General features: G+C 72.1%; 177 protein-coding genes and 1 pseudogene (1 of these 178 running past the window's edge). 64 read left to right on the plus strand and 114 right to left on the minus strand.

Features of this window, described 5'->3' with window-relative positions:
- On the minus strand, nt 1–435 hold the 5' portion of the coding sequence (locus BUE48_RS16145) for a PhoH family protein (RefSeq protein ID WP_012853570.1). The gene continues 612 nt to the left of window position 1, outside the view; only the first 435 of its 1047 coding nucleotides appear in the window; it begins with the start codon at nt 433–435; the stop codon falls past the left edge of the window.
- A gap of 165 nt (nt 436–600) precedes the next feature.
- A complete protein-coding gene (locus BUE48_RS16150; RefSeq protein ID WP_012853571.1) occupies nt 601–951 on the minus strand; it encodes a histidine triad nucleotide-binding protein in 351 nt (116 codons plus the stop codon).
- A gap of 477 nt (nt 952–1428) precedes the next feature.
- Here BUE48_RS16150 and BUE48_RS16155 point away from each other — a divergent pair, with 477 nt between their 5' ends.
- Entirely contained in the window at nt 1429–1932 is a 504-nt protein-coding gene (locus BUE48_RS16155) for a SigE family RNA polymerase sigma factor (RefSeq protein WP_041442040.1), read from the plus strand.
- Nucleotides 1929–2600: a hypothetical protein gene (locus BUE48_RS16160; RefSeq protein WP_286990397.1), complete on the plus strand. Its 672-nt coding sequence runs from the start codon at nt 1929–1931 to the stop codon at nt 2598–2600. The genes BUE48_RS16155 and BUE48_RS16160 overlap by 4 nt, the downstream gene beginning before the upstream one ends.
- A gap of 43 nt (nt 2601–2643) precedes the next feature.
- Here the strand turns inward: BUE48_RS16160 and BUE48_RS16165 are convergent, their stop codons facing one another.
- The 3 genes from BUE48_RS16165 to hrcA all read right to left on the minus strand — a co-directional run bounded on the left by BUE48_RS16165 (nt 2644) and on the right by hrcA (nt 5643).
- Nucleotides 2644–3378, minus strand: coding sequence for a 16S rRNA (uracil(1498)-N(3))-methyltransferase (locus tag BUE48_RS16165; protein ID WP_012853574.1), 735 nt, complete (start codon nt 3376–3378; stop codon nt 2644–2646).
- A gap of 120 nt (nt 3379–3498) precedes the next feature.
- A complete protein-coding gene (gene dnaJ / locus BUE48_RS16170; RefSeq protein WP_012853575.1) occupies nt 3499–4629 on the minus strand; it encodes a molecular chaperone DnaJ in 1131 nt (376 codons plus the stop codon).
- Nucleotides 4630–5643: a heat-inducible transcriptional repressor HrcA gene (gene hrcA / locus BUE48_RS16175; RefSeq protein WP_012853576.1), complete on the minus strand. Its 1014-nt coding sequence runs from the start codon at nt 5641–5643 to the stop codon at nt 4630–4632.
- Between the two features lie 176 nt (nt 5644–5819).
- On the opposite strand from hrcA, the gene BUE48_RS16180 reads away from it, so the two are divergent.
- Entirely contained in the window at nt 5820–6644 is an 825-nt protein-coding gene (locus tag BUE48_RS16180; RefSeq protein ID WP_286990401.1) for a DUF3097 domain-containing protein, read from the plus strand.
- A gap of 63 nt (nt 6645–6707) precedes the next feature.
- Here BUE48_RS16180 and hemW read toward each other — a convergent pair whose 3' ends face one another.
- Together hemW and BUE48_RS16190 are read right to left on the minus strand one after the other, a co-directional pair.
- Nucleotides 6708–7919 (minus strand): radical SAM family heme chaperone HemW, encoded by a 1212-nt coding sequence (gene hemW / locus BUE48_RS16185; protein WP_012853578.1) that lies wholly within the window; start codon nt 7917–7919, stop codon nt 6708–6710.
- A gap of 39 nt (nt 7920–7958) precedes the next feature.
- Nucleotides 7959–8402 carry an antitoxin YezG family protein gene (locus tag BUE48_RS16190; protein WP_012853579.1) on the minus strand — a complete coding sequence of 148 codons (444 nt, stop codon included), beginning with the start codon at nt 8400–8402 and terminating at the stop codon, nt 7959–7961.
- Between the two features lie 194 nt (nt 8403–8596).
- Here BUE48_RS16190 and BUE48_RS16195 point away from each other — a divergent pair, with 194 nt between their 5' ends.
- A complete protein-coding gene (locus BUE48_RS16195) occupies nt 8597–9478 on the plus strand; it encodes a hypothetical protein (RefSeq protein WP_012853580.1) in 882 nt (293 codons plus the stop codon).
- A gap of 258 nt (nt 9479–9736) precedes the next feature.
- Nucleotides 9737–10237: a DUF4870 domain-containing protein gene (locus BUE48_RS16200; protein WP_012853581.1), complete on the plus strand. Its 501-nt coding sequence runs from the start codon at nt 9737–9739 to the stop codon at nt 10235–10237.
- A 13-nt stretch (nt 10238–10250) separates the two neighbouring features.
- On the opposite strand, the gene BUE48_RS16205 is transcribed toward BUE48_RS16200, so the two are convergent.
- The 3 genes from BUE48_RS16205 to lepA form a co-directional block, all read right to left on the minus strand.
- Nucleotides 10251–10979 (minus strand): Uma2 family endonuclease, encoded by a 729-nt coding sequence (locus BUE48_RS16205; protein ID WP_012853582.1) that lies wholly within the window; start codon nt 10977–10979, stop codon nt 10251–10253.
- A 64-nt stretch (nt 10980–11043) separates the two neighbouring features.
- A complete protein-coding gene (locus tag BUE48_RS16210) occupies nt 11044–12756 on the minus strand; it encodes a hypothetical protein (protein ID WP_012853583.1) in 1713 nt (570 codons plus the stop codon).
- A gap of 203 nt (nt 12757–12959) precedes the next feature.
- A complete protein-coding gene (lepA, locus tag BUE48_RS16215) occupies nt 12960–14798 on the minus strand; it encodes a translation elongation factor 4 (protein WP_012853584.1) in 1839 nt (612 codons plus the stop codon).
- Nucleotides 14799–15288: 490 nt separating this feature from the next.
- Here lepA and rpsT point away from each other — a divergent pair, with 490 nt between their 5' ends.
- Nucleotides 15289–15561 (plus strand): 30S ribosomal protein S20, encoded by a 273-nt coding sequence (gene rpsT / locus BUE48_RS16220; RefSeq protein WP_012853585.1) that lies wholly within the window; start codon nt 15289–15291, stop codon nt 15559–15561.
- Nucleotides 15562–15967: 406 nt separating this feature from the next.
- On the opposite strand, the gene BUE48_RS16225 is transcribed toward rpsT, so the two are convergent.
- The gene (locus BUE48_RS16225) at nt 15968–16438 is read right to left on the minus strand and encodes a hypothetical protein (protein WP_286990407.1); all 471 of its coding nucleotides are present in this window, start codon (nt 16436–16438) and stop codon (nt 15968–15970) included.
- Nucleotides 16439–17184: 746 nt separating this feature from the next.
- On the opposite strand from BUE48_RS16225, the gene BUE48_RS16230 reads away from it, so the two are divergent.
- Complete coding sequence (locus BUE48_RS16230; protein ID WP_012853587.1) at nt 17185–17607, plus strand: SRPBCC family protein; 423 nt, start codon at nt 17185–17187, stop codon at nt 17605–17607.
- Between the two features lie 172 nt (nt 17608–17779).
- On the opposite strand, the gene holA is transcribed toward BUE48_RS16230, so the two are convergent.
- The 5 genes from holA to hflX all read right to left on the minus strand — a co-directional run bounded on the left by holA (nt 17780) and on the right by hflX (nt 27183).
- The gene (gene holA / locus BUE48_RS16235) at nt 17780–18739 is read right to left on the minus strand and encodes a DNA polymerase III subunit delta (protein ID WP_286990408.1); all 960 of its coding nucleotides are present in this window, start codon (nt 18737–18739) and stop codon (nt 17780–17782) included.
- A gap of 665 nt (nt 18740–19404) precedes the next feature.
- Nucleotides 19405–21777, minus strand: coding sequence for a ComEC/Rec2 family competence protein (locus BUE48_RS16240; protein ID WP_286990622.1), 2373 nt, complete (start codon nt 21775–21777; stop codon nt 19405–19407).
- 660 nt (nt 21778–22437) lie between these two features.
- Nucleotides 22438–23253, minus strand: coding sequence for a ComEA family DNA-binding protein (locus BUE48_RS16245; protein WP_286990409.1), 816 nt, complete (start codon nt 23251–23253; stop codon nt 22438–22440).
- A gap of 285 nt (nt 23254–23538) precedes the next feature.
- A complete protein-coding gene (hutI, locus tag BUE48_RS16250) occupies nt 23539–24753 on the minus strand; it encodes an imidazolonepropionase (protein WP_012853591.1) in 1215 nt (404 codons plus the stop codon).
- A 972-nt stretch (nt 24754–25725) separates the two neighbouring features.
- Complete coding sequence (hflX, locus tag BUE48_RS16255) at nt 25726–27183, minus strand: GTPase HflX (protein WP_286990411.1); 1458 nt, start codon at nt 27181–27183, stop codon at nt 25726–25728.
- Between the two features lie 358 nt (nt 27184–27541).
- On the opposite strand from hflX, the gene aceB reads away from it, so the two are divergent.
- From aceB to BUE48_RS16280, 5 genes are all read left to right on the plus strand, one after another.
- Nucleotides 27542–29149: a malate synthase A gene (aceB, locus tag BUE48_RS16260; protein WP_012853593.1), complete on the plus strand. Its 1608-nt coding sequence runs from the start codon at nt 27542–27544 to the stop codon at nt 29147–29149.
- A 99-nt stretch (nt 29150–29248) separates the two neighbouring features.
- Nucleotides 29249–30697 (plus strand): FAD-linked oxidase C-terminal domain-containing protein, encoded by a 1449-nt coding sequence (locus BUE48_RS16265; protein WP_286990412.1) that lies wholly within the window; start codon nt 29249–29251, stop codon nt 30695–30697.
- Entirely contained in the window at nt 30697–31932 is a 1236-nt protein-coding gene (locus tag BUE48_RS16270; RefSeq protein WP_286990414.1) for an FAD-binding oxidoreductase, read from the plus strand. Before BUE48_RS16265 ends, BUE48_RS16270 begins: the two co-directional genes overlap by 1 nt.
- Nucleotides 31932–33224: a heterodisulfide reductase-related iron-sulfur binding cluster gene (locus BUE48_RS16275; protein WP_012853596.1), complete on the plus strand. Its 1293-nt coding sequence runs from the start codon at nt 31932–31934 to the stop codon at nt 33222–33224. Before BUE48_RS16270 ends, BUE48_RS16275 begins: the two co-directional genes overlap by 1 nt.
- A gap of 272 nt (nt 33225–33496) precedes the next feature.
- Nucleotides 33497–34228, plus strand: a complete 732-nt coding sequence (locus BUE48_RS16280; protein ID WP_012853597.1) for a hypothetical protein — start codon at nt 33497–33499, stop codon at nt 34226–34228.
- Here BUE48_RS16280 and BUE48_RS16285 read toward each other — a convergent pair.
- From BUE48_RS16285 to BUE48_RS16305, 5 genes are all read right to left on the minus strand, one after another.
- Entirely contained in the window at nt 34225–35937 is a 1713-nt protein-coding gene (locus tag BUE48_RS16285; protein WP_012853598.1) for an ABC transporter family substrate-binding protein, read from the minus strand. The genes BUE48_RS16280 and BUE48_RS16285 overlap by 4 nt on opposite strands.
- Nucleotides 35922–37991 (minus strand): dipeptide ABC transporter ATP-binding protein, encoded by a 2070-nt coding sequence (locus BUE48_RS16290; protein ID WP_286990416.1) that lies wholly within the window; start codon nt 37989–37991, stop codon nt 35922–35924. Before BUE48_RS16290 ends, BUE48_RS16285 begins: the two co-directional genes overlap by 16 nt.
- Nucleotides 37988–38860 (minus strand): ABC transporter permease, encoded by an 873-nt coding sequence (locus BUE48_RS16295; protein ID WP_012853600.1) that lies wholly within the window; start codon nt 38858–38860, stop codon nt 37988–37990. Before BUE48_RS16295 ends, BUE48_RS16290 begins: the two co-directional genes overlap by 4 nt.
- Nucleotides 38857–39834, minus strand: a complete 978-nt coding sequence (locus tag BUE48_RS16300; protein ID WP_012853601.1) for an ABC transporter permease — start codon at nt 39832–39834, stop codon at nt 38857–38859. Before BUE48_RS16300 ends, BUE48_RS16295 begins: the two co-directional genes overlap by 4 nt.
- Nucleotides 39835–40177: 343 nt before the next feature.
- Complete coding sequence (locus BUE48_RS16305; RefSeq protein ID WP_286990419.1) at nt 40178–41785, minus strand: S1 family peptidase; 1608 nt, start codon at nt 41783–41785, stop codon at nt 40178–40180.
- 243 nt (nt 41786–42028) lie between these two features.
- Here BUE48_RS16305 and BUE48_RS16310 point away from each other — a divergent pair, with 243 nt between their 5' ends.
- The gene (locus tag BUE48_RS16310; protein WP_012853603.1) at nt 42029–44023 is read left to right on the plus strand and encodes a sensor histidine kinase; all 1995 of its coding nucleotides are present in this window, start codon (nt 42029–42031) and stop codon (nt 44021–44023) included.
- 422 nt (nt 44024–44445) lie between these two features.
- Here BUE48_RS16310 and dapF read toward each other — a convergent pair whose 3' ends face one another.
- Complete coding sequence (gene dapF, locus BUE48_RS16315; RefSeq protein ID WP_012853604.1) at nt 44446–45267, minus strand: diaminopimelate epimerase; 822 nt, start codon at nt 45265–45267, stop codon at nt 44446–44448.
- Between the two features lie 10 nt (nt 45268–45277).
- On the minus strand, nt 45278–46189 hold the full coding sequence (gene miaA, locus BUE48_RS16320; RefSeq protein ID WP_012853605.1) for a tRNA (adenosine(37)-N6)-dimethylallyltransferase MiaA: 912 nt from the start codon (nt 46187–46189) through the stop codon (nt 45278–45280).
- Nucleotides 46190–46271: 82 nt separating this feature from the next.
- Between miaA and BUE48_RS16325 the strand changes: the two genes are divergently transcribed.
- Nucleotides 46272–46475, plus strand: coding sequence for an antitoxin (locus BUE48_RS16325; RefSeq protein ID WP_012853606.1), 204 nt, complete (start codon nt 46272–46274; stop codon nt 46473–46475).
- A 24-nt stretch (nt 46476–46499) separates the two neighbouring features.
- Here BUE48_RS16325 and BUE48_RS16330 read toward each other — a convergent pair whose 3' ends face one another.
- A complete protein-coding gene (locus tag BUE48_RS16330) occupies nt 46500–47216 on the minus strand; it encodes a class III extradiol ring-cleavage dioxygenase family protein (protein WP_012853607.1) in 717 nt (238 codons plus the stop codon).
- Between the two features lie 12 nt (nt 47217–47228).
- Entirely contained in the window at nt 47229–48722 is a 1494-nt protein-coding gene (miaB, locus tag BUE48_RS16335) for a tRNA (N6-isopentenyl adenosine(37)-C2)-methylthiotransferase MiaB (protein WP_012853608.1), read from the minus strand.
- Nucleotides 48723–48939: 217 nt separating this feature from the next.
- Here miaB and BUE48_RS16340 point away from each other — a divergent pair, with 217 nt between their 5' ends.
- The 5 genes from BUE48_RS16340 (at nt 48940) to BUE48_RS16360 (ending at nt 54713) form a co-directional block, all read left to right on the plus strand.
- Entirely contained in the window at nt 48940–49782 is an 843-nt protein-coding gene (locus BUE48_RS16340; protein WP_012853609.1) for an amino acid ABC transporter ATP-binding protein, read from the plus strand.
- A gap of 64 nt (nt 49783–49846) precedes the next feature.
- Complete coding sequence (locus BUE48_RS16345; RefSeq protein WP_012853610.1) at nt 49847–50719, plus strand: glutamate ABC transporter substrate-binding protein; 873 nt, start codon at nt 49847–49849, stop codon at nt 50717–50719.
- A 101-nt stretch (nt 50720–50820) separates the two neighbouring features.
- Nucleotides 50821–51507: an amino acid ABC transporter permease gene (locus BUE48_RS16350; RefSeq protein WP_012853611.1), complete on the plus strand. Its 687-nt coding sequence runs from the start codon at nt 50821–50823 to the stop codon at nt 51505–51507.
- Complete coding sequence (locus tag BUE48_RS16355) at nt 51504–52535, plus strand: amino acid ABC transporter permease (RefSeq protein WP_012853612.1); 1032 nt, start codon at nt 51504–51506, stop codon at nt 52533–52535. Before BUE48_RS16350 ends, BUE48_RS16355 begins: the two co-directional genes overlap by 4 nt.
- Nucleotides 52536–52706: 171 nt before the next feature.
- Nucleotides 52707–54713 carry a S9 family peptidase gene (locus tag BUE48_RS16360; RefSeq protein ID WP_012853613.1) on the plus strand — a complete coding sequence of 669 codons (2007 nt, stop codon included), beginning with the start codon at nt 52707–52709 and terminating at the stop codon, nt 54711–54713.
- A 133-nt stretch (nt 54714–54846) separates the two neighbouring features.
- Here the strand turns inward: BUE48_RS16360 and rny are convergent, their stop codons facing one another.
- From rny to recA, 3 genes are all read right to left on the minus strand, one after another.
- A complete protein-coding gene (gene rny, locus BUE48_RS16365) occupies nt 54847–56418 on the minus strand; it encodes a ribonuclease Y (RefSeq protein WP_012853614.1) in 1572 nt (523 codons plus the stop codon).
- A gap of 729 nt (nt 56419–57147) precedes the next feature.
- On the minus strand, nt 57148–57639 hold the full coding sequence (locus BUE48_RS16370; RefSeq protein WP_012853615.1) for a regulatory protein RecX: 492 nt from the start codon (nt 57637–57639) through the stop codon (nt 57148–57150).
- A 1054-nt stretch (nt 57640–58693) separates the two neighbouring features.
- The gene (recA, locus tag BUE48_RS16375) at nt 58694–60883 is read right to left on the minus strand and encodes an intein-containing recombinase RecA (protein WP_286990425.1); all 2190 of its coding nucleotides are present in this window, start codon (nt 60881–60883) and stop codon (nt 58694–58696) included.
- Nucleotides 60884–61129: 246 nt separating this feature from the next.
- Between recA and BUE48_RS16380 the strand changes: the two genes are divergently transcribed.
- Nucleotides 61130–61987 (plus strand): ATP-grasp domain-containing protein, encoded by an 858-nt coding sequence (locus BUE48_RS16380; protein WP_012853619.1) that lies wholly within the window; start codon nt 61130–61132, stop codon nt 61985–61987.
- A 149-nt stretch (nt 61988–62136) separates the two neighbouring features.
- Here the strand turns inward: BUE48_RS16380 and BUE48_RS16385 are convergent, their stop codons facing one another.
- Nucleotides 62137–62331 carry a DUF3046 domain-containing protein gene (locus tag BUE48_RS16385; RefSeq protein WP_012853620.1) on the minus strand — a complete coding sequence of 65 codons (195 nt, stop codon included), beginning with the start codon at nt 62329–62331 and terminating at the stop codon, nt 62137–62139.
- A gap of 63 nt (nt 62332–62394) precedes the next feature.
- On the opposite strand from BUE48_RS16385, the gene BUE48_RS16390 reads away from it, so the two are divergent.
- The 3 genes from BUE48_RS16390 to BUE48_RS16400 all read left to right on the plus strand — a co-directional run bounded on the left by BUE48_RS16390 (nt 62395) and on the right by BUE48_RS16400 (nt 69216).
- Nucleotides 62395–67041 carry an ATP-dependent helicase gene (locus BUE48_RS16390; protein ID WP_286990430.1) on the plus strand — a complete coding sequence of 1549 codons (4647 nt, stop codon included), beginning with the start codon at nt 62395–62397 and terminating at the stop codon, nt 67039–67041.
- A 919-nt stretch (nt 67042–67960) separates the two neighbouring features.
- Entirely contained in the window at nt 67961–68425 is a 465-nt protein-coding gene (locus BUE48_RS16395; protein WP_012853622.1) for an RrF2 family transcriptional regulator, read from the plus strand.
- A gap of 11 nt (nt 68426–68436) precedes the next feature.
- A complete protein-coding gene (locus BUE48_RS16400; protein ID WP_012853623.1) occupies nt 68437–69216 on the plus strand; it encodes a DNA-formamidopyrimidine glycosylase family protein in 780 nt (259 codons plus the stop codon).
- 312 nt (nt 69217–69528) lie between these two features.
- Here the strand turns inward: BUE48_RS16400 and BUE48_RS16405 are convergent, their stop codons facing one another.
- The 10 genes from BUE48_RS16405 to BUE48_RS16450 form a co-directional block, all read right to left on the minus strand.
- Nucleotides 69529–70002, minus strand: a complete 474-nt coding sequence (locus BUE48_RS16405) for a Dps family protein (RefSeq protein ID WP_012853624.1) — start codon at nt 70000–70002, stop codon at nt 69529–69531.
- A 115-nt stretch (nt 70003–70117) separates the two neighbouring features.
- Nucleotides 70118–70501 (minus strand): helix-turn-helix domain-containing protein, encoded by a 384-nt coding sequence (locus BUE48_RS16410; RefSeq protein ID WP_012853625.1) that lies wholly within the window; start codon nt 70499–70501, stop codon nt 70118–70120.
- Nucleotides 70502–70611: 110 nt separating this feature from the next.
- Nucleotides 70612–71910: a competence/damage-inducible protein A gene (locus BUE48_RS16415; RefSeq protein ID WP_012853626.1), complete on the minus strand. Its 1299-nt coding sequence runs from the start codon at nt 71908–71910 to the stop codon at nt 70612–70614.
- A 75-nt stretch (nt 71911–71985) separates the two neighbouring features.
- Nucleotides 71986–72609: a CDP-diacylglycerol--glycerol-3-phosphate 3-phosphatidyltransferase gene (pgsA, locus tag BUE48_RS16420; protein ID WP_012853627.1), complete on the minus strand. Its 624-nt coding sequence runs from the start codon at nt 72607–72609 to the stop codon at nt 71986–71988.
- Nucleotides 72606–74060, minus strand: a complete 1455-nt coding sequence (gene rimO, locus BUE48_RS16425; protein WP_012853628.1) for a 30S ribosomal protein S12 methylthiotransferase RimO — start codon at nt 74058–74060, stop codon at nt 72606–72608. Before rimO ends, pgsA begins: the two co-directional genes overlap by 4 nt.
- Before the next feature lie 94 nt (nt 74061–74154).
- Nucleotides 74155–74901: a helix-turn-helix domain-containing protein gene (locus tag BUE48_RS16430; RefSeq protein WP_012853629.1), complete on the minus strand. Its 747-nt coding sequence runs from the start codon at nt 74899–74901 to the stop codon at nt 74155–74157.
- Between the two features lie 235 nt (nt 74902–75136).
- Nucleotides 75137–77782, minus strand: coding sequence for an FtsK/SpoIIIE family DNA translocase (locus BUE48_RS16435; protein ID WP_286990433.1), 2646 nt, complete (start codon nt 77780–77782; stop codon nt 75137–75139).
- A gap of 111 nt (nt 77783–77893) precedes the next feature.
- The gene (locus tag BUE48_RS16440; RefSeq protein ID WP_012853631.1) at nt 77894–79579 is read right to left on the minus strand and encodes a ribonuclease J; all 1686 of its coding nucleotides are present in this window, start codon (nt 79577–79579) and stop codon (nt 77894–77896) included.
- A gap of 61 nt (nt 79580–79640) precedes the next feature.
- Nucleotides 79641–80561 (minus strand): 4-hydroxy-tetrahydrodipicolinate synthase, encoded by a 921-nt coding sequence (gene dapA, locus BUE48_RS16445; RefSeq protein ID WP_286990435.1) that lies wholly within the window; start codon nt 80559–80561, stop codon nt 79641–79643.
- Between the two features lie 481 nt (nt 80562–81042).
- Nucleotides 81043–81246 carry a hypothetical protein gene (locus BUE48_RS16450; RefSeq protein WP_148233040.1) on the minus strand — a complete coding sequence of 68 codons (204 nt, stop codon included), beginning with the start codon at nt 81244–81246 and terminating at the stop codon, nt 81043–81045.
- A 621-nt stretch (nt 81247–81867) separates the two neighbouring features.
- On the opposite strand from BUE48_RS16450, the gene BUE48_RS16455 reads away from it, so the two are divergent.
- Both BUE48_RS16455 and BUE48_RS16460 read left to right on the plus strand, forming a co-directional pair.
- Nucleotides 81868–82422, plus strand: a complete 555-nt coding sequence (locus BUE48_RS16455) for a GNAT family N-acetyltransferase (RefSeq protein WP_286990437.1) — start codon at nt 81868–81870, stop codon at nt 82420–82422.
- A gap of 197 nt (nt 82423–82619) precedes the next feature.
- Nucleotides 82620–83189 carry a hypothetical protein gene (locus BUE48_RS16460; RefSeq protein WP_012853636.1) on the plus strand — a complete coding sequence of 190 codons (570 nt, stop codon included), beginning with the start codon at nt 82620–82622 and terminating at the stop codon, nt 83187–83189.
- 85 nt (nt 83190–83274) lie between these two features.
- On the opposite strand, the gene BUE48_RS16465 is transcribed toward BUE48_RS16460, so the two are convergent.
- Nucleotides 83275–84282, minus strand: coding sequence for a hypothetical protein (locus tag BUE48_RS16465; RefSeq protein WP_148233041.1), 1008 nt, complete (start codon nt 84280–84282; stop codon nt 83275–83277).
- Nucleotides 84283–84527: 245 nt separating this feature from the next.
- On the opposite strand from BUE48_RS16465, the gene BUE48_RS16470 reads away from it, so the two are divergent.
- Nucleotides 84528–86180 carry an MFS transporter gene (locus BUE48_RS16470; RefSeq protein ID WP_012853638.1) on the plus strand — a complete coding sequence of 551 codons (1653 nt, stop codon included), beginning with the start codon at nt 84528–84530 and terminating at the stop codon, nt 86178–86180.
- A 3-nt stretch (nt 86181–86183) separates the two neighbouring features.
- On the plus strand, nt 86184–87050 hold the full coding sequence (locus BUE48_RS16475) for a 1,4-dihydroxy-2-naphthoate polyprenyltransferase (protein ID WP_012853639.1): 867 nt from the start codon (nt 86184–86186) through the stop codon (nt 87048–87050).
- A 73-nt stretch (nt 87051–87123) separates the two neighbouring features.
- Here BUE48_RS16475 and BUE48_RS16480 read toward each other — a convergent pair whose 3' ends face one another.
- Nucleotides 87124–87810 carry a uracil-DNA glycosylase gene (locus tag BUE48_RS16480; protein WP_012853640.1) on the minus strand — a complete coding sequence of 229 codons (687 nt, stop codon included), beginning with the start codon at nt 87808–87810 and terminating at the stop codon, nt 87124–87126.
- A 138-nt stretch (nt 87811–87948) separates the two neighbouring features.
- Between BUE48_RS16480 and modA the strand changes: the two genes are divergently transcribed.
- Nucleotides 87949–88707, plus strand: coding sequence for a molybdate ABC transporter substrate-binding protein (modA, locus tag BUE48_RS16485; RefSeq protein ID WP_012853641.1), 759 nt, complete (start codon nt 87949–87951; stop codon nt 88705–88707).
- Between the two features lie 16 nt (nt 88708–88723).
- Here modA and BUE48_RS16490 read toward each other — a convergent pair whose 3' ends face one another.
- From BUE48_RS16490 to rimP, 15 genes are all read right to left on the minus strand, one after another.
- On the minus strand, nt 88724–89323 hold the full coding sequence (locus BUE48_RS16490; protein WP_012853642.1) for a transglutaminase-like domain-containing protein: 600 nt from the start codon (nt 89321–89323) through the stop codon (nt 88724–88726).
- Nucleotides 89320–90060 carry a 4-hydroxy-tetrahydrodipicolinate reductase gene (gene dapB / locus BUE48_RS16495; RefSeq protein ID WP_012853643.1) on the minus strand — a complete coding sequence of 247 codons (741 nt, stop codon included), beginning with the start codon at nt 90058–90060 and terminating at the stop codon, nt 89320–89322. The genes BUE48_RS16490 and dapB overlap by 4 nt, the downstream gene beginning before the upstream one ends.
- A 112-nt stretch (nt 90061–90172) precedes the next feature.
- Nucleotides 90173–90544 (minus strand): phage holin family protein, encoded by a 372-nt coding sequence (locus BUE48_RS16500; protein ID WP_012853644.1) that lies wholly within the window; start codon nt 90542–90544, stop codon nt 90173–90175.
- A 56-nt stretch (nt 90545–90600) separates the two neighbouring features.
- Nucleotides 90601–91926, minus strand: a complete 1326-nt coding sequence (locus tag BUE48_RS16505; RefSeq protein WP_012853645.1) for a M16 family metallopeptidase — start codon at nt 91924–91926, stop codon at nt 90601–90603.
- 136 nt (nt 91927–92062) lie between these two features.
- Nucleotides 92063–94375 (minus strand): polyribonucleotide nucleotidyltransferase, encoded by a 2313-nt coding sequence (locus tag BUE48_RS16510; protein ID WP_041442065.1) that lies wholly within the window; start codon nt 94373–94375, stop codon nt 92063–92065.
- Nucleotides 94376–94652: 277 nt separating this feature from the next.
- Nucleotides 94653–94922: a 30S ribosomal protein S15 gene (gene rpsO / locus BUE48_RS16515; protein WP_012853647.1), complete on the minus strand. Its 270-nt coding sequence runs from the start codon at nt 94920–94922 to the stop codon at nt 94653–94655.
- 203 nt (nt 94923–95125) lie between these two features.
- Entirely contained in the window at nt 95126–96067 is a 942-nt protein-coding gene (locus BUE48_RS16520; protein ID WP_012853648.1) for a bifunctional riboflavin kinase/FAD synthetase, read from the minus strand.
- Between the two features lie 163 nt (nt 96068–96230).
- On the minus strand, nt 96231–97100 hold the full coding sequence (gene truB, locus BUE48_RS16525) for a tRNA pseudouridine(55) synthase TruB (RefSeq protein ID WP_286990441.1): 870 nt from the start codon (nt 97098–97100) through the stop codon (nt 96231–96233).
- Nucleotides 97097–98149, minus strand: coding sequence for a DHH family phosphoesterase (locus BUE48_RS16530; protein WP_012853650.1), 1053 nt, complete (start codon nt 98147–98149; stop codon nt 97097–97099). The genes truB and BUE48_RS16530 overlap by 4 nt, the downstream gene beginning before the upstream one ends.
- Before the next feature lie 161 nt (nt 98150–98310).
- Nucleotides 98311–98781 carry a 30S ribosome-binding factor RbfA gene (gene rbfA / locus BUE48_RS16535; protein ID WP_012853651.1) on the minus strand — a complete coding sequence of 157 codons (471 nt, stop codon included), beginning with the start codon at nt 98779–98781 and terminating at the stop codon, nt 98311–98313.
- Between the two features lie 54 nt (nt 98782–98835).
- Nucleotides 98836–99141, minus strand: coding sequence for a DUF503 domain-containing protein (locus BUE48_RS16540; RefSeq protein ID WP_012853652.1), 306 nt, complete (start codon nt 99139–99141; stop codon nt 98836–98838).
- Nucleotides 99142–99397: 256 nt separating this feature from the next.
- On the minus strand, nt 99398–102253 hold the full coding sequence (infB, locus tag BUE48_RS16545) for a translation initiation factor IF-2 (protein ID WP_286990443.1): 2856 nt from the start codon (nt 102251–102253) through the stop codon (nt 99398–99400).
- Between the two features lie 110 nt (nt 102254–102363).
- Nucleotides 102364–102717 (minus strand): YlxR family protein, encoded by a 354-nt coding sequence (locus tag BUE48_RS16550; RefSeq protein WP_342610137.1) that lies wholly within the window; start codon nt 102715–102717, stop codon nt 102364–102366.
- Entirely contained in the window at nt 102683–103738 is a 1056-nt protein-coding gene (gene nusA, locus BUE48_RS16555; RefSeq protein ID WP_012853654.1) for a transcription termination factor NusA, read from the minus strand. Before nusA ends, BUE48_RS16550 begins: the two co-directional genes overlap by 35 nt.
- A gap of 24 nt (nt 103739–103762) precedes the next feature.
- Complete coding sequence (gene rimP / locus BUE48_RS16560; RefSeq protein ID WP_012853655.1) at nt 103763–104380, minus strand: ribosome maturation factor RimP; 618 nt, start codon at nt 104378–104380, stop codon at nt 103763–103765.
- A 157-nt stretch (nt 104381–104537) separates the two neighbouring features.
- On the opposite strand from rimP, the gene BUE48_RS16565 reads away from it, so the two are divergent.
- Both BUE48_RS16565 and BUE48_RS16570 read left to right on the plus strand, forming a co-directional pair.
- On the plus strand, nt 104538–105062 hold the full coding sequence (locus tag BUE48_RS16565) for a hypothetical protein (RefSeq protein WP_286990445.1): 525 nt from the start codon (nt 104538–104540) through the stop codon (nt 105060–105062).
- Nucleotides 105059–105568: a ferritin-like domain-containing protein gene (locus tag BUE48_RS16570; RefSeq protein WP_286990446.1), complete on the plus strand. Its 510-nt coding sequence runs from the start codon at nt 105059–105061 to the stop codon at nt 105566–105568. The genes BUE48_RS16565 and BUE48_RS16570 overlap by 4 nt, the downstream gene beginning before the upstream one ends.
- A gap of 295 nt (nt 105569–105863) precedes the next feature.
- Here the strand turns inward: BUE48_RS16570 and BUE48_RS16575 are convergent, their stop codons facing one another.
- Nucleotides 105864–106568 (minus strand): HAD family hydrolase, encoded by a 705-nt coding sequence (locus tag BUE48_RS16575; RefSeq protein ID WP_041442074.1) that lies wholly within the window; start codon nt 106566–106568, stop codon nt 105864–105866.
- A gap of 590 nt (nt 106569–107158) precedes the next feature.
- Here BUE48_RS16575 and BUE48_RS16580 point away from each other — a divergent pair.
- From BUE48_RS16580 to BUE48_RS16600, 5 genes are all read left to right on the plus strand, one after another.
- Entirely contained in the window at nt 107159–109582 is a 2424-nt protein-coding gene (locus BUE48_RS16580) for a sensor histidine kinase (RefSeq protein WP_286990448.1), read from the plus strand.
- On the plus strand, nt 109579–109980 hold the full coding sequence (locus BUE48_RS16585) for a roadblock/LC7 domain-containing protein (protein ID WP_012853660.1): 402 nt from the start codon (nt 109579–109581) through the stop codon (nt 109978–109980). Before BUE48_RS16580 ends, BUE48_RS16585 begins: the two co-directional genes overlap by 4 nt.
- Before the next feature lie 6 nt (nt 109981–109986).
- Nucleotides 109987–110370, plus strand: coding sequence for a DUF742 domain-containing protein (locus BUE48_RS16590; RefSeq protein ID WP_012853661.1), 384 nt, complete (start codon nt 109987–109989; stop codon nt 110368–110370).
- Complete coding sequence (locus tag BUE48_RS16595; RefSeq protein WP_012853662.1) at nt 110351–110932, plus strand: GTP-binding protein; 582 nt, start codon at nt 110351–110353, stop codon at nt 110930–110932. The genes BUE48_RS16590 and BUE48_RS16595 overlap by 20 nt, the downstream gene beginning before the upstream one ends.
- A 327-nt stretch (nt 110933–111259) precedes the next feature.
- Entirely contained in the window at nt 111260–112441 is a 1182-nt protein-coding gene (locus BUE48_RS16600; RefSeq protein WP_012853664.1) for an acyl-CoA dehydrogenase family protein, read from the plus strand.
- Between the two features lie 30 nt (nt 112442–112471).
- Here the strand turns inward: BUE48_RS16600 and BUE48_RS16605 are convergent, their stop codons facing one another.
- Complete coding sequence (locus BUE48_RS16605) at nt 112472–112768, minus strand: hypothetical protein (RefSeq protein ID WP_012853665.1); 297 nt, start codon at nt 112766–112768, stop codon at nt 112472–112474.
- A 260-nt stretch (nt 112769–113028) separates the two neighbouring features.
- On the opposite strand from BUE48_RS16605, the gene BUE48_RS16610 reads away from it, so the two are divergent.
- From BUE48_RS16610 to pcaDC, 4 genes are all read left to right on the plus strand, one after another.
- The gene (locus tag BUE48_RS16610) at nt 113029–114612 is read left to right on the plus strand and encodes a hypothetical protein (protein WP_286990450.1); all 1584 of its coding nucleotides are present in this window, start codon (nt 113029–113031) and stop codon (nt 114610–114612) included.
- A 413-nt stretch (nt 114613–115025) separates the two neighbouring features.
- Nucleotides 115026–115793, plus strand: a complete 768-nt coding sequence (pcaH, locus tag BUE48_RS16615) for a protocatechuate 3,4-dioxygenase subunit beta (RefSeq protein ID WP_012853667.1) — start codon at nt 115026–115028, stop codon at nt 115791–115793.
- Complete coding sequence (gene pcaG / locus BUE48_RS16620) at nt 115793–116353, plus strand: protocatechuate 3,4-dioxygenase subunit alpha (RefSeq protein WP_012853668.1); 561 nt, start codon at nt 115793–115795, stop codon at nt 116351–116353. The genes pcaH and pcaG overlap by 1 nt, the downstream gene beginning before the upstream one ends.
- Nucleotides 116340–117515: a bifunctional 3-oxoadipate enol-lactonase/4-carboxymuconolactone decarboxylase PcaDC gene (gene pcaDC, locus BUE48_RS16625; RefSeq protein WP_286990452.1), complete on the plus strand. Its 1176-nt coding sequence runs from the start codon at nt 116340–116342 to the stop codon at nt 117513–117515. The genes pcaG and pcaDC overlap by 14 nt, the downstream gene beginning before the upstream one ends.
- 10 nt (nt 117516–117525) lie before the next feature.
- Here pcaDC and BUE48_RS16630 read toward each other — a convergent pair whose 3' ends face one another.
- Complete coding sequence (locus tag BUE48_RS16630) at nt 117526–118248, minus strand: aminoacyl-tRNA hydrolase (protein WP_245536881.1); 723 nt, start codon at nt 118246–118248, stop codon at nt 117526–117528.
- A gap of 185 nt (nt 118249–118433) precedes the next feature.
- Here BUE48_RS16630 and BUE48_RS16635 point away from each other — a divergent pair, with 185 nt between their 5' ends.
- The gene (locus BUE48_RS16635) at nt 118434–119504 is read left to right on the plus strand and encodes an Rv1352/Rv1906c domain-containing protein (RefSeq protein WP_286990454.1); all 1071 of its coding nucleotides are present in this window, start codon (nt 118434–118436) and stop codon (nt 119502–119504) included.
- Between the two features lie 122 nt (nt 119505–119626).
- On the opposite strand, the gene BUE48_RS16640 is transcribed toward BUE48_RS16635, so the two are convergent.
- Together BUE48_RS16640 and glyA are read right to left on the minus strand one after the other, a co-directional pair.
- Nucleotides 119627–120244 (minus strand): HAD family hydrolase, encoded by a 618-nt coding sequence (locus BUE48_RS16640; RefSeq protein ID WP_012853672.1) that lies wholly within the window; start codon nt 120242–120244, stop codon nt 119627–119629.
- Nucleotides 120245–120254: 10 nt separating this feature from the next.
- Nucleotides 120255–121592: a serine hydroxymethyltransferase gene (glyA, locus tag BUE48_RS16645; protein WP_012853673.1), complete on the minus strand. Its 1338-nt coding sequence runs from the start codon at nt 121590–121592 to the stop codon at nt 120255–120257.
- Nucleotides 121593–121817: 225 nt separating this feature from the next.
- On the opposite strand from glyA, the gene BUE48_RS16650 reads away from it, so the two are divergent.
- Entirely contained in the window at nt 121818–122477 is a 660-nt protein-coding gene (locus tag BUE48_RS16650) for a TetR/AcrR family transcriptional regulator (protein WP_286990457.1), read from the plus strand.
- 36 nt (nt 122478–122513) lie between these two features.
- Here BUE48_RS16650 and BUE48_RS16655 read toward each other — a convergent pair whose 3' ends face one another.
- Both BUE48_RS16655 and BUE48_RS16660 read right to left on the minus strand, forming a co-directional pair.
- Nucleotides 122514–122813 carry a Dabb family protein gene (locus BUE48_RS16655; RefSeq protein WP_041442083.1) on the minus strand — a complete coding sequence of 100 codons (300 nt, stop codon included), beginning with the start codon at nt 122811–122813 and terminating at the stop codon, nt 122514–122516.
- Between the two features lie 78 nt (nt 122814–122891).
- Entirely contained in the window at nt 122892–123347 is a 456-nt protein-coding gene (locus BUE48_RS16660) for a flavodoxin family protein (RefSeq protein WP_012853676.1), read from the minus strand.
- Nucleotides 123348–123476: 129 nt separating this feature from the next.
- Between BUE48_RS16660 and BUE48_RS16665 the strand changes: the two genes are divergently transcribed.
- The 3 genes from BUE48_RS16665 (at nt 123477) to BUE48_RS16675 (ending at nt 126277) form a co-directional block, all read left to right on the plus strand.
- Nucleotides 123477–124664 carry a serine hydrolase domain-containing protein gene (locus tag BUE48_RS16665; RefSeq protein WP_012853677.1) on the plus strand — a complete coding sequence of 396 codons (1188 nt, stop codon included), beginning with the start codon at nt 123477–123479 and terminating at the stop codon, nt 124662–124664.
- A 25-nt stretch (nt 124665–124689) separates the two neighbouring features.
- Nucleotides 124690–125376, plus strand: coding sequence for a deoxyribonuclease V (gene nfi / locus BUE48_RS16670; RefSeq protein WP_012853678.1), 687 nt, complete (start codon nt 124690–124692; stop codon nt 125374–125376).
- 139 nt (nt 125377–125515) lie between these two features.
- Nucleotides 125516–126277 carry a glucose 1-dehydrogenase gene (locus BUE48_RS16675; protein WP_012853679.1) on the plus strand — a complete coding sequence of 254 codons (762 nt, stop codon included), beginning with the start codon at nt 125516–125518 and terminating at the stop codon, nt 126275–126277.
- On the opposite strand, the gene BUE48_RS16680 is transcribed toward BUE48_RS16675, so the two are convergent.
- A complete protein-coding gene (locus BUE48_RS16680; protein WP_286990461.1) occupies nt 126271–127689 on the minus strand; it encodes an amidase in 1419 nt (472 codons plus the stop codon). The genes BUE48_RS16675 and BUE48_RS16680 overlap by 7 nt on opposite strands.
- A 91-nt stretch (nt 127690–127780) precedes the next feature.
- Here BUE48_RS16680 and BUE48_RS16685 point away from each other — a divergent pair, with 91 nt between their 5' ends.
- Nucleotides 127781–128359: a TetR/AcrR family transcriptional regulator gene (locus BUE48_RS16685; RefSeq protein ID WP_012853681.1), complete on the plus strand. Its 579-nt coding sequence runs from the start codon at nt 127781–127783 to the stop codon at nt 128357–128359.
- A gap of 391 nt (nt 128360–128750) precedes the next feature.
- On the opposite strand, the gene BUE48_RS16690 is transcribed toward BUE48_RS16685, so the two are convergent.
- The gene (locus BUE48_RS16690; RefSeq protein WP_012853682.1) at nt 128751–129431 is read right to left on the minus strand and encodes a type 1 glutamine amidotransferase domain-containing protein; all 681 of its coding nucleotides are present in this window, start codon (nt 129429–129431) and stop codon (nt 128751–128753) included.
- Between the two features lie 123 nt (nt 129432–129554).
- On the opposite strand from BUE48_RS16690, the gene BUE48_RS16695 reads away from it, so the two are divergent.
- Nucleotides 129555–130451 (plus strand): LysR family transcriptional regulator, encoded by an 897-nt coding sequence (locus BUE48_RS16695; RefSeq protein WP_286990464.1) that lies wholly within the window; start codon nt 129555–129557, stop codon nt 130449–130451.
- 29 nt (nt 130452–130480) lie between these two features.
- Here BUE48_RS16695 and BUE48_RS16700 read toward each other — a convergent pair whose 3' ends face one another.
- The 4 genes from BUE48_RS16700 to BUE48_RS16715 form a co-directional block, all read right to left on the minus strand.
- A complete protein-coding gene (locus tag BUE48_RS16700; RefSeq protein WP_012853684.1) occupies nt 130481–131818 on the minus strand; it encodes a HAMP domain-containing sensor histidine kinase in 1338 nt (445 codons plus the stop codon).
- Nucleotides 131815–132516, minus strand: a complete 702-nt coding sequence (locus tag BUE48_RS16705) for a response regulator transcription factor (protein ID WP_012853685.1) — start codon at nt 132514–132516, stop codon at nt 131815–131817. The genes BUE48_RS16700 and BUE48_RS16705 overlap by 4 nt, the downstream gene beginning before the upstream one ends.
- A gap of 85 nt (nt 132517–132601) precedes the next feature.
- The gene (locus tag BUE48_RS16710) at nt 132602–133282 is read right to left on the minus strand and encodes a PaaI family thioesterase (RefSeq protein ID WP_012853686.1); all 681 of its coding nucleotides are present in this window, start codon (nt 133280–133282) and stop codon (nt 132602–132604) included.
- Nucleotides 133283–133478: 196 nt separating this feature from the next.
- Entirely contained in the window at nt 133479–134129 is a 651-nt protein-coding gene (locus BUE48_RS16715) for a cyclase family protein (RefSeq protein WP_286990467.1), read from the minus strand.
- Nucleotides 134130–134149: 20 nt separating this feature from the next.
- Here BUE48_RS16715 and BUE48_RS16720 point away from each other — a divergent pair, with 20 nt between their 5' ends.
- Both BUE48_RS16720 and BUE48_RS16725 read left to right on the plus strand, forming a co-directional pair.
- Entirely contained in the window at nt 134150–134983 is an 834-nt protein-coding gene (locus tag BUE48_RS16720) for a HipA family kinase (RefSeq protein ID WP_012853688.1), read from the plus strand.
- Nucleotides 134980–135381: a DUF3037 domain-containing protein gene (locus BUE48_RS16725; RefSeq protein WP_012853689.1), complete on the plus strand. Its 402-nt coding sequence runs from the start codon at nt 134980–134982 to the stop codon at nt 135379–135381. The genes BUE48_RS16720 and BUE48_RS16725 overlap by 4 nt, the downstream gene beginning before the upstream one ends.
- Nucleotides 135382–135398: 17 nt before the next feature.
- On the opposite strand, the gene BUE48_RS16730 is transcribed toward BUE48_RS16725, so the two are convergent.
- From BUE48_RS16730 to dxr, 5 genes are all read right to left on the minus strand, one after another.
- Entirely contained in the window at nt 135399–136241 is an 843-nt protein-coding gene (locus tag BUE48_RS16730) for a GNAT family N-acetyltransferase (protein WP_041442087.1), read from the minus strand.
- A gap of 48 nt (nt 136242–136289) precedes the next feature.
- Nucleotides 136290–137933, minus strand: coding sequence for an alpha/beta hydrolase (locus BUE48_RS16735; protein WP_012853691.1), 1644 nt, complete (start codon nt 137931–137933; stop codon nt 136290–136292).
- Between the two features lie 49 nt (nt 137934–137982).
- Complete coding sequence (gene ispG / locus BUE48_RS16740; protein ID WP_012853692.1) at nt 137983–139152, minus strand: flavodoxin-dependent (E)-4-hydroxy-3-methylbut-2-enyl-diphosphate synthase; 1170 nt, start codon at nt 139150–139152, stop codon at nt 137983–137985.
- A gap of 137 nt (nt 139153–139289) precedes the next feature.
- Nucleotides 139290–140483, minus strand: a complete 1194-nt coding sequence (locus tag BUE48_RS16745; protein WP_286990475.1) for a M50 family metallopeptidase — start codon at nt 140481–140483, stop codon at nt 139290–139292.
- Between the two features lie 180 nt (nt 140484–140663).
- Nucleotides 140664–141911 (minus strand): 1-deoxy-D-xylulose-5-phosphate reductoisomerase, encoded by a 1248-nt coding sequence (gene dxr, locus BUE48_RS16750; RefSeq protein ID WP_012853694.1) that lies wholly within the window; start codon nt 141909–141911, stop codon nt 140664–140666.
- Between the two features lie 201 nt (nt 141912–142112).
- Here dxr and BUE48_RS16755 point away from each other — a divergent pair, with 201 nt between their 5' ends.
- Together BUE48_RS16755 and BUE48_RS16760 are read left to right on the plus strand one after the other, a co-directional pair.
- Nucleotides 142113–143051, plus strand: a complete 939-nt coding sequence (locus BUE48_RS16755) for a trypsin-like serine peptidase (RefSeq protein ID WP_286990477.1) — start codon at nt 142113–142115, stop codon at nt 143049–143051.
- Nucleotides 143052–143197: 146 nt separating this feature from the next.
- Nucleotides 143198–143662 (plus strand): GNAT family N-acetyltransferase, encoded by a 465-nt coding sequence (locus BUE48_RS16760; protein ID WP_245536882.1) that lies wholly within the window; start codon nt 143198–143200, stop codon nt 143660–143662.
- Between the two features lie 234 nt (nt 143663–143896).
- On the opposite strand, the gene BUE48_RS16765 is transcribed toward BUE48_RS16760, so the two are convergent.
- The 6 genes from BUE48_RS16765 to BUE48_RS16795 all read right to left on the minus strand — a co-directional run bounded on the left by BUE48_RS16765 (nt 143897) and on the right by BUE48_RS16795 (nt 151194).
- Nucleotides 143897–144475, minus strand: a complete 579-nt coding sequence (locus tag BUE48_RS16765) for an HdeD family acid-resistance protein (RefSeq protein WP_012853697.1) — start codon at nt 144473–144475, stop codon at nt 143897–143899.
- A 951-nt stretch (nt 144476–145426) separates the two neighbouring features.
- A complete protein-coding gene (locus BUE48_RS16775) occupies nt 145427–146653 on the minus strand; it encodes an ABC transporter substrate-binding protein (RefSeq protein WP_245536883.1) in 1227 nt (408 codons plus the stop codon).
- A 583-nt stretch (nt 146654–147236) separates the two neighbouring features.
- Nucleotides 147237–147623: a hypothetical protein gene (locus tag BUE48_RS16780; RefSeq protein ID WP_012853700.1), complete on the minus strand. Its 387-nt coding sequence runs from the start codon at nt 147621–147623 to the stop codon at nt 147237–147239.
- A 409-nt stretch (nt 147624–148032) separates the two neighbouring features.
- Entirely contained in the window at nt 148033–149535 is a 1503-nt protein-coding gene (locus tag BUE48_RS16785; RefSeq protein WP_286990483.1) for a CoA-acylating methylmalonate-semialdehyde dehydrogenase, read from the minus strand.
- Nucleotides 149532–150827: an aspartate aminotransferase family protein gene (locus BUE48_RS16790; RefSeq protein WP_286990485.1), complete on the minus strand. Its 1296-nt coding sequence runs from the start codon at nt 150825–150827 to the stop codon at nt 149532–149534. The genes BUE48_RS16785 and BUE48_RS16790 overlap by 4 nt, the downstream gene beginning before the upstream one ends.
- Before the next feature lie 91 nt (nt 150828–150918).
- Nucleotides 150919–151194: a 4a-hydroxytetrahydrobiopterin dehydratase gene (locus BUE48_RS16795; RefSeq protein ID WP_012853703.1), complete on the minus strand. Its 276-nt coding sequence runs from the start codon at nt 151192–151194 to the stop codon at nt 150919–150921.
- A gap of 93 nt (nt 151195–151287) precedes the next feature.
- Between BUE48_RS16795 and BUE48_RS16800 the strand changes: the two genes are divergently transcribed.
- The 4 genes from BUE48_RS16800 to BUE48_RS16815 all read left to right on the plus strand — a co-directional run bounded on the left by BUE48_RS16800 (nt 151288) and on the right by BUE48_RS16815 (nt 155740).
- A complete protein-coding gene (locus tag BUE48_RS16800) occupies nt 151288–152931 on the plus strand; it encodes a PucR family transcriptional regulator (RefSeq protein ID WP_012853704.1) in 1644 nt (547 codons plus the stop codon).
- 178 nt (nt 152932–153109) lie between these two features.
- A complete protein-coding gene (locus tag BUE48_RS16805; RefSeq protein WP_286990486.1) occupies nt 153110–153658 on the plus strand; it encodes a Uma2 family endonuclease in 549 nt (182 codons plus the stop codon).
- 149 nt (nt 153659–153807) lie between these two features.
- Complete coding sequence (locus tag BUE48_RS16810; protein ID WP_012853706.1) at nt 153808–154923, plus strand: carboxylate-amine ligase; 1116 nt, start codon at nt 153808–153810, stop codon at nt 154921–154923.
- A 70-nt stretch (nt 154924–154993) separates the two neighbouring features.
- Nucleotides 154994–155740, plus strand: a complete 747-nt coding sequence (locus BUE48_RS16815) for an SDR family oxidoreductase (RefSeq protein WP_012853707.1) — start codon at nt 154994–154996, stop codon at nt 155738–155740.
- Between the two features lie 853 nt (nt 155741–156593).
- Here the strand turns inward: BUE48_RS16815 and BUE48_RS16820 are convergent.
- Entirely contained in the window at nt 156594–157088 is a 495-nt protein-coding gene (locus tag BUE48_RS16820) for a helix-turn-helix transcriptional regulator (RefSeq protein ID WP_286990488.1), read from the minus strand.
- A gap of 185 nt (nt 157089–157273) precedes the next feature.
- Here BUE48_RS16820 and BUE48_RS16825 point away from each other — a divergent pair, with 185 nt between their 5' ends.
- Nucleotides 157274–158440 (plus strand): coiled-coil domain-containing protein, encoded by a 1167-nt coding sequence (locus tag BUE48_RS16825; protein ID WP_012853709.1) that lies wholly within the window; start codon nt 157274–157276, stop codon nt 158438–158440.
- Here BUE48_RS16825 and BUE48_RS16830 read toward each other — a convergent pair.
- Entirely contained in the window at nt 158392–159078 is a 687-nt protein-coding gene (locus tag BUE48_RS16830; RefSeq protein WP_286990490.1) for a hypothetical protein, read from the minus strand. The genes BUE48_RS16825 and BUE48_RS16830 overlap by 49 nt on opposite strands.
- Before the next feature lie 148 nt (nt 159079–159226).
- On the opposite strand from BUE48_RS16830, the gene BUE48_RS16835 reads away from it, so the two are divergent.
- Nucleotides 159227–159745 carry a PH domain-containing protein gene (locus BUE48_RS16835; protein ID WP_012853711.1) on the plus strand — a complete coding sequence of 173 codons (519 nt, stop codon included), beginning with the start codon at nt 159227–159229 and terminating at the stop codon, nt 159743–159745.
- A gap of 28 nt (nt 159746–159773) precedes the next feature.
- On the opposite strand, the gene BUE48_RS16840 is transcribed toward BUE48_RS16835, so the two are convergent.
- The 8 genes from BUE48_RS16840 to BUE48_RS16875 form a co-directional block, all read right to left on the minus strand.
- Nucleotides 159774–160946 carry a cytochrome P450 gene (locus BUE48_RS16840; RefSeq protein ID WP_012853712.1) on the minus strand — a complete coding sequence of 391 codons (1173 nt, stop codon included), beginning with the start codon at nt 160944–160946 and terminating at the stop codon, nt 159774–159776.
- The gene (locus BUE48_RS16845) at nt 160943–161803 is read right to left on the minus strand and encodes an SAM-dependent methyltransferase (RefSeq protein ID WP_012853713.1); all 861 of its coding nucleotides are present in this window, start codon (nt 161801–161803) and stop codon (nt 160943–160945) included. Before BUE48_RS16845 ends, BUE48_RS16840 begins: the two co-directional genes overlap by 4 nt.
- A gap of 155 nt (nt 161804–161958) precedes the next feature.
- Nucleotides 161959–163353 (minus strand): NAD(P)/FAD-dependent oxidoreductase, encoded by a 1395-nt coding sequence (locus BUE48_RS16850; protein ID WP_012853714.1) that lies wholly within the window; start codon nt 163351–163353, stop codon nt 161959–161961.
- A gap of 19 nt (nt 163354–163372) precedes the next feature.
- The gene (locus BUE48_RS16855) at nt 163373–164221 is read right to left on the minus strand and encodes an ABC transporter permease (RefSeq protein WP_012853715.1); all 849 of its coding nucleotides are present in this window, start codon (nt 164219–164221) and stop codon (nt 163373–163375) included.
- Complete coding sequence (locus tag BUE48_RS16860) at nt 164218–165081, minus strand: ABC transporter permease (protein WP_012853716.1); 864 nt, start codon at nt 165079–165081, stop codon at nt 164218–164220. Before BUE48_RS16860 ends, BUE48_RS16855 begins: the two co-directional genes overlap by 4 nt.
- The gene (locus BUE48_RS16865) at nt 165082–166332 is read right to left on the minus strand and encodes a polyamine ABC transporter substrate-binding protein (protein WP_012853717.1); all 1251 of its coding nucleotides are present in this window, start codon (nt 166330–166332) and stop codon (nt 165082–165084) included. It lies immediately after the preceding gene.
- Nucleotides 166329–167477 carry an ABC transporter ATP-binding protein gene (locus BUE48_RS16870; RefSeq protein WP_286990493.1) on the minus strand — a complete coding sequence of 383 codons (1149 nt, stop codon included), beginning with the start codon at nt 167475–167477 and terminating at the stop codon, nt 166329–166331. The genes BUE48_RS16865 and BUE48_RS16870 overlap by 4 nt, the downstream gene beginning before the upstream one ends.
- Nucleotides 167478–167614: 137 nt before the next feature.
- Nucleotides 167615–169066, minus strand: coding sequence for a gamma-aminobutyraldehyde dehydrogenase (locus tag BUE48_RS16875; RefSeq protein ID WP_012853719.1), 1452 nt, complete (start codon nt 169064–169066; stop codon nt 167615–167617).
- Nucleotides 169067–169346: 280 nt separating this feature from the next.
- Here BUE48_RS16875 and BUE48_RS16880 point away from each other — a divergent pair, with 280 nt between their 5' ends.
- Nucleotides 169347–169844, plus strand: coding sequence for an Lrp/AsnC family transcriptional regulator (locus BUE48_RS16880; RefSeq protein ID WP_012853720.1), 498 nt, complete (start codon nt 169347–169349; stop codon nt 169842–169844).
- Between the two features lie 23 nt (nt 169845–169867).
- Here BUE48_RS16880 and BUE48_RS16885 read toward each other — a convergent pair whose 3' ends face one another.
- The gene (locus tag BUE48_RS16885; RefSeq protein ID WP_286990495.1) at nt 169868–170317 is read right to left on the minus strand and encodes an HIT family protein; all 450 of its coding nucleotides are present in this window, start codon (nt 170315–170317) and stop codon (nt 169868–169870) included.
- A gap of 58 nt (nt 170318–170375) precedes the next feature.
- Between BUE48_RS16885 and BUE48_RS16890 the strand changes: the two genes are divergently transcribed.
- Both BUE48_RS16890 and BUE48_RS16895 read left to right on the plus strand, forming a co-directional pair.
- A complete protein-coding gene (locus BUE48_RS16890) occupies nt 170376–171134 on the plus strand; it encodes an ATP-binding cassette domain-containing protein (RefSeq protein ID WP_012853722.1) in 759 nt (252 codons plus the stop codon).
- Nucleotides 171131–171865, plus strand: coding sequence for a hypothetical protein (locus BUE48_RS16895; RefSeq protein WP_286990496.1), 735 nt, complete (start codon nt 171131–171133; stop codon nt 171863–171865). Before BUE48_RS16890 ends, BUE48_RS16895 begins: the two co-directional genes overlap by 4 nt.
- Nucleotides 171866–172010: 145 nt before the next feature.
- Here the strand turns inward: BUE48_RS16895 and BUE48_RS16900 are convergent, their stop codons facing one another.
- The 3 genes from BUE48_RS16900 to rlmN all read right to left on the minus strand — a co-directional run bounded on the left by BUE48_RS16900 (nt 172011) and on the right by rlmN (nt 174992).
- On the minus strand, nt 172011–172820 hold the full coding sequence (locus BUE48_RS16900; protein WP_012853724.1) for a DUF1963 domain-containing protein: 810 nt from the start codon (nt 172818–172820) through the stop codon (nt 172011–172013).
- A gap of 173 nt (nt 172821–172993) precedes the next feature.
- Nucleotides 172994–173815, minus strand: a complete 822-nt coding sequence (locus BUE48_RS16905; RefSeq protein ID WP_286990498.1) for a DivIVA domain-containing protein — start codon at nt 173813–173815, stop codon at nt 172994–172996.
- Nucleotides 173816–173825: 10 nt separating this feature from the next.
- Nucleotides 173826–174992, minus strand: a complete 1167-nt coding sequence (rlmN, locus tag BUE48_RS16910; RefSeq protein WP_286990499.1) for a dual-specificity RNA methyltransferase RlmN — start codon at nt 174990–174992, stop codon at nt 173826–173828.
- Between the two features lie 180 nt (nt 174993–175172).
- On the opposite strand from rlmN, the gene BUE48_RS16915 reads away from it, so the two are divergent.
- A complete protein-coding gene (locus tag BUE48_RS16915; protein WP_286990500.1) occupies nt 175173–176300 on the plus strand; it encodes a suppressor of fused domain protein in 1128 nt (375 codons plus the stop codon).
- A gap of 120 nt (nt 176301–176420) precedes the next feature.
- Here BUE48_RS16915 and BUE48_RS16920 read toward each other — a convergent pair whose 3' ends face one another.
- From BUE48_RS16920 to rpsB, 5 genes are all read right to left on the minus strand, one after another.
- Nucleotides 176421–177293: a phosphatidate cytidylyltransferase gene (locus tag BUE48_RS16920; protein WP_012853728.1), complete on the minus strand. Its 873-nt coding sequence runs from the start codon at nt 177291–177293 to the stop codon at nt 176421–176423.
- Nucleotides 177293–177850, minus strand: a complete 558-nt coding sequence (gene frr, locus BUE48_RS16925; RefSeq protein ID WP_012853729.1) for a ribosome recycling factor — start codon at nt 177848–177850, stop codon at nt 177293–177295. The genes BUE48_RS16920 and frr overlap by 1 nt, the downstream gene beginning before the upstream one ends.
- Nucleotides 177851–177903: 53 nt before the next feature.
- A complete protein-coding gene (gene pyrH, locus BUE48_RS16930) occupies nt 177904–178659 on the minus strand; it encodes a UMP kinase (protein WP_052305691.1) in 756 nt (251 codons plus the stop codon).
- Between the two features lie 160 nt (nt 178660–178819).
- Nucleotides 178820–179656, minus strand: a complete 837-nt coding sequence (tsf, locus tag BUE48_RS16935; RefSeq protein WP_012853731.1) for a translation elongation factor Ts — start codon at nt 179654–179656, stop codon at nt 178820–178822.
- An 84-nt stretch (nt 179657–179740) separates the two neighbouring features.
- A complete protein-coding gene (rpsB, locus tag BUE48_RS16940; RefSeq protein WP_012853732.1) occupies nt 179741–180592 on the minus strand; it encodes a 30S ribosomal protein S2 in 852 nt (283 codons plus the stop codon).
- Between the two features lie 323 nt (nt 180593–180915).
- Between rpsB and BUE48_RS16945 the strand changes: the two genes are divergently transcribed.
- Nucleotides 180916–181464: a murein hydrolase activator EnvC family protein gene (locus BUE48_RS16945; protein WP_245537093.1), complete on the plus strand. Its 549-nt coding sequence runs from the start codon at nt 180916–180918 to the stop codon at nt 181462–181464.
- Between the two features lie 813 nt (nt 181465–182277).
- Here the strand turns inward: BUE48_RS16945 and BUE48_RS16950 are convergent.
- Nucleotides 182278–182562, minus strand: a pseudogene (locus tag BUE48_RS16950) (NUDIX hydrolase); the annotation flags it as partial.
- A gap of 721 nt (nt 182563–183283) precedes the next feature.
- On the opposite strand from BUE48_RS16950, the gene BUE48_RS16955 reads away from it, so the two are divergent.
- From BUE48_RS16955 to dprA, 3 genes are all read left to right on the plus strand, one after another.
- A complete protein-coding gene (locus tag BUE48_RS16955; RefSeq protein ID WP_012853735.1) occupies nt 183284–183658 on the plus strand; it encodes a YraN family protein in 375 nt (124 codons plus the stop codon).
- Between the two features lies 1 nt (nt 183659).
- Nucleotides 183660–185219: a YifB family Mg chelatase-like AAA ATPase gene (locus BUE48_RS16960; RefSeq protein WP_012853736.1), complete on the plus strand. Its 1560-nt coding sequence runs from the start codon at nt 183660–183662 to the stop codon at nt 185217–185219.
- A 732-nt stretch (nt 185220–185951) separates the two neighbouring features.
- Nucleotides 185952–187115 carry a DNA-processing protein DprA gene (gene dprA, locus BUE48_RS16965; protein ID WP_012853737.1) on the plus strand — a complete coding sequence of 388 codons (1164 nt, stop codon included), beginning with the start codon at nt 185952–185954 and terminating at the stop codon, nt 187113–187115.
- Nucleotides 187116–188161: 1046 nt separating this feature from the next.
- Here the strand turns inward: dprA and BUE48_RS16970 are convergent.
- The 14 genes from BUE48_RS16970 to BUE48_RS17035 form a co-directional block, all read right to left on the minus strand.
- Nucleotides 188162–188476 (minus strand): DUF2469 domain-containing protein, encoded by a 315-nt coding sequence (locus BUE48_RS16970; RefSeq protein ID WP_012853738.1) that lies wholly within the window; start codon nt 188474–188476, stop codon nt 188162–188164.
- Complete coding sequence (locus tag BUE48_RS16975; RefSeq protein ID WP_148233043.1) at nt 188473–189174, minus strand: ribonuclease HII; 702 nt, start codon at nt 189172–189174, stop codon at nt 188473–188475. The genes BUE48_RS16970 and BUE48_RS16975 overlap by 4 nt, the downstream gene beginning before the upstream one ends.
- A 352-nt stretch (nt 189175–189526) precedes the next feature.
- On the minus strand, nt 189527–190546 hold the full coding sequence (lepB, locus tag BUE48_RS16980) for a signal peptidase I (protein ID WP_148233044.1): 1020 nt from the start codon (nt 190544–190546) through the stop codon (nt 189527–189529).
- A 161-nt stretch (nt 190547–190707) separates the two neighbouring features.
- Nucleotides 190708–191058: a 50S ribosomal protein L19 gene (gene rplS, locus BUE48_RS16985; RefSeq protein WP_012853741.1), complete on the minus strand. Its 351-nt coding sequence runs from the start codon at nt 191056–191058 to the stop codon at nt 190708–190710.
- A 129-nt stretch (nt 191059–191187) separates the two neighbouring features.
- Complete coding sequence (gene trmD / locus BUE48_RS16990; protein WP_012853742.1) at nt 191188–191982, minus strand: tRNA (guanosine(37)-N1)-methyltransferase TrmD; 795 nt, start codon at nt 191980–191982, stop codon at nt 191188–191190.
- A gap of 20 nt (nt 191983–192002) precedes the next feature.
- Nucleotides 192003–192521, minus strand: a complete 519-nt coding sequence (rimM, locus tag BUE48_RS16995; RefSeq protein WP_012853743.1) for a ribosome maturation factor RimM — start codon at nt 192519–192521, stop codon at nt 192003–192005.
- A gap of 47 nt (nt 192522–192568) precedes the next feature.
- Complete coding sequence (locus BUE48_RS17000; RefSeq protein ID WP_012853744.1) at nt 192569–192811, minus strand: RNA-binding protein; 243 nt, start codon at nt 192809–192811, stop codon at nt 192569–192571.
- A 3-nt stretch (nt 192812–192814) separates the two neighbouring features.
- Complete coding sequence (gene rpsP / locus BUE48_RS17005) at nt 192815–193264, minus strand: 30S ribosomal protein S16 (RefSeq protein ID WP_012853745.1); 450 nt, start codon at nt 193262–193264, stop codon at nt 192815–192817.
- A 289-nt stretch (nt 193265–193553) separates the two neighbouring features.
- Entirely contained in the window at nt 193554–195128 is a 1575-nt protein-coding gene (gene ffh, locus BUE48_RS17010) for a signal recognition particle protein (RefSeq protein WP_012853746.1), read from the minus strand.
- A gap of 98 nt (nt 195129–195226) precedes the next feature.
- Complete coding sequence (locus BUE48_RS17015) at nt 195227–197569, minus strand: [protein-PII] uridylyltransferase (RefSeq protein ID WP_286990505.1); 2343 nt, start codon at nt 197567–197569, stop codon at nt 195227–195229.
- A gap of 708 nt (nt 197570–198277) precedes the next feature.
- On the minus strand, nt 198278–198616 hold the full coding sequence (locus BUE48_RS17020; protein ID WP_012853748.1) for a P-II family nitrogen regulator: 339 nt from the start codon (nt 198614–198616) through the stop codon (nt 198278–198280).
- 3 nt (nt 198617–198619) lie between these two features.
- The gene (locus BUE48_RS17025; protein ID WP_286990507.1) at nt 198620–199921 is read right to left on the minus strand and encodes an ammonium transporter; all 1302 of its coding nucleotides are present in this window, start codon (nt 199919–199921) and stop codon (nt 198620–198622) included.
- Between the two features lie 297 nt (nt 199922–200218).
- Nucleotides 200219–201388, minus strand: a complete 1170-nt coding sequence (ftsY, locus tag BUE48_RS17030; protein ID WP_012853750.1) for a signal recognition particle-docking protein FtsY — start codon at nt 201386–201388, stop codon at nt 200219–200221.
- A 323-nt stretch (nt 201389–201711) separates the two neighbouring features.
- Nucleotides 201712–202755 (minus strand): AAA family ATPase (locus BUE48_RS17035; protein ID WP_286990509.1); only part of this gene is annotated, 1044 nt, incomplete at its 5' end.

The raw sequence follows: 202755 nt of genomic DNA on the forward strand, positions 1-202755 counted from the left end.
GAAGACGATCGTGTGCTTGTCGATGGCGTCGACGTAGCGCTTCTGGTTGAGGGTCTTGGGCCGGATCGTACGGCCGCGTCCGGACAGGATGTCCAGGGTGAGGACTTCGGCGGGGCTTTCGCCGGTCTCCGCCCGCAGCATCGCCAAACTGTGCTCCACCGCGTCGGGGGTGAGTTGGGCGCCGCTGGTGAGCAGCGCGATCAGTTCGGAGAACAACCGGGAGACCAGCTCGCCCTCGTCCGCCGGACCGGTCACGGTGATCTCGTTGCCCCGGACGTGGATGTCGCTGTGGAAGGCACGCTCGATGACGTGCAGCAGCTCGTCCCGGGAACCGAGCAGGCTCACCATGGAGTGGTCTTCCGGCACCACGATCTTGACTTGGGAGTGCGAGCCGCGGGCGCGGTCGCGGCTGCCCGCATGAGTGATTTCCACCATCAGCCGGCCTTACGGCCTTTTCGACCTGCTCTCTTCAGTGTTTGTGGTCCGGTGCTCTGCCTGCCTCCATCTTACTGGGGGGTGCCGACGGAGCGCTCGGCCATTTCTCACCGGTTCCCACCGGTCCTCATCGGCAGGTCGCCGCAAGGACGGCCGGGCGGCGGATCAGCCGGGCGGCCAGTTCAGGCCACGCCCGCCCAGAACGTGCAGGTGCACATGGAAGACGGTCTGGCCGGCCTGCGGCCCGGTGTTGAACACCAGGCGGTATCCGCTCTCGGCGATGCCCTCCGCCACGGCCACCTGGTGGGCCTCCCGCACCACCTCCGCCGTCAGGTCGGCGTCGGCCGAGGCCAGCTCGGCGGCGTTGGCGTAGTGCTCGCGCGGGATGACCAGGACGTGGGTGGGGGCCTGCGGGTTGATGTCCCGGAAGGCGATGGTGCGCTCACCCTCCCGGACGATCTTGGCCGGGACCTCCCCGGAGACGATCTTGCAGAACAGGCAGTCCGAGGTGGACAATGAAAGGCTCCCTACTGGCTTGCCGGATGCCACGACCCTGTGGGCCGTTCGGCCGCTGCGCATATTACCGATCTCATCCGGCCTGTTCAGCCCTGACACAGAGGGTATTTCCAAGTAATTAACTAGGAAATATCCGGCCCGCCGGGCGGCCGCCCTCCCTCCGCCCGTCTCGCGCAAGCAATGATCATCAGCCTGCCCGATCCGCAAGCGCGAACACGCCGGGCTGGTTAAGGTTGCAAGGCGACGAACCCCCCGGATCGTAGGCGTCCCCCGCACCGCGTCCGTGACGGACCGGGTTCGCAAATCCCCCTGCCGCACCGGGTGGCGACCGCTCATCTGGACGGCCAGGGGATGGCAGAGGCGGCGGATTAGGTGACCGAGGCAAGACAGAAGATGCCCTTTCGTAAACCGGACAACGAGGGCACGCGTCCCACTGACGTGACCGAGACCCTCGTGGCCAGGGGCGCGGCGGGGGCGATGGCCGTCGCCTGGGATGCCGACCAAGCCGTGACCGCGCTGTATGCGACCAACTACCGTCCGCTGGTACGGCTGGCCGCCATGCTGGTGCGCGATGTGGCCACCGCCGAGGAGGTCGTCCAGGAGGCGTTCATCGCCATGCACGCCGGCTGGCGGCGGCTGCGCGACCCGGACAAGGCCCTGTCGTACCTGCGTCAGGCGGTGGTGAACCGCTCGCGGTCGGTGCTGCGGCACCGCGCCGTGGTGGAGAAGTACGCGCCCAAGGGCCTGCCCGACGCTCCGAGCGCGGAACTGGGCGCCATCAACGAGCTGGAGCGCAGCGCGGTGATCGACGCCCTGGCCCGGCTGCCGGCCCGGCAGCGCGAGGCTCTCGTGTTGCGCTACTACGCCGATTTGTCCGAAGCGGAGATCGCCCGCGCGATGGGGATCAGCCGCGGCGCCGTCAAAAGCCACACGGCGCGCGGCATGGCCGCCCTTCGCAACGTTCTGGAGCAACTGTCATGACCACCGACCCCGACGACAAGTACGGCGAGATCCTGCGCCGTGCGCTGCACGCGGAGGCGGCCAGGGTCGAGCCCGCTCCGGATGGACTGGAGCGCATCCGCGCCGGCATCGAGCAGCGCTCCCGCAGGCGGCTGTCGAGGCTGCAGGGGTGGGCGCCCCCGTTCTGGCTGCCGGGCGGCTGGAGCCGCCCCCTGCTGGCGGTGGCCGTCACCGTGCTGGTCGTGGCCGTGGGCGTGTCGGCCCCGCAGACCATCGAGCGCATCTCCTCGGCCGGACGGCACGGCCCGGCCGAAGACAGCGGCACGCCCTCGGCGGCGGCGGCCGGCCAGGGCGCGGCGCACCTGCCCGGCCAGGCCCCGCACCCGCCCGGACAAGGGCACTCGCTGCCCCCCGCCTCCGCCGACTCCCCGGTGTCCCAGACGCCCGGGGTCTCCCCGTCGCCCACGTGCCCGCCCGCCGGGCGGCCGACCGATGAGGCGTCCCTGCGGCCCGCTCCCGGCGACCCGCAGCACACGCCTCCGCAGTGCCCCCAGGAGAGCCCGTCACCGACCGCTCCCGAACCGGAGGAGACGACGCCCACGCCTCCCGAGGAGCCGCCGTCGACCCCGCCCGAGGAGCCGCCCACGCCCACGCCCACCGACGAGCCGGAGACGACCGAGGAGCCCTGACCGTCCGGGGCCGCAGGCGGCCCGCTGAGGCCCCCGGCGGGCCTCACCAGCGGCCGGTGGCGCTGAGCAGGATCGCGGCGGCGGCCACGCCGGCGGTGGAGGTGCGCAGCACGGTCGGCCCCAGCCGCACCGCGACGGCACCGGCCTCGGCGAAGCACGCCAGTTCCTCGTCGGTGATGCCGCCCTCGGGGCCGACCACGGCGATGATCTCGCCCTCGGAGGGCAGGTCCACAGCGCGCAGCGGCACGGTGGCCGCCTCGTGCAGCACGATCGCGCGGGCGGCCCCGGCCAGGCGGGCGGCCACCTGCTCGGTGGTGGCCAGCGGCGGGATCTGCGGCAGCCGGCTGCGGCGGGACTGCTTGGCGGCCTCCCGGGCGGTGGTGCGCCACCGGCCGAGCGCCTTGTCCATCCGGTCGGGCCGCCACCGGGTGACGCACCGGGCCGCCTGCCACGGCACGATCTCGTCCACCCCGGCCTCGGTCATGGTCTCCACCGCCAGCTCGCCCCGCTCCCCCTTGGGCAGGGCCTGGACGACCACCAATCGGGGGCTGGGCGGCTGGTGGCGGTGCCGCGCCAGCACCTCCAGCACCAGCCGGTCCTTGCCGGCCACCGCGGCGACCACGCACTCGGCCAGCAGGCCGTCCCCGTCGGTCAGATCCACGCGCTCCCCGGGCCGCAGCCGGCGCACGGTGACGGCGTGCCGTCCCTCCGGGCCCTCCAGGACCACCCGGTCCTCGCGCAGCGCGGTGGAGTCGATGAGGAAGACGGGCGGGCTCACACCCGCCTCCGCGTCAGCGGGGAGGCGGCCGGGAGCGCGGTCGCGTCACCTGCCTGCGTCATGCCCGGCGCACGCCGGGCATGACGGCCCTCCACGGTCACTCGCCGGTCCACGCGGCCGCTAGTGGCCGTTGAAGACGGCCCGCACCCGGGAGAAGAACCCCTGCTGGCCGGGGGCGAACTTGCCGGGAGGCCGCTCCTCGCCGCGCAGCTTGGCCAGCCGCCGCAGCAGTTCTTCCTGCTCTTCGTCCAAATTGGTGGGCGTCTCCACGTTGACGTGGATCAGCAGATCGCCGCGGCCGGACTCGTTGAGGTGGCGGACGCCCCGCCCGTGCAGCCGGATCACCTGCCCGGACTGGGTGCCGGGGCGGATGTCGACCTCCTCGGTGCCGTCCAGGGTCTCGATGGCGACCTGGGTGCCCAGCGCCGCCGCCGTCATCGGGATCTGCACGGTGCAGTGCAGATCGTCGCCCTCCCGCTCGAAGATCGGGTGCGGGCGTTCGACGATCTCCAAGAACAGGTCGCCGGCCGGGCCGCCGCCCGGGCCGACCTCGCCCTCCCCGGCGAGCTGAATGTGGGTGCCGCTCTCCACCCCGGCCGGGATCCGCACCTTGATGGTGCGCCGGGTGCGCACCCGGCCGTCGCCGGAGCACTCGGGGCAGGGCTGGCGGATGACGCTGCCGTAGCCGCCGCAGTGCGGGCACGGCCGCGACGTCATCACCTGGCCCAGGAAGGAGCGGGTGACCTGCTGCACCTCGCCCCGTCCCAGGCAGGTCTCGCAGGTCTCCGGGTGGGTGCCGGGGGCGGTGCCGGCCCCCGAGCACACGTTGCACACCACGGCGGTGTCGATGGCCAGCTCGCGGGTGGTGCCGAAGGCGGTCTCGGCCAGGTCCAGCTCCACCCGCAGCGTGGCGTTGCGGCCCCGCCGGGCCCGGCTGCGCGGGCCCCGCGAGGTCGCCGTGCCGAAGAAGGCGTCCATGATGTCGCTGAACGGGAAACCGGCCGCGCCGAACCCGGCACCGGCGCCGCCGCCGGGCGCGAACGGGTCCGCGCCCAGGTCGTACATCTCCCGCTTCTTCGGGTCGGAGAGCACCTCGTAGGCCTGGGTGATCTCCTTGAAGCGTTCCTGGGTCTCCGGGTCCGGATTGACATCCGGGTGGAGTTCCCGCGCGAGCCGCCGGTAGGCCTTCTTGATCTCGTCCTGGCTCGCGTCGCGGCGCACCCCAAGGATCGCGTAATAGTCGCGTGCCACTTACGACCCCGCGAGGACTTGTCCGACGTAACGTGCCACTGCCCGCACCGCTCCCATCGTGCTGGGGTAGTCCATCCGCGTCGGCCCGAGCACGCCCAGCCGCGCCAGGGGCCGGTCGCCGACGCCGTAGCCGGCGGCGACCACGGAGGTCGACCGAAGACTCTCGTGCGGATTCTCCTTGCCGATCCGCACCGTCAGACTAGACGAATCCCCGACCTCGCCGAGCAACCGCATCAGCACCACTTGCTCTTCCAGGGCCTCCAGCACCTCGCGCAGGCTCTGGGCGAAGTCGACGTTGGCCAAATTGGCGGTGCCGGCGAAGACGACCTTCTCCTCGTGCTTTTCGACCAGGGTCTCCAGCAGCACCGACAGCACGGTGGCGGCCACCTGCCGGTCGTCGGGGGCGACCTGCTCGGGCAGGTCGGCCACCGCGGTCGGCGCGTCCGCCAGCAGGCAGCCGTCCAGGCAGCTGTTGAGCAGGGTGCGCAGCCGCGACACCGACTCCTCGCAGACCGCGCCGGGGGTCTCCACCACCCGCTGCTCGACCCGCCCGGTGTTGGTGATCAGCACCAGCAGCAGCCGCCGCTCGGCGACCGGCACCAGCTCCACATGGCGCACCGACGAGCGCGACAGGGAGGGGTACTGCACCACCGCGACCTGCCGGGTGAGCTGGGCCAGCAGCCGGACGGTGCGGCTGACCACGTCGTCGAGGTCGTAGGCGCCGTTGAGGAAGGTCTCGATGGCGCGGCGTTCGGCCGCCGACAGCGGCTTGATCGTCGACAGCCGGTCCACGAACAGCCGGTAGCCCTTGTCGGTGGGCACCCGGCCGGCGCTGGTGTGCGGCTGGGTGATGTACCCCTGCTCCTCCAGCACCGCCATGTCGTTACGGATCGTCGCCGGAGAGACGCCCAGCGCATGCCGTTCGGCCAGCGCCTTGGAGCCCACCGGCTCGTTGGTGGACACGTAGTCCTCGACGATGGCGCGGAGCACCGCAAGTTTGCGGTCGTCGAGCACGTGGTCACCTCCTTGCGGCCCGCATACTGGCACTCCTTCCCCCCGAGTGCCAAGTCTACGGCGATTCGGGCGAGGTCGGAGGTCCCGGCAGGGTATCCTTTGCCGCCACGCCCACCGGCCGGGGGGAACGCGCCGTCCGGAGTCTCTGCACCGGCCGCGTCGTTAGAGTCCGGTCCGTGCGCAGCAAGGATTATGGCGATGATGTGCTGGCCGACCACCGGCGGTGGTCCCGTAAAAAGCCGATCCCCCGGGTGGCGGCCGAGCGGGACCTGGTGGTGGAGGACGCCGACAGCGGATTCTGCGGCGCCGTGGTGGCCTGCGACAAGCACGGGGTGACGCTGGAGGACCGGTTCGGCAACCGCCGCGTCTTTCCGCTCACCGAGGCCGGCTTCCTGCTGGAGGGCAGGCCGGTGACGCTGGTGCGGCCGCGCCGGCCCGCCGCGGGCCCGCTCCGCTCGGCCTCCGGGTCGATCGCGGTGCCCGGTCTGCGCGCCCGCGTGGCCCGCGAGAGCCGCATCTACGTCGAGGGCGTGCACGATGCGGAGCTGGTGGAAAAGATCTGGGGCCACGACCTGCGCGTGGAGGGGGTCGTGGTGGAGTACCTGGAGGGCGTCGACGACCTTCCGGCGGTGGTGGCCGAGTTCGGCCCCGGTCCGGGCCGGCGGCTGGGCGTGCTGGTGGACCACCTGGTCGAAGGGTCCAAGGAGAGCCGGATCGCCGCTCAGGTGTCCTCGCCGTACGTGCTGGTCACCGGGCATCCCTTCGTGGACATCTGGCAGGCCGTCAAGCCCGCCGTACTGCGTATCGGGGCCTGGCCGCAGGTTCCGCCCGGCGTGCCCTGGAAGGAGGGCGTGCTGGCGGCGCTGGGCTGGCCTCCCGACGTGGGGGCGGCCTGGCGGCGGATCCTCGGCGCGGTGAACTCTTATGCCGATCTGGAGCCGCAGCTGCTGGGACGCGTGGAGGAGCTCATCGACTTCGTCACCGCTCCCGACCCCTCCTGAGCCGCCTGTGGGAGGGCCGCCGCCGGAACCGCAACGGCGCCGAAGAACCCGGCGGGGCCCTCGTCAGGTGAGGTCTCGGACGACGGCGTCGGCGAGCAGCCGGCCGCGCAGGGTCAGCACCGCGCGGCCCCGGCCGAAGTAGGGCTCCTCCTCCACCAGGCCGTCGGCGATGGCCCGCCGCACCGCCGCGTCCTCCAGCAGCTCGGCGGGGCACCCCTCGGCCAGCCGCAGTTCCAGCATGATGCGTTCGAGGCGGCGTTCGGCGGCGGTGAGGACCTCGCGGGCGTGCGCCGGGCTGCGCCCGCCGGCCAGCCGCGCGGCGTAGGCGGCCGGATGCTTGACGTTCCACCAGCGGGTGCCGCCGACGTGGCTGTGTGCGCCGGGGCCGATCCCCCACCAGTCGGCGCCCGTCCAGTACAGCAGGTTGTGCCGGCAGGCGGCGTGCGGGCCGCGCGCCCAGTTGGAGATCTCATACCAGTGCAGGCCGTGGGCGCTCAGCAGCTCCTCGGCCATCAGGTACCGGTCGGCCATCGCGTCGTCGTCGGGGGCGGCCAGTTCGCCGCGCCGCACCCGCGCGGCCAGCCGGGTGCCCTCTTCGACGATGAGGGCGTAGGCAGAGATGTGGTCGGGCTCGGTCTCCAGCGCGGCCAGCAGGGAGGCCCGCCAGTCCGCCGCGCTCTCCCCCGGCGTCCCGTAGATCAGGTCGAGGTTGACCTGCTCGAAACCCGCCTTCCGCGCCCACCGGACGACCTGGGGGATGCGGCCGGGGGTGTGGACGCGGTCCAGCGCCGCCAGCACGTGCGGGCGGGCGCTTTGCATGCCGTAGGAGATGCGGGTGAACCCGGCGGCGCGCAGCTGCTCCAGGTAGCCCTCGTCCACCGATTCGGGGTTGGCCTCGGTGGTGACCTCGGCGCCGGGGGCCAGGCCGAACTCCGCGTCGATGGCGGCCAGGATCCGGCCCAGCTCGCCGGGCGGCAGCAGGGTCGGCGTGCCGCCCCCGAAGAACACCGTGCGCACCGGCAGGTCGGTCTGGCCCAGCACCCGCCGGGCCAGGCGCAGCTCGGCGATCGCGGCATCGGCGTACGAGTCGCGGCTCGCCCCGGGGCCCAGCTCGGCCGCGGTGTAGGTGTTGAAGTCGCAGTAACCGCAGCGGGTCACGCAGAACGGCACGTGCACGTAGCAGGCGAACGGGCGGGCGCCCAGTCCGTCCAGGGCGCTTTCGGGCAGCGCGCCGTCTGCGGGAACGGGGTCGCCATCGGGCAGGGTCGCGGGCACCCTCCAAGTCTGCCCGCAGCCGCCGACCGCCTTGGCCGCTCAGCCGGCCTCGCGGAGCTTGTTCTTCAGCCAGTCGGGGGTGTGCTCTTCCGAGCGGGGGAAACGGGCCAGGTCCAGCAGGTAGGCGGAGGCGGTGAGCGGAGGGTTGAAGTCCGGCTCGTTCTCGTAGTCGAACTCCACGTTGAAGCGCCCGGACCTTTCGACCTCCAGCCGCGCGGTGAACCACGCGCCCCGGTCCTCCCGATAGGTGGCGGCGCGCAGCTCGTCCATGTGCCGCACGGCCCGGCCGGGCGGGACCAGGCGGCGGACGGTGCCGTCCATGCAGACCATCTCCAGCGAGGCGCTGTCGATGCCGACCGTCGCCCGGAAGACCAGGGTCAGCCGCCGCCACCCCGGCGGGGCGGCGGCCCACAGCGCCCGTATCGCGTTCTCGACGGCCTTCCGCTCCTTGTGCGAGCGCAGGAGCTGATCGGTAGGGGTCACGGGAGCCTCCAAGCCGCGCGGGATGCAGGGTGTGACGCTATCGTTCCGGGCCGGTGCCGTGCGGGAGCAGGTCCGCCGCGGCCGCCCGGCGGTCGGAACGCGGCCGGCCGCCCTAATCTGGCGGGAACCGGATACGTTCGGCTGAGGGGGCGGGCCGGCCGGCCCGCATCGTGGTACTCGTAGGGGGCGAGGACATGTGGGGAGCCGGCTCGCAGGCCTACGGGCAGGTGCCCGTCCGGGTGGTGCTGCGCGGCGAGCCGGACGGCTGGCATTACGTGCTTTTCGACCGGGCCGGCAGCGAGCAGCGGGTGCCGCTGGGCGGCGGCGGGGCGCACTGGCAGACCAGTGGACGTCACGGCGAAGAGCCTCCCTGGTGGCGGCGGCATCTGGCCGAGGTCGCCGAGTCGTTGCGGGAACGCGTGGAGACGGCGGTCGCCGACCGGTGCTTTGAGCTGTTCGGCGTCGAGGCGCACATCACCTGGCTGGGGGTGGACGAGCCGATCCTGTGGGAAGGGCTGGTGACGTTGCGCGAGCCCGACCCGGCCCGTTTCCCCGGCGGCGCCCGCCCGTTCGTGGTCACGCTGCAGCCGGGACGCGGAGCGCTGCTGCCCTCGGCGGACCTGCTGTTCGACACCTGCGCCCAGGACGCCTGGGCGGCGCTGGAGGAGGTCGCCAGGGCGTGCCGCACCCCGCCGCCGCGGGCGCGTTTCCTGTGCGGCTGGACCGACCACCGCAGCGTGCGGGTGGGCCGCGGCCTGCTGGCGGTCTCCACCGAGCGGCGGATGGACGGGGTGGACCGGGTGGGCGAGATCTACGCCGAACGCCCGCCGGGCTGGAGCGGCAATCCGCGGCTGCGGCTGCGGCTGGACGGCATCGACCTGCTGGACGAGCCCGCCGAGGACGTGCTGCGGCTGCTGCTCGACCTGGGCCATGCGGTGGTGCGGCGCGGCCGGTGCCTGCGCCTTCCGGAGCTGGGGCTGACCCTTTATGAACGTCATGAGCACTCCCGGCACGACGGCCGTTTCGCCGGGGTGTCGCTGACCTCGCCGAACCCCCGGGTGCCGCACTTGGTGTAAAGAGGGTGACGCCATGACCGCCTGTGGGAAGAATCCGCGAACCTCTTGGCCTTCGGAAGACTCATAGACTTCGTCAGGGAACCTTTTTCAACACGCGGCCCAAGACGCCGGGGACGGGAGCCCAGGTGGTGCCCGCCGGCGCGGCGTTCCAGGTCACGGCATCGTCCCTGACTGCGACGCTCCAGCCTCGACCTGCGCAGACGGCGTGTTGGAAAAGGTTCACTGGTTCGCCGGTGAACCGTCGGAAAGGAATCCGCCATGGCTTACGGTCCTCCCCCGCCGATGCCGGGTCCGCAGCCCGGTCAGGGGCGGCAGGGGCCGTGGCAGCAACAGCCGCCCGGCCGGTACCTTCCCCCGCCGCCGGCGCCGCCGCCCGGCCAGTACGGGCTGCCCGCCCCCGCCTACGGCGGGCCGGCCCCTGTGATGGGCCCGGCCTCCCCGCAGGAGGAGAAGTGGGCGCTGATGGCCTATCTGGGTCAGCTTCAGGTGTCGGCGATCGCTCCCCTGGCGGCCCTGATCTCCAAGGGGGGCTCGCCGTTCGTCCGCCGGCACGCGGCGCAAGCCCTGAACATGGGGCTGGGAATGATCGTCGTCTGGGTGGTGGGCCTGCTTTTGGCCCAGTTCATGGACGCCCTGGCGCTCTTCCCGCTGGCCTATTCGGCCTTGTTCTTCTACTTCCTGCTGCGCGCCGCCATCGCGGTCAACCGGGGAGAGTTCCTGCAGGTGCCGTCCTTCATCGCCTGGCCGCTGCTGAAGTAGGGCCGACACGCTCTCAGGGAGCGGGTTCCGGGCCGGGCAGGATGGTGATCGTGCCGGGCTCGCCCGGGGGCTGGTCCAGCCGGACGACCCGGCCCGGGTAGGTGCGCTCGGCGATCGCCACATCGCGCTCGTCCCACTCGCCGTAGAAGATCGGGCAGCCGTCCTCCAGCTCCACTTTCTCGGCGCCGGTCGGCCAGCGGTGGCCGAAGGCGTCGACGAGGATCGGTTCCTCGCACGACGGCAGGTCCGGCCCGGTTCGCTCCATGGTGTTCCCCCTCCAGCGACCCGCCCAGCGGGATATCCGGTCGAAGATCGATCCCGGCGCCAGATCCAGCCGGAAGGGCTCGTCGATCAGATGGTGGTCTCCGGGGGTGACCGCGGCCCGTTCCGCGTAGACGCCGTCGATCAGCTCGTGCACGTGTACCACCAGTTCGTCCCCGGTGGGGTCCACCACCCAGTAGTGCGGGACCCCGAACCGCTGGTACGCGTTCTTCTTGCCGCCCAGGTCACGACTTCGCGAGGCCGGGGAGACCACCTCCGCCACCAGCAGGGGTGTCCCCTCGACGCGTCCTCGCCCGCCGACCTGCTCCTCCCGGCAGACCAGCAGGTCCGCCCGCAGCCAGGTGTCGTCGTCCAGCCGGACGCCGGGGCCGGTCAGCGACCGGTGCCCGGCGTCGGTGGCGAGGGCGACGGGGACGGCCAGATCAGAGACGAGGACCTGATGCAGAAGTGAATGACCCACAACGCTCAGTATTGCATCTGCGACTCTAGGTAGCCATAAGTTTGCCGATCCTTGGCACGCAGGTTCACCGGCCGCCGGCAGAGCGGCGTCGCAGCTCGTCGGCGAACTCGCCGAGGCAATCGGCCAGCTGCCGGTCGGTCAGTTCCCGAAGGGGCCTTCCGCACTCACCGCCCGCCCGCTCGCCGGCCTCCTCCTCGGCCTCGGGCTCCCGTTGCGCGGAGCTGACGGTCTTCGGCCGGTCCCGGCCGCTGACCGACAGGTCGATATAGAAGGCGGTCCGGCCGTCCTGCACCCCGTACACGCGCCAGGCGCCCCCGCCCATCGGCACGAACTCCTGCAGCTCGCCGCCGGAGTTGAGGAAGTTGGGGTACGGGCTGGAGGGGCCGGAGATGTGGGCCACGGCGCGGGCCCGGAGCGTTCCCAGGCTCGCCACCAGCGGGTCGTCGTCCGCCAGGACGTACACGTCGTAGCGGTTGAGCCGCCCGCTGTCGCTTTGGTCCGCCGGGGCGACGCCATAGGCGATCAGCGCCTGGGACTTGCTGCCGCGCGGGGTCAGCGGCGTGACGTAATACAGCCGCTTGTCCGAGCCGCGCAGCAGATACTCCCCGGGGTTGGCGCTTTGGGTCTCAAAGCTGCTGGGCTCGAAGCCGAAGGAGGACTCCCGCCGGTGCTCGCGGCCCGCCGCCCACTGCGTGGCGTCCCGCTGGGCCCGCACCAGCGAGATGGAGTACGCCGGGCCGGGCAGCTCGCCGGGCCGCACCCGCGGGCGGTGCTCCACGATCGGGCGCCCGCTCGCCGAGCCGCGCAGCACCAGCACTCCCCCGGCGGTCTTGACCGTGCGCTGGGCGTACCTGATCTGCCGCTGGGCGGGGATGACGATGACGGGGCGCTCGCCCTCGCAGTAGCCCCAGATGTCGGTGTCGTCGTAGATCAGCCCGGGATGGCGTTCGGCCAGCAGGTCGCGCAGGCTGTTGCGGCCCACGCCGCCGAAGGCGCGGTCGATGCGGTACCCGCCGGTGAAGCGGCACACCCGGGCGGCGTTGACGGTGCCGTCCCATTCGGCCACCCCGTAGAGGGGGCGGTTGTCGCCCGACCCGTCCAAGAGCGCCGACCATCGCCCGGTGTTCTCGGCCTCCCCCCACAGGTAGGTGAGGGTGGAGTCCATGACGTCGACGCGCTGGACGGGGGAGGCCGCCTCGTTCATCGCCGTCCGCGCGGCGGCCAGGGAGGAGGTGCGCGCCTCCCAGCGCAACGCGGAGACGGCGGTGTCCTGTTTGATGCAGGCCCGCACGTCATGGCCGCCCAGCCGGTCGCACTCGCGGCCGTCGCCCGGACGCAGGGAGCGCATCAGGTCGGTCATCGACCCGGGGGGCCTGTCCAGGTCGGGGACGTGGAAGACGGTGGCGGAGTTGTAGTGGCGCCCGGCGTCCTTGTCGTTGTCCCACAGCGCCACCGGAAACGGCCAGACCAGCACCAGGAGCGCCAGCAGGGCCGCCATCGCCGGCACGGCCCCGCCCCGCCCGGCTCCCTCGGAAGCGATCCCCGCGAAGACGACCGCCGTGATGATCAGGCTCGCCGCGATCCACAACCAGGTCTGGGGTGTCAGCGCGGTGAGGCTCCACTCGGGGAGGAACCAGCGTTGAAGAGCCAGGGCACAGGTCTGGCCGGCCTTGGGCAGCAGGAGCTTGGCCAGCCCCCACACCAGCCCCGCCAGTGCGGGAAGCCAGCCCCAGATCACCACCAGTGCGAAGATCCGCGCCCGGAGACCGCCGTTCATCTCGCCGCTCCGCCCGTTCCCAGGCACTCACATGCCCTGAGGACGTTTGCCCTGAGGACGTTTCGCCGGGCCGGGTGGATCCCGGGATAAGAACTTTGTAACCGATCGGTCACAGGAGCGGAATCTCGCCGCACCGGCCGGGCGCGCGGACAGCGCCCGGCGGCCGGGGGCGCTTCAGGTCCGGTGGGCCGAAGGCGGGACGGTCACTTCTTGCTCTTGTCGGTGCCCGTGGTGGACAGGGCGGCGACGAACGCCTCCTGGGGGACGTCCACCCGGCCGATGGTCTTCATCCGCTTCTTGCCTTCCTTCTGCTTCTCCAGCAGCTTGCGCTTGCGGGAGATGTCGCCGCCGTAGCACTTGGCGAGCACGTCCTTGCGGAGGGCGCGGATGTTCTCGCGGGCGATGATCCGCGAGCCGATCGCCGCCTGGATGGGCACCTCGAACTGCTGCCGCGGGATCAGCTCCTTGAGCTTGGAGGTCATCATCAGGCCGTACTCGCGGGCGTGGTCGCGGTGCACGATCTGGCTGAAGGCGTCCACCGACTCGCCCTGCAGCAGGATGTCCACCTTGACCAGGTCGGCCTGCTGCTCGCCGCTGGGCTCATAGTCCAGCGAGGCATAGCCGCGGGTGCGGGACTTGAGCTGGTCGAAGAAGTCGAAAATGATCTCGCCCAGCGGCAGGGTGTAGCGGATCTCGACCCGGTCCTCCGACAGGTAGTCCATGCCCTGCAGGGTGCCGCGACGGCCCTGGCACAGCTCCATGATCGCGCCGATGTGCTCGCTGGGGCTCAGGATGGTGGCCTTGACCACCGGCTCGTAGATCGCACCGACCTTGCCCTCGGGGAACTCGCTGGGGTTGGTGACGATGTGCTCGGTGCCGTCCTCCATCACCACCCGGTAGACCACGTTGGGGGCGGTGGAGATCAGCGACAGGTCGAACTCGCGCTCCAGCCGTTCCCGGACGATCTCCATGTGCAGCAGGCCCAGAAAGCCGCAGCGGAACCCGAAGCCCAGCGCCGCCGAGGTCTCCGGCTCATACACCAGCGCGGCGTCGTTGAGGCGCAGCTTGTCGAGGGCGTCGCGCAGCTCGGGGTACTGGTCGCCGTCCACCGGGTACAGCCCGGAGAACACCATCGGCTTGGGGTCCTGGTAGCCGCCCAGCGGCTCGGCCGCCGGGTTGGAGGCGCTGGTGACGGTGTCGCCGACCCGGGCCTGCCGGACGTCCTTGACCCCGGTGATCAGGTAGCCGACCTCGCCGGCGCCCAGCCCGTCCACCGGCCTGGGCTCGGGGGAGATCACCCCGACCTCCAGCGTCTCGTGGGCGGCGCCGGTGGACATCATCAGGCTCTTTTCCCGGCTGGACAGGTGACCGTCCACCACCCGCACGTAGGTGACCACGCCGCGGTAGATGTCGTAGACCGAGTCGAAGATCAGCGCGCGGGCCGGGGCGTCGGGGTCGCCGCTGGGCGGCGGGACCGCCTCCACGATCCGGTTCAGCAGCTCGGGCACGCCCTGCCCGGTCTTGCCGGACACCCGCAGCACCTCCGACGGCTCGCAGCCGACGAGCCCGGCCAGTTCCTCGGCGTACTTGTCGGGCTGGGCGGCGGGCAGGTCGATCTTGTTCAGCACCGGGATGAGGTGCAGGTCGGCCTCCAGCGCCAGGTACAGGTTGGCCAGCGTCTGGGCCTCGATGCCCTGGGCGGCGTCCACCAGCAGCACCGCGCCCTCGCAGGCGGCCAGCGACCGCGACACCTCGTAGGAGAAGTCCACGTGCCCGGGGGTGTCGATCAGGTTGAGGACGTACTCGCGCCCGTCGGGGCCCGTCCACGGCAGTCTGACCGCCTGGCTTTTGATGGTGATGCCCCGCTCGCGCTCGATGTCCATCCGGTCGAGGTACTGCGCCCGCATCTGGCGCTCCTCGACCACTCCGGTCAGCTGCAGCATCCGGTCGGCCAGCGTCGACTTGCCGTGGTCGATGTGGGCGATGATGCAGAAGTTCCGGATGATCGCGGGATCGGTCTTGTTGGGCTCAGGCCTGGGCACCGGGGTCCGTTCGAAAGCTCACAGGTGGATAGGTCTTGCCGTATCCCATAGTCCCATGCCCGCCGGCGTGCTCCGGCCCCATACCCGCCCTGTCGCCGCTTCCCGTCTCACCCGGACACCGATGGGACGGGCGGCCGGAGGCGGGAAGCGTCTTCGGCCGGTTTTTCCCGTCCAAGTCGGGACGTTCGTCCCATGCACTCGGGATCGCCGGTCTCCTACCGTGAAGATCACGCTCCGCCGACCGGAACGCCGCCCGGGAGGCGGGGCGAGAAGGGGCGGTGGCGCCGGCGGGGCGCCGCCGCCCCAGCGCGCATCCAGGACGCCTGCGCCGCGGTCGCCGGTTTTGGCGCAGGGCCGCCGGTTGGTAAGCTGTGCGACTGCGTGTGGCGTAGCGCTGTGCCGCGAGCACCGCCGCCACGTTTTTTCGTTGGGGCCTGTTCCTTCCTCTTTGGGCAGGCGTGGAAATGCGACCAAGCTGAGGCACTGCGACGTGGCGAACATCAAGTCCCAGATCAAGCGGAACAAGCAGAACGAGAAGCGTCGGCTGCGCAACAAGGCCGTCAAGTCCGAGCTGAAGACGGCCATCCGCCGGTTCCGTGAGGCCCTGGAGGCCGGTGACGTCGAGGCCGCCATCGCTGCCCAGCGCCACGCGGCCCGCAAGCTGGACAAGGCCGCCAGCAAGGGCGTCATCCACAAGAACCAGGCCGCCAACCGCAAGTCGGCGATCGCCAAGCGCGCCGCCGCTCTCCTGCAGGAGAAGTAAGCGCTCCGGCCGCCGGCTTCCGGCCATGCCATGGACGCCGCACCCCGCGGGGGCAGCGGCGTCTTTGTGCTGGAGCGGCGGCCGTCCGCGCCGCGGCCCCACGGGCCTCTTCGCAAGCGAGGAGCCCTTGGCGGGCGGCTCCGGGCACGGGCCGGCGGGTTCGGCATCGCGCGGCCCGGGGCCGGAGGGCCCATCGATCTGCGGCGGCGGGAACGCCCCGGCAGAGCCTTTCTCGGCCTGGTTTGCGGGCCCTGTGAGCCGCTGCGGTGAGTCTTCCCGACGATCGGTGACGTGGGTCTGGGCGATCGGACGCTGAGTCGGATACCGTCGAGGGCTCCCGCCTCCGATGCCCAAGACCACGTGTTGGAAAAGGTTCAGCGGGCCGGAAGGGCCGGTGCCCGAGCTTTCAACGTCGCATGGCGGCCAGGTCCGCCGTCACCTTGGCCTCCACGTCGGCCCACGTGGGAGTGGGTACCACCCAGTCGGGCACCGGGCCGGTCTGGGGACCGAACAGATAACGGTGCGCAACGACGTCGCGGATCGCCTGGTGCACCCCCAGCCGGTCGTCGATCATGTGGGTGATCCCCAGCTCGGCGCAGTGGCGGGCCTTTTCGGCCCGCTGCCGGCAGAAACGCAGGTGGCCCGCGGGGATCCCGGTGCGCGTCCAAAACCGGTGGTGCTCCAGCCACAGCCGCGTCTTGCGCTCGGTGACCGGGCCGCACTTGGAGATGATCCACACCCGTCCGCCGAACAGGTCCGCCAGCCGGGGGAGCACTTCGAACGCCCCTTCCGTCGGAGGGCTCTCCAGCGCCTCCTGCAACGTGCCACCCACGAACATCGTGTCCGCGCCGTCGGGCAGCGCACCGCCTTGGATCACCCGGCCGAAATCCACTCCAAGGCGCCATTGCTCATGTTTCACATGGCCCATGCTCACCAGCGTGAAGCACAGAACGCTCCGGATCGAAGCGTTTTTTCGGCCTCCCTTCCGTTGGGCCTACAGGGGAAATGCTGAGCTCGCCGCTTCGCGGGCCGTAACCGGCAAGGGCGCGCACGGGGTCGCGGCGGGCGCCCCATGAGAAGATCATCACAGGCAAGGAATCGTCGGGGTTCTCCCAGCGATCGGCGTCGCTGAGGAGACGGCAGTCCGGGAGCTGTGGTGGAGACGCTGGTGATGCCGCAAAGGTGCCGGCATTCAGCGGTGGGCGCCCACCGGTCCGGCCCCTCGGCTCCGCGCCGAACCGGTGGAACGTCCTGCGGATCGTCCATGGCGGCACCCCGCAGACGGCAGACGCCGTCTCGGTCCCGGCCCGCCCGCCGGCTGGGACGGCGGCCTGGACAAGCCCAGGACGCGAAGCCGGCGCCGTCACCACCGGGTAGAGGGAGGCGTCCCCGGGCCGGCCACCCCGAGGAGAGGCGGCGCGATACGGACAGGCACCCCCTTCGATCAAGGAAGGCCAGTCACTCCTTCTCAGCTCCTGTTGCCCCTCTTCACCAGCGTGGCGGCGATCCCTTCCGCGGCTCGGGGCCCGGCGTCGTGCGGATCGTGCGGGAGGCGGCCGCCCTTTTGCGCGGATCCGCAGATCACGCGGTGGAAAGGCGCACCGGCGCATCACCGGAGGTTCCATGCGATACGAGGTCACGGTTGAGATCGACGCACCGGCCGAACGCGTCTGGGAGCATCTGATCGACGTCGAGCGCTGGCCCGAGTGGACCGCCTCGATGAGCCGGGTCGAGCTCCTTGGAAACAAACCGTTCGGTCCGGGCAGCGCCGTACGGATCAAGCAGCCCAAGCTTCCGCCGGCCGTGTGGACGGTGACCGGCTTCGTCCCCGGCTCGGCGTTCACCTGGGTCGCCAAAAGCCCGGGGGTCACCACCACCGCCCTGCACGAACTCGTCTCCGCCCCCGACGGCCCGCTGACCGTACGGCTGGTCCTTGAGCAGACGGGTCCCCTCGCTCCTTTGTTCGCCGTCCTGGTGGGACGGCTCTCCCGCCGTTACCTGAACATGGAGGCGCAAGGTCTCAAGCGCCGCGCCGAATCCCCCTGAAGCACCCGGTATCACCGGATGAGCGCGCATCCCGGAGTCCCGCTCGTCACCGGAGCACCGAGCGGCCGGCGCATCGACCATGCCTTCGCGTTCCATGCGGGACGACGGCCGCCGGTGCCATCCTCCCGGACGTGGCCGGTGCCAAGGGGAGGCCGGCAGGTTCCCGGGTGCGTCAGCGTCCTCCGCGGGCGGCGGTGATCTCCGCGATGGCCTTCTCCAGCGCGTACGCCGGATCGGTGGCGCCGCCCTTGACCTGGGCGTCGGCATCGGCGACCACCCGCAGGGCGCGGGCGATGCCGTCCGCCGACCAGCCGCGCAGCTGCCGCTGCGTCTTGTCGATCTTCCAGGGGGGCATGCCCAGCTCCTTGGCCAGCGCCGCGCCCCGGGCGCCGCGCGGAGCGCCGCTGACCTTCGCCAGGGCGCGGACGCCCTGCGCCAGGGCGCTGGTGATCTGGACCGGTGCCACGCCCGTGGCCAGCGCCCAGCGCAGTTTCTCGAGCGCCTGGACGAGATCTCCCTCCACCGCGCTGTCGGCGACGTTGAAGCCGCTCACCTCCGCCTGGCCCCGGTAGTAGCGGGCCACCGCCTCCTCGCTGATCTTGCCGCCGGTGTCGGCGACGAGCTGGCTGCAGGCGGCGGCCAGCTCCCGCAGGTCGTGGCCGACCGCGTCGACGAGGGCGCGGGCGGCCTCCGCGCCGATCGTCCCGCCGCAGCGGCGGACCTCCGCCCGCACGAACGCCACCCGCTCCCCCGGTTTGGTGATCTTCGAGCAGGTCACCTTGCGGGCGCCGGCCTTGGACAACCCGTCCACCAGGGCCTTGCCCTTGGCGCCGCCCGCGTGGACGGCGACCAGCGCGACGTCGTCGGCGGGGCGTTCGGCGTAGGCCAGCACCTCGGCGATCAGCTCCTTGCCCAGGTCCTGGGCCGAGCGCAGCACCAGCACCTTGCCGCCGCCGAACAGCGACGGCGAGGTCAGCTCCGCCAGCCGTCCCGCTTCCAGGTTCTCCGGCGTCAGATCGATGACCTCGGTCTCGGGATCGTCCGCCCGGGCCGCGGCGATCACCTCGCCCACCGCGCGCTCGGCGAGCAGCTCCTCATCACCGACGATCAGGGTCAACGGATCGGCAGGCATTCCAGCAGAATGCCACGCCGCCACCGGCCTCGCGCACCGGAACGCCCCGCCGTCCCACGCTGCGAGACGTCCATGCGCAAAGGCACCGCCCGGAACCTCCGCCACACACCGTTCCCGCAGGTGGAGCCGGGGACATCGGCGCCGGGAAGGCCGCAGCCTTCCGCAATACGTGATCTTGGGAGCCCGCACGGCATCCGATGCCGTGTCCTTGCAGGCCACGGCATCGCCCCCGCCTGCGCCATCACCGCCGCAGGAACGGCGTGCGGAAAGGCTTATCGAGGTTCTCTCAGCGATTCGGTGCCCCCGAGGACGGAGAGAAGGCCGAGGCCGGAGCAAAGTCCCTGGTGAGGATGCGGCAGGACGCCACCGAGCGGGCCGCAGGGGCGTACCGCCCACGGCCGGATATGGGGAGAGGACAGCCGGGACCGGCCGGTCGTGCCATGGCCCCGGCCGGGGCGTCACGATGCGAGCCGGGCTCCATATTCGCTGCGGAAACCTCGCTGTCACCTGCAACGGCAACAGGGCAGGACAGCGCAGGCATTTCACTCCTCGGTCTCCGAGGTCTTGCCCGAGGGTCTGCTGCGCATCCGTCCCATGGGCCTCTGTCCTCGGCCTCTAAGGTCACGTGCCGACAAGGCCGGCGGTTCGCGCCGTGAACTCACCGGTCAGCCGCCTTTTCTCGGTACGGCGGCCGGCCCGGCGGGAGTGGGGACGATGGCGATGTCGCCGTGCCGGTCGGTGCGGTAGACACGGGTGCCAAGGCGTTGCAGCAGGGCGAGGGTGCTGGGCGCCGGGTGGCCGTAGTCGTTGTTCTCTCCGGCGGAGATGATGGAGATCGCGGCGCGCGTGGCCGCCAGGAAGGCCGGATCCTGGTCACGGGCGCCGTGATGGGGGACCTTGAGCACCTGCACGGGCGGGACGTCGGGGATCAAAGCCCGCTGGGCCTCGGTCTCGATGTCGCCGGTCAGCAGGGCGCTGAAGCCGGGTTTGCGGGCGACCAGGACGATGCTGGCGTTGTTGACGGCCTCGTCGTCGGCTTCGGGACGCGCATCGGGCCGGGCCGTCTCCCAGGGGGCGAGGACGGTCAACGACAAGTCCCCGACATGCCACTGCCGGCCGGAGACGGCGGCGTGCAGGGGCAGCCCGAAGGCGTGCCGGGACTCCCTGCCGTCGCTGCGGGCGCTGATGACCACCGTCCCGACGGTGCGGCCGCGTCGTATCCCGGGGGTTCCCCCGATGTGGTCGGCATGGGGATGAGTGAGGACGAGCAGCGGCACGGTCTGCACTTTCAGGCGGTCCAGGCAGGCGTCGGCGAGGCCGGGGTCCGGCCCGGCGTCCACGACGACGGCGCTTCCCTTTCCCACCGCGAGCACGCTCGCGTCGCCCTGGCCCACGTCACAGGCGACCATCGCCCAGCCGGGCGGCGGCCAGGCCGGCGCCGTCACCCGTGCGGCGGCGCCGGCCAGGAGCGCTCCGGTGCCTGCCGCCGCCACGGCGATGAGCAGCAGGCGTTTGCGGAGCACCAGACAGCCGGCGACGAGCACGAACGTGAGGGTGACCGCGCCCAGGAAGCCGTCCTGCCAGGGGACGGTGGCGTGCGGCACCGCGGCCGCGGTCCGGGCCACGCCGATGATCCAGCCGACCGCCAGTCCCGCCGGCCACACCACGAGCCGGGCGAGGGTGAGCCACAGCGGGGCGATCACCGCGGCCAGCGCCCCCAGCAGCATGGCCACCGGGACCGCCGGAGCGGCCAGCAGGTTGGCCGCCACCGCCACCAGGCCGACCTGCCCGGTCAGCATCACCAGCACCGGGGCGCAGGCCAGCTGGGCCGCCGCCGCGACCGCCAGCGCCTCCGCCACCGGCCGGGGCAGCCACCGGGACAGCCGGTCCGTCCACGGCGGGGCCAGCAGCAACAGGCCGCCGGTGGCCAGCACCGACAGGGCGAACCCGTACGAGCGGGCCAGCCCCGGATCGATCAGGACCAGGACGAGCACGGCGCCGCCCAGCGCCGGCAGCCCCTGGCGCCGGCTGCCGGTGGCGAAGGCCAGCAGGCCGATCAGGGTCATCACCGTGGCCCGCAGCACGCTGGGTTCGGGGCGGGCGACCACGACGAACGCCGGCAGCGCCGCGACCGCCACGGCCGGAGCCCGCCGCCGTCCCAGACCGGCCAGGCGGCACAGCGTCAGGACCGCGCCGGCGACGATGGCGAGGTTGGCGCCGGAGACCACCATCAGATGGGTGAGCCCGGCGGCCGTGAAGTCCGCGGCGAGCTCGGGGTCGAGCCGCGAGGTGTCCCCGACGACCATCCCGGGCAGCACCCCGCGCTGGTCCGGCGCGAGCACATCGCAGGCCGCGCGCAGGCTCGCCCGCACCTTCTCGGCCGCGCGCCGCACGGCCGACGGCTCCGCCACGACGACCGGCGGCCCCCGGACGATCGCGACGGCCGCCAAGAGCTCGGCATGCCGCGGCGGGGACAGCCGTGCGGTGGCCTGGATTCGCTGACCGGGTACCAGAGCACGCCAGGCGTCCTCCGTCCCGATGAGCAGGACGGGCACCCGCACCCGAACGGTGCGTCCTTGGAGGCGTATCGCCTCCGCCCGGGCCCGCAACAGCACGATCCGCCGCCGCTCGGACGGCTTCACCACCGGATCACCGGTCACCACCGCCTCGATCGGCGCCCGCGTCCCGGCCCGGGCCGCCTCCCGCACCGGCCCGGACTCGACCGCCGACAGCCGCAGCCCCGTCCCGGCCGCCGCGGCGGCCGCACACGCCAGGACCGCCCCGGCCAGCCCGCAGAACGCAGGCCGCAACGCCCCACCAGCCGCTCCCCCGCTCTCCGGAGCGTCCCTCCTCCGCCTCGAGCGGGATAAGGATCCGGCGAGAAACGGCAGTGCTCCCAGCCCGCACCCCACGGCCACCCCATAGGCGACCGCCGCCGTGGCGCCCAGCAGGGCCCACGCCGTTCCCCAGACCCCCAGCGCGGGGATCACCAGCCGCAGGTCATGCCCCTGCCGTTCCCCGGCGTCCCGTCCGGTCATCAACACCGGCCACTCCTCCTTTCCATCGCGTTCTCCCTCCGCGCCCGGAGCCGCGGCGCAGGCACCCGGCCGAAACCGGCTGAACGCCCATGCGCTCCTGCGGGAAACCCGACCCGCCACGACACAGCCGAACGCGGAGCGCCCCACCGAGCGGCGCCGACGCATCAGGACACCCCGAACGAGCCGCCTAGGCCCACGGCCCCTTCCGAACTGGGCCACACCCACCGGCCGACAAGACCGCCGACGCGCCCCGAGCAGGCGGTGCCGCTCTCCGATCCGGCCCACACGACCTCACCGCGTCAGCCAGACCTCCTCACCAAGCACCAGGCCAAGTCAGACCCACACCCAGGACCAGCCGCCCACACCGGCACACCTCCAGACAGAGCCACACTCACCGGCCGGCAAGAGCACCAGCACATCCCAAACAGGCAGTGCCGATCTCCGATCCAGCCCACACGACCCCACCGCATCGGCCAGACCTCCTCACCAGGCGGTAACCCACCCCCAGGACCAGCCCCCACACCGGCACCCCCTCCAGACAGAGCCACATTCGCCGGCTGGCAAGAGCGCCGGCGCGCCTCAGGCAGGCGGTGCAGATGGCCGGTCTGGCCGCGCGGTCCGGCCGTCTCGATCGCGTCCTCAACCGGGCGGCAAGTCGGGTCAGACGCGCACCCGGGTTCTGAGTTCGGCGTATCGGCGAGCGCCTATGCCCGTCACTTCCTGGAGTTGCTCGACGGAGCGGAAACCGCCGTTTCGGGTGCGGTACTCGATGATCCGCTGGGCCAGGACCGGGCCCACTCCGGGGAGGGTTTCGAGTTGTTCGGCGGTGGCGGTGTTCAGGTCGATGAGTCCGCCGGGGGCGCCGGCGTCCTGGGGGCCGGCGGGCATGGCGTCCGGTGGGGGCATGGCGGTGGTGGGGGCGGGCAGGCCGATCATGAGCTGCTCACCGTCCACCAAGCGGCGGGCCAGGTTGAGGGAGCCGGTGTCGGCGCCCGGGCGCAGCCCTCCGGCGGCCTGGATGGCGTCTGCGACCCGCGCGCCGGGCGGCAGGGTCACCACGCCGGGTTTGCGGACCTTCCCGGCCACGTGGACGACGAGGTTCGCGGCGCTGGGAGCGGGATGGAGGACGGGCGAGGCGACGACCGAGGGCGCGGGGACGGCGTCGGCGGACGGCTGCGGGCGAGGGCGGGACAGCCACAGGTAACCGCAGGCGAGAAGGACGGCGAGCGCTCCCAGGACGGCCAGGGCTCGGGCTCCGGGGTGTCCGGGGGTAAGACGCGCCGCCCACGCACCGGCCCGCCCGGCGAAGGACGGGACTTCGGCGTCCTCCCCTGTTTGGCCGTTCTTTCCCAGCCGGGCGAAGGGGTCGGACGCCGGGTGTCCTGTACCGCCGAGAGGTTCGGCGGGGCCCAGCGGCGGCGTCTCTGCGGGGAACGGGCCGGGCGCAGAGCGGTCCACCGGGTCGGGGTCGGGCATGGCGACCCACTCCGGAGGCTCGGGAGAGGAGCGTAAATATGCAGCGGGAGGGTCCTGCCGAGGGCCGTGCATCAGGTCCTCGAAACGCGCAGAAGCGGCTGGTGGGCGGCGTCCGGGTTCAGCTCTCATGTCATCGACGCTAAAAGCCCGGCCCCGCATGCGGCAGAATCCCGGCGAGTTGTGGAAAACCGTCGCCAGGCGGCGGTCACCGGCCACGGACGCCGTCTGCCGGGGGACCGCGGGACCGCTTGGCACGGTCCCAGCGAATGCCAGACTCAGCCCGGGTCAGTGCACGACGGGGACGCCGCCGCGCCACACCCGCAGGGCGCGCAGCCCGAAGGCCCAGGCGAAGGCACCCTCATGGTCGGCGTCCCACAGCACGATGTCGGCCATCATGCCCGGCGCCAGCGTGCCCCGGTCGCCCACCCGCAGCGCCGCGGCCCCGCCGAGGGTGGCCGCGCGCAGCGCCTCGGTGACGCTGAGGCCGAACATCGCCACGGCCAGCCCGATGACCAGCGGCATGGAGGTGATGCCGCACTGCCCGGGGTTGTGGTCGGTGCCCAGGGCGAGGGTGACGCCGTGATCGAGCATCTTGCGCACCGGGGCGAGCGGCCGGTCGGTGTTGAGGGAGCTGCCGGGGCAGACGGTGGCGGTGACCCCGGCGTGCGCGATCGCCTTGATGTCCTCGTCGGTGGCGTGCGTGAGGATGTCCGCGGAAGCGCAGCCCATCTCGGCGGCGACCTGCGCGGCGCCGGTGCGCTCGTTGGCGCAGGCGTGCATGCGCGCCTTCAGGCCGACCCGCTTGGCCGTGTACAGCAGGACGCGGGCCTCTTCGGGGGTGAAGTGGCCCTCGTCGCAGTAGACGTCCATGCTGTCGGCGCCGGCCGCGGCGGCGTCCCCGGTCCACTGGCGGACCGCCTCGACGTAGTCGCGGCGGCGGCCGAAGTACTCCGGCGGCAGGATGTGGGCCGCCAGGAAGGTGGCGTGGACGCGCGGCATGGACGGCTCGCTCTCCAGCGAGCGCAGCATCCGGATGTCGGCCAGTTCCCCGTCGCGGGTCAGGTGGTAGCCGGTCTTGGCCTCCACCGTGGTGGTGCCGTCCTCGATCCAGCGCCGCAGCCGCTCCCGGACGCTGTTGCACAGCGTCCAGGGGTCGGTGCCGCGGGTCACGGTGATGGTGGAGTTGACGCCGCCGCCGGCCGCGGCGATCTCCGAGTAGGTCGAGCCGCTGGTGCGCATGGCCAGCTCGGCCCAGCGGTTGCCGGCGTACACCGGGTGGGAGTGCGCGTCGATCAGGCCGGGAGTGACCAGTCCCCCGCCGAGGTTCTCCACGTGGTCGACATCGACGATGTCGTCGATCACACCGGGCACGCTTTGCGGCAGGTCGGCCGCGGGGCCCGCCCATACGATCCGGTCGTTGTGGATGAGGATGGCGGCATTGCTGCACACATCGGTGCCCGTCCAGAGCCTGCCGATGTTCGTCAACAGCCGTACCGTCATGGGGTCACCGACCCGTATACGGCAATGCGCCGCCAGGCGCTGAACCGGACGCCATGCAGTGGGTCACCTGCTCTCGATCGGATCCGCCGACTGGATGCCGGCGAATCACCGCCTGGGAGTCGGGTGGTCGCCTGACCACCTTGAGCGACGAGACCGGAGATATCGGTTTCGACAAGGTAGACCACACACCGCCCAGTGGACAACCTCTTGTGAGCAACCACAACCGAAGGAAAAGAAGTCGTCGGCATGCGGTCTGCCCGCAGGAGAGCCCTCCGGGGCGGACGAGGGCGAGCACGCTGGGCATGCCCGGCGCGCCGGACAGGCCCGCCATCTGTGCGGCACGACAGCATGCTCATCACTTTCCCGGCTTATCCGCCGACACCCACCAAAACCGACAAAACACCCACCTCATTACAAGAGCCACATAAAATATGTGATCTTGTCTCCGGTCCCGCGGCCACCCACCCCTTGGTCATTCAGACCGTACGGATTCCCACGGTTTCGTCAAGGCGAATGCCAAAGATGTAACCACTGAACCTTTTCCAGCCCCGCGGCCCTGGGCGCCGCGGACGGGAGCCCGGATGGTGTCCGGTACCGCGCCCTTCCAGGTCACGGCATCGTCCCTGACTGTGATGTCCTCGTCTCGGCCTGTGAAAACGGCGCGTTGAAAAGGCTCACCGAGCCCAGCCGGTTGCGACCGATCACACTGGGCGGTTCAAAGCCCGCCGCCGGGCCACGCTCAGCGCCGTCCCGCCCGCCGGCGGGAAGCCCGGTCGCGGCGCTGCGGGCGACGACAGCGGCGTCGCCCCCCGCCGCGGCCGGCTCCTCCGCAACGTCCAAGGGCTCCCGCCGCCTCTCGCAAGAGGCGGCGGGAGCCCTCTTCAGCTCATGAGGCAGAAGGTCGTCCTCGCCCTGGCCGCAGGTCCGGCAAGGTGCCGGGCCCACCGGCTGAACGACGGCCGTTCTCGCAGGTCAGAGCGCCTCTGCCGCGACGTACCGGTCCAGCTCGGCCGCCAGGGCCGCCGGGACCCGGGCGTGCAGCCGGGTGCCCTCGGCGGTGTGCTCCTGGGAGAACACCTCGCCCAGCTCATGGATCCGCGCCACCAGGTCGCCCCGCTCATACGGCAGCACGACCCGCACCTCGCGCCCCACTTCCGGCAGCTCGGCCTCGATGGCCGCCATCAGCTCCTCGATGCCGGCGCCGGTGCGGGCGGAGACCACGACGCTGCCGGGCTCGCGGCGGCGCAGCCGGGCCAGCGTGAGCGGGTCGGCGGCGTCGGCCTTGTTGATCACGACCAGCTCCGGCACCCGGTCGGCGCCGATCTCGCGCAGCACCTGCCGGACGGCGTCGATCTGGGCCTCGGGCTCGGCGTCGGAACCGTCCACCACGTGCAGGATCAGGTCGGCCTGGGTGACCTCCTCCAGGGTGGAGCGGAACGCCTCGACCAGCTGGTGCGGCAGGTGCCGGACGAACCCGACCGTGTCGGCCAGTGTGAACGGCCGGCCGCTGGGCGTCTGGGCCCGGCGCACGGTGGGGTCCAAGGTGGCGAACAACGCGTCCTCCACCAGCACGCCCGCCCCGGTCAGCCGGTTGAGCAGCGAGGATTTGCCGGCGTTGGTGTAACCGGCGATGGCCACCGACGGGATGCGGTTGCGGCGCCGGTTGCTCCGCATGGTCTCGCGGGTCTTGGCCATCTCGGCGATCTGGCGGCGCAGCTTGGCCATCCGGGCGCGGATGCGGCGCCGGTCCAGCTCGATCTTGGTCTCACCGGGGCCGCGGCCGCCGATGCCCACGCCGCCGGCGGCCCGGCCGCCGACCTGGCGGGACAGGTTGCCGCCCCAGCCGCGCAGCCGGGGCAGCAGGTACTCCAGCTGGGCCAGCTCGACCTGGGCCTTGCCCTCGCGGCTGCGGGCGTGCTGGGCGAAGATGTCCAAGATCAGCGCGGTCCGGTCGATGACCTTGACCTTGACGATCTCCTCCAGGTGCCGCAGCTGGCTGGGCGACAGCTCACCGTCGCAGATCACCGTGTCGGCGCCGGTGGCGCGCACGATCTCGGCCAGCTCGGCGGTCTTGCCCGAGCCGATGTAGGTGGCCACATCGGGCTTGCTGCGCCGCTGGATCAGGCCCTCCAGCACCTGGGAGCCGGCGGTCTCGGCGAGCGCGGCCAGCTCGCGCAGGGAGCTTTCGGCCTGCTGCGCGGTGCCCTCGGTCCACACGCCCACGAGCACGACCCGTTCGAGCCGCAGCGTGCGGTACTCGACCTCGGTGATGTCGGCGAGTTCGGTGGACAGCCCGGCGACCCGGCGCAGCGCCTGGCGGTCGGCCAGGTCGAGCTCACCGGTCAGCGGCTCGTCGCGGAAGTCCTCCGGCGTGCCGTCGTCCCGGCCGTCGCGATGGATCTGCGGGTCTTCGAAAAAAGCAGAAGTCATATGTCCTCTACAACGCCGTTGGACGGCCGGATCCTTCCCGACGATCGTGCCACGCCGCCCGGCCGGATGGCCACGTGATTTATCGGCCGTTTCACACCTGTCGTCCCGGTGCCGGCGCCGCCCGGGCGGGCGCCCCGGCCTGTGCTTCCCGGCCGTGCGCGCCACAGGCCGGGCGGACTCGCGCCGGGGCCGCTCACGCTGCAGCGGAGTCCGGGGAGCTTCCCGAGGGCATGACTGGGGACGGCCCTCGCGGCCCGGCCGGGCGCACTGGGCGGGGGCCGCTTTGACCCGGGCGAATACCGGGCAGTAGCGTTCCACTAAACAGAAGTCTGTTTTCACGATACGAAAGGGCAGGCAGATGACCGCACCCGACGGTGTGGAGGTCACCGGTCCCCTCCACGAGCGCTACGACGAGATCCTCACGCCCGAGGCGCTGTCCTTCCTGGCCACGCTGCAGCGCGAGTTCGGCGCGCGGCGCAAGGAGCTGCTGGCCGCCCGCGCCGAGCGGGAAAAGCAGCTGGCCGCCGGGGGCACGCTGGACTTCCTGCCGGAGACGGCGCACATCCGCGCCGACGACAGCTGGCGGGTGGCCGAGCCGGCGCCCGGCCTGGTGGACCGGCGGGTGGAGATCACCGGCCCCACCGACCGGAAGATGACGATCAACGCGCTGAACTCCGGCGCCAAGGTGTGGCTGGCCGACTTCGAGGACGCCAACACCCCGCTGTGGGAGAACATGATCCAGGGCCAGATCAACCTGCGGGACGCCCTGGACCGCACCATCGACTTCACCGACCCCAAGACCGGCAAGAGCTACGCGCTGCGGCCGGACGAGGAGCTGGCCACCATCGTGGTCCGCCCCCGCGGCTGGCACATGGAGGAAAAGCACGTCCTGGTGGACGGGGAGCCGATGAGCGGCTCGCTGTTCGACTTCGGGCTGTACTTCTTCCACTGCGCCCGCCGCCAGCTCGCCAAGGGCAAGGGCCCCTACTTCTACCTGCCCAAGATGGAGAGCCACCTGGAGGCGCGGCTGTGGAACGACGCCTTCAACCTGGCCCAGGACGAGCTGGAGATCCCGCGCGGCACCATCCGCGCCACCGTGCTGATCGAGACCATCACGGCGGCGTTCGAGATGGAGGAGATCCTGTATGAGCTGCGCGACCACTCCGCCGGGCTGAACGCCGGCCGCTGGGACTACCTGTTCTCGGTGATCAAGAAGTTCCGCTCCCGGGGCGCGGAGTTCGTGCTGCCGGAGCGCAACGCCATCACCATGACCGCCCCGTTCATGCGGGCCTACACCGAGCTGCTGGTGCGCACCTGCCACAAGCGCGGCGCCCACGCCATCGGCGGCATGGCCGCCTTCATCCCCTCCCGCAAGGACCCCGAGGTCAACAAGGTCGCCTTCGAGAAGGTGCGGGCCGACAAGACCCGGGAGGCCAACGACGGGTTCGACGGCTCGTGGGTGGCCCACCCCGACCTGGTGCCGGTGTGCCGGGAGGTCTTCGACGGCGTGCTGGGCGACAAGCCCAACCAGCGCGACCGGCTGCGCGAGGACGTCAAGGTCTCCGCCGCCGACCTGCTGGCCTTCGACAAGACCCCCGGTGAGATCACCGAGGCGGGCCTGCGCAACAACATCGACGTGGCGCTGCGGTACCTGGCCACCTGGCTGGGCGGCAACGGCGCGGTGGCCATCCACAACCTGATGGAGGACGCCGCCACCGCCGAGATCTCCCGCTCCCAGGTCTGGCAGTGGATCAACAACGGGGTGACCCTCAAGGAGGGCCAGAAGGTCACCAAGGAGCTCGTCGAGAAGATCATGGACGAGGAGCTGGCCGGCATCCGCGCCGAGCTGGGCCAGGCCTACGACGAGCCGCGCTACAACCAGGCCGTCGCCCTGTTCAAGGAGGTCACGCTGGCCGACGAGTACGCCGAGTTCCTCACCCTGCCGGCCTACGAGCGCATGCCCTAGTCTCCGCAGCAGCTCTCTGCACGGAAAATCCGGTGCCGGGGCGCGCCCACGGGCGTGTCCCGGCACGGCCGTGACCACCAGCGCCCGGGAGGCCGAGGGATGAGTTTGCAGGATCTGGCCGGCAGGTTCACCGAGCTGCTGGGGCCGGAGCAGGTGATCACCGACCCGGTGCGGCTGCGCACCTACGAGTGCGACGGGCTCACCTACCACCGGGCCACGCCGGGGCTGGTGGTGCTGCCCGACACCGCCGAGCAGATCGCCGCGATCGTCCGCCGGTGCGCGGCGGCGGGCGTGCCGTACGTGGCGCGCGGCTCGGGGACGGGCCTGTCGGGGGGCGCGCTGCCGCGCAGCGACGGGGTGCTGATCGTCACCTCGCGGATGCGCCGCATCCTGCACATCGACCCCGACAACCAGCGGGCGGTGGTGGAGCCCGGCGTGATCAATTTGGAACTGTCCCGGGCGGCCCGGCCGCATGGCTACTACTTCGCCCCCGACCCCTCCAGCCAGCAGATCTGCACCATCGGCGGGAACGTGGCGGAGAACTCCGGCGGGGCGCACTGCCTGAAGTACGGCTTCACCGCCCACCACGTGCTGGCCTGCGAGATCGTCACCCCGGACGGGGAGATCACCACGATCTCCCGCGACGGCGGCGGCTATGACCTGCTGGGCGCGTTCGTGGGCTCCGAGGGCACGCTGGGCATCACCACCAAGATCACCGTGCGGCTGACCCGGCTGCCGGAGACGGTGCAGACGCTGCTGGCGGCCTTCCCCTCCATCGAGGCGGCCGGCAGCGCGGTGTCGCAGATCATCGCGGCCGGGGTGGTGCCGGCGGCGATCGAGATGATGGACGCGCTGGCCATCGAGGCGGCCGAGGCGGCGGTGGCCTGCGGCTATCCCGAAGGCGCCGCGGCGGTGCTGGTGGTGGAGCTGGACGGCCCGGCCGCCGAGGTCGAGCACCAGTTCGCCGAAGTGCGGCGGCTGTGCCGCCAAGAGGGCGCCTTTGAGATCCGCGTCGCCTCCGACGAGACCGAACGCGCCCTGATCTGGAAGGGCCGCAAGTCGGCGTTCGCCGCGGTGGGCCGCATCAGCCCCGCCTACCTGGTGCAGGACGGGGTGATCCCGCGCACCGCGCTGCCGCAGGTGCTGGCCGACATCGAGGAGCTGTCGCGGCGGGCGGGAGTGCGGGTGGCCAACGTCTTCCACGCCGGGGACGGCAACCTGCACCCGCTGGTGCTGTTCGACGACTCCGAGCCGCAGGCCGCCGAGCGGGCCGAGCAGGTGGCCGGGCAGATCCTGGACCTGTGCGTGCGGCACGGCGGGTCGATCACCGGCGAGCACGGGGTGGGCGTGGACAAGGCCCGTCACATGCCGCGCATGTTCACCGAGACCGACCTGGACACCATGCAGATGGTGCGCTGCGCCTTCGACCCGGCCGGACTGTGCAACCCCGGCAAGATCTTCCCCACGCCCCGGCTGTGCGGGGAGGTCCCCAGGGTGCGCAAGGAGCCGCATCCGCTGGTCCAGCAGGGAAAGGCGGAATTGTTCTGATGGACGCCCTCCACAAGCGGGCGCTGTCGGCGCTCAGCCGGGTCTGCGGGGAGGTGCGGGAGGGCCTGCCCGCCGAAGGGGTGCTCGGCGTGGTCCCGGCGGTGGTGGCCGCGCCGCGCACCGTCGCCGAGGCCGCCGAGGTGATGCGGGTGGCCGCCGAGCTGGAGCTGGCGGTGGTGCCGCGCGGCGGCGAGACCCGCCTGGAGTGGGGGCTGCCGCCCGAGCGCTGCGATCTGCTGATCGACACCACCGGCCTGGCCAGGGTGGTCGAGCACGCCGCCGGCGACCTGGTGGTCACGGTGGAGGCCGGGGTGACGCTGGGCCGGCTGGCGGAGGTGCTGGCCGGTGCCGGGCAGCGCCTGGCGCTGGATGTGCCGACCCCGCACTCCACGGTGGGCGGCACGGTGGCCGCCGGGGCCGGCGGGCCGTCCCGGCTGCTGCACGGGTCGGTCCGCGACCTGCTGATCGGGGTGACGATGATCCGGGCGGACGGGCGCATCGCCCGCTCCGGCGGCAAGGTCGTCAAGAACGTGGCCGGCTACGACCTGGGCAGGCTGCTGGCCGGGTCGTTCGGCACGCTCGGGCTGATCGTGGAGGCGGCCTTCCGGCTGCACCCGCTGCCGGGCGCCCGGGCGTATGTCAGCGGCGAGTTCGGCGACGTCGCGCAGGCCCATCGGGCGGCGCAGCGGGTGCTGCACTCCCCGCACGTGCCCAGCGCGATCGAGGTGGACACCGAGATCGGCGGGGCGGTGCGGTTGTGCGTGCTGCTGGAGGGCGTGCCGGAGGGGGTGGCGGCCCGCGCCGAGGCGGTGGCGGACCTGCTGGGCGCCGGCGCCCGCATCGCCGACGTCCCGCCGCCGTGGTGGGGCCTTTACCCGGACGGCACCACGCTGATCGAGCTGACCGGCCCGCCGACGGCGCTGCCGCGCATCGCCGGCACGCTGCAGGAGCACCGGGCCGCGGAGACGGTGCTGCGCGGGTCGGCGGGGGCGGGCATCTGGCACGTGGGGCTGGGGTCCGCCGAGCCGCAGGCCGTGGCGAAGCTGCTGGCCGATCTGCGCGGCATGCTGGCCCCGCTGCCGGGCGGCGCGGTGGTGCGCTATGCCCCCCAGGCCGTCCGCGAGGAGATCGACCTGTGGGGCCCGATCCCGGCCCTGGCGCTGATGCGGCGGGTGAAAGAGCAGTTCGACCCCGGCCGCAGGCTGTCGCCCGGCCGTTTCGCGGGAGGGATCTGATGACGTCTGCAAGCCGGGAGCCGGCTTCGCTGATCGGCGACTGCGTGCACTGCGGGTTCTGCCTGCCGACCTGCCCCACGTACGTGCTGTGGGGCCAGGAGATGGACTCCCCCCGCGGCCGCATCCACCTGATGAAGCAGCACCTGGAGGGCGAGCCGCTGGGGCCGGCCATGGTCGAGCACTTCGACCGGTGCCTGGGCTGCATGGCGTGCGTGACGTCGTGCCCGTCCGGGGTGCGCTATGACCGGCTGATCGAGACGACCCGGCAGCAGGTGGAGCTGGAGCATGTGCGTCCGGCCGCCGAGCGGGCCGTCCGGGAGCTGATCTTCCGGTTGTTCCCCCACCCCCGGCGGCTGCGCATGCTGCGCGGCCCGCTGCGCGTCTACCAAAGCAGCGGGCTGGACCGGCTGGCCGAGCGCACCGGGGCGCTGCGGCTGCTTCAGCGGTGGGCGCCGGCGCTGGCGGCGATGGAACGGCTGGCGCCGCCGCTGGGACGCCCGTCCCGCCTGCCGCGGCGGGTGGCCGCGCGCGGCCGGCACCGGGCCACGGTGGGCATGCTCACCGGCTGCGTGCAAAGCGAGTTCTTCCCCGAGGTCAACGCCGCCACCGCCCGGGTGCTGGCGCTGGAGGGCTGCGATGTGGTGATCCCGCCCGCCCAGGGCTGCTGCGGCGCGCTGTCGGTGCACGCCGGCCGCCGCGAGGAAGGGCGGGAGCTGGCGCGCCGGACGATCGCCGCACTGGAAGGCGTGGACGTGGTGGTGGTCAACGCGGCCGGCTGCGGCTCGACCATGAAGGAGTACGGCGAGCTGCTCGCCGACGACCCGGTGTGGGCGGCGCGGGCGAGGGAGCTGAGCCGCCGCACCCGCGACCTGGCCGAGTTCCTGGTGGAGCTGGGGCCGCGCGCCGAGCGGCATCCGCTGGAGATGACGGTGGCCTACCACGACGCCTGCCACCTCTCCCACGCCCAGGGGATCCGCCAGCAGCCCAGGCGGCTGCTGGCGGAGATCCCCGGGCTGACCGTGCGGGAGATCCCCGACCCCGACATCTGCTGCGGCTCGGCCGGGATCTACAACCTGCTGCAGCCGCAGGCCGCGGCCGAGCTGGGCGACCGCAAGGCGGCCGGGGTCGCCGGCACCGGCGCCGAGCTGCTGGTGGCCGCCAACCCCGGATGCTCGATGCAGATCGCCGCGGCGCTGCGCCGCCGGGGGAAGCAGATCGCGGTGGCGCACACCGCGCAAGTCCTGGACGCCTCGCTGCGGGGACTGGGCCGAAACGCGCTATTGCCCCGCTGACTTGGACAGACAGCGGCCGGGAAGACGCCGGGGAGCCGCGGTGCTACTGACATGCAATCCAATTTCTCCGGGGGCCCAAAGCATCGCACCAGTCCCTGCTGTATCGTCTGCCGCTAAGCCATACCGGCGGAAAGCGCAACGGTTCCACCCGAACCGTTGATCTACTGTGAAACGGCCGTGATCCGGTCGCGATCACCGTCCACCGGACCGAACACCGCATCCACCGCAGGCGTCACGAGGGGCCGGACGCTCTCACCGACCGGGAACGAACGATGTCCAACAGCTATCGCTCGCAGCGCCGTCGCAAGCAGCGCAACGCCGGAAAGGTCGGGCTGGCCGGCGCGCTCACCGGAGCCCTCGGCATCGGCGCCGTCGTCGCCGGCTACGTCGCGCTCAAACCCGACGCCGAGCCGTCGTCCCCGCCGGCGATCGGCGCCCAGGAGAGCACCCAGGGCGGCGGCGCGGTCACCGACGCCCCCCGCACCGGGCCGACCCTGAACGTCACCACCCCCGAGGGCTACGGCTACGGGCTGGGCGCCGCCCGGGCGGGCACCGACGACTCTCCCCTGCCCGGCAGCACCCCGCTCCCCAAGGGCACCACCTACGCCTACGCCGAGTACGTGCTGACCAACACCCAGCAGCGGCCCATCCTGCTGGACTTCCCCGCCGACCTGTTCCTGCCGCTGAAGTACGTGCCCTCCTCGGCGCGCAAGCGCTGCATGCCGCAGCCGGGCGTCCCGGAGGACATGTGCACGCTGCCCAACCGCAGCCGGATCACCGCCCGGCTGAACGGCTCGCCGGGCCTGATCGCCGACGGCGCCGACAAGCTGATGCCGCCCGGCTCCTCCTACCTGGTGCGCATCGCCACCGAGCTGCCGGTCAGCGCCCGCATCGATCCGGCCGACATCCGGCTGTATGTGTGGAACGCCCGCTTCACCAGCGACCGCAAGGGCATCGAGGTCCAGATGCCCGAGCGGGACTCAGAAAGCCGGGCGGGGCGCTAGCCGGCCGGGCGGGCGAGGAAACCGATGTCCTCATAGGCCAGGTCGCAAAACCCCCGGGCGCCGAAGTTGGCCAGCTCCCCGCGCACCGCCACCAGCTGCGGACGTTGATACAGCGGCAGCACGGCGGCCTGCCGCCACACCAGCCGGTCGGCCTCGTTGACCAGACGGCGGGCCTTGACCGGGTCGAGCTCGGCGACGGCCCGGTCCATGGCGGCGTCCAGCCGCGCCGAGCCGACCCGCGCGTAGTTCTGCTGGATGCCGCCGCGGCGCGGCATGGCGAACACCGCCCGGTTGGCGGAGACGGGGAACGGGGTGCCCAGCCAGGAGAACGGCACGATGTCGAAGTCGCCGGGCAGCACATGGCGGTCGAACAGGTCATCGGTGGGCACCGGGTGGATGTCGATCCGCACCCCGATCCGCGCCAGCATGGCCTGCACCAGCTCGCCCTCCCGCCGGCTGATCTGCTGGGTGGCGGGCACCACGAAGCGCAGCGCCAGCACCCGGCCGTCCTTGACCCGGTAGCGTCCGGTGCGGCGCCAGCCCGCCTCCTCCAGCATCCGCGCCGCCCGCTGCGGGTCATGGCCGCCCAGCACACCGGAGTTGTCGACATAGCCGGCCTGGGTGTGCATGAAGAAGTGGTTGCCGAGCACCTGGACCGGCCAGTCCAGGTCCTTTAAGTCGGCCTCGGCCAGCGCCCGCCGGTCGATCCCGATCATGATCGCCCGGCGCACCCGCACGTCCGCCAGGATCGGGCCGGCGGCGTTGAAGGTCAGGTGCCGCCAGTCCGGCCCGGCCGCCCGGCGGATCACCGCGCCCGGCACCCCCAGCGCCCGGCGGTAGGCGGCCGCGTCGCCGCCGGCCTCCAGCACGTCCACCTCGCCGTTGGCGAAGGCGCCGGGCATGGCGGCGGGGTCCATCACCCGGAAGACGATCCGGTCCAGCAGCGCGGGCCGCCCCCACCAGCGCGGATCGCGGACGATGGTGATCGTTTTGGCGGTGCGGTCGATGGACTCGACGCGAAACGGGCCGGCGGTCACCGGCACCCGGTGCAGCCAGCCCCGGTTGAAGACCTGCGGGTCCCGGCTGGTCGCCGCCGGGTACAGCGGGCTGAACAACGCCCGCCAGTCGGCGAACGGGCGGGCGAAGGTGACCACCGCCTGCCGCTCGTTCCGGCCCCGGCGGACGCCGGCGATCCGGTCATAGCCGGTGACGGCGGCGACCTGGAAGCGGGCGTCGCGCCCGGACAGGGCGCGGGCCTGGGCGGCGAAGTCCCGGTAGGTGATGGGGGTGCCGTCCGACCAGCGCGCCTTGGGGTTGATGGTGTAGGTGACGGTCTGGACGGGCCTGGTGCGGATCTTCACATCCGCCAGGTACTCGGGGACGGGGTGGGAGACGCCCGCGGCGTCCGAGCGCATCAGGTAGGGCATCACCCCGCGCAGAACCTCGTTGACCACGCCCTTGGATCCGTTGAGGTGGTGGAAGTTCCACTGAGCGGGGAACTCGGGCATCGGCCGCCGCAGCGTGCCCCCGCTGCGCAGCCGCTCGCGGGGCATCGGGTTGATGTCGTGGGAGGGAATCTGGGACACGTGCTCGGGCGTCCTGCCGGCCGACGGCCCGAAGTCGCAGCCGGCCAGCGCCGGCAGGGCGGCCAGCACGATCACGCACGCCAGGGCGGGCGCCGAGGCCCGCACTTTCACGGGGTCGTCCATGGGGGCATCGCCTCCGGGTAGTGGCACGCCGCGAACTGGTCCGGGCCGACCCGCAGCGGCCCGGGATCGTCCTGCTCGCAGCGCCGTGACCGGGCGGGGTCCAAGGCGGCATAGCGGGGGCAGCGGATGCGGAACCGGCATCCGGCGGGCGGTGGCCTCCCCTCGTGCTCGGGGGGCGCCGCCGGCGGCGGGAAGCGGCGCCGCCCGCCCCGGGGGTCGGGGGGCAGCACGGCCGCCAGCAGTTCCCGCGTGTAGGGGTGGGCGGGCCTGCGGTAGACCTGGCCGACCTCGCCCGCCTCCAGGATCCGGCCCCGGTACATCACCGCGACCCGGTCGGCGACGTGCCCGACCATCGCCAGGTCGTGCGCCACCAGCAGGCAGGCCGGCCCGAGGCGGGCCTTGAGGTCCTGCAGCAACTTGAGCACCCCGGCCTGGACCGATGCGTCCAGTGCCGAGACCGGCTCATCCAGCAGCAGCAGCCGGGGGTCGGTGGCCAGGGCGCGGGCGATGGCCACCCGCTGCCGCTGCCCGCCCGACAGGCTCGCCGGGTACCGTCCGGCCAGCTCCGCCTCCAATCCCACCAGCGCCAGCAGTTCCTCGATCCGGGCGGCGGCGTGGCGGCGGGGCAGGCCGCAGGCGCTCAGCGGCTCGGCCAGCACGTCGGCGACGCGCATCCGCGGGTCCAGGCAGGAGGAGGGGTCCTGGAAGACCAGCTGGATGCGGCGGCGCAGCGCCTTGCGCCGGGCGGCGGTGAGGGCGGCGACGTCGTGGCCGAGCACGGTGATCCGCCCGCCCTGCGGGGCGCGCAGCCGCGCGATCTCCAGCAGGGTGGTCGTCTTGCCGGCGCCGGACTCGCCGACCAGCGCCAGCGTCTCCCCGGCCCGCACCGTGAAGGAGACGCCGTCGAGGACGGGCACCGTCTCGGCCCGGCGCAGCGGCCCGGATGAGCGCAGCCGGTGGCGGCTGACCAGGTCGCGCACTTCCAGCACCACCGGCCGCTCGGTGCGGCCGGACGGCGCGCGGGCGGCGGGCGGCCCACTGAACGGCGCCGCGGGCCTGGGGTAAAGGTCCCCGGGGTCGCCGATGTCCTGCAGGCAGGCGACACGGTGGCCGTCCTCCCCCACCGTTCGCGGCTCGGGTTCGGTGCGGCGGCAGCGCGGCTGAGCGACCGGGCAGCGCGGGGCGAACGGGCAGCCCGGCGGCAGGTGCCCCGGAACCGGCGGGGCGCCCTCCAGTGCCACCAGGCGTGACCCTGCCGGTCCCGCGGTGGAGGGGGTCTCCTCCAAACGCGGCACCGACCGCAGCAGCCCGATGGTGTAGGGCATCCGGGGACGGGTGCAGACGGCCTCCACCGGGCCGGTCTCCACGGCCCGCCCGGCGTACATCACCAGCACCCGGTCGGCCAGGTGCGCCGCCACCCCCAGATCGTGGGTGATCACGATGACCGCGGCCCCGGTGGTCTCCCGGGCCCACTGCAGCACGCCCAGCGTCCGGGCCCGGGCGAGACCGTCCAAAGCGGTGGTGGGCTCGTCGGCGACGATCACCGACGGGCGGTTGGCCACGGCCATCGCGATCATGACCCGCTGCCGCATGCCGCCGGACAGCTCGTGCGGGTGGGCGCGGGCGCGCCGGGCGGGGTCGGGGACGCCCACCAGGTCCAGCAGTTCCACCGCGCGGGCGCGGGCGGCCGCGCGGCGCAGCCCCTGGTGGACCCGGATGGTCTCGGCGATCTGGTCGCCCACCGGGCGGACCGGGCTCAGCGCCGCGGCCGGATCCTGGAAGATCATGGCGATGTCCCGGCCGCGGACGGCGGCCAGCTCGGCGTCGGTTCGCCCGATCAGTTCCCGTCCGTGCAGCCGGACCGAGCCGCCGATCTTGGTGCCGGGCGGCAGCAGTCCCATGAGGGCCAGGGCGGTGGCGGACTTGCCGCAGCCGGACTCGCCGACGATGCCGAGCACCTCCCCGCGCTTAAGAGAGAAGTCCACGCCCCGCACCGCCGGCACCCGTCCGCCGTGAAACCCCACCCGCAGGTCCCGGACCTCCAGCACGGTCACCGGGCACCGCCCCCCGCGGCCGGGTCCAGGGCATCGCGCAGTCCTTCGCCCACCAGGTTCACCGCCAGCACGGTCAGCACCAGCAACGCGGCGGCGAACCCGAACAGCCAGGGGAAGGCGGTCACCGCGCCGCTGCCGTCGGCGATCAGCGTGCCCAGCGAAACGTCCGGCGGCCGTACCCCGAACCCGAAGTACGCCAGGGCGCTTTCGGCGACGATGGCGACGCCGACGTTGAGCGTGCCGTCGATGATCAGCAGTGAGGCCAGGTGGGGCAGGATGTGCCGTAGCACGGTGCGCACGGGGCCGACTCCCATGTAGCGGGCGGCCAGCACGAACTCGCGCCGTTTCAGCGAGATCGTCATGTGCCGGACCATCCGCGCGGTGATCGTCCACATGACCGCCGCCAGCACCGCCACCAGCAGCGGCCAGGTCGCCCCCAGCGCCGGGGACAGCATCGCCACGACCAGGAATGCCGGCACCACCAGCAGCAGGTCCGTCCCCCACATCAGCGTCCGGTCGATCCAGCCGCCGGCGTACCCGGCCGTGATCCCCACCAGCGCGGCCAGGGCGGTCGTCAGCGCCGCCGCGCAGAACCCGATGAGCAGGGAGCGCCGCATGCCGCGCAAGGTGAGGGCGTAGACGTCCCGGCCGCTGTCGGTGGTGCCGAACCAGTGCTCGGCGGACGGGGGCTCGCGGATCGCGGTGAAGTCGGTGTCGGTCCACTCCCACCGCGACAGCGCCGGGCCGGCGAAGGCCAGCAGCACCAGTGCCCCCAGCAGGGTCAGCCCCAGCACGGCCCGGCGGTCGGCCAGCACCCGCCGCGCCCATAGCGCGGTGCGGGAGGGCAGCGGCCGCGGCACGGCGGTCACCGGACCGCTCCGGCCCTGGGGTCCAGCAGCCGGTGCGCGACGTCGGCGACCAGCCCGGCCAGCAGCACCAGCAGCGCGGCCAGCAGGCCGACGGCGGCGACCACGTTGACGTCCCCGCGGTGCAGTGAGTCGATCAGCCATTCACCGACGCCGTGCCAGCCGAAGATCTTCTCGGTGAAGAAGGCGCCCAGCAGCACCGCCCCGAACGTGTAGGCCAGGTAGGTGGTCACCGGGGCCAGCACGGTGCGCAGCCCGTGCCGCAGCAGCGCCCGGCGGCGCGTCAGCCCCCGCGCCATGGCCGCGCGCACGAAGTCGGCGCCCAGCACGTCCAGCATCAGATGGCGCTGGTAGCGGCTGATGACGGCGGCCTGCACCAGCACCACCGTCACGGTGGGCAGCAGCAGGTGCCGCAGCCGCTCGCCCAGCCGCGCGCCGCCGTGGCCCGGCGTGTACTCCCCCACCCACTCAAAGAGCTGCACGCCGGTGAGGCGGTTGATCCGCTCGGCGCCCAGCTGGAGCAGCACGGCCAGCACGAAGACCGGGGTGGACAGCAGCACGAACGAGCAGACGGTGATCAGCCGGTCGCCCGCCCCGTTCCGGCGGATCGCCGTGCCCGCGCCGGCCAGCACGCCCAGCGCCCCGCCGAGCAGGACGCCGGCCGCCAGCAGCCGGAGGCTGACCAGGGCGCGGCGCCGCAGCTCGGGGGCGACCGGCTCGCCTTCCAGGGTCCGGCCGAGGTCGCCGCGCACCGCCGCGCGCGCCCAGGTGGCGTAGCGCCGGAACAGGGGCGTGCGGTCGTTGAGGTTGAGGGCGGTCAGCTCGGCGTCCACGACGGCGTCCGGCGGGCGGGGGTTGCGCTGCTCGAAATGGGCGCGCGGCCGGAGGGCGGAGGCCGCCAGCAGGTAGGTCAGGCTGGCCGCCAGCACCACGAGCACCACCCCGTGCAACAGCCTGCGAACCAGGAAACCCGCCACCTACTCCCCCTTGAGACCAGGGCAGTACGGCATGTTACTGAGTCGTCACGGGACGCGCAGGGAAATCGGGACCTGGTGCGTTCGTTCCGTTTCGGAACGTGATCCCAGAGGGGGCCGTGATGCGCGGCCGGGGAGGAGGCCGGGTCTCGACGCGACGGCCTGGTCCCGGTGTTCCCGCAGTTCGGCCCACGGGCCCGGAGTCGGCGCGGCCTCGTCGACGCCCGCCCGGCGAGGCGTTGCGAACGCCCAGTGGCTCTCGACACGCCGAAGGCGGCCGCCCGCGGAACGTTCCGCAGGCGGCCGCCTTCGCGGTTCGCCTCAGGCCGATCGGCCGGAAGTCCGGTCAGGCGCCGGGCCAGGGCTGCTGGTACCCGGTGCCGCCGGGCTGGGCGGGCGGGGGCAGCGGCGAGCCGTGGGTGCCGGGCAGCGGGGCCGCGGGGCCGCCCCCGTAGCCGGGCTGCCCCGGCGGCGGGCCGACCGGCGGGACGGGCTGCTGCGCGCCGAAGGGGGACGGGCCGGCGGGGAAGACCGGGCCCTGGCCGTCACCCGGGCCGCGCCGCGAGCGGCGGCGGCGGAGCACCGTGACCACTCCCAGGGCGGCACCGGCCACGGCCCCCACCGCCAGGCCGCCCACCACCCAGGTGACCAGCGGGGCCGGGGTCTCGTCCTTGCCGGCGTTGATGGCCGCCTGCGAGTCGCTGATGTACTTGGCGACGTACGGGTGACCGGGGTTGAGGGCCTGCACCTCGCGGAACTTCGGCAGCGCCCTCTTGTAGTGCCGCTTGAAGTAGGAGTCCAGGGCCTCGTTGTAGGCGACGGTGGTGTTCGAGGTGACGGGCTTGACGTTCTTTTCGTTCAGCTTCTCCTTCACCACGCTGACCGGCAGCACCAGCTGCTGGTTCTGCGCCGACTGGCCGTTGGCGTCGTTCAGGCCCGCGATGAGGATGCCCACGACCTTGCCGGAGTCGCTGAACACCGGGCCGCCGGAGTTGCCGCCGTAGGCCGGCGCCTGGGTCTGGAAGTAGGGCACGCCGGTCTGCGTGCTGCGCTGGGCGTTGTAGGGGCCCTGGGTGAAGGTCGGCTGCAGCTTGCTCTCCAGGCTGAGGGTGCCGTTGTTGGTCACCGTGCCGGGGAAGCCGTCGATGTAGAGGGTGTCGCCGACCTGCACGTCGTCATCGGCGCCCAGCTCCAGGGTGGGCAGGTTCTGCTGCCCGTTGACCTTCAGGACGGCCACGTCCTTGCCCGGGTAGCTCTCCCCGGCCGTCACGATCTCCACCGGCAGGGCCTTGGCGGACTTGTCCACCCCGCCGCCCTGGACGCTCTGCAGCACCGAGGTGGACTGGCTGACCTCGCCCATCTTCAGGTGCTTGGCGTTGAACTGCACCACCAGCTCGGTGGCCTTTTCGATGTTGTCGTCGTTGGCCTGCCCCTCCTGGGCGATGGCCTGGATCAGCTCCTGGACGTCCTGCTTGTTGATCTGCTCGAGCGCCTGCTCGGCGAAGGTCTGGCTGAGCTGCTCGGTGTCGGGCTTGATGCAGTGCGCGGCGGTCACCATGTACCCGTCCGGGCTCACCCACCACCCGGTGCAGGTGCCGGAGACCTTGGCCTCGACCACCCGCTGGGGGGCCACCGGGCGCAGGAAGCGGTCCACGTCCGCGGCCCACCGCTCCAGGATGTACTTGTAGAGGCTCTGCTCGTCCCGGGGGATCTCCCCGTTGACCACCTTGCGGATGGTCTCCTGGACCAGCTTTTCCACCTCGGCGTCGTTGGTGGCCATGGTCGGCACCGACAGCTGCGCCGAGTACTCCGTGACCAGCAGCTGGACGGCCGGGTGCGATCTGGCCGCCAGCTTGGTGGCCAGCGGTGTCTCCTTGTCCTCGGCCCATGCCGGCCCGGCCACGGCCGGCACCGCCAGCCACACCGCGACCAGCGCACCGATCAGCCTGCGCATTTTTTCGCCGCTCCCTCACAACTTCTTTCGGCCGGCCCGGTTCTTCGGGCATCGGCTCGGCCAGTGTGGGGAACGCGCTGTCCCGCCGTCATGAGACGACCGCCCCGTCGCATCCAGGACAGCGGCCGGGACGTTCTACGATGCCTCCAGCCTTATTTCCGGCAAGAAAGTACCGCGGTGCACCTTTCTCGGCCTCGTCCGGGTTCCCCGCGCCAGGACGGGGCCCCGCTCGAAGAGGGCTCGATGCCCGGCGACCGGAACCGCCGGGCGAGCCGCGCGGCGCTGTGGCTCATGTCGGCCGCCGTGGCGCTGGTCCTGGTCTCGCTGCTGCTGGGCCTGCACGTGCCGGCGCACCGGCGGATGGTGTGGTGGCACCCTGAGGCCGTCGTGGCGCTGACCTGGACTCCGGTGGCGGCCCTGCTGCTGCGGCACCGCCCCGGGCTGCGGGTCGGCTGGCTGATGCTGGGGGCCGGCCTCAGCGCCGCGGTGTACGTGCTGTCGCTGAACCTGGGCCCCTGGATGGAGACGCGCGCCTGGCCGGGGGCCTGGTTCTTCGTGTGGCTGGGCCATTGGCTGTGGGCGGTCGACACGTTCACGCTGACGTTGGTGATGCCGCTGATCTTCCCGGACGGGCGGCTGGTGTCCCGCTGGTTCCGGCCGGTCCTGGCGGTGGCGCTGGCGGTGCCGCTGATCGTGTGCGTGCACCTGACCGTCGATCCGGGCGCGCGGCGCTTCCACAACGGGGTCTCGGTCTACCCGTTCCAGGACATCCCCCTGCCGATCAGCGTCACCATCCTGGGGACGCTGGCGGCGAGCCTGGTGTCGGTGGCCCTGCGTTTCTGGCGCGCCCCTTCCGATGTGCGCCGTCAGATCGCGTGGGTCATCTACCCGGGGGTGTTCGCCCAGACCGTCGTCTTCGTGGGCGAGACCACCCCGATCGGCGACCCGCTGCGCAACATCACCATCGCCGCCGTGCCGGTCTGCGTGGCCATCGCCATCACCCGCTACCGGCTCTACGACATCGACCTGGTGGTCAGCCGCACCCTGGTGTACGCCGGGCTGGCGGTGGTGATCACCGGGGTGTACTTCGCGCTGGTGGGCGCGGCCAGTTTGGTGTTCGCCGAGCGCGGGCCGATGGCCGGGCTGGTGGGCGCCATCGCCGCCGGGGCGGTGTTCGAGCCGGTGCGGCGGCGGCTGCAGCGCACCGTGGACCGGGTGCTGCACGGCGAACGCGACCCCTATCGCATCGCCGACCGGCTCAACCGGCGGCTGCAGACCGCCTCCGACCCGGCCGCCGCGCTGGCGGTGGCGGCCTCGGCGGTGCGCGAGGCGCTGCGCGCCACCGGCGTGGTGGTGGAGGTCACCGGCCGGGAGGGCCGGGCGGCGCTGGCCCAGGACGGCGACCTGGGCCCGGACCCGGAGTCGATCCCGCTGGTGTGGCACGGCCGCCCGGTGGGACGGCTGCTGCTGTCCCGCACCGAGCCCCCGGACCGGCGGATCGCCGCGGTGATGGCCCGCAACCTGGCCGAGCTGGCCAACGCGGTGCGGCTGACCGCCGATGTGCAGCGCTCCCGCGAGCGCATCCTGGCCACCCGGGAGGAGGAGCGGCGGCGGCTGCGGCGCGACCTGCACGACGGGCTGGGCCCCACGCTGGCCAGCCTGGCCATGACGGTGGACGCGGCCCGGCTGACGCTGCGCCGCGACCCGGCCGCCGTGGACCCGCTGCTGGAGCGGCTGCGCACCACCATGAACCAGACCATCGCCGACATCCGCGAGCTGGTCTACGGGCTGCGTCCGCCCGCCCTGGACGACCTGGGCCTGGCCGGGGCCGTGCAGGCGCTGGCCGACGGCGCCGCGGAGTCGCCGGGCGGAGGCGACCCGCTGCGGGTGCGCGTGGAGCTGTCCGGGGACCTGGAGGACCTGCCGGCCGCCGTCGAGGTCGCCGCCTACCGGATCGTCCAGGAGGCGCTGACCAACGTGCGGCGCCACGCCCGGGCCACGACGGCGGTGGTGCGGCTGGAACGCTCCGGCGAGCTGCGGGTGAGCGTCGCCGACGACGGGGTGGGCCCCCCGGCCGCCGCACGGGCCGGGGTGGGGATGTCCTCGATGCGGGAACGGGCCGCCGAGCTGGGCGGCTCCTGTTCCATCGGGCCGGGGCCCGCCGGGGGGACCTTGGTCCAGGCGCGGCTGCCGATCCACGGCGTCCCCGCCGCGGCGAGCCGGAGGCCTCCCGGGTAGGGGCGGCGTCTTCCGCCCGCTTCTCCGGCGACGGCCGCGCCCTGACAGCCGGTTCCGGCCGCCGGGTTCCCCCGTCCTTACGGTGCGTCCGCCGGATCCGGTGAAGGCTCGCAGGGATCTGAGGCGTAGGGCCGGTGGCCGCCCCCCGCCTTCAAGGTCGCCACCGGCCCACGCCACCGCACGGACATCGGGGCTCCCATCCCTGCCCGTGCGGTCCCCACAGGGTGTGCATGATCGAAGTTAGGCGCCCGGCGGTCCCGGTGAGCAGTGACCTCCGTCCCGTTCCCGCTGGGACGGGCGCACAGCACGGACATCGGGACGGCTCGCCCGGTGCGGTTTCCTCCGCCCGTCGAGGGCCTTCACGTCCCGGCCGGTTCCGCTGCGGTGGGCGGCCGCGCGGGGCGAGGACGGCGCAGGAGGGGTCAGCGCAGCCAGTCGGCGCGGATCTCGCCCTCGGCGACCAGGACGGCCGGGCCGCGCAGGTGGCTGGTGCGGCCGTCGAGGGTCACGGTGACACGGCCGCCGGGGACGTCGATGATCCACTCCCCGGGGGACGGGTCCTCCCCGGCCGCCGCGACCGCGGTGGCGACCGCGCCGGTGCCGCAGGAGCGGGTCTCCCCCGAGCCCCGCTCGTGCACCCGCATCTCCACCTGGCGGTCCCCGACGATGCGGAACAGCTCGACGTTGACGCCGTCGGGGAAGTCCCGCTCGTCCACCTGCGGCGGGCGGGTCAGGTCCAGTTCGGCCACCGGGCGGTCGACCGGGCAGGCCAGGTGGGGGTTGCCCATCGACACCCGCAGGCCGGTGAAGTCCTCACCGGCCAGGCGGGCCCGGCCCCGCCCCTGCACCAGCGGCGCGCCCATGTCCACGCTGACGTCGCCGGAGGGGCCCAGCGTCACCCGGCGCAGGCCCGCGCGGGTGGCCACGTCCCACTCCCCCGGCGCCGCCAGCCCGGCGTCCACCAGGTAGCGGGCGAAGACCCGCACCCCGTTGCCGCACATCTCGGCCAGGCTGCCGTCGGCGTTGCGGTAGTCCATGAACCACTCGGCCTCGCCGGCCAGCTCCTCGGCGATCGGGTCGCCGGCGGCCTTGGTGCGGACGACCCGCAGCACGCCGTCGGCGCCGATGCCGGCGCGGCGGTCGCACAAAGCCGCCACGGTGGCCGGGCGCAGGTCCAGTGCCCCGTCGGGGTCCGGCAGGATGACGAAGTCGTTCTCGGTGCCGTGCCCCTTGATGAAACGCATGGCCCGAATCCTATGCGCCGGCCGCGGCCAAGGCCCGTTCGACCAGGTCGGGGGCGTCGTAGGGGATCCAGTGCACCCGCGGGTCGCGCCGGAACCACGACTCCTGGCGGCGGGCGAAGCGGCGGGTGGCCCTGATCGTCTCCTGTTTGGCCCGCTCCTCGGTCCACTCCCCGGCCAGGAAGCGCAGCACCTGGGCGTAGCCGAGGGCCCGCCCGGCGGTCAGGCCGTCGCGCAGGCCGGCCCGTTCCAGCGCCCGCACCTCCTCCACCAGGCCGGCCCGCCACATGTGCTCGACCCGCCGGGCGATCCGCTCATCCAGCTCCGGGCGCGGCACGGTCAGCCCGATCTGGACGGCGTCGTAGCGGTAGCGGTACTCCGGCAGCGTGGCGGTGAAGGGGCGGCCGGAGATCTCGATGACCTCCAGGGCCCGTACGATGCGCCGCCCGTTGCTGGGCAGGATGGCCGCCGCGGCCTGCGGGTCGCGCTCGCGCAGCCGCTGGTGCAGCACGCCGGGACCGACCGCCGCCAGTTCTTCTTCCAGGCGGGCGCGCACGGCCGGGTCGGTGCCGGGGAAGTTCATCTCATCGAGGGCCGCCCGCACATACAGGCCGGAGCCGCCGACCAGGATCGGCAGCCGGCCCCGCCCCTGGACCTCTGCGATCACCTGTGCGCTGAGCCGCTGGTACTCGGCCACGCTGGCGGTCTTCGTCACCTCCCACACGTCCAGCAGGTGGTGCGGGACGCCGCGCATCTGCTCGGCGGTCAGCTTGGCGGTGCCGATGTCCATGCCGCGGTACAGCTGCATCGAGTCGGCGTTGATCACCTCGCCGTTCAGCCGCAGCGCCAGTTCCACCGCCAGATCGGACTTGCCGGAGGCGGTGGGGCCGACGACGGCGAGCACATTGGGAGAGGTCACGGGCATAACCTTGCCATCTGGGCGGGTATGGGGCAGTTGTCCGGGCGCCGGTGCATCCGGTGCCGACGATCACGAATCGGGGGATCACATGTCGATCGTCAGCAAGGTCAAGCAGATGCTCGGCCAGCATTCCGACAAGGCCAAAAAGGGCGTGGAGAAGGCCGGGGACATGGTCGACCAGCGTACCGGCGGCCGTTACTCCCAGCACGTCGACAAGGGGCAGCGGGCCGCTTCCGACTACGTCGACCGCAACCGGGGCGGGGGCCGGCCGCCGAGCACTCCGGGAAGCTGACCGCGCAAGGAGCCCGCAGGGAACCTAAGTCCCGTGCGGGACCTGGGCGGTCATCCAGCTCGCGACCAGATATCCCACGCCGTAGGGGGCCTGGTCGGCCAGTAGCTCGGCGGTGAAGGCCGCGTTGCCGGCCGCTCCGGCGAGCACCTGCCATGCCGCCCGCCCGGCCGCCCGAAGTTCCTGCGACAGCGCAGGGTCCAAGGCGGCCAGCGCGGCGGTGTCGGCGCTCGCGAGGGCGCGTGCCGCCGCGGCGTCGTAGGGGGCGGCCCGCTCGTCGAGGTAGCCGGGGGCCTGCTCGGTGCGGCAGGCCGAGCCGTCCCCCATCACCAGCAGCCCCAGCCGCGGGTGGGCGGCCGCCATCTGCTCGCCGAGCCGAAGGCATGCGGATGCGGGTTCGGTGAACCCGACGGCCTGGTAGCGGACGTCGCCCAGGTCGCAGGAGGCGCGCTGCAGCAGCCAGGCGCCGATCGTCAGCGACAGCGGCAGCCGCGGGCCGCCCGGCCGGCCACCGAAACGCATGTCCACGCCATAAGGCCGCAGATCGCCCTGGGCGGTGGCGTCATAGCCGCGGGTGTGGGGGGCGCCGCCGACCACGACGAGCCGCCCGGGCTCGGCCTCCAGCAGCCGCCGCACCGCCTCGTCACAGGCGCCGCGCAGCTCATCCAGTTCCGCCGCCGCCCCGGAGGCCACCTGCGGCACCAGGATCGGCGGGTGCGGGCACACCGCCGCCGCGACCAGCATCGCCCCCCGCTTTCACGAGTGCGCCGCACAGGCGCCCGACGGCTGGGGCGCCGGGCGGCCGATGGACGGCATGCCCAGCGACACCTTCTCGCGGGGCCGCTCCCGGCGGGCCTGCCAGGCGTCCCCGGCGCGGGTGCGGCGCACCGCCTTGACCGGCCCGTCGGCGACCAGGTGGTGCGGGGCGGCGTAGGTGACCTCGACGGTCACCATGTCGCCGGGACGCACCGGCTCCTTTGGGGGACGGAAGTGGACCAGCCGGTTGTCGGGGGCGCGGCCCGACATGCGCCGGGTGGCGTCGTCCTTGCGGCCCTCGCCCTCGGCGACCAGCACCTCCAGGGTGCGGCCGAGCTGCTTTTTGTTCTCCTCCCAGGAGATCTGCTCCTGCAGCGCCACCAGCCGCTCGTACCGTTCCTGCACGACCTCCTTGGGCACCTGGCCGTCCATCTCGGCCGCCGGGGTGCCCGGGCGCTTGGAGTACTGGAAGGTGAACGCCCCGGCGAAGCGGGCCTGGCGCACCACGTGCAGGGTCTGCTCGAAGTCCTCGTCGGTCTCGCCGGGGAAGCCGACGATGATGTCGGTGGTGATGGCGGCCTCCGGCATCGCCGCGCGCACCCGCTCGATGATGCCCAGGAAGCGTTCCTGCCGGTAGGAGCGGCGCATGGCGCGCAGGATGCGGTCCGAGCCGGACTGCAGCGGCATGTGCAGCGAGGGCATCACGTTCGGGGTCTCGGCCATCGCCGCGATCACATCGTCGGTGAAGTCGCGCGGGTGCGGGGAGGTGAAGCGCACCCGCTCCAGCCCCTCGATCTGGCCGCAGGCCCGCAGCAGCTTGGCGAAGGCCTGCCGGTCGCCGAACTCGCTGCCGTAGGCGTTGACGTTCTGCCCCAGCAGCGTCACCTCCAGCACGCCCTCGGCCACCAGCGCCTCGATCTCGGCGAGGATCTCCCCGGGGCGGCGGTCCTTCTCCCTGCCGCGCAGGGACGGGACGATGCAGAAGGTGCAGGTGTTGTTGCAGCCCACCGAGATCGCCACCCAGGCCGCATAGGGGGATTCGCGGCGGGTGGGCAGCGTGGAGGGGAAGGTCTCCAGCGCCTCTTTGATCTCCACCTGCGCCTCGCGCTGGATGCGGGCGCGTTCCAGCAGCGCCGGCAGCGAGCCGATGTTGTGGGTGCCGAACACCACGTCCACCCACGGGGCGCGCCGCACGATGGCCTCGCGGTCCTTTTGCGCCAGGCACCCGCCGACGGCGATCTGCATGCCGGGGCGGGCGTCCTTGACCGGCCGCAGATGCCCCAGGTTGCCATACAGCCGGTTGTCGGCGTTCTCGCGGACGGCACAGGTGTTGAACACCACGACGTCCGGCTCTTCGGACTCGCCGGCGGCCACATAGCCGGCCTCCTCCAGCAGCCCGGCCAGGCGCTCGGAGTCGTGGACGTTCATCTGACAGCCGTACGTGCGGATCTGGTACGTACGGGGTGCCGTGCTGGATGTGGTGGGCGCGTTCATGACGTCAACAAGGGTACGCGCCGCAGACCCCTGGCCGGGCTGCGCAGACGGCGCCCGGTGGCACGGCCGTGTACCCACATTGACGCAAGTCCTTTCATGTTTGGCCGGAAACGGCCACAAAATTACGACCTTCCAAGCCCTCGTCCACGAATCTGTGATCCGATCGGTACCACGCGGTAAGTGACCCGCCGTCATCGATGCCCTAAAGTCCGGGCCCATGACGGACAGCGGCATCGAGGCCGGCGGGACGAATCTGAGCGAGGGCGGCCCGCCCGCGAACGCGCACCAGGCCGCCGAGGCGCCAGGCGCGCCCGCGGGCGACGAACCTCCGCTCGTCCGGCTGAGCAAGGTCAACAAGTACTTCGGCGCGCTGCACGTGCTGCGGGACATCGACCTGGAGGTGCGGCGGGGCGAGGTCGTGGTGGTGATCGGACCGTCCGGGGGCGGCAAGTCGACCCTGTGCCGTTCGATCAACCGGCTGGAGCCCATCGACAGCGGCATCATCGAAATCGACGGCAAGCGGCTGCCGGAAGAGGGCAGGGAGCTGGCCCGGCTGCGCGCCGACGTGGGCATGGTGTTCCAGTCGTTCAACCTGTTCGCCCACAAGACGATCCTGCAGAACGTGACGCTGGGACCGATCAAGGTCCGCAAGATGAACAAGGCCGAGGCCGAGCAGCAGGCCATGGCGCTGCTGGAGCGGGTGGGCATCGCCCACCAGGCCGCCAAGTACCCCGCCCAGCTGTCCGGCGGCCAGCAGCAGCGCGCCGCGATCGCCCGGGCCCTGGCCATGAAGCCCAAGGTGATGCTGTTCGACGAGCCCACCTCGGCGCTGGACCCGGAGATGGTCAACGAGGTGCTGGACGTGATGACCGAGCTGGCCGCCGAGGGCATGACGATGATCGTGGTCACCCACGAGATGGGGTTCGCCCGCCGCGCCGCCGACAAGGTGGTCTTCATGGCCGACGGTCAGATCGTCGAAGAGAACACCCCCGAGGAATTCTTCACCAACGCGCGCACCGACCGCGCCAGGGACTTCCTCTCCAAGATCCTCACGCACTGAGCACAACCGCCCACCCAACCCGCCGGTCCCGGCAGGAGCCCGGCAGGAAGGCAGAGGAACGCACATGCGAGTACGTCAGATCGCCGCCTTGGCAGCGGCGGCGGCGCTGGCGCTGAGCGCCACCGCCTGCGGCAGCGACAGCGAGAAACAGGAGGCCGAGAGCAAGTCGGTCGCCCAGCGGGCCAAAGAGACCGGCAAGCTCACCATCGGCATCAAGTTCGACCAGCCGGCCCTGGGCCTGCAAAAGCCCGACGGCACCTATGAGGGCTTCGACGTCGATGTGGCCAAGTACATCGCCAAGGAGCTCGGGGTCGAAGAGAGCGGGATCACCTGGAAGGAGGCCCGCTCTGAAAACCGCGAGTCCTTCCTGGCCAGCAACCAGGTCGACCTGGTGGTGGCCACCTACTCCATCACCGAGGGCCGCAAGCCCAAGGTGACCTTCGCCGGCCCCTACTACGTGGCCCACCAGGACACGATGGTGCGGGCCGACAACGACGACATCAAGAAGGCCGCCGACCTGAAGGGCAAGAAGCTCTGCAAGGCGGCCGGGTCCAACTCCTGGCGGCGCATCACCGACCCGCCGCCGGACGGCCAGCTGAACATCAAGGACGTGGAGCTGGTGGACGCCACCGGCTACTCCGACTGCGTCACCAAGCTGGACAACGGCGCGCTGGACGCGGTCACCACCGACGACCTGATCCTGGCCGGCTTCGCCAGCCAGCAAAAGGGCAAGTTCAAGGTCATCAACGACCCGTTCACCGACGAGAAGTACGGCGTCGGCATCAAGAAGGGCGACACCGAGACCTGCGAGGCCGTCAACAAGGCCATCACCAAGATGTACGCCGACGGGACCGCCAAGACCCTGCTGGAGAAGCACTTCTCCGGCACCGGGCTGAAGCTCAACTTCGAGGTTCCGCAGTTCGAGGGCTGCGAGTGACCCGCTGACCTTCGGCGACCCACTCACGACCCTCTTCGCCGCAGGCCGTGCCGGCGTCCCGGCCGGGACGCCGGCACGGCCCTGACCTGGTGGATCCCCCCATGGACCAACTGCTGGACTTCGGCCCGGTCTTTGACAACCTCGACCTGATCCTCGGCGGTTTTTGGGCCACGATCCGCATCGCCGTGGTGACGGCCGTGCTGTCGCTGATCTTCGGCACCTTCCTGGCCGCGCTGCGGGTCTCGCCGGTGCCGGTGCTGCGGCACACCGGCGGCGTGGTGGTGAACACGCTGCGCAACACGCCGCTGACGCTGGTGCTGGCGATCTGCATCATGGCCGTCAACGACACCCTGCAGGTGCGGCTGGCGGCCGCAGAGGGCGTCAACCGCTACTGGTGGGGCGTGCTGGGGCTGTCGATCTACACCTCGGCGTTCGTGTGCGAGGCGCTGCGGTCGGGCATCAACACCGTGCCGATCGGGCAGGCCGAGGCCGCCCGGTCCATCGGGCTGACCTTCACCCAGTCGCTGCGCCTGGTCATCCTGCCGCAGGCGTTCCGGGCGGTCATCGCCCCGCTGGGCAGCGTGATGATCGCCATGATCAAGAACACCACCGTGGTGGGCGCGGTCGCCTACGGCCGGGACGCCGCCGCGGTGATGAAGGACATGTTCGATGACCTGGGCGCCTCCATCCCGATCTTCGTGGGCATCGCGATCGGATACATGATCTTGACTTTGCCGACCGGTTTCTTCTTCGGCTGGCTGGCCAAACGGATGGCGGTGGCGCGATGAGCCGGCAGCAGGCGACCGTCCTGTTCGACGCACCGGGTCCGCGGGCCCGCCGGCGCCATGCCGTCTTGACCGTCGCGGCGGTGCTGGTGCTGCTGGGCATCGCCTATGCGGTCTACGCCCGCCTGCAGCAGCGCGGGCAGTTCGCCGCCGAGCTGTGGCGGCCGTTCATCGAAGGCCAGGTGTGGACGAACCTGATCCTGCCCGGGCTGCGCAACACCCTGGGCGCGGCCGCGGTGGCCTCGGTGCTGGCGCTGGCGTTCGGGATCGTCTTCGGGCTGGCCCGGCTGTCGGACCACTGGTGGATCCGCTGGCCGGCCGGGGCGGTGGTGGAGTTCTTCCGCGCCATCCCGCTGCTGATCCTGATCTTCCTGGCGTTCTTCGTGCCGCCGGCGATCAGCCCGATCATCGCCGACAGCCCGCTGGGCAACCTGCAGCGGATCGTGGTGCAAAACGTCCTGTTCGTCTTCGGGGTGGAGATCAACGCCGGCAACGTCACCGTCCCGGCCTTCGCCGCGCTGGTCTTCGGCCTGGTGATGTACAACGGGTCGGTGCTGGCCGAGGTGGTGCGGGCCGGGGTGCTGGCGGTGCCGCGCGGCCAGTCCGAGGCCGCCTACGCGCTGGGGCTGCGCAAGAACGCGGTGATGCGGCTGGTGCTGCTGCCCCAGGCGATCACCGCGATGATGCCGGCGGTGGTCAGCCAGATGGTGGTGCTGCTCAAGGACACCGCGCTCGGCTTCGTCATCGCCTTCGCCGACCTGCTGAGCGCCGGGTTCCGGATCGTCCCGGCCAACTACCACAACCTGATCCCGGCCGCGATCGTCATCTCGATCATCTACATCGGGATCAACATGGCGCTCAGCTACCTGGCGACCTGGCTGGAGGCCCGCAGCCGCCGCAGCCGCAAGACCTCGGCCGCCACCCTCGGCACCGGCACCGGGACACCGGCGGCCGCCGGCATCGGCCCGGCCCCCGCCGCCGGGCCGGCGGGTGAGGCCGCCCAAAGCGACACGGCCGCCGAGGTGAACTGAATCTTCTCCGCTGCGGGGCGTCACCGGAAATTCCGGTGACGCCCCTGCTGTAACAGCCGCTCGACGGCTGTTACATAACGTTCATCTGGGAAGCTCTGCGGTCACATATCTTTAAGAACTCAACTCTCCGGTCGAGCCACAATTCTTCCTCATTTGCGGGACGATTCGGGTATGACCGCTCGCGTTCCCCTCCCCTACGGCTCCTGGCCCTCTCCCATCTCCGCGGCCGACGTCGCCCGCGGCCGGCTGCACCTTGGATTCCCCACCGTCCTCGGCGATGAGGTGTGGTGGCAGGAATCCCGCCCCCAGGAGGGCGGGCGCACCACGGTCGTCCACTATCGCGGCGGTCGCATGACCGAGCTGCTGCCGGCCCCCTGGGACGCGCGCACCCGGGTCCACGAATACGGCGGCCGCTCCTACCTGCCGGTGCCCGCGCCCGGCGGCCACGCCCTGATCTTCACCAACTTCGCCGACCAGCGCATGTACCTGCTCGCCCCCGGCGACCGGCCGCGGCCGCTGACCCCCGAACCGGCGAAACCCGGCGGGCTGCGCTACGCCGACTTCGTCCTGTCACCGGACGGCAAGGAAGTGTGGTGCGTCTGCGAAGGCCACACCCCCGGCGGGGTGCGGCGGGCCATCGTGGCGGTCCCGCTGGACGGCCGGGCGGCCGAGAACGCCGGAGCCATCCGGGAACTGGTCGGCGGCGCCGACTTCTACGCCTTCCCCACCCCCTCCCCCGAGGGCGGTTACCTGGCCTGGGTGCAATGGAACCACCCGCGCATGCCCTGGGACGGCGCCGAAGTGCGCGTGGCGGCGCTGCAGGACGGCCGGACGGCCTCCCCCCGCACGGTCAAAGGCGGGATGACCGAATCGGCGCTGGCACCGCTGTGGTGCGGCGAACGCTCCCTGTATGTGATCTCCGACTGGCCCGGCTGGTGGAACATCTACCAGGTCGGGGTGTACGGGGAATCGCCGCAGGCGCTCTACCCGGCCGAGGAGGAATTCGCCGCCCCGCCATGGCGGCTGGGCGGTGCGCCGTACGCCATGCTGGCCGACGGACGGCTGGCGGTGCTGCACGGCGAAGGCGACCAGCGGCTGGGCGTCTACGACCCGGAAACCCTGGAACTGACCGACCTGGACCTGCCCTACACCGACTGGCGGCCCGCCCTGTCGGCCGACGGCACCACCATCGTGGGCATCGCGGGCTCCCCCACCCGGCCCGGCACCGTCGTCCGGGTGGACGCCGCCACCGGCCGCTGCGAGGCGCTGCGCCACGAGCTGACGCACCCGCCCGACGCCGCCCTCCTGCCCCGGCCCCGCGCCGGAAAACTGGAAGGCCCGTTCGGACGCCCCGTGCACGCCCTCATCCACCCGCCCGCCAACCCGCAGGCCCAAGCCCCAGACGGGGAGCTGCCCCCCTATGTGGTGTTCGTGCACGGCGGCCCCACCTCCCGCGCCTCCAGCACCCTCGACCTGGAACGGGCCTACTTCACCAGCCGCGGCATCGGCGTCATCGACGTCGACTACGGCGGCTCCTGCGGCCACGGCCGCGCCTACCGGGAACGGCTGCGCCGCCAGTGGGGCGTGGTGGACGTCGAAGACGTCATCGCCGCCGCCCGGGCGCTGGTCGAGCAGGGCCTCGCCGACCCGCGCCGGCTGGCCGTCCGCGGCGACGGCGCCGGCGGCTGGACCGCGCTGGCCGCTATCACCCAAACCGACCTGTTCCGGGCCGCCGTCTCGTACGCCGGCATCAGCGACCTGCAGACCCTGGCGGCCGAGACGCACGACTTCGAGTCCACCTACCTGTTCGGGCTGATCGGCCCGCTGCCGGGGTTCGAACGCGCCTACGCCGAGCGCTCCCCGCTGAACCGCGCCGGCCGCACCGCCTGCCCGGTGCTGCTGCTGCAGGGCGCCGACGACCCCATCGTGCCGCCCGCCCAATCGGAGCGCTTCGCCGCCGCCCTGGCCGACAACGGCATCCCCTACGCCTACCTGGCCTTCCCCGGCGAGGCCCACGGCTTCCGCCGGGCCGACACCATGATCACCTGCCTGGAGGCGGAGCTGGCCTTCTACGGGCAGACCCTGGGTTTCGAGCCGGTCGGGGTCCGCCCGCTGAAACTGTCGGTGGGAACCCCGCCCGCCCCCGCCGCGCCGCAGCCGTCCCCGTCCGCCCGCTGAACCGCCCCTTCCGGCCGTGACCGCGAAAGCCCCCAACGCACGGCCCGGGGACGCGCGCCCGCCGCGCAGCCCCGGGCACGCCGCCGTCCGCGACGAGCCCGTACGGCCCTCGCGGGCGCGGCACGCCGGAGGGTCAGCGGGCGAACTCGGTGGCGCGGGACTCGCGGATCACGGTGACCCGGATCTGCCCCGGATAGGTCAGCTCGTCCTCGACCTGCTTGGCGATGTCGCGGGCGATCACCTGGGCCTGGATGTCGTCCACGGCCTCCGGCTTGACCATGACGCGGATCTCCCGGCCGGCCTGCATGGCGTAGACCTTCTCCACGCCCTCGTGCTTTTCCCGGGCGATCTGCTCCAGCCGCTCCAGCCGCTTGACGTAGGCCTCCAGCGACTCGCGGCGGGCCCCGGGACGGCTGCCGCTGATGGCGTCGGCGGCCTGGGTCAGCACCGCCTCCACGGTGCGGACCTCCACCTCGTTGTGGTGGGCCTCGATGGCGTGCACCACGTCCTCGTGCTCGCCGTACCGGCGGGCGATCTCCGCGCCGATCAGCGCATGGCTGCCCTCCACCTCGTGGGTGAGCGCCTTGCCGATGTCGTGCAGCAGCGTGCAGCGCTTGACCAGCTCCACCGGCAGCCGCAGCTCCGCGGCCATGATCCCGGCGATGTGCGCCGACTCCACCAGGTGCCCCAGCACGTTCTGGCCATAGGAGGTGCGGTAGCGCAACTGGCCGAGCAGGGCGATCAGCTCCGGGTGCATGTCGGTGATGCCCAGCTCCAGCAGGGCGTCCTCCCCGGCCCGCACGCACAGCCGCTCCACATCGGCCTTGCTGCGCTCGTAGACCTCCTCGATCCGCTGCGGGTGGATCCGGCCGTCCTGCACCAGCTTCTCCAGCGTCAGCCGCGCCACCTCGCGCCGCACCGGGTCGAAGCAGCTCAGCAGCACCGCCTCAGGGGTGTCGTCGATGATCAGATTCACCCCGGTGGTGGTCTCAAAGGCCCGGATGTTGCGGCCCTCCCGGCCGATGATCCGGCCCTTCATCTCCTCGCTGGGCAGGTGCAGCACCGACACCACCGACTCGGCGGTCTGCTCGCTGGCCACCCGCTGGATCGCCAACGTCACGATCTTGCGGGCACGTTTCTCCCCCTCGGCCCGGGCGGCGCTCTCGATCTCCCGGGTGATCAGGGCGGCCTCCCGCTTGGCCTGGTTCTCGATCGAGGCGATCAGCTCATTTTTGGCCTGCTCGGCGGTGAGCCCGGCGGCCTGCTCCAGCACCCGGCGCCGATCCTCATCCAGCCGGTCCAGCTCGGCCTTGCGGGCCTCCAGTTCCCGCCTGGTCTCCGCCAGGCGCCGCCCGTGCTCCTCCAGCCGCCGCACCTCGGCGTCCAGCCGCTGCTCCCGCTCGGCCAGCCGGCTCTCCCGGCGCTCCAGGTCCTCCCGCAGGCTGCGCAGGTCCTCCTTGAGCGAACGGGCCTCGCTCTCCAGCTCCGCCCGCGCCGCCTCGGCCGACTTCTTCGCCTGCTCCTCGGCCTTGCGCACGATCTCCTGCGCATCGGCCTGTGCCCGGGCCCTGATCTCCTCGGCCTCCTGGCGCACCGCGCTCAGCCGCTCCTGGAGCTGCCACGGCGGCACGCCCTGACGACGCAGCACCAGTATCAGAACGCCCAGGGTCACCAGCAGCGCGGTACCCAGCAGGACGCTCACCATGGCGCAGACCCTTCATCGGGGATACCGGGGGTCTCCCCCCGGGCCGGCTCCTCTTGTCGGCGCGGGCTCCGCCAGGCGGCGGAGAACCTGCGTGCGAGGACCTACCCGCGCCGGCGGAACACCGGACGCCCACGCGTCAAGCGCCGAACACGGACCGTCCCCAGGCCTTGCAGCCGAGCCCATGGCCCGTCCCCAAACCCCAGGTCCGCTGTGTGCTCCTCGACACCTCTCAGATGCTCGAACGTGCTGGGTCGTATGGCAATCCGCAGTGCGCGGAGTAACTCCTCACTGCCGTAACGGTAAGCGGCCAACAAGTAATGAGCAAGCAAACCCAGGGCATTCCGGACTAACCGTACGTTGCCGTGAGGAGTTGCTTACCACACCTCCACCCGCAAATCCCGAGATCAGCGGCCCGCCGGTGGCTCCGCACGCCGGATTTGCCGGTCAAAACACCCGGTCAACCCGCCTTCTCCCGGCGTGTCGGCCATGCCCTTGTGCCCCGGCCCCAATTCCATCCCACAACGGCCGCCTTCACACCACTCGGTGACCACACCGATCCTCACCGCACCGACCGGTCACCCGAACACCGCCGGGCCAGGCGCCTCTCTATCGGCGTCCAAGGGCCGCCCCCCCACAACACCCGGCGCTCGAAGCGGGACCCCCTTGCGCAGGACCGGCCCATCCGCCGGACCGACGACCCGCTCCTAACGGCCGCCGGTAACGCGGGACTCACTCCTGCAGATCCGGCGGCTCGACCGCCTCCAGATCGGCGCCCTCCTCTTCCAGCGCCTCCCGGACGACCCGGTAGGCCAGCCCCGGCGAATACCCCTTGCGGGCCAGCATCCCGACCAGCCGGCGCATGCGCTTGGCCGGGTCCAGGCCCCGCGTCGCCGGCAACCTGCGCGCGACCAGCTCCCGGGCGGTGCGCTCCTCCTGCTGGGGCTCCAGGATCTCCACCGCCTCGTTGACCGTCTCATCGGCCACCCCGCGCCGCCGCAGCTCACTGGCCAGCGCCCGCCGGGCCAGCCCCCGTCCGAGGTGTCGGGACTGCACCCAGGCACGGGCGAACGCCGCGTCATCGATCAGCCCCACCTCGGTCAAACGCCCCAGCACCCGCTCGGCCGCATCCTCCGGCACGCCCTTGCGCCGCAACGCATCGGCGAGCTGGGCCCGGGTGCGCGGCGCCGCGCTCAGCAGCCGCAGGCAGATCTCACGGGCCACCGCCTCGGCCCCCGCGGAAGCCCGCTCCGGGGCCCCGTCCGTCGCCGCCCCACCGGCGACAGACGACGCCCGCGCACCACGACGACGCCTTCTCCCTCCAGGCGCCGGCGGACCACCCGCCGCAGACTCCTCGGAACGACCTCCAAGCCCTCCCTCTGAGCCCTCCGACCTCTTCCCGGAACCTCCCGATGGGTCGGCAGCGGCCGGCGCCTCCCCCGAAGACGCCTTTCGCTTCGCGGACGCTCCGACACCACGCCCGCGCCGCCTTCTTCCGGACACCGAAGGCTCACCCACCGAGGAAGCCCCGGAACGGCCTCTGCCCTCTCGCCCGGAATCATCCGACGCGACATCCCAGCCATGAGGAATCCCCCGCAGCGCCTCGGGAGCGCCCGCAGGAGACGGCGCACCGGAAAGATCACCGCCATCCCCACCGGTCACGACCGGCGGATCGTCCGAGGCGCCGTCCCGGCCGTGAGGAATCCCCCGCAGCGCCTCGGGAACGCCCGCGGGAGACAGCGCACCGGAAAGATCACCACTGTCCTCATCTACGGCGACCGGCGAATCGTCCGACGCGACATCCCAACTGTGCGGCACCGACTCCCCGAACACCCGGGAAGCGCGCACAGGAGGCGGGCTGGCGCGGCCGTCTTCTTCCGGAACCGTCGACGGCTCACCCGCGGCCCCGGGCACCGGTGGTGTTCCCTCGCCGTCGGCGGGTGGGACCGTCCACGAGGGCGTTCCCCGCCTCTCAGGCGCCCTTGCATCGTGGCCGCGCCGTTCTCTCCCGGTCTTCGGCGCCCCGTCCGCCGAAGAGGCGCCGGGGCCGCTGCCGCCGTCCTCCTCGGGAACGTCCGGCGGAACGTCCCAGCTGTGCGGAACGGCGTCAGGGCGAAGGAAAGGATGGCGGCTCGTCATGACGAAGACCTGTGAGCGGCGGCGCCATCGGGGAAGGACCGCCGGCCGGCGGGCCGGGACGGTCTATGGCGCCGCCGCCCCACAGAGGAGATCATTGCGCACCCATGGTCAGCAGTCACCCCATATCGGGGATTCCCCGTCAAGAATCACCGGCCTTGGCGGCCCTGCCCGTCTTCCGGGTCGCCGCGGCGGGAGCGTCCGAGGCCGCGGCGGGCGCCGCCTGCTCGGCCTGGGCGTCCAGCCGCGGGCCGATCCCCAGCTTCTCCTTGATCTTCTTTTCGATCTCGTCGGCGATGTCGGGGTTGCTGCGCAGGAAGTTCCGGGCGTTCTCCTTGCCCTGCCCGAGCTGGTCGCCCTCGTAGGTGTACCAGGCCCCGGCCTTGCGCACGATCCCGTGCTCGACCCCCAGGTCGATCAGGCCGCCCTCCCGGCTGATGCCCTGCCCGTACAGCAGGTCGAAGTCGGCCACCTTGAACGGCGGGGACACCTTGTTCTTGACCACCTTGACCCGCACCCGGTTCCCCACCGGCTCGGTCCCGTCCTTGAGCGTCTCGATCCGCCGCACGTCCAGCCGCACCGAGGCATAGAACTTCAGCGCCCGCCCACCGGTGGTGGTCTCGGGGCTGTTGTGGACCATGACCCCGTCGACGAAGTAGTTGTGCGACCCTTCGACCTCGATGTCGAACCGCCTCATGGACCGGGTCTTCGGCTTGACGCGGACGTCGAGGATCTGCGCCGGGACCAAGCGCGGTTCGGGATCGACGAACTGCGGCTCAACGGTGCAGCGCCCCCGCAGCCGCGGCAGCAACTTGTAGTCCATCGACTCGTGGACATAGGGGGCGATGAGTTCCTGGAACTTCGCGGAGGCGGCCGTGGTGAACTGAAGCACGCCGGCCTTGCGGGCTCCCCGCTCGATGAGCCTGACGTCCAGGCCGTGGGTGTCCCGCAGATATTCGACCAGGCGCTCGCGGGAACCCGGGCTGAACGCCTCCACGCAGATCTCGACACGCCCGGAGCCGCCCGCCGTCCTGTCCTGAAGCCCTTTGGAGGGCACGGCGAGATGACCGTCGTCCATGTACCAGATCGCCAGGGCGAGCGGTGTGAGCGCCTTGAGGTAGTCCCAGGTCAGGTGCTTCTTCCCGTCCCCGAAATAGACCACCCTGCGCAATTCGTCGAGTTCGGGCAACGGCGTGAAGTCGGCGAACACCGCGCCCTTGGCGTTGACGCTGCGTGTGCAGGGGATGTTGCCGAGCAGGGAGACCTTCCAGTCGAGGTAGGCGGCCTGCCCGGCGCCGTGGCCCATCCGGAACCGCACCCCGGTGCGTCCCCGGCGGTTGGGCGACAGGCTCCCATCGCCCATCACCGAGCCGAGGACGACCTGCCACTGCTGATCACTGAGCCGGTGGGTCTCCATGACCATGACCCGGTCGCCGGCGATCAGTTCCCCGGCCTCGCGGTAACCGCCCGGGGTGCGCACCAGGTGGTTCTCCGTCGCGGCGAACTGCGCCCTGCCGTTACCCCCGGACTTGGCGACGGTGAACTGCAGAAAACGCTCGGCGTTTCCGTTGTCGAACCAGTTCACGACGCGCTTGGGGACGATCTTGTCGAGCTGCGGGTCGTAGGAGAGGACCTCCACGTCCATCTTCTGGTCGACGATCTTGCCGATCTTCTCCTGCGTCCCGTCGGCGAGGGTGACCCGGGTGCCATAGGACATGCACCCGAACATGACTCCGATCTTTTCGCGGAGCTGGTTGATGAAGATGGCGGTGGTCTTGGCCTGGCTGATGGCGCCGGTCATCTTGCGCAGGGCCTGGGACATCAGGCGGGCCTGGAGGCCGACGTGGCTGTCGCCCATCTCGCCTTCGATCTCGGCGCGGGGGACCAGGGCGGCCACGGAGTCGACGACGATGATGTCGATGGCGCCCGAGCGCACCAGCATGTCGGCGATCTCGAGGGCCTGCTCGCCGGTGTCGGGCTGGGAGACCAGCAGGGCGTCGGTGTCGACGCCGAGCTTGGCGGCGTACTCGGGGTCGAGGGCGTGTTCGGCGTCGATGAAGGCGGCGATGCCGCCGTTCTTTTGCACGTTGGCGATGGCGTGCAGGGCGATGGAGGTCTTGCCGCTGCCTTCGGGGCCGTAGATCTCGATGATCCGGCCGCGCGGCAGGCCGCCGATGCCGAGGGCGATGTCCAGGGAGATGGATCCGGTGGGGATCACCTCCACGGGTGCGCGGGCCTCGTCGCCGAGCCGCATCACCGAACCCTTGCCGAACTGCCGCTCGATCTGGGCGAGCGCGGCCTCAAGAGCCTTGTCGCGGTCGTTTGCTGCCATGAGATGTCCCTGTCTGGTCCGAGGCCGTTCGGCCGGCCCTGGAGACTTCGCTTGCGGTCGGAGGCGACGTTACGGCGGCGGGCCGACAGTTTTCGAGCCGGTGCCGCGGCTGTGGACGAACGTCGTGTACGCCCCCACCTTACCGAACATTCGTTCGATCATGGGGCGCCTCGCCGGTCCGCCGCGCAATCTCCGTGCGCCGGGCGGGACGGTGTGCGTACTCTGGCCCGGTCGGAGGGGGTCACCATGACGCTGACCGTCGTCTTCTGCGCCGATCCACTCAACCCCCGGCGCGTGGACCCGCACTTTGCGCGCGAGGCCGCCGCGGTGCGGGACCACTACGGCAACGTGGCCTTGATCGATCACGACGTGCTGCGGCGGGGCGATGCGGCGGCCGCGGTGCGGCGGGTGCCGGTGCGGCTGGGTCCGGCCTGGTATCGCGGGTGGATGCTGACCGGTGAGGAGTATGAGGCGCTGGCCGAGGCGCTCAAGGAGCGCGGCACCCCGCTGATGATCCGCCCGGACGACTACCGCCGGGCGCACGAGCTGCCCGGCTGGCACGACACTTTCGCGGGCCTGACCCCGCAGAGCGTGTGGTGTCCGTTGCCGCCGCGGACCGTCCCCGACGATCTGGCGGAGCTGGTGCGTCCGCTGCCCGCGGGGCCCGGGGTGATCAAGGACTATGTGAAGTCGCGCAAGCACGAGTGGGCGGAGGCCTGCTATGTGCCGGACGTCAAGAACGTGGCGCAGCTGCGCGGCGTGGTGGAGAAGATGGTGGCCCTGCAGGACGAGTTCCTGTCCGGGGGCCTGGTGGTGCGCGAGTTCGAGTCCTATGAGACCGGCGAGGCCCGGGTGTGGTGGGTGGACGGGGAGCCGGTGCTGATCGGCCCGCACCCGGATGAGCCGGATTCGTGCCCGGAACCGGAGCTGGATCTGGTGGCGGCGGCGGTGCGGGCTTTGGGATGCCGGTTCATCACCACCGACATGGCGCTCCGGGCGGACGGGCAGTGGCGGGTGGTGGAGGTCGGCGACGGCCAGGTCAGCGAGCTGCCGGTGTCGGTGGATCCGATGGACCTGTACGCCCATCTGCCCGTCCCGGACTGAAGGTTCGGTGAACCTCTTTCAGCGCGCACCCCAAGGCGCCGGAGAAGGGAGCCCCGATGGTCTCCGCCGCCGCGGCGTTGCGGGTCACGGCAGCGTCCCAGACCGCGATGCCCCGTCCCGGCCTGCGGAGACGGCGTGGTGCAAAAGGTTCAGTGCAGGTGCGGGGGGACGTCGAAGGTCGCGCAGACCGCCTCCCAGACCCGTTTGGCGGATTCGCCGTCGGCCAGGGCCTGTTCGATGGTGCGTCCGCCGAGTTCGGCGATGACGTAGTCCTTGGCCACGCTCGCCGCGTAGGTCTCGCCGAACTGCCGGTTCATCCTGTCCCAGAACTCTGAGAGCCGCACGGCGGCCACGTTACCGCCGGCGGCGCCCTGGTTCTGTCCGAGGGGCGGGGCAGGATGGGGGGCATGGGCGAAGACGTGCTCAGGCGGTTCTCCCCGGCGACGCGGGCCTGGTTCTCGGGGGCGTTCGCCGGGCCCACGCCGGCGCAGGCGGGGGCGTGGGAGTCGATCGCGGCCGGTGAGCACACGCTGGTGGTGGCGCCCACGGGGTCGGGCAAGACGCTGGCGGCGTTCTTGTGGTCGCTGGACCGGCTGGCGACGTCCGGGCCGGTGGCCGAGCGGGAGCGGCGCTGCCGGGTGCTGTACGTTTCGCCGCTCAAGGCGCTGGCGGTGGACGTGGAGCGGAACCTGCGGGCGCCGCTCAGCGGGATCGGGCAGGCGGCGCGGCGGCTGGGGCTGCCGGTGCCGCAGGTGCGGGTGGGGGTGCGGTCGGGGGACACGCCGGCCGATGAGCGCCGCCGGCTGGCCGCCCGGCCGCCGGACATTTTGATCACCACGCCCGAGTCGCTGTTCCTGCTGCTCACCTCGCAGGCGCGGGAGACGCTGCGCGGGGTGGAGACGGTGATCGTGGACGAGGTGCACGCGGTGGCGGGCACCAAGCGCGGCGCTCATCTGGCGCTGTCGCTGGAACGGCTGGATGTGCTGCTGGAGCGGCCGGCGCAGCGCATCGGGCTGTCGGCGACGGTGCGCCCGGTGGAGGAAGTCGCGGCCTTGCTGGGGGGATCGCGGCCGGTCCGGGCGGTGCAGGCCACTGGGGACGGCCCGCGGCTGGATTTGCGGGTCGTCGTCCCGGTGGAGGACATGGACGAGCCGGGCCCGGTGCGGGAGAGCGACCCGCAGGCGCTTGCCGGGGAGGCATCGCGCAGGTCGGTGTGGCCGCATGTGGAGGAGCGGGTGCTGGATTTGGTGGAGGCGCACCGCTCCACGATCGTGTTCGCCAATTCGCGGCGGCAGGCCGAGCGATTGTGCGGCCGGCTGAACGAGCTGGCCTTCGAGCGTCGCGGCGGGGCGTTGCCGGACGGTGCGGTGCCGGCGGAGGTGATGGCGCAGGCCGGTGCCGTCAAGGGCGCGCCGCCGGAGGTGGCGCGTGCCCATCACGGGTCGGTGTCCAAGCAGGAGCGGGCCGGTATCGAGGAGGCCCTCAAGGAGGGGCGGCTGCCGGCGGTGGTGGCCACGTCCAGCCTTGAGCTGGGCATCGACATGGGGGCGGTGGATCTGGTCGTCCAGGTGGGTGCGCCGCCGTCGGTGGCCGGTGGCCTGCAGCGGGTGGGCCGGGCCGGGCATCGGGTCGGGGCGGTCTCCCGGGGGGTGTTCTTTCCCAAGTACCGCGGTGAGCTGCTGCAGACGGCGGTGGTGGCCGAGCGCATGGCCGCCGGGGAGATCGAGGCGCTGCGCTATCCCCGCAACCCGCTGGATGTGCTGGCCCAGCAGGTCGTGGCGATGGTGGCGATGGACGAGTGGACGGTGGAGGAGCTGGAGGCGGTGATCCGCCGGGCCGCCCCGTTCGCCGCGCTGCCGCGCTCGGCGCTGGAGGCGACGCTGGACATGCTGGCGGGCCGGTATCCGAGCGAGGAGTTCGGCGAGCTGCGCCCGCGGCTGGTGTGGGACCGGGTGACGGGGCGGCTGCGCGGCCGTCCCGGGGCGCAGCGGCTGGCGGTGACCAGCGGCGGCACCATCCCCGACCGGGGCCTGTTCGGGGTTTTCCTGGCCGGTGGCGGCAGGGCGTCCCGGGTGGGCGAGCTGGACGAGGAGATGGTGTACGAATCGCGGGTCGGCGATGTGTTCGTGCTGGGGGCCAGCTCGTGGCGGATCGAGGACATCACCCCCGACCGGGTGCTGGTGTCCCCGGCTCCGGGGCAGCCGGGCAAGCTGCCGTTCTGGCACGGCGATGATCTGGGGCGCCCGGCCGAGCTGGGGCGGGCGGTGGGGGCTTTCGCCCGGGAACTGTCGCGCCTGCCGCGGGAGCGGGCCCTCGCCCGGGTCCGGGCGGCGGGGCTGGATGAGCGGGCGGCCGGGAATCTGGTGGATTACCTGGCCGAGCAGCGGGAGGCCACCGGTCATGTGCCCGATGACCGGACGGTGGTGGTCGAGCGGTTCCGGGACGAGCTGGGCGATTGGCGGCTGGTGGTGCACTCGCCGCTGGGTGCGCGGGTGCATGCGCCGTGGGCGCTGGCGATCGCGGCGCGGCTGCGGGAGCGGTACGGGGTGGACGCGCAGGCGTTGCACGCCGACGACGGCATCGTGGTGCGCATCCCCGACGCCGATGAGCAGCCCGGGTCGGATCTGGTGGTGTTCGATCCGGAGGACATCGAGTCGATCGTCGTCGCCGAGCTGGGGGGTTCGGCGCTGTTCGCCTCCCGGTTCCGCGAGTGCGCGGCGCGTTCGCTGCTGTTGCCGCGCCGCCGCCCCGATCGGCGGACGCCGCTTTGGCAGCAGCGGCAGCGGGCGGCGCAGCTGCTGTCGGTGGCCGGCAGGTACCCGTCGTTCCCGATCGTCTTGGAGACGATGCGGGAGTGCCTGCAGGACGTGTTCGACGTCCCGGAGCTGGTGCGGCTGATGCGGGAGCTGGCCGGGCGCGAGGTGCGCGTGGTGGAGGTGGAGACGCCCGCGCCGTCCCCGTTCGCCAAGTCGCTGTTGTTCCACTACGTGGGCGCGTTCATGTACGAGGGGGACGCGCCGCTGGCCGAGCGCCGGGCGCAGGCCTTGGCGCTGGATTCGGCGCTGCTGGCCGAGCTGCTGGGGCAGGCCGACCTGCGGGAGCTGCTGGATCCGCAGGTCGTCGCCGAGACCGAGCGGCAGTTGCAGCGTCTGACCGCCGACCGCCGCGCCAAGGACGCCGAGGGAGTGGCGGATCTGCTGCGGGCTTTGGGGCCGCTGTCGGTGGAGGAGGTGGCGGCCCGTATCGCCGTGCCGGGGGATGCCGGGGAGCACCCGGGCGGCGCGGCCTCCTCGCCGCGGGCGCGGGCGGTGGCCGGGCGGTGGCTGGCGGAGCTGGAGGGGCAGCGGCGGGTCATCCGGGTGCGGATCGCCGGGGCCGAGCAGTGGGCCGCGGTGGAGGACGCCGGGCGGCTGCGCGATGCGCTGGGGGTGCCGCCGCCTGTGGGGGTGCCCGAGGCGTTCCTGGAAGTGGCCGACGACCCGCTGGGTGATCTGGTGTGGCGGCACGCCCGCACCCACGGCCCGTTCCGGGTCGGGGACGTGGCGGCGCGGTTCGGGTTGGGCCCGGCGGTGGTGCTGGAGGCGCTGCGGCGGCTGGGCGCGGCCGGGCGGGTCGTCGAGGGCGAGTTCCTGCCGGTGGAGACGGTGCGGGGACCGGCCGGGGGCGAGTGGTGCGAGACGGGCGTGCTGCGGATGCTGCGCCGCCGTTGCCTGGCGCGGCTGCGGGCGGAGGTGGAGCCGGTGCCGCCGCGGGCGCTGGGGCGTTTCCTGCCCGCCTGGCACGGCATCGGCGGCCGGTTGTCCGGCATGGACGCGCTGGTGCAGGCGATCGAGCAGCTGCAGGGGGCGGCGGTGCCGGCCTCGGCGCTGGAGACGCTGGTGCTGCCGGCGCGGGTGCCGGGGTATTCGCCGGCGCTGCTGGATGAGCTGACCTCCTCCGGTGAGGTGGTGTGGGCCGGGCAGGGGGCGTTGCCGGGCGGCGACGGGTGGGTGGCGCTGTATCTGGCCGACACCGCGCCGCTGCTGCTGCCGGAGCCCGCCGAGATCACGATGACGCCGCTGCACCGGGCGGCGCTGGAGGCGCTGGCGGGCGGGGGTGCGCTGTTCTTCCGCATGCTGTCGGACCGGGTGAACGCCGCCGGGGTCCAGGCCGGCGATGCGGAGCTGGCCGGGGCGGTGTGGGATCTGGTGTGGGCGGGGCTGGTGACCAATGACACGCTGGCGCCGCTACGGGCAGTGCTGGGTTCGGGGCGTCCCGCGCATCGTCCCAGGAGGTCGCGGCGGGGCCGGCCGGTGCTGCCGTCGCGCAGCGGCCCGCCGACCGTGGCCGGGCGCTGGTGGCCGCTGCCGGAGCGGGAGAAGGACCGCACGCGCCGGGCGCACGCGCTGGCCGAGGTGCTGCTGGAGCGGCACGGCGTGGTGATCCGGGGGGCGGTGGCCGCCGAGCGCGCCGGGGGCGGGTTCGCGGCCGTCTACCCGGTCTTGCGCGCGCTGGAGGAGGCCGGTCACTGCCGCCGCGGCTATTTCGTGGAGGGCCTGGGCGCCGCCCAGTTCGCCCTTCCCGGCGCGGTGGATCGCCTGCGCGCCCTGCGCGAGCCGTTTTCTCCCGCCGGTTCGCCCTCCGGTGAGGGGTGGGGTGACGGGGCGGCGCGCCCCTCCGGTGCGCGGGAGGCCGACCGGCCGCAGGCCCTGGTGCTGGCCGCCGCCGATCCGGCCAACCCGTACGGGGCCGCCCTGCCCTGGCCCGAACGGGAGGGGCAGAGCGTCGCCGGGCACAAGCCGGGGCGCAAGGCGGGGGCTTTGGTCGTCCTGGTCGACGGGGAGCCGGCGCTGTATGTGGAGCGGGGCGGGCGCACGCTGTTGTCGTGGACCGAGGAGCCGCAGGTGCTGCGGCCGGCGGTGCAGGCCTTGGCCTCGGCCGTCCGGGAGGGGGCGCTGGGCAGGCTCACGGTCGAACGCGCCGACGGCGAGCGCATCGGTTCCTCCCCGCTGGGTGAGGCGTTGGAGGAGGCGGGTTTCCATCCCACGCCGCGTGGGCTGCGTCTGCGCGCCTGAAAGCCCGGGCCTGCGGGCCATGGGCATCCCAGGGGGTGGTGAGCTTCTGCTCTCCTCCCCGGAGAGAACGTAAATCCTCCCTGGGGTGGATCCGCGGCAAAAGGCTTTCTGGGACCATGTGACGCAACGGGGCAGCGGCGGCCGGGGGAAGCCGCCGCAGAACGGGGAGCAGTCATGACACCGACGACACGGTGGGTCATCGCGCAGCGGCGCAAGCGTCAGGTGATCACGCGGACGGTTCGCGATCGTGCTCTGTACGATCCGCGGCGGCACAAGCCCGCCGTCCCGCCGCGCCGCACCGCACCGAGCAAGTGATCGTGCCGGCTCCGCCGGGGTGCTCGCGGCGGCCCGGCCGGGGCCGGTCGCGAGTGAGTGGCCGATCGGTAACAAGGCGTTCATGGTTATTTGACGGCCGATCAACACGGCTGCTCGACCATGGAGGCATCCGAGCACGGACGCCGTCGAGGTCCCGGCGGTCGGCGCCGGTGATCGGGTAGAGCGTGGAAACCTCAAGGGCGCGGCCACGCACCGCATCGGCGCACGGGGGTGACCGGGAGGACCGGGCAGTGTCCGGCTCGCGCCTGCGGCACGCCAGGGCCCGGCGGCGCCGGGCCCTGGCGCCTTGGCGAGCCGGCGGCCAAAGCGCCGGAGCCGTCCCAGACGGCGCGGGACGCACCGCCGGGGTCGATCGGGGGCGGCGAAGACGGGTCCGGCGGCCCGTGTGCGGAGCGTATCCGGCGGCCCTGGGGGCGAGCCGTGCCGACGCCCGCGCCGCGGCCGGGCCGTTCGGCCTCACCACCCCCCGAAACAGCCGGTCAGCTCTGATTTCCCGCAGGCCACACCGTTGTTACCTGGATCACAGCGGCGGTGGAAGGAGGCGGCAACTCAACCACTCTGGTCGGCAAGGGATACTAGAGGCATGCGATTGTCCGCCCGGGTCGATTACGCTCTGCGTGCCGCCGCGGAGCTGGCGGTGGCCGGGAGCACCCCGGTGACCGCGGTTCAGCTCGCCGAGTCACAGCAGATCCCCCCCAAGTTCCTGGAGAACATCCTGGGCCAGCTCCGCAGGTCCGGACTGGTGCGCAGCCAGCGCGGCCCCGACGGCGGTTACTGGCTGGCCAAGCCCGCCGATGAGATCTCCCTGGCCGACATCATCCGCGCCATCGACGGCCCGCTGCTGGGCGTGCGCGGCGAGCGTCCCGAGCACGTCGGCTACCAGGGCGCGGCCCGCCCGTTGCAAGAGGTGTGGATCGCGCTGCGGGCCAGCGAACGCAGCATCCTGGAGTCGGTCACCCTCGCCCACATCGCCGCCGGCAAGCTGCCCGACCCCGTCGCCGAGCTCACCAAGGACCCGGCCGCCTGGCAGAGCCCTTCGCTGATCTGAAGGCGTCCGCCGTGCCGGAGGGGGACACCGTCTGGCTGGCCGCCCGCCGGCTGCACCGGGCGCTGGCCGGATGGGCGCTGACGGTCTGCGACGTGCGCGTCCCCCGCTACGCCACGACCGACCTGCGCGGCCAGAGGGTGCGCGAGGCGGTCTCCCGCGGCAAGCACCTGCTGATCAGAGTGGACGGCGGGCTGAGCGTGCACGTCCATTTGAAGATGGACGGCCGCTGGCTGATCCGCCCCGCCGGCCCGGTGCCCCGCGACCATCGCATCCGCCTGGCGCTGGGCAACGAGCGCCATCTGGCGCTGGGCTACCGGCTCGGCGTCGTAGAGGTGCTGCCCACCGCCGCGGAGGAGTGCGCAGTCGGTCACCTGGGGCCCGATCTGCTGGGGCCGGACTGGGACCCGCAGGAGGCGGTGCGCCGCCTGCGCGCCCGTCCCGAACGCGCCATCGGCGAGGCCGTGATGGACCAGAGCGTGCTGGCCGGCATCGGCAACATCTACAAAAGCGAACTGTGCTTCCTGCGCGGCGTGCACCCTTGGCGCCCGGTCGCCGAGGCCGGGGACCTGCACGCCTTGGTGGATCTGGCCCACCGGCTGCTGGAGGCCAACAAGAACCGGCACGGGCACGTCACCACCGGTGACCTGCGGCCCGGACGCACGCACTGGGTGTACGGGCGGGCGGGCCGTCCCTGCCGCCGGTGCGGCGCCCGGATCGAGCAGGCCGAGCAAGGGCCGCCGGGGTGGGAGCGGCTCACTTTCTGGTGCCCTGGCTGCCAGGCCGCGCCTTGAGAAGAAGCGGCCGGCGGCATGCCGGGCCACTCGTCCCTTGAAAACCCGCCGGCCGTGTCCAGATGCGCTCTCCCCGACCGTGGCGGGGAGCGGCATCACCGGCCGACAAAGCGCTGGACCCGGCCCGTTCCAGGGCCGGGGTCCAGCGCATCTCACCGCAGGCGCGGTCGGCGAAACCTTTTCGACGCACCCTTCCCGCAGGTCGCCCGCGGGGACGTCGCAGTCGGGGCCGATGCCCTGACCTGCCGCGTCATGCCTCGAAGGCCGTCAGGACCCTCGTCCCGGACCTCCGAGACCGGGTGCTGAAAAGGTTCACTGGGTCTGCACCTCGAACATCCAGTGCTGCTTTTCCAGGTCGGCGGTGATGCCGATGAGCATGTCCTGGGTCACCAGGTCGGTCCGCCCGGTGGCCTCGATGCGTTCCCGGAAGCGAGCGATGATCTGCGCCAGGATGTCGGTCATGGAGGCGACCACCTTGTCGTCGGACTCGTAGCCGCCGTCGGGCTGGCGGATCTTGGTGGTGTCGGCGACCGTGCGCACCCGGCCGTCGGGGTTGACCCCCACCGCCACCGCGCGCTCGGCGACCCGGTCGGCGGCCTTGCGGGCCAGCGACACCACGTCATCCAGCTGCAGGTGCACCGACCGGAAGCGAGGGCCGGTCAGGTTCCAGTGATACTGCTTGGCCACCAACGACAGGTCGAGAAGATCGACCAGGGCGCCCTGCAGCGCCTCTCCCGTGGTCCGCCGGGCGGTCTCGTCACGCAGGGGGCTCATCACCGTCGCCATCATCGGCTCCTTCCGTGTCGAACGGGTGTCCCTTACCTTCAGGACCCTCCCCGCAAAAGCCGCGGGCAATCGCGGCGTACGTCACGGCAGCGGCCGAGGCGACGAACGCGGCCGGTCAGGCGGCCACCATGTCGGCGCGGAACTCGCCGGTGATCTCCTCTGGCGTGGACGGGATGGAGTCCGCCGAGATCGTCTCCCGCTCCAGCCCCTCGCCGAGCCGCTCGTGCGCGGGCGGGGCACCGGCCATCACCGGCTCCTGCTGCAGCTCGGCCAGCGCCAGCTGATCGGCGACTTCCCGCAGCACGTGGGACAGCGGCACTCCCAGGGCCTTGCAGATGGACGCGAGCAGTTCCGAGGACGCTTCCTTCTGCCCCCGCTCGACCTCCGACAGGTACCCCAGTGACACTCTTGCCGCAGCCGACACCTCGCGAAGGGTGCGACCCTGGCGCAGCCGCAGCTGCCGCAGTACGTCACCGAGCAGCTGGCGAAGCAGTACCATCGCTCGCTCCCTTCCCGGGTCTCGGACCTTCGACTTCTCCACGGTACCTGTCTACCAGGCGAGCACGGCAGACCAAGGATTTCGTGTTCGCTGGGAACGTAACGCTGTAATCAGCCAGCTTCTTCCCGATCCTCCCCCCACCGGTGGGCATCCGGACCGGTCCCGACCCCAAGGAGGATACGTCTTAGCAGGTCAAGGGCGTGCACCACGGTCATTTCGCGGATCGGCCCGCGGGCCTGGGCGCCCGATTCGGGCACCGGAAGGTTCGGAGCCCTCACCACCGGGTTAGCCTTGCCAGGTTCGGCCACGGCGATGAAGACCGTTCCCACCGGGCGGCCGTCCTGGGGGTCCGGGCCCGCCACCCCGGTCACCGCCAGCCCATAAGAGGCGCCCAGCCGGTCCCGCACCCCGGCGGCCATCGCGGCGGCCACCTCGGGATGCACCGCTCCCTCGGCCGCCAGCAGGTCCGCCGGCACGCCCAGCAGTTGATGCTTCAACCGCGTGGCATACGACACCACGCCGCCGGCATAGGTGACCGACGAACCGGGCATGTCGGTCAACCTCGCCCCCAGCAGCCCCCCGGTCAGCGACTCGGCCGTGGCCACCGTCGCCGACCGCTCCGCCAGCAACCGGTGCACGACCCGCTCCAGGGTCTCCTCCTCCGCGCCATAGACCACCGGGCCCAGCAGCCGGCGCGCCATCGCCTCGGCGCGTTCCAGCAGCTTCGGGGCGTCGCCTCCGGTCGCGGTGATCCGGATCCGCACCTCGCCCGGGGAGGGCAGGTAGGCCAGGCGCACCCCCTCCATCGCCTCGACGGGGGCCAGCCGGGCGGCCAGCTCCGACTCCCAGACCCCGGCGGTGCGCAACGTCCGTCGTGCGGTGCGCGTCCGTCCCAGGCGGGCGCTCAGCTCCGGCAACACCGTCTCGGTCATGATCGCGCGCATCTCATGCGGGACCCCCGGCAGCGCGTACACCACGCCTCCGGGCAGCTCCACGCGCAGCCCGGGGGCGCTGCCGGCGGGGTTGGGCAGGATGCCGGCGCCTTCGGGCAGCTCCGCCATCCGCAGCGCCATCGGCACCAGTGTCCGCCCGGCCCTGGCCGCCCGGACGCGCAGCCGCTCCTCCAGATGCGGGTCGCGGACCAGGTCCACGCCCGCCAGGGCGGCCAGTGCCTCCCGGGTCAGATCGTCGTAGGTGGGGCCGAGCCCACCGGTGACGATGACCACATCGGCCCGCCGCAGCGCCCCGGTGACGGCCCGGGTGATCGCCTCCAGTTCGTCGCCGACCACCACGCTGCCGGTGACCTCGGCGCCGAGGTCGGCCAAACTCCGGCCCAGCCACGCGGCGTTGCCGTTCACGACGTCGCCGAGCAGCAGCTCGTCCCCCACCGTCACCACTTCGACCCGCATGCCGCTCCCTTTCACCGGCGGTCGGGACGCCCCCGCCCCATGAAGCGTGGTCATGCTCTCACGGCCGGAGCCGCATCAAGCCGGTGCGGCACGCCTCAGCCGCCAGGCCTGCACCACGTAGTCGACGCCGGTGACCACGGTGACGGCCACGGCGGCGGCCATCGCCGCCCAGCGCAGCGGACCCAGCGGGCCGGGCAGGATGAACAGCCCGATCGCGATGATCTGCAGCATGGTCTTGAGCTTGCCGCCCTTGCTGGCCGGGATCACCCCGTGGCGGAGCACCACCAGCCGCAGCACGGTGATGCCCAGCTCCCGGACCATGATCACTGCGGTGACCCACCACCACAGCTCGCCCAGCAGCGACAGCCCGACCAGCGCCGTGCCGGTCAGCGCCTTGTCGGCGATCGGGTCGGCGATCTTGCCGAAGTCGGTGACCAGGCCGTATCTGCGGGCCAGATCCCCATCGATCTTGTCGGTGATCGAGGCGGCGGCGAACACCGCCAGCGCTGCGATCCGTCCCGCGGTGCCCTCGGTGAACAGCAGCCAGGCGAACAACGGCACCAGCAGGATGCGCACCAGCGTCAGCAGGTTGGCGACGTTGTAGACGCTGACCGAAGCAGGCGGCAGGGGGGCGCCGGAGCGGCCGGCCGCCTGCTCCGGTCCGGGCGCGGCGGCCGAATCCGGCCCGACGGCGCTCATGGCGCGTCCGCCGTGGCGACCCCGGCCACCGGAGCATCGGCGGGTGCGGGCTCCGCCACCAGATCGACGCCCTCGCAGTCCACCACGGTGGCGGTGACGAACTCGCCCACGGCCAGACCCCGGCCCCGTACCAGCACCGTGCCGTCCACCTCGGGAGCCTGGTGCTCGGCCCGCCCTTCGAAGACCCCTGGTTCCACCTGCTCCTCCAGCAGCACCCGCACGGTGGTGCCGATCCGTTCCTCGGCGCGCTGCGCGGTCAGTTCCTCGGCCAGGTGCGACACTTCCGCGACCCGGTGGGCGATCTCCTCTTCGTCCAGCTTGCCGTCCAGCGCCGCCGCCTCGGTGCCCTCTTCGTCGGAGTAGCCGAAGACGCCGATCGCATCCAGCCGGGCCTCGCTCAAGAAGGCCATCAGCTCCTCCAGGTCGTCTTCGGTCTCGCCGGGGAAGCCCACGATGAAGTTGGAGCGCACGCCCGCATCGGGGGCCTTGTCGCGGATGCGGGCCAGCAGCTCCCCGAAGGTCTCCCGGTCGCCGAAGCGGCGCATGCGGCGCAGCACCGGCCCGCTGGCGTGCTGGAAGGACAGGTCGAAGTAGGGGGCCACGCCGGGCGTGGTGCACAGCACCTCGATCAGGCCGGGTCTCAGCTCGGCCGGCTGCAGGTAACTCAGCCGCACCCGCTCGATGCCGTCGATCGCCGCCAGTTGCGGCAGCAGCTTCTCCAGGGCCCGCAGGTCGCCCAGGTCCTTGCCGTAGGAGGTGGAGTTCTCACTGACCAGGACCACCTCCCGCACGCCGCGTTCGGCCAGCCAGGCGGCCTCGGCCAGCACCTCCTGCGGGTCGCGGGAGACATAGGCGCCGCGGAAGGCCGGGATGGCGCAGAACGTGCAGCGCCGGTCGCAGCCGGAGGCCAGTTTGAGCGGGGCGACCGGGCCGCCCTCCAGCCGCCGCCGCAGCACCCGCGGGCCGGAGGCCGGCGCCAGGCCCTCGGGCAGCTCGCCGTGGCCGGGGATGGCCACATCGCGGGCCTTCTCCCGGCGCGCGACCGGGGTGATCGGCAGCAGGGTGCGCCGGTCCCGGGGGGTGTGCGCGGGACGGCGGATCCCGGCCAGGACCTCCTCGAGCCGCTCGCCGATGTGGGCGTAGTCGTCGAAGCTCAGCACGGCGTCGGCCTCGGGCAGCGATTCGGCCAGTTCGGCCCCGTACCGTTCGGCCAGGCAGCCGGCCGCCACCACCTTGGCGCCGCTGTCGTGGACGGCCAGCAGGGTGTCGATGGAGTCCTTCTTGGCGGCGTCGATGAAACCGCAGGTGTTGACCACCACCACACCGGCCTGGCCGGCCTCGTCGACCAGCGTCCAGCCGGCGTCCTCCAGCCGGGCGGCGAGTTCCTCGGAGTCGACCTCGTTGCGCGCGCAGCCGAGGGTGACCATGCAGACAGTGCGGCGAGCGGACATGCCTCTAACCGTAGTGGGCGCCGCGCGCCCGGCGGACCGGGTGGTCACCTTCGCGTCCGCGCCGGCGGGGCGGCCCCGGCCCCGCGAGGGGCGCTCAGGTGCCCTCCGGGTCGCCGGGGCCGAAATCAAGGCGCAGCACCTGGCCGTCGGTGCCGGGGGAGCCCAGTTTCTTGCCGTTGACGGTGAGCTCGACCCCGCCGCCGTTGCCGATCAGGATGTAGATGCGCTTTTTGGCGGTCCACTCCATGCTCTTGCCGGACGCCAGCAGCCCGCTGAACAGCTGCCTGCCTTTTTCGTCCCGGACGTTGAGCCAGCTGGAGCGCTTGGCCTTCACCCGCAGCTGGACGTTCTTGCGGGGCACCGCCGCCACCGCATCGGGGGCGGGGGTGGCCGTGGCGGACTGCGCGGGCAGGGCGGCCCGGCTGGGCTGCGCCACCGGCTGGGCGGTCTGCGGATCGGTGGCGCCGCCGTCCAGCACCCGGACGATCCCGTACAGCACCACCAGCACCAACGCCACCGCCATGGCCGCGGTCCAGTTGGGCGAACGAGGCTCGGCGATCTTCACCGGCCGTTCCGATTCGAAGGCCGCGGCGGCCGACGTCGGTTCCAGCGCGCCGTATTTGCGGTCGAACTCGCGGATCAACGGCTCGGGGTCGATCCCGACGACCTTGGCGATGCTGCGGATGTGGCCGCGGGCATAGAAGTTGCCGCCGCAGGAGGCGAAGTCGTCGGCCTCGATGCCGCGGATCACGCTGGCCCGGATCCGGGTCCGCTCGCTCACCTGACTGATGGTGAGACCTGCTGTCTGACGGGCGGTTGCCAAGGTCTCACCGATGCTCACGCCGCGCCCTCCCGGAATTGCAGATCGGCCGTGCCGGGCCGATCACGGTGAACAACACAGCTTCGTCGCTACCGTTCCCGTGTGGTCCAGTCTAAGAAGCGGCATGCCCGTTAAGCGATACGCAACGCGTTCGAAACAGGGCAAGATTTCGCATCATTCGGAGAACGTCCCGGAAGCCGCGTCCAGACCCATCGCAGGAGGGGTTCGGCCGCCGCATGCGGCCCGTCCCCCGGCCTCATCCCCCGCCGCGCACCCGGGCCAGCGTCTCGGCCAGGTCGTCGGGCTTGACCAGCACGTCACGCGCCTTGGAGCCTTCGCTGGGACCGACGATGCCGCGGCTTTCCATCAGGTCCATCAGCCGGCCCGCCTTGGCGAATCCCACCCGCAGCTTGCGCTGCAGCATGGAGGTGGAGCCGAATTGCGTGGTGACGACCAGTTCAATGGCCTGCAGCAGCAGTTCCAGGTCATCGCCGATGTCGGAGTCGATCTCCCGCTTGGGGGCGGCGGACTCGATGACCTCGGGCCGGTAGGCGGGCTCCTTCTGCTTCTTGCAGTGCTCCACCACGCCCATGATCTCTTTTTCCGAGACATAGGCGTTCTGGATCCGCATCGGCTTGCTGGCGCCCATCGGCAGGAACAGCGCATCGCCCTGGCCGACCAGCTTCTCGGCGCCCGGCTGGTCCAAGATGACCCGGCTGTCGGCCAGCGAGCTGGTGGCGAACGCCAGCCGGGAGGGCACGTTGGCCTTGATCAGCCCGGTGACCACGTCCACGCTGGGCCGCTGGGTGGCCAGCACCAGGTGGATGCCGGCGGCGCGGGCCAGCTGGGTGATGCGGACGATGGCGTCCTCCACGTCCCGGGGCGCCACCATCATCAGGTCGGCCAGCTCGTCCACGATCACCAGCAGGTAGGGGTAGGGCTCATAGACCCGTTCGCTGCCGGGCGGCGGCTTCAGGTGCCCGGCCCGCACCGCCTTGTTGAAGTCGTCGATGTGGCGGAAGCCCGAGGCCGCCAGGTCGTCGTAACGGCGGTCCATCTCCCCCACCACCCACTGCAGGGCCTCGGCGGCCTTCTTGGGGTCGGTGATGATGGGGGTGATCAGGTGCGGGATGCCCTGGTAGAGGGTCAGCTCGACCCGTTTGGGGTCCACCAGCACCATCCGCACCTCATCGGGGGTGGCCCGCATCAGCACCGAGGTGATCAGCCCGTTGATGCAGGTGGACTTGCCGGCGCCGGTGGCCCCGGCGATGAGGATGTGCGGCATCTTGGCCAGGTTGGCCACCACGGTGCGGCCCTCGACGTCCTTGCCCAGCCCCACCACCATCGGGTGCCGCTCGTTGAGGGCGGCCGGGGAGCGCAGCACGTCGCCCAGGCTGACGATGTCCTTGTCGACGTTGGGGATCTCCACCCCGATCGCCGATTTGCCGGGGATCGGGGAGATGATCCGCACATCGGCGCTCTTGACGGCGTAGGCGATGTTCTTGGTCAGCGCGGTGACCTTCTCCACCTTCACCGCCGGGCCCAGCTCGATCTCATAGCGGGTGATCGTCGGACCCCGGGTGAACCCGGTCACCTGCGCGTCGATGTCGAACTGCTCCAGCACCTCGGTGAGCGCCGCCACCACCATGTCGTTGGCCTTGGTGCGGGGCTTGGCCACGGTGCCGGGACGCAGCAGCGACAGATCGGGCAGCTCATAGTCGCCGGACGGCGACGGCAACGGCAGCTGCTCGGCATGGCGCGGCGCCGGGGTCGGGTCGGGAACCTCCGGAAGCGCCGGGGTCCTCCGCTCCGGCTGCTCCAGGAACGGTTCGGGCTCGGGCTCGAACAGGTCGTCGGCCAGGTCCCGCCGGGGCGCGGGATCCTGCGGGCGCTCCTCCAGGACGGGGGTGTCGTACGGCTTGGAGTGCTCGCCGATGTCCAGGCCGTCCTCGTCGGAGGGCCGCCGGGCCGCGGCCGTCTTCTTGCGCCGCTGCTTGGGCTTGGGCTCTTCCTCGGGCCGCTCGCCCGCCTCCGGGTCCTCGCCGGCGCGTTCGCGCAGCATCACCAGGTCTTTGAGGGCGGCGAGCCGTTCGGGGATGCGGTACACCGGGGTCGCGGTGACCACCAGGAGGCCGAAGACGGTTCCCAGCAGCAGCAGCGGCACCGTCACCCACGTGCTGAACAGCGCCTTGAGCGGGGCCGCCACCAGCCAGCCCAGCACCCCGCCGGCGTCGCGGACCCGGCCCATCTCCTCGGCGGGGGACGGCAGGCCCGCCGCCAGGTGGACCAGGCCCGCCACGCAGATCGCCAGCGCGCTGGCGCCGATCACCACCCGGCCCAGGTCGCGGTTGCGTTCGGGGTGGCGCAGCGTCCGGTATCCCAGGACGGCCACCACGACCGGCAGCACCACGGCGAGCCTGCCGAAGGCGCCCCACACCACCGTCTCCAGCGCGATGAGGACCACGCCCTCCTGGAGCCGGAACCAGGTGACCGCGGCCAGCACGATCGCGGCGCCCAGCAGCGCCACTCCCAGCCCGTCGCGCCGGTGCTCGGCGTCCAGTTCGCGCGCCCCCTGCCCGTAGGCCCTGACCCCCCGGCCCACGCTGCCCGCCAGCGCCCGGTACAGCCCGGCCAGCAGCCGCAGGCAGCCGATGATCAGCCGGGCGAGCGGCCCCGGGCGGCGGGAGGACCGCCCGCTCTTGGCCGGCCGGCGCGCCGCGGCGCCCTTGCGGGCCGCGGCGCGCCCGGTGGAGGTCTTGCGGACGGGCGCGGTCTTGGTGGTGCCGGCGGCACGCCCGGCGGGGGCCGTCCTGCTCGCGGCCTTACGCGCGGTGCCGGATGTGCGCGGGCTTCCAGGGGTGCGCGAGGAACCCTGGGCTCCTCCGGACGCACGTGTGGCCATGGTGACGAGCGTAGCGAGCACCCCAACGGATGCCCTGCAATCGGTTGATCCCGCGTGTCGCGGCGGCCGGGAAGGATCCGCCGGGCGCGTCCGCCGGCGGCGGACGCGCCGTCAGACCTCGACCACCACCGGGACGATCATGGGACGGCGGCGGTAGTTCTCATTGACCCAGCGGCCGACGGTGCGGCGGATCAGCTGGCTGAGCTGGTGCAGCTCGTTGACGCCCTCGGCGGCGGCCTCCTGCAGCACCTCCTCGATCCGCTCGATGACCTCCTCGAAGTCCTCATCGGCGATGCCGGCGCCGCGGGCGTGGATCTCCGGGCCGGCCACCACCTTGCCGGTGGAGGCGTCGACGCCGACGACGATGGAGACGAACCCCTCCTCGCCGAGGATCCGCCGGTCCTTCAGGGAGGTCTCGGTGATCTCGCCGACCGACAGGCCGTCGACGTAGACGTAGCCGGCGGGGACCGCGCCGGTGATGGAGGCCCGCCCGTCGACCAGGTCCACCACCACGCCGTCCTCGGCGAGGACGATGTTCTCCTCGGGCACGCCGGTCAGCGCGGCCAGGCGGGCGTTGGCCTTCAGGTGCCGCCACTCGCCGTGGATGGGCATGAAGTTGCTGGGCTTGGTGAGGTTGAGCACATACAGCAGCTCGCCCGCCGAGGCGTGCCCGGACACGTGCACCAGCGCGTTGCCCTTGTGGATGACGCGGGCGCCCCACCGGGTGAGGCCGTTGATGACCCGGTTGACGGCGGTCTCGTTGCCGGGGATCAGCGAGGAGGCCAGCATCACCGTGTCGCGCTCGGTGATGCGGATCTGGTGGTCGCGGTTGGCCATCCGCGACAGCGCCGACATCGGCTCGCCCTGGGAGCCGGTGCACACCAGCACCAGCCGGTCGGGCGGGACGTCGTCGATCTGCCGCTGCTCGATGAGGATGCCCTCGGGCACCTTCAGGTAGCCCAGCTCGCCGGCCACTCCCATGTTGCGCACCATGGAGCGGCCGACGAAGCAGACCTTGCGGCCGTTGGCGGCGGCGGCGTCCAGCACCTGCTGCACCCGGTGGATGTGGGAGGCGAAGCAGGCCACGATGATCCGCTCGTCGGCGGTGCGGAACACCTCATCGATCACCGGGCCGATCTCGCGCTCGCTGGTGACGAAGCCGGGCACCTCGGCGTTGGTGGAGTCGCACATCAAAAGGTCGATGCCCTCGGCGCCGAGGCGGGCGAAACCGCCCAGGTCGGTCAGCCGCCCGTCCAGCGGCAGCTGGTCCATCTTGAAGTCGCCGGTGTGCAGCACCAGCCCGGCGGGGGTGCGCACGGCCACCGCCAGCGCGTCGGGGATGGAGTGGTTGACCGCCAGAAATTCCAGGTCGAACGGGCCGAAGGAGCGCCGCTCGCCCTCGGTGACGCCGATGGTGACCGGCCGCAGGCGGTGCTCGGTGAGCTTGGCCTCGATCAGCGCCAGGGTGAGGCGGGACCCCACCAGCGGGATGTCGGCCCGCTCGCGCAGCAGGAACGGCACCCCGCCGATGTGGTCCTCATGGCCGTGGGTCAGCACCACGGCCTCCACCTGGTCCAGCCGGTCCCGGATGTAGTCGAAGTCCGGCAGGATCAGATCGACGCCCGGCTGCTCCTCCTCGGGGAACAGCACGCCGCAGTCGATGATGAGCAGCCGCCCGCCGAACTCGAACACCGTCATGTTGCGGCCGATCTCCCCGAGGCCGCCCAGCGGGACGATGCGCAGTCCGTTCTCCGGCAGGGCGGGCGGGCTGGAGAGCTCAGGGTGCGGATGGCTCACGGGGACCCCACCCGGCGGCCCGGCCGCCCTTGGGGCATGGGCCGTGACTTCGTGCGTGCGCTCATGCCTCAACCTCCTGCACCTTGACTCCCCCCTGTGCGAGGTCTTCGCGCAGCCGCGCCACGAACTCCGGCGTCGCCGGCGCCAGCGGCGGCCGCAACGTACCGCCCGGCAGGCCCAGCAGGCCCAGGGCCGCCTTGGTGGCGATGGCGCCCTGCGTGCGGGTCATGATGGCGGTGACGACGGGCAGCAGCCGGCGGTGGATCGCCAGCGCCCGGCCGGTGTCGCCGCTTCGGTACGCCTCGATCATCTCATGCAGGTCTGCCCCGACGACATGTCCGATAACGCTGACGAACCCGGCGGCTCCCACTGACAGCCAGGGCAGATTCAGGTTGTCGTCGCCGGAGTAGAAGACCAGGTCGGTGGCGGCCATGACCCGGGAGGCGGCGAACAGGTCGCCCTTGGCGTCCTTGACGGCGACGATGCGGGGGTGCTCGGCCAGGCGCAGCAGCGTGTCGGTGTGGATCGGCACACCGGTGCGGCCGGGGATGTCGTAGAGCATGTTGGGCAGCCCCGTGGCGTCGGCGACCGCGGTGAAGTGGGCCAGCAGGCCCTCCTGAGGGGGCTTGTTGTAGTAGGGCGTGACGACCAGCAGCCCGTGCGCCCCGGCCCGTTCGGCCCGCCGGGCCAGCTCCAGGGTGTGAGCGGTGTCGTTGGTGCCCACACCGGCCACCACCGTGGCGCGGTCGCCCACCGCCTCCAGCACCGCCCGCAGCAGGCGGTCCTTCTCCTCGTCGCTGGTGGTGGGGGCCTCGCCGGTCGTGCCACTGACGACCAGGCCGTCGTTGCGCTGCTCGTCGACCAGGTAGGCCGCCAGGCGGGCGGCGCCGTCGTAGTCCACCTCGCCGCCGGGGGTCATCGGGGTGACCATCGCGGTCAGCATCCGGCCGAACGGCGCGTCACTTGCAGTAGTGGGTGCCATGCCTCGAACGGTACCGTCACGGCCGGTGCCGCCGCGCCCACAGGTGCGCCTGCCGTTGGGCGGGGCGCGGCGCAAGGGCATGGGGCAGAGCACGAAGAGACGCCGCGGCTGTGCGCTCGGGGGTACGTACAGCCGCGGCGTCTACACCGACATCGTGACATGAAAAAGCCGCGCCACGGCGGGAAAACCGGTGATTTTTCGACTCAATTGAGTAACGCCGGGACTCAATCGGATAACGGCGGCGCCCCGCGGCCCGCCGCGCCCTTCGGGCCGTGCTTTTCAGCGCCCGATCCCGCACCTTGGAGGCGGGAGCCCCGGTGCCGTCACAGGTCACGGCATCGCCCCGAGGACTGCGCACCCGCAGGCGGTCTGCGGAAAAGGATTCGCCGCTCAGATGGCGGGCGCGCCTCATGGCCGGGCCCGGGCACGTGATCACCCGGGCCTGACCGGTGTGCACCCCCTTCAGCCCCGCCGGGCCCGTTCAGCCGGTGCTCGCGGGGCTGGGATCGGCGTCGGACAGTTCACGGAGCCGGGCGCGCAGTTCCTCGACGCTGAGCGTGCGCACCAGTTCGTTGCCCCGGACGGCCCACCAGTGCCCAGAGCCGCCCCGGCCGAACCTCCACCCGGAGAATTCGGCCGACAGCTCGCCGAGCCGGTGGGTCACCTGTGCTGTGGTGTCCTCCATCTCTTCGACCTCGCTCCCCACAGTCGAGACTGCGCCTGTGTCCGACCGGCCGCCGACCCCCATCGGCCGCTGATCCGCCGTGGGATCTACCCTGCCGCGAGCATTGCCATGCACAGCCTTCACCTGCGAAAACGTCTATTTGGGAACGTTACAAGCCAGCTGACCGACTGGCTAGAGTTTTCTGGCGCGATCGGTAGCCGGTCTTTGCGGTATCGCTCTTGCCGCCGCCCCTCGACCGTCCACTCGCGGCACAACGACGCGCTGCGGAAAGCCATGTGGGGGTTGTGCGAGGGAGTCGAGACCGCGCCGCACGGCTCCCCGGCCCGGCCCGTCAGCGGCCGGCAGGCCGGCACCCCTCTGCTCTGAACACCGTGACGCGGTCTTGCGATGAGGTGCGCCACCGGCTCGGCGCACCCGGCGAAGTGCCGTCCCACCAGGGACTTTGTCGGCCGTGACCCATCGTAGGGCATATGACGGCTTGGTCCGGTCACCCAAGAGGAGACGATGACGGGCACAGCGCATCCCGTCCGCCGGGACCGTTCCAGAACCGGAATCGGACCGTCCCGCCGCGGTCCGCTATAGCCTGGCCCCGTCACCCACGATCATCAGGAGATGACGCCCATGGCCGATGTCGGCGTACGGCCCGCCCGCCGGGCGGACGCGGCGGCGGTCGCCGACGTGCAGGTGCGGGCCTGGCGAGAGGGGTACCGGGAGCTGCTGCCGGCGAAGGTGCTGGCCGAGGTGACCGCGCCGCAGGCGGCGGCGGTGTGGCGGGAGCGCTGGCTGCAGGCGATCACCGATCCGCCCAGCCCGCGGCACCGGCTGCTGGTGGCCGTCTCCGCCGAGCTGGTGGTGGGGTTCGCCGCGCACGCCCCCGCCGAGGACCCGGACCTGGATGCGGCCACCACCGCCGAGCTGGTGACGCTGCTGGTCGACCCGGTGCACGGCCGGGCCGGGCACGGCAGCCGGCTGCTGGCCGCCACCGCCGACCTGCTGGGCGAGGACGGCTTCGCCACCGTGGTCTGCTGGGTCTTCGAGCAGGACGCGGTGATGCGCCGCTTCCTGGGCTCGGCGGGCTGGGCCCCCGACGGCGCCCGGCGCGTGCTGGACATGGGCGAACCGGTGCCGATGATCCGGATGCACACCGATATCTCCGGCGGCACCCGGCGTCTGTGAACGTTCTCGAATGAGCCCGTACGGTGCCGTACGGGCACCGTCGTTGCATGCCGGACACTCCCGGGAATCGTCGCGGCCGAACCTTTTTCACCGGCGCCGGACGCATCGGCCGCCGCGGCAAAACCACCCGAAAAAGGTTCGATATTCCACCGGTCTCCGCCAGGAGATCAAAGAAATCCGACATTCGGGGAGGAATCTTGGCTGCGCAATCCGTCCGCCGGGGGCTGCTGGTCGGGCTCACCGCAGGCGCAGTGGTCTGCGGTCTGGTGACACCGGCAACGGCCGACACCCGCAACCCGTACGACATCGACGCCGCCGCGATCGCGGAGACGACCGAACCCGCCGGCGCCCTGGAGGCGACCGAGCTCACCGAGGCCCTGGAGACGGCCGGCCTGGCCGACGTGCAGCTGCTGCAGACGGCGACGCTGACCGCCCGGCGCGGCTCACGGGTCATCCGCTGCCGGATCAACGTCTCCGACCCCTCCTTCCGCTCCAGGCGGACCGTCCGGGTGGTGGTGACCGTCCGGTGCAACGACAGGGTCGGCAGCATCCGCATCGGGGCGCAGCTGCGGAGCAGCCGCGGCGTGGTGGACCGGGAGAGCGAGTCCGCCCGTAACACCCGCGGCGTCTCCGCCACCCTGTCCGGCAGGTGCGAGCGCGGCAGGTCCTACCAGGGGCTGGCGAGCGTCCGGGTGACCTTCCCGCGCGGGTACCGCCCGTCGCAGGACTCCGTCACCGTGCGCGGTGACGCCGGCAGGTGCCGGTAAGGGCGTGAACGCGCCATGCACGGCGGTGGGCCCCGCCTTCCGGCAGAAGGCGGGGCCCACCGCCCCGTCCGCAGGCTCAAAGCCGTCATCGGGCGTCCGCACGCCCGGGTGGCGCGGTGGGGCTCTCCACGTCGGTCAGGTAGAAGTCAAGCGCCCCTCCATCGGGCCGGGTCGCCCTGACCGCAAGCCGCCCGGCCGCCGAGCGCATCCGCAGCCTGCTGGGCAGCCAGTGGTGCCGCCGGTGCTCGGGCACGACCTCAAGGTGCAGCAGCTGGCCGGGATCGGTCCGCGTGCACGCGCGCACCCGCAGATCGCCCCAGGCCGTCCCGGCGGGCGGGGCGGCGGCCACGGCCAGGCAGCCGAGGTCGCCGCCGCTCAGGCCGGACCTGATCCGGTAGGCGCCGTCGCCGGCGTACTCGAAGTAGAACCGCTGCCCGGCCCGGCGTCCGCACTCCCGCCCGTGCACGGTCCGGCCGCCCGGCGGGCCGGTCACCTCCAGGCAGTGGTCGTCGGGGACGGTGTGGATCCGGTACCAGCCGTCGGCCAGCGGCCCCGCCGGGCGGCGGGCCTCGGGCATGTGCCGCCCCGCCGGAGGCCGGCTGAGCTGGGGCGCGCTGCCGACGGCGCAGACCAATGTCACCGCGCCGACCGCAAGGAATCTGATCAGACCCCGCCGGCGGCCCGGTGCCCGTGCCCTCCCGCCCGGAGGGCCTGCCGCCGTCTCCCGCCCGTCCTCCTCCGGAAGGTGCATCCGGGGCCGCTGCGGCCCGAAGGGCTCCTCCACGGGCCGCCCGGCCGGGGCGGGGGCGGCGCCGTCATCGGGCGGCACGGGCCTGTTCTCGGCCTCCATCGCGATGCGCCTGCGGACGGCCGTCCACTCCTCGACCGTGGCGGCGTCGCAGCCGCAGGCCCGCACGAAAGCCGCGACCAGCCGCTCGCCCGGCAGCGAGGCGCGGCGCAGCGCGGTCGCCAGCGTGCTGGAGGGCAGGTGGTCTCCATTGGCCGCGGCACGTCTGCTCAGTTCCCGATAGGAATATCCAGACCATGCTTTGAGGCATCGCGCCTTGCCGACATATTCTTCGGCCGTTCGCACATCCCGCGGAGTCGGTGGTAACTGAGTCATTACTGGCTCCCGAGCCTTTCCGGTGCCCTCAGTATCACCGGTACCCATTGAAGGCTCACCGCCGAATATCGCCCAACCTGTCAAAACGGCTTTTCCGCGGGCCGGAGCGACCGGCCGGCCGGTCGCAGGGGCGGGGTCGCGGCGCACCCCGCCTGCCCTGCGGCTATGTTTGAGGCGCACCGACCAGCCGTACGTCCCAGAGCCAGGATGATCGATTGAGCGTCCCCGCGACCGCCCTCGCCCCCGCACTGCCCGCAGAGCGATCCGGACGGCGCCACCGCCTGGCGCTGGTGATCATGAGCCTGGGCGTCTCGCTGGTGGTCGTCGACGGCACCATCGCCGGCGTGCTGACCCCCCGGCTCGTCGCCGAGCTGGGCCTGACCACCAGCGGCGCCGAGTGGGTCTCCTCGATCTACCCGATGGTGTTCGCCGCGCTGCTGATCCCCCTGGGCAGGGTCGGTGACCTGGTCGGACGGCGCCGGGCCTTCGCGGTGGGCGTGGCGGTGTTCACCGCGGCCGGGCTGCTGGCGGCGCTGGCGCGCGACGGCGCCACGCTGATCGCCGCCCGGGCGCTGCAAGGCGTCGGCGCCTCGATGATCATGCCGGCCACCCTGGCCACCATGAACGCCGTCTTCACCGGGCGGCGGCGGGCCATGGCCTTCGGCATCTGGGGCGCCCTGGTCGGCGGGATGGCCGCGCTGGGCCCGCTGCTGGGCGGCGCCATCGCGACCGCGCTGAGCTGGCGCTGGGCGTTCGGCGTCAACGTGCCGCTGGGGCTGGCGCTGCTGGCCGGGGCGCTGGCGGTGATGCCCGAGACCCGGCAGCGCGGCGCGGCCGGCATCGACCCGCCGGGCACGGCGCTGGCCGTGCCGGCCCTGGGCGCGCTGGTCTTCGGGCTGATCGAAGGCCCCAACTACGGCTGGTGGGAACCCGTGCGGCCGTTCACCGCAGGCCCCTACGCCTGGCCGGGCGGCCTGTCGCCGGTGCCGGTGGCGCTGAGCCTGGGGCTGGTGCTGCTGGCCGCCCTGGTGGTGGTCGAACGGGTGCGCGCCGCGGCGGGACGGGCGGTGCTGCTGGACCCGGCGCTGCTGCAGATCGCCTCTTTCCGGCGCGGCGGCCTGACCGCCGCGCTGATCAGCGTGGGGGAACTGGGCCTGGTGTTCGTGCTGCCGCTGTTTTTGACCGGCGCGCACGGCACCTCGCCCCTGCACATCAGCCTGGCCATCGTGCCGCTGGCCCTGGGGGCGTTCCTGGCCGGGCCGCCGGCGGGCCGCCTGGCGGGCCGGTGGGGTCCCCACCGGGTGGTGCGGTGGGGCCTGGCCCTGGAGGTCGCCGCGGTGGCCATGATCGGGCTGACGCTGACGGCGCGCACCGGCGGGTGGGGGCTGGCCCCGTGGATGCTGCTGTACGGGGTCGGGCTGGGCCTGGCCTCCGCGCAGCTCACCAGCGTGTGCCTGGCCGAGGTGCCGGCCGGGCGCGCCGGGCAGGCCTCCGGCATGCAGTCGGCCCTCCGGCAGGTCGGCGCGGCGCTGGGCATCGCGCTCATCGGCGCGGTGTTCGCCACCGGGCTGGGCCGCGAAAGCGCCCAGCGGCTGGAGCGCACCGCGCTGCCGGCCGAGCGGCGGGCCGCCGTCGTCCACCAGCTGCGGGAGAGCGCCGGCACCCACGCCCACGACCTGAGCCGCACACCGGGGGCGGAGGCCGAGGCCGGCGCGGCCCGTGCCGCGCTGGCCGCCGCCACCCGCCAGGCGATGTGGGCCACCGCCGGCATCCTGGCGCTGGGTCTGCTGATGAGCCTGCGGCTGCGGCCGGTCCCCGCCTCCTCCCCCAAGGAGTCCGATCCCATGACCGCACAGACAGGAGAGTGACCGGTGGCCACGCTCGCGCAGTGGATCGCCGGATCCCGCCCTCGCACCCTGCCCGCCTCCCTGGTCCCGGTCGCCGTCGGAACCGGGATCGCCGCGGGCGAGGGCCGGGTCATCTGGTGGCGCGCCGCCCTGGCGGCGATCGTCGCCCTGGCGCTGCAGATCGGCGTCAACTATTCCAACGACTACAGCGACGGCGTCCGCGGCACCGACGATGAGCGGGTCGGCCCGCTGCGGTTGGTCGGCTCCGGCGCCGCCGGGCCCCGGCAAGTGCTGGCCGCCGCGCTGGGCTGTTTTCTGGTCGCCGCCGTCGCCGGGCTGGTGCTGGCCGCGGTGACGACCTGGTGGCTGCTGCTGGTGGGCCTGGCCGCGATCGTGGCCGCCTGGTTCTACACCGGCGGCAAGAACCCTTACGGGTACCGGGCGCTGGGCGAGGTGTCGGTGTTCGTCTTCTTCGGCCTGGTGGCCGTGGTCGGCACCGTCTATGTGCAGGCCGAGCGCCTGCCGTGGGAGGCGTGGGCCGCGGCGGTCCCGGTCGGGCTGCTGGCGTGCGCCCTGCTGGTGGCCAACAACCTGCGCGACATCCCCTCCGACACCCGGGCCGGCAAGCGGACCTTGGCGGTGGTGCTCGGGGGGCCGCGCACCAGGATCCTGTACGCCGCGTGCGTCTCCCTGCCCTACCCCATCGCGCTGGCGATGTCCGCCCCGCACCCGTGGGTGCTGCTGGCGATGCTGTCCACCCCGTTGTCGCTGCCGCCCCTGCAGAAGGTGATGCAGGGCGCCAAGGGCGCCGAGTTGATCCCCGTGCTGGGCGAGACCGGACGTCTGCAGGTCGCCTACGGGACGCTGCTGGCCATCGGGCTGGCCCTGTAGCCGCCTTGCGGAACGCCCACCGCCCCGGAACCGGTTCGCCGAACCCTTTGCGGGCCGGTGGGCGTTCCGGCCGCTACTCGGCGGCCAGATTCCAGTCGATCTCGGGCAGGCCCGCGTCGGCCAGCGCCTTGTTGACCGCGCTGAAGGGGCGGGTGCCGAAGAACTTCTTGGCGCTCAGCGGGCTGGGGTGCGCCGACTCCAGCACCACGTGGGCCGGGTTGGTCACCAGGCGGGCCTTCTTGCGGGCATAGGCGCCCCACAGCACGAACACCACCCGCTCCTGCTTGGCGTTCAGCGCGGTGATGGCGGCGTCGGTGAACTCCTCCCAGCCCTTGCCGGCGTGCGAGCCCGGCTCGCCCTCCCGGACCGTCAGCACCGCGTTGAGCAGCAGCACGCCCTGCTCCGCCCACGGTGTCAGATCGCCGCTGTCGGGGATCGGCACGTTCAGGTCGGCCGCCAGCTCCTTGTAGATGTTGCGCAGCGAGGGCGGCAGTTTGACGCCCTTGCGGACGCTGAAGCTCAGCCCGTGGGCCTGGCCGGCGCCGTGGTAGGGGTCCTGACCGAGGATCAGCACCCGGGCGGCGTCATAGGAGCAGCGCCTGAACGCGTTGAACAGGTCCTCCCGCGGAGGGTAGACGGTGTGCCGCTCGTACTCGTCGGCCACGAACGCGCCGAGCGCGGCCATGGCCAGTGGATCGAGCAGCGGCTCGAGCCGCTCGCGCCAGTCGGCGGGCAGCAACTCCATCAGGTCCAGGGACATCGTCAAGGTCCTCCACGGAAAGCGTTCGGTCACCCAGGACCCTATGACGGGCCACCGACAGCGCACCGGCGAAACAGCGCACGAAGGCGGAACATTGCGCACCGGCGGAACCCGGTCACGGCCCTATGATCACCACATATGCCGTCTCGTCCCCTCTTGCGCGCCGTCGCCGCCTGCACCGGTGCCCTCCTGGCCTGTCTGACCGCCGCCGGGTGCGGCAAACCGTCCGGGCCGGTGACGCTCACCGTGTTCGCCTCCGAATCCCTGACCGAGGCGTTCACCGAGCTGGGCGCGCTGTATGAACGCTCCCGCGGGGTGCGGGTGCAGCCGGTCTTCGGCGGCGACCTGGAGCTGGTCGAGCGGCTGCGGGACCGGCAGCAGGCCGATGTGCTGGTGACCGCCGACGAGACCGCCATGCAAGAGGCGGCCGAGCACGTGGAGTCCCGGCGGACGGTCATCGCCCGCAACTCCATGACGATCGCGGTCGCCCCCGGCAACCCGCGGAAGGTGCGCGGCATCGCCGACCTGGCCCGGCCCGGCCTGCGGGTGGTGCTGGGGGCCTCCATGGCTCCGGCCGGCCGCTACGCCCGGCGCATCCTGGCCAGGGAGGGACTGACCGTGCGGGCCGTCTCAGAGGAGATCAGCTCGCGTGCGGTGCTCACCCGGGTCCGGACCGGGGAGGCCGACGCCGGGGTCGTCTACATCACCGATATGCGCTCGGCGGGCGCCGCCGCCAGCAGCGTCCCCATCCCCGCCGACCAGAACGTCACCGCCGCCTATCCCGCCGCCGCCGTCCGCGACGGCGAGCACCCGGAGGCCGCGCGGGCGCTGATCGACTGGCTGACCTCCGAGCAGGCCCGCACCGTCCTGCACCGCCACGGCTTCGCCCTGCCCTAGGCGCGCAAGGACGCGTTCACTCCTCCAGCGCGGAGGGAAGGCCGCCCTCTTCGCACAAGGCCAGGCAGTCGTCATGGGACTGCAGGGCCTTCAGCACGGCCGGGACCGGCGAGGCGTACACGGTCAGGTAGTCGACCTCGCCCAGCTCCGGCCGCACCGTGTAGACCAGGCGGTCCTCGGTGGCGGAGAACTCCACCCCTTTGCCGGCCTCGCCGCCGCGCGGGTCGACCCGGACCCAGTGGTCCTCCAGCAGCACCGCGGCCAGACCGTGCAGGACGAACGCAGAGCCGTCCTCGGTCAGCCGCTGGTAGCACAGCCCCGCCTCCACTCCCCCGGCCCGCAGCAGCGCCACATACAGGTGCGCCTTGGCGTAGCACAGCCCGGTGCGCTCGCGCAGCACATCGGAGGCGCGCCAGGTGAGCCGGCGGTCACCGGCGTCCGGGGAATGGGAGATCTCGTCGCGGACGAACTCGAAGACGGCCTTGGCGTAGGCGGCGTCGTCACCGGTGCGCATGGACGCCGCGGTCGAGACGATCAGGTCGTGCTCCACGTCGATCGCCTCGTCGGCGCCCAGATAGGCCCAGGGTTCCGCGGCCAGCTTCAGTGGCGCCCTCATAGCCCCAGCAGCGACTCGATTCCGACGGTCAGACGGTCGGGCAGGTCGGCGACGCGGCGGACGGCCAGCAGCACCCCCGGCATGAACGACTCGCGGTTCATCGAGTCGTGCCGGATGGTGAAGACCTCCCCGTGTCCGCCCAGCAGCACCTCCTGGTGGGCGACCAGCCCGGACAGCCGCACCGCGTGCACCCGCACGCCCTGCACATCGGCCCCGCGCGCCCCGTCGATCTGGGAGGTGGTGGCGTCCGGGGACGGGCCGACGCCGGCCTTGGCGCGGGCCTCGGCGACCAGCTCGGCGGTGCGGTAGGCGGTGCCGCTGGGGGCGTCGGCCTTGTTGGGGTGGTGCAGCTCGACGATCTCGACGGATTCGAAGAACGGCGCGGCGCGGCGGGCGAAGTCCATCATCAGCACCGCGCCGATGCCGAAGTTGGGGCCGATGAGCACGTTGCCGCGCGGGTTGTCGCGCAGCCAGGCGCGCACCTGCTCCAGCCGCTCGGCGTCGAAGCCGCTGGTGCCGACCACGGCGTGCAGGCCCTGCTCGATGCACCAGCGCAGGTTGTCCATGACCACGGCGGGATGGGTGAAGTCCACCACCACCTCGGCGGAGGTCAGCGCCTCCCGCGCGTCGCCCTGATCGACGGCGGCGACCAGCTCCAGGTCGTCGGCACCCTCCACGGCCCGGCACACCTCGGCCCCCATCCGGCCGCGCGCACCCAGCACCCCCACCTTGATCACGTTCGTTCCTCCGCTTCCACGGCCCTGCCCATCAGGGTCATCTGAGCCTATCGCGGCAGGTGATGAACGACGGTCAGGCGCTGTCGATCATGCCGATCGACAGCGCCGCCGGTCAGTCGTTGTCCAAGGCCAGGTTCAGCAGCCAGCCGACCAGGGCGATGATGATGGCGCCCCAGAAGGCCGGCCAGAACCACTCCACATGGAACGGCAGATCCAGCTCGCCGGCCACCCAGCTGGTCAGCACCAGCAGCGCGGCGTTGACGACCAGGCCGAACAACCCCAGTGTCAGCACGTAGAACGCGCAGCCCACGGTTTTGATGATCGGCTTGATCAGCACGTTGACCAGGCCGAAGATCACCGCCACGGCCAGCAGCGTCCCGGCCTTCTCGGCCGTGGTGCCGGCCTCCACGTCCACCCCGTCCACCACTGCGGTCGCCACCCACAGCGCCACGGCGGTGGTGAGCACCCGGATCAGCACGTCCATGGGCCGACCCTATCGGGCGGCGAAGGCTCTTCCAATGGTCAAGCCTTTGCCAAAGCTCACAAAGTGAACTCCCGGTCCCCGAAGGGGCCCACGACGGCCAGTGTGTCGAGCCGTCCCAGCACCTGGCGGGCCACTTCGCGGACGTCGTCCACGGTGACCGCCTCGATGCAGGCCAGCGACTCCTCCACCGGCTGCAGCCGCTCGTACACCAGTTCGCTTTTGCCGAGGCGGCTCATCCGCGAGCCGGTGTCCTCCAGCCCCAGCACCATCGCCCCGCGCAGCTGGCCCTTGCCGCGTTCCAGCTCCTCGGTGTCCAGGCCGCCGTCGGCCAGTTTGGCCACCTCGTCCCGGCAGATCGCCAGCACCTCATCGACCTTGCCGGGCTGGCAGCCGGCGTACACGCAGAACATGCCGGTGTCGGCGTACTGGGAGGTGTAGCTGTAGACCGAGTAGGCCAGTCCGCGTTTTTCGCGGACCTCCTGGAACAGCCGGGAGGACATGCCGCCGCCGAGCACGGCGTTCAGCACGCCCAGCGCGTAGCGGCGCTCGTCGGTGCGGCAGACGCCGATCCCGCCGAGCACCACGTTGGCCTGCTCGGTGTCCTTGTCGATCACCCGTACCCCCGGCCGTCCCGCCACGGGGGGCCCGCCGATGCGGGGCGGGGCCGGCTGCTCGTCGCCGCCCAGCCGGCCGGCGAACGCCTCGGCGACCTGCCGGACCAGCTGGTCGTGGTCGAGGTTGCCGGCCGCCGCGACCACGAGGTTGGGCACCAGGTAGTGCTCGCGGTAGTAGCGGTCGATGACGTCGCGGGACAGCGCGTTGATCGTCTCGACCGTGCCCAGGATCGGCCGGCCCAGCGGCAGGTCGCCGTACAGCGCGGTGGCGAACTCATCGTGCACCAGGTCGCCGGGGTCGTCGTCGCGCATGGCGATCTCTTCCAAGATCACCCCGCGCTCGGCCTCCACGTCCTCGGGGCGGTTGAGCGAGTCGATCACCATGTCGGAGACCACGTCCACCGCCAGCGGCAGGTCGCTGTCGAGCACCCGGGCGTAGTAGCAGGTGTACTCCTTGGCGGTGAAGGCGTTCAGGTCGCCGCCGACCGCGTCCAGCGCCGCGGAGATCTCCAGCGCCGAGCGGCGCCGGGTGCCCTTGAACAGGGTGTGCTCCAGGTAGTGGGAGGCGCCCGCGTCGCGGGCCTCCTCGTCGCGGGAGCCGACGCCGGCCCAGATGCCGAACGCCGCCGACCGCACCGTGGGCATGGTCTCGGTGATGATGCGCAGCCCGCCGGGCAGCACGGTGCGCCGGACGACGCCGGCGCCGTCCGTGCCGGGATGGAGCGTAACGGTGGTGCCGGGTTCCTGCGCCCTCGCCGACAGCGTCACGCCCTGCTCACCTTCATCGGGTTCATCGCTTCCTCGTTACCGCACCACACGACGGCCGACCGGTGTGACCTGCAGGTCAGCCGGCCGGCCATCGCGGATCGTGTCGATGTGGCGGGGTTCGCCCGCCGGGGGGTTGTTACGAGTTGCGCTGACCGCTGTCGCCGCGGCTGCGGGTGCGCCGCCGCCGCGGACGCTCGGTGCGCTGCTCGCCGGAGGACTGCCGGGACTCGGCCGCGGCCTTGGCCGGCTCGCCTCCGTTGGCGGCCCGCTCGGCCGCCTCGCGCTCGATCACCTCGACCGGCACCAGCGACAGCTTGCCGCGCGGGTCGATCTCGGTGACCTCCACCTGGACCTTCTCGCCGACCTTGAGGTAGTCCTCGACGTTGTCGATCCGCGCCCCGCCGTGCAGCTTGCGGATCTGCGACACGTGCAGCAGGCCGTCCTTGCCGGGCAGCAGCGACACGAACGCGCCGAACGTGGTGACCTTGACGACGGTGCCCAGGTAGCGCTCGCCGACCTCGGGCATGTGCGGGTTGGCGATGGCGTTGATGGCCTGCCGCGCCGCCTCCGCCGAGGGGCCGTCGAGCGCGCCCACGTAGATGGTGCCGTCGTCTTCGATGGTGATGTCGGCGCCGGTGTCGTCCTGGATCGAGTTGATCATCTTGCCCTTGGGGCCGATGACCTCGCCGATCTTGTCGACCGGGACCTTGATGGTGATGATCCGCGGCGCGTACGGGCTCAGCTCGGCCGGCTCGGAGATGGCCTCGGCCATCACGTCCAGGATCGCCAGCCGGGCCGCCTTGGCCTGCTTGAGCGCGGCGGCCAGCACCTCGGCGGGGATGCCGTCCAGCTTGGTGTCCAGCTGCAGCGCGGTGATCAGGTCACGGGTGCCGGCGACCTTGAAGTCCATGTCGCCGAAGGCGTCCTCGGCGCCGAGGATGTCGGTCAGCGTGACGTACTCGCCGTTCTCGTAGATCAACCCCATGGCGATGCCGGCCACCATGTCCTTCAGCGGCACGCCCGCGTCCAGCAGCGACATGGTGGAGGCGCACACCGAGCCCATCGAGGTCGAGCCGTTGGAGCCGATGGCCTCCGAGACCTGGCGGATGGCGTAGGGGAACTCCTCGCGGGAGGGCAGCACCGGGATCAGCGCCCGCTCGGCCAGCGCACCGTGCCCGATCTCACGCCGCTTGGGCGAGCCGACCCGGCCGGTCTCACCGGTGGAGTACGGCGGGAAGTTGTAGTGGTGCATGTAGCGCTTGGTGCGCTCGGGGCTGAGGGTGTCGATGGTCTGCTCCATGCGGAGCATGTTCAGCGTGGTCACCCCCAGGATCTGGGTCTCGCCCCGCTCGAACAGGGCCGACCCGTGCACCCGCGGCACCACGTGCACCTCGGCCGACAGCTGCCGCAGGTCCTTGACGCCGCGGCCGTCGATGCGCACGCCGTCGCGGACGATCCGCTCACGGATCAGCTTCTTGGTGACCGCGCGGAAGGCGGCGGCCAGCTCCTTGTCGCGGCCCTCGAAGTCCGGCAGCAGCTTTTCGATCGTGGCGGCGCGCAGCTCCTCGAGCTTGGCCTCGCGCTCCTGCTTGCCGACGATGGTCAGCGCCTGGGCCAGGTCCTCGGAGACCGTGGCCGAGACCGCCTCCAGCACATCGTCGGTGTAGTCCAAGAACAGCGGGAACTCGATGGTCTCCTTGGCGGCCACCGCGGCCAGCTCGCGCTGGGCGTCGCACAGGATCTTGATGAACGGCTTGGAGGCCTCCAGGCCCTCGGCGACCCGCTCCTCGGTGGGGGCGGGCGCGCCCTCGGCCACCAGCTTGAGGGTGTCGCGGGTGGACTCGGCCTCCACCATCATGATCGCCACGTCGCCGTTGTCCAGCGTGCGGCCGGCCACCACCATGTCGAAGGTGGCGCGCTCCAGCTCGCTGTGGGTGGGGAAGGCCACCCACTGGCCGTCGATCAGCGCCACCCGGACCCCGCCGATGGGGCCGGAGAAGGGCACCCCCGACAGCAGGGTGGACATCGAGGCGGCGTTGATGGCCACCACGTCGTACAGGTGCTCGGGGTGCAGCGCCAGGACCGTCTCGACGATCTGGATCTCGTTGCGCAGGCCCTTGGCGAACGACGGGCGCAGCGGACGGTCGATGAGCCGGCAGGTGAGGATGGCGTCCTCGCTGGGGCGGCCCTCGCGGCGGAAGAACGAGCCGGGGATGCGCCCGGCGGCGTACATCCGCTCTTCCACATCCACCGTCAGCGGGAAGAAGTCCAGCGTCTCCTTGGGTTTCTTGGAGACGGTCGTGGCCGACAGCACCATCGTCTCCTCGTCGAGGTAGACGACGGCCGAGCCGGCCGCCTGCCGGGCCAGCCGCCCGGTCTCAAAACGCAGGGTGCGGGTGCCGAACGAGCCGTTGTCGATCACGGCCTCGGCAGTGTGTACTCCTTCGATACGCACGGGTTCCACAGGGTGCTCCTTCGCTTGCGTGCGTCCCCGCGAACAGGCCCTGTGGTTTCGCTGATAGCCGGTCTTCGATCGAAGCCCGCGGATCGCGTGGATCCGCAAGGCCACTACCGAGGACCGGCTGCGCCACATTCCGGCTGTCCGGTCGCGGGTCTTTATGTTGTTCAGTTGTAGACGGTATGTACCCGCCGTACGCCGGATACCGGCCTCTCGCGGGGATATACGCTGAGGGAGTGACCCTTGAGCGGGCCACTCCCTCACCGTCCTAGCGGCGCAGGCCGAGGCGCTCGATCAGTCGGCGGTACCGTTCGATGTCCTTGTCGGCCAGGTACTTCAGCAGCCGCCGACGGCGACCGACCAGCAGCAGCAGGCCGCGCCGGCTGTGGTGGTCATGCTTGTGCACCTTCAGGTGCTCGGTCAGATCGTTGATCCGACGGGTCAGCAACGCGACCTGGACCTCCGGGGATCCAGTGTCACCCTCATGGGTCGCGTACTCAGCGATGATCTTCTGTTTGGTGGCGGTGTCGAGCGACACAGGGCTCCTTCTGAAAGGGTCGTCATCCGCAGATCCCGGCGGCGCTCTCAGCCGCGTGCGGGTCCGCCTGATGCGTTCGGAACGCGTCCCGCCGCATGAGGGTGCAGCGGAACAAGGCCGGGCTCACCCCGGCGACTCTTCACCGTACCACGCCGGAACCCCGGCTTGTCATCGCCGGGAACGCTCCGTGGCGGGGCGGCCCGTCAGGCGGTCAGCTCCCGGGCCCGGGCCACGTCGCGGTGCATCTCCTCCACCAGCGCCTCGACCGACTCGAACTTCAGGGTGTCGCGGATGCGCGCGGTGAAGTCCACCGCCATGTGCTCGCCGTACAGGTCCAGATCGTCGCGGTCCAGCGCGTAGGCCTCCACGGTGCGCTCCCCCGCCCCCTCGAAGGTGGGGTTGGTGCCGATGGAGATCGCCGCCGGCCAGCGGAAGTTCGGGTAACGCTCAGAGTCGCAGATCAGGAAACCGGCGTACACCCCGTCGGCGGGGATGGCCATGTGCGTCATGGTCTCCAGGTTCGCGGTGGGAAAGCCCAGCGCCCGGCCCCGCTGGTGCCCGCGCACCACCACGCCCTCGACCCGGTGCGGCCGGCCCAGCGCCTTGGCCGCGCCGGCCACGTCCCCGGCCGCCAGCTGCCGCCGGATGAGGGTGGAGGAGATGGTCTCCCCGTCGGCCACCAGCGGCATGCCCTCGGCGGTGAAGTCGTACTTGTCGCCCAGCTCGCGCAGCAGCGCCACGTCGCCGCGGGCCTTGTGGCCGAACCGGAAGTCCTCCCCGACGATCACGTGCGCGGCGTGCAGCCGGTCGACCAGCACCGACTGGACGAACTCATCGGGGCCCATCCGCGACAGCTCCAGGGTGAACGGCAGCAGGATCACCACGTCGGTGCCCAGCTCCTCCAGCAGCTCGGCGCGGCGGCGGGTGGACGACAGCAGCGGCGGGTGGGTGCCCGGGCGGACCACCTCATCGGGGTGGGGGTCGAAGGTGATGGCCACCGAGCGCAGCCCGCGCCGGCGGGCCAGTTCGGCGGCGGCGCCGACGATCCGCTGGTGCCCCCGGTGCACCCCGTCGAAGACACCGATGGTGACCACCGACCTGCCCCAGTCGGCGGGAACCTCATCGAGGCCGTGCCAGCGCACCATGCTCTCCCTGCGTCGGATTCGTCGGCCGCTCCGGGGCATGCCCTTCCCCGGCTCGCTGTCACAAGGGTGCCACGTCGTCGAAGGTGCCTCCGACCGTGGGGGGCGTGTTTGTGGCCTCACTTGGCCCGGGCGGGCCGCGGGCCGGGTAAGGCCACGGCGCGTCTCAGCCGGTGAAGACCACCAGCGGGCGGGCGCTCTTGCCCTGTTCCTCGACCAGTGCGAGCAGGGTCCCGTCGGGGGCGAAGACACCGACCGGGCCGGGACCGGCCCCCACCGCCGGCAGCCGCCCGCCGTGCACGACGACCCTGGCCTGCTCGGCGGTCACCTCACGGCGCGGGAAGGCCGCGGCCACCGCCTCCGCCAGCGGCAGCACCCGGCAGTCCTCGGCGAGCTGCTCCAGGGTGCGGGCCTGCTCCAGCCCGTAGGGGCCGACCCGGGTGCGGCGCAGCGCGGTCAGGTGCCCGCCGGTGCCCAGCGCCTCGCCCAGGTCGCGGGCCAGCGCCCGGATGTAGGTGCCGGACGAGCAGGTGATCACCGCGTCCACATCGATCAGGTCGTCGTGGCGGCGCACGGCGGTGACGGTGAAGTCGGCGACGGTCACCGGCCGGGGCTTCAGCTCCACCTCCTGGCCCTTGCGGGCCATCTTGTAGGCCCGGCGGCCGTCCACCTTGATCGCGCTGACCCGGGGCGGCACCTGCATGATCTGCCCGGTCAGGCCCTTGACGGCCGCCTGCAGCGCCGCGTCGGTGACCCCGCCGGCCGGCGCGGTGGCGGTGATCTCGCCCTCGGCGTCGTCGGTGTCGGTGGACTGGCCGAGCCGGATCGTCGCCTCGTAGACCTTGTCGGTGAGCGCCAGATGCCCCAGCAGCCGGGTCGCCTTGCCGACCCCGACCACCAGCACGCCGGTGGCCATGGGGTCCAGCGTGCCGGCGTGCCCCACCCGGCGGGTGCCCGTCAGGCGGCGCAGCCGGGCGACCACGTCATGGGAGGTCCAGCCGGCCGGCTTGTCCACGATGACCAGGCCTGATGTCACTTGGCGTCCTTTCTGACCCGAAGGCGCTCACGCAGGTGCGCGATGGCCGTGGCCGGCGCGCAGTCACAGGTGTAGGCGGCGGCCAGCCGGTGCCCGCCGCCGCCGAGCTCCAGGCACGCCCGGCCCACGTCCACCCGCCCCTTGGAGCGGGTGGACACATACCAGCGGCCGTCGTCGGTCTCCTTGCAGACCACCGCGACCTCGGCCTCGTCGGCGCGGCGCAGCTGGTCGATCACCCCTTCGAGCTGGTCGTAGCGGACGTCGCGGGCGGCCCGGTCGGCCCGGCTGATGGTGGTCCACACCATGCCCAGCCCATCGACGGCGTCGGGCTCGATCCGGGCCCGTCCCAGCGCCCCGCCGAGCACCTGCAGGTAGCCGAAGGAGGCGCGGTCCCACAGTTCCCGGCCCACCGCATCGGGGCGGACGCCGGCGGCCAGCAGACGGGCGGCCAGCTGGTGCACCTCCGGCGTGGTGGAGCCGTATTTGAACGAGCCGGTGTCGCTGGCCAGCCCGGCGTACAGGCCGCAGGCGATGTCCTCGGTCAGCCCGATCCCCAGGCGGGCGATCAGTTTCTCGGTCAGCACCGCGGTGGCCGCCGCGGACGGGTCGATCAGCTGCACGGTGCCGAAACCGGGGTTGGAGGCGTGGTGGTCGATGACGATCAGCTCCCGGGCCCGCCGGGCGGCCGGGGCCAGCGAGCCGAGCCGTTCCAGGGAGGCGGCGTCGAAGCTGACCATCAATTCCGGCGCGGCGGGGACCTGGCCGGGTTCGACCAGCAGTTCCAGGCCGGGCAGAAAACGCAGGCCGGCGGGGACCGTGAACGGCTCGCCGAAAGAGGCGGCGCAGTCCCGGCCCTGCCGGCGCAGCGCCTGCGCGAAGGACAGCATCGACCCCAGCGCATCACCGTCCGGCCATTCGTGGCAGACCAGCCAGATCTTCTGGTGGGCGGACCGGATGAGCTGAGTGGCCCGCTCCCATTGGGCGGGACCGGGCACCTGGTCGCGGGCGCGTTCGGTGACGGTGGGACCGGGCGTCCCGGACGTCGTCATCTCAACTCACGCTCCCCCGGCTCGTCCGCCGGGTCCATCGTTGTGCCTCGCCTCCATGCTCCGATCGGCGGCGACCCGTGGCTGGGCCTTCGCGGCCGCAGGGCCGCGAAGGCCTCCGGCGTTCTGCTCGCCGTCTGCGGAAACGGCGCTTCACAGGGAATTCACTGCCTTTGGCTCTCTTCGTCGCCAGTATCGGAATCGTCTTCGGCCGAGTCCGGAGTGATCCGGTAGGGGTTGGCGTCGCCGGCGGGCCGGGCGCCCTCGGCGGCCTTGGCCACCTGCTCGTCGTGGGCGCGGGCCCGCGCCAGCAGCTCGTCGATCTGCCGGGCGTTGTCGATCACCGCGTCGAACTCGAAGGTCAGCGTGGGCGTGTGGCGGATCCCGATCCGCCGCCCGACCTCCGAGCGGATGAGTCCTTTGGCGCTCTCCAGCGCCGCCGCCGTGTCGGCTCGCTCGCCCTCCGAGCCGTACACCGTGTAGTAGACGGTGGCGTCCCGCAGATCGCCGGTGACCTTGGCGTCGGTCACCGTGACGAACCCGAGCCGGGGATCTTTGATCCGGCGTTCCAGCATCTCGGCCACGATCTGCTGGATCCGGTCGGCGAGCTTGCGAGCCCGAGCCGCGTCCACCATGTCTGTCGTCCTCGTCTTCATCGTCGCGGGGTGCGTCCCCGCCCCGGGGACGGGTCAGTCATCATCGCCGTAAAGTCGGCGGCGGGCCGAGAGCATCTCGATCTCCGGACGCCCGGCCACCAGCCGCTCGCAGGCATCGAGCACCTCGGTGCAGTTGCCGGCGGTGGCCGAGACCACCGCCACGCCGATCTCGGCCCGCCGGTACAGGTCCACCGCTCCGGTCTCGGCGACCGCCACGGCGGGAAAGCGCCGGCGCACCTCGGCCACGATCGGCCGGACGATCGACCGTTTCTCCTTCAGCGACCGGACGTCGCCCAGCAGCAGATCGAGCGTCAACGCACCTACGAACACCTGACCCATCACCTCGGGTGATCTGTTGTGTGGATTCGGCGACGCCCGGTCGTGGGCGTACCCGGCGCCGTCATCGGGCCGGGCCGTTTTGCGGACCCGCGCCCGTCACGGTCCGGTGATCTGTAACGGCGCTGGGGCCGTGCCAGACCACCTGCGATCCTCCGAGATCACCCGGCGCCGTGTCACTCGATTTATTTATTCGCTTTTCATCCGCGCGGCCGTTCGCCGCGGGCCCGTGGCGGGCCCGCGGCGAACGCAGGAGCGATCAGTCGCGCGGCTTCTCCCGCATCTCGAAGCACTCGATGACATCACCGATCTTGATGTCCTGGTACCCGAGCCCGATGCCGCACTCGAAGCCCTCGCGGACCTCGTTGACATCGTCCTTCTCGCGGCGCAGCGAGGCGATGGAGAGGTTGTCGGCGACCACGGTCCCCTGGCGGACCAGGCGGGCCTTGGCGCCCCGGTTGATGGTGCCGGTGAGCACCATGCACCCGGCCACGTTGCCGATCCGCGGCACCTTGAAGATCGCGCGGATCTCCGCGGTGCCGAGCTGGACCTCCTCGTACTCGGGCTTGAGCATGCCCTTGAGGGCCGCCTCGACTTCCTCGATCGCCTGGTAGATGACCGAGTAGTAGCGGATGTCCACGCCCTCGCGGTCGGCCGCCTCCTGGGCGTTGCGCTCGGCCCGGACGTTGAAGCCGATGATGACCGCGCCGTCGGAGGCCACCGCCAGGTTGACGTCGTCTTGGGTGATGGCGCCGACGCCGCGGCGGATGACCCGCAGACCGACCTCGTCGCCGACGTCGATCTTCATCAGCGAGTCTTCCAGCGCCTCCACCGAACCGGACACATCGCCCTTGATGATGAGCAGCAGTTCCTGCCGCTCGCCCTTCTTGAGGTCGGAGAACAGCTCCTCCAGCGTCCGGGAACGGCGGGTGCGCAGCAGCTCGGCGTTGCGCTTGCGGGCGATGCGCTTGTCGGCGATCTGCCGGGCCACCCGGTCGTCCTCGACCACCAGGAAGCTGTCGCCGGCGCTGGGCACCGCGGTCAGGCCGAGTACCTGCACCGGACGCGACGGCCCCGCCTCTTCGACGTTGTTGCCGTTTTCGTCCAGCATCGCCCGGACGCGGCCGTGCGCCACGCCGCAGACGATCGAGTCGCCGACCCGCAAGGTGCCGCGCTGCACCAGCACGGTCGCCACCGCGCCCCGGCCCCGGTCCAGGTGTGCCTCGATGGCCACGCCCTGGGCGGGCATGTCGGGGTTGGCCTTCAGGTCCAGCTCGGCGTCGGCGGTCAGGATGATCGCCTCGAGCAGCTCGTCGAGGTTGGTGCCCTCCTTGGCCGACACGTCCACGAACAGGGTCTGCCCGCCGTACTCCTCGGCGACCAGGCCGTACTCGGTGAGCTGGGCGCGCACCCGGTGCGGGTCCGCCTCCGGCTTGTCGATCTTGTTGACCGCCACCACGATCGGCACCCCGGCCGCGGTGGCGTGGTCGATCGCCTCGGTGGTCTGCGGCTTGACCCCGTCGTCGGCGGCGACCACCAGCACCACCAGGTCGGTGGTGTCGGCACCGCGGGCACGCATGGCGGTGAAGGCCTCGTGACCGGGGGTGTCGATGAAGGTGATCTTGCGCTCTTCGCCGTCGACCTCGGTCTGCACCTGGTAGGCGCCGATGTGCTGGGTGATCCCGCCGGCCTCGCCGGAGGCCACGTTGGCGTTGCGGATGGCGTCCAGCAGCTTGGTCTTACCGTGGTCGACGTGACCCATCACGGTCACCACCGGCGGGCGGACCACCAGCTGGTCCTCGTCACCGATGTCCTCGCCGAACTCGATGTCGAAGGACTCCAGCAGCTCGCGGTCCTCGTCCTCGGGCGAGACCACCTGGACGTCGAAGTCCAGCTCGGCGCCGAGCAGCTTGAGGGTGTCCTCGTTGACCGACTGGGTCGCGGTGACCATCTCGCCCAGGTGCAGCATGATCTGCACCAGCGACGCCGGGTTGGCGCCGATCTTCTCGGCGAAGTCGGTCAGCGAGGCGCCCTGCGGCAGCCGGATGGTCTTGCCGCCGCCGCGCGGAGCCTGCACGCCGCCGATGGCCGGCGCCTGCATGTTGTCGAACTCTTGGCGCCGCTGCTTCTTGGACTTGCGGCCCCGCGTGGGACGGCCGCCGGGACGCCCGAAGGCACCGGCCGCGCCGCCACGGCCACGGCCGCCGCCACCGGGACGCGCACCGCCGAAACCACCGCCGGGACGACCGCCGCCACCGGGACGCGGACCGCCGAAGCCGCCGCCGGGACGACCGCCGCCGGCGGGACGGCCCACGCCGGGACGCCCGGCGCCACCGGGACGGCCGGGGCCGCGCACGGCGCCCGGTCCCAGCGCGCTGGGCCGCGACGGCATGTTCATCGGGCTCGGCCGCGGACCGCCCGGACGGGGACCGCCGGCGGCGCCGCCGGGACGCGGACCCGGACGCGGCGGCCCGGGCACCGGGCGCGGCGGGGCCGGACGCGGACCGCCGGGAGCGGCGGCACCGCGCTGACCCGCGGCGCCCTGCCGGTCACCGGGCGGCGGAGCCGGACGCGGACCCGGCTTGGGCGTGGTGCCCATGCCGGTGTTGGTGGAGCTGAACGGGTTGTTGCCCGGACGCGGCGCGGCCGGACGCGGGCCGGGGCGCGGCCCCGGCTTGGGCACGCGCGGACCCGGCTTGGGCACCGCGGGGCCGCCCTGCCCGGCGGCCGGACCGCCCGGGGCCGGCGGCGCCTTGGGGCCGGCCTGGGCCGCGGGCGCCTGCGGCTTGGGACGGGCACCGCCGCCCGGCGCCTGCTGCGCCGGGGCCTGCGGCACCGGACCCGGACGCGGCGCGGCGCGGCCGGCGGGGCCGGGCTTGGGCACCGGGCCCGGCTTGGGCACGGGACCCGGCTTGGGCGGTGCGGGGCGAGCGCCGCCTTCGGCGCTCGCGGGCGGCTGCGGCTTGGGCGCAGCCTGCTGTGCCTGCTGTTCGGGCCGGCGCGGCGAGGCCTGGGGCTTGCGACCGCCCCCGCCGCTCTCCTGGAGCTTGGCCATGACGACCTTGCTCTCTACTCCGAACTCCTTGGCGAGCTCGTAAACCCGGACCTTCGCCACTGCACTCCCTACTCGGCCCGGGAGGTAGCGGCCTCCGGGCCGTCTCTAACTTGCCGTACTCATCGCGGCGTGCTCATCGAGCGCTCATCGCAATCTCGACCTGCTTCCGACTAGACGTCGCTTACAGTTCGACCATCCTGATACCAACTGCCCTGTGCCTCAAGATGTTCCCGCAGGAGGCTGGTGTCGAGCGGTCCCGGCAGGCGGAAGGCCCGGGGGAACGCCCGACGCCGCTCCGCGAGCTCAAGACACCCCAGGTCGGGGTGTATGGAAGCACCCCTCCCCGGCAGCCGCCCACGGGGGTCGGGGACGATCACGCCCTCGACCACCACCAGGCGCAGCAGGTCGGATTTGGCCGTGCGAACCCGGCAGCCCACGCAGGTACGACGAGGGAAGCCCCCTTGGGCGGCCGGGCCACGTGTCATGAGTCTACCGTGCTGACGCGTCGGCGGGACCTGTCGCATGCTCCGCACTTGATCCTGAGGTGTCCGATCCGCTCCGCCGCACCGCGCCGACCTGCCCGGACTGCTCGACCTCGGTGTCGGGCCGGATGTCGATCCGCCAGCCGGTCAGCCGGGCGGCCAGCCGGGCGTTCTGGCCCTCCTTGCCGATGGCCAGCGACAGCTGGTAGTCGGGCACGATCACCCGGGCCGTGCGGGCGGCCTCGTCGATCACCTGCACGCTGCTGACCCGGGCGGGCGAGAGCGCGTTGCCGACGAACTCGGCCGGGTCCTCCGACCAGTCGACGATGTCGATCTTCTCCCCGCGCAGCTCGTGCATCACGTTGCGGACCCGGCTGCCCATCGGGCCGATGCAGGCGCCCTTGGCGTTCACCCCGGGCTTGCGGGAGCGCACCGCGATCTTGGTGCGGTGCCCGGCCTCCCGGGCGATGGCCGCGATCTCCACGGTGCCGTCGGCGATCTCGGGCACCTCCAGCGCGAACAGCTTGCGGACCAGGTTGGGGTGGGTCCGCGACAGCTGCACCGAAGGGCCCCGGTGACCCTTGCGCACCTGCACCACATAGGCCCGGATCCGGTCGCCGTGCTCATAGGACTCGCCCGGCACCTGCTCCGACGGCGGCAGGATCGCCTCGATGCGGCCCAGGTCCACCAGCACGTTGCGCGGGTCCTTGCCCTGCTGGATCACCCCGGAGACGATGTCGCCCTCGCGGCCGGCGTACTCGCCGAAGGTCACCTCGTCCTCGGCGTCGCGCAGCTTCTGCAAGATGACCTGCTTGGCCGTGGTCGCCGCGATACGGGAGAAGTCCTCCGGGGTGTCGTCGTATTCCCGCAGGACGTTGCCTTCGTCGTCGGTCTCGGCCGCCCACACCGTCACGTGCCCGGTCTTGCGGTCCAGCTCCACGCGCGCCCTGGGCGCCGCCCCCTCGGTGCGGTGGTAGGCGATCAGCAGGGCGTCCTCGATCGCCTGGGCGACCAGCTCGAGCGAGATGTCCTTCTCGCTCTCCAGGCTGCGCAGCGCAGCCATGTCGATGTCCACGTAAGCTCCCCCTCAGTTCCCGGCCTCGTCGGCTCCCAGGTCGGCGAGCTCATCGTCGTCATCGTCGTGGCCGGCCTGCTGCGGCGGGCGGCGGAACTCCACCTGCACCCTGCCCCGGCCCAGCTCGCCGTGGCCGAAGCGGCGCCGCCGCCCGGCGACCTCCAGCACCACCGCCTCCTCGTCGGCGGCGACCACCCGCCCCTCGACCTGGCCGCCGTCGGCCAGTGCCGCGCGCACCAGCCGCCCGGTGGCACGGCGCCAGTGCCGCGGCTCGGTCAGCGGCCGGTCCACTCCCGGCGAGGTGACCTCCAGCACGTAGGGGGCCTCGCCCATGACGTCGGTGTCGTCGAGCGCGGCCGACACCGCCTGGCTCAAGGTCGCGGTGTCCTCCAAGGTCACCCCGCCGTCGGCGTCCACCACGATGCGCACCAGCCGGCGCCGCCCGGCGGGCTTGACGTCGAGTTCCTCCAGGTCCAGCCCTTGCGCGGCGGCCAGCGGCCCGACCAGCCGGGTCAGCTCGGCCTGCACCTGCGCCCGCGACGGACCGCCGGCGGGGGCGTGCCGCCCGGTGCGCCGCTGGTCGGGACGAGGCGCCCGCCGAGCGCGGCCGCGGCCGGATTCGACGCTCATCTGGGACCTCCTCCTGATCAGCGGGCGCCGTAGCCTTCGTATTCAAGCCTATCGACAGGCCGGCTCGGCGACGTTCTTTCGGCCCGGCGCCCGGCGCAGGCGCTGTGGAATACTCCCTGACCGCCCCCCATACCACCGGAAACGAGGAGAAAACAGCGTGCGAGCGGCTCAGGCGGCGCCGGGCCCGGCCGTGCCCCGGCGGGCGGTGCTGGGCGGCCTGGTCGCATCCGCCGCGCTGGGCGGCTGCACCCGGGCCGATCCGCCGCCGGCCGTCTCGCCCGGGCCGGACGTGGCCGTCCTGACCGTCGCGATCGCCGCCGAGCAACGGCTGATCATGCTGCACGAGGCGGTGCTGCGGGCCCACGCAGGGCTCGCCGGACGGCTGGAGCCGATGCTGGCGCACCACCGCGAGCACCTGCGGGTGCTGCAGCGTCATTATGTGCCGGGGACCGGGGAGGGCGCTTCCGCCGCGCCCGTCCCCTCGCCGACGCCCTTCCAGGCGCCCGCCGGCAGGTCCGGGGCGCTGGCGGCGCTGCGCCGCGCCGAGAGCGAGGCGGCCGCGGCCCGCGCCGCGGATGTGGTGAAGATCGCTCCTGGGATGGCCCAGTTGCTGGCGAGCATCGGCGCCTGTGAGGCGGGGCACGCGGCGCTGCTGGAGGCGGCGCTGGAGGAAGAGGAGTGAGCGGCCGGCGGGCCGACGGCGTCGTCGAGGCGCTGCAGGCGGCGCTGGCCGCCGAGCACGCCGCCGTCTACGGCTACGGGGTGGTGGGCGCCGGGCTGCGCGGGCCGGCGCAGCAGACCGCCCGCACCGTCTTGGACGCCCATCGCGCGCGCCGCGACCGGCTCGCCGAGCTGGTGGTGCGGCGGGGGGCGCAGCCGGTGGCCGCCGAGGCCGCCTACCGGCCGGCGGTCGAGGTGACCTCGGCCGCCAGTGCCGCCGCGCTGGCCGCCGCGCTGGAGGAGCGGGTGCTGGAGGCCTATGCGGCGCTGGCCGGCTGTCAGGAGGCCGATCTGCGCCGCCACGCGGCGCTGGCCATGCAGGAGGCGATGGGCCGGTGGATCGGCTGGCGCAAGAGCGCGGGCGAGCGGGCCGTCCCGCCGGCGCTGCCGGGCCTGCCGCCGGAGGAGACCGCGCAGGGGGAACGGGAGAAGACGTCAAAGGGGGCAACGCCTCGGCCGGGCTCCTAGCCTTCGCCCCCACCGCCGCGGCGTCCCGGTTCCGCGCTTCCTTCAGCACGCCGTTTCCGCGGGTCGGGAACGGCATGGCGCCAGGCACCGCCGATGTGGGCGGTTTCCTTCGGTCGCCTGTCTTCAGGCCCTGGGAACGGTGCGCCGCCCGGGGCTTCGGTGAGGCTTCTTCAACGCCCCGTCTCCGCAGGCGGAGACGGGGACGTCGCGGTCAGGGGCGATGCCATGACCTGGACGGCCGCGGTACCGGACGGCACCCGGGCCCCGGCGTTTCAGGCCGTCTGGTGCAAAAGGTTCAGTCCGCCCACTTGTCCACGTGCGGCCACAGGTCGCTCAGGCGGTGGATGACGGCGTCCGGCGGGGCCAGGTGGGGACCGCCGCCGGGCAGCGAGTCGGCGGAGCTGTGCCAGATCTGCACCGCGCGCATCCCGGCCGACTTGGCGCCGTGCACGTCCTCGAACGGCCGGTCGCCGACGAACACGCAGCGGGCCGGATCCTCGGCGCCGACCGCCTCCATGGCGAGGCGGAAGGCCTGCGCATGGGGCTTGGTCCAGGGGATCTCGCTGCTGTAGACGGCCCCGTCGATCAGGTCCAGGACGCCGTCGCGGGCGAAGATCCGCTCGTGCCACTCCCGCGACCACAGGGTGTTGGACAGCACGCCGACCTTGATGCCGCGCTCGCGCAGCCCGCTCAGCAGGTCGGCGGCGTCGGGGTCGGTGAAGGTGTGCGGCTCCCAGGCCCGGAACTTGGTGTCCAGCAGCTCCTCGGTGGGCTGCACCCCGGCCAGTTCGAACAGCTCGTCCAAGGTGGCGCTGCGGTGCTCCTCGCGGGAGCGGCGCCACAGCTCGTCCTCGGCCTCCAGCAGGGCCCGGGCGATCCGTTCGACCTCGTCGGGGGCCAGGTGAGAGGCGCAGATCGTCCGCCACATCTCCCCGAGCTCGACATCGTGCCAGGGGGTCAGGGTGCCGCCCCAGTCGAAGATCACCGCGTCCACCGCCATGCTGGGATGGTAACCGTCGCCGGAGACCTGGGGATATGCCTTTTTCTCCACCTTCGTCCCACCCGGCGCGCCATTCCGGCGGCGGGCCGGGCGCCCCGGTCGCCGGCTGCACGAACCGGGCTTCCCCCGGCCGGGGGAAGCCGGGCCGCCAATTGCACGGGCGAGGCCATCGCCCGGCGAATCTCGGGCCGACTCCCGGGATGACCTGGGCATTCACCGCCAGAAGGGCGAGCCCTCCCGTCCTCGCCCGCGGTTTTGCGCGGAACCTGCGATCGGCGCAGCGGGCCGGGCGCTCGATCCGAGCCGGGCGCACCGTCCCGGCCGGGTCTTATGGACGAGCCGGAAACCCGCATGACCACATGTGGCCCCGGCGGTCTGCACCCGTGTTGTGCAGTACCACTCCTGTTCAGCAAATGGACCAGCGGTGGGTCTTGCGCTTTCGGGGGCTGCGGTGAAGCATATGTCGCCCGGGGGCTGAGCAAACAGCAAAAAACCGGGCGTTGGCGAACACACAGAACGTTTACGGCAAATTGCCGCCACACGTATCCATATCTCGCCGGCGCCCGTCTCGATCGAGGAGGACGGCCAGGATGCTTGTCCCCGAGGGCGGGCGCCCATCGGTGCTGCGACGGCCGGGGCGCCGGCGCTCGATCCGGATGCGCATCGCCGCGCTGCTGGTCATTCCGCTCATCTCGCTGATCGCGCTGTGGGCGTTCGCCGCCAGCGTCACCTTGGGCGCGGCCCTCAACAGGTACGCCATCTCCGACTCCTACGACCGCATCAGCGTGCCGGGCATCGCCGTGGCCCTGCACCTGCAGGGCGAGCGCTCGCTGTCCACGGTGTACCGGAGCACCAAGGGCCTGCGCGGCGGGGCCGAGCTGCAGGCCCAGCGGGCCAGGAGCGACGCCGCCATCGCCATGCTGCGCCGGGCCGCGCAAGAGGACATCAACGAGGCCGCGGGCCCGCGGCTCCGGGAGATGCTGACCGAGCTGCTGCGCCGGCTGGAAGGGCTGGAGGCGCTGCGCGCCAAGGTGGACGGCCACCAGATCAAGCCGGTGGACATCATCGCGGGCTACGGCGAGTTCATCGAGGCCGCGCTGCGGATGTACAGCAGCCAGCGGGTCGATGACGCGGAGATCTACCAGCTGGGTCAGGGACTGCAGGAGATCTCCTGGGCCCGCGAGTACATGACCCGGGAGGACTCACTGGTCACCGCGCTGCAGGCGACCGGCGGGCGGCTGACCGCCGAGGAGCGCGGCGTCCTGATGGAATGGGCCGCCCAGCGGCAACTGATGTTCGACCAGGGGCTCGCACACCTGGACGGCTCGCTGCTCACCACCATCGAGGAGTACGCCAAGCAGCCGGACTACCAGCGCTTCCTGGCCATGGAGCAGGCGCTGCTGGAGTCCCCCGCCGGCCGGCTGCCGCCCGCCCTCGACGCCTGGTCGCAGACCGTCCCGGCGGTGCTGGCCACGCTGAACGAAGCGGTCACCAAGGCCGGGGCGGACCTGGAGCGGCGCTCCGAGGAGGTCGGCGACCAGATCATGCTGCGTCTGGTGGCCGCCGGCGGCGTCGGTCTGCTCGCGGTGATCGCCTCGGTCGTGCTGTCGGTGCTGGTCGGCCGGGGCCTGGTCCGCGAGCTGCGCGGGCTGCGGCGGGCCGCCGACGACCTGGCCGACAACCGCCTGCCGGAGGTGGTGGAACGGCTGCGCCGCGGCGAGGAGGTCGACATCGAGGAGGCGGCGCCGCCGCTGCGGGCCGGCCGCACCGCCGAGGTCGCCCAGGTCGCCTCCGCCTTCACCAAGGTGCAGCGCACCGCCGTGGAGACCGCCGTCAGCGAGGCGCACCTGCGCAAGGGCATCAGCCGGGTCTTCCTCAACCTGGCCTGGCGCAGCCAGTCGCTGCTGCACCGGCAGCTGCGGATGCTGGAGACCCTGCAGCGCAAGGTCACCGACCCCGACCTGCTGGAGGAGCTGTTCCGCATCGACCACCTGACCACCCGGATGCGGCGGCACGCCGAAGGCCTGATCATCTTGTCCGGCGCCGCGCCGGGCCGCGGCTGGAGCCGCCCGGTGCCGCTGGAGGACGTGCTGCGCTCGGCCGCCGCCGAGGTGGAGGACTACACCCGGGTGGAGGTGGTCGCCTCCACCCCGGCCTCCCTCAGCGGCGCGGTGGTCGCCGACGTGGTCCACCTGCTGGCCGAGCTGATCGAGAACGCCACGGTGTTCTCCCCGCCGCCCACCGAGGTGCTGGTGCGCGGCGAGATGGTGGCCAACGGCTATGCGGTCGAGGTGATCGACCGCGGCATCGGCATCGACCCGCGCGAGCGGGCGGATCTGAACCAGCGGCTGGCCGAGCCGCCGGAGTTCGACCTGGCCGACAGCGACCGGCTGGGCCTGTTCGTGGTCTCCCGCCTGGCCGCCCGCCACGGCATCAAGGTGGCGCTGCAGGAGTCGGTGTACGGCGGGACCTGCGCGGTGGTGCTGCTGCCGCCCGACTTGATCGCCGACACCGCGCTGCCGCCCGGCGACACGGTGCCCGCCGCGCTCGACGGGCCGTCCTCCCTCCGGGCCTCCGAGCCGCAGCGGCGCGACCTGGAGGGGCCGGGCCGGCCGCAGGAGGCCGCACCGGCGGAGCCGGAGCGGATCGAGCCCCCCGCCTGGTCGTGGTTCGAGCCCCACCGGGGCGGCGCGTCCTCGGCGAACGGTTCGGCGGAGCATCCGCACCGGCCCCGCCAAGGGGACGGCTCGCCCGTCGCAGACGGACCGCGGCAGCAGAACGGCCAGGAGCGGCCGGCGCCGCTGCCCCGCCGGATCCGCCAGGCCAACCTGGTGCCGGAGCTGCGCTCGGTCGGCCCGGTGGACGCCGAGCCGCCGGGCGCGGACCCGCCGCGGGACCGCTCCGCCGAGCAGAGCCGGGACCTGCTGGCCTCCCTGCAGGGCGGGTGGCTGCGCGGCCGCGCCGAAGACGAGGACGGATCCGACGACAGGGCGGCCGAGGGAGGTGAGTCATGAGCGGAGCCGGAGTGGCCGGCGATCTGAACTGGCTCCTGGACGACCTGGTGCAGCGGGTCGGCCAGGTGCGCAAGGTGGTGGTGCTCTCCCGCGACGGCCTGGTGATGGGGGCCTCCAGCCAGGTCAGCCGCGAGGACGCCGAGTACCTGGCGGCGCTGGCGGCCGGTTTCCACAGCCTGGCGGTGGGGGCCAAGCCGCACCTGGGCTGCGGGGAGGTCCAGCAGACCATCGTGGAGATGGAAGAGGGCCTGTTCTTCGTGGTCCCCGCCGGCAGCGGCAGCTGCCTGGCGCTGCTCAGCGAGGCGGGCGCCAACGCCGGGCTGGTGGCCTATGAGATGACCATGCTGGTCAAGCGGGTGCGCAAGCAACTGGCCGCAAGTCCCCGCACAGCGGAGTGAGCCGCCATGTCCCGGGGAGATCCGACGGGCGAGCGCTGGCTGGATGAGGAGGCCGGGCCGCTGGTGCGTCCCTATGCGGTGGCCCGGGGGCGCGCCCGGCCGCGCGGCGAGCCGCTGGACATCGTGACGATCCTCATCGCCTCGGGCCGGCCGGTGCCGCCGCAGGTGCGGCTGAACCGCGAGCAGCAGTGGCTGCTGGTGCGGTGCCGGCGGCCGGTCACCGTCGCCGATCTGGCCTCGGAGGCGAACCTGCCGCTGGGCGTGGTCATGGTGCTGCTGGAGGAGCTGTTGGAGCACGGTCTGATCGAGGTGACCCGGCCGCTCACCTCATCTGCGCAGCCGGACCCGCTGCTGCTGAGGAGAGTGATCGATGAACTCCGCGCCCTGTGAGGACGGCCCCAGGCTCGCCCTGAAGATCCTGATCGCCGGGGGGTTCGGGGTGGGCAAGACCACCCTGGTCGGCAGCGTCAGCGAGATCCGCCCGCTGCGCACCGAGGAGTACCTGACCGACGCCAGCATCGGGGTGGACGACACCCGCGGGGTGGAGGCCAAGACCACCACGACGGTGGCGATGGACTTCGGCCGGATCACCCTGCGCGACGGGGTCGTGCTCTACCTGTTCGGCACGCCCGGCCAAGACCGGTTCTGGTTCATGTGGAACGAGCTGGCCCGCGGCGCGCTGGGCGCGGTGGTGCTGGCCGACACCCGCCGGCTGACCTCCAGTTTCGCCGCCATCGACTACTTCGAGCAGCGCCGCATCCCCTTCATCGTCGCCGTCAACTGCTTCGAGGGCGCCTACGTCTACAGCCTGCAGGAGATCCGCGACGCCCTGGACGTGGACCCGCACGTGCCGGTCATCACCTGCGACGCCCGCCGGCGCGAGTCCGCCAAAGAGGTCCTGATCGCCCTGCTGGAGCACGCCCTGCGGCACTCCGTCCCCGCCGGAAGCTGACCGGGCCTCGGCTCATGGCGGCGCCCTGCCGCCATGAGCCGTTCCCGTCCTCGGCGTGTGGCCCGTCCTGCAGATCGCGGGCCGATCCCACCCGCTGAGTGGGACTGCAGTGAACGGCCGGGGCGCCTTAGGACCTATGAATGGGACGGACGGGACGAACGCTCCCCTGGCCTCTTCTCCTGGCGCGAGGCGGGGCCGGCCCGTCTCGCCGGCCGGACGGCGGCCCGGCCGGGGACCATGCGAGCGTCGCGGCCCGGGTGCACCACCTGGACAGGCAGCAGGAGGGAGAGCCGCTGGTGTTCTACCGGGGCACCTACGGGAGGTTCGATGGCTGAACAGGACCTGGAGGCGTTCCGCGCCGAGGTGCGCGCCTGGCTGGAGGAGAACCTGTCGGGCGAGTTCGCCGCCGCGCGCGGGCTGGGCGGGCCCGGCCGCGAGCACGAGGGCCATGAGATCCGGCACGCCTGGGAGCGGCACCTGGCCAAGGCCGGCTGGACGTGCCTGGGCTGGCCGGTGGAGTACGGCGGGCGCAACGCCACGATGGAGCAGCAGGTCGTCTTCTTCGAGGAGTACGCGCGGGCGGGCGCGCCGCACCGGGTGGGGCACATCGGCGAGGGGCTGATCGGCCCGACCATCATCGACTTCGGCACCGAGGAGCAGAAACGGCGGTTCCTGCCGCCGATCCGCGACGGCGAGGAGCTGTGGTGCCAGGGCTACTCCGAGCCGAACGCCGGCTCCGACCTGGCCAACGTGCAGACCCGGGCCGAGCTGGTCGGCGACGAGTGGGTGATCCACGGGCAGAAGGTGTGGACGTCGCTGGCGCACGTGGCCGACTGGTGTTTCGTGCTGTGCCGCACCGAGCCGGGCAGCACCCGCCACAGGGGGCTGTCCTATCTGCTGGTGCCGATGCGGCAGCCGGGCGTGGAGGTGCGCCCGATCGTCCAGGCGACCGGCACCAGCGAGTTCAACGAGGTGTTCTTCGACGGCGCCCGCACCGCCAAGGAGAACATCCTGGGCGCCCCCGGCGACGGCTGGCGGGTGGCGATGGCGACGCTGGGCTATGAGCGGGGCGCCTCGACGCTGGGCCAGCAGCTGCTGTTCCGCCGGGAGCTGGAGGCGATCATCGCGGTCGCCAAGGAGACCGGCGCCAATCGCGACCCGGTGCTGCGCGACCGGCTGGCGCGGGCCTGGATCGAGCTGGAGATCATGCGTTTCAACGCGCTGCGCACCATGCGCTCCCTGGCCGCCGGCGAGCCGGGCCCGGAGGTGTCGATCGCCAAGCTGTACTGGTCGGAGTGGCACCGGCGGCTCGGGGAGCTGGCGGTGGACGTGCAGGGCGCCGCCGGGCTGCTGACCGAGCCGGCGCCGGTGGGCTCCTATGAGCTGACCGACGCCCAGCGATTGTTCCTGTTCAGCCGGGCCGACACCATCTACGCCGGATCCAGCGAGATCCAGCGCAACATCATCGCCGAGCGCACGCTGGGCCTGCCCCGCGAGCCGCGCCCGTGAGGGCCGGCCCGCGGGGGCGGGCGCCGGCGGTCAGCGGACGGCCAGGACCCGGGCGATCCGGTCGGCCGCGGCGGCGACATCGTCGGCGGCGGCGATGCGCTCGGCCCACGACCAGTGGAACCACCAGCCGTCGGCGTCGGCTTCGGCGAGGATGTCCTCGGTGAGCACGGTCGCCCGCGGATTCATCACATGCAAACTGGCGGGTTTTTCCAAAGGCGTGTTCAAACGCACCCGAAAACCCCGGTGGACCAGCTCGTCGCCGAGCTTTTCCAGATATTCCACCCGCAGGTCGGCCGGTGCGGCGGTACCGCTTCCATCAGGTGTCACTTCGGACCTCCCCCTGTTCGCACGCGGCCCGATATAAGGAGAGCATTGCCACTCGGCAAGCCGATCCGCAAGCAATATCGCTGAATTTACCCAACGAACGAGAGAAATATAGATTGGGCTCCCGCGGCCCGTAATGGCCATTATTCGGTGCAAGGTCCGCCGAGCGTCCCGGTTGCGGACGAGCCGCATCGGCCCCCCGGACCCGCCCGAACCGGATATCTTTCGCCTAGTGACCGGGGGCTTCAGGGAGGACGGCGGTAGTGACGGACCGAGCACCGGACGAGGACCGGACCCAGGAGATGGCGCTGCCGGAGGACGGCCGAGGCGGCTCGCCCGAACAGACCCGCCTGGACGCGGCGGCCGAGGAGACGCCGTCCCCGGCTAAGCGGCCGGAACCGTCCGCACCCGGCTCCGCGAAGGCGACGGCTCCGCAGGCCGTTCCGCAGGAACCGGACGCCCCTCGCTCGGCGCCCCAGGAGCGGCCGGCATACGCCATGTGGTACGCCGACTACCAGGAGCCGGCGCAGGAGCCCGCCGGGCCGTCTGCACAGGAGGACGCGCCGCAGCCGGAGCCGGACGAGCAGCCCGAGCCACCGGAGCCGCCCGCCTCCCGGCAGCAGGACTCCGAAGAGCCGGCCGACTCCGAGCAGGTGGAAGAAGACGGGCAGACCGCGCCGCAACCCCTGCCCGCTTCTCAGCAGCAGAAGGACTTCGCGCAGGCGGCCGAGCAGCAGGACGCTGCGCAAGCGTCCACTGCCGCGGAGCAACAGCCGCACCCCCTGCCTGAGGCCGAGCGACCGGAGGCCGACAAGCAGACCGCACCACAGACGCTGCCCGCATCCCAGAAGCAACCGGACCGCGCGCAGACGGACACCGGACAGCCAGGACCATCCGCGCCACAATCTTCTCCGGAGCCCCAGCCCACCACCGGGCAGTCGGAAGCGGACAAGCAGACCACGCCGCAGCCTCTGCCCGCACCTCAGCGGCAGACGGATTCCGCCCAGCCGGGAGCCGATGGGCTGACCGTCCCTCAGGGGCTGCCCCTCCCGCGGCGACCGGCCGCCGCAAGGGAGCCGGGAGCCGATCAGCGAACCGCCCCTCAGGCGCCCCCCGTCCCGCCACAGCGGCCGGATCCCGGGCAAACGGTCGTCGACCAGCCGGCCGCCCTGCCGGCGTCGTCCATTCCCCAGCAGCAGTGGGCCCCGCCGCAGCAGCCGCTTCCGGAGCTGCCCGACGAACAGGCGCGGCGCGGGGCCTTCCACCGCTTCCACTACCCGATCGGGATCTTCCTGACGGCCTTCGGGGGCAGCGCTCTGCTGATGTCCCTGCTGGGCTGGCCCGCCCACCTCAAGGAGATGACGTTCTATCTGGGCGAGAGCCTCGCCTCCCCGGCGCTGATCGCGGTCAAGGCGGTGCAGGTCCTGCTGGTCCTGCTGACCGTGGTCGGGCTGGCGCGCCGCCGGGACGTGTGGCTCCTGATGGCGTTGTCGGGCTGGGCCGCGGGGTTCGCCGCGTTCTGCGTGCTGGACGTGGTCAAGGGCAGACTCGCCGACCTCGCCGAGCACGGCCTTTATGCGGTGGTGTTCGCCGCCTTGCTGTTCCTGTCGTACGCGCTGGGCGTCAAGGCCCGGGTGGCGGCCCGCAGCGAGGGGCCGCCGGAGCCGGGACAGGGCCAAGGCTCCGGCTTGAGCCGCACTCAGGAGATCGCGCTGGCCGCCTTGAATCGCTGGCAGCGGCAGCAGCCCGCCCCCCGGCCGCCCGCTTTGCAGCAGCCGCCGGAGGCCGGGCAGCGGCCCGCCCCGGCCTCGCAGCCGCAGGGGACGGCGCCGCCCGGACGGCCGTAGGCCCCGCGTCGGCCCGCGCCGTAGCTCTCGCGCAGCACAAGGCCGCAGGATCTCGCCCGCGGCGTTGCGGGGCCGGCAGCCGGCGTGGGAGCCGCGGGAGCGCTATGAGGAGCCGACGCGGCGATCGGGTTCATCCCGGCCGGCCCGTCCCCGCGAGCCGTCCCGCCCCGTCTCCGGCATCGGACGGCGCGCTCCTCCCCCGCCCCGCCCGCCTGAGGCGGGGGTTTCCGCTCAGCAGAAGACCGCGTTGACGGCCCGCGGCGCCGCATACCAGACTCGGGCCACCCGACGACCCACGGTCCGCCCTGGCGGACCCGCGGCCGCGACCCGCCGCCCGCATCCGATGCCCCCCGCCGGATGCGGGCGTTCGTCGGCGGGGCCGCACGCCCGGCCGCCGGAAGGGAGCCCGCTCCGTGTCACCTCCCACCCAGGAGACGATCAACGCCGAGATCTGCGAGCTCCGCGACGCCTACGCCAAGGCCGTGGCCGGCGGCGCGCCACGCCGCGACCACCCCGACCGTGACTACCCGCCCTACCGCAGCTCCGTGCTGCGGCACCCCAAGCGGCCGCTGGTGGCGGTGCGCGATCCGGAGGCGATGGAGCTGACCGGGCCGGTGTTCGGGACCACCGACGTGACCGAGCTGGACAGCGACCTGACCCGCCAGCACGTCGGCGAGCCGCTGGGCGAGCGGATCACCGTCACCGGGCGGGTGCTGGACCGCGACGGCCGCCCGGTGCGCGGCCAGCTGGTGGAGATCTGGCAGGCCAACGCCGCCGGCCGGTACGCCCACCGGCGCGAACAGCACCCGGCCCCGCTGGACCCCAACTTCACCGGGGTCGGCCGCTGCCTGACCGACGACGAGGGCCGCTACCACTTCACCACCATCAAGCCCGGCCCTTATCCGTGGGGCAACCACACCAACGCCTGGCGGCCGGCGCACATCCATTTTTCGCTGTTCGGCACCGCCTTCACCCAGCGGCTGGTCACCCAGATGTACTTCCCGGGCGACCCGCTGTTCCCCTACGACCCGATCCTGCAGTCGGTGACCGACGAGGCGGCCCGGCGGCGGCTGGTGGCCGAGTACGTCCACGACCTGTCGGTGCCGGAGTACTCCCTGGGCTACCGGTGGGACATCGTGCTGGACGGCCCGTGCGCCACCTGGATGGAGAAGGGACGCTGATGCTCCCGCCCACGCCGTCGCAGACCATCGGCCCGTTCTACGGTTTCGCGCTCCCCTTCCCCGGGGGCGCGGAGCTCGCCCCGCCGGGCGACCCGGCGTCCCTCATCGTGCACGGGTACGTCCACGACGGGGCCGGGGACCCGGTTCCCGACGCCCTGCTGGAGTTCTGGCAGGCCGCCCCGGACGGCTCGCGGACGGGGGCGCCCGGCTCGCTGCGCCGCGACCAGGCCACCGGGGCGGTGCTCGGCCGCGACGGCGTCGCCTTCACCGGGTTCGGCCGGGTGGCCGTCGACGCCGACGGGCACTATGCGCTGCGGACGCTGCCGCCCGGCGGCCTCCCCTACATCAGCGTGTGCGTGTTCGCCCGCGGGCTGCTCCACCACCTGTACACGCGGGTGTACCTGTCGGATCCCGGGGACGATCCGCTGCTGGCGTCACTGGAGCCGAAGCGCCGCGCCACGCTGCTGGCCGTGCCGGAACGGGAGGGGGTCTACCGCTTCGACATCCGGCTGCAGGGCGACGGGACGCACGAGGAGACGGTCTTCCTTGACTTCCGCTAGCGTGCCCGGCGTGCTGCACCACCGCATCGAGGGGCCGGCGTGGGGAGAGCCGCTCCTGCTGGGCCCTTCTTTGGGCACGTCGCTGGCGGTGTGGGAGCCGCAAGTCGGTGCGCTCGCCCGCACCCACCGGGTGGTCCGCTGGGATCTGCCCGGGCACGGCGGCTCGCCCGCCGCGCTGCTGCCGGCCGGATCGTCCATCGCCGAGCTGGGGCGTCTGGTGCTCGACCTGGCGGACTCCCTCGGCATCGGCCGTTTCGCCTATGCGGGGATCTCCCTGGGCGGGGCCGTGGGCGCCTGGCTGGCGGTGCACCACCCCGACCGGGTCGGCTCGCTGGCCCTGGTGTGCTCTTCGGCCAGGTTCGGCGATCCGGACGCCTGGCGCCGGCGGGCCGCCGCGGTCCGGGCCGAGGGCACCGGTCCGCTGGCCGACGCCGCGGCCGCCCGCTGGTTCACTCCCGGGTTCGCCGCCGACCCGGCGGCCGCGGCGCTGGCGGAGGAGCTGACAGGCGACCTGCGCGCCGCCGATCCGGAGGGCTATGCCGCCTGCTGTGAGGTGCTGGCCGGCTACGACCTGCGCGACCGGCTGGGACGCATCACCGCCCCCACCTTGGTGATCGCCGGGCGCGACGACCCGGCCACCCCGCCCGCGCACGCCCGGGAGCTGGCCGACGGCATCCCCGGCGCGACCTTGGTCGAGGTGGCCGGGGCCGCGCACCTGGCCGGGGTGCAGCGCCCGGAGGCGGTCACCACGGCCCTGCTGGGCCATCTGGGGGCCGGCTCGGCGGACGGTCCCCGCCATGCGGCGGGGACGGCCGTGCGCCGCGCCGTGCTCGGGGACGCGCACGTCGACGCCGCCATCGCCGGCGCCGACGAGTTCACCGCCCCGTTCCAGGACCTCATCACCCGCTACGCCTGGGGGGAGATCTGGACCCGTCCCGGGCTGGACCGCAGGACCCGCAGCTGCATCACGCTGACCGCGCTGGCCGCCCGCGGCCACCACGAGGAGCTGGCCATGCACGTGCGGGCCGCGCTGCGCAACGGGCTCACCCCGCAGGAGATCGGGGAGGTGCTGCTGCAGACGGCGATCTACTGCGGCGTCCCGGCGGCCAACTCCGCGTTCGCCGTCGCCGACCGGGTGCTGCGGGAAGAGGGCCGGATCTGACGCCGGCGTCTCACCGCCAGGGCCACAGGCGCCGCCACAGCGGCCGGTGCGGCTCCGGCGGCCGCCCGGTCTCCAGCCAGGCGACCGCGGTGGTGGTGCCCGGGGGGACCTCGGTGAAGCCGGCGTCGCGCACGGACACCACGGCCCGGCGCACGCACTCCCGCCACGGCAGGCCGGCGGTGAGGTGAACCGGCGCCCCGGCCGCCACCCAGGCCGCCACGTCCTGCGCGCGGCCCCGGCGCAGCAGCAGCTGGGCCGCGTGCCCGCACTGGGCGGCCGACTTGCCGGTGCTCATGGTCACCTCGGGGTTGAGCGCCAGCGCCGCATACGGCGGCTCCGGCGGCGGCTTGGGCTCTTCGCGCTCCAGTTCCAGCCCGGCGACCTGCATCTTGGCCAGCGGCGGCGGCACCCGGTCCACCGGGCCGGGCACGAAGGCCCGCACCCGGGCCCCGTCGTGGTCGACGGTGACGCCGGGCAGCTCCTGGGCCTCCCGCCAGCGGATGCCCCGGCCCCGCCGCGCCACCTTGCGGATCCGCCCCGACTCCCAGCGCCGCACCCGCTCGTGCCAGGGTCCCTCCGGCTCGGTGCTGCGGGGGTCGGTGAGCAATCTCACCACCGCCATGGCGGCCGCCTCGCAGACGGCCCGGTGCGTCGGCGGCGCGGACTTCTCCACCTGGACCGCCAGTTGCATCGCCCAGGGCGGCTCGTCGGCTGGATCGGTGTAAGCGGCCACCCGACCGAGTATTCCACCGCGCCGCCGGGGATTCGCCGGGCTTTTCCGGCCGGGATGTGGGTAGAGCAACTATGAACCGTCTCCGGATGCCGGTCCTGGAGCGGGCACAGAGAGGGACACGCGGCCGCCGGCGGCCCTGGGACGCCTGCAGGCGACGCCGCGGGAGCTCTGGTCGGAGGTCGCCGGTGACCACTGGTGCCGGGAGCAACACCATCCCGGGTACCGGCACGTTCTTCGTCGGCATCGACATCGTGCCGGGCCGTTACCGCTGCGACGACGGCAAGGGCGGCTGGTGGGTGCGTTTCACCGGCCCCGACGGCGACGCCCCGGTGGGCTCCTGGCCGCTGCCGGAGGGCCCCACCGAGGTCGAGATCGAACCCACCGATTTCGCGTTCGAGACCCGGGTGCGCAGCCACTGGCGGCTGGTGGCGCCGGCCGCCGCACCCGGCCGCCGCCCGCCCGAGCCCCGCCCGGTGGCGGACCCGACGCTGCGCGCCGAGCTGGACGGCATCGTGGCCGGCCGCCGCTCGCCCAGCTGGGCGCCGCCGGCGCTGGCCGCCGCGCTGTTCCTGGCGGGCGGGGTGACGCTCGGTTCGCTGTGGCCGCTGCTGTTGACGCCGCTGGCCGTCCTCACCGCCGTCACCGGCACGCGGATCTGCGACGACCTGCGGCGCGCCCGGGCGCTGAGGGACCGCCGGGACCGCTACCTGCTGCCGGAGGACTTCGACGAGGAGGCCAAGGCGCTGCTGGCCCGGGCCCAGCAGGCGCTGCGGACCGTCCAGGAGTCGCAGGTCAACCGGGAGGGCCTGCTGGATGCGGCGGACAACGCGGTGACGCTGCCGCGCCAGGAGTGGGAGATCGCCCAGGCGCTGGCCCGGCAGTCGCGGCTGCGCCGCCGGGAAGGCGAGCTGGAGGCCGCCGCGGTCCCCGAGCTGGCCGCCGCGCTGCGCCCGCTGCACCGCAAGCTGGAGCTTTCGGTGCAGGCGGTGACGCGGCGCGTGGAGGCGCTGGAGCGCTATGCCGAGCGCGTCCGCGCCGCCGACGAGGCGCTGCGGGCGCACCGGCAGCTGGAGCGGCTGGCCGCCCGGTCCCACGAGTACGACGAGGCGCTGGCCGACGCCGTCCGCGACGAGCTGGCGCTGCCGGACATCGAGCGGCTCTCGGCCCAGGGCGAGGCGCTGCTGCGAGTTCTACGCGACCGCCTGGCCGAGGCCGCCGCGGCCGGCGAGGAACCGCCGCGCCGCCTTGAGCACTGAACTTTTTCAAGGCGCCGTTTCGCAGGCCGATGGGCGGGAGCGGGAGCCGGGCACCGCCGAGGCGTCCCTTTCCGAGGCCTGAAGACCGCGCGCTGGGAAACGCGCTCCCGTCCGTCCCGGTCTCAGCGTCCGCAGGCGGCCAGGACCCGGCGGACCTGGCCGGGTGAGGTGAACACCTCGGCGCTCATGCCGACCGCGCGGGCGGCCTGTACGTTGACCTCGTTGTCGTCGAAGAACAGCACATCAGAGGGGGCCACGCCCAGGCGCCGGGCGCAGATCTCATAGGCGCGGGGGTCGGGCTTGGCCACGCCGATCCGGCAGGAGTAGGTCAGCGCCGCGAACCGGCGCAGCCAGTGGCCGTGCCGCTCCTCCATCACCGGCACCAGGTCGGCGACGATGTTCGACAGCAAGCCGAGCCGGTGCCCGCGCTCGGCCAGCTCGGTGACCAGCGCGACCATCTCCTCGTCCACCGCCGTCCAGCTCTCCAGGTCGGCGCGGGCCAGCGCCGCGGGATCCGCGAAGGACACCCCCAGCCGGCCGGCGACGGCGCGCCAGTACTCGGCGGCGGGCTGCCCGGCGTCGTAGGCCGGGCGCAGGGCCCAGTAGGCGTCCCAGAACCGGGCGGCCCCCGCGGCGTCGCCGGGCTCGATCCCCGCCAGCCGTTCGATGGCGCGTTTGGCCTCCTGCGGCTGATGGGTCGCGATCACGCCGTACAGGTCGAACACGATCGCCTCGGGCATGCCGTCCACCCTATGCGGACCCGGTCTCCTTCCTGATGCGGACGACGGCCTTGCGGACCGTCGCCGGGTCGGCCCCGCGCAGCAGCAGGTCGGCCATCAGCGCGGCGACCTGCCGCAGCTCCTCCTCGCCCAGGCCGCGCCGGACCACCTCCTGGGTGCCGATCCGCAACCCCCGGTCCGCCTCGCCGGGACGCTGCCAGGGCAGGCCGATCGCGCTCAGGTAGATGCCGGCCTCGGCCAGGCGCGCCATCACCGCCCGGCCGCCGCCGAGCTCGGCGACGTCCACCGCCACGTGGTGGGAGTCGGTGAAGCCCCGGTCGGCCCCGGCGACGGTGAAGCCCTCTTCGCTCAGCGCGGCGGCCAGGGCCCGGGCGGCGGCGATGCAGCGGTCGGCGTAGGCGCCGCCGTCCTCGCCGATCTCGGCGGCGGTGACGGCGAGGGGGGCCAGCCGCCCGGCGTCGTAGTTGGCGGTCAGGGCGGGGAAGACCGCGGTGGAGACCTTCTCGGCCAGTTCCTCGTCGTCGGTGGCGATCACCCCGCCGGGCGGGCCGCCGAAGGACTTGTAGGTGGAGAAGGTCAGCAGGTCGGCGCCCTCGGCGAGGGGACGCTGGAAGCGCCCGGCGGCCACCAGCCCGGCCACGTGGGAGGCGTCGTACATCAGCACCGCGCCGGCCTGGGCGACGGCCTCCTTGATCTGCGCGATGCGGTGCGGGAACAGCAGCAGGCTCGCCCCGATCACCACCAGGCGGGGCCGCTCGCGCTCCAGAAAGCCCGGCAGTGCCGCCAGGTCCACGTCGTAGGCGTCGGTGTCGTAGGGCAGGTCCACCACGCGCAGCCCGCGCACGCCCGGGACCCCGACGGTGTGGTGGCTGGTGTGGCCGCCGGCCCGCTCGGGCAGCACCGCGATGGTGTCGCCCGGCTCGGTGAGCGCGGTGTAGACGGCCAGGTTGGCCATGGTGGCGCTGTGGCTGCGCACCTCGGCGAAGCGGGCGCCCACCAGGCGGGAGATCAGCGCGGGGACCAGTACCTCCAGCGGGTCCAGCCAGTCCAATCCGGCCTGGTACTTCTCCCCCGGCCAGCCCATGCTGGGCCGTCCGCCCAGCGTGGTCTCGGCCACCTGGCGGGCGGCCGGGCTCATCACGTTCGTGCCCGCGTACAGCACGATGCCTTCTTCGTCGAACTGCCGGGTGTGCTCGCGCAGCAGGTGCCGCACGGTGGCGAGCACCTCGGCGGCGGACGGGCGGTCCCACAGCCCGCCGAGCCCGGCCGCCACTTCCGCCATCCTGGCCCGCGCCACCGGTGAGGCCCAGGGCGCGATCTCGGGGAACGTCCCCTCATGCTGATCCATAGCGACAAACCGTATGTAATGGCAGGTAGTTCGCGCTATGGGGAACCAGCGGAAAGATCACACTTCTCCTCGTCCGGTGGCCCGCCCGCCGCGGCCGAAGTCCCCGGCCAAGCGCTCGCTCGTGCCATAGCCTGGCCTTGTGACGCCCGGCGAGCGTCTCCGACGGTCTTCGCCGGGGCGTCTTCGGCCGCCTGCCGGACGGCCGGGAGCGGCATACTGAAGAAGGTGAAGACGACGAGCACCGATTCCGCACCGCCCAAGCCGGGGACGAGCGGCGGCGGACGCCGCGGCCGGGGCGGCGCGTCGGCGGCCTCGCGGCGGCGCGAGCACCTGGTGAAGCTGGCCGCCGAGCTGTTCGCCGAGAAGGGGTTCCAGGCCACCACGGTCCGCAACATCGCCGACGAGGCCGGCATCCTGTCCGGCAGCCTCTACCACCACTTCGACTCCAAGGAGTCGATCGTCGACGAGATCCTCTCGGGCTTCTTCACCGAGATCACGGCCGCCTGCCGGGCCGCCGCCGAGCGGGGGCAGGGGCCGCGCGAGACCGTCGCCGAGCTGGTGCGCATCGCCTTCGCCACCTTCGAGCCGCACCGCGCGGCGATCACGGTGCTGCAGAACGACTGGAACTACCTCAAGGGCATGCCCCGCTTCGCCTACCTGATCAAGGCGGAGGAGGAGATCGAGCGCATCTGGGTCGACGCGCTGCGCAAGGGCCAGCAGGAGGGCTGCTTCCGCGCCGACATCGACGCCAGGCTGACCTACCGGATGATCCGCGACACCATCTGGGTGGCGGTGCGCTGGTACCGGCCGGGCGGCGCGCTGGACACCGCGGCGCTGGCCGACCACTACCTGAAGGTCATGTTCGACGGCATCGTCGTCCGCTGACCCGGGCCTCCCGGACACAGGCTCCGTTCCCGGGGCTCATAGCTCGTACTGGATGGCGGCGCGCTCGCCCAGCAGCGGCTGGATCACCTCGTTCACCACCGCGCGGTGGTCGGGGTGGTCCCGGTAGATCAGGTAGTCCTCCCGGCTGGCGAAGTCGGCCACTATCACAAAGTCGTAGCCGCCGGGGTTGACCTTGGCGTTCACGCCCATGCTGTAGGACTTGATCTGCGGGATGCGGGCGGGCAGCTCCGACAGGCGGGCGGCGACCTCCTCCTGCTGGCGGGTGGTCGTCCCCCCGGCCCAGCGGAACATCACCACATGGCGGAATCCACTCATGGGGTCACCGTAGTGCCCCACCGCCCCGCCACGCTGGAAACCGCCGCGATCCGCCGCCAGGGCGGCATTCCGAAACGCTCACAGCCCGGCCAGCTCGGCGGCGGCGAGCGCGCCCAGCTCCCAGCACGCCTCCAGGTCGGCCTTGGCGGGCTCGCCGGTCACCACCAGCGGCGGCCGCACCGCCCGCCAGCCCAGCCCGGTCGTGATCGTCTCCAGCGCCCGCAGCGCCCCGGCCGCGTCACCGGCGCCGTGCAGGTAGGCCGCGTACGGACGGCGCACGGTCGCCTCCAGGCACGGGTAGTAGATCTGGTCGAAGAAGTGCTTGAGCGCGCCGGAGATGTAGCCGATGTTCACCGGAGTGCCCAGCACCAGCCCGTCGGCCTCCAGCACGTCCACGGCACCGGCCGTCAGCGCCGGCCGGGCGACGACCTCCACTCCTTCGATCTCGTCGGTGGACGCCCCCGAGCGCACCGCCTCGAACATCGCCTGCAGGTTCGGCGAGGTGGTGTGATGGACGATCAGCAGTCTCTTCATCACCGGCGAGCCTAGCGACCGGCTGCATCGGCACAAGACCGGCGGGCGGGAGGTTATGCGGGGGCATATCGACCTCGAGGGGGCGAGTCGAGCATCATTCGGTGTGGCCCCCTCGTGAAAGGACCCCCCGTGACGAGCCTGCAGACCACGGTCCACGGACACTGCGATCCGGCGTTCAAGGCGGTGCGCGAAGCCCTGGAGGAATCCTTCGCCCGAGGTCATGAGCTGGGCGCGGCGGTGGCCGTGTACGCCGGGGACCGGCTGGTGGTCGATCTGTGGGGCGGTGTGGCCGACCGGCGCACCGGGCGGCCCTGGCTGCCGGACACCCCGTGCGTGGCGTTCTCGTGCACCAAGGCGGTGACCGCCACGGCCGCGCTGGCGCTGGCCGAGCGCGGGGCCTATGACCTGACCGGGCCGGTGGCCGAGTGGTGGCCGGAGTTCGGGGCGTGCGGCAAGGAGCAGGTGACGGCCGAGCAGTTGCTGTCGCACCAGGCGGGGCTGCCGGCGCTGGAGCGGGAGGTGAGCGCGGCGGAGGCCGCCGATCCGGCCGCCATGGCCGCCCTGCTGGCCGGTCAGGCCCCGGTGTGGACGCCCGGGCAGGCGCACGGCTACCACGCGCTGACCTTCGGGTGGCTGGCGGGTGAGATCGTCCGGCGGCTGTCGGGGCGCACGGTCGGGGAGTTCGTCCGCGCCGAGTTCGCCGGGGAGCTCGATCTGTGGATCGGGGCGCCGCCGGAGGTGATCGAGCGGGCCGCCCGGCTGTCGGCGCACCGGCCCGAAGGCGCCTCCGAATCCGCCGGCGGGCCCGCCGGCGAGGCGCGAAGCGGCGCGCTGGAGCGGCTCGCTCGGCTCACCCCCGAGCAGGCCGCCCTCATGGACCGGGCGCTCAACAACCCCCACCCCGGCAAGGGCGGCTACAACAACCCGGTCGTGCTGGCAGGCGGCTGGCCGGCGGCCGGGATGGTGACGACGGCGACCGCGCTGGCCGCCTTCTACCGGGACCTGGTCGCCGGGCGCATCCTGGCGCCCGGGACGCTGCGCGAGGCGATCCGGCGGCGGGTGAACGGGCCCGACCGGATCTTGGGCGTGGACACCTCGTTCGGGCTGGGGTACATGCGGCCCGCGATGGCCTTCGCCGCCCCGCCCGCGGCGGCGGAGACGGCGTTCGGGCACAGCGGCGCCAGCGGCTCCATCGGGCTGGGCGACATGGAGGCGGGGGTGTCCTTGGCCTATATCCCCAACCTGATGGGCAGTGCCCTGACGGCCGACACGCGCGCCTACCGTCTCGTCAAGGCCCTTTATTCCAGCCTGGGGTGAAACGCGCCCGGTAGCGTACCGGGCCGTGAAGGTGGAAACGCTGCATCCGTGGCCGGCGACGCCCGGGGAGGCCGAGGAGATCCAGCAGAAGCTGCGTCCGCTGCTGGACCTGGACTCGCCCGGGCCGGCCGCACCGCGCACGGTGGCCGGGCTGGATGTGGCCTACGAAAAGGGCACCGACCGGCTGGCGGCCGCCGTGGTGGTGCTGGATGCGGCGACGCTGCAGCCGCTGGAGGAGTCGGTCGTCATCGGCGCGGCGGCCTTCCCCTACGTGCCGGGGCTGTTCGCCTTCCGGGAGCTGCCGGCGCTGGTCGAGGCGCTGAAGAAGCTGACGGTGACGCCCGACCTGCTGGTGTGCGACGGCCACGGCCTGGCCCACCCGCGGCGTTTCGGGCTGGCCTGCCATCTGGGCGTGCTCACCGGGCTGCCGTCGCTGGGCGTGGCCAAGACCCACCTGCTGGGCTCGCACGAGCCGGTCGGCGAGCGCCGGGGTTCGAGCGCCGATCTGCGGCATGAGGGGCAGGTGGTGGGACGGGTGCTGCGCACGCAGGACGGCGTCCGTCCCGTCTATGTGTCGGTGGGGCACCGCATCGGCCTGGAGAACGCCTGCCGGCAGGTGCTGGCGCTCAGCCCTCGCTACCGGCTGCCGGAGACCACCCGGCGCGCCGACCGGCTCAGCCGCCGTGCCCTTGAGCAGCGGGGTTCCCGGTGATCGGGAGGAGCCTTGCCGGGCGACCAAGCGGTAGTTAGGTTTGCCGCGATGAACCGTCCGGCGCCGCCGCGGGCCCGTATCCGGCGGGCAATGCGGCCGCGGTCCCGGTGACCGGCACGCACAGCGGGAGGAACGCCTGATGGGGCTGCTCGACGGGAAGGTCGCGATCATCACCGGCGGCGCGCGGGGGATGGGCAAGGCGCACGTGCGGCGGTTCGTCGCCGAGGGCGCCCGCGTGGTGTTCGGTGACATCCTGGAGAAGGAGGGCGCCGAGCTGGCCGCCGAGCTGGGCGAGGCGGTGCGCTTCGTGCGCATGGACGTCACCTCCCCCGACGACTGGAAGAACGCCGTGGAGACCGCCGTGGGCACCTACGGGACGCTCAACGTGCTGGTCAACAACGCCGGGATCATCAAGCACAAGCGCATCGAGGACATGAGCCTGGAGGAGTGCCGGCGGATCCTGGAGGTCAACCTCATCGGCCAGTGGCTGGGCGTCAAGGCGGTCATCGAGCCGATGAAGGCGGCCGGGGGCGGCTCGATCGTCAACATCTCCTCCACCGAGGGCTTCATCGGCGCCGCCGGGCTGGCCGCCTACAGCGCCAGCAAGTTCGGCGTGCGGGGGCTGACCAAGGCCGCCGCCCGGGAGCTGGGCCAGTACGGCATCCGGGTCAACTCCGTCCACCCCGGCGGCATCCTCACCCCCATGGTCATGGACCCGGACGTGGTCGCCGCGACCGCCGACAGCGCCGAGTCCTTCATGAAGGCGCTGCCGCTGAACCGGATGGGCCGCTCCCGCGAGGTGTCGGGGGTGGTGGCGTTCCTGGCCTCCGACGACTCCTCCTACTGCACCGGCAGCGAGGTGCTGGTGGACGGCGGGATGCTCACCGGCGCGGGCTACTGAGCTCCCTCAGGGCTGCTGAGCTCCTTCAAGGGCGCGCGGCGCTCGTGCCAGCCCTCGACCGCCTCCAGCTGGGCGGCCAGGGAGATCAGCAGCGCCTCTTCGGAGTCGTGCGCCAGCAGCTGGGCGCCGATCGGCAGCCCCTCGGCGGTCATCCCGGCCGGCACGCTCATCGCCGGCCAGCCCAGCACGTTCCACGGCCAGGCGTACGGGCAGGCCGCCGCGGCGGCCGACTGGGTGCGGCGCCAGGTCGCCCCGTCGTAGGCGCCCACCCGCGGCGGCGGCAGCGCGGTCGTGGGGGTGAGCACCACGTCGGCCACCTGGAAGATCCTTCCCACCCGGCGGCGCAGCGCCGGGTCCATCCGGCGGGCCAGCGGCAGCAGCCGCCGTCCCAGCAGCCGGCCGATCCTGGCCTCGACCTCGGTGCGGGGCTCGGGGGAGGCGCCGGGCATCGACTCCAGCCAGTCGGCCACCCCGGCGGTGCCGCGCGGGATCAGCCCCAGCCCGACCAGCCCGTAGTCGGGGTCGGCGGGGAAGACCTTGTGCCCCAGGTCGGCGAGGCGGCGGGCGATGCGCTCCACCGCCGCCCGGATCTGCGGGTCGACCCGGCCGGGCACCCCGAAGGCGGTGCGGAAGGACACCGCGATCCGCAGCCGTCCCGGGTCACGGCGGGCCGCCTCGGCGAACGGGACGACCGGGGGGTCCAGCCGGTGGGCGTCCTCGGGGTGGCTGCCGGTCAGCACATCCAGCAGCAGCGCCGCGTCCGCCACGCTGCGCGCCAGCGGCCCCCACACCGTCAGCCCGTGGAAGGGGTCGCGGTGCGGGAAGCCGGAGACCCGGCCGCGCTGCGGCTTGATGCCGACCAGGCCGGTCCAGGCCGCCGGGATGCGGATCGACCCGGCGCCGTCGGAGCCCACCGCGGCGGCCACCATGCCCGCGGCGACGGCCGCCGCCGAGCCCCCGCTGGAGCCGCCGGGGCTGTAGGCGGGGTTCCAGGGGTTGCGCGCGGCGCCGAAGCCGGGCGACTCGCTGAACGGCCACAGCCCGATCTCACAGGTGGTGGTCTTGCCCACGATGATCGCCCCGGCCGCCCGCAGCCGGCGGACGTGTTCGGCGTCGGCGGCCTTGGGACGGTGATCGCCGGGCACCGCAAAGGGGGTGGTCTCGCCGGCCAGGTCGGTGTCGTCCTTGATCGCCACCGGCACCCCCAGCAGCGGCAGCCGCTCCCCGGCGCGCAGCCGCCGGTCGGCCTCGGCGGCCTCGGCCAGCGCGGCCTCGGCCCGCACCACCCGGAAGGCGCCCAGCGACTGCAGGCGGTCGATCCGCTCCAGTGAGTGCGCCACCAGTTCCCCGGCCGACAGCTCACCCAGCGCCAGCAGTTCGGCCTGCGCGGCCAGCCCGAGCCCGTCCAACACACCGCCTCCTCTATCGTTCGTTCGAACGAACGATAACCGGCCGGCAATGGGCGGGCAAAGACCCTTTTTCCTGCGGGACACTGGGACCACGATGAACACCACTCCAGTAGCGGCGCGTGACCGGATCCTGCGCGCCACCCTGCGTCTCATCGGCGAGCAGGGCATCGGCGCGGTCACCAACCGTGCGGTCGCCAAGGCCGCCGGGGTCTCGCTGGGCTCGCTCACCTACCACTTCCCCAGCCAGGCCGACCTGCTGCGGGAGAGCCTGCGCGCCTTCGTCGAAGACGACATCGCCCGCATCGCCGGTCACGTCGAGCGGCTGCGCGCCACCGGCATCAGCCTCGACCAGGTCGCCGAAGAGGTCGAAAAGGCCATCGTCGAGTTCGCCTACGGCCCCGAGCAGATCGCCAACCTGGAACTGCACCTGCACGCGGCCCGCGACCCGGAGGTGGCCGACGCCTCGGCCCGCTCGATCGCCGCCTACGACCGGCTGGCCGCCGCGGTGCTGACCGCGCTGGGCATTCCCGACGCCGAACGGCACGCTCCCGCCGTGGTCGCCATGCTCTTCGGGCTGGCCGTCCGCCGCCTGGCCACCGGGGACGACAGCGCCTCGGGCACCGCCGACGCCTTCCGGCTGCTGCTGCACGGCGCGCTCCCCCGCGAACGGTGATCTGCCGCCTGCAACGCCTTTCCTCATAACGGCTTTCCGTGAAATGACGATCGGCCCGTGCGGCCCAAGAGCGGGGTTTGGGCCGTACGAGCCGATCGCCTAGCCTCAGTCAGGAACCTGAGTCGGGAACCTCAGTCGACGTTCGCTTTCTCCAGCCGGTGTACCTCCGTGGTCTCGCCTTTCCGACACCCCCAACGCTAGGAAGCACGTCCCCGCCGAAGAAGGTTCTTAACGCTCGCTTAAGTCATCCCTGAGGCACGCTTACGGCAGTTTGCCCATCGGGTTTTTTGGACGAGCCGTTTAAAAACGTCCACACCTGCGGAAACGCCGGAGTGGGAGGAACACCGCCCGGCCGTCCCGGCGAAAGGGCGCACCGGCCCGAAAGAGCCGTTCAGCCGGACAGGGCGGCGACGACCGCCTCGGCGACGCCGGTGGAGGAGGCCGGGTTCTGCCCGGTGATCAGACGGCCGTCCACCACCACGTTGGCCTGGTAGGCGGGCTTGCCGTGGTGGCGTGCGCCGAGCTTCTCCAAGGCGTCGCTCAGCAGGAAGGGGACCACGTCGGTCAGCCCCTGGTCGGCCTCCTCCTCGTTGGTGAAGGACGTCAGGTCCCTGCCCTCCACCAGGGGACGGCCGTCCGAGAGGGTGATGGGCAGCAGCCCCGCCGGGCCGTGGCAGACCGCCGCCACCACGCCGCCCGCCTCGTAGATGCGGCGGGCGGCCGCCGCCAGCGCGGCGTCCTGCGGGAAGTCCCACATGGTGCCGTGGCCGCCGACGTAGAAGATCGCGGCATAGCCGGAGGGGTCGACCTGGTCGGAGCGCGGCGTGGCGGCCAGCGCCCGGGCGATCTGCGGGTCCTCCAGGAACTCCCGCTGGACCGGGTCGCCGGGGTCCTGGCCGTACATCGGCGGCCTGCCGCCGCGCGGGGAGACCAGGTCGACCCGGTAGCCGGCGTCGCGGAAGACCTTCCAGGGCTCGGCGGCCTCCGGCAGGAAGAAGCCGGTGGCGCGGCCGGTGTCGCCGAGCCGGCCGTGACTGGTCAGGGCGAACAGGATCGCGCTGTCGCGGGACATGAGGCCACTCCTGGATCTGTCGCTTACGACGTCGTGCCTGCGGCCTTGACGTTAAGCGTTCAAGCCATTGGTGAACCAATAGCCTTTTCACTGACTGCCATAAGTTTTTCGATGGAGCGGCGAATGGACCTGTCCCTGTTGCGCACCTTCCTGGAGGTGTACCGGGCCGGATCGCTGACCGGTGCGGCACCGCACCTGGGGCTGTCGCAGCCCGCCGTCACCGCCCAGATCCGGACGCTGGAGGAACGGCTGGGCCGGCAGCTGTTCCAGCGGACGGCGCGCGGCGTCGTGCCGACGGCGGTCGCCGACGAGCTGGCCCGCCAGGTGGCGCCCCACGTGGACGCGCTGGTCGCGATCACCGAACGCCGGATCGGCCCCGGCGACCCCTTCGCCAGGCCGGTGCACCTGGGCGGGCCCGCCGAGTTCACCGCCGCGCGGGTGCTGCCGGCGCTGGCCGAGCCGGTGCGGCGCGGCCTGCGGCTGCGCGTCGGCGTGGGGCTGGCCGAGGAGCTGCTGTCGGGGCTGGCGGCGGGCCGGTTCGACCTGGTCGTCTCCGCGATCCGGCCGCGCGGCCGGGCGATCACCGCCGTCCCGCTGACCGACGAGGAGTTCGTCCTGGTGGCCGCCGCCTGCTGGGCCGAGCGGATCGACCGCGAGCACCTGGCCCGCGAGCCGGCCGCCGCGCTGCGCGGCGTCCCGCTGATCTCCTACGCCGAGGACCTGCCGATCATCCGCCGCTACTGGCGCACGGTGTTCGGCGGGCGGCCCTCCGGCCAGGCCGCCGTGGTCGTCCCGGACCTGCGCGGGGTCCTGGCCGCCGCGGCGGCCGGCGCCGGCGTCACCGTGCTCCCCCGCTACCTGTGCGAACAGCAGCTGGCCTCGGGCGAGCTGGTCGCCCTGCTCCAGCCGGAGGTCCCGCCGATCAACACGCTCTTCCTGGCGGCCCGCACCGGCACCGCCGACCTGCCGCACATCGCGGCGGTGCGCGACCACCTGCTGGCCCAGGCCCGCTCCTGGTGATCCCCCCGGGCCTTTTTCCGGACGTGTGTTCAGGCGCGGGCGCGGGAGCGGGTGCGGCGGCGGGAGCGGCGCGAGCGGCGGGCCGGGGGGCGCTCGCCGGTGCGCAGCCACAGCTGGACCTGGGCGCCGCCCAGCACGGAACGGTGGATGCGCAGGTGGCCGCCGGTGGACTCGGCGGCGCGGCGGGCGATGTCCAGCCCGAGCCCGGTGGAGCCGCGGCCGCTGCGTCCGCGTTCCAGGGCGGCCTGCGGGTCGGCGATGCCCGGCCCGGCGTCGGCGACCAGGATGCCGGTGACGCCCTCGCCGACGTGCAAGGTGACGGCGAAGTCGGTGCCTTCTGGGGTGTGCCGGAAGATGTTGCCCAGCAGGGCGTCCACGGCGGCCTCCAGCTCGGCGGCCGGCAGCGGCACCGGGGCCGGGCGGTCGGCGCCGATCAGCTCGCAGTTGCGTCCCTCGTCCTCGGCCAGGGCCGACCAGAAGGCGATGCGGTCGCGCAGCACCTGGGCGGCGTCGCAGCTGCCCCGCCCGGCCGGGTTGCGCACCGCGCGGATGATCATGTCGATCTCGCGTTCCAGCCGGTCGACGGCCTCCCGGGTCTGGTCGCCCAGCGCCCCCGGCGGCAGGGACTCTGCGTTCAGGCGCAGCGCGGCCAGCGGGGTGCGCAGCCGGTGGGACAGGTCGGCGGCCATCTCGCGCTCGGCGGCCAGCAGCTTGGCCACCCGGTCGGCCATGGCGTTGAAGGCGCGCCCGGCGTTGACCAGCTCGGGAGGCCCGTCGGAGTCCTCGATGCGCACGCTCAGGTCCCCCTCGCCGAGCGCGGCGGCGGCGTCCGACAGGCGCTGGGTGGCGCGCACCACCCGGGTGCCCATCCGGTCGGCGGCCACCACCGACCCGGCGACCAGCACCACGCCCACCCCGGCCATCGCCAGCCACGCCTTCCACACGCCCCGGGTGAGCTCGCCGCCGGGCAGGAAGACCTCGACCACGGCCATCTGCCCCTCGGCGAGCGCGACCGGCTGCAGCACCGCGTGCCCGCCGGGGACCTCCACGGTGGACACCGTCTCCCGCCGGGACGCCTCCAGGACCTGGGCCGGTTCGGTCCGGTGAGTGCCGAACACGGCGCCGTCGGGCAGGTGCACCGCCATCCGGCCGGCGGGGCCGGCCACGGTGGCCGACATGGCGCGCTCGATGTCGGGGGGCCTGGTCGACAGCGCCAGCGCCGGTCCCATGGAGGCGGCGTCCCGTTCGGCGGCGCCGAGCGCCCGGTCCCGGGTCATCTCCCGGACGGCGAACGCCAGCGGGATCAAGAAGGCCAGGGCCACCATGGAGGTGACGGCCAGCGCGACGAGCCCGAGCGCGCGTCTCATGGCGAGTCCGTCGCGGTCTCCGGCTCGGGGGCGGCCAGGCGGACCCCGACCCCGCGCACGGTGTGCAGGTAGCGGGGGGAGGCGGCGGTCTCACCCAGTTTGCGGCGCAGCCACGACAGGTGCACGTCGATGGTCTGGTCGTCCCCGTAGGCCTGGTGCCACACCTCCGCCAGCAGCTCGCGGCGCGAGACCACCCGGCCGGGCCGGGCCGCCAGGTAGGCCAGCAGGTCGAACTCGCGGCGGGTCAGCTCCAGCGGGCGGCCGTCCAAGGACGCCTCGCGGCGGTCCACATCGATCTGCAGGCCGCCGACCACCAGCCGCATCGTCGGCCCGGCCCGGCCGGCCCGGCGCAGCAGCGCCAGCAGCCGGGCGTTGAGATGCTCGGCGGTGAAGGGCTTGACCAGGTAGTCGTCGGCTCCGGCGTTCAGCAGCCGGACGATCTCGGTCTCGGCGTCGCGGGCGGTGGCGATGATGACCGGCACGTCGGAGACGCCGCGCAGCATCTTCAGCGCCTCGGCGCCGTCCAGGTCCGGCAGTCCCAGATCCAGCACCACCAGGTCCGGCGGGTTGCGCGCGACCTCCCGGAGCATGTCCATCGCGGTGCCGGCGCTCCGCACGGTGTGGGACCGGGCGTCCAGTTCCCGTATCAGTGCGGCCCGGAGGTTGGGATCGTCCTCCACTACGAGCACAGTCGCCATGCCCCGCACCGTAGACCACTATGTGCGCTTCTGCCTGTCTCCTAACGATTGTTCCCGGTGCCGTGCACAGAGTGAAGAAAAATTTTCAGTTTCTCTCGGACGCCCCCGTCCCCTGCGGAAGCTGGAACAGCGGGCGCACGAACATCGCGGTGGCCTCGACGGTCACCTTGCCGCCCGGGGCGAGCACGTGCGCCTCGGCGAAGGTCTTGCGGCCCTCGGTGCGGGTCACGCGGGCCTCGACGGTCAGCGGGACGCCATAGGGGGTGGGCCGGCGGTAGCACATGTCCAGCGTGGCGGTCAGCCCCGGCACGCCGCCGGAGGCCGCCGCCAGGCCGAGCATCTGGTCGAGGACGAGCGCGGTGACGCCGCCGTGCACGAACCCGGGCGGCCCTTCGTAGACGGTGTTGAGGGTGAACTCGCCGCGGACCACGCCGCCTTCGCACACGGTGACCGTCACCGGCGGGGCGATGGGGTTGATCCGGCCCGTCACCGGGCTGGCCAGCTGCCGGACCATGCCGTTGGTGCCCTCGGCGGCCATCGGCGGGTACTGGTCGCGGGCGGCGTTCAGCCGGGCGGTCAGCGCGGCGACCTGCTCGGCGACGGCGGCGATCTCGGCGGAGTCCACCTCGGTCAGCACCACGGCCTCGGTCAGCTCCCGGACCCGGGCGGCCAGCTCGGCCAGCTGCGCGGCCCGCTCCTCGCCGATCCACCGGCGGTCTTCGAGCCTTCCGATGGTCCTGCCGCCGGCCGCCTCGACCTCCGTCATGCGCCCTCCCGCACCCCTCAAAAAAACTGAACGGGATTCTAGAAGGTGCTTTGACTTAGCGGACATCCGGGGCGCACCGCTCTCGCGTCCCGCAAAAGAGAAGGCCGTGGGAATCGGCCCGGCTCAGGTGCCGGACGGCGATTGACCCTGCGCGCGGAGCCGCCGCGCCGCCGGGATGCGGTGCGACCGGCCGGGCCTAGGACCGCAGGCGGGCGACCGCGCGGACCGGCGCCCCATCGCCCGTCAGCCGCACCGGGAACAGGAACACCTCGGCCTCCGCCGGGGCCTGGACCAGCCGGTCGAGCCCGGTGAGGTTCTCGGCGATCACCCCGCCCGGCTCCAGCAGCGCCCGGTGGGCCGCCAGAGAGAAGTCCTGCTCCCCCGGAGCCGGAGTGCGGTCCACGCTGAGCGCGTCGATGCCGACCGTCCGCACCCCGGCCGCCGCGATCCGCACGCAGGTCTCGGCCGCCAGGTAGGGATGCGCCAGATAATCGGGAGTGCCCCAGTGCCGCGACCAGCCGGTGACGACCAGCAGCACGACGCCCGGCCGCAGCCCCTCCGGAAGATGCTCCGGCCCGATGGGAGTGCGCGGCGGCAGGCCGCGGACGTCCATCGGCACGGCCCGCCCGGCGAACCGGTCCAGCGGCAGCTCATCCAGCCGGGGCCAGGAGTCGTCCACGTGGCAGGGCGCGTCCACATGCGTTCCGGCATGAGAGCCCAGGTGCACCCGCGCCACGTTGACCCCCGCCTCCGCGACGGTGAGCGCGGGCGCCACCTCCACCTCGGGGTCCCCCGGATACACCGGCATCCCGGTGACCACCGGCACCGATAGATCGACCCATGTCATGAGCCCGTAGGGTAAGTGCCGTGTTGCCCCTAGTCACAGCGACCCGGTACGTGACGCCGCTGCGCGAGGGAGGCTCGCTGCCCGGCATCGTGGAGGCCGACGACCTCGGCACCTATGTGATGAAGTTCGTCGGCGCCGGGCAGGGCCGCAAGGCGCTGGTCGCCGAGATCATCGCCGGGGAGCTGGCCCGCCGCCTCGGCTTCCGGGTGCCCGACATGGTGATCATGGACCTGGACCCGGCGATCGCCCGGCACGAGCCCGACCCCGACGTCCAGGACCTGCTCAAGGCCAGCACCGGCTGGAACCTGGGGGTGGACTTCCTGCCCGGCTCGCTCGGCTACGACCCCCTCGGCTGGACGGCCGACCCCGAGCAGGCCTCCCGGCTGCTGTGGCTGGACGCCTTCATCGGCAACGTGGACCGCAGCTGGCGCAACCCCAACCTGCTGGTCTGGCACGGCCGGATATGGCTGATCGACCACGGCGCCAGCCTGTACTTCCACCACGCCTGGGCCAAGGCCGCCGAATTGGTCCGCCGGCCCTACGACATCGACGATCATGTCATGGTGTCGTACGCGACCCACCTGGCCGAGGCCGAGGCCGAGCTGCTGCCGCAGGTGACCGAGGAGCTGCTGCGCGAGATCACCGCGCTGGTGCCCGACCTGTGGCTGAGCGGGGAGCCGGGCTTCGCCGACGCCGCGGCCGTCCGTGACGCCTATGTGGCGACGCTGCTGGCCCGCGCCGCCGACCCCCGCGCCTGGCTGCCCGACCCGTCGGCCGCCGGCCCGGACCGTCCCGCCCCCGCCCCGCGCCGCACCGCCGGGCGGCCGAGCTGGCTGGGCGGCCCGGTCACATGAACGCGTTCGAGTACGCCGTGCTGCGGGTGGTGCCCCGCCCCGAGCGCGGCGAGGCCATGAACGTGGGCGTGGTGCTGCACTGCCGCGCCGCGGACTTCCTGGGCTGCCGCATCCACCTGGACGAGCGGCGCCTGCACGCCCTGGACCCGGCGCTCGACCTGCAGGGGGTGCGCGCGGCGCTGCACGCCGTGCGCTGCGTCTGCCACGGCGGCCGGGAGGCCGGGCCGGCGGGGAAGCAGTCCCCCGGCAGCCGGTTCCGCTGGCTGACCGCCCCCCGCAGCACCGTCGTCCAGCCGGGCCCGGTCCACGCCGGCCTCACCGACGACCCGGAGGCGGAACTGGACCGCCTACTGGACCTGCTGGTGCGCGTGGCCCCCGGCACGGCGCAGGGCGCCTAAAGAGACACGGACACCGCCTAGAACAGCACCGACATGAAGGTGTCGATCTCGGTGAAGCCGACCCGGCGGTAGGCGGCGCGGGCGCGGGCGTTGAAGTCGTTGACATACAGCGACACGACCGGGGCGATGGTGCGCAGCGACTCGTCCACCAGCGCCGCCATGCCGCTCACCGACAGGCCCCGCCCGCGCAGGTCCGGAGGCACCCACACGCCCTGCACCTGGCAGGCGTAAGGGGTGGCGGCGCCGATCTCGGCCTTGAACATCACCCGGCCGTTCTCGATGCGGGCGAACGCGCGCCCGGCGCGGATCAGCTCGGCCACCCGGGCCCGGTACAGCGCACCGCCGTCCCCCACGTTCGGGGAGATGCCCACCTCTTCAGTGAACATCGACACGCACGCCGGGTAGATGATGTCGAACTCATCCATCCGGACCCGCCGCACGTGGGGATCGGGCGGCACCGGGGAGGGCCGGGAGGTGGCCATCACCGGCTGGACGGCCCGGATCGCCCGCGGCCGCCCCCAGTAGGGGGCCAGCAGGTCCCACAGCTCTCGCACCGCATCGGCCTGCCCCACGATGGACGAGCAGCGCCGTCCTTCGTTGCGGGCGCGTTCGGCGAAGGCCCGCACCGCCTCAGAGTCGGCGGCGATCGGGATGAGGTTGGCCCCCGAGTAGCACAGCGAGGTCAGCTCCCCGTCCCGGATGTACCCCCACATCTGGGCGCCGAGCCGGTCGGGGTTCAGCCCTGCCGCGCGCACCCGGGAACTGACGAACACGTTGGAGACAGGGTCGGAGTCAAGGATCGCCAGGACGGTGTCCCTGTGCCGGTCGTCCAGGACCCGGACCGGCATCGATCCCAGCATCCGCATGGCTTACCCGCCACGAACCAGCTTCGGCACCACGATTCAAGATTATGACGTCCTTGCCGAGGTCGCCGAGGGGGGTGCCGCGGTCCGCGCCCGGGAGGCCGCGGAGTCCGGTGCCGGCGGCGGAGGCGCCGGGCAGGTCAGGTCCACCCCCCGGCGGCCGGGCGGCAGGGCTCCGCTGCGCAGGTAGGCCACGACCGCCTGGTTGATGCACCGGTCGCCGCCCAGCGACAGCCCGTGGTTGCCCCCGCCGCGCTGGACGACCAGCCGGGAGGAGGGAAGCAGCCGGTGAGTCTCCAGCGCCCCCGGGTAGGGGGTGGCGGCGTCCTCGGTGGCGTGCACCAGCAGGATCGGGGGCACCCCGCGGACCCTGCCCACGCGGGGCGGCGGGCCGCCGGGCGCCCGCCAATAGGCGCAAGGGGCGTTGTACCAGATGTTGTTCCAGGTCTCGAAGCGGTTGCCGGCCCGGTACTGGCGCTTGGCGTCCCGGCGCCAGATCGACCAGTCGCGCGGCCAGGCGGCGTCCCGGCACTCGGTCGCCAGGTACATCGTGTAGGTGTTGTCGGAGTCCCGGTCGGGCGCCTTCCACAGCGCGCGCAGCGCCCCGGGGTTCCCACGGACGGCGTAGTCCGACAGCGCCCTGGCGTAGGTGCCCCACTGCAGGTCGGAGTAGCCGGTGGTCAGGAAGATCTCGTCCAGCTCGGCGGGGCCGATCCGGCCGCCGATGGGCTTGGCGGTGACCTTCCTGCGGACGGCGTAGTAGGCCCGCTCGACCTCCCGGGCGGTGCCGCCGAGCCGGTAGATCCCGTCGTGGCGGGCGACCCAGCCGAAGAACGCCCGGATGCGCTTTTCGAACGCCACGTTCTGGGCGAGGTTGTTGGCGTACCAGACGCCGCTGGGCCGCACCACGCTGTCGAGGACCATGCGGCGCACCCGCCCGGGGTACGCCGTGGCGTAGGCGGCGCCCAGGTAGGTGCCGTAGGAGTAGCCGAAGTAGCTGATCTTCTTGTGGCCGAGGGCGACCCGGATGGCCTCCAGGTCCTCCACCCAGTTCCGCGTCCCCATGTACGGGAGCAGGTCGCGGTACTTGCGGGCGCACGCGTCGGCGAACCTCTTGGCCCGCTTCCGCAGCTCCCGCTCGGCGGCCCTGCTGCGGGGGACGGTGTCGGGCCGGGCCCGGCCCCGGTGCAGCGGCCAGGTGTCGCACACCAGTGCGGGCCGGGACGCGCCCACTCCGCGGGGGTCGAACCCGATCCAGTCGTAGGAGGCGGCGACGTCCTTCGGCAGCGCCCTGGTGAACAGGGCGGGCAGGTCACGGCCGGCCGCGCCGGGGCCGCCGCGGTTGAGCAGCACCGCGCCCCGGAACCTGGCGGCGGTGTGGCGGGCCCGGGTGAGCGCCAGGGTGATCCGCCGCCCGTTCGGCCTGGTGTGGTCGAGCGGCACCGACAGCCTCGCGCACTCCAGCCCTTTGAGCGCGTCCCCCAGGTGCGGGTCGTGGGCGGGGCAGGGCCGCCAGGCGATGGACGGGGCGTGCGCCTGCGCCGCGGCGGGCACGGCGAGCAGGGCGCCGCCCAGCGCGGCGCCGGCCAGCAGCCCGGCGGCCTTCCTCGATGGCGGGTTCGTCAGCACCCCGCTGTTGTATCCGCCCAGGTCGCGCGGGTGGGGGAAGTGCGTGTCTCCGCGATTCACCCCGAAAGCGGCCCGAAAGCGGCGCGGCAGGGCGCAAAGGGCCGAACGGTCAGGAGACGATGACCTCGGCGGCGCCGTCCTCGGCGTCGGGGTCGACCTTCACGCCCCGCTCCTCGGCGATGCGCATGGCCTCCTCGATCAGCGTCTCGACGATCTGCGACTCCGGCACGGTCTTGATGACCTCGCCCTTGACGAAGATCTGGCCCTTGCCGTTGCCGGAGGCCACTCCCAGGTCGGCCTCGCGGGCCTCGCCGGGGCCGTTGACCACGCAGCCCATCACCGCCACCCGCAGCGGCACCGGGAAGCCCTTCAGCCCGGCCTCCACCTCCTGGGCCAGGGTGTAGACGTCCACCTGGGCGCGGCCGCAGGCCGGGCAGGAGACGATCTCCAGCCCGCGCTCGCGCAGCCCCAGCGCCTCCAGGATGGCGATGCCGACCTTGACCTCCTCCACCGGCGGCGCCGACAGCGACACCCGGATGGTGTCGCCGATGCCCTCGGCCAGCAGCGCCCCGAAGGCGGTGGCCGACTTGATGGTGCCCTGGAAGGCCGGGCCGGCCTCGGTGACGCCCAGGTGCAGCGGGTAGTCGCAGCGCTCGGCCAGCATCCGGTAGGCCTGGATCATCACCACCGGGTCGTGGTGCTTGACGGAGATCTTGATGTCGCGGAAGCCGTGCTCTTCGAACAGCGAGCACTCCCACAGCGCCGACTCCACCAGCGCCTCGGCGGTGGGCCGGCCGTACTTGGCCAGCAGCCGCTTGTCCAGCGATCCGGCGTTGACGCCGATGCGGATCGGCACCCCGGCCTCGGAGGCCGCCTTGGCGATCTCCCCGACCTTGTCGTCGAACTTCTTGATGTTGCCGGGGTTGACCCGCACCGCCGCGCACCCGGCGTCGATCGCCGCGAACACGTACTTGGGCTGGAAGTGGATGTCGGCGATCACCGGGATGGGCGCCTTGGCCGCGATCTTGGGCAGCGCGTCGGCGTCGTCCTGGGAGGGCACCGCCACCCGCACGATCTGGCAGCCCGCCGCGGTCAACTCGGCGATCTGCTGCAGCGTGGCGTTGACGTCGGCGGTGGGCGTGGTGGTCATCGACTGCACCGACACCGGGGCGTCCCCGCCCACCGGCACCGATCCCACCATGACCTGCCGCGACTTGCGGCGGGTCGCCAGCGCGGGAGTCTGGGCACGGACTGCGGGCATACCGAGTTGAACGCTCATCGCTCTCTTCTCAAGCTGCAAGTGGGTGCGGATGGTGTTCCGGTCGCGTCCCAGCCTATGCGTCCGGCCCATATGACCGTGGTAAGACGTCCGCAATGCGCCCCTTGCGCCGCCGGCCGGCCGGGGGCGCAAGGGGCTCATGGGGAGAGCCGCAGCGGGTTGAGCAGGTCCGCCACGATCAGCAGGACGCCCAGTCCCACCAGCAGCACCACCGCCAGGTAGGTCACCGGCAGCAGCCGGGTGATGTCCACCGGGCCGGGGTCGCTGCGGCCGCGGGCGCGGGCGATGCGGGCCCGCAGCCGCTCGTAGCCGAGCACCGCCAGGTGCCCGCCGTCCAGCGGCAGCAGCGGCAGGACGTTGAGCGCGCCCAGGAAGATGTTGATCGAGGCGACCAGGGCCAGGTAGGGGCCCGCGGCGTCCCGCCAGGAGCCGCCGGAGGCGAAGATCTCCCCGGAGATCTGGCCGGCGCCGACCACGCTGCCGATCTGGCCGCCTGCGCTCTGGCCCCGCTGCGGGGAGAACAGCTCCGGCAGCGCGGCGGGCAGGGCGGCCAGCGCCCTGCCCATCTGCGCGACGGTCACCGCGATGCCCTTGAGCGCGAAGACGACCGCCTCGCCGGGGCCGAGCCGGTCGTAGCGGACGCCGACGACGCGGGCCGTCACGCCCAGGAACGGCTCGCCGTCCACCTCGGCCAGACGCGCCTGGAAGGCGCGGCGGGTCCCGTCCCGCTCGGCCACCACCGGGACGGCCCGCCCGGCGGGCGCCGCCCGGATCGCCGCGCGCAGCTCCTGCCAGCCGCCGACCGGCCGCCCGGCGAAGGAGACGATGCGGTCGCCGGACCGCAGCCCGGCCGCCCGTGCCGGGGACGGCGGACGGCCGGGGGCGCACCGGCCGCCCAGGCGTTCGGGGACGCAGGCACTGACCCGCTCGACGACGGTGGTGGCGGTGCCCGCCTGGCGCACCCCCACCACCGTGGCCAACGCCACCAGCAGCACGAACGCCAGCAGCAGATTGGCCGCCACGCCCGCGACGATCACCACCGCGCGGCGACGGGCGGGCTGGAGGTAGAAAGCGCGGGGCCGGTCGGCCTCATCGAGCTTTTCCAGCGTGGTGTAGCCGACGATGCGCACGAACCCGCCGAGCAGGATCGCCTTGACCCCGTACTCGGTCTCCCCGTGCCGCCGCGACCACAGCGTGGGGCCGAAGCCGACGAAGAACTGGGTGGCCTTCATCCCGAACCGCTTGGCGGCGACCAGGTGCCCGGCCTCGTGCAGCGTCACCGACAGCACCAGCGCGGCGACGAACGCCACGACGCCGAGCAGATAGGCCATCGCGTGCTCCTTCGTCCGCCGCGGGCCGCCCGCCATGGAATCCCGGACGTCCCGGGTCACGGCACCGTTTGCGGGCGAGTTCTGGGCGAGACGTACCCGTACCCGCCGCAGAGACGACATGCCGGCGGCGGGCCCGGCGATCCCCGAGCGTGCTTTTGGGCTCCCGGCGGGGCCGGGCGGTCAGGTCAGTTCCCGGGCGCGCGCCCTGGCCCAGGCGTCGGCGGCGAGCACGTCGTCGAGAGTGAGGTCCGCGGAGGTCACCTGGTGCTCCTCGACCACCCGTGCGACGGTGTCCACGATCCCGGTGAACGGCAGCCGGCCGGCGCGGAACGCCTCCACGCACTCTTCGTTGGCGGCGTTGTAGACGGCCGGCGCGGTGCCGCCCAGCTCGCCCACGTGCCGGGCCAGCGCCACGGCCGGGAACGCCTCATCGTCCAGCGGCTGCAGCTCCCAGGTGTGGGCCTTGGTCCAGTCGACGGCGGGCGCGGCGTCGGCCAGGCGGTCCGGCCAGGTCAGCGACAAGGCGATCGGCAGCCGCATGTCCGGCGGGCTGGCCTGGGCGATGGTGGAGCCGTCGATGAACTCCACCATGGAGTGGATCACCGACTGCGGGTGCACCATCACCGTGATCTTCTCGAACGGCACGTCGAACAGCAGGTGCGCCTCGATGACCTCCAGGCCCTTGTTGACCAGCGTGGCGGAGTTGATGGTGATGACCGGCCCCATGTCCCAGGTGGGGTGGGCCAGCGCCTGCTCGGGGGTGACGTCGGCCAGTTCGGCGCGGCTGCGGCCGCGGAACGGCCCGCCGCTGGCGGTCAGCACCATCCGGCGCACCCGGGCGGTGGCGGAGGCGTCGCCGTAGGTCCACCCCGGCAGGCACTGGGCCAGTGCCGAGTGCTCGGAGTCGACCGGGACGATCTGCCCGGGCGCGGCCCGCCGTTTGACCAGCGGACCGCCGACGATCAGCGACTCCTTGTTGGCCAGCGCCAGCGTCCGTCCGGCCTCCAGGGCCGCCAGCGTGGACGACAGGCCCAGCGCCCCGGTCACCCCGTTGAGCACCAGGTCGCACGGCCAGGCCGCCACCTCGGCGACGGCTTCCGGTCCGGCCACGATCTTGGGGATCGGGTAGTCGCCGGAGCTGTAGCCGCGTTTTTGCGCCTCGGCGTAGAAGGCCAGCTGCAGGTCCTGGGCGGCCGAGGCGCGCGCCACCGCCACCACCTCCGGGCGGAACTCCAGGGCCTGGGCGGCCAGCAGGTCCACCCGTCCCCCGCCGGCGGCCAGGCCGGTCACCCGGAACCGGTCGGGGTTGCGGCGGATCACATCCAGGGCCTGGGTGCCGATCGAGCCGGTGGAGCCCAGCAGCACGACGTCGCGCCGGTCGCGGCCGCTGGAACAGCCGGGCGCGTTCTGTGAGGAGGCAGCCATCATGCTGCCATTGTCCCGTCCGTCCCGATGCGCCCCGTACGGCTTGCCGCGTTTTTGGGCTTGGCCCTCGGCCCGCCCGGGAAGCACTCCTCCATTCACAGAAAGCGTTCGTGTGGATTCTTTCTGTGAATTCCGTCCTGCCACGGCGTGGCCGGTCCCGCTCCGGCCGAGGAAGGCGGCGCGTCCATGAGGCGAAGGTTCCGGATGCCGCTGGTCGTCGGCGGCCTGCTGGTCTTGACGGTCCCGGCGGCCCTGCTTCCGGCCTGGGCGCAAGGGTCCGGCCCGGTGGCCGTTCCCCCGCCCGGCGCCAAGGTCCAGGCGCTGACGGCCGCGGACCAGCGGGCGGTGGCGCGGTACTGGACCCCCGAGCGGATGCGGCGGGCGGTGCCGATCAGCCTTCTGGTCGGACGGCCGGCGAGGTCGCCCGACCGGCCGCCCCCGGCGGCAGGCCGGCTGGACTTCCCGCACACCGGCGGCCTGTGGACCGGCGGCGGCGCGGTCGCCCGCACCACGGGACGGGTGTTCTTCACCTTCCGGGGCGTGGACGCCTACTGCTCGGGCTCGGCGGTCGCCGGCGCCAACCGCAGCACCGTCATCACCGCCGGGCACTGCGTGAAGTCCCAGGGGACCTGGCACACCAACTGGGTGTTCGTGCCCGGCTACCGCGACGGCGAGCAGCCGTATGGGGTGTGGACGGCCCGGCGCACCTTCGCCACCGCGCAGTGGTCGGTGCTGGAGGACTTCGGCCACGACATCGGCGCCGCCGTGGTCAACGCCCTTGGCGGACGGCGTCTGGTCGACGTGGTCGGCGGCCAGGGCATCGCCTTCCATCAGCCGCGCGAGCAGAACATGTACGCCTTCGGGTATCCCGTCCAGCAGCCCTATACCGGGCAGTGGCTGGCCTACTGCAGCGGCCGGACCTTCGAGGTCTCCCCCATCTCCCAGGCGATGGGCATGCCCTGCAACCTGACCAGGGGTGCCAGCGGGGGCCCGTGGCTGCTGCACTTCGATGAGTCTTCCGGCACAGGGGTCATCACCTCGGTGAACAGCCTCGGCCTTGAGGCGTCCGGGTCCCGGTACGTGTTCGGCCCGTACTTCGGGGAGTCCGCTCGGCTTTTGTACGAACGGGCCCAGCACTCTTAGTTCGGCGGGGTCTTCCACAGAGCGGATGCCGTTCGTTGCCGGGACGGCGTGCCGTGCCGCGGGTCCGGAACCCGACCTTTCAGGCATGACCCAATGGTCACTTTTTCGTAACACCCGGCTAACAAGACGGTCGTACGTTCGGCTCTGTGAAGCAGATCAGCGTGCGCGTCGACATCGCCCCGGCGACCCCCGAGGACCCGGCCGTGATCGCGCTGTGCACCGAGCAGCAGGCCGAGATCGAGGCCCGCTACCCCGGCGCCGACGAGGCCCCCAAGGGCATCGATCCGCGCGTGGAGTTCCTGCTGGCCCGCATCGGTTCCGAGCCGGTGGGCTGCGGCGGGCTCAAGCCGCTGGAGCCGGGCATGGCCGAGGTCACCCGGATGTATGTGCGTCCCGCTCACCGCGGGCAGGGCATCTCCCGCATGCTGCTGCAGGCCCTGGAGGAGATGGCGCTGGCCAAGGGGTGGCGCACCCTCCGCCTGGAGACCGGCGACCTGCAGCCGGAATCGATCGGCCTCTACCAGTCCAGCGGCTACCGCCGCATCCCCGCCTTCGGGCCGTATGTGGGAAACGTCCTCAGCCTCTGCTTCGAAAAGCACCTCACCGACTGAGCCTCTTTCCGCACCTGCTCTCAGGTGCGGCTGAGACGGGAGCCTCAGCGGCGCACGGTGCCGTGTCATCGCAGCCCACGGCACCGGGTCTCACTCAGGCCCCTGATCTCCGCGGGCCGGGACGGGCGGGACGCGGCACCGGGCATCATCCAGGCACCCGCCCCGGCCGCCCGAGGCCAGGTGCCGCACAGGTGCGCCAATGCTCCGGCCCGCGGGCCCAGATGAGGGGGGCGGTCAGAACCGGGCGGCGGTGGTGTCGCCCGGCCGGCCCGAGCTCAGCGCGTCCCCCAGGCGCTTGATCCGCAGCGACGCGGCGATGAGGGCGATCCCGTAGACGATCGCGAACAGCCCGATCAGCCACACCACCGCCAGCGCCCCGCTGACCGGCCAGACGAACAGCAGCAGACCGAACAGCACCGAGACGGCACCGCCGATCACATACCACCACTCGCCCCTCAGCTCCTTGCGCAGCGTCACGGCCGCCACGATCTCCAGCACCCCGGTCACCACCGCCCACGCCGCGATCAGCATCAGCAGCACCAGCGCGGTGACGCCGGGCCAGATGAAGGCCAGCAGACCGGCCAGGACGCCGACCGCGCCGGTCACCGCCAGCCACAGCCGCGACTGCCCGGCCCTGGCGCGGAACGCCGCCGCCAGCGCGAAGGCCCCGTCCACCAGGGCGTAGGCGCCGAACAGCAGCACCAGCGCCCATACCGTGATGGCCGGCCAGATCCAGGCCATCAGGCCGAAAAGGATCGCCACCGCTCCACGCACCGCGAACGTCCACCAGTTGCGCGCCCATTGTTCGATCATCGGCCTCTCCTTTCCCGGCCGCATGCGGCCTCGTCTCGGCCGCATGCGGAAAATCTCTGACCGAATCTTCGGAGGGCCAACACCATGAGGTCGTCAAGGATCGACAATCCCAGCAATCACGTGAGCCCCGTGCGATTACCGGCGCCCGCGACGCCACCGGCATGCCGGGGCCCGCCACGGCGCCACCTGCCAAGATCCCAGATCACCGCGGCGGAACCGGCTGCCGAGACCACCTGCTCCGCAAAGCGGTGCACCTCGAAAAAGGTCGTTCCGTCTCCTCGCGCAGGCCGTCACACAGCCCCCGAAATTGCCCGCAACTCCGCATGGTAATGATGTTTTTACAGCTCCTTGGAGGCGGTATAACGGCGGGTACACCTCCGGCCGCTTATAAAGGAATCACGTTGCCCGGTCCGCCCGGGAGAGGGGGTGAGCGATGAGCCGCACGAGGGAACTCGTGTTCGACCCCGAGGCGCTGAGCGCGGTGCAGTGCGAAGGCGACGCCTGCGTCGTCTGCCACAAGAGGTGGCCGCGCCCGCGCGTCCGCGTCGGCCGCCTCCCAGACGGCTCAGGGGTGTTCGCGTGTGACGAGTGCGCGCTCGCCCTGCCGCCTCTCCACTGGGCGGGCACCGGGACAGGGGCCGGTCGGTCGCTGAACGGATCGGCCCGGGACACAGCGCCATACCGCTGAGGGCTTCACCAGGAGGGTGTTCTGGGTTTTCGGGGGGTTGCCCAGAGCACCCGGCTCCAAGAGAGGGCGCGTTCGACAGGGGGCGGTCGGACGCGCCCTCTTCTCTGCCCGCCCTCGCCCGCAGACGGCCGCTGAGCCTCTTTCAACGCCCGCTCCCGGGCGCCGCGGACGGGAGCCCGCGTCCGGAAATGTTCCAGGCCACAGAGGCGCTCCTGAGCGCGCTGCCCTTGTTGCGGCCCGCCGAGACGGCGGGGTCACAAAGTTCAGTGGGCCGTGCCGCGGGACTCCTGCCAGGCCCGGACCCACTCGGCGTAGTCGGTGCACCCGTGCCCCTCGCCGCCGCAGTCCTCGGTGGGCGTCCGGGCGAAGATCACCTTCTTCAGGAAGTCCCCGTCGCCGACCCGGTAGGTGGCGCAGAAGGATGCGCTGAGCCGGTCGCCCTCGCACGCCTGCGGGTTGGCCGGCGCCACCCCGGCCCACTGGGCGACCTGCCGCTGCACGTCCGGGGAGACCGTCCACTTCAGCCACTGGTACATGCAGTTGGGGTGCTCGGCCCGGGCGCCGATCAGCCAGGAGTTGACCCAGCCGGTCACGCCCTCCCGGGGCTCGATGCCGGCCACCGGGCGCCCCGCCCTGCTCAGCACGTCCAGCTGGTAGGAGGAGACCTGGCCGATGACCGCCTCGCCCGCGGCGAACGCGCTGACCGCATCGGCCGGTTCACTCCAGTAGGCCCTGACGTGGGGACGCTGGCGGCGCACCACCTGGGCCGCCGCGTCGAGCTGCTCGGGGGTCAGCGCATAGGGGTCGGTGATGTCCAGCGACTTCTTCTTCGAACGCAGGTACAGCGCGGCCTCGGCCAGCGCCAGCGGCGTGTCCCGCATGATCAGCCTGCCGCTGTACCGCCCGGCCTCCTGCGGATCGAACAGGTCCGCCCAGCCGCTGGGAGGCGGCTGCACGGCCCGCTGGTCGTACATGAGCAGGTTCGCGCCCCACACATAGGGCACCCCGTAGACCGTCTTATCCCGCCTGAGCAGCGAGCGCAGCCGGGACTCCAGGCGCTTGTAGCCCTCGACCAGGTTCGGGTTCACCGGTGCCGCATGGCCGCCGTCGATCAGCAGCCCGGCGACCTCGGGGGGCGCCGAGACCCCGTCATAGCGCCGGTCGGGGTCGGACATCAGGTCCACCATCTCCTGCACGGTGGACACCTGTTTGAGAGAGACCTTGCAGCTGGTGCGCTCTTCGAAGGGGGTGACCCAGTCGACGTGCTCGGCGCTGCCGCCGCGTTCCGCCAGACCGGGCCAGACCACCAGGTTGAGCGCGCCCTCACCGGGTCCGAGCGTGCGCGCGGCCCGCGCCGTGCCGGGGGGCGCGTTCCGGCCGTCTCGTCCGGCCGCGACCACGATCAGCGCCACCACCAGGAGGACCGCCAGGGCCGCGGCGAGCCGGTGCCGGCCGCTCAGCCCGCGCAGCGCCCGCGACACTCGGTCCACGGGACCAGACTGGCTCATACCTCTCCCACAACCTCCGCCGGGTCCTCCCGGCCGCCGTCGGGTGCTGCGGCGCAGCGTAGCCGGGAGGTGCCCACATCGAGATCGACGGCCTTGCGGCCGGACGAACCGGGGTCATCGTCGCAGCGTACTCGGGAGCCCCGCAGGGCGGCGGCCGGGTCGCGCGGCGGCTCACCGGACGGTGCGCGACCGTCCGATCGTCGGTGGCGGAAGAATTCTTCATCCGGATCGACGGCCCGCCGCCCCGCCGGGCGAGCGTGCACCGCAATACGGACGGCCGTCTTCATAAATAATCTGACCACCAATATGACGCCGATTTAACCGCGCGCACATTACCCGTTTTTCAGGTCCGGCGGCGGGCGAAGGCGCGGGAAACGCGACCGCCCCGGCGCCGGTCCGCGCCGGCGGCGGGGCGGATCTTTTCGCGTCCCGATGGCGGGGGCACGGGACGCCCGGGACCGCGCCTTCCCGGGCCGTCGCATTCCCCCGCGCCCCGGGCGCCCGCCGGGGCCTGCGGGGACGGCGGGCGGGAAGGGCTCTGCGCGGCGGGGCTGAAAAGGGCGGGTCAGACGGTGGGGCCGCCCGGCCATGCGGTTGCCGGGATCCGTCCGGCCTGCGGCCCGGCGGCCCGTTCCGGGTATTGGGGTTGCGGGGAAATCCGCAGGTCCTGCCGGGTGTCACGGGCCGGGTGGGAGCGGGGGTCCGGCTGCGGCGCGGGAGCCGGGCGGCGACCGGGGAAGGATGCGGCCGCCCGGTGCTCCTCGATGCGGGCGATGAGTTTTTGCGGGGTGGCCGCCTCGACGAAATCGCCGATGTCCTGATCGCGCGGCGGCAGCGCCCACCACCGGCGGGTGGACAGGCCGAACCAGATGGTCCAGCGCGGATACCGGCGGCTGAGCGCCTCGATCTCGGCCGCATGGTCATCGGCGGGAAGGCTGTTGTCGGCAAGCACCGGGCGGCTCCCTGCATGTGGTTCGCTGAACCGGAACTACGACCTTGACCCGACCCCCCGGTCCCGGTCTTTATTTCCCTTGATTTTAAATTGCGACATCCCGAGTGTGTCGCAGTCCACAGATGAGGTCAACGGGTGTGGCTATTATTTGTCGAGACACATGGCGTTAAAAATTAACGATGGAAACTCACTGACATCAAAAAGTTTCAATCCCCCCACCTGCACACTCTCACCGTGCGCAGCGATCCGCTCACCGGCGACACATGGCGCACCGCCGGGAGATTTGCACCTTTTGGGGTACTTGCCCGGAAGCCTCGGGAGAGGTCCCGGATTCGCCGGGTAACACGAAGATCCCGCCGGGGTCAGGTCCGGCGGGATCTTCTGTGAGCGGGCGGCCCGGCCGCGGGCCTCAGCCGTTGGTCGGGAACCCCAAGTTGACGCCCCCGTGACTGGGGTCCAGCCAGCGGGCCGTGACCGCCTTGGTGCGGGTGTAGAAGTGCACGCCCTCCATGCCGTGGGCGTGGCTGTCGCCGAACAGCGAGTCCTTCCAGCCGCCGAAGGAGTAGTAGGCCATCGGCACCGGGATCGGCACGTTGATGCCGACCATGCCGACCTCCACCTCGTTCTGGAAGCGCCGCGCCGCGCCGCCGTCGTTGGTGAAGATCGCCGTCCCGTTGCCGTAGGGGTTGGCGGCGATCAGCTCCATCGCCTCCTCGTAAGAGCCCACCCGCACCACCGACAGCACCGGCCCGAAGATCTCGTCGGTGTAGGCGTCCATGTCGGGGGTGACGTGGTCCAGCACGGTCGGGCCGAGCCAGAAGCCGCCGGAGTACTCCTCGGCGGTCTCCACGCCGCGCCCGTCGACCACCACCGCGGCGCCCTGGGCGAGGGCGCTCTCGACGTAGGAGGCCACCTTGTCCCGGTGCTCCCGGGTGATCAGCGGCCCCATCTCCGCGGCCGGGTCGTGGCCGGGACCGACCGTCAGGCGGGCCGCCCGCTCGGCGATGCGGGCCACCAGCTCATCGCCCACCGGGTCCACGGCCACCACCACCGAGATCGCCATGCACCGCTCGCCGGCCGAGCCGAACCCGGCCGACACCGCCGCGTCGGCGGCCAGGTCCAGATCGGCGTCGGGCAGCACCACCATGTGGTTCTTGGCGCCGCCGAGGGCCTGCACCCGCTTGCCGGTGCGGGCGGCGCGCTCATAGACGTAGCGGGCGATCGGGGTGGAGCCGACGAAGCTGACCGCCTTGACATCGGAGTGTTCCAGCAGGGCGTCCACCGCGGTCTTGTCGCCGTGCACCACGTTGAACACCCCGTCCGGCAGCCCCGCCTCGGCCCACAGCTCCGCCAGCCACACCGACGCCGACGGGTCTTTCTCCGACGGCTTGAGCACGAAGGTGTTGCCGCAGGCGATGGCCACCGGGAACATCCACATCGGCACCATCGCCGGGAAGTTGAACGGGGTGATGCCCGCCACCACGCCCAGCGGCTGCAGGATCGAATAGGCGTCCACCTTGGTGGAGACGTTCTCCGAGTAGCCGCCCTTGAGCAGGTGCGGGATGCCGCAGGCGAACTCCACCACCTCCAGGCCCCGCGTCACCTCCCCGGCCGCGTCCGAGATCACCTTGCCGTGCTCGGAGCTGATCAGCTCGGCCAGCTCTCGGCGGCGGGCGGCCAGCAGCTCGCGGAAGCGGAACAGCACCGCGGTGCGCTTGGCCAGCGAGGCGTCCCGCCAGGCGGGGAAGGCGGCCTTGGCGGCGGCGACGGCCGCGTCCACCTCCGTGGCCGAGGCGAAGTCGACCTTGCCGGTCAGGCGGCCGGTGGCCGGGTCGTAGATGTCGCCCTGCCGCCCGGCGGGCCCCTCGTGCGGCTTGCCGCCGATCCAGTGGCGGACGTGCTTTTCGGTCACTTGGCGGCCTCGCTCACTGCCTCCAGGGAGTCGATCAGGATGCCCAGCCCCTCCCGGGCCTCCTCCTCGGTGATGGTCAGCGGCGGCGCCATCCGGATGACGTTGCCGTACAGCCCGCCCTTGCCGACCAGCAGGCCGCGCTTGCGGGTCTCCTCCATCACCGCGGCGGCCAGCGGCGGGCTGGGCTCGCCGGTGCCCGGGTCGACCAGCTCGACGGCGAACATCAGCCCCTTGCCGCGCACCGCGCCCACCACCGGCAGCCGCGGCGCGGCCTCCTTCAGGCCGTCCAGCAGCAGCGCCCCCTGACGGGCGGCGTTGCTCTGCAGGTCGTGGTCGAGGATGTAGTCGAGGGTGGCGTTGGCGGCGGCCATGGCGATCGGGTTGCCGCCGAAGGTGGACAGCCCGGTGGCGTGCGGGGCGTCCATCAGGTCGCCGCGGGCCACCACGCCGCCGACCGCGAAACCGTTGCCCAGCCCCTTGGCGAAGGTCATGATGTCGGGCGTCACGCCGTGGTTGTGGATGCCGAAGAAGCTCTGCCCGGTGCGGCCCCAGCCGGTCTGCACCTCGTCGGAGATGAACAGCGCGCCGTATTCGTCCAGGACCTCCTTGTAGGCGGCGTACAGGCCGTCCGGCGGCATGGTGAAGCCGCCCACCCCCTGGATCGGCTCGGCGATCAGCGCCGCCACGTCCCCGCCGGTGGCGGTGGCCAGCACGTGCCGCAGGTCCTCGGTGCAGACCTTGATGAAGTCGGCGTCCGACAGGTGGGCGAACTGCGGCAGGTGCCGGTCGCCGCCGTGCAGGAAGTGCACGGTCAGCGGGGTGTAGGCGTTGTTCTTCCAGCTCCGGTTGGCGGTCACCCCGATGGCGCCGAAGGAGCGGCCGTGGTAGCTCTGCCGCATGGCCAGCACCTGGTTGCTCTTGCGGGCGTAGGTGGCCAGCAGCAGCGCCGTCTCGTTGGCCTCGGTGCCGGAGTTGACGAAGAAGACCTTGGCGTCCTTGATCCCCGACAGGGCGACGATCTTCTCGGCCAGCTCCACCTGGCCGCGCAGCAGGTAGGCGGTGGAGGTGTGCACCACCCCGGTGGCCAGCTGCCGCTCGACGGCCTGGCGCACCTCCTCGACGTCGTAGCCGAGGATGTTGGTGATGATGCCGGCGAAGAAGTCCAGGTAGGTGTTGCCCTCGGCGTCCGTGACGCGGACGCCCTTACCGCTGACGATCTCGATGGGCCGCTCGTAGTAGAGCGCCATCCAGTTCGGCATGACGGCGCGGTGGCGCGCAAGCAGGTCCGACATGCGTCAAGTCTGGACGTCGTTCCACCCGCGTACCAGCGGACATCGTGTCAGTCATGCGCCGCCATACCTGACAAGGTGTCACCCGCGGGGGTCACAGCGCGTTGATGCGGCGGGCGAGGTCGAAGTCCTTGCCGGTCAGACCGCCCGCCGAGTGGGTGGACAAGGTGAGCGTCACGGTGTTCCAGCGGATGGTGATGTCGGGGTGGTGATCGGCGGCCTCGGCCAGCTCGGCGACCCGGTTGACGAAGGCCATGGCCTCGGCGAAATCGGCCAGCCGCACCACCTTGACGATGGCGTCCCCCTGCCGCTCCCAGCCGGGGGTCTGCGCCAGCTCCCCGCTGAGCGACTGTTCGTCGAGCAGGCTCATCGCGTCCTCTCCCCTCCGTCCCCTTCCTTCACCCGGACAACGGTTTTCCCAGGTGGACGGATACGGCACCGATGACGACATATCCTCCCGGTAATGCTTCCCACTCTCGCCGACGTGCTGCACCTGCCGGCGGTCCAGCGCGGCCAGCCGCAGGTGGTGGCGGGCGCCGACCGGCTGGATGCGCGGGTCCGCTGGGTGCACGTCGCCGAGATCGCCGACATCGCCCATCTGCTGCACGGCGGCGAGCTGGTGCTGACCACCGGGATCGCGCTGCCCGAACGCTCCTCCCAGCTGCGCCGGTACGTGGCGGAGCTGGCCGAAGTCGGCATCAGCGGGCTGATGATCGAGCTGGGCCGGCGCTATGTCGGCCGGCTGCCGGCCGCGCTGCTGTCGGCCGCCGAAGAGCACGGGCTGCCGGTGATCATGCTGGCCCGGGAGACCGCCTTCATCGATATCACCGAGTCCGTGCACGCCCGCATCCTGGACGCCCAGCTGGAGGAACTGCGGGCCTCCGAGCAGCTGCACCAGATCTTCACCCGATTGTCGGTGGAGGGCGCCTCCCCCGAGGAGGTGGTCCGCCAGGTGGCCGCGCTGGCGGGCCGCCCGGTGGTGCTGGAGAACCTCTCCCACCAGGTGCTGGCCGCCGACCCGGCCGGCAGTGACCCGGCCGCCCTGCTGGCGATGTGGGAGACCCGCTCCCGCAGCGTCCGCCCCGCCGAGCGCACCGCCCACGACCCGGCCTCCGGCTGGCTGGTCACCACCGTGGGCGCCCGCGACGAGGACTGGGGACGGCTGATCATCATCGGGGACGGGCCGCCCACCCCCCGCGACATCGTCCTCATCGAACGGGCCGCCACCACGCTGGCGCTGGCCCGGCTGCTGGACCGGCACGCCGAGAGCCTGGAGCGGCAGGCGCACGGCACGATCATCGCCGGCATCCTGGCCCGCTCCTACGCCGACCCGGCCGAGGCGGCCGCCCGGGCCCGCGCGCTCGGCGTGCCGCTGGCCGGGCGCCGCCTGCTGGGCATGGTGCTGTGCCCGCGTCCCGGCCAGGACCCCTCCCCCGAACGGCCCTCGCATGAGCGGATCGCCGAACTGGCCGAGGCCGCCAGCGCGGCCTGCCGGCAGGTCCGGCTGCCGGCCCTGGTGGGCGTGCTGGACGAGAGCACCTCCCCCGCCGGCGGTGCCGGCGCCCGGATCGGGATGCTGGTCTCCCTGCCCGCCCGGGGCGACGCCGAGCGCTCGCTGACCGAGCTGGCCCGCCGGATCCGCGCGCTGTGCGGGCCGGGCCCGGTGCTGGCGGCCGGGTCACTGGTGCAGTCGGTGCGCGATGTGCGCCGCTCCTTCCTGGAGGCCGAGCAGGTCGCCGACGCCGCCCGCCGCGGCTGCGGCGACCGCCTGCTGTACCGGCTGCCGGACCTGCGGCTGCGCGGCCTGCTGCACCTGCTGCGCGACGACGCCCGGGTGCAGACGTTCGTGGAACGCGAGCTGGGCCCCCTGCTGGAGTACGACGCCCAGCGCGGCAGCGACCTGACCGGCATCCTGTCGCTGTACCTGCAGGCCGGCCGCAACAAGGCGGTCGCCGCCCAGCGCGCCCACCTGTCCCGCCCCGCCTTCTATGAGCGGCTGCGCCGCATCGAGCGCATCCTGGACGTCGACCTGGACGACGTGGACTCCTGCACCTCCCTGCACGTGGCCCTGCTCGCCCTCGACTCCGTCCGCCGGCCCCCGTCGTGACCTCCGCTTTCAGGTCGTATCGATGGCGGATTGATAGCCTGAGGCGACTGGGACCCAGCACCTCGGCGCAGCCCACGGAGGACGCCTGATGACAGCGGAGCCGATACATCAGCCGCTGCCCGAGCCGTCCCGCGAACGACAGCCTCCTCAGACGGCATGCGAGGTGCCGGAGTGGCTCATGCCCCCGGAGGAGGGCTTCACCGCTGAGGACCTCGATCGCCTGCCACAGTTGCCCCCTCACACAGAACTCATCGATGGCAGCCTCGTCCTCGTGAGCCCTCAAGCCAACTTCCACACGCTGGCCATCTCCCTGCTGGAGAGTGCGCTTCGCCGGTTCGCTCCAAGCGACCTGCGGGTGCGGCGTGAAATGACCGTCACGCTGGGCAAGCGGCAGCGTCCCGAACCGGATGTGCTGGTGGTGCGGGCTGACGCGATCAAAGGGCCGGAACAGACCGATTTCCGTCCCGAGGACGTGGTGCTCGTCGTGGAGGTCGTCTCCCCGGAGTCCGAGCTGCGGGACCGTGAGCGCAAGCCGCAGCTGTACGCCCGGGCCGGCATCCCCCACTTTTGGCGGATCGAGAAAGACCACGGGTGGCCCGTGGTCTACGTCTACGAACTCGACCCCGCGACCGGTGCCTATGTGGCGACCGGCATCCACCACGAGCGGCTCAAGGTGACCGTGCCGTTCGACATCGACATCGACCTGACCGAGATCGACCGGCTCTGACCTGCACTCCGGCCGAAGGGCTCCAAGGCCGGCCGGGCGAGGACCGGTCGGCTTCGCGCCAGGGGCGATCGTAAGGAACGGGCGCGGGCTTTACATGTAGTGAAGAGCTCTTCCCCCTAGCTTGGCGTTTCCTGGGGCAGAACTGTGGCGTGCGCCTGCGCAGTTTTGGGGTCGAGGAGGAACTGCTGCTCTTCGACCCGGAGGGCGGAGCTCCCCGCGCGATGTCCGGGGCCGTCCTGCACCATGCCCGTCTCCAAGGGGAGAAAGTGCACACAAGCCCCTTGACGAAGGGTGGGATGGAAAGCGAGCTCCAACGCGAGCAGTTGGAGATCTGCACCCGGCCCTGCACCACCTTGGACGAGCTGGACCGTCAGGTGCGGCGCCGGCGGCTGGCGGCGGCGCGCGCGGCCGCGGCGGCCGGGGTGCGGATCGCCGCGCTGGCGACCTCGCCGGTGGCGGCGCACCCGACGCTCACCCCCCACGACAGGTACCGGCAGATGGCCGACCAGTACGCCCAGGTCGCCGACGAGCAGCTCATCTGCGGCTGCCATGTGCACGTGGAGGTGTCCTCCCCGGAGGAAGGGGTGGGCGTGCTGGACCGCATCGGGCCGTGGCTGCCGCCGCTGCTGGCGTTGAGCGCCAACTCCCCGTTCTGGCAGGGCCGCGACACCGGCTATGACAGCTGGCGGCGGCAGGTGTGGGCGCGCTGGCCGTCCAGCGGGCCGGCCGAGCCGTTCCGGAGCGCCGACGGCTACCGGCGGGCCGTGCGGGCGCTGATCGAGACCGGGGCGCTGCTGGATGAGGGGATGGTCTACTACGACGCCAGGCTGTCACGGCACTACCCGACCGTGGAGGTGCGCGTCGCCGACGTGTGCATGAGGGCCGACGACACGGTGCTGATCGCCGCGCTCGTCCGCGGGCTGGTGGAGACCGCCGCCCGGGCCCACCGGGAGGGGCGTCCGCCGGTCCCGGTGCGGACCGAGGTGCTGCGGGCGGCGATGTGGCGGGCGGGCCGCTCCGGGCTGAGCGGCGCGCTGGTGCACCCGGTGACCTGGCGGCCCGCTCCCGCCCGGACGGTGCTGCAGGCGCTGGTGGAGTATCTGCGGCCCGCGCTGGAGGACGCCGGGGACCTGGCGGCGGTCCGGGAGCTGCTGCAGGCGCTGGCGCGGCGCGGCAACGGCGCATGCCTGCAGCGCACCGCCTATGCCCGCACCGGCTGCATCAGCGGGGTCATCGCCGATGCGATGGACCGGACGGTGAGCTGACCCCGCCGCCTCGGCCGAGACGGCGGGGCGGCGGATCTTCCGCCTCCGGCGGCGGAGTACCTTCTTCGGAATGGACCTTGGATTGACAGGACGCCGCGCCGCCGTGGCCGCCGCCACCAGCGGCCTCGGCCTGGCGACGGCCCGGGCGCTGGCCGCCGAGGGCGTGCGGGTGGCGATCTGCGGACGCGACCGCGACCGGCTGGAGAAGGCCGTCGCCTCGCTGGGGGACGGCGCCCACGGAATCGTGGCCGACGTCGGCACGCCCGAGGGCGCCGCCGATTTCGTCCACCGGGCCCAGGAGGCGCTCGGCGGGGTGGACATCCTGGTCACCAACGCCGGCGGTCCTCCGCCCGGTGACTTCGCCTCCACCGACGTGGACGCCTATGCGCAGGCGCTGAACCTCAACCTGATGTCCGTGGTCGCCATGTGCAAGGCCGCCGTCCCGCCGATGCGGGAACGCCGCTGGGGCCGGGTGCTGGCGATCACCTCGATCACGGTGCGCCAGCCGGCCCCCAACCTGATCTTGTCCAACACCGCCCGTGCCGGGGCCACCGGCTTCCTCAAGACGCTGGCGCTGGAGGTCGCCGCCGACGGCGTCACGGTCAACTCCCTGCAGCCGGGCCTGCACGCCACCGACCGCCTGCGCGCCCTGTACGGCGGCGACCTGTCCAAGGCCGCCGCGCAGGTGCCGATGGGCGAGGTCGGCGACGCCGACGACTTCGGCGCCGTCGCCGCCTTCCTGTGTTCTGAGCACGCCCGTTTCATCACCGGCGCCGCCATCCCCGTGGACGGGGGCGCCTATCCGGCCCTGCTGTGACCGTCCGCCCGTCACCCGGACCCACCCGAGATGAGACACACAAACAGCGACGGGTGCAATAGCGGCCGGCAACTCACCATGCCGGCAATGCCACTCTCCTAAAGCGGCCGCGGCGAGCGAGAGGCTCTGCCGCGGCCGCCGGATCACTGAAGGTTTTCTCGATAAGAAGGAGCAAGCTTCCGCGTCGCACAGCCCCCAGCCAAAGGCGATGCGCTCGTCAGTCCCCGGCGGTCCTGCTCGTGCCCGGTGAGGACGGCATTGGTCCTGCACACTGTCCAGGTCGCCGTCCCGTTCCCGCCCTCACCAGGGTTTTGCTCCGTCTCCAGGCTGTTGCCGTCCCCCGGCGGCACCGGCTCGGTGAGAACCTCACTGTGCGGTCACCGGCTTCACGAGTGACCGGCCGTTGCAAAGCCTCTTCCTGCAGGTCGCCTTCGCCAGCCGTAGGCGGGTGCGCCGGAGCCGGGAGCGACGCGTGCCCTGGGGCGTCCCGGCACCGGGCGCCACCGGGGCTTCTGTGTCCGGCATCCAAGGTCATGAGTTGAAAAAGATTCGTGAGGCCTTCCCAGAGATCGACGTCCCCAGATAGCGGCAACGCATCAGGCCCGGAGCGAAAGTGCAGGCGAGGGCGTGGGACGTCCTCGAGCGGGGAGGGATCGTCGGCTCGCGTTCGGGCGCAGGGAGAAGCCTGCCGGGCCGGCCGCATGAGCGGCCCCGGCAGGAGGCCTCACGATGGGAGGTGGGCTCCTCCTGAGAAAACCGCGGTGACGCGACGTCGGAGGCGCCGGGGGCGGTCGCGGCGAGCAGGGGGTCCCCGCCGCGACCGCCGGTCCGGGGAGGGGGTGCGGCCTGGGGGTCAGGCGGCGGTGGCGGTGGTGCGGCGCCAGGGGAGGTAGCCGGAGACGGGGCGGATGGCGGCGGGGGCGCCGGTGGGCTCGACGGCCAGGATGCGGTCGAAGCGGAAGGCGCGTACGCCGCGGCGCAGGCGGCACCAGCCGACGACGTGCCAGTGTTCGCGGTGGACCAGGCAGGTGACCGGTTCGACCTCCCGGATGGTGACGTTGGCGTTGGCGTCGGCGTAGCACAGCCGGATCACCCGGCGCTCGGTGATGGCCTCGGCGATCACCCGGGCGCGGTCGGCGACGGTCTCGGCCAGCGGGGAGGTCAGGGTGGTGAGGGTGTCGGCGATGACGGGGTCGGCGGGGGCGAGGTCGGCGGTCAGGTGACGCAGAGCGCGGCGGGCGGCGGCCGCCTGCGGGCCGCTGCCCAGGTGGGCGAGCGAGAGCGCCAGCGCGGCGATCTCGGCCGGGGGGAGGTCGCCGGAGCGGGCTGTGGTGCGCTGCTTCTCCATGATTCGATTATATGTTCGAATACCGACAGCGACCTGGGCCGACGGCGCAACGTTAGGGGTTTCTATCAGGTCAGTCACCTGCCCGACAGGTGCGGGTTTCGTAGGTTATCGTCGCGATCATTATCGTGTGGTCAGCCGTCCGCTTCCCCGCGACAGGTCGCCTGACGAGGAGCCCAAGGAGCCCGATGACCGTCGTCCTGGTGCTGTTGTGCGTGGTCGTGGGGATCCTGGAGCTGTATGCCGGCAAGCAGAGCAAAGACCAGGCCAGGGCGTTCACCCAGCGCATCGAGGAGCTGCGCGAGCAGGTCAGCAAGCAGAACGGGGTGCTGGTGACGGTCGGCGAGCAGCTGACCGCCGAGCTGTCGCGGGTCAAACGGGACGTGCTGCCCGGCCTGGACGACCGGCTGCGCCGCAACAGCGGCCAGATCGAGGAGCTGGGCCGGCTGCTGCGGCAGGCCGACGACTACATCAAGGCGCAGGCGAGCCGGCTGCAGGAGCTGGAGCAGCAGCGGGTCACCCTGGCGGCGCTGCGCCGCAAGCTCACCGACATCGAGTCCACCGTCCGCACGGTCGCCCCGCAGGCCGAGCCGGCCGCCGGCCGGCGGCTGGAGAGCGCGCTGGGCAGGCTGGCCGAGCTGGAGCGCAACGGCACCGAGATCCTGCAGCTGCAGCGCGACCTGACCCGCACCCTGGAGGACGTGGAGGACGTCGTCAGCGAGCTGCTGCGCTATGCGGGGGGCGAGCTGGAGGAGGCGGTCCGCTCATCGCTGCGCGGCGAGCGGGGCGAAGGGGAGCCTCCGCTGGTCTCCGGCCGGCTGTGGACCCGCGACCCGCGGCTGCAGGACGTCCTGGAGGAGGTCTACGGGCACTGCCTGGAGCAGATCGGGCTGCAGGTCCGGCTGCGCACCGGGGAAGGCGATGCCGATGGGCCGCGGCGCCACCGCTTCTTCCTGACCGGACGGCCCGCAGAAAGCCTGGCCGGCGCCTTCACCGAGCTGCTGATCACCACCGGCAACGACCTGAGCCGGGCCGCGCTGCTGCCCACCGACGTGCGGGTCGCCGGGGCGCCGCACCCGGCCGAGCGCCCGGTGCCGCCCGATGAGGCGGCGTTGAAGGCGCTGCTGCGGGCCATGTACGACAGCGACGGCGCCACCGCCCAGATCGGCCCGCTGCTGGCCGTGCGCACCCGCCAAGAACTGCTGTGCGCGGTGCTGACCCCCGCCCAGCTGCTGGAACTGGAAAACGACGAGGTGCTGTGGGACCCGTCGGCCGCCGCGCTGCGGCTGCGGCAGATGGCCGCCCATCAGGTATGGGAGCTGACGGACTGGGCCAGCCAGCTGCCGAGCGCGTAGGTGTGCACGCTCGCGCCCGGCCCGGATGCGGCGGGGCGCCCGGCCTCGAACCGGATCGCCAGCGGGCAGCGGGCCGCACCGGTGGCGCGGTCCACCTCCGCGCACAACCCGACTCCGGCGGCGCGGTCGAGCAGCACCGCCCCCTCCATCGAGCGCACCGCCCGCATCGCCGCCGGCAGCGTCCTGCCGTCGGCGGGATCGTAGAGTTCCTGAAAGATCAGCCGGCGGCCGTAGCGCACCAGCGCGGCGGCGTCCACCACCCGGCTGCCGACCGCCGCCGACGGCCCGGCGATGACGATGCCGAAGCTCTGGTCCTCCCGGCCGCGCACATAGATCTCCCGGTCCGGCTGCAGGCCCCGCCTCCGCCTGCGCAATCGCAGCTGCAGCCCGAACCCCGTCCCGCCGTCGAGGTAGACCGGCGGGGTGAGCGCGGTGCGGCCTCCGACCACCTGCATCGCCTCCGGAGAGACCCGCCATTCGGGCAGGAAGAGGCCGACGCCGCGCACCAGCAGCCGCCAGACGGGGCGGGCCGTCACATCCACCTCGGGCAGGAACTCCCCCTGGGGGCCGCGCAGGCCCGCCTGAAAGGACCCCGGCTGCCGGTCCCCCGCCGGCGCCGGAACGTTGGCGGCCACCATGCCGCCATCCTGCGGTGCGCAGGGCCCGGCCGACAAGTGCACAAGGCGGTACATCCCGTCCCGGTCGGCACACCGTGTCGGCAAGGGCGATGCGGCCCCGCCCTTCGCTCAGTTACCGTTAGATGACCGATCTTGACGAGGGCGCCTCATGAACGTTCAGGACATGATGGTCTTCCGCGACACCAGGGCGCGGACTGTCGACAAGTACCTGATGGCTCATGAGGGCCATGTCATCGCGGTGCGGCGGCATCCGGCGGTGCTGCTGCAGGCGGCGGCCGAGACGGTGGGCGGGCTGCTGCTGTCGGCGCTGGTGCACGCCTTCACCGGGCTGGCGCTGCTGTGGCTGCCCTGGCTGGTGCTGCTGGGCCGGCTGGTGTGGAAGGTGATCGCCTGGTCGCTGGAGTTCTTCCTGGTCACCGAGCACCGGGTGATGCTGATCAGCGGGGTGCTCAATCGCAAGGTCGCGATGATGCCGATGGCCAAGGTGGAGGACATCAAGCTGGACCGCACCCCGATGGGCCGGCTGCTGGGGTACGGGGAGTTCATCATCGAGTCGGCCGGTGACAAGCAGGCCCTGCGCAACGTGACCTACATGCCCTACCCGGAGCAGCTCTACCTGGAGATCTCCTCGATGATCTTCGGGGCGGTGGACGAGTCCCCCGACTGATCTCCCCGCACCCCCTGCCGCGCCGGGCTCAGGGCGTGGCGGTCCACTCCAGCGGGAGCGTGTCGAGGCCGAGGACGAGGCTGGCGTGCTCGGTGGGCTGGGCGCCGTCGGGGACCCGGTAGACGGGGATGCGGCGGTGCCACTCCTCCAACGCGATGCGCAGCTCCAGGCGGGCCAGGTGCGAGCCGAGGCAGCGGTGCGGGCCGGCGCCGAAGGCGATGTGCCGGTTGGGCTCGCGGTCGAAGTCCACCACGTCCGGGTCGGGGAACACCCGCGGGTCGCGGTTGGCCATCATCAGCGGCAGCATCACCATGTCGCCGGCCTTCATGGGGCAGCCGTGCCGTTCGACGTCGGCGGTCAGCTTGCGGGCCGGCAGCACCAGCGAGTAGGCGCGCAGCAGCTCCTCCACCGCGTTGGGGATGATCTGCGGCTCGTTGACGATGCGCGCCCGGTCGGCGTCATGGCGGGCCAGGTGCCAGAAGCTGTAGGACAGCTGGGCGGTGACGGTGTCCAGCCCGGCCAGGAACATCAGCACGCACAGCTGGAGCAGCTCGGCGTCGGTGACCGGACGGCCGTCGATCTCAAAACCGATCGCCGTGCTGATCAGGTCGTCGCGGGGTTCGGCGCGGCGCTGGGCGATCAGCTCGGTGAACAGGCCCACCACCTTGCCCATGGCCTCGGCCCGTCCCTCGCCGGAGGGCGGCGGGTGCAAGATGGCGTACTCCCACTCCAGGAACTCCTCCAGGCGTTCGATGGGCAGCCCCATGAACTCCAGGAAGACCGTGGTCGGGAAGCGCCGGGCGAAGTCGGCCACGAAATCGCAGGAGCCCCGGGCGGCCAGGCCCTCCACCAGCTCCACGCACTGGCGGCGGATGGACTCCTCCATGGCGGCGGCGCGGGCCGGGGTGAACATCGGGCGCAGCAGCCTGCGCCAGGTGGTGTGCTCGGGCGGATCCAGCATGATCGGGATCCACTTGGCCGCCGGGTTGGGGTCGATCACCGAGATCGCGCTGCTGGAGTGCCGCTCGACGTCCTGGTAGGCGGCCACGATGTCGGCGTGGCGGGTCAGCGCCCAAAAGCCGTTGCGGGCCTCGGTGCGGAAGGCCGGGCACTGTTCGCGCAGCTCGTCCAGCATCCGGTGGGTGGTGCCCGCAGGACGCGGCTCGGCGAAGGGATCGAAGTCGATCCGGGGGTAGTTCATGCCTCTCCTTTTCGGGCGACTCCGCACAGGAAGAAGGCGGGCAGCCGCTCCGGCTGTCCGCCGAGCGGGACCGGGGCGGGCCCTTGGGGCGCGGTCTCGAGTTCCGGATGCCAGTCGGGCAGTTCCACCAGGCCGGGTTCCACCGGCTCCAGGTCGCCGAACAGGGCCATCAGGCGGTCGCGGTCGCGGAAGGTCATGGAGGTGTTGACGCGGGCGTCGTCGTAGACCTGCCGGCCCTGGCGGGCCGCCTCCAGGTGGCCGGAGCTTTCGGGGGGCAAGGTGATGTGCGAGATCGCCACGTGGCTGCCGGGCGCCAGGGCCTGGTAGAACCGCCCGACCGCCTTGAGGAGCGCATCGTCGTCGGCCACGCAGTGCAGCACGGCGATGAACAGCAGCCCCACCGGCCGGTCGAGGTCGATCAGGCCGGTCAGCTCCGGGGCGGACAGCACCGCCTCGGGGTCGAGCAGGTCGCCCTCCACCACGACGGTCTGCTCGTCGGTGGCCAGCAGCGCCCGGGCGTGGGCGAGCACGACCGGGTCGTTGTCGACGTAGGCGACCTTGGCGTCCGCCCGGGCGGCCTGGGCGACCTGGTGGACGTTGCCCTGGGTGGGCAGCCCGCAGCCGATGTCGATGAACTGGTCGATGCCGGCGTGCGCGGCCATGTAACGGACCGCCCGGCGCAGGAACGCCCGGTTGGCCCGGGCCACCGCGGGGGTCTGCGGGGCCGCCGCGATGACCTTTTCGGCCGCTTCGCGGTCGGCGGGGTAGTTCTCCTTGCCTCCCAGGTAGTAGTCGTACATGCGGGCGACGTTGGGCCTGGTGATGTCGACCCCGGCGGGCGGTGTCAGCGATGCCAACCGATCTCCCTCGACTCCAGCGCCTTCCTTACGGATCTGCACTGAAGATCGTAGGAATTTAACCGACCATCCGCGACGTTTTTCACGCCACACCCCCAAATGCCCCTTTTTCGGAGGGCTCAAAAACCGGCGATGACCGCTGTCAAATACCGGCGTCAGGAGTCGAAACCCATGCCGATCCGGTCCAGGGCGCGCAGCCACAGGTCGCGGCGGCCCCCGTTGCGGTCGGCCCGGGCCAAAGAGCGGCGGGTCAGCTGGATGCCCGCATAACGCAGCGGCTCGGGCGGGAAGGGGATCGGCTTGCTGCGCACCATCTGCAGCGCGGTCCGCTCGGTCCGCTCCCCCGCCAGCAGGTCGAGCATGACGGCGGCGCCGAAGCGGGTGGCGCCCACCCCGAGGCCGGTATAACCGACGGCATAGGCGAGCCGCCCCCGGTGGGCGGTGCCGAAGAACGCACAGAACCTGCTGCAGGTGTCGATGACCCCGGCCCAGGCGTGCGTGAAACGCACCCCCTCCAGCTGGGGGAAGGTCTGGAAGAAATGCCGGGCGAGCTTGGCGTGGGTGGCCGGGCGGCGTTCGAGTTCGGCGCGCAGCCCGTTGCCGTAGTGGTAGATGGCGTCGTAGCCGCCCCACACGATCCGGTTGTCGGCGGTCAGCCGGTAGTAGTGGAACTGGTTGGCGCTGTCGGCCAGCCCCTGGCGGTTGCGCCAGCCGATGGAGGCCATCTGGGCGTCGGTGAGCGGCTCGGTGATGAGCACATAGTCGTACACCGGGACCAGGTAGTGCCGCAGGCGCCGCAGCAGCGGCGGGAAGACGCCCGTTCCCAGCGCGACCCGCGCCGCCGACACCAGGCCGTAGGGGGTGCCCAGCCGCAGCCGGCCCGCCCGGTCGGTCAGGGAGCGGACGGGAGTGTGCTCATAGATGCGCACGCCCAGGGAGCGGCAGGCCGCGGCCAGGCCCCAGGCGAGCTTGGCCGGGTGCACCAGCGCGGTGCCGGTCCTGTTCCACACCCCGCCGACATAGGTGGGCGAGTTCACCTCGGCGCGCAGCCGCTCGGCGTCCAGGACGGTGACGTCGTGGCCCATGCGGCGGGCGGTCTCGGCGTCCTCGACGAGCCCGTCGAGCTGCCAGGGCTCGGTGGCCACGGCCAGCTCGCCGGTGCGCTCGAACTCGGCGTCGATGCCGTAGCGGGTCAGGGTCTGCTCGATGCCGTCGAGGTTCTCCCGGCCGAGGCGTTCGAGGACGGCCAGCTCGTCCGGCCACCGCCGCAGGCCGTTGCCGATGCCGTGGGTGAGGCTGGCCGAGCAGAACCCGCCGTTGCGCCCGGAGGCCGCGCCGCCCACCCGGTCGGCCTCCAGGACGACCACCTCCAGCGCCGGGTCGCGTTCCTTGGCCAGCAGCGCGGTCCACAGCCCGGTGTAGCCGCCGCCGACCACCGCCAGGTCGCAGCGCACCGGGCCGACCAGGGCGGGGGCGGGCTCGGGCCGGGCGGGGTCGGCGGTCCAGTACGGCGTCGGCTCGGCCTCGGCCAGCGCCTTCAGCACGTTCACGACGGCCTCCCCACCCCGCTCAGGCCCGGCGGGCGCGGCGCCGGGACGCCAGCAAATTGAGCACCGCGATCAGCACCCCGGCCGCGAACAGCAGCGTGCCCATCACGTTGACCTGGGGCGGGGTGCCGGTCCGGGTGGAGCCCCACACCCACAGCGGGAACGTCACCGTCGAGCCGCTGGTGAAGTTGGTGATCACGAAGTCGTCGATGGACAGCGCGAAGGCCAACAACGCCCCCGAGATCACCCCGGGCATGATCAGCGGCAGCGTGACCAGCCGGAAGGTGGTCCACGGCCCGGCGCCCAGGTCCCGGGCGGCCTCCTCGATGGAGGGGTCCAGCCCCACCGCGCGGGCCCGCACCGTCATCGCCACGAACGCGATGGAGAACATCACGTGCGAGACCAGGATGGTGCCGTAGCCGCGGGGGGTGTTCAGCGTGACGAACATCGACAGCAGCGAGGCGCCCATCACCAGCTCCGGGCTGGAGATCGCGGCGAACATCACCAAATTCGCCACGCCCTGGCCGCGGAAGGAGTAGCGGCCCAGCGCCAGCCCGGCCAGCGTGCCCAGCACCGTGGTGATCGCGGTGCTGGCCAGCGCGATCACCAGCGAGTTGATCAGCGAGGTGGTCAGGTCCTCGCGGTCGAACAGGTGCCGGTACCAGTGGAGGGTGAAGCCCTCCCACTGGAAGTTGAACTTGCTGTGGGTGTCGTTGAACCCGAACAGGATCATCACGGCGATCGGCAGCACCAGCCACGCGATCACCAGCCAGGTGTAGATGTGCAGCAGCAGGCCCTTGCGGCGGGGGCGGCGCGTCTTGGCGCGCCCGGTGCCGGACGACCCGCCGGCGGTGGGGGTGATCGTGGTCATCTGGCCGCCGCCTCCAGCACGTCCCGCGTCCCCAGCAGCCGCGCGTACAGGAAGATCCCCACCAGCAGGATCGCCATCAGCGTGAACGACAGCGCCGAGGCCGTCGGGTAGTTGTTGTGGTTGAAGTACTCGGTCTGGATCACGTTGCCGATCATGGTGTGCTGCGGCCCGCCCAAAATCGCGGCGTTGACGTAGTCGGCCGACACCGGCACGAACGTCATGATCACCCCGGCGAACACCCCGGGCAGCGACAGCGGCAGCACCACCCGCAAGAACGCCTGCGCCCGCCCGGCGTACAGGTCCTGGGCCGCCTCGATCAGCCGCGGATCGACCCGCTCCAGCGCCACGTAGATCGGCAGCACCATGAACGGCAGGAAGTTGTAAGACAGCCCGGCGATCACCGCGAACGAGGTCTGCAGCACGTGGAAGTCCTGCGGCAGCAGCCCCCAGTTCTTCAGCGTCCCCAGCACGATCCCGTTGTCGGCCAGCACGAACTTCCAGGAGACCGTGCGCAGGATGAACGAAACGAAGAACGGCAGCAGCACCAGGAACAGGTAGAAGGACTTGCGGTGGCCGCCGTAGAAGGCGATCCAGTAGGACACCGGGTAGGCGATGGCGATGCACACCACGGTGGCCAGCAGCCCGTACCACAGTGACCGGACGAACTTGTCACCGTAGGTGCTCAGCCCCTCGGTGTAGTTCTGCCAGTGGAAGGTCTGCCGGAACCCGTCGATCAGGTTCCCCTCCTGCAGCGACAGGGAGACCATCATGATCAGCGGGACCGCGAAGAACACCGCCAGCCACAGCCCGGCCGGCAGGATCATCAGGTAGGGCGCCAGCCTGCCCCGCAGTCGTCCCATTCACGCCCCCTGGGCGATGGGAGTGAAGATCTTCTGGTACTCGCTCTCCTCGGCCGTGGTGAGGACGCGGTAGCGGCGCAGCTTGGCCAGGTCCCGCTCGGTCGGGAAGACCAGCGGGCTGGAGGCCAGGCGCTCCAGGTCGGCCTTCTTCTCCCCCTTGGCCTTGGCCGCGTCCTGCTTGACGATCTCCTGGACGGCCGGCACGGGGGTGATGTAGTTGATGTACTCGGTCAGCCCGGCGTTGGCCCGCGGGTCGTACAGCCAGTCCATCAACATGATGGCGTCGACCGGGTTGGCGGCGGTCTTGGGGATGCACATGTTGTCGGTCCACAGCGTGCCGCCCTCTTCGGGCACCACGAACTTCACATCCTCCAGGCCGAGGCTGTAGACGTCGCCCGACCAGGCCATGGTGATCCACACGTCGCCCTTGGCGATGGCGTCGGCGTAGTCCTGGTTGTAGTACTTGCGGACCAGGTCCTTTTGCTCGCGCAGCTTGGCGGCGGCCTTCCGCCAGTCGTCGGGGGTGGACTTCTCCGGGTCCACGCCGATGGCGAACATCCCGAAGTTGCCCAGCTCCTGGCTGTCGGCCATCATGCCGATCTTGCCCTTGTACTTGGGGTCCCACAGGGAGGCGATGCTGGTGATCTCCTCCTTGACGTACTTGGTGTTGTAGGCGATGCCGGTGATGCCCGCCATGAAGGGCACGGTGAAGGTGTTGCCCGGGTCGTAGGAGGGGTTCTTGAAGCTCTCCCCGGCGTTCTCGGCGAAGTTGGGCAGCTTGGAGTGGTCGAGGGGGGCCAGGTAGCCGAGCTGGCGCAGCTTCTCCAGCTGCAGGCCGTTGGTCATCACCATCAGGTCGAAGTCGATCGACTGCCCGGCGCGCAGCGGGGCCTCGATCTTGCCGAACCACTCGGCGTTCTCCTGGATGACCTCCTGGTAGTTCACCTTGATGCCGGTGGCCTTGGTGAACGCCTTGAGGGTGGCGCGGTCCTCCTCCATGTAGCCGGGCCAGTTCGCCCAGTTGAGGACGCCGTTCTTGGTCTTGCCCTCCCAGTACTTCTGCACGTCGGACTGGGTCACGTTCTGCTTGCCGCCCTGGCCCTCCACGCCGCAGGCCGCCAGTGCCAGCCCGGCGCCCGTCGCACCGAGCAGCCGCAGCACGTCACGGCGGCCGGTCACCGGGCCGCGCAGCCGGGGCCGGGTGAGGCCGCGCAGGAATGCGGGGTCGCCGGGGTTGGGTCGACGGCTCATGGCGTTGCTCCAATCAGGTAGGAATGGCGCGGATCCCACGACAGCCAGACGCTGTCCCCTCGAGCGGCGATGTCCTCGGCCGAGGTGGCGTTCTGGGTGAACACCACGACCTCGGCACCGGTCGAGGTGGTCACCTGGTAGTTGGTCGAGGTGCCCAGATAGACCACCTCGGTGACGGTCCCGCGGATCGCCGACCCGTCGCCGGGCGGGGGCTGGGCGCCGATCGTGATCTTCTCCGGACGCACGGTCAGCTCCACCTGATGCCCGCCGGCGACCGTGATGCCCTCGCGCAGCGGCACCACGATCCGCTCGCCGTCTCCCAGGGCGATCACCGCGCGCCCGCCGGAGATCTCGCCGACCCGGCCGGACAGCAGATTGGAGGTGCCGATGAAGCCGGCCACGAACTTGCTGGCCGGATGCTCATAGACGTCGCGGGGCGAGCCGAGCTGCTCGATGACCCCGTCGTTCATGACCGCGATGCGGTCCGACATGGTCAGCGCCTCGCCCTGGTCGTGGGTGACGTAGACGAACGTCACACCCACCTCGCGCTGGATGCGTTTGAGCTCGACCTGCATCTGCTGGCGCAGCTTCAGGTCGAGGGCGCCCAGCGGCTCGTCCAGCAGCAGCGCCCGCGGCCGGTTGACCAGGGCCCGGGCCAGCGCCACCCGCTGCTGCTGGCCGCCGGACAGCTGGGTGGGGCGGCGGCGCTCCCGGCCGACCAGGTCGACGATCTCCAGCATCTCCCCGACCCGGCGGACGATCTCGGCGCGTTCCACCTTCTTGCGGCGCAGCCCGAAGGCCACGTTCTCGAACACGCTCATGTGGGGGAAGAGCGCGTACGACTGGAAGACCATGTTGACGTCGCGCCGGTGGGCGGGCACCCCGGTGACCTTGCGCCCGTGCAGGTACACCTCGCCCGCGGTGGGCTCCTCGAACCCGGCGATCATCCGCATGGTGGTGGTCTTGCCGCACCCGGACGGGCCGAGCAGGGAGAAGAACTCCCCCTCCCCGATCGCCAGGTCCAGGCCCTTGACCGCCCGCACGGTCTCGCCGTGCGAGTGGTACTCCTTCACCACGCCGACGAGTTCGATGGCGGGCGGCGTCGCCGTCTCATCCCGCACCGGGGCGTCCTTGATCTCGGTCATTGGCGGGAGTCCTTCGCGTGCTCCTGCGGCCGGGGGGCCGGGTCCTCTCCTGGACGGGCGGGGGCGGGGAGTGCGGGCCCGCTCGCCCGGGAGCAGGCCCGCGATCCCGGCGACGTGGGCGCCCCTGGCGGGGCGGCTCAGTCGCCGATGTAGTGCATGACGTGCTTGATGCGGGTGTAGTCCTCGAACCCGTACATCGACAGGTCCTTGCCGTAGCCGGAGTGCTTGAAGCCGCCGTGCGGCATTTCCGACACGAAGGGTATGTGGGTGTTGACCCAGACCGCGCCGAAGTCCAGCAGGCGGGTCATCCGCATGGCCCGGGTGTGGTCCTTGGTCCACACGCTGGCCGACAGGCCGTACTTGACCCCGTTGGCCCACGCGACGGCCTGCTCCTCGTCGGAGAAGGTCTGCACGGTGATGACCGGGCCGAAGATCTCCTCCTGCACCATCTCGTCGTCCTGGCGCAGCCCGCCGACCACGGTGGGGGCGAAGAAGTAGCCGCCGTCATAGCCCTCGCCGGTCAGCCGCGACCCGCCGGTCAGCACCTCGGCGTGGTCGGGGGCGCGGTCCAGGAAGCCCTGGACGCGGGCCAACTGGCTCGCATTGTTCACCGGGCCGAAGTAGGCGTCCTCCACATTGGGCGCGCCGACCTTGGTGTTCTTGGCCTGCTCGGTGAGGGCGGCGGTGAAGTCGGCGGCGATGCGCTCGCTGACCAGCACCCGGCAGGCGGCGGTGCAGTCCTGGCCGGCGTTGAAGTAGCCGGCCTCGGCGATGCCGGCGGCGGCCTTTTCGATGTCGGCGTCCTCGAACACCACCACCGGGGCCTTGCCGCCCAGCTCCAGGTGCACCCGCTTGAGGTCCTTGGCCGCGGCGGCGGCCACCTCCTTGCCCGCGCGGACGCTGCCGGTGACCGAGACCATCTGCGGGATCGGGTGCTCCACCAGCTTGCGGCCGGTGTCGCGGTCGCCGCAGACCACGTTGAACACCCCCGGCGGCAGGAACTCGGCGGCGATCTCCGCCAGCAGCAGCGTGGTCACCGGAGTGGTGTCGGACGGCTTGAGCACCACGGTGTTGCCCGCCGCCAGCGCGGGGGCGAACTTCCACACCGCCATCATCATCGGGTAGTTCCAGGGCGTCACCTGGGCGCACACCCCGATGGGCTCCCGGCGGATGGTGGAGGTGTGGTCGGTCATGTACTCGCCGGAGGAGCGGCCCTCCAGCACCCGGGCGGCGCCGGCGAAGAACCGGATGTTGTCGACCATCGGCGGGATCTCTTCTTCCGCCGTCAGGCCGATCGGCTTTCCGGTGTTGCGGCACTCGGCCTCGACCAGTTCCTCGGCGCGGGCCTCGATGGCGTCGGCGATCTTCAGCAGGGCCAGGCTGCGCTCGCCGGGGGTGGCGTCCCGCCAGGCCGGGAAGGCCGCGGCGGCGGCCCGCATCGCCGCGTCGATGTCCTCAGGGCCCGACAGCGGCGCCTCGGCGTAGGTCTGCCCGGTGCTGGGGTCGATCACCGGGGAGGTGCGGCCGTCCTTGGCGTCGACGTACTCTCCGCCCACGAAGTTCCGCAGTCGTATGGTGTCGCTGGTCAACTTCGACCTCCGTCTCCCGGCCTCTGCCGCGACCTGGGGGGCGCCTGCCCACGGCGCTTGTCCGGATTGCCCGGCTGGCACTGACATTGGCAGACAATAACCCCCGCTGACAAGGGATTTCGTTGTTACGATCGAGTTTCACGACGGATTCGCTTGACAATAACCCCATAACTGGCACGATGTCGCAGCGTCCAGGGGACGGTGGAACCCGTCCGGCGCCCTCCGGCCTACTCTGGTCCCGCGGCTTGGTGCAGGCGCCGATGCGAACGAGGAGAGCCCGATGACGGACGTTCCCCCGCCGCGGCAGCGGCCGGCGGCAGGCGGGTCCCGGGGAGTGCACCTGGATGAGATCTCCAAGCGGATCATCGAGCAGCTCCAAGCGGACGGCCGCCGCTCCTACGCCGCCATCGGCAAGGCCGTCGGGCTGTCGGAGGCGGCCGTCCGGCAGCGGGTGCAAAAACTGCTCGACACCGGCGTCATGCAGATCGTCGCCGTCACCGACCCGCTGATGCTGGGGTTCTCCCGGCAGATGATGATCGGTATCAAGTGCGAAGGCGACATGGAGAAGGTCGCCGACGAGCTGGCCGCCATCGAGGAGATCGACTACGTGGTGATCACCGCCGGCTCCTACGACATCCTGGTGGAGCTGGTGTGCGAGAACGACGAGCAGCTGCTGGAACTGCTGAGCCGCATCCGCGCCGTCCCCGGCGTGCTGAGCACCGAGAGCTTCATCTACCTCAAGCTCCGCAAGCAGACCTACTCGTGGGGCACCCGCTGACCCCTCCGGCGGCCCGGCCGGGGCTATGCCCGGTTCAGGTCCTGCAGGGCCTTCCGCAGCCGGGAGGCGTACTCGGCCGCTTCCTCCCCGGAGGCGTACTTGGTGCGCGGCCAGAAGAAACCTCGCAGCCCGTCCTTGGGGTTGCGGGGCACCACGTGGATGTGCAGGTGCGGGACGCTCTGGCTGATCCGGTTGTTGAGCGCCACGAACGACCCGGCCGCGCCCAGCCCCGTCTCCATCGCCGCCGCCAGGCGCCTGGCGTGCGCGAACAGCGGGCCGACCAGTTCCGGCGGCAGATCCGGCAGCGTCCGGTGATGCTCCCTGGGGACGAGCAGCGTGTGCCCTTTGAACAACGGCCGCGCGTCCAGGAACGCCACCGCCTCGGCCGTCTCCATCACCAGATGCGCCGGGCGCTCCCCCGCCATGATCTGGCAGAAGACACAGCCGGCACCCGAGTCGCTGCTGCGCGGCATCTCACCGTCCCCCGAGCTAACGTCGGCCTTACCACTTGATCATTAACGTGCGTAGCCTATGCGGCTCGAACACGTCGCCTTCCGCTATCGCCGAAGAGCGCCCTGGGTGCTCAAGGACGTCTCGCTCACCCTCACCCCCGGCCAGGTCACCGAGGTCACCGGGCGCAACGGCGCGGGCAAGTCCACCTTGCTGCGCCTGCTGGCGGGGCTGCGCGCGCCCTGCCGCGGCGACATCACCGGACGCCCCGCCCGTATCGGCTACGCCCCCGAGCGCTTCCCCGCCGACCAGCCGTTCACCGCGGGCGACTACCTCGACCACATGGCCGCCGTCCGCGGTCTGCCCGCCACCGCCTGGCGGGCCTGGGCGGACCGGCTCGGCCTCGGCCGGCTGCTGCAGGTCCGTCTCCCCGATCTCTCCAAGGGCAGCGCGCAGAAGGTCGGGCTGGTCCAGGCGCTGACCGCCCATCCCGGTCTGCTCGTCCTGGACGAGCCGTTCGCCGGGCTGGATCCGGCCACGCGAAGCGCCCTGCCTCCGCTGCTGGGCGAACTCGCCCGCGCGGGCTCCACCGTCGTGGTCAGTGATCATCAGCGCTGCCTGGAGCACCTGCCCGCCCTGCACCGCGTCCACGTCGCCGGCGGCACCGCCGTCTCCGTGGAGACGGCCGCGCCTTCCGGCGCCATGGCCGTCCTGGAGGTGGCCGTGGCGGCCGGTGAGGCCGAAGCCCTCGCCGCGGAACTGCGCGCCCGCGGTCACCCCGTCCACCTCCGGCAACCCGCCGGCCCGCGCCCCTTCGGCTCCGGAGAGAACACCGGATGACCCCCTCCGACGTCCCGGCTCGGCGCCGCCGGGGTCCTGCGCTCATCGCACTGGCTCGTTTCCAGCTCGCCGGCTACCTGCGCTCACTGCGCTTCATGCAGCCGCTGATCCCGGTCCTGCTGATCGTCGTCCTCGTCTTGAAAGAGTGGTCCAACGACCCCCGGCACGTGGACGCCGCCACCGGCTCCCTGGGCGATGCGGCCGTGCTCACCTTCCTGATCGGCGCCTGGGTGGCCCGTTCCCTGCTGGACACCCAGCCGGACGAGCAACGCGCTCTTTCGATCACCGCAGCCGGGCACCCGGTCCTCTCCGCCGCGGCGGGCCTGCTCGCGGCCTATACGGTCGCCTTGTGCCTCGGTCTCCTCCTGCTGGCGGCCCCGCTGCTGCAATGCCTGTCCGTCGGCGTCCCCCCGACCCCCATGCTGGCCGGCGTGGGACTGACCGCTTTGGTCGCCTTCTCCGGAACGGCGCTGGGCGCCCTCACCCAGCGGGCGATCATCCCCTCTCCCGGTTACGCCCTGCCGGCGCTGCTCTGCGGCGTCACCACCGCCCTGCTCCTCAGTCTCGGGCCGCTCGCCCCGCTGTCCGTGCCGATGACCGGCTGGCTGCGCGCCGCCCATGACGGCCCTTCGGCCTTCGTCCAGGCGTTCCCGGGCCTCGCCCTCCACCTGATCTTGTGGAACACCGCGCTCACAGCGGTCCTTTTCTTCCTGACCCGCCGGCCCAGGTGACCGTCTCACCCGGCGGCATCGGCCATGGCCGTTTCCGGCGAGGCCCCCGGCCGGGCGCGCCTCCGGTGCCCACGGCATGGCCCGGCCGTCCTCCGCCGGCATCCACGCGCCTTTCCTGCGGGATCTTCGTGCGGGGAAGTGCCGTTCAGCGCGCCTGAAGGATCAGCCATGACTCTTCCAGAGGGGCCGACCCACGGCTGCAGAAGTAGACGCGGCCGGGGTCGCCCCAGTGCCAGCCGACCCGCTCATCGGAGTCGAGCTGCAGCAGCGGGTACCACTCGTCGGCGCCCTCCTCCCGATCCGAGGGCGCCGAAAGGTCGGGGTCGCGACCGCAGAAGGCGTGCTGGGCGTCCGGGCCGACCGGGCGCTGGACGATGACCGGCCAGCCGCCGATCTGATGGACGGGATCGTCCGGCCACAAGTGCTGCAGCCAAGCGGCGTACAACTGCTCGTAGATCGGCAAGATGCCGTCGTAGACGGCCTCCACCCGCTGCACGACGGCCTCCTGGGGGGCGGGCAGGGACAGGAACGGCGCGGCGCCGAGCATGCAGGTGGGGAAGGTCTCGACGCCGGGGGGCGGTTCGGCCTCGACCAGTTCCCCGGTGAAGACCCGCCAGCCGTCTCGTTCCTCACGGCGGTCCCCCCATGGGCGCGGGACGCGGCCGGCGTAGTAGAAGGCGGCTCGTCCGTGATCTGGGATGTGCGGGTCCCGGAGGATGGCGGCCAGTTCGGTGAAGTCGACCACGGCCAGGAAGTCCAGGGGGCGGCCCGCCCAGCGGGGCCAGGAGGCCTCGGGGGGCAGCAGGGGCCGTCCGCCGAGCCGCACGGCCGTGCCCTCGCCGCCGAGCCGGAGCGCGGGCCGGGCCAGCGGCACGATCGCCGCGCTGACCTCGGGGGCCAGGAAGACACCGAACAGGGAGTGGAGCTTTTTACGCTCAGTGACGATCCAGTCCATGTTCTGTAGCGTCCCCCGGCCGGGACGCGTTGACCAGACCCTTTAAGAATTGTGGAAAACCCTGGGGTGAAGGTGAGAGGACCGTAACTTCCCAGCCCAGCGCATGGGCGGCAAACCGCCCTCACCTTCCCGCTTCGTTCTCCACTTCCGCGGCCGCCGGCCACCGGGACCGGTCACGAGGCGGGAACGGACTCCAGCGCCTCGGCAAGATCGGCCAGGAAGCGATCGACCTCGTACTGGTTGTAGCCGTATCCGGGCTCGACCGTCCCGAACACCACGGCCCGCGTCTCGGCGGCGGTGACGGGCGGGGCGGTGCCGCGCAGCCCGGCGACGACCCGGCCGAGGAACGCGTCCACCTGCCGGCTGTCGTACCCGGGGTAGGCCTGCGCGCCGGAGAAACGGACGCGCTGGATCCAGCCGACCAGCCGCTCCGGGCTCCTGCGCGGCCGCCGGGGAGGGTCCGGCCGCACCGCGGGCTCGGCGGGCGCCACACGTGCCGCGGGCCGGGCGGTCTCGGCGCGCCGACCCTGCCCGTGCAGTTTCTCCAGGCGGCGCGGGACCCTCGGATGCGGCGCCGGCGGCCGCTCTGCGGGAGGGGCGAGTTCCGCTTTGCGTTCCTCCCCGCCGTCCCGTCGGCGCCGGCTCCTCAGCCGCTCCAACCGGCTCAAGGGCTCGGCGGGCCGGGCGGGCCCCGGCTGCTGCGACCGCTCCGGCCGCTGCGGCGGCTCGGTGACCTTGGGCCGTTCCGGACGCCGCGCCGGCTGCGGCACGGTTCGCGTGCGGCCGCGGGCCTGCAGCTCACGGACGCAGGCGTACAGGTACTCGTCCACGGCGCTTTGGTCATAGCCGCGCAGCACCACCGCGAACCGGCTGCGCAGCACATCGTCGGCGGTCAAAAAGCCCACGCCGTGGCGCAGCGCGTCCTCGATGCGCGCGGTCAGGGCGTCCACCTGCGCACAGTCGTATCCCCGCAGCACCACCGGGAAGCGCGGCATCCAGCACCCCTTAGTCCGTGGCGGCGGCCAGCTGCCCGCAGGCGCCGTCGATCTCCCTTCCCCGCGTGTCTCGCACGGTCACCGGGACGCCATGGGCCTGCAGCCTGGCCACGAACTCCCGTTCGTCCCGCGGCCGGGATGCGGTCCACTTCGAGCCCGGTGTCGGGTTCAACGGGATCAGATTGACGTGAACCAGATGACCTTTCAAGAGCCTGCCGAGAAGATCCGCCCGCCAGGCCTGGTCGTTGACGTCTCTGATCAGGGCGTACTCGATCGACACCCGGCGCCCGGTGCGGTCGGCGTACGCCCAGGCCGCATCCAGCACCTCGCGCACCTTCCAGCGGGTGTTGACCGGCACCAGCTCATCGCGCAGCTCGTCGTCGGGGGCGTGCAGGGACACCGCCAGCCGCACCGACAGACCCTCGTCGGCGAGCCTGGCGATGGCCGGGACCAGCCCGACGGTGGAGACGGTGACCGACCGCTGGGAGATGCCCAGGCCGTCGGGGGCCGGGTCGGTGATCCGGCGGATCGCGCCCAGCACGGCCTTGTAGTTGGCCAGCGGCTCGCCCATCCCCATGAACACGATGTTGGAGATCCGCCCGGGGCCGCCGGCGATCTTCCCCCGGGCCAGCGCCCGGGCCCCGGCCACCACCTGCTCGACGATCTCCCCGGTGGACAGGTTGCGGGTCAGCCCCGCCTGCCCGGTGGCGCAGAACGGGCAGTTCATGCCGCACCCGGCCTGTGAGGAGACGCACATGGTGATGCGGTCGGGGTAGCGCATCAGGACCGACTCGATCAGCGTGCCGTCGAAGGCCCGCCACAGCGTCTTGCGGGTGGCGCCCCCGTCGCAGTCCAGCGCGCGCACCTCGGTCAGCAGCGTGGGCAGCAGCTCGGCGGCCAGATGCTCGCGGACGGCGGCCGGCAGGTCGGTCATCTGCGCCGGGTCGTCGACCAGCCGGGTGAAGTAGTGCCGCGACAGCTGCTGGGCGCGGAACGGCTTTTCGCCGAGCTCGGCCACTGCCGCGCGGCGTTCGGCGGGGGCCAGGTCGGCCAGGTGGCGCGGCGGCTTGGCGCGGCGCGGCGCCACGAAGGTGAGCTTGCCGGGTTCCGCGGGAGCGGGCCGGCCCGCGGAAGGGGCGGCGGTTTCGGCGGAAGCCGGCTGAGTGGTGGAAGACATGGTTCCTCCAGTGTCGCAAACCCGGACCCGTGCCTTCGCCGTGCGCGCGACCGTGGCGGCCGTTAAAGTCTGATCATGGCGGTTTTGCGCAGGGGATCGGGTTCTGCACGGGGTGGATCCCGTTTCCGGGGAAATGCCGGCTCTGCCGCATCCGGCGCCTCCCGGCGGCGGGGGTCGGCGGTGCAGGTGCTGCTGTCCGATACCAGCCCGTACGGCAGCCGGCGGCTCACCGTGGAAAGCGACGGCGTCACCACCGAGGCGTATCTGCGCGACGCCGCCGACACCGTGATCGGCGCGACGTGGATCGCCAACCACCGGCCGGCGGCGGCAGGGCTGGATCTGGCCCGGCTGAACGCGGGGCTGACCCCGATGATGCCCGCCGGCCGCACCCGGCACCCCGAGGGCCGCCCGCCGCTGGACCCCAAGTCGCTGGAGGTGGTCTGGTTCGAAGAAGGCGACGGGGCCGCCGTGCTGGAGGCGGGCGAGCCGCTGTGCGTCATCCCCGCCTGGTCGGACATGAACCGGGGCATCCCCGGCTACACCCGGGACGTCAACGCCCAAAGCCCCTTCGCGTTCCCCCTGGAACAGGAGCTGGAGGAGTTCTCCACCCGCATCGAGCAGTCCCGCGCCTTCTGGAAGTGGTGCCGCAGCGAGGGCACTTGGGCGCAGTTCCAGCAGTCGGTCCTGGGGCATCTGCTCAACCGGCTCGGCCCCGGCGGCCACTACTGGCACGACGTCGGCCGCCAGTTCCGCGGACCGGGCGCCGCCCAGCAGGGCGGGCGTCCCACCGCGCCGGTGGTGAGCGTGTCGGAGCGGCCCGCCCGTCCGGGACGGGACTTCAGCGTGCTCAGCACGCTCGGCATGAGCTGCCAGCGGATGCCCACCGTGGAGCTGTATGAGGACGACGTCTCCAGGTACGCGCGGATCGAGCTGGCCGTGGCGACCACGCTGCCCAGCCAGCGGGCGGGCAGTATCTTCCCCTGGCTGGCCCAGTACCCCTGGCGCTCGGTGACCTGGTTCGCCCCCGGTGACGTGGTCAAGTGGTACCACGAGCCCAAGACGTTCCCGCTGAACCCGCCGGGCTCCGACAAGGCCCCCTGGACGGGGGTGCTGCTGCTGGACGATCCGAGCCGGCTGCCCGGCCCGCCCGCTCCCGACCTGAGCGGCTTCACGTTCAGCGGCGACCCGGTGCGCTGGCTGTGGCTGGTCCCCATCAGCGACGAGGAGTACCAGTACGCCAAGGCGGAAGGCTCCAACGCCCTGATCCGCCGCCTGCGCGACCAGGGCCGCAGCTGGGTGGTGTCCTGAAAGCGCCCCCTCCGCTCCGGGGCGCCATGCCCGCGGAAGGGCCGTGAGAACGGAAAGCGCAAAGCCGGTGCCCGGGACGGCGGAACGTCCCGGGCACCGGCTTGTGCCGGCAGTGAGCGGTCAGGTCGTCCGGACGAACAGCTCCAGCAGCAGCCAGACGACCGGGGCCGCGACGATCAGGGAGTCCAGGCGGTCCATCACCCCGCCGTGGCCGGGCAGCAGGGTGCCCAGGTCCTTGATGCCCAGGTCCCGCTTGATGACCGACTCCACCAGGTCGCCGGCCGTGGCCGCGCACACCACGGCCGCCCCCAGCAGCGCGCCCTGCCACAGGCGGCCGCCGTCCAGCAGCCAGGGCACCAGCCCGGCGCCGACCAGCATGCAGGCCAGCGCCGAGCCGGCGAAGCCCTCCCAGGTCTTCTTGGGGCTGATGACGGGGGCCATCTTGTGCCGTCCCAGGAAGGCTCCGGCGAAGTAGCCGCCGATGTCGCTGGAGACGGTGACGGCGATGAAGATGACGATGCGCTGGGCGCCGTCGTCGGCCGACAGCATCAAGGAGACGATGCCGCCCATGAGCGCCACATAGGCGACGATGAACAGCCCCGCCGTGGAGTCCCGCACATAGCCGCGGGTGCCGATGAACATGCGCCACACCAGCAGCGCCGGCACGGCGAGCGCCACCGCGGCCAGCAGCCCGAACATGCCGGCGACATAGGCGGCGACCAGGGCCGCCACCACGGCCGCCATGCTCGGCACCTGCGGCAGGCGGATGCCCTGGGCGCGGAACGCCTGGGACAGCTCCCTCACCCCGTAGGCGAGGAAGAACGTCATGACGCCCAGGAAGATCTCCTTGATGGTGTACAGCGACACCAGGACCAGGGCGCCCAGCCCGGCGCCGACGGCGACGGCGACGGGCAGGTTGCGGCCTGCACGGCCGGAGGAGGTGGGGGGGTCGGCCGGGGGCGGCGCCGTCTCCCGGCCGTGTGCGGCTTCCATCAAACCTCGAGCAGCTCGGCCTTCTTGTGCTCCAGAAGCTCGTCGATCTTGGCGACGTACTTGTGCGTCGCGTCGTCGAGCTCCTTTTCGGCGCGGCGGACCTCGTCCTCGCCCGCCTCGCCCTCCTTGGCCAGCTTGTCCAGGGAGTCCTTGGCGCGGCGGCGGATGTTGCGGATGGAGATCCGGCTCTCCTCGGCCTTGTTGCCGGCGATCTTGACGTACTCGCGGCGGCGCTCCTCCGACAGCTCGGGGAAGACCACGCGGATGACGTTGCCGTCGTTGGTGGGGTTCACCCCAAGGTCGCTCTCCCGGATCGCCTTCTCCACCGCGGGCAGGGAGGACTTGTCGAACACCTGCACGATCACCATGCGCGGCTCGGGCAGGGTGAAGGAGGCCAGCTGGTTGATCGGCGTCGGGGTGCCGTAGTAGTCAGCGGTGATCTTGCTGAACATGGCCGGGGTGACCCGGCCGGTGCGAATGCCCGCGAAGTCCTCCTTGGCGACCGCGACCGCCTTTTCCATCTTCTCTTCGGCTTCGAAGAGGATCTCCTCGATCACTTCGGGCTCCCGTCACCTAGTCCTGCCTGCTACCGACCGCCCGGCGCAGCGGGTCAGCCGTCCGCCGGGCTGACCAGTGTGCCGATCTTCTCGCCCCGGACGGCCCGGATGATATTGCCCTGCCCCATCAGGTCGAAGACCACGATGGGCAGGTTGTTGTCCATGCACAGGCTGATGGCCGTGGCGTCCATGACCTTCAGCCCACGCTGTAGGACTTCACCGTAGTCCAAACGGTCGAACTTGACCGCGTCCGGGTTCTTCCGGGGATCGGCGTCGTAGACGCCGTCGACCTGAGTCCCCTTGAGCACCGCCTGGGCGCCGATCTCCAGGGCGCGCTGCGCCGCGCAGGTGTCGGTGGAGAAGAACGGCTGACCCAGCCCCGCCCCGAAGATCACGACCCGGCCCTTCTCCAGGTGCCGGATGGCGCGGCGGGGGATGTAGGGCTCGGCGACCTGGCCCATCGTGATGGCGGTCTGGACCCGGGTGTCGAGGCCGAGTTTCTCGCAGAAGTCCTGCAGTGCCAGGCAGTTGATGACCGTGCCCAGCATGCCCATGTAGTCGGAACGGCCGCGGTCCATGCCGCGCTCGGCCAGCTGGGCGCCGCGGAACATGTTGCCGCCCCCGCAGACCACCGCGACCTGGGTCCCCTCGCTCACCGCCTCGGCGATGGCCTTGGCGATGTGCTGCACCACCGCCGGGTCGATGCCCAGCGGCTCGGCGCCGGCGAACGCCTCGCCGGACACCTTCAGCAGCACCCGCTTCCACCCTCCCCGGGGCAGCCCGGGCTGCGCGGCGGGCCTGGCGGGCACCGCGGCGCGGGCGACGGGGTCGGGACGCGGGATGAGCGGCGACGACGGGGCCGCCGTCGTGTCAGCGGTCGGTTTGTCCTCCACGGCGGCGGCCTCCTCGTCGTATCGTCACTGGCGTGTTCGCTTTCCCTGCCTCGGAAAATACCTCCGAGCAGGGCGGTTAAGCCTGGCCCACCCGGAAGCGGGCGAAGCGCACGACCTTCACCCCGGCCTCATCCAGGACCTTGGCGATGGTCTTCTTGTTGTCCTTGACGAAGGCCTGCTCGACCAGGACGAAGTCCTTGAAGTAGGCGTTGACCCGGCCCTCGACGATCTTGGGGATGGCCTTCTCCGGCTTGCCCTCTTCGCGGGTGATCTGCTCGGCCAGCGCCCGCTCCTTCTCGATCACCTCGGCGGGCACCTCGTCGCGGGTCAGGTACTTGGGCGCCATCGCCGCGATCTGCTGGGCGATGTCCTTGCCGACCTGGGCGTTCTCGGTGTCCAGCTCGACCAGCACACCGGTGGTCGGCGGCAGCGACGGGTCGGACTTGTGCAGGTAGCTGGTGACGTAGGCGCCCTTGAAGTGGGCGAAGCGGCGCAGCTCCAGCTTCTCGCCGATCTTGGCGCTGTTCTCCTCGATCAGCGCCTGGACGGTCTTGCCCGGCTCGATCTCCATGCCGAGCAGCGTCGGCACGTCCGGGGCATCCGACTCGGCGGCGAACTTGACGATCCGGTCGGCCAGCTCGATGAAGCCGGCGTTCTTGGCGACGAAGTCGGTCTCGCAGTTCAGCTCCAGGATCGCCCCGTCGCCCGAGCCCTGGAAGTACTCGGCGACCAGGCCGTTGGCGGCGGTGCGCTCGGCGCGCTTGCCGACGTCCTTGGCGCCCTTCAGGCGCAGGAGCTCGACGGCCTTGTCGAAGTCGCCCTCGGCCTCGGTGAGGGCGTTCTTACAGTCCATCATGCCGGAGCCGGTCAGCTCACGGAGCCGCTTGACATCGGCGGCGGTGAAGTTCGCCATCGCTTCAGATCTCTCTCGTCAGTTCGTGGGACCCGGCCGATCTCGGGCGGACCCTGCCACGGCGGGCCCGCCGAAGATCTCGGATCAGGCGTTGTCGGAGGACCCCTCGGCCTGCGGAGCGGCCTCGGCGCTCTGCTCCTTCTTCTCCTTGCCGCCCTCCAGGAGCTCGCGCTCCCACTCGGCCAGCGGCTCGGCGCTCGCGGCGGCCTCGGCGGGCTTGTCGGACTCGCCGGTGGCGGCGCCGGCGCGGGCGAGCAGGCCGTCGGCGACCGCGTCGGCGACCACCCGGGTCAGCAGGCTGACGCTGCGGATGGCGTCGTCGTTGCCGGGGATCGGGTAGTCGACCTCATCGGGGTCGCAGTTGGTGTCCAGGATCGCCACCACGGGGATGCCCAGCTTCTTGGCCTCGTTGACGGCGATGTGCTCCTTCTTGGTGTCAACGATCCAGATGGCGCTGGGGACCTTGTTCATGTCGCGGATGCCACCGAGCGTGCGCGCGAGCTTGTCCTTCTCGCGCTTGAGGCCCAGCAGCTCCTTCTTGGTCATGCCGGAGCCGGCGACGTCGTCGTAGTTGATCTCCTCCAGCTCCTTGAGCCGGGTGAGCCGCTTGTGGACGGTGGAGAAGTTGGTGAGCATGCCGCCCAGCCAGCGCTGGTTGACGTACGGCATCCCGACCCGCTGCGCCTGCTCGGCGATGGCCTCCTGGGCCTGCTTCTTGGTGCCCACGAACAGGATGGTGCCGCCGTGCGCGACGGTCTCCTTGATGAACTCGTAGGCGCGGTCGATGTAGGACAGCGACTGCTGGAGGTCGATGATGTAGATGCCGTTGCGCTCGGTGAAGATGAAGCGCTTCATCTTCGGGTTCCAGCGCCGGGTCTGGTGGCCGAAGTGAACGCCGCTCTCCAGCAGCTGCCGCATGGTGACGACGGGTGACATCCCGTGTACTCCTGTCCGGCCCTTCGCGTCGGGCCCTCTCTCGGTTGCCTGCCAGCGCTCGAACACACCCCGCCGTCAGCGTCGTGACGGACCGAGAAGACTGTGTCCCACCCTTGATCCCGGACGAGCGGGAGCCGGTGGCAGGGAGCGCGTGAATTCGGCCGCCTGGGAGAGGCTCCCCCATGCGACCGTGCCTCAAGTCTATGGGATGTCCGCTCGCCTCGGGGAATCGGCGCTCTGCAAAGCGTTCAACGGTTATCCACAATTCGTGCGGCCCATGGCCCCCGCCGGGCCGCACCCGGAGCATCGTGCCCATGACCGTCATGGCGCTCGTCCTCGCCTGCTCCCTGACTCTCCTCTCCCCCGCCTCATCCGGCTCTTGGCAGTGGCCGCTGCGCCCCGTCCCCACGGTGCTCCGCGGTTTCAGCCCTCCCGCCGTTCCCTGGGGGCCCGGCCATCGCGGGGTCGATCTGCTCGCCAGGCCCGGCCAGCCCGTCCATGCGGCCGGCGCGGGCCGGGTCTCCTTCGCGGGCCGTATCGCCGGGTACGGGGTGGTCGCCATCACGCACGGCCACCTGCGGACGACCTACCTGCCCGTCGTCCCCTCCGTCCGGGCCGGCCGGCAGGTGCCGGCCGGGGCCGTGCTGGGCGTCCTCCAGGACCTGCCCGGCCACTGCGGCCTCCGGCACTGTCTCCATTGGGGCCTGCGCCACGGCTCGCAGTACCTCGATCCCCTGTCACTGCTTCACCGAGGCGTACGGCTCCTTCCTTACTGGTCCCCTGCCCCCGCCCCCGGTTCTCCTCAAACGAGGGTTCTCTTCAGCTCCACACCGTTTCTATCCCGTCCCACGAATTCCCCAGACGCTCCATGAGTTTTCTCAGCCCACTTACCACGCGGCAGGATCAAAGGCTCAACAGCGAGGTCTTCATGGACAACCGAAGCTCTGCCCTCGCCTCTCATGAGAGGCCGCAGCGGAAACGAATCAACGCACCGGTAAGCCCTTTCCCCACATCGCTTCAGCAGGACGCCCCGCAGGGACCTTGTGGCCGAGAGCAGCGTGATGGCCTCGGAGGAGACAGCCCTGAACGCCATCGAGGCTCCTGCTCCAAGAGCCCACGGCCACGCATTGAGGCTTTCTCGGCGAAATAGAACGCAAGCGGTGCCCACAGGGCCGGAGGCTGCGGCGGAGCCGGGTCCTGACAGCCGCAAATCCCCTGACAGGACGGTTTTCGCCACAAGAACATCCCGGCGCCCAGAGGCCTTGCACCGGTTTCTCACCGTGCCATGCCGACATCCCCGCCCGTACCCACCTCCTGCCGATCTTGCTTCCGCCCGCCGCAAGCAGCGCCGGCAGACTCTGCGACATGTCACCTCGGACCCCGGGCCGGATCGGCGTCATCGTCCAGGTCGCGCTGGCCCCCAGGTAACGCCCGGCGGTGACTTTCGTTGAGAAGGCCCCAGTCCGGCCGCGCTCATCGAGATGCGACGGTTCCTCGGCGTGGTAGGCATGGGTCCGGGTGCCCAGGAGGCATCGACGGTCTGGTCCGCTCCCTGCGGCGGTTCTCTTGTGCTTGCCGTTTTCACCCGGTAGGCGTTCGGGCGATGTGCGCCTGGGCGGTCGTCACCAGGTGGGTCATGAGGCTCCGGTCGCCGGCGGTGTAGCGGGCGAGGAACTCCTCCGGTCTCAGCAGCAGCCGGCCGCGTGATTCGTCGTCGCCCGACGTCCAGGGCGGCGGACGCGGGCGGCGTAGATGACCATGTAGGTCAGGTCGTCGGCGCCGAGGTAGTCGGACTCGATGACCTCGATGGATACGAGGTCATCGATGATGCGGGTTTCCTCCCATGCCTCGCGGCGGGCCGTCTCCTCTCCGGAGCGTTCGTGAAGTCGAGTGTGGCCGCCGGGCAGGTCCAGGCCCCGTTCCAGGTCTGCGACCACCATCAGGCCTTCCCGGGTGAACGCGATCACCGAGACGCTGGTCGCCCGCTCCCCGGGAGGTGTGAACGCCTTCCCAGCGGGGTGGGCCGCACCGGCGCCCGCGTCTTCAGCACCGCCGGACGACGATCTCGAAGGTCTGCATCGCCCGCCGGTGACCTGTCATGCTCACCCACAACAGCGTCCCTATCTCCTTGAACGTCCTTAGGTGGGACAAGCCGAAAAGAACACCTGCGCCTATTCTGCCGCCTTGCCCTTTTCCGGTGAACCACACGTCGTCTCCGCAGATCGAGACGAGGGCATCGCAGTCAGGAGCGATGCCGTGACCCAGCACGTCCCAGTGCCGAACATCATCGGGCTCTCGTCCCAGCTCCTAAGGCCATGTGCTGGAAAAGTTCGCTGGTGAAGGCAAGGGAAGGGCGCCACAGGGGTGATACGTGAATGCTCACGCCGTCGCCACCAGGCAGGGGGAGCCCGCCAGAAGAGGCCAGGTGCACCTCCGCCCTGATGGGCGCGATCCCCACTTCATTTCGTTGAGAAACCTCAATGCCTGTGCTTAGACATCGGCTCGGAGCCTCCGCAGCGAGCTTTTCGTTCCTGTTCGGTCTCGATGGTGTTCGTGTTCTGGAGCAGGTTCGTCTTCGCGGCGGCCACTTCATCTCCGCGGCAGTCACGAGGTGACGGTTTTCCACAGAATCGCGTTCGTCTGCCGGTGGCCGTTCAGGTGCGGAAGTGTCAGGGGCGGAGGTGATGGCCGATGAAAACGATGAGCAAGCGGGCTTTGGGGCGGCGCGGTGAAGACGCCGCGGCCCGTTATCTGTCCGAACGGCTCGGCTGGACGATCGTCAGCCGCAACTGGCGCTGCCGCGAAGGCGAGCTGGACATCGTCGCCTATGACGGCAGCCGCCATGTGGTGTGCGAGGTGAAGACCCGCACCGACGCCTCGTTCGGGACGCCCATTGAGGCGATCACACAGGCGAAGGCCGCCCGGTTGAGGCGGCTGGCCGGCCGCTGGGCGGCCCAGTACGGCATACCGGCGGCCACCGTTCGCATCGATGTCATCGGTCTGGTCGTCGCCGCCCGAGGTGAGCGCACCGGGTTCGAGCTGGAGCACCTGCGGGGGGTGTGCTGACATGGCCCTGGCCAAGACCCGATCGGTGGCGCTGGTCGGCGTCGAGGGCTTCGTCGTCGACGTCGAGGCGTCGATCACCAGTGGAGTGCCCGGCCTGCACCTGGTCGGGCTTCCGGACGCGGCGCTGAACGAGGCGCGGGACCGGGTCCGTGCCGCGATCTTCAACTCCGGTGAGTCATGGCCCAACCGGCATGTGACGATCAGCCTCTTCCCCGCCAGCCTGCCCAAGAAGGGCTCGGCGTTCGATCTGGCCATCGCGGTGTCGCTGCTGGCCGCTGCGGAGACGTTCGACCCCAGGGCCTGCACAAAGATGGTGATCTTGGGGGAGCTGGGCCTGGACGGGCGGGTCCGGGCCGTCCCGGGAGTGCTTCCCGCGGTGCTCGCCGCGGCCAACGCCGGCTACCGCACGGTCGTGGTCCCGCGGTCCAACGTCGCCGAGGCGGAGCTGGTGCCCGACGTCGAGGTGATCGCCGCGTCCTCCCTGCACGGGCTGCTGTGCCGCCTGCGCGGGCAGGCGCCGCCGCCGGAGCCGGAGGACGCCGAGACCGCCCGGCTCACCCCCGTCTCCGAGGGCGCGGCCATCCGTTCCCGGGACCTGCGCGGGGACCTGGACCTGACCGACGTGCGCGGGCAGGCGGAGGCCCGGCGGGCGCTGGAGATCAGCGCGGCGGGCGGTCACCACCTGTTCTTCTACGGGCCGCCCGGCTGCGGCAAGACCATGCTCGCCGAACGCCTGCCCACCCTGCTGCCGCCGCTGGATAGGGAGGCCGCGCTGGAGGTCACCGCCATCCACTCGGTGGCCGGAACCCTTCCTCCGGGGAAGCCGCTGATCTCCCGCCCGCCCTTTTGCGCCCCGCATCACACCGCCACCCGCGCGGCCATGGTCGGCAGCGGGCAGGGACGGCTGCTGCAGCCGGGCGCGGCGTCCCTGGCCCACCATGGGATCTTGTTCCTGGACGAGGCCCCCGAGTTCAACGCCGGTGTGCTGGACGCCCTCCGCCAGCCGCTGGAGGAGGGCGAGGTCATGATCGCCCGTGCCGGGGCCGCCACCCGCTTCCCCGCCCGGTTCACCCTGGTGCTGGCCGCCAACCCCTGCCCGTGCGCGGCGGCCAAGTCGGTCGACTGCACCTGCACACCGGCGGTCCGCCACAAGTACCTGGCGCGCATCTCCGGCCCTCTGCTGGACCGCATCGACCTCAAGCTGGAACTGCACCCGGCCACCCGTGCCGAGCTGCGCTATGACCTGCAGACGGCCGAACGCAGCGAAGTGGTGGCCGAACGCGTCCTGCAGGCCCGGGAGCGGGCCGCAAAACGCCTCGCCGGCACCCCCTGGCGGACCAACGCCGAGATCCCCGGCCCGCAACTGCGGCGCCGCTTCCTGCCCTCCGCCGAGGCCATGTCCTGCCTGGATCGCGCCCTGCAGACCGGCGAGCTCAGCGCCCGGGGCCTGGACCGCGTGCTGCGCACCGCCTGGACATGCGCCGACCTCGCCGGCCGCGACACTCCTTCCGCGGACGACCTGAGCAGCGCCTTCGCCCTCTGGACGGGAAGACGGTGCTGAACAAGGACCCGCCCGCCGCCGCCCGCAGTGCGCAGATCCGCTCCCCCGCCCGGTTTCTGGGAAACCGCTTCGAAACACCAGCGGGACATAGGCGGGCGGCAGTCAAAGGCGCACGGAGCGGTGAGGTTCTCTCAACGACCGGTGCCGCTGAGAAGCGGCATCGGCCCGCAGGCCGGGGCACGAGCACCGGTGAAAGCAGGAAAAAGACGGCGCAGGGGCGATCCGCCAAAGCCCACGGCGTCGGAGCCGAAGGGCGTCTGCCGGGAGCGGCAGGGCGTGCCTTCGCTCCGGTGGGAGGCGGCACGGTGCGGTCCTCCGCCTCATTTCGTTGAGAAGACCTCAGTGGACTTTTTCCCGTCCCGTTCCGGCGAGCCGGAAGGAGAGTCTCGCAGGCAAGGGTGATGCGATGACCTGCATGGCCCCACCCACGAAGGCTCCCGTTGCCTGAGAACACGGGCCGCGAGTTCGGCACCGTCGTCACGGGACCTTCTCAACACGCCGCCTCCGCAGGTCGAGACGGGGACGTCGCGGTCAGGGACGATGCCGTGACCTGCGATGTCATGTCCTCGAACGCCGTCAGGGCTCCCGTCTTCGGCGCCCAAGGCCATGTCTCGGCAAAGATTCGCCGGTCGCGCAGAGGCCGCAAGGAAAGACGGACGTCCCTGATCGCATGGGAGAGGCGGGGACGAGCCGCCACAGAGCTGGTCGCCTATCTGAGAAAGGGCATCATCGATGGTCGTACCTGAGGAGGAAAGACGAGCCCGGGCCACGCTGTGCGCCATCGCGGAGCCGGGTGAGATCTTGCTGGGGCGGATCGTCGCCCGGGCCGGGCCCTGCAGGGCGCTGGCCGTGGTGCGGGGCGAGGAGCCGCCGCCGGAGGGAATTTCGATCACAGAGGGCGGCCGGCGGCGGCTGGCGGCGTGGCGGGCCCGGCTGCAAGCCGCCGATACCGAGGCCGACCTGGCCGTCTGTGCCGAGCTCGGGATCCGGCTGGTCTGCCCGGGGGATCCGGAATGGCCGGTGACCTTGGACGACCTCGGTGACCGCAGGCCCTATGCGTTGTGGCTGCGCGGCCCGTTGGACCTGCGTTATTCCTGCTTGCGTTCGGTGGCGATCGTGGGAGCCCGCGCCGCCTCCCCCTATGGGGTGCGGATCGCCTCCGAGCTGGGCGCCGAACTGGCCGATGCGGGCTGGACCGTGGTCAGCGGCGGGGCCCTGGGCATCGACGCGGCGGCGCACCGGGGAACGCTGGCCGCCGACGGCCAGACGATCGCGGTGTTCGCCAACGGCCTGGACAGGTTCTACCCCGCCGGCAACGAGGCCCTGTTCGTGGAGATGCTGCATAAGGGCCTGCTGGTCAGCGAGTCCCCGCCGGGCACCGACCCCCACCGGCTCCGCTTCCTGGTGCGCAACCGCGTCATCGCCGCTTTGACCAGGGGCACCGTCGTGGTGGAGGCGGCCGCCCGCAGCGGGGCGCTCAACACCGCCGTCCACGCCCGCGATCTGGGACGCGCCCTGATGGCGGTACCCGGCCCGGTCGACTCAAAGGTCTCGGTCGGTTGTCACAAACTGCTGCGCGACACTCCCCCGGCCCGGTGCGTGACCACGGCCGCCGAAGTGCTCGAGGAAGTCGGCCGGATCGGCGCCGATCTGGCGCCACCGCCCCGCGGCCCGGTACTGCCCAGGGACATGCTCGACCCGGTGACCAGATCCGTCCTGGAGGCGCTGCCGGCACGCGGAGCCGCGGGCCCCGCCCAGATCGCGGTCCGGGCCGGTGTGGATCTCGCCACCGCGACCAGCCGGCTGGGGCAGCTGTCGGCGGCCGGGTTCATCGAACGCGCCCCTGGCGGCTGGCGCCTGCGCCGCTCGGCGAAGCTCCCCAGTTCACCCGTGTGAGCGGCCCCTTGCCGTGCCGTCCCAGGCAGCGGCCCGGCGGCCGCTTGCCCCACTTGAGGTTTCCTCGACGAAAAGGAGCGTGCTTCCCTGCTGTACCGACTTCCACCCAGGGCGAAGGCGCACCCGGCCGCTCCCGGTGAACGTTCCTGCCCCAGGTCGCGACGGCATGGGCCTTCGGGCGCCCCCTGTGCCGTCCGCTCCCTGTTTTCACCAGAGCTCGTGCGCCGACCTACGGGCCGATACCGCCTCTCTGCGGCACCAATCGCTGGGAGAACCTCACTAAGGAGATCTTTCAACGAAAACGAGCGCTTCTCTGCCGCGCCGACTCCCACCAGGCCAAAGGCTCACCTGGCCGCTCCAGACGGACGCCCTTCGCTCTCGGCAGCAACAACACGGACCTCGCAGAACGCCCCCGCGCCAGCCTTCCCCCGCCTTCACCAGAGCTGACACGCCAACCTACGGGCCGATACCGCTTCTCAGCGGCACCAATCGCTGGGAGAACCTCACTGAGGAGGTTTTTCAACGAAAAGGAGCGCTTCTCTGCCGCGCCGACTCCCACCAGGCCGAAGGCTCACCTGGCCGCTCCAGGCGGACGCCTTTCGCTCTAGGCAGCAACGACACGGGCCTTCGCAGAACATCCCTGCGTCGGCCTTTCCCCGCCTTCACCGGAGCTGATGCGCCGGCCGGCGGGGCGATGCCGTCCCTCGGGGGCGCCAATCGTTGAGAGAGCCTCACCGAGGCCTTTCCACACGTGGTCCTGGAAGGCCATGGAACGGGGGTCTCGGCAGTGCCCGAGGTCATGACGTTGCAGGTCACGGCATCGTCCCTGGCTGCAGGCCTCCCCTCTCGGCCTGCGGGAGCGGCGTGCTGGAAAAGGTTCGGTCCGTGCGGGCTCCAGCGTCGGTGACGGGACACGACCACAGTGCCGGTGGTCCGCTGCGGTGGAGCGTTCGGCCGGGTGTGGTCGGGAGGCGCCTCGATTTCGTCCGCCGGGGTGTTCGCGGGAGCGGTGCGCGGTGTCGTGGTTCGTCGCGGCAGAAAGGAGGTCAGCCGCCTGCGGGGAGTTCCAGGTCGCTCTTGGCGAGTTCCTCGATGTTGACGTCCTTGAAGGTGACGACGCGGACGTTCTTGACGAAGCGGGCGGGGCGGTACATGTCCCAGACCCAGGCGTCCTGCATGGTCACCTCGAAGAAGGTCTCGCCGTTGCCGGTGCCGTGGACCTGGAGATCGACCGAGTTGGTCAGGTAGAACCTGCGCTCGGTCTCGACCACGTAGGTGAAGAGCCCGACGACGTCCCGGTACTCGCGATAGAGCTGGAGCTCCATCTCGTTTTCGTATTTTTCGAGATCTTCGGCGCTCACGCTCGTGCTCCCTCCCCCGCAAGGCCGAACACGCCGGTCCGCGCCCCATTGTTCCCCACCCTCGCCACGTTCACGAATGACAGGCGGTGTTCCGGGCAGGGGCCGTGGGCGCTGAGCGCCGCCGTGTGCTCGCGGGTGACGTAGCCCTTGTGCACGGCGAAACCATACTGGGGATACCGCTCGTGGAGCTCGACCATCAGCCGGTCCCGGGTCACCTTGGCGACCACCGAGGCCGCGGCCACGCAGGCGGCGACGCAGTCGCCCTTGGGGACGGCCAGTCCCGGCACGTCCAGGCCGGGCACCCGGAAGCCGTCGCTGAGCACATAGCCGGGTCTGACCTCCAGCTGGGCCAGCGCCCGGCGCATGCCGGTGATGTTGCACTGGTGCAGGCCGAGGCGGTCGATGTCGTGCCTGGGGATGATCACGGTCGCCCAGGCGACGGCCCGTTCCACGATCTGCGCGTAAAGCTCCTCGCGGCGACGCGCGGTCAGCAGCTTGGAGTCGGTCAGCCCGTCGATCAGAGCGCGCCGGCCGGAGGGCAGGATCACCGCTGCGACGACCAAAGGACCCGCGCACGCGCCGCGCCCGGCCTCGTCCACACCCGCCACCGGGCTGAACCCGGCGTGCTGCAGGGCGCGTTCGAGCCCGTACAGTCCCGCATCGCGGCGGGGCGTGAACCGGAGCGGACGCCTCATCATGCCTCGAAGCGTACGTTCTGCCGAAGAGGCCCGTGGCACGGTTCCAGAGCACCCCTTGCGCGGAGCCTTCCCCACGATGACCGCGCGCGGACCTCAACCCCAGGACGGCCCGGGCGCCGGGGACCAGCCGGATGCCCGCTCCGGGCGAACCGCACCTGAACGCAGCCCGGTCACGCGGCCGGCGGCAAGGAGCACGACGCCGAAACCGTCCACCTCCGGGTCGGCGAACAGAGCCGAGGGAGTCCGCGCCGTCCCGCGGGCATCCGCCGCAGGAGGCGGCCGCCCGTCCGCCATGCCGGCTCGTGAACGCCGGAGCCCGGAAAGCGGTGGCCCTCCACGCCGGTGGGCCGGGTCAGGACCGCTTGCTCGCGCGTTCCGCCAGACGCAGCCGCAGGCGGCGGTTGAGCCAGGTGATGGGGACGGCGCCGATCAGTCCCAGGGCGAACGGGGTGGCCGGCAGGAGAGCCCCGGCGGCGTTGAGGGCGGGCTGCTTGAAGGTCTTGGGGATCGGCAGGACGTCGATACGGTTGAGCGGCCAGATGACGACGAACGCGCGGCCGATCACCCGGCTTTCGGGGATGGCGCCGCCGCCGGGGTCGCCGCGGTGCTGGCGGGAGTCGTAGGAGACCTCCCGGTGGTCGCCCATCACCCACAAGTTGCCGGGCTGGACGGTGACGTCGAACGGCTCGTTGGAGGGCTTGTTCTGCTCCCCGGTCACCGGGTCGGTGTACAGGTAGGAGCGCTCATCGAGGGGGACGCCGTTGACGGTGACGCGTCCCTCGGCGTCGCAGCACTTGACCCGGTCGCCGGGCAGACCGATGACTCGCTTGATGTAGTCCTTCTCACCGGGGATGAAGCCGAAGGCGCCGCCGATCCAGTGGAAGGCCTTGACGATCGGGTTGGTGGGCTCGGCGACCTCGATCTCCGGGTCCCAGGAGTCCAGGCCGTTGAAGACCACGATGTCGCCGCGCTGCACGTCCCGGGTGTGGTAGACGATCTTGTTGACCAGCACCCGGTCGCCGATCTGCAGGGTGTTCTCCATCGAGGCCGAGGGGATGTAGAAGGCCTGGATGGCGAACGCCTTGATGACCAGCGCCAGCACCAGCGCCACCGCGATGAGGATGGGCAGTTCCTTCCAGAAGGAGCCCTCCTTGGCCTCCTTCTTGCCGTCCTCTTCGGGCTCCTCGCCGTCTGCGAAGTCCTCGCCGCGAGCCACGGTCTCTTCCTCCGAGGGGTTGACGGCCGCGCTGGGAGAGGACCCGTTCAGGCGATCTTCGGCGACTCCCTCGCCGGGGGTCACGGCCTGCTTGTTGTGGGGCACCGCGCCCTCGGCCTCGGAACGCACGTTTCTCCGATCGTCCTCGTGAGTCATCAGGGCGAGCCTATAGCGGGCGGCCTTGGGAGCCCGGCCGCGCATCGCCGTGTCGCCCGCCATGAACCCGCAAACAGCCGACACCGATCACATACGGAACGCCCCGGTCACCGCTGAGGGTTCCCGGGGCGCTGCAGCGGCCCGGAGGCGGGCCGCGGTGCTCAAGACTCGCGCTTCTCCTTGATGCGGGCGGCCTTGCCGCGCAGGTTGCGCAGGTAGTAGAGCTTGGCGCGGCGGACGTCACCGCGGGTGACGACCTCGATCTTCTCGATCGAGGGGCTGTTGAGCGGGAAGGTCCGCTCCACGCCCACGCCGTAGCTGACCTTGCGGACGGTGAAGGTCTCCCGGGCACCGCCGCCCTGCCGCCGGATCACCACGCCCTGGAAGACCTGGATCCGGCTCCGGTTGCCCTCGGTGACACGGACGTGCACCTTCAGCGTGTCGCCCGGACGGAAGTCCGGGATGTCGGCACGCATCGCGGCCTTCTCGATCTCCTGGATCAGGGTGTGCATGACAGCGGTTCCTCGTCCTCGGAAGCCGGCATCGAGAGGCCCCGAACGAAAGTGGGGGCGTCGCGCCGCGCAAGTGGATCTTGCTTCGTGGAAGTCGTGAGGCAGCCCGGACACAGGGGCGCCGACGCTCTAGTCTGCCACAGGTTCGCCGCCCGGCGGCAATCCGGCCTCGGCGAGCACCTGCCGGTCGCGCTCGTCCAAGCGGGCCGGGTCCAGTGCGGCGATCAGGTCGGGGCGGTTGGCGGCGGTGCGCCGCAGCGCCTGGTCGCGCCGCCAGCGGGCGATCGCCGCGTGGTGGCCCGACAGCAGGACCTCCGGGACGGCCCGGCCCCGCCACACCGGGGGCTTGGTGTAGACGGGTCCTTCCAGCAGGTTCTCCATGGAGCCGGGGGCGAAGGAGTCGTCGGCGACCGAGTCGGCGTTGCCCAGCACCCCCGGCACCAGCCGGCCGACGGCCTCGACGATGACCAGCACCGCGACCTCGCCGCCGGCCAGGACGTAGTCGCCGATGCTGACCTCATCGACCCGCATCCGGGTGCGGGCCTCCTCGACGACGCGCGAGTCGATGCCCTCATACCGTCCGCAGGCGAAGATCAGCCAGGGCTCTGCGGCCAGTTCCACGGCCATGGCCTGGGTGAACGGCCGTCCGCTCGGGGTCGGCACGATCAGCCGCGGCGCGGCGTCGGCGCTTTGGCCGCCCGGGGCGATGGCGTCCAGGGCCTCGCCCCACGGGTCGGGTTTCATGACCATGCCGGGGCCGCCGCCATAGGGGGTGTCGTCGACGGTGCGGTGCCGGTCGTGGGTCCACTGGCGCAGGTCGTGGACGTGCACCTCGATGAGGCCGCGGCGGCGCGCCTTGCCCAGCAGGGAGATGTCCAGGGGCGCGAAGTAGTCGGGAAAGATGGAGACGATGTCGATCCGCATGGGTTTTGAGGGCTTGCTCGTCAGGACTCGTCCAGCAGGCCGGGAGGCGGATCGATGACGATACGGCCGCCGGCGACGTCCACCTCGGGGACCAAGGCGGCGACGAAGGGCACCAGGGCCTCACCGCCGGTTTCGCGGCGGATCACCAGCAGGTCCTGGGCGTAGTGGAGGATGTCGCGGACGGTTCCGACCGGGGTGCCGTCGGTGGTCACCGCCGTCAGCCCGATCAGCTCATGGTCGTGGAACTCGTCGGGATCCTCCAGGGGAGGCAGGTCCCCGGTGTCGACGACCAGCCACGTGCCGCGCAGTTTCTCGGCGGCGGTGCGGTCGTCGACACCGGTGAAGCGCAGGAGCAGACGGCCGACGTGCCAGCGGGCGCGCTCGACCGTCAGCGGCCCAAGGTGCGGCGGGTCGGTGTCGAGCACGGCACCGGGCGCGAACCGGGCATCGGGATCGTCGGTCCGCACATCCACCGTGACCTCGCCGCGAACGCCATGCGGCCGGCCGATGCGGCCGACCACCACCTGATCGTCTCGCATCCGGTCAGCAGAGCGGGACGGGGGCCGGGCGAGCCGGGGCCGGCACGTCAGCGGACCTCATTGATGTCCAGCAGGTCCACCCGTACATGCCGGCCGCCGGACAGGCTGCCGATGACGGTGCGCAGGGCCTTGGCGGTGCGCCCGCTGCGGCCGATGACCTTGCCGAGGTCATCGGGGTGCACCCGCACCTCCAGGACCCGGCCGCCCTTGATCCGGCGGGGCCGCACCTGGACGTCGTCCGGGTGCTCGACGATCCCGCGGACCAAGTGCTCGAGCGCTTCTTCGAGCACGCCTCAGCCCTCGCTCTTGGCTTCTGCGGCCTCACCCGACTCGGTGGCCTTGGACTCGGGCTTGGCCTTCTTCTTGGCCTTGGGAGTGGTGGCGGGAGCCTCGTCCTCCTTCATGGCCTCCTTGAGGGCGGCCTCGTAGCGGGCCTTGCGGTCGGGCTTGGGCTCGGCCACCTTGAGCGTGCCCTCGGCACCGGGCTCGCCCTTGAACTTCTGCCAGTCGCCGGTGATCTTGAGGATCTTCAGCACCGGCTCGGTCGGCTGCGCGCCCACGCTGAGCCAGTACTGCGCCCGCTCGGAGTTCACCTCGATCAGCGAGGGCTCCTCCTTGGGGTGGTACTTGCCGATCTCCTCGATGGCCCGGCCATCCCGCTTGGTGCGGGCATCGGCGACGACGATCCGGTACTGCGGGTTCCGGATCTTCCCCAGACGCTTGAGCTTGATCTTGACTGCCACGGGTGTGGTGTTCTCCAGATTCCAGATGGCTGAGCGGACCTGCACCAGGTGGGGACGCTGCTGCCGGTTGCTCGATGGACTCCGGTGCGCCAGGACGAGAGAGGGCAGCCTGCCGCCACCGGGTTTCCAGCCTGTCATTCTGCCAGACGAACGGCCCTGAGGTGCAATCGCGCAACAACGAGCCGTCACCGCAGGTAATGGCCGCTGCAGCCGGTGCATGCCGACCGGGCGCGTCCTCATGGAAACGGTTGCGCCCGGCTTCGTCCCGCCCGGGCGGGACGGCCCGCGGTCACTTCTTCTTCTTGCGGACCTGCAGTTTGTTCAGGTCGGGCATCTGGAAGCCGGGGGGAAGCGCGCCCGGCAGCCCGCCGGGAAGGCCGCCGCCCAGCGCCGGGGGCAGCCCCTGGGGCAGGGCGTCCGGCGCGGGGCGGGCGTCGCCGGAGCCCTTGGCCGCGGCGGCGCGCTTGCGCGGGTCGCCGCTGCGCTGCTTGCCCTTCTTCTTGGCGCTCTTGCCCTTGGCGGCCTTGCGGCGGCCGCCGCCGGGCATGCCCGGCAGGCCCATTCCGCCGACCACCTGGCGCATCATCTTCTGCGCCTCGAAGAACCGGGTGACCAGGTTGTTGACCTCGCTGACCGTGGTGCCCGAGCCGGCTGCGATGCGGGCCCGGCGGGAACCGTTGATGATCTTGGGGTTGGCGCGCTCGGCCGGGGTCATGGAGCGGATGATGGCCGCGACCCGGTCCAGGTCCTTGTCGTCGATCTGGTCGAGCTGGTCGCGCATCTGCCCCATGCCCGGCAGCATGCCCAGCAGGTTCCGGATCGGCCCGAGCTTGCGGACCATCATCATCTGCTCGAGGAAGTCCTCCAGCGTCAGATCCTCGCCCGAGGCGAACTTGGCGGTCATCCGCTCGGCCTGCTGGGCGTCGAAGGTCCGCTCGGCCTGCTCGATCAGGGTGAGGATGTCACCCATGTCGAGGATGCGGCCGGCCATCCGGTCGGGGTGGAAGAGGTCGAAGTCCTCCAGCTTCTCCCCGGTGGAGGCGAACATGATGGGCCGGCCGGTGATGTGCCGCACCGACAGGGCGGCGCCGCCGCGGGCGTCGCCGTCCAGCTTGGTGAGCACCACCCCGTCGAAGCCGACGCCGTCCATGAACGCCTGGGCGGTGTTGACCGCGTCCTGGCCGACCATCGCATCGACCACGAACAGGATCTCGTCGGGGGAGACCGCGTCGCGGATGTCGATGGCCTGCTGCATCATCTCGGCGTCCACGCCGAGCCGGCCGGCGGTGTCGATGATGACCACATCGTGCTGGGCGCGCCGGGCCTCCTCCACCGAGCGGCGGGCCACCTGGACCGGGTCGCCGACGCCGTTGCCCGGCTCGGGGGCGAACACCGGCACCCCGGCCCGCTCCCCCATCACCTGCAGCTGCTGGACCGCGTTGGGACGCTGCAGGTCGGCGGCGACCAGCAGCGGGGTGTGGCCCTGGCCCTTGAGCCAGTAGGCCAGCTTGCCGGCCAGGGTGGTCTTACCGGCGCCCTGCAGGCCGGCCAGCATGATCACCGTCGGCGGGGTCTTGGCGAAACGCAACCGGCGGGTCTCGCCGCCGAGGATCTCGATCAGCTCCTCGTTGACGATCTTGACGACCTGCTGCGCCGGGTTCAGCGCCTGGGAGACCTCCGCCCCCAGGGCCCGTTCCTTGACGTGCGCGATGAAGTCCTTGACGACGGGCAGGGCCACGTCCGCCTCCAGCAGCGCGATGCGGATCTCGCGCGCGGTGGCGTTGATGTCCGCTTCCGACAGCCTGCCCTTGCTGCGCAGCGAGGAGAAGACCGACGTCAGCCGGTCGGAGAGCGTCTCGAACACGTGTGCGACCCGTCCTAGAAGACTCGTAAGGAATCAAACCTCAGGGTATCGAGGAATCCACGGGCGCCCGCCCGTATCCGAGCCCCGCCCGGGCAGGGTCAGCGGAGCGCGGCCAGGACCTTCTCCCGCAGCGCCGACAGGGCGGCCGGTTCCCGCAGGGGACGGCCCTGGGCGTCCACCACGTAGAAGACGTCCACCGCCTCCGCGCCCAGGGTGTCCACCCGGGCCTTGTCGACCTGCAGGCCGCAGGCGCCGATGGCCTGGCCGATCCGCCACAGCAGGCCGGGCCGGTCGTGGGCGCGGACCTCCACCACCGTGGCGGTGTCGGAGGCGTCCTCGACGATGGTGACCCGCGGCGGCGGCACCGGCGCTCCCGGACGGCGGCGCACCGCTGCGGCGCGCCGTTCCAGCAGGCCCGCCACATCCAGCCGGCCGGCGAGCATCCGGCGCAGATCGGCCTCCAGGGCGGCCGGGTCGGGCGGGGTGCCGTATTCGGGGACGGCGGTGAAGTCCAGCACCGCGGTGCCGGCGCCGGCCGAGGCGAACACCCGGGCGGTCCGCACCACCAGGCGGTGCAGGGCCAGCACCCCGGCCGTGCGCCACAGCAGGCCGGGCCGGTCCGGCACCGCGACGGTGACCCGGGAGCCGGCGATCCGCACCGCCGCGCCGTCGTGGCGGGCCAGCGCCAGCTGCTCGGGGGTGGGGTCCAGCCCGTTGCGCGGGGGCGCGCCGCCGGCCAGGCAGGCGTCCACGCGCCGCACCAGCTCCTCGATCAGCCGGGCCTTCCAGGCGCCCCAGGCGGCCGGCCCGGTGGCCTGCGCGTCGGCGACCGCCAGCGCCGCCAGGATCTCCAGCACCTGCCGGCCCCGGCCGGGCACGGCCGACACCTTCTGGGCCACGGTCTGGATGGTCACCGGGTCGTCCAGGTCGCGCCGGGTGGCGGTGTCGGGCAGCAGCAGGTGGTGCAGCACGACCGTCTCCAGCACATCGGCGTCGGTGTCGCAAAAACCCATCCGGGCGGCCATCGTGCGGGCCAGCGCGGCGCCGGTGCGGGAGTGGTCGCCGGGCCGTCCCTTGCCGATGTCGTGCAACAGCGCCCCGACCAGCAGCAGGTCGGGGCGGGCGACGTCACGGGTCATGGCGGCGGCCCCGGCCGCGGTCTCCACCAGGTGCCGGTCCACGGTGAAGCGGTGGACGGGGTTGCGCTGCGGCCGGTTGCGCACCTGCTCCCATTCGGGCAGCTCCCGCACGATCACCCCGGCCTGGTCGAGCGCCTCCCAGACGGGGATCGCCGCGGGCCCGGCGCCCAGCAGCGACACCAGCGCGTCGCGGGCCTCGGCGGGCCAGGGCACCGGCAGCGGCGGGACCTTGGCGGCCAGCTGCTCGGCGGTGGCGGGCGCCAGCGGCAGCCCGGCCTGAGCGGCGGCCGCCGCCACGCGCAGCGGCAGCACCGGGTCGGTCAGGTCGGCGCCGCGGGCCAGCACGGCCTCCCCCTCGTGCTCGACGGCCCCATCGCCCACCGGGCGCCGTTCGACCCGCCCGCCGGGGCGGGCGACGCGGATGCCGCGGGGCCGGTCGGCGCAGAACCGGTCGACGTGCCGCCACAGGTTGTCGGCGGCATAGGAGACGGTGCGGGCGGCGGCGACGATGACGCGCAGCAGGGCGGCGCCGTCGGGCAGGCCCAGCAGGTGCGCCACGGCGTCCTGTTCCTGCAGGTGCAGCCGGTCTCCGGCGCGGCCGGTGGTCTCGTGCAGCGCGTGCCGGACGTCCAGCAGCAGGTCGTGGGCGGCGCGCACGCGCTCGCCGGGGCCGGGCACCGCCCAGGTGGCGGCGGCCGCCTGCATGGTGTACACGTCCCGCAGCCCGCCCTTGGCCTCCTTGAGGTCGCCTTCGAGCAGGAACGCCAGTTCGCCGCGGTCGGCCCAGCGCCGCCGGGTCAGCTCGGCCAGCTCGGCCAGCCGCCGCCGGGCCTGGGCGCGCCAGTCGGTCAGCACGACGGCGCGCAGCTGGTCGGCCAGGTCCTGGTCGCCGGCCAGCAGGCGGGCGCCGAGCAGGCCCATGGCGGCCTTGATGTCGCTGCCGGCGACCTTCCTGGCCTCCCGGACGGTGCGCACCGAGTGGTCCAGGCGCAGCCCGCGGTCCCAGACGGGGTACCAGATCCGGTCGGCGATCTGGGCGATGTCCGGCCGTCCCCGGTGCACCAGCACCAGGTCCAGGTCGCCGCCGGGGGTCAGCTCTCCGCGGCTGTGGCTGCCCACCGCGACCAGCGCGACCTCCCGCGCGGCACCGGTGGCCTCCAGCAGCCCGGCCAGCCAGCGGTCCAGTTCGGCCCCCCGCCGCGCCCGGGCCGCCGCCAGCGCCTTGCGCGCCTCCTCCAGCCCGCCGGCCCCGGCGCCCTCCACCGCCGTGGCCGCCTTGAACCTTCCGGTCGTCTCTTTCAACCCCGTTCGCCTCCGAAGTCCCGCCCGCCTGACGTGCTCTGCCGTTCCGGTCGCCGCAACGCGCCTTCTTCAAGCACCTGGTCTCGAGCACCCGGTCTCAGGCACCGGCAGCGGGGTCTTGCAGTGCCCGGTCCGTGTCGTCCCAAGTCGTCGCGCCGCTCCCCGGCCCAGGACGGCGGCCCGGTGGCCGGGGGCCGCTGGGTTTCCTCGGCGCTCGACCGTTCGTTCACCCGGGCGTCCTGGACGCCTCGGGTGCTCCGCTTTGCCGCACCTTCGCCGTCTCGGCCGGTTTGGAGACTCAAATCCCCATGCGAGCCGGCGGTCCGTCCCGCCTCTCTTCGGGAGCCTCGTTCACCCCGGCGCCCCGATATTCCGGTCGCCTCGAACGCCAGAAAATCCGGGACTTTTAACCACTGTGATTTTCTTGGTCTTTTCGGGTGCTCTCTTTGCCGTTCGCTGTGAGCCCTTGGGATTCCGCCCGTTTCGCATGCCCTGGATCTCAGGGCCGGTGGCCTTCCTCGTTCTCTCCCGCCGGCGTCTCGGCCCGGTCCCGCGGATCGCCCCGGCCACGGCCGCCTCCGCGCTCTCCCGCCGGCCGGGATCTCACTGACAGGCAGAAGGGCGTCCCGCCCCGCCGGCCTGCGGTTTGGGACGCCCTTCCTCGTCTCGCGCCCTGAGCGATTGCTCCCCCGATCCGTAGACGACCCGCTACAGGGCCTCGGGGCCGGTCTCCCCGGTGCGGACCCGCACGACCGCGTCGACCGGGACGGCCCAGACCTTGCCGTCGCCGATCTTGCCGGTCTGCGCCGCCTTGACGATGGCGTCGATCACGTCGTCGGCGTCGACGTCGTCCACCAGGACCTCGACCCGCACCTTGGGCACCAGGTCGACCTTGTACTCGGCGCCCCGGTAGACCTCGGTGTGGCCCTTCTGGCGGCCGTAGCCACTGGCCTCGCTGACGGTCAGTCCCTTGACTCCGGCGGTCTCCAGTGCGGCCTTGACCTCGTCGAGCTTGAACGGCTTGATGACCGCGGTGATCAGTTTCATCTGTTATGCCTCAACCTTCGTGGGGGCGCTGTCGGCGGAGGACGCCGCGGCGATCCCGCCGGCGGCGCCACCGGCGTGGATGCTGCCGAAGTCGTAGGCGGTCTCGGCGTGCGAGGTGCTGTCGACGCCGGCCACCTCGTCCTCCTCGCTGATCCGGAAGCCCATGGTGACGTCGATGAGCTTGCCGATGATGTAGCTGACGACGAAGGAGTAGATCACGCTGGCGACCACACCGACCGCCTGCTTGCCCAGCAGTTCCAGGCCGCCGCCGGCCAGCAGGCCGTCCGCGCCGCCCTCGTTGACGGCGGTGGTGGCCACCAGACCGATCATCAGGGCGCCGATCACGCCGCCGACCAGGTGGACGCCGACCACGTCCAGGGAGTCGTCATAGCCCAGCTTGTACTTCAGGCTGACGGCGAAGGCGCAGATCACACCGGTGATCAGGCCGATCACGATGGCGCCGATCGGGGTGACGAAGGCACAGGCCGGGGTGATGGCGACCAGGCCGGCCACCACGCCGGAGGCGATGCCCAGCGTCGTGGAGGCGCCGTGGCGCAGCTTCTCCACCGCGATCCAGGCGAAGGCCGCGGCGGCGGTGCACACCAGCGTGTTGATGAAGGCGACCGCGGCGACCCCGTCGGCGGCCAGCGCCGAACCGGCGTTGAAGCCGAACCAGCCGAACCACAGCAGGGCCGCGCCCAGCAGGACGAACGGCAGGTTGTGCGGCCGCATCGGGTCGCGCGGCCAGCCCTTGCGCTTGCCCAGCACCAGCGCCAGCGCCAGCGCCGCCGCACCGGCGTTGATGTGGACCACGGTGCCGCCGGCGAAGTCCAGGGCGCCCATCTCGCCGATCCAGCCGCCGCCCCACACCCAGTGGGCCAGCGGGGCGTAGACCACGGTCACCCAGATGACGGTGAAGACCACCCAGGCGCCGAACTTGGCGCGGTCGGCGATCGCGCCGCTGATCAGGGCGGTGGTGAGGATGGCGAACGTGGCCTGGAAGGCGACGAACACCAGGGTCGGCAGACCGTCGTCCACCTGGTTCTCCAGCCCCACCAGGCCCCAGTCACCGAGTCCGCCGATGACGCTGTTGAGCGCACCGCCGTCGCTGAAGGCGAGCGAGTACGCGTAGAGAGCCCACAGCACGCCGACCACGGCCATGCTGACGAAGCTCATCATCATCATGTTGAGCACGCTCTTGGCGCGGGTCATGCCTCCGTAGAAGAAGGCCAGGCCTGGCGTCATGAGCAGGACCAACGCCGCGCTCGTCATCACCCAGGCGGTGTTGCCGCTATCGATTTCCATCTCGGAGAGAGCCCCTCCTCGGCACGGAACGTTTGACTGGGTAGAGGTTCTGGCGTGGTGGTTTCACCCGAACGGCCCGGCTGTTTCAAAGGTGTGAAAACCAGCCGTCATATGTTTCGCGAGTGTTTCGAAACCCTCACCTGTGGCTCGTTCCAAAAACTCGCGGGTTTCCGGTCCGGACGTAGAGCCGTCTACGCCACAAACTCCCCAGAAATCATCAAGCGCCCCACATGTCGCAGGTGGGGCGCTTGACGGCCTCGGCTCCCGGGTCTCCAGAGCGGCTGCGGCGAAGGGGACTCACTCTCCGATGATCGCGTCCACGAACGGTTCGGCCTCAAAGGGCGCCAGGTCGTCGGGGCCCTCGCCCAGCCCGACCAGCTTGACCGGCACGCCCAGCTCGCGCTGGACCGCGATGACGATGCCGCCCTTGGCGGTGCCGTCCAGCTTGGTCAGCACGATGCCGGTGACGTTGACCACCTCGGCGAACACCCGGGCCTGCTGCATGCCGTTCTGGCCGGTGGTGGCGTCCAGGACCAGCAGCACCTCGTCCACCGTGGCCTGCTTTTCCACCACCCGCTTGACCTTGCCGAGCTCGTCCATCAGCCCGGTCTTGGTGTGCAGCCGGCCGGCGGTGTCGATGATCACCGTGTCGACCTTGCCCTCGATGCCCTGCCTGACCGCGTCGAAGGCGACGCTGCCGGGGTCGGCGCCCTCGCCCTTGCGCACCACCTCGGCGCCGACCCGCTTGCCCCAGGTCTCCAGCTGGTCGGCGGCGGCGGCGCGGAAGGTGTCGGCGGCGCCCAGCAGCACGGTGTTGCCGTCGCCCACCAGCACCCGCGCCAACTTGCCGCAGGTGGTGGTCTTGCCGGTGCCATTGACGCCGACGACCATCACCACGGCGGGCCGGTCGCCGTGCCGGGCGGTGCGCAGCCTGCGGTCGGTCTTCTCGTCGAACCCGTTGGTGACCTGCCGCAGCAGCTCCTCCCGGAGCAGCGCGCGGACCTCCTCGGGGGTGCGGGCGCCCATCACCTGCACCCGGGTCCGCAGCGCCTCGGTGATCTCGCGGGCCACCGCCACGCCGATGTCGGCCGAGATCAGGGTGTCTTCGATCTCGTCCCAGGCGTCCTCATCGAGGGTGTCGCGGGACAGCAGTCCCAGCAGGACGTGGCCCAGGGCGTTTTGGGACCTCGCCAGCCTGGCCCGCAGCCGCACCAGCCGGCCCGCCGACGGCGGCGGGATCTCGATCTCCGGTTTGGGCGGGGCCGCCGGTTCGGCCGGGGGCGCCCGCTCCAGCGTGGGCGCCGCCGGCTCCCGTTCCAAGACGGCGGTCGAGCCCTCCCCGCTCGCCGCCGGCCTCTCCGGCGGCGCAGACGGCAGGCGGGTGGTGCGGCGGGGCCGCACCAGGAGCAGGCCGCCCACCACGAGGGCGAGCACGGCCAGTGCGACTATGAGGATCACGTATTCCATAGCGTCCCCAGTCTCGCAGACGCCCTGCCATGGCTCCGCCAAGCGCCACGTCGCCCGTGATGTCCCGGCGCCCATCTATACGTGTCTATACGTGCGGCAAAGAAAGCCCGCGGACGTCCGGCATCACGGTCCCCGGCCACCGTCCCTTCCCGCCTGCGTCGCCGAATATCGGCCGCGAGAATCCCGGTGCACCACCGGAAAAGATCTCTCCGTAACGAGCGGACCGGGAAGACCGTGCAGCCGGGACGCTCCGGATGCATCCGGGAAGAATCGGCGGGCCTGAGTTCACCCGCCGCCCGGCGATCACCGCACCGGCCCCGGGCTCAGGCCGATTCGCGCCGCCGGATCCGCTGGCTGACGACCTGGCTGACGCCGTCGCCGCGCATGGTGATGCCATAAAGCGCGTCGGCGCCCTCCATGGTGCGCTTTTGGTGGGTGATGATGATCAGCTGGGAGGACTCGCGCAGCTCCTCCAGGATGGACAGCAGCCGCTGGGTGTTGGTGTCGTCCAGGGCCGCCTCCACCTCGTCCAGTACATAAAACGGGGAGGGACGGGCTTTGAAGACCGCCACCAGCAGGGCGATGGCCACCAGGGAGCGTTCCCCGCCCGACAGCAGCGACAGCCGCTTGACCTTCTTGCCGGGCGGGCGGGCCTCCACCTCCACGCCGGTGGTGAGCATGTCGTCGGGATCGGTGAGCACCAGCCGGCCCTCGCCGCCGGGGAACAGCCGGGCGAAGATCCGCTCGAACTCGCGGGCGGTGTCGGCGAACGCCTCGGCGAACACCCGCTGCACCCGGTCGTCGACCTCCTTGACCACGGTGAGCAGATCGCGGCGGGTCTTTTTGAGGTCCTCCAGCTGGGAGGTCAAGAACGCGTGCCGCTCCTCCAGGGCGGCGTACTCCTCCAGCGCCAGCGGGTTGACCTTGCCCAGCTGGGCCAGCTGACGCTCGGCGTTCTTGGCGCGCTTTTCCTGCTCGGCCCGATCATAGGGGCGCGGGACGGCGTCCTCGGGGGCATCAGGAGGCGGCGGCACCGGCTGGTCGGGGCCGTACTCGGCGATCAGGACGTCGACCTCCAGGCCCAGTTCCTCCATCGCCCGCTCGGTCAGCTGCTCCAGCCGCAGCCGCTGCTCGGCGCGGGCGACCTCGCTGCCGTGCGCGGCGTTGACCAGCTTCTCCAGCTGGGCCGACAGCTCGCGGACCTGGGCGCGCACCACCTTCAGCTCCGCCTCGCGGTCGGCCTTGGCCTGCTGGGCGGCCTCCCGCTCGGCCACGGCGGCGCGCAGCGACACCTCGATCCGCTCCAGGGCGGCGCGGGCGCCGGCCAGCACGGCGGCGGCGGTGCGGGCCTGGCGGCGGCGGCGCTC

The organism is Thermomonospora sp. CIF 1 (genome assembly GCF_001896795.1).
GTDB lineage: Bacteria > Actinomycetota > Actinomycetes > Streptosporangiales > Streptosporangiaceae > Thermomonospora > Thermomonospora curvata.

Bases quoted from the DNA above. Each gene is read 5' to 3' on its own strand.
- BUE48_RS16230 (WP_012853587.1), top strand. From the start codon at position 17,185: ATGCGATACGAGGTCACGGTTGAGATCGACGCACCGGCCGAACGCGTC.
- pcaG (WP_012853668.1), top strand. From the start codon at position 115,793: ATGCTCCCGCCCACGCCGTCGCAGACCATCGGCCCGTTCTACGGTTTC.
- rimM (WP_012853743.1), bottom strand. From the start codon at position 192,521: ATGCGAGACGATCAGGTGGTGGTCGGCCGCATCGGCCGGCCGCATGGC.
- BUE48_RS16975 (WP_148233043.1), bottom strand. From the start codon at position 189,174: ATGATGAGGCGTCCGCTCCGGTTCACGCCCCGCCGCGATGCGGGACTG.
- BUE48_RS16640 (WP_012853672.1), bottom strand. From the start codon at position 120,244: ATGCCCGAGGCGATCGTGTTCGACCTGTACGGCGTGATCGCGACCCAT.
- BUE48_RS16520 (WP_012853648.1), bottom strand. From the start codon at position 96,067: ATGGTGCGCTGGCACGGCCTCGATGAGGTTCCCGCCGACTGGGGCAGG.
- ftsY (WP_012853750.1), bottom strand. From the start codon at position 201,388: ATGGAATACGTGATCCTCATAGTCGCACTGGCCGTGCTCGCCCTCGTG.
- dxr (WP_012853694.1), bottom strand. From the start codon at position 141,911: ATGATGGCTGCCTCCTCACAGAACGCGCCCGGCTGTTCCAGCGGCCGC.
- recA (WP_286990425.1), bottom strand. From the start codon at position 60,883: ATGGCAGCAAACGACCGCGACAAGGCTCTTGAGGCCGCGCTCGCCCAG.
- rimP (WP_012853655.1), bottom strand. From the start codon at position 104,380: ATGAGCGTCGAATCCGGCCGCGGCCGCGCTCGGCGGGCGCCTCGTCCC.
- BUE48_RS16490 (WP_012853642.1), bottom strand. From the start codon at position 89,323: ATGAGGGCGCCACTGAAGCTGGCCGCGGAACCCTGGGCCTATCTGGGC.
- ispG (WP_012853692.1), bottom strand. From the start codon at position 139,152: ATGAGCGTTCAACTCGGTATGCCCGCAGTCCGTGCCCAGACTCCCGCG.
- BUE48_RS16700 (WP_012853684.1), bottom strand. From the start codon at position 131,818: ATGAGACGCGCGCTCGGGCTCGTCGCGCTGGCCGTCACCTCCATGGTG.
- BUE48_RS16600 (WP_012853664.1), top strand. From the start codon at position 111,260: ATGGCTGAACAGGACCTGGAGGCGTTCCGCGCCGAGGTGCGCGCCTGG.
- BUE48_RS16550 (WP_342610137.1), bottom strand. From the start codon at position 102,717: ATGCGACAGGTCCCGCCGACGCGTCAGCACGGTAGACTCATGACACGT.
- BUE48_RS16280 (WP_012853597.1), top strand. From the start codon at position 33,497: ATGTCCAACAGCTATCGCTCGCAGCGCCGTCGCAAGCAGCGCAACGCC.
- BUE48_RS16540 (WP_012853652.1), bottom strand. From the start codon at position 99,141: ATGGGTCAGGTGTTCGTAGGTGCGTTGACGCTCGATCTGCTGCTGGGC.
- lepB (WP_148233044.1), bottom strand. From the start codon at position 190,546: ATGACTCACGAGGACGATCGGAGAAACGTGCGTTCCGAGGCCGAGGGC.
- BUE48_RS16660 (WP_012853676.1), bottom strand. From the start codon at position 123,347: ATGAAGAGACTGCTGATCGTCCATCACACCACCTCGCCGAACCTGCAG.
- aceB (WP_012853593.1), top strand. From the start codon at position 27,542: ATGACCGCACCCGACGGTGTGGAGGTCACCGGTCCCCTCCACGAGCGC.
- BUE48_RS16745 (WP_286990475.1), bottom strand. From the start codon at position 140,483: ATGGCCTATCTGCTCGGCGTCGTGGCGTTCGTCGCCGCGCTGGTGCTG.
- holA (WP_286990408.1), bottom strand. From the start codon at position 18,739: ATGCCTGCCGATCCGTTGACCCTGATCGTCGGTGATGAGGAGCTGCTC.
- BUE48_RS16955 (WP_012853735.1), top strand. From the start codon at position 183,284: ATGAAAACGATGAGCAAGCGGGCTTTGGGGCGGCGCGGTGAAGACGCC.
- BUE48_RS16160 (WP_286990397.1), top strand. From the start codon at position 1,929: ATGACCACCGACCCCGACGACAAGTACGGCGAGATCCTGCGCCGTGCG.
- BUE48_RS16265 (WP_286990412.1), top strand. From the start codon at position 29,249: ATGAGTTTGCAGGATCTGGCCGGCAGGTTCACCGAGCTGCTGGGGCCG.
- BUE48_RS16870 (WP_286990493.1), bottom strand. From the start codon at position 167,477: ATGACCGAGATCAAGGACGCCCCGGTGCGGGATGAGACGGCGACGCCG.
- BUE48_RS16865 (WP_012853717.1), bottom strand. From the start codon at position 166,332: ATGAGCCGTCGACCCAACCCCGGCGACCCCGCATTCCTGCGCGGCCTC.
- BUE48_RS16885 (WP_286990495.1), bottom strand. From the start codon at position 170,317: ATGCCGCGCAGCAGCGACTCGGGTGCCGGCTGTGTCTTCTGCCAGATC.
- BUE48_RS16900 (WP_012853724.1), bottom strand. From the start codon at position 172,820: ATGGACTGGATCGTCACTGAGCGTAAAAAGCTCCACTCCCTGTTCGGT.
- BUE48_RS16695 (WP_286990464.1), top strand. From the start codon at position 129,555: ATGGACCTGTCCCTGTTGCGCACCTTCCTGGAGGTGTACCGGGCCGGA.
- BUE48_RS16330 (WP_012853607.1), bottom strand. From the start codon at position 47,216: ATGCTGGTCGCGGCGGCGGTGTGCCCGCACCCGCCGATCCTGGTGCCG.
- BUE48_RS16685 (WP_012853681.1), top strand. From the start codon at position 127,781: ATGAACACCACTCCAGTAGCGGCGCGTGACCGGATCCTGCGCGCCACC.
- BUE48_RS16355 (WP_012853612.1), top strand. From the start codon at position 51,504: ATGAGCCGGCAGCAGGCGACCGTCCTGTTCGACGCACCGGGTCCGCGG.
- BUE48_RS16195 (WP_012853580.1), top strand. From the start codon at position 8,597: ATGTGGGGAGCCGGCTCGCAGGCCTACGGGCAGGTGCCCGTCCGGGTG.
- BUE48_RS16730 (WP_041442087.1), bottom strand. From the start codon at position 136,241: ATGCTGGGATCGATGCCGGTCCGGGTCCTGGACGACCGGCACAGGGAC.
- BUE48_RS16960 (WP_012853736.1), top strand. From the start codon at position 183,660: ATGGCCCTGGCCAAGACCCGATCGGTGGCGCTGGTCGGCGTCGAGGGC.
- BUE48_RS16450 (WP_148233040.1), bottom strand. From the start codon at position 81,246: ATGGAGGACACCACAGCACAGGTGACCCACCGGCTCGGCGAGCTGTCG.
- BUE48_RS16410 (WP_012853625.1), bottom strand. From the start codon at position 70,501: ATGGTACTGCTTCGCCAGCTGCTCGGTGACGTACTGCGGCAGCTGCGG.
- BUE48_RS16945 (WP_245537093.1), top strand. From the start codon at position 180,916: ATGGCGCTCGTCCTCGCCTGCTCCCTGACTCTCCTCTCCCCCGCCTCA.
- BUE48_RS16860 (WP_012853716.1), bottom strand. From the start codon at position 165,081: ATGGGACGACTGCGGGGCAGGCTGGCGCCCTACCTGATGATCCTGCCG.
- BUE48_RS16345 (WP_012853610.1), top strand. From the start codon at position 49,847: ATGCGAGTACGTCAGATCGCCGCCTTGGCAGCGGCGGCGGCGCTGGCG.
- dapA (WP_286990435.1), bottom strand. From the start codon at position 80,561: ATGGCACCCACTACTGCAAGTGACGCGCCGTTCGGCCGGATGCTGACC.
- BUE48_RS16710 (WP_012853686.1), bottom strand. From the start codon at position 133,282: ATGACGGAGGTCGAGGCGGCCGGCGGCAGGACCATCGGAAGGCTCGAA.
- BUE48_RS16580 (WP_286990448.1), top strand. From the start codon at position 107,159: ATGCTTGTCCCCGAGGGCGGGCGCCCATCGGTGCTGCGACGGCCGGGG.
- BUE48_RS16715 (WP_286990467.1), bottom strand. From the start codon at position 134,129: ATGACATGGGTCGATCTATCGGTGCCGGTGGTCACCGGGATGCCGGTG.
- BUE48_RS16415 (WP_012853626.1), bottom strand. From the start codon at position 71,910: ATGCGGGTCGAAGTGGTGACGGTGGGGGACGAGCTGCTGCTCGGCGAC.
- miaB (WP_012853608.1), bottom strand. From the start codon at position 48,722: ATGAACGCGCCCACCACATCCAGCACGGCACCCCGTACGTACCAGATC.
- BUE48_RS16585 (WP_012853660.1), top strand. From the start codon at position 109,579: ATGAGCGGAGCCGGAGTGGCCGGCGATCTGAACTGGCTCCTGGACGAC.
- BUE48_RS16530 (WP_012853650.1), bottom strand. From the start codon at position 98,149: ATGACGACGTCCGGGACGCCCGGTCCCACCGTCACCGAACGCGCCCGC.
- BUE48_RS16350 (WP_012853611.1), top strand. From the start codon at position 50,821: ATGGACCAACTGCTGGACTTCGGCCCGGTCTTTGACAACCTCGACCTG.
- BUE48_RS16340 (WP_012853609.1), top strand. From the start codon at position 48,940: ATGACGGACAGCGGCATCGAGGCCGGCGGGACGAATCTGAGCGAGGGC.
- BUE48_RS16275 (WP_012853596.1), top strand. From the start codon at position 31,932: ATGACGTCTGCAAGCCGGGAGCCGGCTTCGCTGATCGGCGACTGCGTG.
- trmD (WP_012853742.1), bottom strand. From the start codon at position 191,982: ATGCGGATCGACATCGTCTCCATCTTTCCCGACTACTTCGCGCCCCTG.
- BUE48_RS16435 (WP_286990433.1), bottom strand. From the start codon at position 77,782: ATGGCCACACGTGCGTCCGGAGGAGCCCAGGGTTCCTCGCGCACCCCT.
- rimO (WP_012853628.1), bottom strand. From the start codon at position 74,060: ATGTCCGCTCGCCGCACTGTCTGCATGGTCACCCTCGGCTGCGCGCGC.
- BUE48_RS16240 (WP_286990622.1), bottom strand. From the start codon at position 21,777: ATGACCGGACGGGACGCCGGGGAACGGCAGGGGCATGACCTGCGGCTG.
- tsf (WP_012853731.1), bottom strand. From the start codon at position 179,656: ATGGCGAACTTCACCGCCGCCGATGTCAAGCGGCTCCGTGAGCTGACC.
- BUE48_RS16880 (WP_012853720.1), top strand. From the start codon at position 169,347: ATGACGGACGTTCCCCCGCCGCGGCAGCGGCCGGCGGCAGGCGGGTCC.
- BUE48_RS16395 (WP_012853622.1), top strand. From the start codon at position 67,961: ATGCGATTGTCCGCCCGGGTCGATTACGCTCTGCGTGCCGCCGCGGAG.
- BUE48_RS16820 (WP_286990488.1), bottom strand. From the start codon at position 157,088: ATGGAGAAGCAGCGCACCACAGCCCGCTCCGGCGACCTCCCCCCGGCC.
- BUE48_RS16325 (WP_012853606.1), top strand. From the start codon at position 46,272: ATGTCGATCGTCAGCAAGGTCAAGCAGATGCTCGGCCAGCATTCCGAC.
- BUE48_RS16285 (WP_012853598.1), bottom strand. From the start codon at position 35,937: ATGGACGACCCCGTGAAAGTGCGGGCCTCGGCGCCCGCCCTGGCGTGC.
- BUE48_RS17025 (WP_286990507.1), bottom strand. From the start codon at position 199,921: ATGGAAATCGATAGCGGCAACACCGCCTGGGTGATGACGAGCGCGGCG.
- dprA (WP_012853737.1), top strand. From the start codon at position 185,952: ATGGTCGTACCTGAGGAGGAAAGACGAGCCCGGGCCACGCTGTGCGCC.
- BUE48_RS16895 (WP_286990496.1), top strand. From the start codon at position 171,131: ATGACCCCCTCCGACGTCCCGGCTCGGCGCCGCCGGGGTCCTGCGCTC.
- rplS (WP_012853741.1), bottom strand. From the start codon at position 191,058: ATGCACACCCTGATCCAGGAGATCGAGAAGGCCGCGATGCGTGCCGAC.
- BUE48_RS16905 (WP_286990498.1), bottom strand. From the start codon at position 173,815: ATGCCGCGCTTCCCGGTGGTGCTGCGGGGATACGACTGTGCGCAGGTG.
- BUE48_RS16500 (WP_012853644.1), bottom strand. From the start codon at position 90,544: ATGGACGTGCTGATCCGGGTGCTCACCACCGCCGTGGCGCTGTGGGTG.
- pgsA (WP_012853627.1), bottom strand. From the start codon at position 72,609: ATGAGCGCCGTCGGGCCGGATTCGGCCGCCGCGCCCGGACCGGAGCAG.
- BUE48_RS16405 (WP_012853624.1), bottom strand. From the start codon at position 70,002: ATGGCGACGGTGATGAGCCCCCTGCGTGACGAGACCGCCCGGCGGACC.
- BUE48_RS16765 (WP_012853697.1), bottom strand. From the start codon at position 144,475: ATGATCGAACAATGGGCGCGCAACTGGTGGACGTTCGCGGTGCGTGGA.
- BUE48_RS16155 (WP_041442040.1), top strand. From the start codon at position 1,429: ATGGCCGTCGCCTGGGATGCCGACCAAGCCGTGACCGCGCTGTATGCG.
- BUE48_RS16210 (WP_012853583.1), bottom strand. From the start codon at position 12,756: ATGAACGGCGGTCTCCGGGCGCGGATCTTCGCACTGGTGGTGATCTGG.
- BUE48_RS16480 (WP_012853640.1), bottom strand. From the start codon at position 87,810: ATGTCCCTGGACCTGATGGAGTTGCTGCCCGCCGACTGGCGCGAGCGG.
- BUE48_RS16755 (WP_286990477.1), top strand. From the start codon at position 142,113: ATGCCGCTGGTCGTCGGCGGCCTGCTGGTCTTGACGGTCCCGGCGGCC.
- BUE48_RS16245 (WP_286990409.1), bottom strand. From the start codon at position 23,253: ATGCCCGACCCCGACCCGGTGGACCGCTCTGCGCCCGGCCCGTTCCCC.
- BUE48_RS16270 (WP_286990414.1), top strand. From the start codon at position 30,697: ATGGACGCCCTCCACAAGCGGGCGCTGTCGGCGCTCAGCCGGGTCTGC.
- BUE48_RS16890 (WP_012853722.1), top strand. From the start codon at position 170,376: ATGCGGCTCGAACACGTCGCCTTCCGCTATCGCCGAAGAGCGCCCTGG.
- BUE48_RS17020 (WP_012853748.1), bottom strand. From the start codon at position 198,616: ATGAAACTGATCACCGCGGTCATCAAGCCGTTCAAGCTCGACGAGGTC.
- BUE48_RS16805 (WP_286990486.1), top strand. From the start codon at position 153,110: ATGCCCCCGGAGGAGGGCTTCACCGCTGAGGACCTCGATCGCCTGCCA.
- BUE48_RS16390 (WP_286990430.1), top strand. From the start codon at position 62,395: ATGGGCGAAGACGTGCTCAGGCGGTTCTCCCCGGCGACGCGGGCCTGG.
- BUE48_RS16360 (WP_012853613.1), top strand. From the start codon at position 52,707: ATGACCGCTCGCGTTCCCCTCCCCTACGGCTCCTGGCCCTCTCCCATC.
- BUE48_RS16690 (WP_012853682.1), bottom strand. From the start codon at position 129,431: ATGTCCCGCGACAGCGCGATCCTGTTCGCCCTGACCAGTCACGGCCGG.
- BUE48_RS16310 (WP_012853603.1), top strand. From the start codon at position 42,029: ATGCCCGGCGACCGGAACCGCCGGGCGAGCCGCGCGGCGCTGTGGCTC.
- BUE48_RS16815 (WP_012853707.1), top strand. From the start codon at position 154,994: ATGGACCTTGGATTGACAGGACGCCGCGCCGCCGTGGCCGCCGCCACC.
- BUE48_RS16795 (WP_012853703.1), bottom strand. From the start codon at position 151,194: ATGAGCCTGCTCGACGAACAGTCGCTCAGCGGGGAGCTGGCGCAGACC.
- BUE48_RS16595 (WP_012853662.1), top strand. From the start codon at position 110,351: ATGAACTCCGCGCCCTGTGAGGACGGCCCCAGGCTCGCCCTGAAGATC.
- BUE48_RS16575 (WP_041442074.1), bottom strand. From the start codon at position 106,568: ATGGCGGTGGACGCGGTGATCTTCGACTGGGGCGGCACCCTGACCCCC.
- BUE48_RS16590 (WP_012853661.1), top strand. From the start codon at position 109,987: ATGTCCCGGGGAGATCCGACGGGCGAGCGCTGGCTGGATGAGGAGGCC.
- BUE48_RS16655 (WP_041442083.1), bottom strand. From the start codon at position 122,813: ATGAGTGGATTCCGCCATGTGGTGATGTTCCGCTGGGCCGGGGGGACG.
- BUE48_RS16790 (WP_286990485.1), bottom strand. From the start codon at position 150,827: ATGTCGGACCTGCTTGCGCGCCACCGCGCCGTCATGCCGAACTGGATG.
- hutI (WP_012853591.1), bottom strand. From the start codon at position 24,753: ATGACGGTACGGCTGTTGACGAACATCGGCAGGCTCTGGACGGGCACC.
- modA (WP_012853641.1), top strand. From the start codon at position 87,949: ATGCCGTCTCGTCCCCTCTTGCGCGCCGTCGCCGCCTGCACCGGTGCC.
- BUE48_RS16305 (WP_286990419.1), bottom strand. From the start codon at position 41,785: ATGCGCAGGCTGATCGGTGCGCTGGTCGCGGTGTGGCTGGCGGTGCCG.
- BUE48_RS16825 (WP_012853709.1), top strand. From the start codon at position 157,274: ATGACCGTCGTCCTGGTGCTGTTGTGCGTGGTCGTGGGGATCCTGGAG.
- BUE48_RS16380 (WP_012853619.1), top strand. From the start codon at position 61,130: ATGACGCTGACCGTCGTCTTCTGCGCCGATCCACTCAACCCCCGGCGC.
- BUE48_RS16675 (WP_012853679.1), top strand. From the start codon at position 125,516: ATGGGGCTGCTCGACGGGAAGGTCGCGATCATCACCGGCGGCGCGCGG.
- rlmN (WP_286990499.1), bottom strand. From the start codon at position 174,992: ATGTCTTCCACCACTCAGCCGGCTTCCGCCGAAACCGCCGCCCCTTCC.
- BUE48_RS16800 (WP_012853704.1), top strand. From the start codon at position 151,288: ATGCTTCCCACTCTCGCCGACGTGCTGCACCTGCCGGCGGTCCAGCGC.
- BUE48_RS16725 (WP_012853689.1), top strand. From the start codon at position 134,980: ATGAACGCGTTCGAGTACGCCGTGCTGCGGGTGGTGCCCCGCCCCGAG.
- BUE48_RS16705 (WP_012853685.1), bottom strand. From the start codon at position 132,516: ATGGCGACTGTGCTCGTAGTGGAGGACGATCCCAACCTCCGGGCCGCA.
- rbfA (WP_012853651.1), bottom strand. From the start codon at position 98,781: ATGGTGGACGCGGCTCGGGCTCGCAAGCTCGCCGACCGGATCCAGCAG.
- rpsB (WP_012853732.1), bottom strand. From the start codon at position 180,592: ATGTCACCCGTCGTCACCATGCGGCAGCTGCTGGAGAGCGGCGTTCAC.
- BUE48_RS16920 (WP_012853728.1), bottom strand. From the start codon at position 177,293: ATGGAAGCCGCACACGGCCGGGAGACGGCGCCGCCCCCGGCCGACCCC.
- BUE48_RS16200 (WP_012853581.1), top strand. From the start codon at position 9,737: ATGGCTTACGGTCCTCCCCCGCCGATGCCGGGTCCGCAGCCCGGTCAG.
- BUE48_RS16840 (WP_012853712.1), bottom strand. From the start codon at position 160,946: ATGAACTACCCCCGGATCGACTTCGATCCCTTCGCCGAGCCGCGTCCT.
- BUE48_RS16855 (WP_012853715.1), bottom strand. From the start codon at position 164,221: ATGACCACGATCACCCCCACCGCCGGCGGGTCGTCCGGCACCGGGCGC.
- glyA (WP_012853673.1), bottom strand. From the start codon at position 121,592: ATGGATCAGCATGAGGGGACGTTCCCCGAGATCGCGCCCTGGGCCTCA.
- dapF (WP_012853604.1), bottom strand. From the start codon at position 45,267: ATGCGTTTCATCAAGGGGCACGGCACCGAGAACGACTTCGTCATCCTG.
- rny (WP_012853614.1), bottom strand. From the start codon at position 56,418: ATGGTGAGCGTCCTGCTGGGTACCGCGCTGCTGGTGACCCTGGGCGTT.
- nusA (WP_012853654.1), bottom strand. From the start codon at position 103,738: ATGGCTGCGCTGCGCAGCCTGGAGAGCGAGAAGGACATCTCGCTCGAG.
- BUE48_RS16830 (WP_286990490.1), bottom strand. From the start codon at position 159,078: ATGGTGGCCGCCAACGTTCCGGCGCCGGCGGGGGACCGGCAGCCGGGG.
- hflX (WP_286990411.1), bottom strand. From the start codon at position 27,183: ATGACTTCTGCTTTTTTCGAAGACCCGCAGATCCATCGCGACGGCCGG.
- miaA (WP_012853605.1), bottom strand. From the start codon at position 46,189: ATGCCCGTGACCTCTCCCAATGTGCTCGCCGTCGTCGGCCCCACCGCC.
- BUE48_RS16835 (WP_012853711.1), top strand. From the start codon at position 159,227: ATGAACGTTCAGGACATGATGGTCTTCCGCGACACCAGGGCGCGGACT.
- BUE48_RS16455 (WP_286990437.1), top strand. From the start codon at position 81,868: ATGGCCGATGTCGGCGTACGGCCCGCCCGCCGGGCGGACGCGGCGGCG.